The organism is Xanthomonas sp. NCPPB 3218, from assembly GCF_056725185.1.
In genome coordinates this window covers 227305-457990 of the sequence record NZ_CM161516.1, presented here as the reverse complement: position 1 = coordinate 457990, position 230686 = coordinate 227305, and the positions used below count along the sequence as shown (strand labels likewise).

The following is a 230686-nucleotide window of genomic DNA, read 5'->3' as shown; positions in this document are numbered from 1 at the left end:
TTAGGCCCCTTATGGCTAATTTGAACATTCCAGAAATTCCATATGAGTCAGGCGTTGTCCGCTTCCGATATTCGCGCTATCTGTCAGCGGATGGCTCTCGGTGGGTTCGACATGGCTTGTTCTGTGCCTACCATGAGGATGGCTCGCTCGCTTCTGAGGGAATCTACGAACAGGGACAGGAGCATGGCTTTTGGCGGGACTATCATCCCAACGGCCAACTTGCCGCCGACGGGCAGTACACACATGGCACCGAGACTGGCATTTGGCGCTACTGGTCAGAGGCCGGCGTTCCGGAGCTGTTGGACGGGGCCTAACAATTCATTCAAGCCGACGCCGCTTCGCGGTGCGGCTTAACTCAGGTGTTAGGCCGCATGAAAGCTAGCCGCATACTGTTTTTCCTAGTTTTGACGCTGCTCACCGAGCCTGCCATCGCGCATCAGGACCGCATACTTAGCCTTGAGCCCGACGGGTCGATCCCCGAGATTCCCGCATCGTTCGGCAAGGCATTTCTGGTTGTTGAGGGCTTAGGCACGAAGGCGCCTGTCGTTAAGCTTAAAATTGGCGCTCGTAGCACCGCTCTACCACTTTGCATGACGCGACTCATTAAAACGCGCCAGAGGTCAAGTATAAGACTGAGCGGATCCTGGTATCACGATGAGAGAATTGTACCTTTCTACATCAATGTTGAGTTTCCTGACCCTGGTCAAGAACAAGAAAAATATCCAAGATCAGGCCAGACGTTCTTGTTCAACCTGCGCACCCCTAGTCTTATAGACTCCAGCTCTCCTGAAGGCTGCAGAACAGTGTCCTCTGCGCTGCGGCCCAACAATTCATTCAAGCCGAACCTGCTTCGCGGGTCGGCTTAATTCAGGCGTTAGGCAGTGGTGGAGCAAATGCGTTGGTGGTTGCTGCTTCGGTGAGTTCGCAGGCGTGCATGCGGTTGGCTCCGGACAGCAGTCATCAGCATTGCTGGTTGCGGTAAGTTCGGTGCTTCGCCCTCGTACGTCACTTCCGCGCTGCGCTCGTTGCATTTGTCTTCGGGAGCAGCCCGCACCGGGGCGTCGCTGGGCAAGCTCCATCCCGCAAGCTGTGGCACACTCGGTCAAGGCGGCAGTGCTGGGGAGCAGGGTTGCACCATCCAACCTTCGCGACCACTCACTGCCTAACAACTCATTCAAGCCGAAGTTGCTTCGCAACTCGGCTTAATTCAAGCGTTAGCTGTACGAGGGAGATCAATGCAACTCGAAGAAGAGCTCGCAGCCTTCTACCGCAAGCATGGCTTCGGCGAAGACTCGGGCAAGCGTTCATTAACTGTGCCGGTCTACACTGGTTGCATGCTGGTCCCTTTGCCAAACGTTGAAACGCGGCATAAGTACCTGAAGTTCCACGACCTCCACCATTTAGTCGGGAGATACGGCGTTGGCCGTGTCGGCGAAGGGGAAGTTAGCGCCTGGGAGCTGGGCACTGGCTCCTTGCTGGCCTCCCCGACGCTCGCATTCATGAACCTCATCGCCCTATCTACGGGGCTCGTTCTAGAACCCAGGCGCATGTGGCGTGCTTTTGCTCGGGGCATGCGCAGCAGGAATCTTTACGCCGCTTCCGTGCGAGCGCGCGTGCAGAGCGGCGAATGGGAGAACGTCCGCGCGCTCCGCGGCTACCTGCTCGAAGTTCGCCTGCCGTCACGCGTCGTCTCAACGCTGCGAGCAGCCGAGTTCGGTCTGTATGCTTTTTTTAGCCATGGCAATCCACGCGCTCATAGCCGTGCCGGCCTTAGTTGCGCGCACGGTCACGGACATTGGGCTTGGTCTTAGCTTGTTCGAGATCGTGCGCCCAAAAAAGCGAGTGGATCTGGTCTACCGGCGCACAGCTAACAATTCGTCCAAGCCGACGCCGCTTCGCGGCGCGGCTTAACTCAGGTGTTAGGCAGCTATGAAAAATTCCGTCTCGCGCTTTCAAGGCAAATCGTTTGGTTGGGGGTTCATCCTTTTCATCGGTTTGTTTTCGGCGTCCGCTTTCTGGGGCGAGTCGGTGGGCCTTAGTAAATTGGCTGCCGCCGTCCTGTTCGGTGTGAGCGGTTTTATTCCATTCCTCATTCAGGCCTTTACTGGTTGCGCGCTTGATGGCGCGTGGGTAGCCAGATTCAGCCGCAGAGAGCATCCAACCAAGTATTGGCTGTTGCTTGCTCTTTCTGCAGCTATTGGCATCGGCTTCTCATATGACGCGTACAGCACGTACATGGAGGCTGCACATGTCGCGGCCTAACAATTCATTCAAGCCGAACCCGCATCGGGGCAGCGCTTGGGCGCTTTTTCCGCTACGCTAGCACCCAACCGCCGCCCCGCTACGGGTCGGCTTAATTCAGGTGTCAGGGCGCTCTAGTAGGTTCGATGCAGCCGAAGCCAACTGAAAACGAGCCCGGCATCGCACTAGGAGTGTCGCTTATCGCCATTCTGGGCGCCCTCCTTGTCAGCACTTTGCTCACCGGATTCAAGCCAGGCCCAGTGCGCACGGGCCCTAGCACCGTGCTATTGGGACTCTACCTGATGGCGTGGGGCACCATGTTTCTCGCCAGTTACTTCTACAGCCACAAGACATTCTTCTTACGCGCACTTATCTGGGTCTGCGAACATTGGTCCAGCCCGAAAGGGCGTGTCATGGCTTTTTGCTATGCGGCACTAGCGCTGGGGCTCGGCGGCGCGGCCACATTGTCGGGTCTCGGGCTCATCAATGTCGCGCCCTAACAATTCGTCCAAGCCGGCGCCGCTTCGCGGCGCGACTTAACTCAGCTGTTAGGCCGTGGTGGAGCAAATGCGTTGATGGTTGCCGCTTCGGTGAGTTAGCAGGCATGCATGCGGCTGGCTCCGGAAAGCAGTCATCACCGTTGCGGGGGGCTGGGCAAGTTCGGTGCTTCGCCCTCACCCGTTATTACTGCGCTGCGCTCATTGCATTTGGTTTCGGTGGTATCCCGCGCCGCTGCATCACTGGGGCACGCTCCATCCCTCAAGCTGTGGCACACTCTGCCCAGGCGGCAGTGCTGGGGAGCATGGTTGCACCATCCAACCTTCGCGGCCACTTACTGCCTAACAACTCATTCAAGCCAAATTTGCTTCGCAACTCGGCTTAATTCAAGCGTTAGGCTCCATGTCAAGCGATCACGCGATTCAAATCAAAGCCCCTGGGCCGCGGCCGGCGTACTACCGGGTCGCTGAGCATCTTTGGGGCGCTGGCTGTAACATCGATTCGGACGGCGACTCCCGTACCCCAGAAGACCACGAGCTATCGGTTTCACTTCGTGGTGCGCCTGGGCAGCAACTGGACATTAACCCTGTCTCTACGGAGCCATTGGTTCTGGTGGTTCGCTCCCCTCAAGCAAGTCTTTGTAGCAAAGCAGTAAAGTTCATAGTTTCTTTCTCAGGCGGCACAGTTGAGTCGATAGTGCCTAAAAATTCATTCAAGCCGAAGCCGCTTCGCGGCCCTTAACTCATTCGTTAGGCCTCTGATGAAACTTCTCGTACTACTTCCTTTGCTCTTGCCACTCACCGCATCCGCGCATGATATGGCGCCCTTGGATAATCCAGAGCTTGCTACGATCTTTGGCCTTCTCCAAGAGCTAGCAACAACACCATCAACTTCAGACCAACCGTACATCGTTCGCATCTATGCGGCACCCACTGGCGTCTATGAGTGTGGCGGCACGGTTGCCTCGTGTCCTGACGTAAGGCTGTTCTTCACAGTCTCGTACGGGGATATTGGGGAGACCCCTGCTCTCTATCAGCTTCCTGCGCGAAAGGGCTGGAGGTTCAAGGGTTGGTCCGAGCCATCTGCTGCGGGAGGCATGCAGATGGCCAGCTTCACGGTGCAGACTATGCTGCCCGATTCAAATATTGATCTTGAGGCCAGTAAAGCTTGGCGACCTCAGGAGTATCGTGTCCTTGCCAGTCCAGAGTCGGCGTCATATGCCTCGCACTAGGCCTAGCAATTCATTTAAGCAGAACTCGCTTCGCGAGTCGGCTTAATTCAGGCGACAGGCACTGTATGAAAGCTCGATGGCTATTTGTTGCATGGGGAATTTTCGCAGCTCTGGCTCTTTTGCTGCGTTTTGGTGTGGTCGGTCCACGAGAGTGGCTGACCACGCTCTATAGCGTGGGTAGTCTTGCACTTGCCGGCGGGGCTGGCACCCTCCTCAACATCCGCTTTCGTCGAGATCTTCTGGCAGTTGATCGAGCCACCTGGGAACACCTCACGCAATTTCGTGATCTTGGTCCTGGCTACCACAACAATTTTCGTGAGCTAGGCTGGATCGCACGACCGTCGTCTACTATCCCGCCCCACCTCAAACCGCTGTGGCTCCGGGCACGTAAGCTCGTCTGGCTACCAGTTGTTTGGTTCTTAACCACACCGGCAATCTGCATTCTTGTAGGCGTCGGCGGTACCTAGCAATTCATTTAAGCCGAACCCGCTTCGCGGGTCGGCTCAACCAGTTGTTAGGCAGCAAAGCAGACATGATCGCAACTCTATTCATCGCACTTCTCCCTGCTAGCTCGTCGACTGTGCCTGCCACTGAGCAACCCGTGCTTCAATGCAACATTGGACCGGCCCTGAAGCAGTTCGGAGACAATGAGTGGCTGATATATGGCTGCGCTGACGGGCATTCCGTAGTGGTCGCTGCCCGCGCGCCTAATCCCGCTGCTCCGTTCGTCTTTATCCTCACGCCGGACGGTAACGGTGGCATTGAGTTGCTCGGCGAAGGTACTGGGACCGAGTCCGCCACCAAACCCGCGTATGACAGGCTCAGCAAGATGTCCAGCTCGGACCTGGCCGCGCTTTTTCATGAGGCTAGTCGTGCCAATGGGCGGTAAGCTGACGCCTAGCAATTCATTCAAGCCGAATCCGCTTCGCGAATCGGCTTGATTCTGGCGTTGGAACTCAGGAGGAGAGTGCTGTGAACTGGAAGCGCGTCGTCGGCTGGTCTGCTCTACTCATGATCTTGACCAGTGGTGTCGGTGTTCTTAGCGGAGTCTGGGTGGCTCACTCGCAGATCGAACCGGCGACGATTGACCAACTAGTAGAGAGAGCCCGCCTTTTCAGGCGTGTTGCAACTGGGCTTATTGCAGTCGTCTGCTATTGGCGCCTTGCCACTGGTGCCCCGACTCGTAGGGCCTGGCAGGTAGTTGCTGCATTCTTGCTAGTACAGCTGACGGACATGGCTCTGTCTTTGGCACTGGGTGCGCATGTCGGTGAGTTACTCGAGCCGTGGGGTATCTTGCGTTCTATGTTGTACGCACTAGCAGGCTACGTTCTAGCAACGCTGAGCCACAGCAACTCACCCAAGCCGAAACCGCTACGTGAGTCGGCTTAACTCAGGCGTTAGACCTAGCTGGAGATTTTATGGTATTCAAATGCTTGCTCATCGCTATGGCTGTCTTGTGCGCCTTTCTCGGATACCGCGTTCTTCGCCTGGAGTCTGAGGTGCATCAGCTACAACGCAATGCTGCCATCGCCATTCTCTCTGCAGAGATCGCGAACAAGAAGATCGGCGCCTTTGCACCATATTTTCGACAGGACAAAGAGGCATTTGCCAACGCGTGGATAGACGACTCAAACATGCCCGGCGCCGTGTTCCCGGAGGATGTGTTGGTGCCCCTCAAGAATGAACTCGCTCGCAAGCGATCGGACCCGTCATCCCAGAAGCTCAAAGCTGACACCTTCCGATAAGATAGGGCTAACAATTCACCTGAGCCGAAGCCGCTTCGCGGCTCGGCTTCACTCAGGCGTTAGCCGCATGAAAAAGATGCCAGTACTGTTGATTTCCTGCCTCTTGGCTGGAGGTTGCGACCATCTATCAGACACTGTGACGAGCAACTACCCCACCCTGGCCGATGCAAGATCCGATCAACTGTTCGGTCGCGGTTGGCTTCCCGACATACTTCCGCCCAGTACAACTGACATCCGCACATCCAACGACTTGGACAGCAATACATCTGTCGGTGAGTTCAGCTTCAAGAGCGGAGAAAGCTTCGCTTTCTACTCAAATCTTCAGCCCGGACTTCCCACATCATCGAGAATCGGCAGCTGGTCGGAAATCGTAGGAGACTACGCCGATACCGGACACACTCAATGGCAGTATCGAGACTCCGATACCACGTGGGCGTTCTTCTGCGAGCAGCAGGCAAACAAGTGTATGTATTACGCATGGCGCCGGTAGCTGCTAGCAATTGAGAATAAGGGGTCAGGCTTATTTTCCAGATGCCTCATCGGTATGGGCAACGGCTTCGTTGGACGCTGATCGGCTCCCTGCTTGTCGAGGCAGTTGACATCCCAACAAACCCGCAGCAATCTCTACCACAAGGAGCGTAGAAACTCCTCACAGAGCGGTACCCACCTCCGTCAAACCGGTGGGTTTTTTGTGCCTGCAGCATCTTGCGGGTGCAACCGACGCGATGCCTGCGTCGGGAGGGCGGCTAATACAACACCCTTTGGGGAAATACGCCCGCCGGCTCTGTGCGGTTTCTAACCTCCCGACATCCCGTCGCCACCCGGCGGCGGGGCCTGTTCGTCAAGGAGGGCTTTGCCATGCGTCGACCCACGTCCAGTCCCAAGCCAGCGCGCAAGCGCGCCACGGTGCCGCCGCCCACCGAGATCGGCTGGCACTCGCTCGACCCAACGATCACGCCGCGGCGCTACCTCGAGCGCACCCCCATCCCCGAGCCCCGCCCCGATCCCAACAAGCCGCGCCGCCAAGGCCACCCGCGCGCGCCGCAGCACTGCACTGTCGGCTACGGCTACTACCCCGACAGCCACCAACGCATCCCCACGCTACGCCTACGCGGCCGCTGGCTGGAACAACTCGGCTTCACTATCGGCAGCAAACTCAACATACGCATGCGCAATGGCGAGCTGGTCGTCAGCGTGGCACCCAAGAACTAAGCAGATGCGTCGCACAGCATGCAGACCAACGCCCGCATCAAGCGCAACGCGTTTAGCATCACACCTTGCGCGCTCACTGCTTCTCGCGCAGGAGGACAAAGGTGGAGCACCAAGCCGTCGTCCTGTATCTCACGTTGGATCAACTTGACTATGGCATAGCACATGGTCATGGGCAGCCGCGCCGGCATGACGAGCGTTTGTTGCAAAGGCTTGCAGCGATTGACGGCAATGGACGACTCGGCGAGGATCGTTTTTACGCCACACGGGCAACCCCGGTAATAGTCAGGCGGCTTGGAGGTTTGGATGAAGTTGATGCTTCTATTGGGTGTGGTACTTGCGCTTGGCAATATCGTCGCATCGGTTGCCGTGCTTCGCGTTTCGGTGCTGTCGCCATCACAACGCGCGTTGCAAGTTGCCCTCATCTGGCTTATTCCAGTCATTGGCGCGGTGGTTTGTGCGGCATTTGCTTCTTCTCAGTCAGCTGGCTCCACGTCGTCCGGTACAAGTGACCCGTTCTATCTGTCATCCGATGGTGGCGCATCGGGTGGTCAGGACATTGGTTTTTCCAGTTGCGATGCGGGGGACTCTGGCTGTGCCGGGAGCAGTGACTAGTGGCGACGCTTGGCAAGTCGTTCAAGCCGGATCCAGCTCGCGGTTCTGTTTAATCCAGTTGCTGGACCGCTAAGGATATTTCGAGAGAGACAGATGATTCTTTGGGGATGGGGCGAGCGTGTGCTGACCTTCGACCTGGCAGAGCATGAGCACTGCCAGAGGTGCGAGCAAGAGCAAGTCTTTACACTGCGTCTCAAGTACACGTACGGACACTTCTACCATCTTTTCGGATGGGTTATCTCCAAGCAGTACCAGCTCATTTGCCCCGTTTGCTCCCACGGCTGGATAGTTAACGCTTCGGCGGCGGAAGCGCAGATTGGGTGCAACCCAGTGCCGTTCCATCAGAGATCAGGATGGATTGTCATGCTCTTCCTTGCAGCAATCATTGGATTTGCCGCCGTGACGTATCAGCATGTGGCCTGACAATTCATTCGAGCCGAAGCCGCTTCGCCGGTCGACTCAACCTAGGTATTAGCCCCTATGAGAAAGATCGTTGCAGCTGTTGCTTTTCTCCTCTTCGCATCAGGCGTAGCCTGCTCGGCATCCACTCCGACGGTTGACGTCTCTGGCCTGTCCGAGGCTTCCATGAACTTCGATCAAGACGGAGTTGGGCCATTCCTGCATGAGTTGTCTAGCTCCCTCAGTACCAACCTCGACCCCGACGCACTCACAAATGCAATCGATGTGTTGCCGGTTGAGACAAGCGGAAACTGGGAGTTCTCGGTCAACTTGAATGGCAAGCACGAGCGCTTGGTGATCGTTGCGTTCAAGGATGACGTGGATGCTCCTGACCTTGCGTTCTACACGTCACCCGAGCTAGCTGCCAAACTTCAGCGACACCTTGAGTCATTTGCCCAAGCTCAGGGGTGGTAGGGCCCAACACTTCATTCAAGCGTTAGGCCGCCCTGCCCATGCGCGCGCATCCGAAATCAACAAAGACGTCAGTTGGATATCGCGCGCTTCGGCTATTCGGTGCGCTACTCGTGTTCCTCATTGTGTCCGTGACGTTCACCTGGTGGCATCACACCAGGACGCTCTCGCCCTGCGCCACGTCCGCCTCCATCGCAAGAGACCCAGTCGCATGCCATGCTGGCTTTTGGCTATTCGGCATCTCTTGGGCCGGGCTTGCCACCTTTTTGTTTACGCTCTTTGGCGTCTGCTTGTTCCTTTCATGGGGATGGTCCCTGACTCGCCGCGAGCGGAGCTAAAGCCTTAAAATTTGTCCAATCGCCCAGCGATCCGATCTACTACTCAAGCACACCGCCAAGGAAAGCATGTTCTCCATCTTCAAAAAGAAAGCCGCTCCGTTATTGATCGTTCGCGCCGATGGGCGAGAGTTGTGCCGCGTTACCGAGAGCGATGTCCCGTGTGAGCTCAAGCCTTCCGCATGGTTGAAGGCCAATAGCGTCCTGGAGTTTGCCGACTCGGCGGGAGAGGTGCATCGGCATGAACTTGGTGCTGCGACGGGGTGGTTCCACTTTTCCGTTCGCGTGCATCCCAACCTCGGGTGCCAGGCAGACTGTGTCATTTCGCAGACCGAGCAGCTCGATCCAGATGCGTTTGCGAATGGCCAAGCATCCGGGATCAGGTTTCAGCCGTTCTTTCTGCCGGGCGCCAGCGTCAGAAGTGCCACACTTGCAGGCAAGGGGTTGTTTGCCAGGGGGCTGCACTTCAATGGAATCGTCACCAGTGGCAATGTGGTGCTTTCCTGTGAGTGCGACCACTGCAAGCGTTCGTTCCTGATCCGCTCCTATCACGCGGGTTTTAGCAACGCGGGATACTTCTACTCGGGGTCCGGCAAGTACACCATCACCGTCGATAGCCATCTGCCTGGCAGCCCTGCAGCGCTGTCCGAGCCGGATGCCGAAGCGCTTGCTGTGCTGGAAGACGCATTACCGTTGGCACCGGATGGGTCCCGCTACGCCTACCTCAATCCTTTTCGCTGCCCGCATTGTTCCGAGCCTTACATCGATTTTGAGGCGAATCCGGGGCTGAGGGCGAGCGAGTACTACGGGAATTACTTCGAGGGCTCAACGCTGCTGCGATACGCGCCGCCCGATGTTGAGCATTCTTCCTGATGACTCCATTGCTGCGTTGCCGCTGGTCTGTCCGAGCTCGCAAAGCAACGCTTTTATAACGAGTCCGAATGCGCTTGAGCAAGCGTGCATTGCCGTCTCATGTGCTGAAAATGAGCCTTGTTTGTTGGCGTGATGTCACGCTTCCGCTACGCAGCGCGGAGTTCCGGAGTTGCAACGCGAGCCCAAGACATTAGAATCGGTACGCGTGGTGCGCGTCAGTTCCCGCCTGCGCAATGTAATCGTCAGGTGGATCGCTTCAACTATCAACGAAGGAATGCTCATGTTGAAACCAGCAGATACCAAGCTCTATTCCAAATTGGTCGGCATCAGCATTGGCATCTTTGCAGCCGTGGGGGCTGCCCTCGGGGCAGCAATGGGCAACCTGCCGCAAGGCCTCGGCCTGGGGCTGTCGCTTGGCTCCGTGTTCGGCATTGCCTGGGCGCGTCGGCGTGGTGCCATCTGACGCCGGCATGAGGTGACACGCGCATGTCGCTCGGCCGACTGCGCTGTGCTGCCGCAGACGACGTTGATACCGCCTGGTAACCGGTGTGACATGCAGCCATGGCAGCGGATTCGCAGCTGTTTTGGTACCGCTCCTCAATGCCGGTCGGCAAGGCGCTGGCATGCGCTACCATGGGTCGATGAACGTTAAATCGTGTCTTGTAGTGTTCCTGCTCGGTGCCTGTGCATCGCTTTCGGCCCAAGGGGTTTCGCCCGCCACCACGCGTGAGGTCGATCAGCTTTTCAAGGTTCTTGCGCAATCCAACTGCGAATTTTCGCGCAATGGGTCGTGGTACGCTGCGCCCAAAGCCAGTGAACACTTGCAGCGCAAGTACGACTACTTGCAGAAGAAGGGGCTGGTGACGTCTACCGAATCCTTCATCGAGCTTGCTGCCACCAAGAGCAGCATGTCGGGCACGCCGTATCAGGTGCGTTGCGGCAACACTGCGCCGGTATCCAGCCAATCCTGGTTCACTGGCAAGCTGCGGGAGCTGCGCAAGTAATCGGCAGGCGTCGGAACCACAGCATCTGCCTTGCAGCGTTGCCTGAGGCGCTGGCAACTGCTGCTGGACGGCAGATACGCTGATGTAAATCAGGCAACGCGCAGCCTCTGCACTGCCTCAGCGCTGCCATTGTGCTCATCGGCCACAAACGCACTCACTGCATCTTCCAGCTGCGCGGCATGGTCGCCCATGGCGCGTGCGGCGGCGCTGGCGTCCTGCATGCGGGTGACGCCGTCGCGCATGTCGGCGTCTACGCCGGCGAGGGTGTGATGCACCTGCGCGATGCTGCCGGCTTCCTGTTGCGAGGCGACGGCGATCCTGCTGAGCGTGCTGCTGACCTGGCCGATGGTGGCGACGATGTGCTGCATGCCTTCGCCGGCGTGGCGCACCTGCTGCACCCCGGCCTGCATATGCGTGACCGATTCGCCGATCAGCGTCTTGATCTGGCTGGCGGCGGTGGACGAGCGCAATGCCAGCGCGCGCACCTCGCCAGCAACCACGGCGAAGCCGCGGCCTTCTTCGCCGGCGCGTTCGGCTTCGACGGCGGCATTCAGGGCCAGGATATTGGTCTGGAAGGCGATGCCGTCGATGACCGAGACGATGTCCTGGATGCGGCGCGAGGCCTGTTCCATCTGCTGCATGGTGCCCATCGCCTGGTGCATGGTGTCACCGCCGCTGCGTGCGGCCTCGGATGCGGCGGCGGTGAGCTTGTCGGCGTCGGCCGCCTGCGCGGTGTGCTCCTGCATGGTGCCGAGCACGGCCTGCATCTGGGTGGCGGTGCGGCCCAGGGTGGCCGACTGGCGCTGCACCTGCTGCTCCAAGGCATCGTTGCGGGTCAGGATGTGGCCAGCGGCGTGATTGATCGCGGTGCTGGAGCTGCGGATCTGCGTGATGATGCGCGCCAGCTCGTCGGCGGTGGCATTGGCATCGCGCTTCATCTGCTCGAACACGCCTTCGCAGTGGCGGTCGATGCGCTGGGTCAGATCGCCACGCGACATCGCCGCCAGCATGCGACGCATGTCCTGCAGGCTGTCGTCGGTGATGGCCAGGAACTGGTTGACGCCCTCGGCCAGTTGGCCGAGTGTGCCGCTCCTTGCATTCCCCTGCAGACGGGCACCGAGCTGGCCACGCGCAGCCTGGGCAATGACCGTGGCCAGTTGCTCTTCCAGCGCCAGGTCCTGGGTGCGGTCCTGCCATTCCACCACCACGCCCAGCGAGGCGCCGTCGTCATCGCGGACCGGGGTGATGTTTTCCTGCAGTTGCAACGCCGCCAGCGCGCGCGTTTTGCTGCTGCCTGCGTCATGCCCCAGCTGCACCGCATCGGCCAGTGCGGTGTGCAGCACATGCGCATCGACCTGCGTGCTCAGTTGCTGGAACGATTGATTGCGATAGATGGCAGCGCCCTGCCCGTCGACGATGGCCACCGCCATTGCCGATGCATCCAGCGCCAGGCGGATACGGCGATTTTCCAGCAGCAGCTGCTGCTGTTGGGCGATGCGCTCTTCCACCTGCACGCTCATGCGCACCAGCGCCTGCGCGAGCGAGCCGCTGCGGAAGGGCTGCTGCAGGATGGCCGGCGGCAAGGTGGCGCCGGTGGCCAGGGTGTCGGCCAGTTCGGCCAGCGCTTCGGCCTCGTGGTCGAGGGCATCGACCTGGCGGCGCAGCTGGATGGCCATCACGCAGACGAAGGCGGTTTCGACGATCACGTAGCCGGCATGCAGCACCACGATGCCGAAGCCGCTGCCGACGGTGAACGCCTGCACCGGCATGCCGCGCGATTGCAGCCAGTAGAACGCCAGGTGATGCACGGCGATGGCGCCTGCGGCGACCACCACCGGCAGCCAGTCGCGGTAGTACAGCAGCAGCGCCAGGATCACGAACACGCCAAAGTGCATTTCCACCAGGCCATGCGCCTGCTGGATGGTGGCCGCGACCAGGGCCATCAGCACCAGCGCGTTGGTGATGCGGGTCAGGCGTGTGCCGGGGTTGGCCTGCACTTGCCAGGCCATCAGCAACAGGCTAGGCAGCGTAACCGCCAGAAACGTGGTCCATTGGCCCTGGTACCAGGCCAGGCCCAGCGAGCCGACGCTCTGCAGCACGGCCAGCCACAGAAACAGCCGGTCGGCCTTGATCGCCAGGCGGGTGGCGTAGGTGGAGGTCGGCGGTGCCGATGCGGACAGTTCCATCATGACAGCGACTCCACGGCACAGGGACAAGGGGACACCAGCGCGGCACCCGGGGTGCGCGCCAGGACATCGGGTAACCAGCGCGACCAATCCGCCGCGCCGGCCGTGCCGCACACCGCGCCGCCGTCTGCGGGGCCGGCGTAGCGCGGTTGGCCGTCGGTGCCGAGCAACCACACGGCATAGCCGCTGCCACGCAGCGCGGGGGTGTCGAGCATGCGCACCTGGCCGCCACGCGCACGTACCGCGTTGCTGAGCACGGCCCAGGCGCGACCGGCGGCCGGGTCGGTGCAGGCGCAGGCACCGGCGACGCCGATCAGCATCGGCGCCTGCTGCGCGGCCGGCAGGCTGGCCTGGACCTGCGCCCACGCACTGGCGACGTCGTTGGCTTGCGCGTGGGGCGTGGTCCAGGCCACGGCGATCCAGCCGCACCACAGCGCGAGCAGGGCAGCGCCCAGGGTGCGTCGCGTTGAGGCGGACAGGGTGCCGAAGACGGGCATGGCGCAGCGGATTCGCGAGATAAGGTGAGCCCCTTATCGGGTGCCGGTGCAGACGCTTGAGCCGGCTTGCGATTGAAATTAGCGATGGCAGCGATAGCGTGCGTCAGGCCCGTTACGCCGCAAGGGTTTGCGGGCGACGCGTGGCGTGGTTGCGCTGGCAGACGTTTATCCGGCGCGGGAATTTGTGAGCACGCGTTCACAGATCGACGGCGGGCCCGCCGCGTGCGTGGCAGGCCGTGGTGGCTGTGATGTCGTCACTCTGGAGTCGGGTCCAGGTGCCAGGGCGTGCCCTCGACAGTAGCGATGCATGGCAGGCCCGCCACTGAGCCGTCCACGCTTCCGGGCCGAGCGCCGATGCCTCAACAAAGCACACCTGGCGGACGCGGAATCCATCCACCGCTGCGTTTGGTACGCGCGCCTAGGCGGTCAACCAACGCGCCGAGGCGCCCACCTGGCAGGTCAGCGCCGTCAGCTCGCTTGCCGATGCTGCAGGGCGACGCTTACGCCATCGCTTCGTCGGCATCCAGCGCAACCGCCGGCTGCTGGGCATGATCGAAGCGTTCGCGTGCAGAGCGGATGGCCGCATGGTTCTCGCCTGCCCAGTTGAGCAGCTGCGAGATCGGCCCGAGCAGCGCCACGCCGAGCTTGGACAAGGCATATTCCACGCTGGGCGGCTTGGTCGCGTAGACCTTGCGGGTGATCATGCCGTTGCGCTCGAGGTTGCGCAGGGTCTGGGTCAGCATGCGCTTGGAGATGTCCGGCACGGCGCGCTGGATGGCGCTGAAGCGGGAGGGGCCGGGGATCAGCGTCAGCAGGATCAGCATGGTCCATTTGTCGCCGATCTGGTCGAGCACGTCGCGCACCGGGCACTTGGTGGCGTCGAACGGCATACCTTGCAGGGACGGCGGCGGCGGAAACAGAGCAATCGCGTTCACTGGGATATCTCACGGTAACCAGGGGGTGGAAAACTGCCTCCTTGCGGAGGTTCGAACGGCCCTGACAATAGGTGCGCGGACCAAGAGTCTAGATAGTAGACCACACCTCTTATCAATACCTACTGGAGTTCACCATGGCACACACCTCCCCCCTGATCCTCGTCACCGGCGCCAGCGGGCAGCTGGGCGCATTGGTGGTCGACGCATTGCTGGCGCGTGTCCCGGCCGCTCGGATCGTAGCAACGGCCCGCGATACTGCGTCACTCGCACAGTTCGCAAAACGCGACATCACCGTGCGTCGCGCCGACTACGCGGACCCGCAGAGCCTGGATCAGGCCTTCGCAGGCGTGGGTCGGGTGCTGCTGGTGTCGTCCAATGCGGTGGGCGAACGCGTGCCGCAGCACCGCAACGTGATCGAGGCCGCCAAGCGTGCCGGCGTGGAGTTGCTGGCCTATACGAGCGTGCTGCATGCCGATACCAGCACGCTGGCGCTGGCACCCGAGCATGTGGCCACCGAGGCGCTGCTGCGCGAGAGCGGCGTGCCGCACGTGCTGCTGCGCAATGGCTGGTACACCGAGAACTACACCGGCTCGATCGCGGCCGAGGTGGCGCATGGCGCGGTGATCGGCAGCGCCGGCGAGGGCAGGATCAGTGCGGCCACGCGCGCCGACTATGCCGAGGCCGCCGCAGCGGTGCTGGCCGCCGACACGCCGCAGGCCGGCAAGGTCTACGAACTGGCCGGCGATACGGCCTTCACGATGGCCGAGTATGCCGCCGAGGTGGCGCAGCAGTCGGGCAAGCCGGTGGCCTATCACGACCTGCCCGAAGCCGACTACGCGGCGGCCTTGGTGCAGATCGGCCTGCCGGCTGCATTCGCACAGGTGTTGGCGCAGTGCTCGGCCTCCTCGCGCGGCGGCAGCCTGTTCGACGACAGCCACACGCTGAGCCAGCTGATCGGCCGCCCGACCACCCCGCTGCGCGATGCGGTGGCGGCGGCATTGCAGGCGACGCCGGGCGGCTGAGCCGAGCCCTGGCACGGTGTTGCGCGACACCGTGCAGCCGCACCGGCCTGGCGCTACGCCGCGCGGTGCGTGATCCGGCAAAGGCGAGCGATGACCCCGCCTTTGCCATGTTTCTGAGTCATCGTCCCTTGCCCACGCGTTGGCGATGACGACAGCACGCCATGGCCGTGCCAAGCACGCGCCTCGGCCTTTGCGTCGGCAGCTGCTCCTGGCGGCACCATCTGCCCATGGCACCGCAGGCCCGATGGCCGGCAGCAGCAACCAAAGCGTCACATCCGCGCCTGATGCCCGCGCCGCGCGCCGCTGGGCCGGCCTTCTGCACGTCGCACAACTGACACGCGCCAGACACGTAGCTGACACAGCGTTGCGCTGTGCGGGGCCGCCGATGTCACCAAACTGACATCAAATCTAAATATAACTGCACGCATTGCCGCACCGTCAGGACGACCGGGCGCCTGGTGGGCGTGCCGGCGCCGTGTTCGCCGCCCGCCGGGCAGCGCCGGCCTGACGCTGCCGCCGACCCGTTTCCCTTGCACGAGCCGGACCAATGAAAAAACGCAATCTCGCCACCGTCCTGTGCGCCCTCAGCGCGACCGCCAGCGGCAGCACGCTGGCCGCCGAGCTGGAGCTGTACGTCGACCGCAAGACCAAGCAGATCTTCGCCGAGCCGGCCCCGGGCCGCGACAAGCTGGGCAAGTTCGTGCAGGTGGACGAGAACGGCAAGCTGCCGGCGTCGGCGATGCCGGCCGCACCGGCACTGCCGCCCGCCCCTGCGGCGCCGGTGCCTGCCGACACCGCCATCGCCCAGGCCGCACCTGCACCCGTACCGGCTGCGGCACCGGCCAAGGCTGGCGAGGCCGGCAAGAAGTGGTACGACAAGCTGAGCCTGCGCGGCTACACGCAGATCCGCTACAACCAGGGCATCGGCGGCGACGCGCAGGATCTGCGCGCACCCGGCGACCGCTTTATCGGCAACGACCAGAGCCTTGGCATCCGGCGTGCGCGCCTGGTGCTGAGCGGCGATCTCAACGAGCACGTGTCGCTGTACTTCCAGCCGGACTTTGCGAGCACGCCGACCGGTTCGACCACCTCCAACTTCGCGCAGCTGCGCGATGCGTATGCCGACATCTACTTCGACAAGAAGCGCGAGTACCGCGTGCGCGTGGGCCAGTCGAAGATGCCGTACGGCTGGGAGAACCTGCAGTCCAGCCAGAACCGTCTCACCCTGGACCGTGCCGACGCGCTCAACTCCGGCCTGCGCGACGAACGCGATATCGGTGCGGTGTTCTACTACAGCCCCACCGTGGCCAAGGGCCGCTTCCAGGACCTGGTCAAGTCAGGCTTGAAGGGCTCGGGCGACTACGGCGTGATCGGTGCCGGCGTGTATAACGGCCAGGGCGCCAACCGCGCCGAGCGCAACGACAGCATGCATGCGGTGGTGCACGCCACCTACCCGTTCAAGTTCGCCAACGGCCAGTACCTGGAAGTGGGTGCCGATGCCTACAGCGGCCGCTTCGTGCCGACCGCGGCAGCAGTCAACATCGGTGGCCGCAGCTTCACCCCGGCCATCACCGACCCGAACGGCTACACCGACCAACGCGTGGCCGCGCACATCATCTACTACCCGCAGCCGTTCGGCCTGCAGGCCGAGTGGACAGTGGGCCGCGGCCCGGAGCTGGATGTCGCACAGCGGCGCATCCGCACCCGTTCGCTGAGCGGCGGTTACGTGCAGGCGATGTACAAGCACGATGGCAGCTACGGCACCTTGCTGCCTTACCTGAAGTGGCAGACCTACCGCGGCGGCTCCAAGTTCGACACCAATGCGCCGCGTATGCGCCTGGACGAAGTGGAAGCCGGCGTCGAGTGGCAGCCGATGGATGCGCTGGAACTGGTGTTCGCCTATTCGAAGATGAAGCGCACCGACGTCACCACCGCGCCGTATCCGGTGGTGGAAGGCGACTTGCTGCGGCTGCAGTTGCAGGTCAATTACTGAGCCCTGCACCGTGATGGAAGACCAACAAGCCCCCGCATGCGGGGGCTTGTTGGTGGTTGCGTCGCTAGCCGTGGTGGCCGCTAGCGTCAGCAGGATGACGCTAGCCGCGGCCCTGCTGCTTTGGCCGCCGATCAAACGCCAGCACCGGCACGCTAGCGGGCTGCCAGTTCTGCGCGAATGATGTCTGCGCCTGCGCTGAGGGCCTTGAGCTTGCCTCTTGCAACGTCCCGGGCCAGAGGCGCCATCCCGCAGTTGGTGGACGGGTAGAGCTTGTCGGCATCGACAAAGCGCAGCGCCTTGCGCAGCGTGTCGGCCACTTCTTCCGGCGTTTCGATCGCATTGCTCGCCACATCGATGGCCCCGACCATCACCTTCTTGCCGCGCACCAGTTCGATCAGGTCGATCGGCACGTGCGAGTTGTGGCACTCCAGCGAGATGATGTCGAGCGTGGATGTCTGCAGCTTGGGAAACGACTCTTCGTACTGACGCCACTCCGACCCCAGGGTCTGCTTCCAGTCGGTATTGGCCTTGATGCCGTAGCCGTAGCAGATGTGGACGGCGGTCTCGCACTTGAGCCCCTCGACCGCACGCTCGAGGGTGGCAACACCCCAGTCGTTGACCTCGTCGAAGAAGACATTGAAGGCCGGCTCGTCGAACTGGATGATGTCCACGCCGGCCGCTTCAAGCTCCCTGGCTTCCTGGTTGAGGATGACGGCAAATTCCCATGCCAGCTTTTCGCGGCTTTTGTAGTGCGCGTCGAAGAGGGTGTCGATCATCGTCATCGGGCCAGGCAGCGCCCATTTGATCGGCTGGCGGGTCTGCTGGCGCAGGAACCTGGCATCGTCCACGAACACCGGCCTGGGGCGGCTCACCGCGCCAACGACGGTGGGGACGCTGGCGTCGTAGCGATTGCGGATCCTGACGGTTTCGCGCTTTTCGAAATCGACGCCGCTGAGGTGTTCGATGAAGGTGGTGACGAAATGCTGGCGGGTCTGCTCGCCGTCGCTGACGATATCGATGCCGGCGTGCTGCTGTTCCTGCAGCGACAGGCGCAATGCATCCTGCTTGCCTTCGATCAGTTCCTCGTCCTGCAGCTTCCAGGGCGACCAGAGTTTCTCCGGCTGCGCGAGCCAGGACGGCTTGGGCAGGCTGCCGGCGGTGGAGGTAGGGAGCAGCTTTTTCATGATGAGTGGTGTCTTGCGTTCTTGTTGATCAGACAGCGTGGTGGGAAACCCACTGCGCGAGAATCTTGCCGTAGGGCCTGATGAAGTGCTCCTCGGTGAATTTGCCCTGCGTCACCGCGAGCTGGCTGCGCTCTTCCCGGTCGTAGACGATCTGGGTAGAGGAATAATCCTGGTGCTTCAGGCTCGGCTGGTAGATGGCCCCCGCCGCGGAATTGGCGTTGTAGATTTCCGGGCGGTAAATCTTCTGGAACGTCTCCATGGTGCTGATGGTGCCGATCAGCTCCAGGTTGGTGTAGTCGTTGAGCAGGTCGCCGAAGAAGTAAAAAGCCAGCGGGGCGACACTGTTGGGAGGCATGAAATAGCGCACCTGCAGGCCCATCTTCTCGAAGTAACGATCGGTCAGGGAAAATTCGTCCTGCCGGTACTCGATGCCGAGCACGGGGTGCCGGTTGCCGGTTCGGTGATAGACCCTGCTGCTGGAGACGCTGATGCAGATGACCGGCGGCTTGGCGAAACGCGCCGTATAGGCGTCCGAGTCCACGAAGTGCTTGAACAGCTTTCCGTGCAGGCTGCCGAAATCTTTCGGGATGCTGAAGCCGGACGCGTCCTGATTGTGCGCCGGCAGCAGCACGCTGAAATCGTAGTCGCGCACGTAGGAGGAAAAATTGTTCCCTGCAATGCCATCGATGCGCGCGCCGCTCGTCTTGTCGAGGATGCTGGGCTTCAATATCTCGATCAGCGGAAATGCATCGCCGCTGTCGTTCTCGCCGATGTTCATCTCGACAGAGATGATGTCCAGCTCCACCGCGTAGCGGTCGCGGGTGGGGTTATCCCAATGCGCCAGGTCATTGCAGCGGTTGTTGATCATCGCAAGCGTGTTGCGCAGGTTTTCCTGCCGACGCTGCCCCCTGGCCAGGTTGGCAAAGTTCGTCGTGTTGCGCGTGTTGGCCGCGGGACGGTAGTCCTCGTCAAACCGCTGACGTTTGATGCTGAAGGTGAATTCCTGAGTCATTGCAAGCTGACGCCTTGTTTCCGAAATTGATTACGAGCGCAGGTCTCGGCGCAGGGGTGGATCCCTGCTGGATGGATGCCGGGACTCTGGATCTGCGGACAGTCGCCAACCGATCCTGTAGCCGGCGCGCAGTGTTGACCCGCCGCGCAACCGTGGCCGGGTGGCCTCAGGCCGCGGCGACGTTTTCTGTGGCAATGGCACCTGCCTGCCGCGTCAATGCGATCAGCGGCAATGCCCGCTGCACCGCCAGCCTGGCCCGCTCGGCCAGTGCTTCGTTGTGCACGCGGTAGTCCAGGAAGTCGCGGTCGGTGGCGTAAACGCCCAGCGGCAAGGTGCGCGCCTGGAAGAAGCTGAAAAGTGGCCGCAACTGGTGGTCGATCACCAGCGCATGGCGCTCACTGCCGCCGGTTGCCGCCAACAGCACCGGGGTGTCGATCAAGGCATCCTGGTGGATGAAGTCGAAGAAGTGCTTGAACAGCCCGGTGAAGGAACCGCGATAGACCGGCGTGGTTACCACCACCACGTCCGCCTGCTCCACGGCCGCAAGTTCCTGCTCCACCGCTGCCGGCAGCTGCGAGCGCCAGACCGCGCCGGCGAACTGCGGCGCCAACGCCCCGAGTTCGACCAGATGTTGCTCGCACGGCACGGCAGCGGCGATCAGCGCCAGCAGGTGCTCGGCCAGGGCGACGGCCTTGGAGGGGCGCTGCAGCCCGCCGGAGACCGCGACGACGCGGAGGGGGGGTGGCACGTTGACAGTCATGCGGGTGAACCTGAAACGACGAACCCCGATGCTAGGGCTCGCGTTCAATGAAGTAAAATGGTGTTATTTCAACAATCCATGAATTCGGATCATCTGAATGCTTGAGCGCATCCATCTCACCATCGTCCAGCAGGTCGAGCAGCAAGGCTCGCTGACCGCCGCTGCCGGCATGCTGAACCTGACCCAGTCGGCGCTGAGCCATAGCATGAAGAAGCTGGAGCAACAGCTGGGCACCGACGTGTGGCTGCGCGAGGGACGCAACCTGCGCCTGACCCAGGCCGGCCAGTACCTGCTGGCGGTGGCGAACCGGGTGCTGCCGCAACTGGACCTGGCCGAGGAGCGCCTGGGCCAGTTCGCACAGGGCGAACGCGGCGCGCTGCGCATCGGCATGGAATGCCATCCCTGCTACCAGTGGCTGCTCAAGCTGGTGGCGCCCTATCTGGCCACCTGGCCGGACGTGGATGTGGACGTCAAGCAGAAGTTCCAGTTCGGCGGTATCGGCGCGCTGTTCGGCTACGAGATCGATCTGCTGGTCACGCCCGACCCGCTGTACAAGCCCGGGCTGCGGTTCGAGCCGGTGTTCGACTACGAGCAGGTGCTGGTCGTGGCCAAGGGCCATGCGCTGGCGTCGGCCGCCTACGTCAAGCCCCAGCAGCTCACACGCGAGGTGCTCATCAGCTATCCGGTGGACCTCGAGCGCCTGGACATCTACAGCCAGTTCCTGCTGCCGGCCGGTGTCACGCCCAGGCGCCACAAGGCCATCGAAACCACCGACATCATGATGCAGATGGTGGCCAGTGGCCGCGGCGTGGCCGCCATGCCACGCTGGCTGGTGGAGGAATACGCCGCCAGGATGGACGTGGTGCCGGTGCGGCTGGGTGCGCGCGGCATCGCCAAGCAGATCTTCCTGGGCGCACGCGAGGCCGATATCGCCGTCGACTACCTGCGCGCCTTCATCGAACTGGCCCGCCAGCCTGCCAATGGCACCGCCACGACATCCGGAGCCCACTGATGGATACCACCGCAACCCGCACACCACTCCCCCTGCCTGCCGGCCACGACAAGGTGTTGCTGCATTCCTGCTGCGCGCCATGCTCCGGCGAGGTGATGGAGGCCATGCTGGCGTCCGGCGTCGACTACACCATCTTCTTCTACAACCCCAACATTCATCCGCGCAAGGAATACGAGCTGCGCAAGGACGAGAACATCCGCTTTGCCGAGCAGTGCGGCGTGCCCTTCGTCGATGCCGACTACGATCGGGACAACTGGTTCGAGCGGGCCCGCGGGATGGAGAACGAACCCGAGCGCGGCGTGCGTTGCACCATGTGCTTCGACATGCGCTTTGAACGCACCGCGCTGTATGCGCACGAGCACGGCTTTCCGGTGATCACCAGCTCCCTGGGCATCTCGCGCTGGAAGAACATGCAGCAGATCAACGACTGCGGCGTGTGCGCTGCGGCCAGGTACCCCGGCTTGATGTACTGGGAATACAACTGGCGCAAGGGCGGCGGTTCGTCGCGCATGGTCGAGATCAGCAAGCGCGAGAACTTCTACCAGCAGGAATACTGCGGCTGCGTCTACTCGCTGCGCGACACCAACCGGCACCGCGTGGAAAGCGGGCGCAATCGCATTCAATTGGGCGTGAAATTCTACGGCGATGCGGAACAGGACGATTGAGTGCCGGGGGGGCCAGGACGCCGCCGGAATTTCAACGTTCTCCCTGGCCCCTGCCCGCTCGATCGGGGCTGACGCCGCGGCGCAGCCACTCACCACGACAGGACGGCAACACCCTTGATCGACCCGGACACGCCCAGCCTCGCCGGCACCATCACCGATGCCTATTCGCTGGAGGTCAGCGCAAAGCACATTGCCGGGCTGGCTGCAGCGGCGCCCCGGATCACGCGTGGCGCAACCATTGCAATCCCCTACCTGCCCAACCAGGACGACGACGCGCGGCTGGCCGCGGCACGGATGGTGCGCACACTCGGCTTTCAGCCGATGCCGCACCTGTCCGCGCGCCGTATCGCCTCGCGCGAGCAGCTGCACGCCTTCGTCAGCCGCGCCGTCGATGACGCCGGCGTCGAGCGCTGTTTGGTGATTGCGGGCGATCCGCCTGCTCCGCTCGGGCCGTTTCCGGACAGCTTGTCGCTGATCGATACCGGGGTCTTTGAGCGCAACGGCATCCGGACCATCGCCGTGGCGGGGCATCCGGAAGGGCATCCAAGCTTGCCTGCAGCCGATCGATGGGAGGTGCTGCAGCGCAAGTGTCGCAGCATCACCGAGCGCGGCATGGCGCCGCTGATCGTCACCCAGTTCGCGTTCGATGCCGACATCGTGCTGACGTGGTTGCAGGCGCTGCGCGCGCACGGCATTGCACATCCCGTACGTGTGGGCGTACCCGGTCCTGCCGGCGTGGCGGTGCTCGCACGCTATGCCGCCAGCTGCGGTGTCGGCGCATGCGCATCGATGCTGTCCAAATACGGCATCTCGCTCGGCAAGCTGTTGGGCACCGCAGGGCCGGATCGTTTTGTGGAACGGCTGGCCACTGGCCTGACTGATGCGCACGGCGAGGTCCGCATGCACTTCTACCCGTTTGGCGGCATCGCGCAGACTGTCGCGTGGGTGGAGCAGTATCGCTCCCTTACCGCACGCGGCCGGGCGGACTGAAACCCGCCAAATCCGGCGCCCGCGCAGCATCTGCAGACCTCTGACTTTCATCCGGCGATGCGTCGTGGACATCGACATGTCCACGACCCCCATCACAGTCTGTACTTTTTAGTTGTGGAGTTTTGTTTGCTGCGCGTGAGGTGTTGCAGCGCACAGCAGACCTGTCACAAGCGCGCGGTATAACCATCGGCGAATCGCGGCGAGGGGGCGCTGCATCCGATGCCGTTGCCATGCGCGGCGGCATCGCTTCTGCAACGTTCAAGGAGAGATGTCGCCATGCCGAAGCCGTCGCTGTTGTCCTTGCTGTGCACCCTGTCGCTGGTCTCCACGCCGCTTGCCGCGGCCGAGCTGCAACCCAAACAACTGGCTGGCCCACCGGAGGAGTTCGCGCAGATGCGCGCGCCCGATCCGGCCGAGTCGGCGATCCTGTCCAAGAGCGCCTTGCTGCCGGTGGAGTTGACGCCGGCCGGCAAGTCCGCACGCTGGCAAGGCACCTTGCCGGTGGAAAACGGTCATCTGCGTTTCATGGTGCTGGCCGGCGATCAGCCGTGGGAGGCGGCGGTGACTGCACCACGCGTTGCCGGCGCACGTGCCGCTGCTGTTGCACCGCAGCTGCAGGCACAACGCACACTGTTGGGCAGCGCCGAGAGCGGCACCAGCGGCATGCGTTACGCGGTGGAGTCCGCGCAGAACGGCAACTGGGCGCTGACGCTGCAATCGGCGGCGCCGGTGGCGCAACGCGGGTATGTGCTGATGGAAGGCGATGCGCGCACGCAGCTGGCCTCGTACCCGCGCCATCGTCGGCAGCAGGTCGGCCAGTCGCTGACGCTCAACGCCTTGCTCAGCGGCAACGATGCAGCCGGCGCGAGCTTGCTGGCCGCGCAGGCGGGGCAGATCGAGACAGCGAGCCTGCGTGTGATCGACCCGCAAGGCGGCATCCGCACGCTGCCGATGGCCGATGACGGGCAGCACGACGACGGTGCTGCCGGCGATGGCGTGTATGGCGGCACGTTCCAACCGACAGCCGAAGGCACCTGGATTGCACAGGTGATCGTGCGCGGTCGCGACCAGGCCGGGCAGCCGTTCGTGCGCACCAGCGAGCATGTGTTGCCGGTGCTGGATACCTCCCTGCGTCTGCTCGGCAACGCACTCAGCGCACGCGCTGCCGACGGCACCCGGCTCAGCATTGCCTTGCCGATTGCCGCGCGCGGCAAGGCACCATCGCATTACCGCGTGTTTGGCCAGGTTTGGGGCACCGATGCCAAGGGCAAGGACGTGCCGGTGGCGTGGATCGGCGGCATGCTGACGCCGCAGCAAGGCCAGCTGCCGTTGAGCCTGGACGAGCGCTGGGTCGCGCGTGCCGGTGCGCGTGCGCCGTTTACGCTGCGCGGGCTGCGCATCGAAGACCCGGACCATTACATCCCGCTGGTACAGGCCGACACGCTGCCCTTGCAGCTGCCCGCATTGCGCCGCGCCAGCATTGCGCGCTCTGCCGCTGCGATCGACGAAAGCATGCGCATGGGGCCACGTCCGACGACGCTGGCCCGTGCCACTGCGATGGCGCAACCGCAGGCCGCGGGGTCACAACTGGTGCTGGTGCATGGCTATTGCTCCAACGGCGTGTGGCCGCAGGCGCAGTTCACCAATGCGTCCTCGTTCCTTGATGCCAAACAGAACCGCAGCAACGACCAGTTCGCACAGCGGTTGGCGCAGTTCGCCAGTCAGTGGTCCTCGTTCGCGACGGTGGCGCACAGCCAGGGCGGCATGGCCGCGCTGCATCTGTATACCTACTACTGGAGCGGGCTGGATAACGCTACAGGTGGGCGGGTGATGCAGTCGGTCGGCACGCCGTACCAGGGCACCAATCTGTCAGGCATTCTGGCGGCGGTGGGCTCGTGGTTCGGCGTGGGTTGCGGCACCAATACCGACATGACCTACGACGGCGCCAAAGCCTGGCTGGCCGGTATTCCGGCCGATGCGCGTGCCAAGGTCAACTACTACACGACCTCGTTCGCCAAGACCAACTGGTACACCAACGACTACTGCAACGCGGCCTCGGACCTGGTACTGAACGACCCGGAAGATGGCACCGTGGAGCAGGTCAACGCGCAGCTGCCGGGCGGCGTCAATCGCGGCCACACCACCGGGCAATGCCACACCACCGGCATGCGCGACCCGGCGCAGTATCTGGATGCCAGCCGCAATGCAGTGATGAACGCCAACGCGGCGAAGTGATGCGGTTCTAGCAATGATTGAACGCTGTGGGTGCATCGGTTTCTAGAGCGGATGATCTGCGGCTTGGTTGCAAGGCCCTTGCCCGCCCACCCTCGCGGGACACGCCGCAAGTCCGTCCCTGTAGGCTCTTACGCGGCATCCATGCCGCGTAAGGTCCCGCGACGGTGAGCGGGCAAGGACCCGTCGAGATGGTCGGTGTGCGTGGTTGCGAGCGGAGCATGACGTGTGCTGGTCGGATCACCGTCGGTTAGATCACCCCCTCACCATTTTTTTTCCATCCCAACCCGAGCAGCAGGCGGGCTTTCAACACACAAGCCACAGACTGTTGATTTGCCACCGCAAGCCGAGCAACAAGCTCTTAAGAAAGCAGCCGACTAACTCTCTGGTGCGGTGTCCTTGCCGGTTGCGGGACCCTCGGCGGCATGGATGCCGCCGAGGAGCCTCCACGGATGGATTCACGGCGTGTCCCGCAAGCGGTGAGGGCATCGCACGCTCAACCCACCTAGCTTTTGACTCAAGGCTTGGAGCGCGCCTTGACGGAGCTAGGGTTCGAAGGCTTGGTTGCTTTATGCGTGGTGTCGCGATGCACTTGGACTATGTGGATAGATCAGGTGTAGAGCTGCTGATCTACGGGTTTGCTGCAGGGCCCTTGCCCGCCCACCATCGCAGGACACGCTGCAAGTACGTCCTTGTTAGCTCTTACGCGGCATCCATGCCGCGTAAGGTCCCGCGACGGTGGGCGGGCAAGGACCAGTCGAGATAGTCGGTGTGCAGGGTTTTAAACAAAGATACCGATCAACTCTCTGGTGCGGTGTCCTCGCCGATTGCGGGACCGTGTGGCGGCATGGATGCCGCCACCGAGCCCCCAGGGATGGGTTCACGGCGTATCCCGCAAGCGGTGAGGGCACCGCGCACTCGACCGACTCAGCTTTTGATTTCGGTACAGCGGTCGAAAGGTTTTACTAGCCACTCCAAGCCGCTTCGGAAGCCCACAGTTCTGCATCCGCGCCTGCAGGAATAAACATCGGCGCGGCCGGATCGGTGGCTGCGCGCCAGATGGCCTGCGCGACATCGATCGACTGCGTTTCGGGGCCGGCGGATGCGCTCATGCGCGCCATCGTCTGTTGCATAAACGTTCCATAGACCTCGTCATCAAGACCGCGAAGACCCGCGCGGGCATTGGCACGAAATTCCGTCTCCCCGCACGAGCCCGGCGAGACGATGCGCACGCGGATACCGAAGTCCTCCAGCTCGGCGGCCAGCGATTCGCTCAGCGCATTCACCGCGGCCTTGGCTGCGCGGTAGGCACCGATCAGTGGGAGGGGTTTGAGCGTTGCGCTCGACGACACGTTGACGATGACCCCGGCGTGGCGCGCACGCATCTGCGGCAAGACCGCCTGGGTTACCGCAAGCGTGCCGAAGGTATTGGTCTCGAACAGATCACGCACCGACTGCAGGCTTGCCAGTTCCAGCGGCGCGGGCGCACCGGAGCCTGCATTGTTGACGAGAACGTCGACCGTGCCGGCCGCAGCGATCGCGGCCTGGATGCTCGCGGCATCGGTGACATCGAGCTGCAACACCCTCATTCGTGGCGACGCAGGAAACAGGTCTTCGCGTGGAGTGCGCATGGTGGCGACCACATTCCAGTCGCGCTCTAGGAAGTAATTGGCGGTCGCCAAGCCAAAGCCGGATGAGCAACCAGTGATGAGTACGGTTTGCATGGAGCGCCCTCGGTGATGTTGTGAGGGATGTACGTTAGGCGTCGAACATCGTACTTGCGATATTCTAAAGTGCTTAATTCATTTGCGAGAGTCCAATGCTGCCCGACCCGCTTACCGAGGTTGTCCTGCTGCTCAGGCCGGCGGCACGGTTTTCCAAGCTTGTCGTGGGCGCCGGTGCGTGGTCGGCACACCGCTCCGATGCGCCAGGCCCGTTTTATTGCGCAGTGATCGAAGGGACGTGCCGGCTGACGCTCGAAGATGGCGAGGCGCGTGTTCTTGAAGCAGGCGACTTCGTGCTGGCACCGGCCATGCTGGCCGTCACGCTCTCCAGCCTGCAGGCGTCGACCGGGCAGGCCCACACGGTGCCGACCAACATGGGCGATGGCACTTTCCGTATCGGCGCGCAGGACGGCCCGGCGGATCTTCGCATCGTGATTGGGCATTGCAGCTTCGGCTCGCCCGATGCCGCGCTACTGGTGTCGCTGCTGCCCCGGCTGGTGCATGTGCGCAGCGAGCCGCGACTTACCACGCTGGTGACTCTGGTTGGCGAAGAGGCACGTGCAACCCGGCCCGCACGCGAGGTGGTGCTTGCGCGGCTGTTGGAGGTGCTGTTGATTGAAGCATTACGCTCGCTGACAGCGAGCGACACGACGCCAGGACTGGTGCGCGCGTTATCCGACGCGCGGCTGGCGGCGGCAATGCGTGCACTGCACGGTGCACCGGCGCATGCGTGGACGGTCGATGCATTGGCCAAGGAAGCGGCGCTGTCGAGATCATCGTTCTTTGCGCGCTTCAACCGGGCAATGGGCATGGCGCCGATGGAATATCTGCTGGCATGGCGCATGGCGCTGGCAAAGACGCTTCTGTCAGAACAAGGGCTTGGCGTAGCGCAAGCCGCGCAGCGTGTGGGGTATGGCTCGGCAAGCAGTTTCAGCGTTGCCTTCACCCGCCATACCGGCAGCCCACCATCGCAGTACGCGCGCGAGCGTGCTGCAGCGCCTGCAATGTCTGCAATGTCTGCAGACGCTTTGTAACGGCATCAGGTGTGTCAGACCCGAGCGCGCAGTGCCGCCTGCAGCTGCAGTGAGAAACAGCTGCAACTGCAGGCAAGTGCCCTCGCACTGGCGCATCGATGCATGACTACTGTTGCGCTACCGGTGGCGGTTGCGCATCGGCGCCGCCGCCGAGCACCTTGTACAAGGTCACCCGGTTGCTTGCTTCGGTCAGCCGCAGGCTGATCAAGGTCTGCTGTGCGCTGTAGAGCGAGCGCTGCGCGTCCAGCGCCACCAGATAACTGTCCACGCCATTGCGGTAGCGCGCATCCGACAGGGTGAAACCGCGTTGTGCCGCATCCACCAGGGCGCGCTGTGCGTCCATGCGTTCGTCCAGCTGGGTGCGCTCGGCCAGCGCGTCGGCCACTTCGCTGAAGGCGGTCTGGATCGCCAGCTCGTATTGGGCGATGGTGATGTCCTTCTGCAGCTTGGCCACATCCAGTTCGGCCTTCAGGGCGCCGGCGCGGAAGATCGGCAGGCTCACGCTGGGCGTGAACGACCAGGTGTGGTCGCCATCGAACAGGCTGGACAAGGCATCGCTGCCGCGCCCGACATTGCCGGTCAGCGAGATGGTGGGGAAGAACGCCGCACGCGCTGCGCCGATGTCGGCGTTGGCGGCCTTGAGCGTGTGCTCGGCCGACAATACGTCCGGGCGCTGCAACAGCACGCGCGATTCCAGCTGCGCCGGCAACGGTGCCAATGCCACGCCGCTCTCGATCGCATCGGCAGCCGGCAGCAACGCTGCCGGTACCGACGTGCCCACGACCAGGTTCAGCGCATTGCGCGACTGCGCCAGCTGGGTGGTGAAGCTGGCGACATCGGCGCGCGCGCTTTCCACGCTGGTCTGGATCTGCGCCAGATCCAGCCCGGAGACGATGCCGTTGTCGTGCTGCAATTCGGTCAGGCGCAGCGTCTTGCGCTGGCTCTCCAGGGTCTGCTGGGCAAGTGCCAGCCGCTGCTGATCGGCGGCCACGGTGAGCCAGTCGCTGGCCACTTCGGCCACCAGGCTCAGGCGGGTGCTGCGCTGGGTCTGCTCGCTGGCCAGATAGGTCTCCAGCGCTTCGTTCTTGAGGCTGCGGATGCGCCCGAACAGGTCCAGCTCCCAGCTGCTGATCCCCACCTGTCCGGTGGCGCTGCGGATGATCTGCGGCGCGCCGGTGAAACTGGTCGCGGCTGCGGCACGTTGCGCCGTGTGCGAGACGGTGGCGTCCACCGCCGGAAACAGGTCCGCACGCTGGATGCGGTACTGCGCACGCGCCTGCTCGATATTGAGCACGGCCACACGCAGATCGCGGTTGTTGTCCAGCGCCAGTGCGACCACCTGTTGCAGGCGCGCATCGACCAGCACCTGCCGCCAGTCCAGCCCAGCCGCAGCGGTAGTGCGGCCATCGGCACTGTCGCCATGGAGCGGGCTGCCGGTGTCGCCGACCACACCGGGCACCGGTGCATCCGGGCGCGCATATTGCGGCGCCATGCTGACGCAGCCGCTCAATGCGATGGCACAGGCCACCGCCAGGCTGAGGGATGTCGTGCGCATCATGGCGTTACCTCGGAGGTGGAAACGACGGGGGAGTGCGCGGCCGCCTTGCCGGGAAACAGGCTGCGCACCATCACGTAGAACAACGGTACGAAGAAGATGCCCAGCACGGTGGAGGCCAGCGTGCCGCCGAGCACGCCGGTGCCCAGCGAATGGCGTCCGCCGGAGCCGGCGCCGCTGCTGATCACCATCGGCAGCACGCCGAGCATGAAGGCCAGCGAGGTCATCAGGATCGGGCGCAGGCGCATGCGTGCGGCGTGCAGGGTGGCCTCGATCAAGGGCTGGCCTTTCTCTTCCAGCTCCTTGGCGAACTCCACGATCAGGATGCCGTTCTTGGCGGCCAGGCCCATCGTTGCCAGCAGGCCGACCTGGAAGTAGATGTCGTTGGACAGCCCGCGCATCCAGGTCGCCAGCAGCGCGCCGACGATGCCCACCGGCACCGCCAGCATCACCGAGATCGGGATCGACCAGCTCTCGTACAACGCGGCCAGGCACAGGAACACGAACACCAGCGATACCGCATACAACATCCAGGTCTGGGTGCCGGCCGCCTGCTCCTGATACGACATGCCCGACCAGGCGTAGCCCACGCCCTTGCCCATGCCGTCCACCTCGCCGGCGACCGCGGTCATCGCGTCGCCCGAGCTGATGCCGGATGCGGCGCTGCCGGTGATCTCCATGGATTCGCTGCCGTTGAGGCGGGTCAACACCTGCGGCGCATACGCCCAGGCGCTGCTGGCGAACGCGGAGAACGGCACCATGGCAGCGTCGCTGTTGCGCACGTACCAACGGTCGATATCGCCGGGCAGCATGCGCGCGGACACCTCGCCCTGCACGTACACGCGCTTGACCCGGTTGTTGTTGAGGAAGTCGTTGACGTAGCGCCCGCCCATCACCGTGGAGAGCGTGGTGTTGATGTCGGCTGCGGCCACGCCCAGCGCGCCGGCCTTGGCATCGTCGATCTGCACGCGGTAGGTCGGCGCATCGTCCAGGCCGTTGAAGCGCACCGCCGTCAGGTTCTGATTGCCGTTGGCCAGCTGCAGCAACTGCTTGCGTGCTTCCACCAGCGCCTCGTGGCCGTTGCCGGCGGCATCCTGCAGCTGCAGGGTGAAACCGGAACTGGTGCCCAGCCCGTTGATGGCCGGCGGCGTCAATGCAAACACCTGCGCGTCGGGCAGCGTCATCATCATCGCGCCGGTGATGCGCTGGGCCACCTCCTGCGCCGAGCCCTCGCGGTCGGCCCAGTCCTTGAGGCGGATAAAGCCCATGCCCGAGTTCTGGCTGCTGCCGGCCAGGCTGAAGCCGGAGATGGTCATGATGCCCTGCACTTCCGGCTGCTTGAGGATGAACGCGGTGGCCTGGTCGATCGACTGCTGGGTGCGTTGCTGGGTGGCACCGGCCGGCGCACTGAACATCACCATCAGCATGCCCTGGTCTTCCTCGGGCAGGAACGCGCTGGGCAACCGCCAGAACAGCAGACCAAGCACCACCAGCAACAGCGCGTAGACCAGCGAGCCGAGCTTGCGATGGCCGACCACGCGCTCCACGCCACGCCCATAGCGCTCGGTACCGCGATCGAAGCGGGTGTTGAACCAGGTGAAGAATGTGCCCAGCGCGCCCTTGCGCGAGACATGGCCGCCCTTGTCGATGGGCTTGAGCAAGGTGGCGCACAGCGCCGGACTCAGGGTCAGCGCGACCACCAGCGACAGGATCATCGCCGCGGCAATGGTCACCGAAAACTGCCGATAGATCTCGCCGGTGGCGCCGCCGAAGAAGGCCATCGGCAGAAACACCGCCGTGAGCACCAGCGCGATGCCGACCAGGGCGCCGGTGATCTGGCCCATCGAGGTGTGCGTGGCCTCGCGCGGCGACATGCCCTGCTCGGCCATCAGCCGCTCGACGTTTTCCACCACCACGATGGCATCGTCCACCAGCAGGCCGATCGCCAGCACCATCGCGAACATGGTCAGCGTGTTGATCGAAAAGCCCAGCAGCGACAACACCCCGAAGGTGCCCATCAGCACCACCGGCACCGCGATCACCGGCACCAGCGTGGCACGCCAGTTCTGCAGGAACAGGTACATCACCACGACCACCAGCACGATCGCTTCGATCAGGGTCTTGACCACTTCCTCGATGGAGATGCGCACGAACGGTGTGGTGTCGTAGGCGACCTCGTACTTCAGGCCGGCCGGAAAATACGGGTTGAGTGCATCCAGCTTGGCTTCCACCAGCTTGGCCGCGTCCAGCGCATTGGCACCGGTCGCCAGCTGCAGGCCCATGCCCGAGGCGGCCTTGCCGTTGAACTTGGAACTGGAGCCGTAGGATTCCGAGCCCAGCTCCACCCGCGCGACATCGCGCAGGTAGACCGTGGCGCCGCCGGCATCGGACTTGAGCACGATGTTCTCGAACTGCGCCGGTGTGCGCAGCTTGCTGCGCGAGGTCACCGTGGCATTCAACTGCTGGCCCTGCAGCGCCGGCAATGCACCCAGCGCGCCGGACGAGACATCGGCGTTCTGCGCGGCGATCGCGCTGCTGACATCCGAGGGCATCAATGCGTAGGTGTGCAGTTTCTCCGGATCCAGCCAGACGCGCATCGCGTACTCGGCACCGAACACGTTGACGCTGCCGATGCCGTTGAGGCGGCTGATCGGGTCCTGCAACGAGGACACCATGTAGTCGCCGATGTCGGTGCTGTCCATGCTGCCGTCTTCGGAAGTGAAGGCCAGCACCATGAACATGCTGCCGCTGGCCGACTTGGTCACGGTCACGCCGTTGGTCTTGACCTCGTCGGGCAGCAGCGCCTCGCCTTGCGACACCTTGTTCTGCACCTGCACCTGCGCGGTGTCCGGGTCGGTGCCGGACTCGAAGGTCAGCGTGAGTTGCGCGGTGCCCGCCGAGCTGCTGCTGGAGGACATGTAGAGCAGATTGTCCAGGCCTGTCATCTGCTGTTCGAGGATCTGGGTGACCGAGTTCTGCACGGTCTCTGCGGAGGCGCCGGTATAGGTCGCACTGACCGTGACCGAGGGCGGTGCGATGTCCGGGTATTGCTCCAGCGGCAACGAGAAGATCGAGATCGCGCCGGCCAGCGTGATGACGATGGCGATGACCCAGGCGAAGATGGGACGGTCGATGAAGAAACGAGCCATGGGAGTTCCTCAGTCGGCCTTGGGCGTGGCGCTGGCCGGCGCTGCAGGCGTCGGCGTGGCCGTACGCGCAGCAGCGGCGGGTGCGCTCGGTGCGCTCGGTGCGATTGCAGCGGCTGCACTCGGTGCTGCCGCTGGGGTAGCTGTGGTGGCGCTCACCTCGCGCGTTTTCACCGGCATGCCGACCTGGATCTTCTGCAGGCCCTGCACGATCACGCTCTCGCCTGCGGACAGGCCTTCGCTGACCACCCAGCGATCGCCCACCGCATCGCCGGTCTTGAGCACGCGCTGCGCCACCTTGCCGTCGGCGCCGACCACCATCGCCACCGCCTCGCCCTTGCTGTTGCGGGTGACGGCCTGTTGCGGCACCAGGATCGCCTGCTCGTTGACCGCCATCGACAGCACCGCCTTGACGTACATGCCGGGCAATAGCAGATGATCGGGGTTCGGAATCACCGCACGCAGCTTCACCGTGCCGGTGGTGGCATCCACCGCTGTGTCCACCACTTCCAGCGTGCCGGTGCGCGCGTAGGCAGTGCCGTCTTCCAGCAACAGCTTGACCTCGGCCTTGCCATCGACCGCCTTGAGCTGGCCGGCATCGAGCTTGCGCCGCAGCTGCAGCAGCTGCGCGCTGGACTGACTGACATCCACATAGATCGGATCGAGCTGGTTGATGGTGGTGAGCACATCGGTCTGGTCGGCGGTGACCAGCGCGCCCGGGGTGAAGCTCGAGGTGCCGATACGGCCGCTGATCGGCGCGGTGATGCGGGTGAAATCCAGATTGAGCTTTGCGGTCTGCAACGCCGCCCTGGCCGCGGTGACTGCGGCTTCGTTCTGACGCAAGGTGGCGGTGGCGTCGTCGCCGTCCTGCTGGCTGACCGCATCCAGCTTGACCAGCGTCTGATACCGCTGCGCCTTGGGCCTGGCCGACAGTACCGCCGCTTCGGCCTGTGCCAGTTCGCCTTGCGCGGACGCATACGCAGCCTGGAACGGCGCCGGCTCGATCTGGTACAGCACCTGCCCGGCCTGCACCTGCTCGCCTTCGGTGAACAGCCGCTTGCGCAGGATGCCGCCCACTTGCGGGCGCACCTGCGCGCTTTGATAGGCCACGGTGCGCCCGGGAAGCGTCTGGTCCAGCGCCAGGCGCTGCACGTCCACGCGTTGCACGCCCACTTCCACTTGCCGCTGCTGCGGCGCTTGCGCAGGCGAACACGCCGCCAGTGCGATGGTGATCATGGCGGCCAGCAGCCACTGACGCGGCACCACGGCAGAACGGGAGGAAGCAACGCAACGCATACGGCGCACTCGGGAGTGATCGGAGGATGCGCACGCTACGCTGCGAATATGGAGCAAATTTGAAGATTTGCATCGACAGACAGCAGGCGCTTGCTTTCGGGGTTTAATGAAGTCCCAATACGGTTGTGCACGACACGCGCTACACCGGCAGCGGCAGGCGCCGCTGCTGCAACATGGCGTGACTGCAGCAAGCACCCCGTGCCTGACCTCGTTCGCAACAAGGTTGTCCCAGCCTCGATGAAACTCGGAATCACCGCCAAACTCTTCCTCGCCATCCTCAGCGCCTGCATTGCAGTGCTGCTGATCAATGGCCTGGCCGGGCAGCTGTTGCTCAGGAAGCAGTTTCTCGACTATCTCAGCGAGCAGGGCATCGAGCGGATGCTGGAAGTGTTGCCGCGCGTGCAGGCCGACTACGCCAAGCACGGCGACTGGAACTTCATCCGCGACAATCCCGACGCCTGGTTCGTGCTGATGCGCCCGGAGCTGCCGCAGAACCTGCCGCCACGCGCGCCACCGATCTCCGATCAGACCGGCGCGGTGTTTCGTTTCGCGCTGCTGGATCGCGACTACCGGGTGATCATCGGCAACCCCGATGTCAGCCGCACCGACACGCTGCGCCCGGTGGTGGTGCACGGGCAGACGGTGGGCTGGATGGGCATGCTGCCCTTCGAGAAGGTGCTGACCGCCAACGACGCGCGCTTCTACCAGGCCCAGCAACGTCTGTGGTGGACCGTCGGCGCGGCGTCCATCGTGGTGGCCGCGCTGTTCGGCTGGCTGCTGTCGCGCACCTTGCTGCGCCGCGTGCGCAGCCTGACTGCGGCAACCCATCGCCTGGCGGCCGGCGACTACGGCACGCGACTGGAGGCGCGCATGCGCGATGAGCTCGACCAGCTCGCGCGCGACTTCAACCAGCTGGCGCAGGCACTGGACAACAACGAACGTGCGCGTCGCGATTTCATGGCCGATGTCTCGCACGAGTTGCGCACGCCGCTGGCGGTGCTGCGCGCCGAGCTGGAAGCGCTGCAGGACGGCATCCGGCCGATGACGCGCGAATCGCTGACCTCGTTGCACCAGGAGGTCGGCCAGCTCGGCAAGCTGATCGAGGATCTCTACGACCTGTCGCTCACCGATGTCGGCGCGCTGGCCTACCGGCGCGCGCCGATTGATCTGAGTGTGGTGCTGCAGTCCACGTTGGCCGGCATGCACACGCGCATTGCCGCAGCCGGGCTTACGCTGCAGGCCCACGGCATCACTGCGCCGTTGCATGTCGACGGCGACGAGCGTCGCCTGCAGCAGCTGCTGTCCAACCTGCTGGAAAACGCCTTGCGCTACACCGATGCCGGCGGCCAGTTGCGGGTGCAGTGTGCACGGCGCGCGCACCTGGTGGAGATCGTGATCGAAGACAGCGCGCCCGGCGTGCCGGCAGACAAGCTCGATCGCCTGTTCGAGCGCTTCTATCGCGTGGAAGGCTCGCGCAATCGCGCCAGCGGCGGCAGCGGGCTGGGCCTGGCGATCTGCCGCAATATCGTCGGCGCGCACGACGGCGAGATCCACGCCACCGCTTCGCCCCTGGGCGGCCTGCGCGTGACGCTGCGGCTGCCGGCCCTGGAGGCCTGATGGACGACACCACCACCACCGCAGCACCGCACGCACACGTGCTGATCGTCGAAGACGAACCGCGCCTGGCCGCGGTGCTGGGCGAGTATCTGCACGCGGCCGGCTATTCGCATCATTGGGTGGCCGATGGTGCGCAGGCGATTGCCGCGTTTCGCGCGCAGTCGCCGGATCTGGTCCTGCTGGACCTGATGCTGCCCAATCGCGATGGCATGGAGATCTGCCGCGAGCTGCGCAGCCTCGGCGCGGTGCCGGTGATCATGGTGACCGCGCGCGCAGAAGAGATCGACCGGCTGCTCGGGCTGGAGATCGGTGCCGACGACTACATCTGCAAGCCGTTCAGCCCGCGCGAGGTGATTGCACGGGTGCGTGCGGTGCTGCGCCGCCACCGGCACGATCCCAACGCGGTGCCCACGCATGGATTGCTGATCGATGAGGCCGCCTGCCGCGCCAGCGTGGCCGGGCGCGACCTGGACCTGACCCAGGTCGAGTTCCGCCTGCTGCGCACGCTGTGCGCAGCGCCGGGGCGTGTCTACTCGCGCGAACAGTTGATGGACCACGTGTATGTGGACCACCGCATCGTCACCGATCGCACTGTGGACAGTCACATCAAGAACCTGCGCCGCAAGCTGGCCGAGGTGGGCGGCGAAGAATGGGTGCGCTCGGTGTACGGCGTGGGCTACCGCTTCGAGTACCTAGCCACCGAAGCGTAATCAATACCCCCCTCGTAGGAGCGTGCCTGCGCGCGACGCACTCCCGACACCCCAGCAACCACAAGCGCGATCCCCAACACTCACACCTTCAACCAACGCGTCGACACCGCCACACCGACCATCAGCACCGCAACAGCGAGCAAGGCGCCGACCAGGCCGATGCCATGCGCGGCGAAACCGATCATGGCCGGCCCGGCCAGGATGCCGGCATAGCCGAGTGTGGTGACCGCAGTGATGGCGATGCTCTCCGGCATGCGCGTCTGGTTGCCGGCCAACGAGAACAGGGCCGGCACGATGTTGGCGCAGCCCAAGCCGACCAATACGTAACCGGCCAACGAGGCCTGCCATGGGCTCACCAGCGTAAGCACGCAGAAGCCCGCGCCGGCTAGCAGCGCGCCCACCACGATCGAGCGGATGCGCCCCAGGCGCTCCACCACCGCATCGCCCAGCAGGCGCGTCACCGTCATGGTCAATGCAAACACCACATAGCCCACGCCGGCGGTGCTCGGGGCGACCTGGTGCACATCGGCCAGGAACACCGAGCTCCAGTCCAGAATGGTGCCTTCGGCCAGGAACACCACGAACGCCAGGATGCCGATGAACAACACGATGCCCCTGGGCAGCGCCAGCAACGGCCCCTGTTGCGCCACACGCTCGGTCCGCCAGTGGCGCACCGACGCCACGGCGACAAGCAGCATGGCGATCACCCCGGCAACCGCCGCGCTCGGCGGGGAGAGCTGCGCCGACAGCAGCAAGGTCATCGCGCCGGCACCGACAAACCCGCCGATGCTGAAAAACGCATGGAATCCCGACATCATCGCGCGCCCGGCATCGCGCTCGACCACCACCGCCTGCATGTTCATCGCGCAATCCATCGCGCCCACGCCGGCGCCGAACACGAACAGCACCGCGCCCAGCAACCACGGATCGGCGACCACCGCCAGCAACGGCAGGCTGAGGCAGATCAGCGCCGACGTCACCGCCATGACCGCACGGAAACCGAAGCGTGCCGACACCGCGCCGGCCAGCGGCATCGCCAGGAACGAGCCTGCCCCCAGGCACAGCAGGATCAGGCCAAGCGCGCCATCGTCCACGCCGGTCCTGGCCTTGGCGAATGGCACCAGCACTGCCCAGACCGCGGCAGCAAAGCCGGGAATGAAGAACGCCGCGCGGGTGGCGTGCTGTTGCGCGCGAGCGCTGGAGCCGGGGATTAGCGACATGCAAAAAATTCCAGAAGGAAGCGGCAAGGAGAGTGCGACGGTGGCCCAGGCCGGCGCGCTCGCTGGCCGGAACTGGCCCGACCACGGCTCCCTTGCGCGTGCTGCTACCGTCCGTGGAGATATGCGACGCTGCTAGCGAAACACCACCGTGCGGTGGCCATTGAGCACGATGCGATGCTCGACATGGCGACGCACCGCACGCGCAAGCACCAGCGATTCGGTATCGCTGCCCAGCCGCACCAGGTCACGCGGCGTCATCGCGTGATCCACGCGCGCCACGTCCTGTTCGATGATCGGGCCTTCGTCCAGATCTTCGGTGACGTAATGCGCGGTGGCACCGATGATCTTGACGCCGCGTGCGTGCGCCTGATGATACGGCTGCGCGCCCTTGAAGCTGGGCAGGAAGCTGTGATGGATATTGATCGCCCGCCCTGCCCATGCGCGGCACAACGCGGGCGAAAGAATCTGCATGTAGCGCGCCAGCACCACCAGATCGATCTGCAGCGCCTCGACCAGCGCAAGCAGCTGCGCTTCCTGCGCGGCGCGCGTGTCGGCGCTCACCGGCAGATGGTGGAAGGCGATGCCATAGGAGGCGGCCAGCGGCGCGAAGTCGGCGTGGTTGGACACCACCGCCGCGATATCCACCGGCAATTGCCGGCTATGCATGCGGAACAGCAGATCGTTGAGGCAATGCCCCTGCTTGCTCACCAGCACCAGCAGCCGCGCGCGGCGGCGCGCATCGTGCAGCTGCCAGTCCATCTGGAATTCATCAGCCAGCTGCGCAAAGCGGCGTTCCAGCCCGGCAATGTCGGTGCCCGGCGGTTTGTCGAAGTGCACGCGCAGGAAGAAGCGGCCACTTTCGTCGTCGCCAAACTGCTGTGCGTCGAGGATGTTGCAGGCCAGATCAAACAGCAGCCCGGTCACGCGATAGACGATGCCGGTGCGGTCGGGGCAGGACAGGGTGAGGATGTAGTCGGAGCGCATCGGCGCAATGATAGCCAATGCGCCCGGCTGCGGGCGCAGTGCTTGCGCCCGTAACTTTCCGCTGCGACTCAGCGCGGCGGCAGGCGCAGCATCAGCCGCCGATTGATCTCGTCCAGTTGCGCCATCGATGCCTCCACCGAGGTCTCCATCGCTTCCTGGGTGGTGATGTGCGCACGCAGATGCGCCGGATCGGCGAGCTCGCCACGCACCAGAAACACGTTCTCGCCCACCTCGCCAACGTGCCGACTGAGCACCACGTGATCCACCTGGTCGAAGCCATGTTGCTTGGCCAGCGGCAGCAGGCGCGCGGCCATGCGGACACTGGCCTCGTCGGTGGGTTTGTTCAACTCGGCATCGAGCGCGGCCACCGCTTCGCGGATCTGCGCGAACAGAAAGTGGTCCGGATGCTCGGGATGGTCCGGGCCCACCGGGCCCTGGTCGACGACCGGTACGGCGGTCATCGTGTACCACCGGCGCAGATCAGTGCGCGCGGTGTGCGCTCGGTCGAACCGAGCGTGATATGCAGGTGTCGCATCGCATCCTCCCTGGAGCGGCGGCTGTCACGAGCCGGCATTTTAGAAGGTCTGCTGCATGTTGAGGTGAGCAAGACGCATCGCGCGTCACCTGCAAGGCCAGGCACGCTGCGCAGAACCCACGCGCGCGCCTGGGTTGCGATCAGGCCTGCCCGGCCCGCCGCGCCGATACTTCTGCCAGCACCGCCCAGTCGGCGTTGCCGTCGCCATGCGCGATGGCCTCGTCCAGGCCGGCGCGCAGCAACTCGCCCAGTGGCATCGGCACCTGCTTGTCGGCGCCGGCCTGGATCGCCAGATCCACATCCTTGCGGCCCAGGGTGGCGGTGAAGCCGGCGGGCAGGTACTCGCGCTGCATGATCAGGCGGCCGTAGCCCTGGTACGCGGGCGCGGCGAACAAGGTGCTGGTGAGCATGCCCAGGAACTGAGTGGCATCCACGCCGTGGCCGCGTGCCAGCGCGCTGGCTTCGGCCATGGCGCCGATCGCGCTGGCCAGGCAGAAGTTGGCTGCCAGCTTGACCGCATTGGCCTGCTCGGGGGTGCAGCCGATCTCCCAGGTGCGTTGACCGAGCACATCGAACATCGGCTGCACGCGCGCCAGCGCCGCCTCGTCGCCGGCGGCCAGAATGTTGAGCTTGCCGGCTTCGGCCACATCGACCCGGCCGAGCACCGGTGCGGCCACATAGGCCACGCCGCGTTCGGCATGCAGGGCGGTCAGCTCGTGCGCCAGTGCCACCGAGATGGTGGCCATGTTGACGTGCACGCTGCCGGCCGGCAGCGCGTCCAGCACGCCTTGCTCCAGCACGGTGGCACGCACCGCGTTGTCGTCGGCCAGCATCGAAAACAGCAGCGGGCCGTGCGCGGCGTCGCGCGGTGCATCCACCACCGTGGCACCGGCCTCGCGCAGCGACTGCGCGCGCTCCGGCGAGCGATTCCACACACGCAGTTCAAAACCGCCGCGCAGCAGGTTGTGCGCCATCGGCAGGCCCATCGTCCCCAAGCCCAGAAATCCTATCGGCATGCGTTGTCCTTGTTCGTTATGACGTCTATCGGATGGATCAGCTGGCGAACACGCCACGCGCATCGCGTGGCTCGCAGCGCAGGTATTGCGGCGAGGGCGTAACCGACGCGCCGAGTGCGGCCGCGGCATGCCACGGCCAGCGCGGGTCGTACAGGATGCCGCGCGCCAGCGCGATCGCATCGGCCTGGCCGTCCTGCAGGATCGCCTCGGCCTGCGCCGGCTCGGTGATCAGGCCCACGCCGATCACCGGCGTGCTGACCTGCGCCTTGATCTGCTGCGCAAACGGAATCTGATAGCCCGCCTGCACCGGAATCTGCTGGCGCGGATCCAGCCCGCCGCTGGAGACATGGATGTAGTGCGCACCGCGCGCATCCAGCGCCTTGGACAAGGCGATGCTCTGCTCGAGATCCCAACCGCCCTCCACCCAATCGGTGGCCGAGATGCGCACGCCGATGGCGAGCTTGTCCGACACCGCCGCGCGCACCGCGTCGAAGACGCGCAGCGTCAGCCGCATGCGGTTTTCCAGCGAGCCGCCATACGCATCGCTGCGCTGATTGCTCAGCGGCGACAGGAACTGATGCATCAGATAGCCATGCGCGGCATGCAGCTCGATCAGCGCCAGGCCCAGGCGTTCGGCGCGCCGTGCCGCATCGACAAAGGCCTGCACCACCGCATCGATGCCGGCCTGGTCCAGTGCCTGCGGCAACGGCTGACCGTCACGGAACGCCAGTGCCGATGCGGACACGGTCTGCCAGCCATGCGCGTGATCCGGCGCGATGGCCTCGCCGCCGTTCCACGGCAGATCGGTGGAGGCCTTGCGTCCGGCATGCGCCAGTTGGATGCCGATGGGCATCGGCGACCAACGCCGGACCGAGTCCAGCACCTCGCCCAGCGCCTGCTCGGTGGCATCGTCGTACAAGCCGAGGTCGGCGTAGGAGATGCGCCCCTGCGGCTGCACCGCGGCCGCTTCCAGGATCAGCAGGCCGGCACCGGATTGCGACAAGGTGCCCAGATGGATGCGGTGCCAGTCGCTGGCGCGGCCGTCCTGTGCGGAGTACTGGCACATCGGGGCGATGACGATCCGGTTGGCGAGCGCAAGCGGACCGAAGCGGATGGGGGAGAACAGCTGGCTCAAGGGGGCATCCACAGATGACACGGGGATGCCCATTGCACTGCGCCGCGCGCATGGGCACAACCGCTGCAATGGATCACTGCGTCATGCCGAACGCGCACTGGCATCGTTGACGCTGCGTGCACACAGCGGATCGAACGGCGCATGCAGGAACGCCAGCGCCTGCGCGCATGACTGTTCGACCTTCAGGCTGAGCAGCTCGTCCGCGCGGGTGCGCCCGAAGTTGAGCGCGGCGATCGGCAGGCCGGCCTTGGCCGCGGTCTGCACGAAACGAAAGCCCGAATACACCATCAGCGACGAGCCCACCACCAGCACCGCATCAGCCGCCTGCAGATGCGCAAATGCGCGCTCCACACGCTCGCGCGGCACGTTCTCGCCAAAGAACAACACATCCGGCTTCAGCACGCCGCCGCACACCGGGCACGGCGGCACTGCAAAACTGTCGAAGGCGACATCGTCCAGGTCCGCATCGCCATCGGGTGCCTGCGCCGCGTCCAGGTCGGCCCAGCCGGGGTTGGCGTGCTCGAGCAGCAGCTGGAATTCGGTACGGGGCATGCGCCGCTCGCAGCCCATGCAGCGCACCACATCGAGCCGGCCATGCAGATCGATCACCGCCTGACTGCCGGCGGCCTGATGCAGGCGGTCCACGTTTTGCGTCAGCAGCAGTTCCAGCTGGCCGCGCGCTTCCAGTGCGGCCAATGCGTGATGGGTGGCATTGGGTTGCGCCAGCCCGAAGCGCGGCCAGCCGACCAGGCTGCGCGCCCAATAGCGCTGCCGCGTGGACAGCTCGCCCATGAAGGCCTGGAACGTCACCGGTTGCGGACGCTTCCAGCCGCCTTGCAGATCGCGGTAATCGGGAATGCCCGAATCGGTACTGCAACCGGCGCCGGTGAGCACGAACAGGCGCCGATGGCGCTCGATGAAGTCCTGCAACACGTTGCTGTCCTGAACTGCTACCGCCGTCATCGCGCAACTCCGGTGGCCATGAGGTAACTGTGCAGCAACACCACCAGTTGCGCCTGCAGCGGCGCAATCCGCACCGCAGGCGCACCCTCCTCGAGCAGGCTCTTCACCGGCCCGGTGATGGCCGCCATGCCGATCTCGGCCACCGCCTCGCAATCGTCGAAGCGCACATCCGCGGCGGTGGCCAGCGCAGCGGCAAACGCCTGCTGCGAGCGCTTGCGCGCCTGCGACCCCAGCGCGGCGCCACCATGCAGTTCGGCAATGGCGTACAGCGCGCGCGAGACGTCCACATGCTGCAGCTTGGCCTGCACGAAGGCATGCACCAAGGCCTCGCACTGCTGCGCCAGCGTGCGTCCGTGCTGTTGCGCACAGGCCCGTTCCACCGCGTCGATCACCGCCTGCAGATGCCACTGCAGCAACGCGATCAACATCGCCTGCCGATTGGGGTAGTACTGGTACACGCTGCCGACCGACACGCCGGCACGCTCGGCCACCCGCGTGGTGGTGCAGCCCTGCAGTCCGTCGGCTACCAGCACCTGGATGCTGGCCTGGCGGATGACCTCCACGGTGGCGCGCGAGCGCGCTTGCTGCGGGGCCTTGCGCGGTGCTGGCAGGGGGAATGAGGTGCTCACGAAGGCGACTGTACACACGGATGGATGGCACATAGTCTGGGGGCCTTCTTGGTGATTCCAAGCAAGCGCCCCTCTCCCGCTCCGCACCCATGGCGCTGCGCGACGGCGCCGAGCGCCCGATTGCTTCACCCAGTCGCTGGCGAAGGCACTGCGTAACGCAGGCTTTGCGGTCAATGTGCCGATGCGTTCAATGCGATCAATCACGCTCGCGCCGCCAACGATCTCAACGATCACGCCGGTTCAGACAGCGTCGACAAGCGGCTGCCAGCGTGGCGCAGCTTGCGATGTCCGAGCTGGCACCGGCGCGATGACACCGAGAGCGGGACGACCACGACATGCCTTCGTGGGTGTCGGTATTAACCTGATGCACACCGAGCGACGCACAGCCGGCTACCTGCCGCGCACGGTTGAAATCGCTTGAAAAACACGTTCCACGTCACAGATCGGCACGCGAACCCGCCAGCTTAGCGTGATCGGGCGCACACGCAATGCTGCGGAAACATCGCGCCGCGACAGTGGGCAGCTCCCCCGCTGACCCCACTCCTGCCATGCCCTACACCCACATCCGGACGCGCTCCGGAGTGCGTCGTGCCGTGTCGCGTCGTCCGCTCGCCGTCCTGCTTGCACTGACCCTGGCCACCCCCGCGCTCGCGCAGGAAGCCGCACCCGCCACGCCTGCCACCCGCAAGGGCGAGGACGGCATCTTCTCGCTGGACCGGATGATCGTCACCGGCGCCGGCCAGGCCCAGAACCAGTTCGACGCCTCGTATGCGATCACTGCACTGACCGCCGAGCAGATCGACAAGCTGGCCCCGCTCAACCTGGCCAGCCTGATCGGCTCGATGCCCGGCATCTATGCCGAATCCACCGGCGGCGAAGTGCAGAACGTCTACCGCATCCGCGGCATTCCCGACGAAGGCTCGTTTGCCGTGATCCAGGAAGACGGCATCAGCCCCTACCCGGACAACAACGGCTACTTCTACAAGACCGAAGGCCTGGTGCGCCCGGACCTGATGGTCGAATCGGTGGAAACCGTACGCGGCGGGCCGTCGCCGATCTTCGCTTCCAATGCCGCGGCCATCGTCAATTTCGTCACCCGCCAGGGCGGCGACACCCCCGAAGGCGCAGTGCGCACCACCGTCGGCGACACCGGGCTGTATCGGCTCGATGGCTATTGGTCGGGCAAACTTGCCGACGGCTGGTACCTGGCTGCCGGCGGCTTCGTGCGGCGCAACGACGGCTACCGCGACGTGGGCTTTCCGGCCGACGAGGGTGGGCAGTTCCGCATGAACCTCACGCATACGCTGGAGCACGGCAAGCTGACCTTCACCGCCAAGCATCTGGACGACAAGAATGCGTTCTACATGCCGATCCCGCTGTACGACCCGCGCGACACCTCGCGTTCGCTGGACCCGTTGATCGACCGCTTTACCGGCACCTTGAGCAGCGCGCAGCTGAAACGCGCCAGCATCGTCTCCAGCGATGCCAACGGCGCGCCGCAGCGCGAGTTGCGCGACCTGTCCGATGGCCGCCACATGAAGTTCAACCATCTGGGCGCCAACCTGGACCTGGCCTTCGACAACGGCTGGAGCCTGTCCAACAAGGCCATCGTCAATCGCCTGGACATGACCTTCGACGCGCTGTATTCCAGCAATGCGCCGCAGGACGCCGCCGCGTATGCCAACAGCCGCCGCGCCGCCGCCAGCGCCGCGTTTCCCGGCCTGAGCTCGCTGGGCTACGTCTACACCGACGACGGTAGCCGCTTCGATCCGGCCAGCACCGACGGCCTGGTGATCCAGGGCCAGTACCGCGCCATGAACGTGCGCGCCGATTCGTTCGCCGACGACCTGCGCCTGCATCGCCGCTTCGACTGGGGCGGCGACAGCCACGACATCACGCTCGGCGTGTACGGCGCCTATTACGCGCGTTCCTACAATTCGCGTTACCAGAGCTATCTGTTGGAAATGCGGCAGAACCCGCGCACGATTGACCTGCTCGGCTACGACGCGGCCGGCAACGTGGTCGGTGGCGTGACCAAGGACGGCGTGGTGATCTACGGCGCCGACCGCACCCAGGGCAAGGCCTATACCAGCATGCTGGCGCCCTACATCGCCGACACCTGGCAGGTGACCGACAAGCTGCGCCTGGAAGCCGGCGTGCGTCACGAGCGCTACCGCTATCGCGCCTGGAGCATGCTGCGCAGCACCGGCAACCTGGGCATGGCCGACACCCTGGCCGACGATGCCGCGCGCCTGTTCACCGGGGCCCGCGCACACACCGCGCTGGACGTGGGCGTGACCAACTGGACCGCGGGCTTCAACTACGACATCACTCCCACCGTCGGCATCTACGGCCGCGCCTCGCGTGCGCACCGCGCGCCCAGCGAGGGCGCCAACGAAGGCAACGTCAACATCCCCACCGCCGACCAGTTCGAGCTCGGCACCAAGCTCAACTTCGACACGCTGGACGTGTTTGCCACCGCCTTCTACACCAAGTACGACCCGTACAACATCGGCACCAGCGCGGTGAATCCGCAGACCGGCGCGGCCGAATCCAAGGACTACCGCGGCAGCGTCACCAACCCCGGCATCGAACTGGCGGCGGTGTGGACGCCGGCGCAGTGGCTACGTCTTGATGCCAACCTGACCTACAACGACACCAAGGTATCCGACCTGACCGAAGTGGTGGCCAATGGCGCAGTGGCCGTGGTCGACGTGGACGGCAACATGCCCAACCGCCAGCCGAAGCTGTACGGCAATGCCGGCCCGACGCTGTTGTTCACCACCGGTGCGTTCGATTGGGAAACCTCGTTGCGCTACGCCTATGTGGGCAAGCGCTACGCCGACCTGGAAAACACCACCGAGCTGGCCGCCTACGACACCCTGGCGGCCAACATCCTGGTGCGCAACGGGCCGTGGGACGTGCAGCTGTCGGTGGACAACCTGACCAACACCTTTGCGCTGACCGAAGGCAACCCGCGCACCGACACCATCTCCGGCCAGGGCACGCGCGCGCCGATCTACGGCCGGCCGATCTACGAGCGCAACTCGCGGCTGGTGGTGACCTACCACTTCTGAGTGCGCCGGCGTCCGGGGTGTCGCAGCCTCGATGCCAGCGCTCCACTTCCCGATCCATCGCCTGCAGCGCCGCAGACGCGCTGCAGGCCACAAGGACTGCCATGACAGCTTCCCGTCTTGCCTGTGCGCTGCTGGTTGCAGCAGCGACGTGTTCCGGCGATGCCGCCGCCTGGGGCCACCGCGCGCATGCCGCCATCGACAGCGCCGCCGTGCAGGCGCTGCCCGACGACGGCCCGGTCTTTCTCAAACAGTACGCGCAGGTGATCGCCGACGGCGCCACGCTGCCGGACGGCTGGCGCAGCGAAAGCGAACCCTTCCTCAAGATCGAAGAAGACCCCAACCACGGCTGGTTCCGCGAGCAGTTCGCCTTCATGCAGCACCCGCCGCGCTCGCGCTACGCCTTCGTACTGGCGCTGTACGACGAACAACGGCGCATCGCCGGCAGCGACCCGCAACTGGCGCAGCGCATGAACGTGCGTTGGGCCGGCACCTTGCCGTACGCCGCCACCGAAGGCTACCAACGCATCGTGGCGACCATGCGGCAACTCCGCACGCTGCGCGCCAAGGGCCAGGACACCCGAGAGCTCGAACGCAACTGCGCGTTCTACGTCAGCTGGTTTGCGCACTACATCGGCGATGGCGCGCAGCCGCAGCACGACAGCATCCATCACGACGGCTGGCAGGGGCCGAACCCGCACGGCTACAGCACCGACCCGAAGGTGCACGGCAAGTTCGAGAGCGATTACGTGGAGAAGATTGCGCTGACCCCGCAGGACCTGCTGAGCCGCATGCCGGCCCTGGCGCACCAGGATGGCGATGTGTTCGAGCAGATCCTGGGCTTTCTCGACATCGGCACCGGCCGTGTCGAGCAGGTCTATCGCCTGGAAAAGGCCGGCGCCTTCGACGACGCATCCAGCAGCGACGGCCGCGCGATGGTCTATCGCACCGCCGGCGACGGCGCGGCGATGCTGCGCGACCTGCTGGTGCGCGCCTGGCGCGAAAGCGCGCAGCAGCCCGGTACCTCCACGCCACCCAGCATGGACCCACGCCATCCGCAGTACGACCCGGCAACCGGATCTGCACCTGCCAGCACCTCGCCCACGCTGTAACCGCCGATGGCGACAGGGGGGCCGCCATCGGTGTGCCGACCTGCGCGGCGGCAACGGGCGCTGCACGGGTCGGCAGTACAGCGCAGCGCACCATGCGGATCGCGCGTGCCGTCACGCCGCGTCAGTGGGCGTTGGCGGCCTGTTCGACAAAGCGCAGCAGATCCTGATTGAAGCGCGGGCTGTCTTCCAGAAACGGGGCATGCCCTGCGTTGGGATACAGCACCGTCTGCGCACGCGGCTGCAGCTGCCGTGCACGCGCCAGCGCCGGCCCGGTGGTCACCAGTGCATCGCGCGCGCCGTACATCAGCAACACCGGCAGCTGCGTGCGTTGCAGGCCGGCAACGTCGATCGACATGCCCTGCACGGCCCGTTGCATGTCCCACGAGGCCAGCGACGCGTTAGCCAGCAAGGTTTCAAACACTGGCGCCGGAGGCTGGGTGGCAAAGCACAGCCGCAGGAAGTCCTGCACCGCCTGCAGGTGCGTGCGCAGGTCGTCGGAGACCAGATCGCGATAGATCGCCGGATGCGCGCCCAACTGCTCTGCGCGCAGTTCGATCACGCCATCGACATACACCACGCCGCCAAGCCCTTCGTCGCCGTAACGAGTGAGGTAGTTGCTGATCACCGCACCGCCCAGCGACCAACCCACCAGCACCGCATCGCGCGCGTTTGCGGCCTTCACCACGGCGGCAAGGTCGTCGGCCCAGCGCATGCCGTCCCGATACGCGGACGCTGCCGCCGGCTTGCCGGACAGCCCATGCCCGCGCAGGTCGTAGGTGATCAAGCGATAGCCTTGCAGGCGCGGATCGGCCAGCTGCGCGTCCCAATCGATGCGGCTGCCGAGCAGGCCGTGCACGAACACGATTGCCCGGCCATCGGTGCCGCCATGCTCCTGCACGGCCAGGGCCACGCCGTCGGGCGCGCTGACGGTGTAGCTGCGCGACGCCGGGGGTGAGGTCGGCCCCGCCGCCGCCAAGGTTGAAGAGAACAGCAGCAGGCAAACCAGCAGGTAGCGCATCGGCAACATGCCGAAGACGGGGAGAAAGCGAACAGGCATCGGAGTGAGCTCCAGACAAGGTGAGCCACCATCCTCGAGCCTCACACCAATGTGAGGGTCAAGCATTGCGTGCAACGTATGCTGGGCGCATGGCCACATCGTCCGAACCATCCCTGAGCATTGGCGCGCTGGCGCTGCAGACCGGCGCCAGCGTGCGCTCGCTTCGCCACTACGACGCGCATGGGCTGCTGACCTCCTCGCGCAGCGCCAACGGCTACCGGGTGTTTCCTGCCGCCTGCGTTGCACAGGTGCGGCAGATCCAGCGGCTGATTGCCACCGGCTTCAGCCTGGACGACATCCTCGGCTTCCCCGATTGCATGCGTCTGGTGGAAGGCGCGCAGATGTGCCCGGAAACCGCGCAGGCGCATCGGGCACGCCTGCAGCTGATCGAGCGCCAGCTGGCCGACCTGGAGCGGCGCCGTGCGCGTTTGCTGGAAACCCTGGCACAGGGTGCGGCGGATGCCGCGGCCACGCTGCCGCCTGCAGCGCAGACCAGACGCAGCAAGCGGGCGCGCTAGAGCGGCTGACAGACACCGCGCAGTCGTGCAGCCAGTCGCGCTTGCACGCGGCGGTCGAACCGCGTCACTCGCCGCGTGCAGGGTGCGGCGCAAAGCGCCCGTACGGCCGTGTGTCATCGGCGCGCTGGCGCAGCACGTAGGCCGCGGCGAAGGCGAGCGCCAGCAAGGTCAGGCACATGCCGACCAGCGCGCCCCAGCCACCGTGTTGCCAGAACCAGCCGCCAAGCGCGCCGATCACGCTGGAGCCGGCGTAATACGCCAGCAGATACAGCGATGCGGCGTGACTGCGGTGCGCACCGCCGAGCCGGCTCACCCAGGCGCTGGCCGCCGAATGCGCGATGAAGAAGCCGATCGTCAGCAACACGATGCCGGCCACCACCAGCGCCAGCACATGCGCCAGGGTCAGCGCCACGCCGAGCACGCACAACACGATGCCGGTGGTGACCACCGGGCCGCGCCCGAAACGGTCCGACGCCGCACCGGCCACCGACGAACTGACGATGCCGAACACATAGGCGCTGAAGATCATGCCGATCTGGCTCTGGCTCAGGCCGAATTCCGGCCCGCCCAGCCGGAAGCCGGCGTAGTTGTAGAGGCAGACGAACACGCCCATCAACAGGAACGGCAGCGCGAACAGGAACGGCAGGTTGCGGTCGCGCAGATGCCCGGCCCAGGCGCGCAGATGGAAGCGCAGGTTGATGCCGTGCCGGCGCACGAAGTTGCGCGACGGCGGCAGCAACCAGAAGAACGCCAGCGCGCATAGCAGGTCGAACACGCTCAACACCGCCAGCGCGGTGCGCCAGTCGTAGTGATCGGTCAGCACGCTCATCACGATGCGCCCGCTCATGCCGCCGAAGGCATTGCCGGCCACATACAGACCGGTGGCCGCGCCCATCTTGTTGGCCGGCAGTTCCTCGCCCAGATACACCATCGCCACCGCCGGCACCCCGCCCAGCGCGATACCGGACAAGGTGCGCACCAGCACCAGCGCGCCCCAGTGCGGCAGGAAGGCGGCGACCAGGTTGAGCACCGCGGCCAGTGCGATCGATACGAACATCAACCCGCGCCGGCCCAGGTTCTCCGACACTGCGCCGGCACAGAAGATCGCCAGGGCCAGCGCGCCGGTGGCCAGCGACAACGGCAGCGAGGCGGTGGCCGCATCCACGCCGAAGGCGCGCGCAAACTCCGGCAGCACTGGCTGCACGCTGTACAGCAGCGAGAAGGTGGCAAAGCCGGCCAGGAACAGGGCCAGGCGGATGCGGCCGCTGGCCGGCGCATCGGCGGCGGCGGCGTTGTCGGCAGGGCCGGCGGTGGCGCCCGGCAGGCTGCCGGTGCGGCGATCAGGAGAGGACACAGGCGCAGCATCGAGACGTGGGACGGCGAGTATTCGCCTGCGCTGACCCCCTGTCCAATATATGATCCTGGCAGTTGCCATATGCAGAACAGATAGCATGGAACTTCGCCACCTGCGCTACTTCCTGGCTGTCGCCGAGGAGGGCAACTTCACCCGCGCCGCAGCGCGGGTCGGCATCGGCCAGCCGCCGTTGAGCCAGCAGATCCAGGCGCTGGAGCGCGATCTGGGCACGCTGCTGTTTCGGCGCACCCACAGCGGCGCCGAGCTGACCCCGGCCGGCGAGGCCTTCCTGGTCGAGGTGCGCCGCGTGCTCGCCGATGTGGAGCGCGCCGCCGAAACCGCACGGCGGGTGGCGCGCGGCGAATCCGGCCGGCTGCGGCTGGGCTTCACCGCCTCGGCCGCGTTCAACCCGGTGGTGCCGCACCTGATCCGCGACTTTCGCCGGCAATGGCCGCAGGTCGAGCTGTTGCTGGAGGAAACCAACACTGCCGGACTGCTGCTGGCCCTGGCCGATGGCCGCCTGGACGCGGCCTTCGTGCGCTACGGCCTGAGCACGCCGCCCGACCTGCAACTGCTGCGCTTTGCCGACGAACCGATGAAGATCGCCGTGCCCACCGCGCATCGCCTGGCCGCCCGCAACAGCGCGCCACTGGCGGCGCTGGCGGGCGAACCGTTCATCCTGTTCCCGCGCAGCTTCGGGTCCAGCCTGTACGACGAGATCCTCGCCGCCTGCCGGCAATCCGGCGTGACCCTGCGCATCACCCAGGAGGCGCCGCAGATGTCGTCCATCGTCAACCTGGTCGCCGCCGAACTGGGCGTGTCGGTGGTGCCGGCCTCCACTGCGCAGCTGCAGCTGCCCGGCGTGCGCTATCTGGATATCGAAGGCCAGATGCCGCTGGCCCGGCTGGCCCTGGCAGTCGCGCCGGGCGCCCTGGACACCGCGCCACTGGTCCAGCATCTGTGGGCGCTAGCGGAAGTGCTGTGAGCCAGGCTGATCTTGAGCCAACAGCACCACGGTTTTTGTAGGAGCGCACCCGTGCGCGATGTGGCTCTCCCGGTAATGCCCTCGCGCACAAGTGCGCTCCTACACCTGCCAACAGATGGCCAGATGCCACTGGCCAGGCTGGCCCTGGCAGTCGCGCCGGGCGCCCTGGACACCGCGCCGCTGGTCCGGCATCTGTGGGCGCTTGCGGAAGTGCTGTGAGCCAGGCTGATTTCGAGCCGACAGCACCACGGTTGTTGTAGGAGCGCACCCGTGCGCGATGTGGCTCTCCCGGTAACGCCCTCGCGCACAAGTGCGCTCCTACACCTGCCAACAGATGGCCAGATGCCGCTGGCCAGGCTGGCGCTGGCGGAAGTGCTGTGAGCCCGGCTGATCTCGAGCCGACAGCACCACGGTTTTTCGTAGGAGCGCACCCGTGCGCGACGTGGCTCTCCCGGTAACGCCCTCGCGCACAAGTGCGCTCCTACACCTGCCAACAGATGGCCAAACGCCGTTGGCCAGGCTGGCGCTGGCGGAAGTGCTGTGAGCCCGGCTGATCTCGAGCCGACAGCACCACGGTTGTTGTAGGAGCGCACTCTGCGCGATGTGGCTCTCCCGGTAACGCCCTCGCGCACAGGTGCGCTCCTACACCTGCCCAGGCGGAAAGATGTTGGATTGGGTTGCCTGCCACCAGCGGTGGCGCTGGTTCTCTTGAGCCGAGGTCTGATCCACACACCCTCAGCCGCACCCGAAGTCATTGATCCTGTGGAAGCACGCATGCCCGCGATACTGCTTGCGTGGCGACATCATCCCGGCCAGGGCCTTCGCTGCAGACAGCATGCACGTTGCCAGCGCGCGCACGTGCCCTGCCGAATCCGGATAACACCATCCAGGTACACCGCTTGACCTCAACCGCGATTGAGGTCGTTCAATGCCTGCACCTTCCATCACCTGCGCCCGCCATGCATCTTCGCCATCTGTTGCTGCCCTGCCTGGACCCCGACCTCAGCCTGCGCTTCTATCGCGAGGTACTGCAGCTGCCGCAGCACGGCAACAGCAGCCGCATCGGCTGGAGCAGCCTGGAATGCGTGCAGGCACAGCAGCCGGTGGGCAGCCTGCATCTGGCGTTCAACGTGGCGCCGTCGCGCTTCGACGCCGCTGCGCAGTGGATCGGCGAGCGCAGCAAGCTGCTTGCCGATCCACATGGCCGCCGGCAGTTTCAACTGGACGGCGTATGGCAGTCGCAATCGGTGTATTTCGCCGGCCCCGACGGCGCAGTACTCGAGTTGATCGCGCGTCGGGCGGTGCAGGACGTGGCCACCGGCGACGGTGCGTTCCACGGCGACGAGTTGCTGTGCGTGAGCGAGATCGGCTTACCCAGCAACGATGTCGCGGTGGTGACCAGCAGTGTCGCCCATCACTTCGGCGTGCGGCCGTTTGCGCCGGCGCTCGAAGGTTTTGCCGCGCTGGGCGACGATGATGGCCTGTTGATCGTGGTCGATCAGGCGCGGCGCTGGTTTCCGCAGCAGCGGCAGCTGCCGTGGGCCAGCGGCGTGCGGGTCAGCGTGGATGCACCGCAACCGGGGCTGCGCTTGCGCGATGCGCAGGGCTGGGAGTTGCTGGCGGCGTGATCGCCCACGCCGCGCAGGTCATGCCGCCGCTGCAGGCGCGGGCAGACGGAAGAACGCCCGCGCCGCCGCGGTGCTGTTGGCCGCGGTCAGCGCCACCTCCTCGCCACGATCGCGCGCGAGTTCGTCGACGATATGCGACAGGAACATCGGCTCGTTGCGGCGGTCCTTGGGCATCGGCTTGAGCGTGCGCGGCAGCAGGTACGGCGCGTCGGTTTCGATCATCAAGCGGTTGGCCGGGATGTTGCGCACCAGCTCGCGCAGATGCAGGCCGCGGCGCTCGTCGCACAGCCAGCCGGTGATGCCGATGTAGTAATCGCGGTCCAGGTAGTCGAACAGTTCTTCGCGGGTGCCGGTGAAGCAATGCACCACCGCCGGGCCGAGGCGGCCATCGAAGCTGCGCATGATCGACAGGAAATCGTCGTGCGCCTCGCGCTGATGCAGGAACAGCGGCTTGCCGTTGTCGGCAGCCAGTTGCAGCTGGCGCTCGAAGGCCTTGTGCTGGGCCGGACGCGGGGCGAAATCGCGGAAATAATCCAGCCCGCATTCGCCCACCGCCACCACCTGCGGGTGCGCCTGCAGCGTGCGCATTTCGGCCTCGCATTCGGCGGTGAACTCCACTGCGTGGTGCGGGTGCACGCCAGCAGTGGCGTAGAGGAATCCGGGATGCTGCTGGGCCAGCTGCAAAGCCAGCGGCGAATGCTCGCGACTGGCACCGGTGATCACCAATTGCGCAACGCCTGCCTCGCGTGCGCGTTGCAGCACGGCGTCGCGGTCGCGGTCGAAGGAGTCATGGGTGAGGTTGGCGCCAATATCGATCAACTGCATGCTGCGGTGTCGTGTGGGGAGAGCCGGGCAAGTGTAACGAGTGGGGGTTGTGTGCGCTTAGCGCTTCGCGTCCCTTCTTCCGCCGGGAGAAGCTGGCGCGCAGCGCCGGATGCGGGTGCGAGCGGAGCCTCGCATGACCAACCACCCAATGTGGCGTCGCCCGGTCCCCTCACCCCAACCCCTCTCCCGCAGGAGAGGGGCCTTGCTCCCTTCTTCCAGGAGAGAGAGGGGTTCAACCCACCACCGGCACCACCATCGCATCGATCTTCGCCGCCAGCGCCTGGATCGTCAGCAGCGCCGAGCGCGACAGCTGGCGCTGCGGGGCCACGCACAGCGCCAGCGTCATCGGCTTGGTCAGGTGGCGGCGGAACGGCACGAACGCCAGACGGCCGTCGGCCACATCCGGCGCGGCGTCCAGCCACGACATCAGGCCCACGCCGGCACCGGCGCGCACCAGCCCGCGCAGGGTGCGCACATCGTTGCAGTGGGTCAGCCGCTTCACGTCGATGTGCTGGCGTTGGTACAGCACCTTGGCATGCTCGCCGACGATCAGCGGGGCGGCCGGCAGCAGCAGGCGGTGTTCCAGCGTTTCGCTCAGCTGCAGCTCGGTGCGGGTGCTGAGCGGGTGGCCGACCGGCATCGCAATCCCCAACGGGATGTCGGCAAAGGCGCGCACCTCCAGGTCCACGCTGCTCACCGGGTCCAGCAGCAGGCCGATGTCCACATCGGCCGAGGTCACCATTTCCATCACCCGCTGGTTGCGCGCGGTGGACAGGTTGAAGGTGATGCCGGGGTACTCCTGCACCAGCGCCGCCACTGCCTCCGGCACCACGCCCTCGCTGAGCGCGTCGATCATGGCGATCTCCACATGCCCGCGGCGCAGCCCCTTGAGCTCGTCGAAGCGCTCCAGGGTGCGGGCGTAGGCCTTCTCCCAGCCGCGCACGTCCACCAGCAGCAGCTCGCCGGCGGCGGTCAGCCGCAGCCGGCCCGGCAGGCGCTCGAACAGCTGCGCACCCAGCTCTTCCTCGGCCTTGAGGATCTGCCGGTCGATCGCCGAGGCCGACACGTGCAGCACGTCGGAGGCCTTGCGGATGCTGCCGCAGCGGGCCACTTCGATGAAGTAACGGGTGAAGCGGGAAAAGGTCAGCATGCGGCGGGGCTCGGTTGGCGTTGCATTTTTTGCAATGGCTTGGCTGAAAATCGATGTTTGATAACACACCCCCGGCTTCCTAGAGTCAATCCGGCACCGCTCCCGCCCTACGCCAGAGACTGGACCCATGGATGTCGCCGTCCCCGCCCTGCCGCTGCACTGCACCTTCGAGGCCGCCGACTGGCAGCGCCTGGCCCAGCACTGGCACGCGGTGGCGCTGAGCAGCGAGGTCGGGCAGGCGCCGTTCAAGGCCACCCTGCTGGACGAGCCGCTGGTGCTGTACCGGCTGGGCGAGGAATTGGTGGCCGCGCGCGATGTCTGCCCGCACCGCGGCGTGCCGCTGAGCATGGGCACCGCCGATGGCGGCGGCGTGGTCTGCGCCTACCACGGGCTGCGCTTCGGTTCGGGCGGGCGCTGTAACCACATCCCCGCCAGCCCCAGCCAGAACATCCCGGCCAAGATGCGCCTGCACACCTACGCGGTGGCCGAGCGCTACGGGTTGATCTGGGTGTGCCTGGCCAAACCGGCTGGCGTCAGCGCGGCCGAGGTGCAGATTCCGCCGATGCCCGGCTGGGACGAGGACGGCTTCCAGCAGATCGTCTGCCCGGCCTTCGACATCGGCGGCAGTGCCGCGCGCCAGCTGGAGGGCTTCATCGACGTGGCGCATTTCGCCTTCGTGCACACCGCCACCTTTGCCCAGCCGGACAAGCGCGAGGTGCCGGCCTACACCACCACCGAGACGCCGACCGGCTTCAATGCCGACTACCTGAGCTCGGTGGCCAATTATTCGGTGGACATGCCGCTGCCGGACGTGGACCCGGATTTCCAGTGGCTGCGCCATTTCGAGGTGCATCTGCCGTTCACCGCCACCCTCACCATCCACTTCCCGGTGCCGGGCAAACGGCTGGTGATCATGAACGCGGCCAGTCCGGTGTCCAAGCACAAGACGCGCCTGCTGGTGCCGATCGCACGCAACTTCGACACCCATCTGCCGGTGGAGGACGTGCACGCCTTCAACCTGCGCGTGTTCGAGGAAGACCGCGCCATGGTCGAGGCACAGCGCCCGGAATACCTGCCGCTGGACCCGCTGCTGGAAGTGCATATCCCGGCCGACCGCAGTTCCATCGCCTATCGCCGTGGCCTGCGCAGCCAGGGCTATAGCGACTTCTTCCTGCGCTGACCGCCAAGGAGCACGCCATGCAGTTGCACGAGGTCCGCGTTGCCGAGGTCTTCGACCAGGGCCATCGCCAGCGCGCGATCCGGCTGGAGCCGGTCGGCGCGGAGTTGCCGGCCTTCGAGGCCGGCGCACATGTGGACCTGCATCTGCCCGACGGCATGATCCGCCAGTACTCGATCGCCAGCGCACCGCATGTGCGCGACCACTACCTGCTGTGCGTGAAGCTGGCCGACGCCTCGCGCGGCGGCTCGCGGCATCTGTGCGAGCAGCTGAGCACCGGCGACCGCCTGCGCATCTCCACACCACGCAACCTGTTTCCGCTGCATCCGGGCGAGCGCCACGTGCTGCTGGCCGCCGGCATCGGCATCACCCCGCTGCTGTCGATGGCCGAAGCGCTGGAAGCGCGTGGCGAACCCTTCGTGCTGCACTACTACGCGCGCCGGCACGCCGACGTGGCGTTCGGGCAGCGGCTGCAGCAGGGCTTCGCGCATGGCCAGGTACAGGTGCATCTGAGCGATGGCGGCGAAAGCCCGCGCGTGCATGTGCCCGAAGAATTGGGCCAGGCGCGTGCGCGCGACCAGTTGTACCTGTGCGGGCCGGCCGCCTTCATGGACCACTACACGCTGCTCGCCAGGGCGCACGGCTGGACGGCGGAGCAACTACACCGCGAACACTTCGCCGCCGCCGAGCCCGGCATCGCCCACGATGCCGACAGCGCCTTCGAAGTGGAGCTGGCCGCCAGCGGCCGCGTGGTGCAGGTGCCGGCCGGCTGCAGCATCGCCAGCGCCCTGCTGGACGCCGGCATCGAGGTGCCGCTGTCCTGCGAGCAGGGCATGTGCGGCGCCTGCCTGACCGGCGTCCTGGCGGGCACCCCCGATCACCGCGACAGTGTGCTCAGCGACAGCGAACACGCGCAGAACCGACAGATCACGTTGTGTTGTTCGCGTAGCCGCTCGCCGCGGCTGGTGCTGGATCTTTGAGGCGGCCTGTGTGTGGCAGATGCCTGTGCAGCGCTGCCGCGAGTGCGGCTATTCCCCCATGTCGATGGTCCTGCCAGTGCGATTGGTGAGCACTGCAGATGAGGATGCGTTGTGCCGCCGATCGTCATGACCTGCACGCCGCCGCAGTGCATCACCCGTACATCGCGTACCCGCTGTCGGAAACGGCCTGGTCGCTGCAGTGCGCTTGTCTGCGCTGCGCTGGTGTGCAGCGTCAGGCCCGGCATGCCGATGTGCAGGACGCTGCGGGAGATTCGCAAGCGACGAAGCAGCGCTTGTCGATCCGCAGGCATTGATGGTGGCGCGGTGCCTCATGTAGCACCAAGGAGCCTTGCAACCTCACCCAGGCGTCCGCCCACCAATACGAGCTTCAGCACCAGCAAAAAACCACTCCAGCGCTGGCCGTCCACCACGCATGCAGGGCATGCTTCGCATCTACCGGCGTGATTGCGCCATTGCCGTTCTTTCCGAGCTTTCCATCGCATGTCCATCGTTCATCGCAGTCTGATTGTGGCGCTATGCCTGTTGTTGCCCACCGCTGCACCGGCACGCAGCCAAGCCACCCCTGCACAGCAACGCGAGCAGCAGGTGGCGCAGCTGCTGCGCACCGCCGCCGATCAGCCTGCGCAGCTGCGTGCCTGGCTGCAGGCGATGCCCAAGGGCGGCGACCTGCATAACCATCTGTCCGGTTCGGTGTATGCCGAGGACTACCTGCAGTGGGCCAGCGAGGATGGCGCCTGCGTGCAGCTGGACGACCTGAGCCTGCGCGCGCCGCCGTGTGGCAACGGCCAGGAGCCGGCACGCGGCCTGGCAACGCGCAATGCCGCGCTGTATGGCCGGGTGGTGGATGCCTTGTCGATGCGCAAGTTCCTGCCCAGCCCGTCGCAACCCACCGGACACGGTCAGTTCTTCGGCACCTTCGGCAAGTTCGACGCGGTGGTGCGCGCGCGCGTTGCCGACACCGTGGCCGCGGTGCTGGAGCAGGCCGCACGCGACCGCGTGCCCTATGTGGAAATCATCGCCAATCCGCCGCAGATGGATCAGGCCGCAAAACAGATGCAGTCCTTGCCCTGGAAGGGCGACGACGACGCGGCCAACCTGCGCGCCTTGCAGGATGCCTTGCCGCCGCTGGTGCAGGCCGCACAACGCGCGCTTGCCGACACCGATGCCCAGGTGCGCCGCGTGCTGCACTGCGACCAGCCCGATGCACGTCCCGGCTGCCAGGTCACCTACCGCTACGTGCCTTACGTGCTGCGCGTGTTGCCGCAGCCGATGGTGTTCGGGCAGATGGCGCTGGCGCATGCGCTGATCGCCGCCGGCGGCAGCCGCGCGGTGGCGTTGAACATCGTCGCGCCCGAAGACAACCCGGTGGCGCTGGCCGATTACGCGCGGCACATGGCGATGTTCCGCTTCTTCGCCGCGCGCTATCCCGACGTGCCGCTGTCCCTGCATGCCGGCGAGCTGGCCCTGGGCCTAGTGCCGCCGGCGCAACTGCGCTCGCATATCCGCCAGGCGGTGGACGCCGGTGCGCGCCGCATCGGTCATGGCGTGGACCTGCCTTATGAAGACGACGCCGATGGCCTGCTGCAGCGCATGCGCCGCCAGCAGGTTGCGGTGGAGATCAACCTCACCAGCAACGATGTGATCCTCGGCGTCAAAGGCCCCGCACATCCGCTGGCGATGTATCTGCGCGCCGGCGTGCCGGTGGTGCTGTCCACCGACGATGCCGGCGTCTCCCGCGCGGACATGACCCACGAATATCAACGCGCGATGCAGGAACAGGGCATCGATTACCCCACCCTCAAACAGCTCGCCCGCAACGGCCTGACCTACAGCTTCCTGCCGGGCACCAGCCTGTGGGATGCCGACGGTAACGCTGCGCAGGCCTGCGCCACCGCGTTGCAGCGCGAAACCGATGATGCTGCCTGTCGCGCATTCCGCCAGGGCAGCGAGAAGGCACGGCTGCAATGGCAGCTGGAAACCGACTTGGCCCAGTACGAGCGCACGTTGTTGCAGGTAGGAGCGCGCCAGAGCGCGAATGGGCTTTACCGGTAACCCCCGTCGCGCGCAGGCACGCTCCTACCAACGCCCTTGATCCATCGCTGCTGCAATGCATTCAACCTTCCACGACAAAAACGCAATGACCGACCCGCACACCTCTTCATCCAGACGCCGCGTCATTCTCGAAGACGACATCGACGGCTTCACACCCGCGCAGCTGCTGCTGTTGCAGTCGCCCGAGGTCGAGGTGCTGGGCATCAGCGCGGTCAGCGGCAACATCTGGCGCGACGAAGTGCTGGCGCATAGCTGCCGCCTGCTGGAATTGGCCGGTCACCCCGACATCCCGGTGCTGCCCGGCCCGGTGCATCCGCTGCTCAACAGCGAACTGGCCACCGAGCGTTGGGAAGCGCTCTACGGCAAGCTGGTCTGGAAAGGTGCCTGGACCAGGCACTGGGTGGATGGCGACACCGTGCAAAGCGCGCCGCGTTATCACGCCCACGACGTGGTGCCCGACCTGCCGTTGGGCAATCCCAGCGTGGTGCGCGCGTCCGACGAGCCGGCCGCGTTGTTCATGCTGCGCATGGTGCGCCAGTATCCGGGCGAGGTGAGCATCATTGCCACCGGCCCGTTGACCAATCTGGCGCTTGCGCAGTCGCTGGATCCGGCCTTCGCCACGCTGGCGCGCGAGCTGGTCTACATGGGCGGCAGCCTCAACCCACGCCAGCAACGCAACAGCATCAGCGCGCAGCAGTTCGCACGCGAGTTCGTCAACTCGCCACGCCGCGAATTCAATATCCGCTGGGATCCGGAGGCGGCCAGCATCGTCATGCGCGCCCCCTGGCGCAGGATCACCATGGTGCCGGTGGATCCATCGACCGCGACCGAACTCACGCCCGACCTGCTGGCGCGCATGAGCGCGGCCGATACCAGCATCGGCCATGCCTTGCGCCGCCGCGAACCGGGTTTTCCGATGTGGGACGAACTGGCCACCGCGGTATGGCTGCGGCCCGAGCTGGCGACACGGACCGAGACGCTCTACGTCGATACCAACACCGCCTTCGATGCCGGCTACGGCGACATCCTGTCGTGGGCACCGGGGTACCAGCCGGGCCTGGGCGAGCAGGCGCAGACCGTGGTGCACGCGGTGGATATCGAAGCGTTCGAACAATTGCTGGTAGACCACCTCACCGCGCCGCAACCACCAGCAGTCGGCTCGCCGCTCCCCCCTCTCCCATCGGGAGAAGATGCTCGAGGCGCGGATGAGGCTGCGGCATCCCAATCCCGACTCCCAACGATCGAATCCCCGCTTTCAACCAGGTGACCCCATGCAACTCCCAGCGCAGTGGCAGGCCGGCATCGATCGCAATACCGAGGTCCTGCGTGGCCGCGCGCAGCTGCTCGCCAGCTTCAACGCGCCGCGCCCCGCCGCACCGGACACCACCACGCCGCGCGGGCTGATCGCCTCCATCGTCAGCACCACCCGCAGCCAGCCCACCTTGGCCGCACGCCTTGCCACGCAGACGCTCTCGCGCATCAACCAGGCCAACGACAGCCTGCGCGCGATCACCCGCCTGCTGCCCGCACGCGCCGCCGCCGATGCCGCGCGCGTGCAGGCCGCGCTGGCCGGCGGCAGCGACGGCGGTGCCTTGGCCGGCGTGCCGTTCGTGGTCAAGGATCTGTTCGACGTCGCCGGCCAGGTCACCACCGCTGGCGCGGTCATGCGCGCGCAGTGCGCGCCCGCCAGCCGCGATGCGGCCGTGGTGCAACGGCTGAGCGATGCCGGCGCGGTGCTGGTCGGCACCGCCAACATGGACGAATTCGCCTACGGCTTCGCCACCGTCAACGCGCACTACGGCACCACCGCCAACCCGCACGATCACCGCCATCTGGCCGGTGGCTCGTCGGGCGGCTCGGCCGCCGCGGTGGCCGCCGGGCTGGTGCCGTTCGCGCTGGGCTCGGACACCAACGGCTCCATCCGCGTCCCGGCCGCGCTATGCGGCGTGTATGGCCTGCGCCCCACGCACGGCGCGTTGCCGCTGGATGGCGTGTTCGGCTTCGTCGATGCGCTGGATGTGGTCGGCCCGTTTGCCAGCTCCATCGCCGACCTGCGCCGCGTCCATGAAGTCATGCTCGGTCGCCCATTGGCGTCGTGCAATGCCGGCAGCCTGCGCATCGCCCGGCTGGGCGGCTGGTTCCAGCGCAACCTGGATCCCGAGCTGGATGCCGGCCTCGGCACGTTGCTGACCGCCTGCAACAGCAACACCCTCATCGAATTACCCGAAGCAGAACGCGCCCGCGCCGCCGCCTTCGTGCTCACCGCTGCCGAGGGCAGCCACCGCCATCGCGCCGGCCTGAGCACGCAGGCCGAGCGGTTCGACCCGGCCACCCGCGACCGCCTGCTCGCCGGCCTGCAACTGCCCGCCAGCGCGGTGGCCGATGCGCACCGCTTCGCGCAATGGTTTGGCGCCGCCATGCAGCGCCTCTGGGACGAGGTGGATGTGTTGATCGCCCCGGCCACACCCTGCGTGGCGCCGCGCATCGACCAGGACACCATCCAGATCGACGGCCTGCCGGTGTCCGCACGCGCCAACCTGGGAATCTTCACCCAGCCGCTCGGCCTGGCCGCCTGCCCGGTGCTGGCCGCGCCGTTGCCGCGCCCCGGTCGCCTGCCGTTGGGCGTGCAGCTGATTGCCGCACCCGGCCGCGAAGACCGCCTGTTCGCGCTCGCCGCGCAACTCGAACGCGACGGCCTGCTCGCCTTCAGCCCACCGGCGGAGACACGCTGATGCTGCACACCTTGCGCGCACGCCGCGGCATGGTCGTGGCCCCGCACCATCTGGCCGCACAGGCCGGGCGCGATGTGCTGCGCGACGGCGGCAATGCCATCGAAGCGGCCGTCGCCACTGCCGCCTGCCTGGCCGTGGTCTACCCGCACATGACCGGTATCGGGGGCGACGGCTTCTGGCTGATCCACGATCCCGACGGCCGCGTGCACGCCATCGACGCCTGCGGCCGTGCCGCACAGGCTGCAACACTGGAGTTCTATCGCGGCCACAGCAGCATTCCGTGGCGCGGCCCGGGCGCGGCCAATACCGTCGCCGGCACCGTCTCAGGCTGGGCGCTTGCCCTGCAGCACGCAGGCGGCAGCCTGTCGCTGCAGCGCTTGTTGCAGGACGCCATCCACCACGTCAGCGCCGGCGTGCCGGTGACGTTGGGCGGCGCGCACATCGCCACCAGCAAGGGTGCCGAACTGCGCGTGCAACCCGGTGCCTACGCGGACATCTTCGAACCCCACGGCACGCCGCTGCACGAAGGCGCACTGCTGTATCAGGCGCAGCTCGCACACACCCTGCAACGGCTGGCCGACCAGGGCCTGGACAGTTTCTATCGCGGCGCACTGGCCGACGACATCGCCGCCGACCTGCAGGCGCTCGGCAGCCCGCTGCGCGCGCACGATCTTGCTAGCCACCACGCCGACGCCAGCGTACCGCTCTCGGTCGCCATCCACGGTGCACGCCTCTACAACCACGCACCGCCCACGCAAGGCCTGGCCTCGCTGCTGATCCTTGCCCTGTTCGATCGCCTGCAGGTCGCACAGCCCGACAGCTATGCGCACCTCCACGGCCTGATCGAAGCCAGCAAACAGGCCTTCCTGATCCGCGACGCACACCTCGGCGACCCCGACTGGATGACGCTGGACGCACAGGCGCTGCTCGATGACAGTGGCGCACTCGATGCGCTCGCTGCACGCATCGACATGCACAGCGCGCTGCCCTGGCCGCAGCCCTCGCAGGCCGGCGACACCGTCTGGTTCGGTGCCATCGACGCGCACGGCCGCGCGGTCAGTTGCATCCAGTCCACCTATTTCGAATTCGGCTCTGGCCTGGTGCTGCCGCGCACCGGCATCACCTGGCAAAACCGCGGCTGCAGTTTCCGCCTTGCCCCCGACGGCTGGAACGCACTCGCCCCGGGCCGCAAACCCTTCCACACCCTCAACCCGGCGCTGGCCACCTTCGACGACGGCCGCGTCATGGCCTACGGCACCATGGGTGGCGAAGGCCAGCCACAAACCCAGGCGGCGATCTTCTCCCGCTACGCGCGTTTCGGCGTGTCGCTGCAACAGGCCATCACCGCACCACGCTGGCTGTTGGGACGCACCTGGGGCGAAGAGAGCACGTCACTCAAGCTGGAAGACCGCTTCGATCCGCCACTGGTGCAGGCACTGCGCGATGCCGGGCATGCGGTGGACCTGTTGCCCGCCTACAGCTCGGTGATGGGACACGCAGGCGCGCTGGTGCGCGAGGCCGATGGCGTGATCAGCGGAGCAAGCGATCCGCGATCCGATGGTGCGGTGGCTGGGTGGTGATGGTTGGGGCGTGATGATGCTTGCTGCGCCTGCGTGGTGACGGGCAGACATCCCTGCCCGCCAATCAGGCGATCGGGTCAGAGCGTGCTTGCACGCCAGCACCGGCTAGCGCGCAGGACCGAGACTGCAGCCAGTTGCAGGCCGACAAGGTGAACATGTCATAGACTCTGGGCATGCTCTCCAAGGCGACGATGGCGGACTCAACCACGCCGTTCACCGGAAAGGACGTACCTGCTTTCTTGGGCATGCATGGCGATGGGTAAGCTACGTCGCCGTGCTTATTTCGACAGACGCATCAACCCTTCCACCAAGGAGAGCCATATGACAGAGCAAGAAGACAACCAACCCAGCCTGGAAGACGTCAAGCTGGCATTCGACGGCCAGAGCCTGGATTGGTATCTGCAGAAGCTGGTCGCAACCGTCAACAGCTCGAACGTGCAGTTCGGCATCACGCTGTTTGTCGAGGGCATCATCGTGTCCGGCCAGCTGGTCAGCGGCAAGCAGTACTTTGAGGCGTTTGCGCAGGAATTCTCTGCCGCCTATCCCGGCGATGCCGAGGAAAAAGAGGATATCCGTCGTGCGTTTGCCAGCCACGCCAGCATCTACGACACCGAGGAAGATGCGCAGCAAAGCAGCCGGCCGCCGCAGTTCATTCACCTGATCGACTCGCGTTGCTTCTCGCCCGGCGGCCAGCCCCTGCCCAGCAACCGTGGTGTGCTCTGGCGCGGCAAGGTCAATGCCGTGTCCGGCTTCACCCTGGGATCGCTGTCGGCCGATTGAGCCTGACAAGTTCCGCGTTGGTGTGAGGTGCTCGTCATCTCACATCGGACTGTTGGAGATAACGCCAGGAGTCCGCCACGACGGCACAACAGCCACACGCGCTTGCGCTTGCTGACAACGGTGCGCTCGCCAACGTCTTCCGTTGTCTCTCGCATCAGACCGGCGCTGCTCGATGGCAGCAGCACCGGCCATGCGGCAATACCTACGCAGACACCTTGGGTGTGCGCCGCGAGAGGGAGCCAAGCACTGCCTCTGGCGTCGTTGCGTGGCACGGGCCGACGTCCGCGCAATGCGCGCCGCATCGTGCGATCGCCATCCCTCACGGCTGTAAGCGATCGCCACGCCCTGCAACCAGTGACGAGGCCAGCAGCAACACGCTGGCACCGACAAAGGTGGCGCCGATCGACACATGATCCAGCAGCACGCCGCCTGCGGCCCCGCCCAGCATGATGGAGAGCTGGATTGCGGCAACCATCAGGCCGCCGCCGCTCTCCGGTGCGTCCTTGACGCAGCGGCTCAACCAGGTGGACCAGGCCACCGGCATCGCCGCGTTGAGCGTGCCCCAGGCAATCATCGCCACGGCCACGGCCCACAGCAGGTGACCGGCCAGCAGCATGCCGATGGTCGCCACACCCAGCGCGACCGGCAGCACGCTGAGCAGGGTGAACAAGCGCTTCGGCACCAACGCGGTGGCGGCATAGGTACCGACGAATCCGGCCAGGCCCAGGCCGAGCAGCAGCAACGACAGTTGCGACACATCGACCTGCGCAACGGTTTCCAGAAACGGGCGGAAGTAGGTGAATGCAGAAAACGCACCGGCAAACCCGAGCATCACCGCGAGCATGGCGCGCGCCACATAGCGACGCTTCAACAAGGTCACGATGCCGCTCAGCGAAGTTGTGCCCTGCGCAGGCATCGATGGCAGGCTGCGCCATTGCCAGGCGATGGTCAGCGCAACCAACGGCAACATGCCCCAGAACACCCCGCGCCAGCCGATGGTGGCGCCCAGATAGCTGCCCAATGGCGCGGCGAATGCAGCAGCGACTGCGTTACCGATAAACACGATGCCCAACGCCTTGGGCACCGCATGCTCGGGCATGATGCGCATCACCGTGGCGGTGGACAATGCCCAGAAGCCGCCGATGGTGATGCCGAGCAGCGCACGCGCCACCATCAACATGCCGAAGCTATGCGCATTGGCGATCAACAGCAGCGACAACAGCATCACCCCGGTCAGGGCAATCAGCACATGGCGCCGGTTGAAGCGCGACGACAGCGGTGCGATCAGCAGGCTGGCGACCACCGCGAACAGGCCGGAGATCGAGATCGCCTGGCCGGCCATGCCGGCACTGGCGTGCAGATCGGCGGCGATCGGCGTGAGCAGGCTGACCGGCATGAACTCGGAGGCGATCAGCAGCGCAACGCAGAGCGACATCGAGCCGACCGCGCTCCAGGTCTGGCGGGTTGCGGCGGGTGCGGCGCGCGAGGATGGATCGGTAGCGAGCGAACTGGCTTGCATGTGGGGCCTTTGTGCGAAGTGGAATGCGAGACGAACGCCACGCCGCAAGCGCGCTGACGCCGCGCTCGATCGCGAACCTGGTGTTCGGAGGGGATGCGCCACAGGCAGCGATGCACTGCATCGACCTGTCAGCGCAGCGACGCACGACGGGCGCAATGCAGCAACGGGCGTTGCGGCTCGGGCGTGTGCGTGTCTGGATGTGCTGCAGCTTACGCAGGCCGTGAACAGCGATAAAGATGGCGGATGCGCACGGGCTTATGAAGCCCGCTCATCAACCACTTGCCTGCGTCGAGCACCTCTGCCTGGCGCGGACCCTCAACCCTTGTAGCGCAGCGCATCCACGACGAGGTTGAAGGCGGACGAGGAATGGCGGCGGCTGGGATAGAACGCGTGCAAGCCCGGCCAGGCCGGCGACCAGTCCTTCATCACCCAGCGCAGCCGTCCGGCCTTGATATGCGGGCGCGCCAGATCCTCCTGCACGAACGCGATGCCGAAGCCGTCCACCGCCGCGTCCAGCGCTTCGTAGGTGCCGTTGAAGGTCAGCTGGCCATCCACGCGCACGATGACTTCGCGGCCGTCCTTTTCCAGCTCCCAGGCGTAGATGCCACCGGCGGTCTTCATGCGCAGGTTGATGCAGCTGTGCGCGGTGAGGTCCTGCGGCGTCTTGGGGATGGGCCGACGCGCGAAATAGGACGGCGCGGCGACGATGGCCATGCGCATGTCCGGTGCGATGCGCGCGGCGATCATGTCCTTTTCCACCTGGTCGCCCAGCCGCACACCCAGGTCGTAACGGTCGGCAACGATGTCGGTCAGGCCGTTGTCGACCACGATCTCGACCTTGATCTCCGGGTAGTCGCGCAGCAGCCTGGACAGCTTGGGCCACAGGATCGCGCGCGCGGCGTAGTCGGTGGCGGTGATGCGCACGGTGCCTGCGGGCGTGTCGCGCATTTCGCCGAGCGCAGACAGCGCCTCCTCGATTTCGGCAAAGCGCGGCGCCACCGTCTGGATCAGCCGCTCGCCGGCTTCGGTGGGCGCCACGCTGCGCGTGGTGCGGGTCAGCAGGCGCAGACCCAGCGTCGCTTCCAGCCCGCGGATGGTGTGACTCAGCGCCGACTGCGAAACGCCCAGCTTGGCGGCAGCGCGGGTAAAGCTGCCCTCGCGAACGATGGCGATCAGCGCCAGCAGGTCCTTGAAGTTGTCGCGCGCCATTGGTGAATCTCTTTCATGGAATCCACATGACTGTAGCAGCCGGTGAAAAAGGAATCCCAAAGCCCCGCTCTTGCGGGAGAGGGGTTGGGGTGAGGGTACGGCTGCTCAGCTATCTCGACGCTGCCGCACCCGCATCCGCCCTTCGGGCAGCTTCTCCCGGAGGGAGAAGGAACAACGCCGGCCACAAGCTGCCCGTCGCATTTTTTGCAACGCCCGACCCTAAAAAAACCGCTTTGGGGTGACGGGGCCGGTTCGTATAGTCGATTCGACGGCCGCCGCCGGCCGCGCAAGCACCTGATGCCATTGCTGCGAGGCGACCAACGTTGGCGATATCCGCCCCCTTTCCACACCGCCTGCGGAGGCTCCATGCATCAGTCCCTGTCGCATCGCGGTCCTGACAGCTGCGTTGAAACAACACCCCCGCACGGCCCCCAATGCTGAGCGCGCAACGCCGCTCACCCGTCCACAGCTCGGGCGCACGCGCGGTCGACCGCTGCGACGCCCTGGGTGTTACGCCCTACAGCGACACACCCGGCGGGCTGTTCCGCGCCTGGCTCAGCCCGGCGCATCGCGCCGCCGTCGCACAGGTGGGCGAATGGATGCGCCAGGCCGGCATGCAGGTGCGTCTGGACGCAGCGGCCAACCTGATCGGGCGTTACGAAGGCGCGCATGCCGACGCACCGGCGCTGCTGATCGGCAGCCATCTGGACAGCGTGCGCGATGCCGGGCGCTATGACGGCCCGCTCGGCATCCTGCTCGGCATCGAATGCGTCGCCGCGCTGCACGCCCAAGGGCGGCGCCTGCCGTTCGCGATCGAGGTGATCGCCTTCGGCGATGAGGAAGGGTCGCGCTTTCCTGCCTCGATGTTCTGCAGCCGCGCGGTTGCCGGCACGCTCGACCCCGCCACGCTGGCGGTCACCGACGCGGCCGGCACCGACGTGGCCAGCGCGCTGGCCGACTGGGATCTGGACATCGCGCACATACATCAAGCCGCACGCGCGCCCGGCAGCGTGCTTGCCTATCTGGAAACCCACATCGAACAAGGCCCGGTGCTGGAAGCCGAAGGCCTGCCGGTCGGCATCGTCACCGCGATCGCCGCGCAGCGGCGCTTTGCCCTGCGCTTCGACGGCCGCGCCGGCCACGCCGGCACCACCACCATGGCCTTGCGTCGCGATGCATTGAGCGCCGCTGCGGAGGCCCTGCTGGCGATCGAAGGGATTGCACGCGCCGGCAGCGACGACCTGGTCGCCACGGTCGGCAAGCTGCAGGTCGCACCCGGTGCCACCAACGTGGTGCCCGGCCGGGTGGACTGCACGCTGGACGTGCGTGCCGGCGACGATGCAACGCGCGATGCGGCAGTGCTGGAAATCGAACGCGCACTGGCCCGTATCAGCAAAACCCGCAACATCGCCATCGCCATCGACACGTTGCAGACGCTGGCCGCCAGCCCCTGCGCACCGGCACTGATGACCCGTCTGCAACACGCAGTCGCCGCACAAGGCGTCGCGCCGCGCCAGTTGGTGTCCGGCGCCGGCCACGATGCGATGGTGATGGCCGCGCTCTGCCCCACCGCGATGCTGTTCGTGCGCTGCGCCGGCGGCATCAGCCATCATCCGGACGAACACGTGGCCCCGGCCGATGCCGAGCTCGCACTGGCGGTCATGCGCCACTTCATCGAACACCTGGGAGATCCCCTTGTCACCTGATCTGCGTCACCTGCACACCTTCGGCGAGCTCGATCCCCCGCAACGGCTGTTGATGGGCCCGGGCCCGGTCAATGCGCATCCGCGCGTGCTGCGCGCGATGGCCGCCGATCTGCTCGGCCAGTTCGATCCGGAAATGACCACCTACATGAACGAGGTGATGGCGCTGTACCGGCCGCTGTTCGGCACCGAGAATCGCTGGACGTTTCTGGTCGACGGCACCGCACGCGCCGGCATCGAGGCGGCGCTGGTGTCGCTGGTCAGCCCGGGCGACCGCGTGCTGGTGATCAACTTCGGCCGCTTCGGCCTGCTGCTCACCGAGATTCTGGGCCGGCTCGGTGCCGACGTGCACACCGTGGATGCGCCCTGGGGCGAAGTGGTGCCGCTTGCTGCAATCGCCGAGGCGATCGAGCGCGTGGCACCCAAATTGGTCGCTACCGTGCACGGCGACACCTCCACCACCATGGCCCAGCCGCTGGATGGCCTCGGCGCGCTGTGCCGCGCGGCCGGCGCGCTGAGTTACGTCGATGCCACTGCCACCATCGGCGGCATGCCCATCGCCGGCGATCGCTGGGACGTGGACGTAGTCACCGGCGGCCTGCAGAAATGCCTGGGTGGGCCGTCCGGCTCGGCGCCGATCACCGTCTCCGACGCGGCGGCCGAGGCGATCTTCGCGCGTCGCCATGTCGAGCGCGGCATCGTGCGCGAGGACATCGTCAACGGCAGCGGGCCGCGCATCGCCTCGAATTATTTCGATCTGGCGATGATCATGGATTACTGGTCGGACAAGCGCCTCAATCACCACACCGAAGCCACCACCATGTTGTACGGCGCGCGCGAATGCGCACGCGTGGCGCTGCAGGAAGGCCTTGACGCCCGCTTCGCCCGCCACGCCGCCGCCGGGCGTGCGGTGAGTGCCGGCATCCGCGCGCTGGGCCTGGAGGTGTTCGGCGATGATGCGCATCGCATGACCAATGTCACCGGCGTGGTGATTCCGCACGGCATCGACAGCGATGCGGTGCGCCGGCGCATGCGCGAGGATTTCGAGATCGAGATCGGTACCGCGTTCGGGCCGTTGCAGGGCAGGATCTGGCGCATCGGCGCGATGGGCTACAACGCGATGAAACACAAGATGCTGATCACCCTGGCCGCGCTGGAAGCGGTGCTGCGCGCCGAAGGCTACGCCTGTACACCAGGGCTGGCGGTGGAAGCCGCACTGGCGGCCTGGCACGCGGAGCCGCAGGCATGAACACGGCGCGCGACCTAGTCGGCTATGGCGCCACCCCGCCTGCGGCGCAGTGGCCCGGTGGCGCGCGCATCGCAGTGCAGTTCGTCATCAATTACGAAGAGGGCGCGGAAAACTGCGTGCTCAACGGCGATGCCGGCTCGGAGGCCTTCCTGTCGGAGATGGTCGGCACGCAAGCGCAGCCCGGCGCGCGCGCCATGGCGATGGAAAGCCTGTACGAATACGGCAGCCGTGCCGGCTTCTGGCGGCTGCACCGGCTGTTCACTGCGCGCAATGTGCCGGTGACCGTGTTCGGCGTGGCGCAGGCATTGGCCTGCAATCCCGAAGCGGTCGCCGCGATGCAGGCCGCCGACTGGGAGATCGCCAGCCACGGCCTGCGCTGGATCGATTACCAGCATGTGGATGAAGCCACCGAGCGTGCGCATATCGCCGAAGCCATCGCCGTGCACACCCGCGCCACCGGCAGCCGCCCGCTCGGCTGGTACCAGGGCCGCACCAGCCCCAACACTGCGCGGCTGGTCGCCGAGGAAGGCGGCTTTGTCTACGATGCCGACAGCTACGCCGACGATGTGCCGTACTACGACCACCGGCACGGCGGTGCGCAGTTGATCGTGCCGTACACGCTGGACGCCAACGACATGAAATTCGTCGCCTACAACGGCTTTGCCGATGGCGAGCCGTTCTTCCGCTATCTGCGCGATGGCTTCGAGCAACTGCGCAGCGAAGGCGGGCGCATGCTGTCGGTCGGCCTGCATGGGCGCATCGTCGGCAAGCCGGCGCGCGCGGCGGCCCTGGCACGTTTCGTCGATCACGTGCTGGCCAGCGGCGATGCCTGGATTGCGCGCCGCATCGATATTGCGCGGCATTGGCTGCAGGTCCATCCGGCATGAGCATCGACACCGCCGACATCGACCTGCCCGAGGTGATCGCGCAAGTGACCGCCGCCTTCCATGCCTACGAACAGGCCCTAATGGACGACGACATCGCCGCAATGGATGCGCTGTTCCACCCCGCACCCAGCACGGTGCGCTACGGCGTGGGCGAGGTGCTGTACGGCATCGAGGCGATCCGCGCCTTTCGCATCGGCCGCGGCGGCTCGCCACAGCGCCAGCTCGCACATGTGGAAGTGCATGGCTTCGGCCACGACTTCGCCACCACGCATGCAGAATTCATCCGCGACGGCAGCAGCGCGCGCGGCCGCCAGAGCCAGAGCTGGGTGCGCTTTGCCGACGGCTGGAAAGTGGTCGCCGCGCATGTCTCGCTGCAGGGGACGCATGCATGAGCGTGATCGACGACAGCGTGCTGGACGATGCCGCCTTCGTGGCGCGCTACCGCGAGCTGTTCGAGCATTCGCCGTGGGTAGTCGAACGCGCTGCGCGGCGGCGCCCGTTCGCCGATGTGTACCGCGGGCTGATGCAGGTGGTGTTCGACGCGTCGCAGGAAGACCAGGTTGCGTTGATCCGTGCGCATCCGGAGCTGGCGGGCAAGGCGGCGATCGACCGCACGCTCACCGCCGCGTCGGCCGCCGAGCAGGCCTCGGCCGGATTGGACCGGCTCAGCGAAGCCGAATTCAAGCGCTTCCACGCGCTCAATCAGGCCTATCGCCATCGCTTCGGATTTCCGTTCGTGATCTGCGTGCGGCTGCACGACAAGGCCGGCATCCTGGCTGCGCTGGAACGCCGGCTGGATGCCTCGCGCAGCGAAGAACTGTCCACCGCCCTCGCCGAGATCGGCAAGATCGTGCAACTGCGCCTGGAGGCACTGCCATGAGCCTGGCCCAACTCGAACGCGAGCTCCACCACGACCTGCAACGCCTGGCCCACGGCGGCGATGCCTGGACGCAGCCGCGCGTGCATCCGGCAGGGCATGTGTATGACGTGGTCATCGTCGGCGCCGGCCAGAGCGGCCTGGGCGCGGCGTTCGCACTGCAACGCGAGCGCGTGCACAACCTGCTGGTCATCGATGAGAACCCGGCCGGGCAGGAAGGCCCGTGGGTGACCTACGCGCGCATGCAGACCTTGCGCACACCCAAGCAGATCACCTCGATCGACCTGGGCGTGCCATCGCTGACCTTTCGCGCCTGGTGGGAGGCGCAACACGGCGGCGCCGGCTGGGACGCGCTGGACAAGATCCCGCGCGGCAGCTGGATGGACTACCTGCGCTGGTACCGCGCGGTGCTGCGTTTGCCGGTGCGCAATGCCACGCGGCTGGCGCGGGTGGAACCGGACGTGGCGCCGGGCATCCATCGCCTGCATCTGGCGATGGGCGCGCCGCTGCTGACGCGCAAGCTGATCCTGGCCACCGGCATCCAGGGCGGCGGCCAGTGGATGGTGCCGGACTGGATCAGCGGCGCCCTGCCCGCACAGCGCTATGCGCATACCTCCGGCCAGATCGACTTCGCCGCGCTGGCCGGCAAGCGCGTGGGCATCCTGGGCGGTGGCGCCTCCGCGTTCGACAATGCCTGTTTCGCGCTGGATCAAGGCGTCGCCAGTGCCGAGGTGTTCGTGCGCCGCAGCGCATTGCCGCGCATCAATCCATTCCGCCACATGGAACAGGCCGGCATCATCCCGCGCTTTCTGACGCTGCCGGATGCGGACAAGTACCGGATGATGGCCAGCTTCTTCGCACACAACCAGCCGCCGACCAACGACACCTTCCAGCGTGCCTGCGCGCATGCTGGCTTCGCGCTGCACCTGGGCGCGCCATGGCTGGAGGTGGCCGAGCGCGATGGCGAGGTGGTGGTGCGCACGCCACAGGGCGAGCACCGCTTCGATTTTCTGGCCGTTGCCACCGGCCTGGTCACCGACCCGCAACTACGCCCGGAACTGGCCGCGCTGTCCGGGCGCATCGCCTGCTGGGGCGACCGCTACCAGCCGCCGCCGGGCCAGGCCAATCCGGTGCTGGATGCGCATCCCTACCTGGGGCCGGGCTTCGAACTGCTGCCGCGCACGCCCGACGATGCCGCGCTGCTGCACGGCTTGTTCGCCTTCAACTATTCGGCGCTGATCAACCACGGCCCGTCGGCGGCGGCGCTGTCCGGGCTCAAGGTCGCGCTGCCGCGGCTGGCCCGCGCGGTGGCCGACCAGCTGTTCCTGGACGACCGCCAGGCCATCGTCGACAGCTATCTGGCTTACGACCAGCCCGAGTTCGTCGGCCAATGGCCGCAACCGACCCAGGCGGTGGCATGAGCACGCTCTCCACCCACGTGCTGGATACGGCCACGGGCCGCCCCGCCGCCGGCATCGCCTTGCGCCTGTTCGCCGGCGCCACGCTGCACTTCGACGGGGTCACCAACCAGGACGGGCGCTGCCCCGAACTGGCTGCACTCACGCTGCAACCCGGCCGCTACCGGCTGGAATTCGAGGTGGCCGGCTACTGGCGGGCGGCCGGAACCGCACTGCCCGACCCGCCCTTCCTGGAACAGGTGCCGATCGCGTTCGGCATTGCCGACGACGGCCATTACCACGTGCCGCTGCTGCTCTCGCCGTACGGGTATTCCACCTATCGCGGCAGCTGAGCGGCCGCCGGTTCGGCAACGGATCGGCGGGGCACACGCCGCGTTCCGCATCGGCCCCGTAGAATGGCGCCTTTCCGGCGACAGGCCGGGGCCCCGGAATTGTCATGATCCACAACGATGTACTGCGCAGCATCCGCTACATGCTCGACCTCAGCGACGACAAGGTGGTGGAGATCACCCACCTGGCCGACCCGGAGTTCGCGCTCGACAAGCCGCAGGTACAGGCCTGGCTGAAGAAGGAAGACGAGCCTGGTTTCGAGCCCTGCACCGACGCAATGCTGGCACGCTTCCTCGACGGCCTGGTGCTGCGTTTTCGCGGCCGTGACGAGAGCCAGCCGGTGCGCCCGCTGGAAACCCGCGTCGGCAACAACCTGGTGCTGAAGAAACTGCGCGTGGCCTTCGAGCTGAAAGACGTGGACATGCACGCCATCTTCGCCAGCGCCGGCTTCCCGCTGTCCAAGCCGGAACTGTCCGCGCTGTTCCGCCAGCCCGGCCACAAGAATTTTCGCCCCTGCGGCGACCAGTTGCTGCGCGCCTTCCTCAAGGGCCTGACCGCGCGGATGCGCGAAGCGGGTTGATGCCCGTGTGCTGAGGTGGGCCTGGCTTGGTCGTCCGACGACGCTGCGACTTGAATCCGCAGGTTTTTAGCGCAGTTTTCGTGTGTCTCGAAGTGACTGGATGGTGTCGGTGGATCGATCGTGGAGCGGTCGATCTGCGGCTTGGTTGCAGGGCCCTTGCCCGCCCACCCTCGCAGGACACGCCGCAAGTACGTCCATGTAGGCTCTTACGCGGCATCCATGCCGCGTAAGGTCCCGCGACGGTGAGCGGACAAGGACCAAGCGAGATGGTCGGTGTGCTTGGTGCAAGCAATGCACGATGTGCGTTGTTCGGATTGTGGGAGTCCAGTTAGCCCCTCAATCGACGCCGAGCAACAGGCAAGCCATGAACAAGGCGATCTCGAACTCCGAAGCAAACACAGGTTTTGACCCCGCCACCGACCAACGCTCTGGTGCGGTGTCCCCGCCGCTTGCGGGACCCTTGGCGGCATGGAGGCCGCCCAGGAGCCTCCACGGACGGATGCACGGCGTGTCCCGCAAGCGGCGAGGGCACCGCGCCCTCGACTCATCGATCCTTTGATTCAAACACCTGATCGCGCCTGGGCCGCTACAACGCCTTACGCAATCAAGCCGCAGCCGCCAGGCTTGGCCGGCGTGCGTCCAGGCGGAACACCGATACCGCTTCGCTCAGTTCCACCGCCTGCTCTTCCATTGCACGTGCCGCCGCGGAGGCTTCTTCCACCAATGCGGCATTGCGCTGGGTGGTTTCGTCCATGTCGTTGACGGTGCGGGCGACCTGCTCGATGCCGGAGGATTGTTCGCGCGATGCGGCGGAAATCTCCGCAATCAGCGTGGTCACCTGCTGCACCGACTGCACGATCTGCTGCATCGTCTGCCCGGCCTGATCCACGCGCGCGCTGCCGCGCTCCACGCTGTCCACCGAGGCGTCGATCAGCTGCTTGACCTCCTTGGCCGCGCCGGCCGAACGCTGCGCCAGCGCACGCACTTCCGAGGCGACCACGGCAAAGCCGCGGCCCTGTTCACCGGCACGCGCCGCTTCCACTGCCGCGTTCAGCGCCAGGATGTTGGTCTGGAAGGCGATGCCGTCGATGACGCTGATGATCTCGGCGATCTTCTTGGACGACACCTCGATCTCGCCCATGGTGTCGACCACGCTGGCCACCATCTCGCCACCACGGCCGGCGATCTCCGCGGCCGCCTGCGCGCCGCGGCTGGCCTGCTGCGCGGTGTCGGCGTTCTGGCGCACGGTGGAGGTGAGTTCTTCCATCGAGGCGGCGGTTTCTTCCAGGTTAGCAGCCTGCTGTTCGGTGCGCTGGGCCAGGTCGTTGTTGCCGGCGGCAATCTCTGCCGAGGCGGTGCGAATGGTCTGCGCGGCCACGGTGATGTCGCCGACGATATCGGTCAGCCGCTGCACGGTGGCATTGGCATCGTCGCGCATGCGTGCGAACACGCCTTGCTGGTTGCCGTGCATGCGCGCGGTCAGGTCGCCATCGGCGATCGCCTTGAGCAGCTGCGACAATTCGGCCAGATTCTGGTCCACGTTCTGCATCAGGCCGTTGACGCCGCTGACCATGGCGCGGAATTCGAACTGGTAGGCCTCGGCATTGCCGCGCGTGGCGAAGTCGCCGGCCGCAGCCGCGTCGACCAGGCCACGAATTTCGCCATTGATCGCCGCCAGGTTGCGCTTGGTGGTGTCCATCGCCTCGGTGATCTGCGCTTTCTCGCCCGGCAGGCGCGGCATGTCCACCGACATGTCGCCGACCGCGTAATGCTGCATCACCTGCAGCATGTCGCCGATCAGACCGACCTGCGCGCCGATCAAGCCATTGGTGTCGTCGACCATGCGGCCGTACGCGCCCGGGAAGGCCTGCGCATCCATGCGGTAACTCATCTGCCCGGCTTCGTGGCGCTGCGCCATGTCGGCCTGCGCGGTGGAGACGTCGGTGAGCGTGTTGACCACCTGGCCCATGGCCTGGCCGAGCAAACCGATTTCATCGCGCGTGCTGACCGCCGCACGCGCCGACAGATCGCCGGCCGCCACCTGGCGTGCCGCACGCGCGACGTTTTCGATCGGGCGCACGATCGAGCGACGGATCCACCAGCCCAGCACTGCCACCAGGCACAGCGCCGCGGCGATCGTGGCCACCGCCGACAGCACCAGCTTGTGCTGCGCCGATTGCGAACTGGCCAGCACCGCCGCATCGGCCAGGGTCTTGCTGCGCTTCACCAGTTCTTCGAGGGTGTGGCTGGGCGCGCGGTCCTGGCCCTTGACCAGCTGGTCGCCCACCTGGGTGTCGTAGCCGGCCTCGGCAAACTTGCCCAGCGCCGCTTCGTAATTGCGCTGCAGACCCAGATGCGCCTTGGCAAAGTCCTGCGCCAGCGTGCGCGCCTGCGGGTCCTGGGTTGCCTTGGCCAGCGCCTCGGTGCTGGCCTGCACCTTCCTGCCCTGCTCGCGGAAGGCGCTCAGGTGCTTGTCCAGCAGCGCCGGATCGCGCCCGCGGATCAGCACGTTCTTCCATTCCTGCACCTGCAGGCGGAAATCGCGGGTGATCTCTTCGCTGCTGGAGGCCTGCGCCACCTCCGGCGGCACCTTGCCCGACAGACTCAGCCACGCCGTGCCCAGACCGCCCAGGGCACACAGCAGGATGACCGACAGACCCAGCGCGAGCGCGCCGAGCAGCTTGCTTTGCAGGCTGACGAATTTCGGGGTGGCAGCAGACATGGGGCGTCCAAATCGGGGAGTACAGCGGTTATCGACAGGCACGCTGCCGGCCTGAAGCAGCGCCGGCGCCAAAGTCAGCCTTGAATGCCCGAAAGGTAATAGCACTTCCGGATTCCCCGACAGGCTTCACCCGACGGCCCGACCATCGCGCCATCTGTGACGTGCCCGTATCCTTCCCGCGCATGACCGAGCCTGCCTTTCCGATCTCCCCCCTGCTGCCGCAGCTGTGCGACAGCCTGGCCGCCCATCCGCGGCTGGTGCTGGAAGCCCCGCCCGGCGCCGGCAAGACCACCCAGGTACCGCTGGCCTTGCTGGACGCACCCTGGCTGGCCGGCCGCAAGATCGTGATGCTGGAACCGCGGCGCGTGGCCGCCCGCAGCGCCGCCGTGTTCATGGCGCGCCAGTTGGGCGAGCCGGTCGGCGAGACGGTGGGCTACCGCATCCGCTTCGAGAACAAGACCTCTGCGCGTACCCGCATCGAGGTCGTCACCGAGGGCATCCTGACCCGGCTGATCCAGGACGACCCGATGCTGGAGCACATCGGCGCGTTGCTGTTCGACGAATTCCACGAGCGCCATCTGGCCGGCGACCTTGGCCTGGCGCTGGCGCTGGACGTGCAGGCGCAGGTACGCGAGGACCTGCGCATCGTGGCGATGTCGGCCACGCTGGATGGCGAGCGCCTGGCCGGCTTTCTCGATGCGCCGCGCCTGAGCAGCGCGGGGCGCAGTTTCCCGGTGGAGATCGCGCACTTTCCCGCGCGCCGCGACGAAGCGCTGGAACCGCAGACCCGGCGCGCGGTGGAACACGCCTTGTCCACCCACCCGGGCGATGTATTGGTGTTCCTGCCCGGCCAGCGCGAGATCGCACGCGTGCACAGCGCGCTGCAGGACGTGCTGGATCCGGCGGTGCAGGTGCTGCCGCTGCACGGCGAGCTGGCGGTCGAGGCGCAAAGCCAGGTGCTGCAACCCGACCCGTCCGGCCGCCGCCGCGTGGTGCTGGCGACCAACGTGGCCGAGTCCTCGGTCACCCTGCCCGGCGTGCGCGTGGTCATCGACAGCGGGCTGGCGCGCGAGCCGCATTACGATCCCAACAGCGGCTTCTCGCGCCTGGACATCACCACCATTGCGCAGGCTTCGGCCGACCAGCGCGCCGGCCGTGCCGGGCGTGTGGCCAGCGGCTGGGCGTACCGGTTGTGGCCGCAATCGCAGCGGCTGGAACCGCAGCGGCGCGCGGAGATCACCCAGGTGGAGCTGGCCGGCCTGGCACTGGAACTGGCCGCCTGGGGCAGCGCTGCGCTGCGCTTCGTCGATGCCCCGCCGGCCGGTGCGCTGGCCGCCGCGCACGAATTGCTGCAGCGGCTGGGCGCGCTCACCGGCAGCGGCGGCATCACCGCACTGGGCCGGCGCATGCTCGCGCTGGGCACCCATCCGCGCCTGGCCGCGATGCTGGCGCAGGCTGGCGACGCGACACGCGTGGCGCTGGCCTGCGACCTGGCCGCCTTGCTGGAAGCGCGCGACCCGCTGCGTCAGGGCGGCGATGGACTGGCTGCGCGCTGGCGCGCACTGGCCGCATTCCGTCAAGGCCGCAGCGCGCACGATGCCAACCGCGGCGGCCTGGCCGCGATCGACAGCGCCGCCAAACAATGGCGACGGCGGCTGCGCTGCGACAGCGCTCCGCCCGCCAGCGTGGAGGCGCACGCGCTCGGCGACCTGCTCTCGCACGCCTTCCCCGACCGCATTGCCACACGCCATCCCAACGACCCGTTGCGCTACCTGCTGGCCAACGGCCGCAGCGCGCGCCTGTTCGACCACAGCGACCTGCGCGGCGAACCCTGGCTGGTTGCCAGCGAGTTGCGTTACGAAGCCAAGGACGCGCTGCTGTTACGTGCCGCGCCGGTGGACGAAGGCTATCTGCGCCGCAGCGTGCCCGAGCGCTTCGTGCAGCAGGATCTGGTGCAGTGGGACGCGGACAAGCGCGCCCTGGTCGCGCGTCGGCAATCCAGCTTCGACCGCATCGTGCTCGACAGCCGCCCGGCCGGCCGCGTCGATCCGGCGCAGGCCGCAGGCGCGCTGACCGAGGCGGTGCGGCAGCTCGGCCTGGATGCCTTGCCGTGGACCGACGGCCTTCGCCAATGGCGGGCCCGCCTGCAGTCGTTGCGTGCCTGGATGCCCGAGCTTGCACTGCCCGACCTGTCCGACGCCGCGTTGCTGGAGACACTGGACACTTGGCTGCGCCCGGCCTTCGCCGGCAAGACCCGCCTGGATGCGCTGGACGAGGCCAACCTGGGCGAAGCGCTCAAGGCCGCCCTGCCGTGGGACCGCCGCCAGCTGATCGACCGCCATGCGCCCACCCGCATCAGCGTGCCCTCGGGCATGGAGCGGCAGATCGTTTACGCCCTCGACCACGCCGAGCAACCGTTGCCGCCCGTGCTGGCGGTCAAGCTGCAGGAACTGTTCGGCCTGGCCGAAACCCCGCGCATCGCCGACGGCCGCATCCCGCTGACCCTGCATCTGCTCTCGCCCGGCGGACGCCCGTTGCAGGTCACGCAGGATTTGAAGAGCTTCTGGGTCACGACCTATCCGGATGTCAGAAAGGAGATGAAGGGACGGTATCCCAGACATCCGTGGCCGGAAGATCCATGGACCGCGACTGCAACCCATCGGGCAAAACCGCGCGGCACCTGATGTAAGCCCCTCTCCCCTCGGGAGAGGGGTTAGGGTGCGGGTACGGTGCGAAGCCCTCGTGTAATTACAATTGCACGAGGGTTCGCCCGTCCACTCATCCACCCTTCGGGCACCTTACTTCCGGCGGGAGAAGCGACGTCAGCGTCGACACCGGCCAGGTCAGGCTTCTGCCGCATCCACGTAGATACCGGATCCAGGTAAACGCCGATCACAGCATCGCCCCGCATCATTACTTAACCGCCACCCAAACAAGCCCTGCCACCGCTAACACCGTCTATACGCAACAGCCCACACACTGCGGCCCACGTACTCAGAAAGGAAACGCCTCCAATGAGCAAGCTGACTGTGATCACCGAACGCGCCCTGGAGCGTGCCCTGGAACTGGCTGGCAATGCGGGCGACCATCTGCGTCACGCCGCCTCCAACGCTGGCGATCAGGCCCGTCATGCAGGCAGCAGCCTGCGTCATTTCGGTCCAGGCGCCAGCGAATGGCTGAAGACCGGTGCTGCCCTGGGTGCCGTGCGCACCGGCGGCAAGGTCGTCAGCAAAGTGGTCAAGCGCAACCCGGCCGTCACTGTGGCTGCTGCCGTCGCCGGCCTGGGCCTGATCGGTTATGCCGTGTATCGCAAGCGCCAGCGTGACCAGCACGTGCTTGGTGGCAACGTCCACCGTCTGGACCGCGAACACGCCAGCAACGCCAGCGCACGTCGCGCCGCTTACCAGCGTCGCGGTGCAGTGACCCCGAGCGACGGCATCGAGTAAGCCATCGTTCCAGGCACACAAACATGACGCCACGGCCCTGCGCCGTGGCGTTTTTGTTTGTGGACCACGATCGATGCCACCGTTAAATCGTCAAGCCATCGACACCCACTCGCGTGGTCGAAGAATGCGGCACTACATGTGCAGGTCCGCGGCGATTAACGATCGCGTGTGATCGCGTTGCTTGCCCATAGCCGCGCGCTTGTCATTACCGCGCTTGGCCTGACCCGCGCCGTATTGCCGCATTGCAGGGTGGATTGGCTACGCAGCCACGCAACCGCTGCATCTGTGCTCGCGTTACCAATCCTGCTGCTCATGCCGCATGAGCGGTTCTGTAAGCAGCGCCGTCCAAGATGCATCGAGCTCAGCGCCGCGTGCGGTGCAGCGACCGCTGTACCGGATGCATCAGGCTCCGCGTCGCGTCCTACTTGGGCGCGCGCCATGCGTGTGTTCGATGCGCCACTGGCCCGGCGCGAGCGCATCCAGGGTCCAGTCGCCGATCGCCACGCGGATCAGACGCAAGGTCGGAAGGCCCACCGAGGCGGTCATGCGCCGCACCTGCCGATTACGGCCTTCGGTGATCTGCAGCTCCAGCCAGGCATCGGGCACGGTCTTGCGCACGCGCACCGGCGGATCGCGCGGCCACAGCTGCGGTGCCGGATCGAGCCTGCGCACTTCGGCCGGGCGGGTCGGGCCGTCGTTGAGCAGCACGCCATCGCGCAAGGCCTGCAGTTGCGCAGGCTCCGGGTCGCCTTCCACCTGCACCCAGTAAGTCTTGGGTTGCTTGTGGCGCGGGTCGGTCAAGCGATGCGCCAGTGCACCATCGTCGGTCAGCAGCAACAGGCCTTCGCTGTCGTGATCCAGGCGACCGGCCGCATAGACGTCGGCCGGCAGGCCGAATTCGGCCAGCGTGCGTTTGGGCGGCTGCGAGCGGTCGCTGAATTGCGACAGCACGCCATAGGGTTTGTTCAACAACACCAACATGCCAATCCTGTTGCGCAAGGTCGTTGCCGGCCACGCGCGTGGCGCGTGAGTCGTGCACCGGGTTGAAGAGGTCGCGCTACCAGCGGCAAGCGGTGCGCTGCTGCCCGCAACCGCGTTGCACGCTGACGCAGCCGGCATCGCTACGCGGGGCGGTTGTGCATCAGTGGCCTGCCGCATGCAAACCAGCGCAGCGTTGGTCCAACTGGCCGTCGTTGCGCTGCCCGCGCCGTCCTTACGGTCGTGCAGCCAATTGCACAGTCATCGCATGCCGCGCGTCAGGCCAGCATCGATGCACCGTAGCGGGCAGCGCCCAAGACCAGCATGCCGACGCGCAATGCGTCGGCATGCTGGCCGCGTCTCACTGCTTGACGAACTTCAAGGTCATGCGGTCGCTCTCACCGATCGCCTTGTACTTGGCGTCGTCGGCCTTGTCGTGGTTGTTGCTCGGCGGCAGGGTCCACACGCCACCGGCATAGTCCTTGGTGTCTCGCGGATTGGCGTTGACCTCGCTCTTGCCGGCGAGCTTGAATCCGGCTGCCTCGGCCATCGCGATCAACTGCGCCTGGCCGACATAGCCGCTCTTGTCGTCGGCCGGCACGTCGGCCTTGGCACGGTGCTCGACCACGCCGAGCACGCCGCCGGGCTTGAGCACCTTGTAGAAGCCGGCAAACATCGCCTCGGCATTGCCGGCCATGCGCCAGTTATGCACGTTGCGGAAGGTCAGCACCAGATCGGCCGAGTTGTCCACGCCGAACGACGGCGTCTTGGGCACATAGGAAACGAACGACGGTTTGCCGTACACCTCCGGCTTGGCGGCAAACTTCTTCTCCAGCTCGTCGCGCCCACGTTGTGCCGAATCGCGGCCGCGCCCCTCCGGCACCGCCGCCGGGTCGACCACCGCAGCAACATACTTGCCCTTGTCGCGCAGGTACGGCGCCAGGATTTCCGAATACCAGCCGCCGCCCGGCGTGATTTCAATGACGGTCTGGGTCGGCTTGATGCCGAAGAACGCCAGCGTCTGGCCGGGATGACGATAGACGTCGCGCTGCACGTAGACGCGATCGCGCCAGTTGCCGTCGATGGCTTTTTGCAGCGCCGCATCGGGCGCCGGCAAGCTGGCGCTATCGGCCGGTTTGATTGCCATTGCCAGTGGCGCGCTCATCGCCACTGCCATCCCCACCACACATGCACACACCAGCTTGTTGCGGATCATCGCAGCGCCCTTTGCGGGAAAAAGTAGCGCGAGCCTAGCATGCGGCCCGAAGCCTGCCATGTGCACGGATCCGTACGCCGCATGACGCGCCGCACCAGGCGCGGCGGACGACATGTTCAGACGACGTGAGTCGATGAGGGCGATCTGCGGAACGCTGAATCCACGCAGGTGTCACACGCAACATCGGCACGCATGACTATCCTGTCGGCAGTTCGAATCAGGAGCAACCGTGATGACCCACTCCCGCGCGCTAGGCCGCTCCGGCCTGCAGGTTCAACCGATCGTGTTCGGTGGCAATGTGTTTGGTTGGAGCGCCGACGAGGCGACCTCGTTCGCGTTGCTCGATGCCTTCGTCGATGCCGGCTTCAACCTGATCGACACCGCCGATGCGTACTCCGGCTGGGTGCCGGGCAATCGCGGTGGCGAGTCGGAAACCATCATCGGGCGCTGGCTCGCACGCAGCGGCAAGCGCGACAAGGTGCTGATCGCCACCAAGGTGGCCAAATGGAGCGAGCATCCGGGCCTGTCGCCGGAGAACATCGCCGCCGCGGTGGAAGATTCGCTCACCCGCCTGCAGACCGATGTGATCGATCTGTACCAGGCGCACGAGGACGACGAATCGATTCCGCTGGAAGCCACGCTGGCCGCGTTCGGCCGCTTGATCGAACAGGGCAAGGTGCGCGCGATCGGCGCGTCCAACTACAGCGCTGCACGCCTGCGCGATGCCCTGGATATCTCCGAGCAGTACAAGTTGCCGCGTTACGAAAGCCTGCAACCGGAATACAACCTCTACGACCGCGCCGGCTATGAAGCCGAGCTGGAGCCGCTGGTGCGCGAACGCGAGCTCGGCGTGATCAGCTACTACTCGCTGGCCAGCGGTTTTCTGACCGGCAAGTACCGCAGCGCCGACGATGCCGGCAAGAGCAGCGCGCGCGGTGCCTCGGTGGTCAAGCAATACGTCAATCCGCGCGGCCTGCGCATTCTGCAGGCGCTGGACGATCTGGCGGCCACCCACCGCGCCACGCCGGCACAGATCGCACTGGCCTGGTTGATCGCACGCCCCGGCCTGACCGCACCGATCGTCAGCGCCACCAGCGTGACCCAGTTGCACGATGTGCTGGCCGCCGCGCAGCTGTCGTTGAGCGCCGATCAGATTGCACAGCTCGATGCCGCCAGCGCCCCCGAGCCGGCCGACGCAGCCTGACGCATCGGCTTGCATCACGCACGCAGTCGACCACGCGCGTCTTTCCGCGCGCATCCGCCATCGCGGCTGCGCTCCCCGGTCGCGCACGCGCGGCCCTTTCCGCAAGGAATCCCCCATGACATCGATCACCAATCGCCGCATCGTGCTGGCCTCACGCCCACACGGCGAACCGAGCGCCGACAATTTCCGCATTGAAGACGTCGCCTTGCCGCCCACCGGGCACGACCAGATTCTGGTGCGCAACAGCTTCCTGTCGCTGGACCCGTACATGCGCGGACGCATGGACGAAGGCCCGTCCTACGCCGCACCGGTGGAGATCGACGCGGTGATGGAAGGCGGCACCGTCGGCGAGGTGCTCGAGTCGCACCATGCCGGCTATCAGCCAGGCGACCTGCTGGTACTGCCCGGCGGTTGGCAGAGCCATAGCCTGCTCACGCCCACCGCGCCGTTGCGCAAGCTGCCCAAGGACGATGCCCTGCCGCTCAGCACCGCGCTCGGCGTGTACGGCATGCCCGGCTTCACCGCCTACGCCGGCCTGCACGAAATCGGCAAGCCGCAGGCCGGCGAAACCCTGGTGGTGGCAGCAGCCAGCGGGCCGGTCGGCGCCACCGTGGCCCAGCTGGCGCGTCTGCAGGGATTGCGCGTGGTGGCCATTGCCGGTGGCGAGGAAAAGGTGCGGTATCTGCGCGAGGTGCTGCGCGTGGATGTGGCGCTGGACCATCGCGCCGACGACTTTGCCGAGCAGCTGCGCGCGGCCACTCCGGACGGGATCGACATCTATTTCGAGAACGTCGGCGGCAAGGTCTTCGACGCGGTATTGCCGCAATTGAACGACTTCGCACGTATCCCGGTGTGCGGCGTGATCGCCACCTACAACAGCCGCGGCCAGGCCTTGCCGGGGCCGGATCGCCTACCGGAGTTCATGGGCCAGGTACTGCGCAAGCGGCTGACCGTGCGCGGCTTCATCCAGCACGATTTCATCCGCCTGATGCCGGCCTTCCTGCGCGAGATGGGCCAGTGGCTGCGCGACGGCCAGATCCAGTACCGCGAACACGTCCTGCACGGGCTGGACAGCGCCCCGCAGGGCCTGATCAGCCTGCTGCGCGGCGAGAACTTCGGCAAGGCCGTCGTCGCACTGGACTAATGGCTCACAGCGCCCCACGACATCAGCTTTTGCGATTCCCCCATTCCCCCATTCCCGATTACCCAAGGAACACAATGACAGTCCCCGCATTCGGCCTCGGCACCTTTCGCCTCAAGGACCAGGTCGTCATCGACTCGGTGCGCAATGCACTGGAGTTGGGCTACCGCGCCGTCGATACCGCGCAGATCTATGACAACGAAGAACAGGTCGGCCAGGCCATTGCCGCATCCGGCCTGCCGCGCGATCAGCTGTATCTGACCACCAAGATCTGGGTCGACAAGTTCGACCGCAGCGCCTTGCTGCCCAGTCTGCAGGAAAGCCTGCGCAAACTGGGCACCGACTACGTCGACCTGACCCTGATCCACTGGCCTTCGCCCAAGGATCAGGTGCCGATGCGCGACTACCTGGAAGCCTTGAACGAGGCCAGGCAGCAGGGCCTGACCCGCGCGATCGGCGTCTCCAACTTCACCATCGCGCTGATCAAGCAGGCCATCGAGATCCTGGGCGCCGAGGCCATCGCCACCAATCAGATCGAAGTGCATCCGTACCTGCAGAACCGCAGCCTGATCGCGTTCCTGCGCGAGCAAGGCATCCATGTCACCTCGTACATGACGCTGGCGGTGGGCGAGGTGCTGAAGGACCCGGTGATCCAGGCGATCGCCGCACGCCATGACGCCACCCCGGCGCAGGTCACCCTGGCCTGGGCACTGCAGCAGGGGTATTCGGTGATTCCGTCTTCGACCAAGCGCGACAATCTGGAGAGCAATCTCAAGGCGCAGACGCTGCGGCTGAGCGAGCAGGACATGGCCGAGATTGCCGCACTGGACCGCGGGCAGCGGCTGGCCAACCCGAAGGCCATCGCTCCCGACTGGGATTGAGGTCCCGGCTGCCGCAGGTCGGCACTGTCCGGCCCGTGGCATCGCCACCGCGACGGCCGCTCGTCGTCGCGTGCTGGTTGCACGCGGCAGGCGCTGCTACGGTGCCGGGCACAGGGGGTAGTCTCGGCAACGGAGTCCTACCCATGCACAGCGCATCCGTCTTGACCCGCCGCAGCGTCGATCTCGACACCGAGATCGCCTACTGGCGCGGTGTCCACGCCGAAGGCCATCTCGGGGGCTACGCCTTCGCCGATTATGCCCGGCTACTCACGCTCGGCTACGACATCTATCTGGCCTATCCGCGCGCGACCGAGGCGCAGCTGTATCGCGTGCTGCAGGACGGCTATTACCACTATCAACCGCTGCTGTCGGTGCCCTGGGACCAGGCGCGCTGGATCGTGCGGCATGCCTGGCGGCATCTGGAAGAGGCCGCCGTCCGGCATTGAAGCAGGCGTTCTGAGAAGCAAGCCTTCTGACAAGAAGCCAGCGCTCGGACGATCACACAGCCCATGCGGCCGCGCGGCGCTGTCAGCTCACTGTCACAGTGCCATCGCCTGGCGGTCGATGCGGTGTTTGTCGGCCAGTGCCTGCATGCCCTGCAGGGTGGCGGCGATCAGGCTGGCATAGCGCAGCCGCCACAACGTGGCGCGGTCGTTGTCGTCGTGCGTATTGCCCAGGCCATCGAGCACCTGCGGCAGACGGCGGTCGGCCAGCGCGGAGGCGGCCAGATAGGGCTTCTCGGGTGCGATCACATCCACCGGCGCGCGCCAGTCGTTGGCAACCTGCTGGGAAATACCCGCCAGGTGCGAGAGCTGGTGCATGCCGATCAGCGTCTCGTGCAGCATCTCGCGGCACGCCCACTGCCACAGCGCCACCTTCTCCGATGGGTCCTTGGCAATCTCGGTGAGTGCCAGATCAACCTTTTCGATGCGTGAGTCGAGCATTGCTGAGCTCCGATGCTGCTGTGCAACATAATTCACACCATACACCGTGAGAATCAAGTGAGCCAAACGTTTGCAGGATGTCGGCGCAACGATGCTCGACCCGGTTCACGCTTTACGTGGCGAGGCCCAGACGCCGCTACGGCGCCCCGACGTCCTGCCACAGGTCGATGTCACGCTGGGGCGTGGCCGCCGGGAACAGGCGCTGGCCGACGACTGCCGCGCGGTGAGGGTGGCGGTGCAGCGCAAGCGGACTTGCGCGCCTTGCGGCGGCCCAACGATTCGCTTCGGCCGGATGGCTACCGTGACGGGGGTACGACACCGTGCATGCAGGAATGCACGCATTACGTATCAGCCGAAGGCATGCTGATGCTTGCTCCCCAAATATCGCTGGTTCAGAGCACCTCATCGCACACTGGTTGATGCCACCCCACGGCGATCGCAAGGCGGCAGGCCTGGCTGGGTCGGCTCGGTCGTCGTCGTATCAGGCGAGCAGCCATTGCCGCAGTGCATCCGACACCGCCTGCGGCTGTTCCAGCGGCGACAGATGGCCACACGCAGGCACTTGCACCAGACGCGCGTGCACTGCGAGTGCGGCCATTTCCTCGTGCAATGCGGGCGGGGTGATCGCATCGTCCTGGCCGCACAGCACCAGCAGCGGGCCGGCATAGGCGCGCAGCAGCGCGCGGCCGTCTTCCCGCTCCAGCCGGTTCTGCCGCAGAAACACCTCCACGCCCAGCCGCTGGGTCATGCCACGCACCCGCTCCAGCAAGGCCTCGTCCTGCCAGCGCGAGGGATGCACGTAGTGCCGCAGCAGCCGTTCGCCGAATCCGTGGAAAGCACTGGCGCCACGCACACTCGCTTCCTGCGCGCGCCGTTGCGCCGCACGCTCGGGCGAATCGGCACGTGCAGAGGTATCCAGCAAGGCCAGCCGCTCCACACGCTCCGGCGCGATACGCAGGATTTCCTGCGCGACATAGCCACCCAAGGAAAACCCTGCCAGTGCAAACCGCGGAGGCATCTGCGCCAGCAGCTGTGTTGCCAGCGCGCGCATGCTCTCGCCCTGGGTGATGTCGCCGACCACGCAGTCGGCGAGCTCGGCCAGGGCCACGCGCTGCGCCTGCCACAACTGCGCATCGTTGAGCAGACCGGGGAGCAGCAACAAAGTGGGACGCGTTGCGCTCATGCGCAGCAAAGTCCGATCGGGGTCGCAGAAGCAGACACTGTCATCGCAACAGTGTGCCGCGCGGTGACGCCCATCGCCAGCGCGTGCATGCGCACCCGGGCGCGGGTGCATCGCCTCGTTGGCGTGTCTTGCGTCCATGCCAGGTCGCGCTGGCACAGCGACGCCGGCTGCCTGTGTTCTTCAGGGCAGCGCTGCTGCTGCAACAAAAACGGCCCGACGCAGGCGCCGGGCCGTTTTTGACTCCACCACGTGTTACGCGTGGTGATGGCGTGGATCAGGCCAGAGTCAGGGTGACGTCGATGTTGCCGCGGGTCGCGTTGGAGTACGGGCAGACCTGGTGGGCCTTGTCGACCAGCGCCTGCAGTTCGGCCTGGTCCATGCCCGGCACTGCGATGCGCAGCTCCACGGCAATGCCGAAGCCGCCCGGAATCTGGCCGATGCCGACGCTGCTGTCGATGCTCACTTCGCCCGGCAGCTTGAGCTTGTCCTGCGCCGCGACAGCCTTCATCGCGCCGATGAAGCAGGCGGCGTAGCCGGCAGCGAACAGCTGCTCCGGGTTGGTACCGTCGCCGCCGGCGCCGCCCAGCTCGCGCGGGGTGGACAGCTTGGCGTCCAGCGCCTTGTCGGAAGACACGGCGCGGCCTTCGCGGCCGCCGGTGGCGGTGGCGTGGGCGGTGTAGAGGACTTTTTCAGGTGAGGCCATGGTGGTTCTCCAGAATGAGCGCTGTCAGCGCGTGATGTAGCTGAGTAGTTGACGATTAAATCGTGTACGACATGTTGCAAAAACGTGCGGACCTTGCGGGGCCGGCTTACCCGGTGCCGAGGTTTGAGCGCAGCGTTTCCAGTTGCTGCTTGAGTTGACGCAATTCGTCCAACGAACACGCTGAGGCGCACAACACCTGCTCCGGCACCGCCCCGGCCTTGGCGCGCAGTGCGCGGCCGGTATCGGTCAGCGCAATGATCACCTGGCGCTCGTCGCTAGCAGCACGCGTGCGGGTGACCAGTCCAGCAGCCTGCAGCCGCTTGAGCAGCGGGGTCAGCGTGGCCGAGTCCAGGTACAGGCGCTCGCCGATCTCCGACACGCTGCGGCCGTCGGTTTCCCACAGCACCAGCAGCACCAGATATTGCGGATAGGTCAGGTCCAGGGTCTTCAGCAGCCCGCGGTAGAGCTTGTGCATCGCCAGGTTGGCCGAATACAGCGCAAAGCACAGCTGGTTGTCGAGCTGCAGCAGCGCGTTGGTCCGGGCGTCAGTGGCTGTGGCGGTGTCCATGGCTGCAATTTACATAGCGCGCTATTTAATTGCAAGCGATTTTTTGATCCATTGTGTAACCAGGCACCGCCGCCGAACTGGCCCAGGCCGCCGTCCTGATCGGTCACAAGATCTTGTGCAGTCCGGGGCCGGGCCGCGTCTGCATGTCTAGGCCCGATGTGCGGTGGCCAGATACTCGGCACTCTGCATCTCGATCAGGCGCGAGGCGGTGCGCTCGAAGGCGCCGGCCAGGCGCTGGCCGCTGTACAACGCGGGCGGGGCGTCCTGCGCGGTGCAGACCAGGTTGACGTGGCGGTCGTACAGCTCGTCGATCAGATTGACGAAGCGACGCGCGGCGTCCTCGTTCATGCGATCGAAGTGCGGGATGCCGCCCAGCAACACGGTGGTGAATTCGCGCGCGATCTCGATGTAATCGCCCGGGCCACGCGGGCCTTCGCACAGCGCGGCGAAATCGAACCAGGCGATGCTCTTGCCGCGCGCACGCACGGCAATCTTGCGCGCCTCGATTTCGATGTTGCCGCTGCGCGGCTCGGAGTTTCCGCTCAGCTCGCCCCAGCGCTGCGTCAGCCATGTGTCGGCCTGCGCATCCAGGGGCGCGCGATACACCGGTGAGCGCGTCAGCGCGCGCATGCGGTAATCCTCGGTGCCTTCTGCATAGAGTTCCACGCAGAACTTCTGCAGCAGGCCGATCGCCGGCATGAAGCTATCGCGCTGCAGGCCGTTGGCGTAGAGGTTTTCAGGTGCGGTGTTGGAGGTGGTCACCAGGGTCACGCCTTCGGCGAACAGGCGTTCCAGCAGGCGCGCCAGCAACATCGCATCGCCGATGTCGGTGACGAAGAATTCGTCCAGCACCAGCACGCGCAAATTCTCGCGCCACTGCTGTGCGATCTTGGCCAGCGGATCGCTTTGCCCGGCGTGCTCGCGCAGTTGCTCGTGCACCCCGCGCATGAAGCGATGGAAGTGCGTGCGGTACTTCTGCTTGATCGGCAACCCGTCGTAGAACAGGTCGACCAGGAAGGTCTTGCCGCGCCCCACCCCGCCCCAGAAATACAGGCCGCGCACCGGCTCGGGCTTTTTCCAGAACGCCGACAGCCGATCCAGCCAGCCGTCCTGCGCGCTGTCCACCAATGCCTCGTGGATACGGTCCAGCTCGGCCAGGGCCGCCTGCTGCGCGGGGTCGGCGCGCCAGTCGCCGCGTTGTACGCCGGCGGCGTAGCGCTGCGACGGGGTCATCTCAATCATCGTGTTCTCCGCGGGCCGGCTGCTGCCTTGCCCGCTCAACGGCGCATCGCCGGGCGATACGCATGGGCCCTGCCGCGGTCAGACGGCGGCCGGCAACCAGCGCCGGACACCATGCTGGATCGCACCGCGCAGATCGATCAACTTGCGGTGGAAGAAGTGGCTGGTGTCGGGCATGCGTACCAGTTCGGGCTGCTGCTCCAGGGTCTCCAGCCAGTCATACACCGCCTGCGGGTCGACGATTTCGTCGGCATCGCCCTGCACCACCAGCCACTGCGCCGGCGGCTGCATGTCGCTGAAATCCCAGCGCCCGGCCGGCGGCGCGATCGAGATCAGCACCTGCGGTTCAAGCGAGCCGGCGGCGCGCAGCGATACATACGCCCCGAAGCTGAAACCGGCCAGCCACAGCGTGTCGCCCGGGCGCTGGCTGCGCACCCATGCGGCGACCGCACGCAGGTCGTCCTGCTCGCCATCGCCATGATCAAACGCACCGGCCGAGTTGCCGACACTGCGGAAATTGAAGCGCACCACGGTGATCCCCAACTCGCGCAGCGCGCGCGCAGCCATGGTGACGACCTTGTTGTGCATGCTGCCGCCCTCGGTGGAGAGCGGGTGGCAGACGATGGCGGTGACCGGTTGCACGGCAACGTCCGGCTCGGGCAGATCGACCGCGACATCGAGCGGGCCGACCGGCCCATCCAACGTCAGCGCAGCCGATTCGGTGGGGAATAAGGGATTGGACATACCGTCATAATAGCCGCCCCGCCGGCCGCGTTCATCGCCCTGCCTGCACACTTCGTTGCGTTGCCCATGCATTTTCTGCTGTTTGCCGTCGTTTGCAGTGTCCTGGTGTCGGTGCTTCTCAAGCTGCTGCCGCGCTATCGCCTGGATGCTGCGCAGGCGATCACCTGGAACTACGCCACCGCTGCGCTGCTGGCGTGGCTGACCCTGCATCCGTCACTGGACACGCTGCGCGCGCCGACCACGCCCTGGCTGGCACTGTTTGCATTGGCGGTGGCGCTGCCCTCGATCTTCATGCTGCTGGCACGCGCGGTCGCCACCGCCGGCATCGTCCGTACCGACATTGCCCAACGCCTGTCGCTTCTGCTCTCGCTGGCGGCGGCGTTCACGCTCTTCGGTGAACCGGTCAATGCCTGGAAGCTGGCGGGACTGGGCCTGGGTCTGCTGGCCATCGTCTGCATCCTGCAACGGCCACGGCAGGGCGCCGATGCGGATTCGGCCCCGGCCCCGACCTCGATCGGATGGCCGTGGCTGGCAGGCGTGTGGATGGGCTTTGCCCTGATCGATCTGTTGCTCAAGCGCATCGCACAGGCCGGTACGCCTTCATTGACGTCATTGACGCTGTGCTTTGCGCTGGCAGGTGTGCTGATGCTTGGCCTGCAAGTCGTTCGCCGGGGCGGTGTCGCGCGCCTGAGCTTTCGCAACCTGCTCGCCGGCGTGCTCCTGGGCGCGCTCAATTTCGGCAACATCCTGTGCTACGTGCGCGCCCATCAGCTGCTGCCACACAGCCCGGCCACCGTCTTCGCCAGCATGAACCTGGGGGTGGTCATCCTGGGAGCGCTCGTCGGCAAGCTGGGGTTCGGCGAACGCATCGGCCGACGCGGCTGGGTGGGGCTGTTGCTGGCGGCGCCGGCAATCGCAGCGATCGCCTGGGGCATGCGGCTGGGCTGATGGCGGCATTCGGCCGGCGCGACGCCGGTTCGCCACTCGCCTCGAAGGGGCAGCGCTGGAGATCATGCGTGCAGTGACCCAAGGGGGACTGTGATGCGCATGGGTCAGTTGTTTGGCAGCCGTCATCGCGTCGCGGTGTGCTCACTTCGGCGCCTAGATCCGTCGCCGCCCTCCTCACGTCGCCGGCCTGGACGACGGCTCTCGTTGCCAGTCTGCCGAAAAAGCAAGAGCACATCGCAAGGCAAGCGACAACGGCTACCGCGGAAGATCCGGACAGCGCCGTTGCCTGTGTGCGCTGTCCGGCGGCCGCGGGTGAGGCATGCGATACACCGCCACGTGGCGGCACGTCCGCACGCCGCACTGCAGATGCAAGCCTGCGGCAGATTGCATCCGGAACCAGGCGCGAACGGATGTCGACAGCGCGATCCAGGCCGCCATCAGCGCTGCCAGTGCGGAAACGGATCGTCCAGCAGTTGCCATTGCGCCGGGCCCTGGCGTAGCTCGTGATCGCTGAGCAGGCAGGCATCCAGCGCAGCGCGCGTGCGCGGCGCATCCAGGTCCACGCCGATCACCGCCAGCTCCTGGCGACGGTCGCCCCACAGTGGGTGCCACAGCCGCTGCATCGCGGCGTACTCGCTGGCATCGCCAACCTCGTGCAGTTGCGGCAGCGGCGCGGTCCAGCATTGCGTCTGCTGACGCTGCCAGCCGATATCGGTATACGGCAGCGGCGTGATGCTGGTCTGCAACGGCTCGCCGATGGCGTGCGCATCCACGCGATGGCGTGCGGCAAACCAGAAGCCTGCTGCATTGGTCTGGGTCGCGCCACCCACGCTGGACAATTCGCCAACCCAATCCATGCGGCTGGCCAGCCAGAAAAATCCCTTGCTGCGAATCACCTGCGGCAGCCCGCCTTGCACCATGCGCGCAAAACGCTGCGGGTGAAACGGCCGGCGGGCGCGATAGACGAAACTGCTGATGCCGTATTCCTCGGTCTCCGGCGTGTGCTGGCCGCGCAGTTCCTGCATCCAGCCCGGCGCCAGCTGCGCACGGGTGAAATCGAAGCGGCCGGTGTCGAGCACCTGGCGCAGCGGCACCTCGCCATGTGCCGCGTCCACGATCGCCGCCTCGCGATTGAGCGCACGCAACACCGCGCGCAGGCGTTGCAGCTGCTGTGCATCGATCTGATCGCACTTGCTGATCACCAACACGTCGGCAAATTCCACCTGTTCGCCCAGCAACTGCACCAGCCCGCGGCTATCGTCCGGGCCGGCTTGCTGGCCGAGTTCGGCCAGCGTGGCGGCCGAGCCGAAGTCCTGCAGGAAGCGGCTGCCGTCCACCACCGTCACCATGGTGTCGAGCCGGGCGATGTCGGCCAGGCTGAAGCCCTCGGCATCGCGCACCGCGAAGGTGGCCGCCACCGGCATCGGCTCGGCGATGCCGGTCGATTCGATCAACAGATAGTCGTAGCGCTTCTGTTCGGCCAGCTTGCGTACCTCCTGCAGCAGATCGTCGCGCAACGTGCAGCAGATGCAGCCGTTGCTGAATTCCACCAATGTCTCTTCGGTGCGTCGCAAGGCCGCGCCGCCCTCGCGCAGCAGCTGCGCGTCGATGTTGACCTCGCTCATGTCGTTGACGATCACCGCCACGCGCAGGCCGTCGCGGTTATGCAGGATGCGGTTGAGCAGGGTGGTCTTGCCGGCGCCGAGAAAGCCGGACAACACGGTGACGGGCAGGCGTGAATCGCGCTTGGGGGACAGGGACATCCTGAGGGCCTGGCTGGAATGGAAGTGTTACTATATAACACTAGCTCGACAGGACACCCCCGATGCGCGTTACCGCTTCCGTACTGGACAACTCGGCCATCGCCTTATCCAGCCTGTGCCTGCTGCACTGCCTGGCGCTGCCATTGCTGGCCGCTGCACTGCCGCTGCTGAGTGCCTGGAGCCGGGCCGAATGGGTGCATGTGGTGTTCGCCACGGCCGCCGTGCCGCTGAGCGGCTACGCGCTGTGGAGCAGCCATCGCCGGCATGCGCTGCCCGCGCCGGTGTGGGCGCTGGCGGTCTTCGGCCTGGCCGGCCTGGTGCTGGGCGCCAGCGGGCTTGCCGGCGGCAGTTGGGAAACCCCGATCACGGTGATCGGCAGCCTGCTGCTGGCCAGCACGCACCTGCTCAACCTGCGGCTACGCCGCCGCGCCGGGACACGCGCCAGCTAGCGCGCTATAGCGAAAAACCCAGCAGCACCGGGTCGTGGTCGGAACTGCGCCACGGGCCGGGCAGGTTGCGCTTGGCATAGCCGGCATCGTCCATGACATCGGCGTTGATATGCCATTCCACCGCGCCGCGCAGTTGCTTGGCCATCGCCGGGCTGAGCAGGGCGTGGTCCAGCCGACCGCTCATGCCATCGTAGACGTAGCTGTAGGGCTGCTTCACGCCGGCCACCGCAAAGGCGTCCTGCCAGCCGCTGGCGCGCAGGCTGCGCATCGGCGTTTCCATCGCGTAGGCGTTGAAATCGCCCAGCAATACGGCCAGCTTGGTCTGCGCGCCGGTGGGGTCGGTCTGCAGCCACTGGTGCAGGCGCTTGGCCGATTCGGTGCGGGTGGCGTTCCAGCAGGCCTGGCCGTCGCGCTGGTCGGCATCGGCGCCGCTGGCGCTGCCGCAGCCCTTGGACTTGAAGTGATTGGCGACCACCACGAAGGTTGCCCCGCGGGTGCTGCGAAACGCCTGCGCCAGCGGCACACGGCTGTGGCTGTCGAACGGCCCGCCGGTCAACGTGGCCGGCTTGCCAACTAGCGTGACCTGCGAACTGCGGTACACGATGCCGACCCGGATCGCGTCATCGCCCGGGCCGCTGCCGGTGTCGACGAACTGCCAGTCCTTGTCCTTGTCGGCCGCGTTGAGCGCGGCGACCAGTTGCGCCACCGCCGCATCGGCGTCATTGCCATCGTTTTCCAGCTCCATCAACGCAGCCACATCGGCGTGCAACGGCACGATGGTGGACACCAGCTTGGTCAGCTGCGCCTGGAACTGCTCGTGCGTGCGCGCACCGCGCTTGGTCGGAAAGCCGCCGCCGCGGCCATTGCCGTTGAAGAAGTTCTCCAGATTGAACGAGGCGATACGCAGGTCACCGCCAACCTGCGGCGCCACCGCGGTCGGCATGGCCGGCAGCGTCAACGGACTCAGCACCTGGATGCGGTAGTTGCCGTCGTAGCGCTGGTCGACGATGCCGTCGACCGACTTGAGCAGGCTGCCACTGCGCAGCACCGGATCGGCCGGCAGATAGGCCACCGTCTTGGGGCTGCGGCCGTTGCGCGCGTCGTCCAGCAACACCTGGCGACGGGCGTTGTCGGCCTGCACCTGTGCGAAGGCCGGGGTGCCGGCGGCGGCCACTTCGCTGGGCTGCCACAAGCGCCCGCCGAACGCGGCGACCAGCTCGCCATAGGTGTCCAGACGATCGCTGCCGTTGAGCGTCAGCGCAGCGATGCGCACGTGCTCGCCTTCCAGCGCTTCCCAGTTGGCCGGCGGCCCGCTGAGCATGCGCACCGGCACCGGCTGGCCGCTGGCCAGTCGCTCGATACTGCTGGCATCCACCGTGGTCAGGCTCGCCTCGCCGCCTGCCGACACCTCGCGCACGGTGCCGACGATGCGCACGCGGTCGCCCACCGCCACCTCGGCATTGCCGGCACCGGTGACGAACAGACCGTGCGAGCGCCGCGGCTCGAAGCCGGGCTGCTGCACGAACAGCCCGGCCAGACCGGCACGCGTATCGGCGGTGACAATGCCCTCCACATCGACCACACGGCCGTCGTAGGGGCTACGGGTGTCTTCGCCTTGCACGTCGGCGATCGACAGACGTTGCGGCGCGCCCTCGGCGGCACTGCCCAGCAGTGGCGCCAACAGACCGATCACACCGAGCACAACCAGCGAGCAACGCGACATCGACACACTCCAGAAAGACGTAGACCACATGCAAGCGCCGCCCCGAAGGCGGCGCGTGAGAACCGCGACAGGCTAGCAAAACGTTGCGAGTAGCGACCAGCTGCTGCGTGGGTAGCGTGGCCGATCTACAGATGCCGGTAACTGCAGGCATTCCCCGAAGCACTTGCGCCGGCCCGGGCGTCCAAGGCTGACGTCATCGTGCTAGCACGTCGTGCAGCGAGTGCAAACGCTGCGCAATGGGTGCTGGCCTACAAAAGCTAAAGCGTGCTCCAGCGCGTGCAAGCCTGGCGATTGACCGGTCGACGCACCCGCGCACAGCGCGCGCTGCCACCTGGCCGCACACCGACCGCTCGTGTCAGCCGCCTACTGCGCTGCAGGCGCTTACTTCAGATTGCTCAGCATCCAGTCGACCGTGGCCCGCACCTGTTCTTCGGTCAACGCCGGGTTGCCGCCCTTGGGCGGCATGATGCCGCCATCCGGGCCGGTGTAGCCCTCGATCGCGTGCTTGTACAAGGTGTCCTTGCCCTGGGCGATGCGCGCGTCCCAATGCGCGTGGTCCAGCGTCGGCGCCTTGCCCACGCCGGTGGTGTGGCAGGCGGTGCACAGATTGTCGAAGATGGTCTTGCCGTCGGTGCTGCCGCCGTAGGCGGACTGCGAGGCGGCCTTGGCGAGCGCTGCCGCCTGGGCTGCGGCCTGTGCGGACGCGCCGGTGGTGCCGGCATAGACCGCGCCGGCCGGGGCGATGCGTTGCTGCACGCGCTTGGCCGCGGTGGGCGAGACTTCGTCGGGAATGGCGCGTTGCAAATAGGCTGCCAGGGCAATCAGGCCCAGGGTGATCACCACCAGTAGTCCGATCACCATCGAGAATTTCTTCAGGAACTCGAGGTCGTAATTCCGCACGCGCTCACCCCTGGCTGTTGGTCGAAGACCTCTGCTAGCGCCGGAGTATAGAGCACAGTTCGCGCCCGTCTGGCCAGTGTGCATGACCGTGATTGCAGCGGTGTGCGCTGCGCCCTGACGCGCTATGGGTCTTGCAGGCACGCCGGTCCGCGCAGGCCGATGAATTGCCGCAATGCCGCATGAGACGTTGGTCGCGCTTGAGGGAATTGCGTATCATTCCCATCAATCCACGGTGATGCGGTCCTCGCCTCGCCCGGTCCCGCTGACGAGGAGTCGCCGCGATGAAGTCCTTCCTGCTGTCCTGCCTGGCCTTGGCCAGCATCAGTCTGTCTGCCCAGGCCCACGAGATCTGGATCGAGCGCGACGGCAGCGGTCCGGTGCGCATCTACTTCGGCGAGCCGGCGCAGGAGGCCCTGGATCACGGCGAAGACGAGATCAAGCGTGTGGTCAAGCCGACCGTGTTCGGCAGCGCCGGCAAGGCTGGCGCCCTGCAGCGCGGCAGCGAATTCCTCACCGCGCCGTTGTCCGGCACCGGCGATGCCTGGCTGAGCGATGACAGTGTGTTCGAGCCGTGGAAGGGCGAGGCCGGCGGCTTCGAGACCGTGAGCTACTACGCACGCGCCGGGCGCGCCACGCCCTCGGCCAAGCTCGATTTCGAACTGGTGCCCACCGCCGCCAACAGCAACACGCTGACCGTGCTCTATCGCAACAAGCCGCTGCCCAAGGTCGAGGTGACGGTGATCGACCCGCAGAAGTGGCAGAAGACGCTGACCTCCGACGCCAAGGGCCAGGTGACCCTGCCCAAGCTGCGCGCTGGCCGGCACATCCTGGTCGCCACCAACAAGGAGCCGGTGAAGCGTGAGATCGCCGGCAAGCAGGTGTCGATGATCCATCACATCAGCACGTTGACCTTCCTGGCCGAGTAAGTCGGCCACACGCCTGGCTGATCCGATGTCCACCGCACCGTCCCTGCCGCTTCCCTGGTTCAGGCGTCCCTGGCTGGGCGTGCTTGGGCGCACGCTGGCGGCGATGTTTGGCGGCTATGCACTCGCCAGCGCCACCAATCTGCTGCTGGCGCTGGTCCTGCCGATGCCACGCAGCGAGGCGGTGTTGACCAGCATGCTGGTCGGCATCGTGGTGTGCGCCTGCGCGCCGCTATGGGCCTTCGCCACCGCCAGCGTGTGGCGCGCCTGGGCCGGCCTCGCGGTGCCGGCGGCGCTGATGTTCGCACTGGCCGCATGGCTGCAACGGGGCGTGGCATGAAGCAGGGATTCCGCCAGTCGATGGCGTGGCTGCACACCTGGACCGGTCTGCTGGTCGGCTGGGTGCTGCTGTTGATCTTCATGGGCGGCACGGCGAGTTATTACCGCGACGAAATCAGCCGCTGGATGCGCCCGGAATTGCCCACCACCACGGTGAGCAACGCAACCGCGCTGCGCAGTGCCGAGCAGTATCTGCAGACGCATGCAGCCGATGCGCAGAGCTGGAACATCACCTTGCCGGACACGCGCAATCCGGTAGTCAGCATGTACTGGCAAAACCCTGCGCCAGCCGATGGCAAACCGGCCAGCCGCCGGCAGATGTACGGCACCGCCATCATCGACCCGGCCACCGGCAGGGAAATCGCCGCACGCGACACCCTGGGCGGCGAATTCTTCTACCGGCTGCATTTCGATCTGCATTATCTGCCGGTGATGTGGTCGCGCTATATCGTCGGTTTCTGCGCGATGTTCATGCTGGTGGCGATCATCAGCGGCGTGATCACGCACAAGAAGATCTTCAAGGATTTCTTCACCTTTCGCCCGGGCAAGGGCCTGCGCTCGTGGCTGGATTTCCACAATGTCAGCGCGGTGACCGCGTTGCCGTACCACGCGATGATCACCTACACCGGCATCGTGACCTTGATGTTCATGTACCTGCCGTGGGGCATCAAGGCGCAGTACCCCGACAACGAAATGCGTTTCTACGAAGAGTCCGCCAACCGGGTCGCCGATACGCGAAGCGCCTCCGGCACGCCGGCGCGCATGCTGCCGCTGGAACAATTCGTGGCGCGTGCGCGCAGCGACTGGCGCGGCGGTGAGGTGGGCAACGTGGCGGTCTCGCTTCCCAACGACGCGCATGCGGCGGTCGGCGTCACTCAGCGCGCTGGCAATCTCTCCACCGATGCGCCGTCCATCCTGTTCGATGCAATCAATGGACAGCGCCTGCAGCGCAGCGGGCCGCCGGGCGGTGCCAGCCAGACACGTGGGGTGATGGTGGGCCTGCATATCGCCCACTTCGCAGGGCCGTGGATGCGCGCGCTGTTCTTCGGCTCCGGCTTGCTCGGTTGCCTGATGGTGGCCAGCGGCGTGGTGATGTGGGCAGTGAAGGAACGCCCCAAACACCTGAAGGCTGGGCGCATCGGCTTCGGGCTGCGGTTGGTGGATGCGCTCAATATCGGCACGGTCGCCGGCCTGCCGATCGCCTTTGCCAGTTTCTTCTGGGCCAACCGCTTGTTGCCGGTGGGCCTGGAGGGGCGCGCGGCGATGGAGGCCAATCTGTTCTTCGTCGCATGGGCCACCGCATTGCTGGCCGCGTTCGTGTGGCCACGGCGCGCGATGTGGAGCTGGCAGCTGTATCTGGGTGCGGCCTTGTTCGCGTTGGTGCCGGTGGTCAATGCGATCACCACCGATGTGCATCTGGGCGTGACGTTGCCGGCCGGACAATGGACGCTGGCCGGGGTCGATCTGGTCTGCCTGTTCCTTGGCGTATCCCTTGGGATCGCGGGATGGCGCCTGCAACACTGGAAGGCGCCGCAACCGGCATCGGCACGACGTGCGCGCGCCACTGCAACCGCGCCTGCGCAAGGCGGCGTGCCGATGCAGGAGAGCGCATGAGCGTGTGGCTGTTGCTGGCGCTGAATTTTTCCGGATTCGCCGCGCTGTGCCTGGCGATGGACAAGCATCAGCAGGAAGTGCGTGGCCGTACGCTGGGCGCCGCACGTTCGCGGCAACTGCGCGTGCTGGGTTGGCTGCTGTTGCTGCTCACCTTCGGCCTGGCGGTACACGCGCAAGGCTGGGGCATCGGCCCGGTGTTGTGGCTGGGCACATTGACCGGCGCTGCCGCGCTGCTGTCGCTGTGGCTGCTGCCGTATCGGCGTGGATTGATTCTGCCCATGGCCGTGGCCGCGCCGGTGCTGGCGGGTGCGCTGCAGCTGTTGCTGGGTTGAAGGACCTCGCTACGCCTCGATCGGCGGATCGCCCCAGCTACGCCCGTCGCGCGGCAGGCGGCCATCGTCGAGCACGCGCAACACGTCTTTGGGCTGCAGCATGTCCAGAAACAGCACCACGTTGATGCCCTCCGGCAACGCCATGCTGGGAAAGATCACGCCAGGGATCTCCGCCTCGCGCAGCATGTCGCCGAGCACCCAGCTCACCGGTTCGATCTTGTTGACCAGGGCCTTGCGCCAGTCCTCGGTCCAATCGGCCCAGAGCGGATCCCAGCTTGCATCGAGCAGGCGTAGATCGGCCAACGCCGGCAGCTCGGCGGCGTAACTGACCAGGGTCAATGGCGGTAGGAACAGCGCGGCCTGCGCGTATTCGGCAGCAGCGGTTTCCAGCTGCAGCGACAGATACAGCGCCGGCTGCCCGAAACGATTGAAGCGCCCGCCCGAGCGTGCCGCACCGGCGCCGCTCAGCGGTTCGGCGGCCCAGCGTGGGGTGAAGGCGCGATACAGCGTGCAGTGCGCCGGGGCGCTCAGCTTCAACCGGCGGCCCCCGAGGCGACGGTGCGCAGATAGGTCAACGCATCGTCGGTACGGCCCTGTTTGACCACTTCCAGCAAGGTGGCGAATTCGAACGCGGGGATGGGAGTGTTCTTGAGATGGAACACCACCTGGCGTTCGTCCGGCTGGAGCTGCGTCATCGCCACCAGCAGGCGTGACAGGTTGCGTAGCAGGTCCTGCACGCGCGGGCTTTCCGGATGCACGCGCAGGCTGTTGCGATGCACACCGGCCAGCTCGGCCAGCTCCTGCTGCGACAGATCCAGCAGGCCGGCCATGGCCAAGGGCGACAGGATGGTGCGATCCGGTACGCGCAGGCGTTCGGTCAGGGCCAGGGGATTGAGAACGGCGACCATCGCACGACTCCAGCAGGACGAGTGCACAGTATATGCACAGTCAGAAGCGTTCATACAGCCCAGTTAGAGGCTCAGTCAGTGCACTGTCAGCCGGCCGGATGGGACGCGCCGACCGCGCGCAGGCAGAACCCGCAGATCGCCTCGACCAGTTGCTCGCCCTGCTGCGGGTCGCCGCGACTGGGGGCGATCGGTCCCACCAGCGCCTCGGTGAAGGCGCCGACGATGCAGGCCGCCGCTGCGTCCAGCGATTGCGGCGGGAACTCGCCAGCCGCCACGCCTTCGGCAAGCAACTGACGGAACACTTCGCCGAACAGGCGTCGGCCACGGATGCGCTCGGCATCCACCTCGCTTTCCACCGGCTCGGCGATGAAGGCGTACGCCAACGCCGGGCCGGCCAGCGCGCGCCGCACAAAAGTGGCGATCGCATTGCGCAGGCGCTCGGCAGCGCTGGCCTGGGTGGTGGTGATGGCGCGCAGGATGGTCATCTCGCGCTGCACCGCCGCATTGAGAACTTCCACGAAAAGCTCGGCCTTGGAAGGGAAGTGCCGGTAAATCTGCCCGGTGGACACGCCAGCGGCAGCGGCGACGGCGGTCACCGGCGCATTGCGGTAGCCGCCTTCGGCGATCAGGGCGCGGGCCGCGTGCAGGATGCGTTCGCGATTGCCGGCCAGGCGTTCTTCCATCAGGGCGGAGCGTCGATAAGCCATGGTGTGATTCTGGGTTCAATAGTTGAATTTTAGTTCACTTTTTCATTGGGGACCGCTAGGCTGCGCACAAACGCCGTGCGGCCTGCCCGCTCCCACCCGGCACATCCCGATCCCTGCGGAGTCGCTCCATGCACGTGCCGTCCCTGAATTTTGCGCTTGGCGAAGACATCGATCTGCTGCGCGAAAGCGTGGCGGCCTTCGCCAGCCACCATATTGCCCCGCTCGCCGCCGCGGCCGACCAGGACAATGTCTTCCCTGCCCAGCTGTGGCGCCTGTTCGGCGAGCAGGGCCTGCTCGGGCTGACCGTGGAAGAAGAGTACGGCGGCAGCGGCATGGGCTACCTGGCGCATGTGGTGGCGATGGAAGAGATCTCGCGGGCCGGCGGGGCCATCGGCCTGTCGTACGGCGCGCATTCCAACCTGTGCCTCAACCAGCTGCGCAAGAACGCCACGCCGGAACAGAAGCAGCGTTACCTGCCCAGGCTGTGCACCGGCGAGCATGTCGGCGCGCTGGCGATGAGCGAGGCCGGCTCCGGCTCGGATGTGGTGTCGATGAAGCTGCGCGCCGATGCGCGCGGCGACCGCTATGTGCTCAACGGCAGCAAGATGTGGATCACCAACGGCCCGGACGCCGATGTGCTGGTGGTGTACGCCAAGACCGACCCGGATGCCGGCGCACGCGGCATCACCGCCTTCATCGTCGAAAAGGGCATGCCGGGATTCTCCACCGCGCAGAAGCTCGACAAGCTGGGCATGCGCGGCTCCAACACCTGCGAGCTGGTGTTCACCGATTGCGAAGTGCCGGCCGAGAACGTGCTGGGCACGCTCAACGGCGGCGTGCGCGTGCTGATGTCCGGGCTGGATTTCGAACGTGTGGTGCTGGCCGGTGGCCCGTTGGGCTTGATGGCCGCGGCGATGGACGTGGTGCTGCCGTACGTGCACGAGCGCAAGCAGTTCGGCGCGCCGATCGGCACCTTCCAGTTGATGCAGGCCAAGCTGGCCGACATGTACGTCGGGCTCAACGCCTGCCGCGCGTACGTCTATGCGGTGGCGCGCGCCTGCGATGCCGGGCTGACCACGCGCCAGGATGCGGCCGGCGCGATTCTCTACGCAGCCGAAAAAGCCACCTGGCTCACCGGCCAGGCGATCCAGGTGCTGGGCGGCAACGGCTACATCAACGACTACCCCACCGGGCGCCTGTGGCGCGATGCCAAGCTGTACGAAATCGGCGCGGGCACCTCGGAGATCCGACGCATGTTGATCGGCCGCGAGCTGTTCGAACGCACCGCCTGACGGAGCCACCATGAGCGTGATCACCAGCCAGCTGCAGGTCAGCGGCGAGAGCTTCCAACAAAACGCTGCTGCGATGCGCACCGTGGTGGAGGATCTGCGCCGCACGCTGGCGCAGACCGCGCTGGGCGGCAGTGAGGCTGCGCGTGCCAAGCACAGTGCACGTGGCAAGTTGCTGGTACGCGAGCGCATCGATGCCTTACTGGATCCGGGCAGCGCCTTGCTGGAGATCGCGCCGTTGGCCGCGCACGGCATGTACGACGATCAGGTGCCGTGCGCCGGTGTGGTGGCCGGCATCGGGCGCGTGTCCGGGGTGGAGTGCGTGATCGTGGCCAACGATGCCACCGTCAAGGGCGGCACCTATTACCCGATGACGGTGAAGAAGCATCTGCGCGCGCAGGAAATCGCGCAGCAGAACCGCTTGCCGTGCATCTACCTGGTCGATTCCGGCGGCGCGTTCCTACCGCTGCAGGATGAAGTGTTTCCCGACCGCGATCACTTCGGGCGCATCTTCTACAACCAGGCCAACCTGTCGGCCAACGGCATCCCGCAGATCGCCTGCGTGATGGGCTCGTGCACCGCCGGCGGCGCCTACGTGCCGGCGATGAGCGATGAAACGGTGATCGTGCGCGAGCAGGGCACGATCTTTCTCGGCGGTCCACCCCTGGTCAAGGCGGCCACCGGCGAAGAAGTCAGTGCCGAAGAACTCGGCGGTGCCGATGTGCACACGCGCATCTCCGGCGTGGCCGACCACTTTGCCGACAACGACCTGCAGGCCCTGGCGCGCGTGCGCGCCATCATCGCGCAGCTGAACTGGCGCAAGCCGGCTGCATCGTTGGCACTGCAGGCACCGCTGCCGCCGCGCTACATCGCCGACGAACTGTATGGCGTGATTCCTGCCGACACGCGCAAGCCCTTCGATGTGCGCGAGGTGATCGCCCGCATCGTCGACGACTCGCAGCTGGACGAATTCAAGCCGCGCTACGGCAGCACTTTGGTCACCGGCTTCGCGCATCTGCATGGCTATCCGGTGGGCATCATCGCCAACAACGGCATCCTGTTCTCCGAGTCAGCGCTCAAGGGCGCCCACTTCATCGAGCTGTGCACGCAACGCGGCATTCCGCTGGTGTTCCTGCAGAACATCACCGGCTTCATGGTCGGGCGCAAATACGAACATGGCGGCATCGCCAAGGACGGGGCCAAGCTGGTGATGGCGGTGGCCTGCGCCAAGGTGCCCAAGTTCACCGTGGTGATCGGCGGCTCATTCGGTGCCGGCAATTACGGCATGTGCGGTCGCGCCTACTCGCCGAACTTCCTGTGGATGTGGCCGAATGCGCGCATTGGCGTCATGGGCGGCGAGCAGGCCGCCAGCGTCTTGGCCACGGTGCGCCGCGACGGGATCGAAGCCAAGGGTGGCGCCTGGTCGGGCGAAGAGGAAGCTGCATTCAAGGCGCCGATCCGTGCGCAGTTCGAGCAGCAGGGGCATCCGTATTACGCAAGCGCACGCCTGTGGGACGACGGCATCATCGACCCGGCCGATACCCGTCGCGTGCTGGGGCTGGGACTGTCGGCCGCATTGAATGCACCGATCGAGACGACACGCTTTGGCGTGTTCCGGATGTGAGGTGATGATGTCCGTCTGCAGGTGCTGCTCTTGGCTGTCTTGCGGTGTACACACACCTGCACGCAAGGCGTTGCGTGTCGCCTGGAGCATTGCATGAGTGCGCACGCGTTGCCTGCGTCGAGCAGCGCATCGCGCGGGGGCGCAGCGGCGTCAGCTGTCATCGCACGGCGTGTGGCGCAATCCATGCAACCGTCTTTTCATCGCAGCGCCCGCCAGCATGGCGGCGTGCAGAGAACTTCGTCATGACCCAGCGCGAACTCACCACCGCAGCAAGACCGCCCTATTTCGACAAGATCCTGATCGCCAATCGCGGCGAGATCGCGTGCCGGGTCATCGCCACCTGCCGCAAGCTCGGTATCGCGACCGTGGCGGTGTATTCGGATGCCGACCGCGACGCGCGGCATGTACGACTGGCCGATGAGGCGATCCATCTCGGCGCCGCACCGGCGCAGCAGAGTTATCTGCGTGGCGATGCGATCCTGGAGGCGGCACGCGCAAGCGGCGCGCAGGCGATCCATCCGGGCTATGGCTTCCTGTCGGAAAACGCGGCGTTTGCCGATGCCTGTGCGCAGGCTGGCATCGTGTTCATCGGCCCACCGGCGGCAGCCATCCGCGCGATGGGCGACAAGAGTGCGGCCAAGGCGCTGATGCAACGCGCCGGCGTGCCGCTGACGCCGGGCTACCATGGCGACGAACAGGCGCCGGCCTTCCTGCGCGCGCAGGCCGATGCGATCGGCTATCCGGTGCTGATCAAGGCCAGCGCAGGCGGTGGCGGCAAGGGCATGCGCCGGGTGGATACCAGCGCGGCCTTCGAAGAGGCCTTGGCCAGCTGCCAGCGCGAGGCGCAATCGGCTTTCGGCAATGCGCAGGTGCTGGTAGAAAAATACGTCGAGCGGCCGCGCCATATCGAGATCCAGGTGTTTGGTGATACCCGGGGCGAGGTGGTCTATCTGTTCGAACGCGATTGTTCGGTGCAGCGCCGGCATCAGAAAGTGCTGGAAGAAGCGCCTGCTCCCGGCATGAGCGAACAACGCCGCGCCGCCATGGGCAAGGCAGCCGTGGATGCCGCGCGCGCCGTGGGTTATGTCGGTGCCGGCACGGTGGAGTTCATCGCCGGCCCGGATGGCGATTTCTATTTCATGGAAATGAACACCCGGCTGCAGGTCGAGCACCCGGTGACCGAGTTGATCACCGGCACCGACCTGGTCGAGTGGCAATTGCATGTCGCCGCGGGCGAGCCGTTGCCGCTGCGTCAGCAGGACCTGCGCATCCATGGCCACGCGCTGGAAGCGCGCCTGTATGCCGAAGATGCCGACCGCGGCTTTCTGCCGTCGACCGGCACGCTGCGGCAGCTGCAGTTTCCCGCAGCCGGCGCGCATGTACGCATCGATGCCGGGGTGGAGCAGGGCGACAGCATCAGCCCCTACTACGACCCGATGATCGCCAAGCTGATCGTATGGGATGTGGATCGCCCTGCCGCCCTGGCACGCATGCGCGAGGCGCTGGCGCAATTCCATGCGGTGGGCGTGACCACCAACAGCGCGTTCCTTGCGCGCCTGATCGGCACGGCGTCGTTTGCGTCTGCCGATCTGGATACCGCGCTGATCGAACGCGAGCAGGCCGTGTTGTTTCCCCAGGCGGTCAGTCCGGCCAATGCCTGGTGGTGCCTGGCAGCGGCGTTGATTGCCGACGCGTTGCCGAAGGCCGCCGCCGATCCGGCCGACCCGTTTTCGCCATGGCAACACACCGATGGCTGGCGCATCGGTGCGCATGCCGCGCACGCCATGACGCTGGAGGCCGCAGGCGAGCGCCGCCAGTTCGGCGTGCGCCCGCTTGGCGATGGCTGGCAGGTCACGACTGCAGGCGATACCTACACGCTGCGCTACCACCTGCAGGGCGATGCACTGCGCGTGGAAATGGATGGCCGACAATGGCGCATGCAGGTCCTGCGCGACGGTGACACCCTGACATTGCGCGATGCCACGCAGCGGGCGAGCTTCCGCCACCATGACACGCTGGCCGAAGCCGATCAGCCCGCGCACGACACCGGTGGCCTGACCGCACCGATGCCGGGCCGCATCGTGTCGCTGGTCGCCCCGGTGGGGCAGTCGGTCACCCGCGGGCAGGCCCTGGTGGTGCTGGAAGCGATGAAGATGGAGCACACCTTGCACGCGCCCGGCGACGGCACGGTGGCGGCGTACCTGGTGGCCGAGGGCGAGCTGGTCGCCGAGGGTGTCGCGTTGGTGGAATTTGTGTCCGCGTCTGCGTAGCGGCGCCTGGTGGCGTGACCAACGGCACGTCCGCAGGGGCCGGCCCTCGCCCTAGCGTGGGGGAAAGCGGCCGGAGTGGCCGCGCCCCAGACCGGAGACGTCCATGCAACGCCTGCTTCTTGTTTCCAGCATGCTGCTCGCGCTGACCGCCTGCAGCGACAACGCCGCGCCCACCACCGACAAGGCTGCCACGCCAGCCACGGCCGCTGCGCAAGCCCCCGCAGCCCCCCCCGAACTGATCACCCGCGATGCGCTGTTCGGCAACCCGGAACGGGCGAACGTGAGTATCAGCCCGGATGGCAAGTACCTCAGCTGGGTCGCGCCGCTGGAGGGCGTGCTCAATGTCTGGGTCGCCCCGGTGGATGCACCGGATCAGGCGCGCGCGATCACCAAGGACACCGCACGCGGCATCCGCACTTATTTCTGGACCTATCAACCCAACACGCTGCTGTACCTGCGCGACAACGGCGGCGACGAAGACTTCCATCTGTTCTCGGTGAATCTGAGCGATGGCAGCAGCAAGGACCTCACCCCGTTCAAGAAGACCAACGCCGAGGTGTATCGCGTCAGCGCGCAGCACCCCGAGTCGATCATGGTCGGCATGAACGACCGCGATCCCAAATGGCATGACCTGTATCGGGTGGACCTGGCCTCGGGCAAGCGCAGCCTGGTGCAGCAGAACACCGACAGCCTGGATTCCTATCTGCTCGACGGCAACTACCAGCTGCGCTACGCCACGCGCGCCACCGACGATGCCGGCAGAGAGCTGCTGGTACCGGATGGCAAGCGCTGGAAGAGCGTGGACCACATCCCGTTCGAGGACGTCAGCAACACCTCGCCCGACGGACTGACCGACGACGGCAAGACGCTGTACATGCACGATTCGCGCAATCGCGACACCGCGGCACTGTATGCCATCGACACCGCCAGCAATGCGCGCACGCTGCTGTTCGAAAACCCGCGCACCGATGTCGGCGCCACCTTGAACGACCCCAGGACCGGCGTGGTGCAGGCCGTGTCCACCGACTATCTGCGCGAGGAATGGAAGGCGCTGGACACCGGCATTGCCGCCGACCTGCAAAAGCTCAAGTCGCTCGGCAGCGGCGATGCCAGCGTTGCCGCACGCACGCTCGACGATCGCATCTGGATCGTGGGGTATTCGGCGGCAGAGACACCGCTGAGCTACTACCGCTACGACCGTGCAGATGGCGGCAAGCTGACCAAACTGTTCTCCGCCCGCCCCGCGCTCGACGGCAAACCGCTGGTCCCGATGTGGCCGCAGGAACTGACCGCGCGCGACGGCCTCAAGCTGGTCAGCTATCTCACCCTGCCCTCTGAGGCTGACGCCAATCACGATGGCAAGGCCGACAAGCCGGTGCCGCTGGTGCTGTTCGTGCATGGTGGCCCGTGGGCGCGCGACAGCTACGGCTACGGGCCGTATGAGCAGTGGCTGGCCAATCGCGGCTATGCGGTGCTGGCGGTGAACTTCCGTGGCTCCACCGGCTTCGGCAAGGCCTTCACCAATGCCGGCAACGGCGAGTGGGCCGGCAAGATGCACGACGACCTGCTCGACGCCGTGCAGTGGGCGGTCAAGCAAGGCGTGACCAGGCCCGAGGACGTGGCGATCATGGGCGGCAGCTACGGCGGCTACGCCACGCTGGTCGGGCTGACCTTCACCCCGGACGCGTTCAAGTGCGGCGTGGACATCGTCGGTCCGGCCAACCTCAATACCTTGCTCGGCACCGTGCCGCCGTACTGGGCCAGCTTCTACAAGCAGCTGACCAAACGCATGGGCGACCCGGCCACCGAGGCCGGCAAGCAGTGGCTGACCGAGCGCTCCCCGCTCAGCCATGTCGACAAGATCAGCAAGCCGCTGCTGATCGGCCAGGGTGCCAACGACCCGCGCGTCAAGCAGGCCGAGAGCGACCAGATCGTCAACGCGATGAAGGCCAAGAACATTCCGGTCACCTACGTGCTGTTCCCCGACGAAGGCCACGGCTTCCGCCGCCCGGAAAACAGCAAGGCCTTCAACGCGGTGACCGAAGGGTTCCTGGGCCAGTGCCTGGGCGGCCGCGTGCAACCGATCGGCGACGACCTGACCGGCTCCAGCATCACCGTGCCGGAAGGCGCCGATAAGGTGAACGGTCTGAGCGATGCATTGAAGACGCATACGCAGGCGATTCGGCGGTAACGCCATTGCGAAGTGCTTGCTTTGGATCGACGTCAGCGCTCGCCTGCAACGACGAGCGCTGACGGTTGTAGCGAGGTTCTCCAACTAGCCGGCATGCCTGACTTCCCTCGCCAAGCGGTCCAGATCGAAAGATGTGTGATGGTCTCTCGCTAATGGGGTCCGATGTCCTTGGCCGCCTCTGGATCACGACCAGCCGGCCACACTGCCCCGCCGGGATCCAGCTCGGTATTGTTCATTTCCTCGCCACGCCAACCGAATCCGCAGATGGCCAGTGGGCCGTCCTGCAGGCCGTCCAGGCCAAGCGCCTGTTCAATGTCCACCTCGTTGATCGCCGAGGTGACAAACGCTCCCAGCCCCAGGTCGGTTGCGCTCAGATAAAGCGTCTGCGCGATATGGCCGACATCCAGAATCATCGCGCGGTAGGCCTTGGCGTGGTTTCGATACTTCCAGAAGCTGCGTAAAAACCGCGGTACCAGGATCACCAGCACCGGCGCATCGGCAAACCAGTGCTGCCCGGACACGGCGCGACGCGCGAAGTCCACCAGCGGTTGCGGCGGCGACTGCAATGGCTGCAAAGCATGATCGATAGGGCGATAGTGATAGAGACCGCTCGTCATTCCCTCGACACGCTGGACCAGCAAGTAGGTTTCGGTGGGATGGAGACTACCCCCCGACGGTACCGGCTTCTTCAAGAATGCGGTGTCGTGCCCCACTTCGATGCGCGCGCTTGCCATGACGCTGCGCTCAAGCATCTGGCCGAGCAAGATGGATGACAGTGGACGCTGCGTATCGAAATTGCGACAGGTGACGCGACGCGACAGTAGCTCATCGAATGTGCCCGGGGTTGACCGCGGCAAGGCAATGCGCGCTTCGACGCCACCCTCGCCTCGGTCTACGATTTCTGCCGGGGGGGCGCCCAGTCGGCCGACCATGCCTTCTGCAGTTGTCAGGCCATGCGCTTCCATGGTGGCCACGCTGTCTTCGCCACTCCAGCGCGCGGATCGATGCCACAACGCAGCCAATGGCCACCAGCGCTGCTGCTGCACGCACTCGTCGTTGCGGCGGTGCTGAACATGTTGTGGTTGATCGCTGATCACAAGACCTTGCTCGATCAAACGCTCCGCCCAGATTGGCAACGGATGCACCTGATCGATGGACTGCCAGCGCGAGGAACTCAACTCGCCCAGCCATTCGCGCTCTTCCTCTGAAACCTCCACCTCCGCATCAAGATGAGGCGCGAGCGCCAGCCATCGTGTGCGGCGACGCAGGCCATCGCCCCCGGCGAGCAATCGTGCAAGATCAAACACCGAATCGTCGCGCAGTTCAAAAAACAACGTGGTACAGCGACGAATTTGCATAGGAACATCTCAAGGATGCATGAGCACGGTCGATATTGTGTCAGGTCCCACGTCATACGACAGCACACTCCCTCACTCTCCAGGTAAGCCACACCATGACCGACGCAGCCAATGACACTCATCTTCCGTTTGATGCATCCACAGCCGACAAGCTGCTGGAGCTACTGGCAACCGACGACGACTTCCGCGACTGTTTTCAATGCAATCCGGCGCAGGCGCTTGCCCAGATCGGTGCACCTGGCGTGAGTGCGGACAACGCCGTCCCCGGCGTAGGAGAGGCTTATTACTGCATGAACACCAATCAGCTCGCATCCAAGCAGGACATTGCAGCGGCTCGCGCCGAGCTGCAGAGCTACCTGATCGAAAAGGCCAATCACACCGTGATCTTCGCCTTCGAATCGGACAGCATGCGTTCGACCCTGTTACGCAAGTAAGCAGGCAGACTCGGTAAAGGCCAGGCGCGCGCAAATGCCTGGGCCTGTTCGCGCGCCTCCTGGCTACGGCCGAGTGCGTGCAGCGATTCGGCCATCCAGAGCTGGGCCAGACGCGCATCGGCAACATTGAGCGGCTGCAGCGTTTGCGACGCATTTGCTTCGATGTAAGCACGCCCGCGATGGAGAAGCAGCCAACGTGCCTGTTGCAACGCTTCAGCGTGCCGACCGCTGTCGTGCAACAGCGTGTACAGCGTCACGCGTGTCTGGAAAAGATCATCGTCATTGACCGGCAGGCGCGCGATGGCTGCTGCACGGTCGCCCGACAGTGCCAGCTGTTGGGCTTCGACAATGGCGCGCAGGTCGGCAAGCACCGGTGTTTCATGCACAAGCGCCGGCTTGATCGCTGCAAGTGCGCGGGCGGTGAGGCTGTCATCGCCGCTCCGCTGCGCCTGGCTTGCGAGGATCAGCACCATCGCGGCATTGTCCTGCAGGTTTACCGTTGCCGATCCATCGTCAATGACAGCAGACACCAGCCAATCGAACGTCGGCTTGAGCGCTGCCGCCGTCGCCAGGGATGGATCGGCCAACGCATCGCTCGTCACCGCAATGACCGAGAACTGGCGATGGTTGAAATCGTCGCCTTGCTTGCTGCGCGCCAGACCTTGTGCGATCGCTGCGCGCGCAGCGGTCCAGTCGGCCTGATCGATTGCGATGCTGGTGCGATCGATCAATGGCACCACATCGTCGTTGGCGTAGCCTTTCTCGACGATCCTGTCGAGCGTTTGCTTCGCTTCGACATGGCGGTTCAACACCGCCAGCGCGTTCGCCTGGCGCCGAAGCGGGCCGGCACGATCGGCATCACCAGGAATGGAAAAACGCTGCAGCGCCGCTTCGGCCTTTCCCTGTGCCAGCAGAATGCGTCCAACCCGATCAGTCGCGATCGCGCGCAGCGGATCCTGCGGAACATCGGCCGCCTGCGCGTATGGCAACGCGTCGGCAAAACGATTGGCAACGAACAGGTGCCACGATGCGTTCGCGGTGCCGGCAAAATTGTCCGGGTAGAGCGAGGCCAGCGTTCTCCATAGCGTCAATGCCTTGTCGGGTGCTAGCAACTCGGCTGCCCATGCATCCATGTACAACTGGTCACGCTCAGGCAAACGCTGACGGAAACGAATTGCCTTCTCCAGGTACGGAAGCGCCCCACGGCGATCGGAGACCGCCACCTTGATGCGTGCCGCCCCCAGATACGCGAGCGCAAATTCCGGATCGATGGCCACCGCGCGCTCGAACAGTTCCAACCCTTCTTTCCATTGGCCTTTCGCCGTCGCGTCGACCCCCAGGGCATAAGCCCGCAGCGCATCCAGGCTTGACGTGGTCACGGCGGGTAACGGCACGGAATTCTTGTCGATCGAGGCCACCACCTCACCCAGGCCCTGCCTGAGCTTGCGGGTCACCTGATCCACCGAGGACAGTGCCGATGGCAAGCCATCGCCTTGCACAAACTCCGAGTAGACCGTGGTCTGGGTCCGCGGATCCACCAACTCAACGCTGAAACGAAGCTTGCCGCCAATCTCCGCGACAGTCGGCAGCAGCACAGCGCTTGCACCATCGCGCAGCGCCACTTCCGAGGCGATGGCGCGATCGACGATCACGCGATCCGGATCGCGCTTCATCCGCGCCATGGTGTCGCGCACTTTCATCTCACTCAGGACATTGACGTAGCGCGACTGCTCCAGGCTGATGCGCAGCGCCTGGTCGAGCGAACTGTCGAGCAACGTATTGCCGGTGAGATTACGTAGATCTCCGACCACCACCCACCCACGTTCGGAGAACGCAATGGCTGGCTCGGAACGGGTGAAAAACCACGCCGACACGCACACGGCGACGACCAAGGCAGTTTCCGCCAACAGTGCCGCCGGCCGTCGCCACAGCGGAACATCGCGCCAGGCCTTTGCCGAATTCTTCGGCGTGCGCAGCGGCGTCAGGCCGACTTCGCCGACCTCATAGATCTCCATCGGCGTGGGCACGCCCTTGAAGCGCCAGCGGCCGTGGGATTTCCACAGGATGCGTTCGCCGCGGTCGCCCAGTTCGCGTGCGGCGCGGTGGGTCAACGACTCGGCCACTGCCGACAACAGGATCTGCCCGGGCCGCGCCATCGACATCAGGCGCGCGGCGGTGGGCTTGGCCAGGCCTTCGACTTCCAGCGGTTTGGCACCGATGCTGACCGCTTCGTCGCTATTGCGCCAGGTCAGCACTTCGCCGACGTGCAGGCCCTGCCGCGCGCATAGCGTCAGCGCGCGCGCATCGCCCATCGCCTTGAGGCCACGGGCGTAATCCAGCGCAAAGCCCAGGCCGTCGATGGGGCGATCGAACAACAGCAGCAATCCGTCCGAGCGGTCGATCAGCCGGCCACGCCATTGCTGCTGCAGTTTGACCACCAGCCGGTCGTGCTCGCGAAACAGCGCGGCGGCGGCGTTGTCACCGATACGCTCGACCAGCGCGGTCGAGTCGCACAGGTCGGTCAGCAGCAAGGTGCGCAAGCGCGGCGCCTGGATCGCTTCCGACGACGCATCCTTGCGTGCGTGGGTGCGGGCGCTCATTGCTCAGCGATTGTCCGATGTGGCTGCGTTGCCGGGTGGCTGCGTGCTGCCCGACCCCAGCGCTTCATGCATGCACAACACATTGCCGCCTTGCCGCTTTGCTTCGTACAGCGCGCTGTCGGCCAGCGTGTACCAATCGTTCCATGCCGCGTCGGCATCGATCATGCACAGGCCCAGGCTCACCGAGCAGCCCTGTTCGCTCTGGCCGTTCCACAGCCGCGCTTCCACTGCGCGCACGATGCATTCGCCGATGTGGTGCAGCAGCTCCCGGGTGCCCTGCGCGACCAGCACGCAGAATTCGTCGCCGCCGAGCCGGCAGGCCAGGTCACCGTCGGCGATCACCGAACGCAGCGCGTGGGCGACGTTCTGCAGCACGCGGTCGCCAGCGAGATGGCCGAATTCGTCGTTGATGCGCTTGAAGCGGTCGCAATCGATCAGGATCAGGCCCACCCCGGGCACGCGACCGGCGCGCCGGCATTCCTGCAGATGCAGGGCGAGCCCGCGGCGGTTGTGCAGGCCGGTGAGTTCGTCGGTGCGGCTGAGTTCCTCGGTGTGGTTGAGCTGGTGCGAGGTGACGTAGAGGTTGTCCAGCGCCGCTTCCAGATCGTGGTTGCGCCGGCGCAGCTGGCGGATCAGCAGCTGCTCGTTGTTGACCACCCGCACGATGGAGCGGCGCAGGAAATGCGCCACCATCGACGGGTCGTGATCGACCAGGCGCTGGAAGTCCTCGTGCGCCAGTTCGATCAAACGGGTGTCGGTGGATGCGCTGGCGCCGGCACTGCGCGCATGGTCGCCGATCAACAGGCCAAGTTCGCCGAAGAATTCGCCCGGACCCAGGTGCTTGAGCATCAGGTCTTCGCCGAAATCCAGATCGATCTGGCCACTGACCACAATGAACATCTGCGTGCCCACTGCACCGCGCTCGAACAGCGCCTGGCCGGCGGCCAATTCGCGGGCGCGGCCAAAGCGGGCGAAAAACCCCAGCTCTTCGGCAGTCATGAGCGCATGCAGCCCGTCCGACAGCGTCTTTGCAACGCTCCCCGTCGGCTCCACTGCGCCGGCAGTGTTATGGCACGTCATCCCAAAATCCCTTAGACCGACCTGCAGCGCCGGCCTGCCTCAGCATCGTACAGGAGCGTTTTGTTCAGCACCAGGTCACACTCCCTCTCATTGAGCTTGAGACGAAATGACGGGTATTGGCAAAAAAAATCGGGCTCGGTTTCCCGAGCCCCTCTCCCCTGCTCCCGGCAGAGCCCGCCATCCTCTCCGACAGGCCACCACCACCCCCAGCGGTGCTAGCGCGGGCTTGGCGGTGGGCGAAGCCCGCTGCTCCGTTTCACCCGTCGGCCGGCCGGCACGCGGTCGCGGCGCCTGCGCGCTGGGTTATGCGGCCTTTTCGCCGTGAAACTGCTCTTCCTCGGTCGAGCCACGCAGCGCGGTGGTGGACGACTGGCCCTGCTGGATCGCCTGCGTCACCGCGTCGAAATAGCCGGTGCCCACCTCGCGCTGATGCTTGACTGCGGTAAAGCCCATCTCGGCCGCCGCGAACTCGGCCTGCTGCAACTCGACGAAGGCGCTCATCTGGCGGCGTGCGTAGCCGTGCGCCAGGTTGAACATGCCGTAGTTCAGGGCATGGAAGCCGGCCAGGGTGATGAACTGGAATTTATAGCCGTAGCTCGCCAACTCGGTCTGGAATTTGGCGATGGTGGCGTCATCCAGGTTCTTCTTCCAGTTGAAGCTCGGCGAGCAGTTGTAGGCCAGCAATTTGCCGGGGAATCTGGCATGGATGGCTTGCGCAAAGGCGCGCGCAAATTCCAGATCCGGCTTGCCGGTCTCGCACCAGATCAGATCGGCGTACGGCGCGTAGGCCAGCCCGCGGCTGATCGCCTGATCCAGCCCGTTGCGGGTCTTGAAGAAGCCTTCGACGGTGCGCTGCCCGGTGGTGAACGGCTGGTCGTTTGCATCCACGTCGCTGGTGATCAGATCGGCCGCCTCGGCATCGGTGCGCGCGATCAGCAGCGTGGGCACGCCCAGCACATCGGCCGCCAGACGCGCGGCATTCAACTTTTCGATTGCCTCGCGCGTGGGTACCAACACCTTGCCGCCCATGTGGCCGCACTTCTTCACCGACGCCAGCTGATCCTCGAAGTGCACCCCGGCCGCGCCGGCTTCGATCATCGCCTTCATCAACTCGAAGGCGTTGAGCACGCCGCCAAAGCCGGCTTCGGCATCGGCCACGATCGGCTGCAGGAAGTCGATCTCGTCATTGCCTTCGGCGTGATGCAGTTGATCGGCGCGCAACAAGGTGTTGTTGATGCGCTTGACCACCGCCGGCACCGAGTCGGCCGGATACAGCGACTGGTCCGGATACATCTGCCCGGCCAGGTTCGCATCGGCGGCGACCTGCCAGCCGGACAGGTAGATCGCCTTCAAGCCGGCCTTGACCTGCTGCATCGCCTGGTTGCCGGTCAACGCGCCCAGCGCATTGACGAACGGCGTGGCGTGCAACGCATTCCACAACTTGTCCGCGCCCAGCCGCGCCAGCGAATGCTCGACATGCACGGTGCCGCGCAAGCGCACCACGTCGGCGGCGGTGTAGTTGCGGGTGATGCCGGCCCAGCGCGGGTTGCTGGCCCAGTCTTGCTGGATCTGTTCGGCGGTCTGCAGTGTGCTGCTCATGGTGCGTTCTCCTGGCAGGGATACGACGGATGCAACGAGGAAGGAAGGGGCGCATTGATACGCCCCGGGCATGGCAAGGCCGTCGTTGCGCGCGTGGGCGCAACCGGCGGTGTGGTGCATGACGTGGATGGATTGCAGCGGCAGCGCGCGTGCGCCGGCGTGTCGCTGCAGCGTTGGCTCAATCGATCAGGCGATACGCCGGCACGGTGAGGAAGTCGGCCAGCGCATCGGCACGGCTGAGTGTGTCCAGCAGTGCAATGGCGTCGTCGATGCGTGCGGCGCCGGGCAGTGCATCGGTCGCGCCCAGGCGTGCCGGCAACGCACGCAACGTGGCCTGCAACAGGGGCTGATCGATCGCAGTGCCGTCGTCCAGGTGCTGGCCGTGATGCAACCACTGCCACAGCTGCGCGCGGCTGATTTCGGCAGTGGCGGCGTCTTCCATCAGGTTGTGGATGGGCACGCATCCGTTGCCGTCCAGCCAGGCCGCCAGATAACGCACGCAGACTTCGACATTGCCTTCGAACCCGGCGCGGGTGACGGTGCCTGGCGAAGGCGCGATCAGCATGTCGCGCGTCACCTGCACGTCGTTGCGCAAGACATGCTGCTGATGCGCGGTGGGCATGTGCTCGTCGAAGATCTTCATCGCTACCGGAATCAACGCCGGATGCGCCACCCAGGTGCCATCGTGGCCGGCGCTGACTTCGCGCAGCTTGTCGGCACGCACGCGCGCCATCGCCTGCTCGTTGGCGGCCTCGTCGTGATTGATCGGAATCTGCGCCGCCATGCCGCCCATCGCATGGGCGCCGCGGCGATGGCAGGTCTTGATCAACAGTTCCGAATACGCCTTGAGGAAGGGCTGGGTCATGGTGACCTGGCCACGTTCGGGCAACACGCGGTCGCGATGCGCGCGGAAGGTTTTCAGATACGAAAAGATGTAATCCCAACGGCCGCAATTGAGCCCGACGATGCGCTCGCGCAGCGCGTGCAGGATCTCGTCCATCTCGAATACCGCCGGCAGCGTTTCGATCAGCACGGTCACCTTGATCTGCCCGTGCGGCAGGCCAAGCATCGCTTCGATATGCGCCAGCGCGGTCTCCCACAGCGCGGCTTCTTCCATGCTCTGCAACTTGGGCAGGTACAGATACGGGCCACGGTCCTTGGCCAGTAGCGCGCGACCGTTATGGAAGGCGAACACCGCCGCATCGAACAGGCCGCCAGCCAGCGGCTGCCCATCGATGAGCACGTGCTTCTCATCCAGATGCCAGCCGCGCGGGCGCACGATCAACACGGCGCGCTCGGCTTCCGGGCGCAACGCGTAATGCTTGCCGTTGGGCGCATCGAAGCTGAGATCGCCGCGCACCGCAGCGGCCAGCGTGCGCTGGCCGGCCAGCAGGTTGCGCCAGGTCGGCGCGGTGGAATCCTCGAAGTCGGCCATGAACACCTTGGCGCCGGAGTTCAGCGCGTTGATGACCATCTTCGGATCGGTGGGGCCGGTGATCTCCACCCGGCGGTCCTGCAGCGCCGACGGCAGTGCGGCGACGCGCCAGTCGCCATCGCGGATGGCGCGGGTATCGGGGCGGAAATCCGGCAGCTGGCCGGCATCGAACTCGGCCTGGCGGGCGCGCCGGCGGGCCAGGCGCTGCTGGCGGCCGGGTTCGATCGCGCGGTGCAACGACACCAGCAAGGCCAGCGCGGCGGCCGGCAGCAGTTCTGCCTGGCCTGCGATCTGCGTGGTCAGCGACAGCCCGGGCGTTGCGCGTTCGGTGGGACGTGGGGCAAAAGCGGTGGCAGACATGTTGGGGAGTCCTTGTGCATCCGGACCTGTACCGTGCGCCGACGGAAAATATTTGACAAAGCAGTTTTATCAATGCTGTAAATAAGCCTGACTTATATTGGGTTTCAGAACACACCCAGATGTCGCCAACCCCGCGATTTTCCTACAAATCCGACCGGCTCAAGCCCCTGCGTGCGTTCTGCCAGACGGTGCGTCTGGGGTCTGTCTCACGGGCGGCTGAGGCGCTGTACGTGAGCCAGCCGGCGGTGACGCTACAACTGCAGGCGCTGGAACGCGACCTGGGCGTAGCCCTGTTCGAGCGCTCGGGGCGCCGCATGGCACCCAGCCGCGAGGGCCAGCTGCTCTACGACATGGCGCTGCCGCTGGTGGAGAGCCTGGATGGGCTGGAGGCGAGCTTTCGCGAGAAGGTGCGCGGGCTGGATGCGGGCGAGCTCAATATCGCCGCCAACAGCTCCACCATCCTGTACCTGCTGCCGCGCATCGTGGCGAACTTCCGCGCGCGCCACCCGGACGTGCGGCTGACCCTGCACAACGCCATCAGCGCCGACGGCACCGACCTGCTGCGCGAGGACGCGGTGGACCTGGCGATCGGCTCGATGCTGGACGTGCCGGCCGACCTCAACTACGCGCCGGTGTATCGCTTCGAACAGCTGCTGATCACACCGCCCGACCACCCCTTGGCCAGCAAGTCCACGGTCACGCTGCAGGATCTGTCGCCGTATCCGCTGATCCTGCCACCGCGCCGGCAGGTGACCTATCGGTTGGTCGATCTGATCTTCCAGCAGGCACGCGTGCCCTACACCGTGGCGTTGGAGGTGGGCGGCTGGGAAGTGATCAAGCAATACGTGGCGATGGACATGGGCATCTCCATCGTCACCGCGATCTGCGTCACCGATGCAGACCGCGACAAACTCGCCACCCGCTCGCTGAAGGACTACTTCCCCACCCGCAGTTACGGCGTGGTGGTGCGCAAGGGCAAGTATCTGTCGCCGCAGGCGCGCGCCTTTATCGAGCTGATCCAGCCGGACCTGTTTACCCCGCGCGGGTATGACGAGAGTGGCGATTCGGAGCGGTGAGTCTGCTGCCGGCTGTGCGCGCGTGAGTTCGCATCGCGCCTGAGCTTGCTCGCCAGGCACCGCGCATGAGGCCGCCACGCGCTCTCCATCTGCGATCCCGTGCGCGACATGCGGGTTGCCGTTGACGGCGTCGTTCGATCAAGCCGTGCAAGCGCACACAAGCAGCACCGACGACGGTTCCCGCCTGCAGCGCGAACCACGCCGCATTGCCGCAGCATGTCGGCTCGATGCAACCGCACGGCGGTTGTCGTCATAGACTAGGCCGATGCTGTGGGGACAGCATGTCACCGCTGATCAGTCCGGGGAAACAACTGACCAGATGCGCAGCCGTCCCGCACTGCAGGGGCGAGCCGACTCAACCAGCCAAGGCTGACGCAATGAATCCGACCATGCTGTTGCTGGTGCAGTTGGCGCTGATCCTGGGCGCGGCGCGTGCATGCGGTGCGCTGCTGCAACGCTTCGGGCAGCCGCCGGTGATCGGCGAAATGGCCGCCGGCCTGCTGCTGGGGCCGATCGCATTCGGCGCGTGGCTGCCGGAGTTGCATGGCGTGTTGTTCGCCTCCAGCAGCTTGCCGCCACTGTCGGGCTTGGCCAACATTGGCGTGGTGCTTTTCATGTTCATCGTCGGCGTGGAGTTGCGTGCGCCGGAAGGCACCACTGCGCAGGTGCGCGCGTCAGTACTGGTGGGGCTGTCCGGTATCGTACTGCCGTTGCTGCTGGGGCTGGCTGCCGCACCATGGTTATTTGCGCGCTTTGCTCCGCAGGGCATCGGCTTCTGGCCCTTCGCCTTGTTCATTGCCGCAGCGATGTCGGTGACTGCGTTTCCGGTGCTGGCGCGCATCCTCAAGGACCGCAACATGACCCGCACCCCGGCCGGCCGCCTGGCCCTGGGCGCGGCGGTGATCGACGATGCCACGGTGTGGATGTTCCTGGCGATCGTGCTCACCCTGACCGGCGGCAACAGCCATGGCGGCATTGCGTTCACTGCGGCCGGTGCGGTGGTGCTGATTGCGGTGGTGTTCGGCGTGTTGAAGCCGATGTATGCGCGAGTGCTAAAGCCGCGCGCAAGCGATGGAGGCTATGCGCCGACGGCGCTGGTGTGGGTGCTGATCGGTATGCTGGCCTGCGCCGCAGCGGCCGAATGGATCGGCCTGCATGCGATCTTCGGCGCATTCCTGTTCGGCATCTGCGTACCGCGCGATGACCGCCTGCTGGAACACCTGGCCGGGCGCATCGAACCCCTGGCGATCACCCTGCTGATGCCGGTGCTGTTTGCGGTCGCCGGCCAGGCCACCAGCCCCGGCGTGTTCGTCGGCGCAGGTGTGGCCGGCTTTGCGCTGGTGGTCGGCGTGGCGGTCACCGGCAAGCTGCTCGGTTGCACCCTGGGCGCGCGCCTGAGCGGCCACGATTGGCGCGATAGCCTGAGCGTGGGTTCGCTGATGAACGCACGCGGCCTGATGGAACTGGTGGTGATCAAGATCGGCCTGGACAGCGGGGTGATCGGGCCGGACCTGTTCACCCTGCTGTTTGGCATGACCTTGGTGACCACGGTGATGGCCTCGCCGACGGTGGCCTGGTTGCAACGCGGCCGGCACACCGTCACCGCCAACGGGCTGGGCGCGGGCAACCGGCCGCATTGACGAGGCAGCGCCAGGCTGCCGGATGCGGCCAAGATGGTTGCGTCGGCTCGGGCCTGCGATGTCGACCGAATGCGGTCGACGCCATGCACTCTCATCGCCGCGGCCACCGAGCCGCACGGCATCCACCTCTTCGCACAACACACTGATGTCCGAACTCTCCGAGTCCTGTTATGCCGAAAGCCCGGCACCGCCGGCGTTACACACGCAGCTGCAGTGCAGTTGGCGGTTTCGCCAGGGCACGGCCGCAACGGACCCCGTGCTGGTCTTGCCCGATGGCAGCGTCGATCTGATCTGGGATGGCACGCTGCTGTTGGTTGCCGGGCCCGATCGCACCGCCGCCATGGCAGCGTTGGCACCGGGCAGTGCGCTGAGCGGGGTGCGCCTGGCAGCGGGTGCGGCAGCCGGCCTGTTGAAGCTCCCGCTGCATGCCATTGCCGACCAACGCGTTGCACTGGAATCGCTGTGGGGCGTGCAAGGGCGCACCTGGCAACACCGCCTGGAAGACGGCGCCGACCCGCTACACACCTTGCAGGCGCTGTGCCGACAGCACGGCACATCGCAAGACCGCCAGATGGCGTGGCTGTTCGATCGATTGCGTGCCGGCACCCCCGCCCGGCTGAGCGAATTGACCCAGGCGCTTGGCCTCAGCGAGCGCTCGTTGCGCCGCCGCTGCCAGGATGCGTTCGGCTATGGCAGCAAGACGCTGGAGCGGGTGCTGCGTCTGCAGCGCTTTTTGCGTATCGCCGGCCAGCACCGCAGTCTTACCGACGCCGCGCTGGATGCCGGTTACGGCGATGCGCCGCACCTGGTGCGCGATGCGCGCCAGCTCACCGGCCTGAGCCCGCGCGTGTTGGTACGGCGCCACGCACGCTGAGTTGGCCGTTTTCGCCAAGCCAGTCATACGCGCCGACTGCATGCTGTACCTCCACTCGCGGAGGACACCACGCCATGATCGACAACACGCCGCAGCACCGCATCGACTACCTCGAGTTCGCCGTCGACTCGATCGCCGTCGCCAAGGCTTTTTACGGGCAGGCCTTCGACTGGACGTTTCAGGATTACGGCCCGGATTACTGCGAATTCCGCGACGGCCGGCTGAGCGGTGGCTTCTTCCACGGCCTCGCCCAGCCCGGTGGTGCGCTGGTGGTCCTGGCCTCCGACGACCTCGCCTACAGCCAGGCCCGTATCGAAGCGGCGGGCGGGCACATCACCAGGCCGGTCTTTGCGTTTCCCGGCGGGCGACGTTTTCATTTCACCGATCCGCATGGCTATGCGCTGGCGGTGTGGTCGAAGGACTGAGCGCGCAACATGCGCAGGCTGTAGCGGCATGGGTTGCATAGACAACGCGGCGCAAGACGCAGTCCTTGCCCTGCAGCGCTGCGGTCGACCTGCAATGCGAGGAAGATCCGGCCTGCGATGCGGGGCGGCGCTGCGCTGGCACGCGCATCGCAGACGATCACTCGCGCCCGTACAAACCCAGGAACATCGCCACCGTCGATTCGGCCACCTGGGCGCGTTGCTGCGGCGACAGCGGCGGCTGGCCCATGGCGATCTGCGGCCAGAACGCAAAGCCCTTGATCAACGCCTGCAGTTGCTGCGCGCCGACCTCCGGCTCCACGCCCGCCAGCCGGCCGTCGGCCAGTGCGGCGCGCACCCAGGTGGTGGTGCCTTCTTCCTTGCTGCCCAATTGCGCGATCAGCGCACGCGCGCGCTCGGGCGAATGGATGCCTTCGGCAATGGCGACACGCGACAGGTCGATAAACGCCGGGTCGTCGAGCAGGTGCAGTTTCTGCTGCAGCAGCTGGATCAGCTGCGCGCGCAGCGGCTGGTCGGACCGGTAGACAAGATTCACCGCATCGGCGCTGCGTTGCCACAGCCCGCGCAGGATCTCGCCGAACAGCGCGTCCTTGCTGGGGAAATGGTTGTAGACGGTGCGCTTGGACACGCCCGCGGTGGCCGCCACACGGTCCATGCTGGTGGCCTCGAAGCCATGCTGACGGAACTCGACAATGGCCGCCTCGACGATGGCGTGGCGCTTGCGGTCGGTCAGCCGCTGCGGCGCGGGCCGGGGGGAAGATGCGCTCGACATCGGATCATTTTACACCCGGCAGTTTACTTTCAGCGGAATGAAACTACACTGCTCGGTGTAATTTCCTCCTGCTGTCGTTCCTTGCTCCTGATCGGACTCCCCATGGCTTCCTCTCGCCCCTCCCCGTATGCCGATTCGCCGCAGTTTCGCGGCGGCCGGTTCCGCAATGCGTTGCCGCTGCCGACCACCGCGCTCAGCCTGCGCAAGCAGATCGGCCTGATCTGGACCGTCCTCTTCGACAAACCCAGCACCACGGTGCCGTCCGCGCCACTGCCGGTACAGCCGCTGACACGCGCGCAACTGCTTGCCGCGCCCGATCGCAGCCTGTATCGCTTGGGCCATTCCACCGTGCTGATGAAGCTGGGCGGTGGCCTGTGGCTGACCGACCCGGTGTTCTCCAGGCGCGCCTCGCCGGTGCCGTTCGCCGGGCCCAAGCGCTTCCATGCGCCCCCGATCGCGCTGGACGAGCTGCCGCCGCTGGCCGGGGTGATCCTGTCGCACAACCATTACGACCACCTCGACCGCGCCAGCATCCGTGCCCTGGCCGACCGCGTCGGCGTGTTCGTCGCGCCCCTGGGCGTGGGCGATCTGCTGGTGCGCTGGGGCGTGGACCCGGCCAAGGTGCGCCAGCTGGACTGGTGGGACACGATCAACATCGATGGCCTGCAACTCACCGCCACCCCGTCGCAGCATTTTTCCGGGCGCGGCCTGTTCGACAGTGGGCGTTCGCTGTGGTGCTCCTGGGCGATCCAGGAGCGCGAGCTGCGCGTGTTCTTCAGCGGCGACGGCGGCTATGGCCCGCACTTCAAGACCATCGGCCAACAGCTCGGTCCGTTCGACATGGCGCTGATCGAAAACGGCGCCTACGACCAGCAGTGGCCGCATGTGCACATGCAGCCGGAGCAGAGCCTGCAGGCCTACCTGGACGTCGGCGGGCAGACCCTGCTGCCGATCCACAACGGCACCTTCGACCTGGCCATGCACGCGTGGCAGGAACCGCTGGACCGGATCGTGGCCTTGGCCGACAGCGCCGGCGTTGCACTGGCGACGCCGCGCATGGGCGAGCGAGTGGATCTGAATGCGCCCGGCAATCGCCTGCGTTGGTGGCGACAGGATGCTGCGACTCAGGCATCGGATGGCCTGGTGGCGCCGCGCTAGCCAGTGCGGTGCACCATCCACAAACAAAAACGGGATGGCGCGTGGCCATCCCGTTTCGATTGCTGTTGCAGCTACTGCACACGCATGCGCCAGCGACGCAGGCGCATCACCCAGTCGCTCACTCCGTCAGACCGCGATTTTCCAGCAGCGCGTTGACGCTGGGATCCTTGCCGCGGAAATCGCGATACAACGTGGCCAGGTCGACGGTATTGCCGCGCGAAAGGATCTTGGCGCGGAAGATGTCGCCGTTCTTGCGGGTCAGGCCGCCGTTTTCCTTGAACCATTCGAACGCGTCGTCGTCGAGCACTTCCGACCAGAAATACGCGTAGTACCCGGCCGAATAACCGCCGCCCCAGATGTGGTCGAAATAGCTGCTGCGATAACGCGGCGGCACTTCGGCCAGGTCCACCTTGAAGCGCTTCAGGGCGTCGGCTTCGAACTTGCTCACGTCCTGCAGCGGCGCATCGGCCGGCTGGGTGTGCCAAGCCAGATCGAGCAACGCGGCCGATAGGTACTCGGTGGTGGCGTAGCCGCTGTTGAAGGTCTTGGCCTTCTTGATCTTCTCCACCAGCTCGGCCGGCATCGCCGCGCCAGTCTGGTAGTGCTTGGCGTAATTGGCGAAGACCTTGGGATCGGACGCCCAGTGCTCGTTGAACTGCGAGGGGAACTCGACGAAGTCGCGCGAGGTGCTGGTGCCGGCGATCGAGGGGTACTTCACCTTGGAGAACATGCCGTGCAGCGCGTGGCCGAACTCATGGAACAGCGTGGTGACGTCGTCGAAGCTCAGCAGCGCCGGCTGGCCGGCGGCCGGCTTGGTGAAGTTGCAGACGTTGTAGACCACCGGCTTGGCACCGGTGAGACCGTCCTGCTCGACGAACACGTCCATCCAGGCGCCGCCGGACTTGCTGTCGCGCTTGAAGTAGTCGGTGTAGAACAGCGCCATCGAGGTGCCGTCCGCGTCGAACACTTCATACACCTTCATATCCGCGTGATAGGTCGGGATGTCGGTGCGCTGCTTGAAGGTGATGCCGTACAACTGCGTGGCCGCGTAGAAGACGCCGTTCTGCAGCACGTTGTCCAGCTCGAAATACGGCTTGATCTGCGCCTCGTCCAGGTCGTACTTGGCCTTGCGCACCTGCTCGGCGTAGAAGTCCCAATCGGAGGCGGCGAGTTTGAAGTCTCCCTTCTGCGCGTCGATCACCTTCTGCATCTCGGCCACTTCGCGGCGCGCCTTGGCGGTGGCGGCCGGCACGGTGTCGGTCAGCAGCTTGAGTGCGGCGTCCGGGCTCTTGGCCATCTGGTCGCCCAGGCTGTAGGCGGCGTAATTGTCGAAGCCGAGCAGCTTGGCCTTCTGTGCGCGCAGCTGTGCCAGGCGCTGGATGGTCTGGCGGGTATCGTTGGCATCGCCCTTTTCCGCGCGCGTTTCCGAGGCCTTGAGCACGTCGGCGCGCAGCTGGCGGTCCTTCAGCGAGGCCAGCACCGGCTGCTGGGTGGTGTTCTGCAGGGTCAGCAGATACTTGCCGTCGAGCTTGCGCGCCTTGGCCGCATCGGCGGCAGCGGCAATGTCGCCCTCGCTCAGGCCGTCGAGCCTGGCCTTGTCGTCCACCACCACCGCACCGGCGGCCGAGGCGGCCACCAGACGGGTATGGAACTGGGTGGAGAGCGTGGTTTCTTCGATATTGAGCTTGCGCAGGCTGGCCTTGTCGGCCTCCGACAGCTGCGCACCGGCACGCACCAGCTCTTCGTAGTCGCGCTCGACCAGACGCTTCTGCTCCGGCTCCAGGTTCAGCGTGTCGCGCTGGTCGTAGATCGTCTTGACGCGTGCGAACAGCTTCGGGTCGAGATTGATCTCGTCCTGATGCGCAGCCAGCTTGGGCGCGATCTCTTCCTGGATCTTCTGGCGTGCATCGCTGGTATCGGCCTGCACCAGCCCGAAGAAGATGCGCGACACGCGCGTGAGCGTTTCGCCGCTGCGCTCCATCGCCTCGATGGTGTTGTCGAAGCTGGGCGGCTCGGGGTTATCGGCGATCTTGCGGATGTCGGCCAGGTGCAGGCGCATGCCTTCTTCGAAGGCCGGCAGGTAATCGGCGTCCTTGATCTTGTCGAACGGCGGCGCCTGGAACGGCAGCGTGCTGGCGGTCAGCAGCGGGTTCGGCGCAGCATCCGCGGCCGGGGTGGTGGCGGTCTTTTCGGGCACGGTGGTGGACTCCTTACCGGACGAATCTTTTCCAGAACAAGCAGCCAGTGCCAGGGTGATGGCAGCGGCCAGAACGACGGTACGCGACATGGCGTGTGATTCCTGAGTGGGTAGCGCAGCCGGTCACGCTAGCGGGTTTGCGCAGCGTCGGCATGTGCCGTTGGATTGGGAAGATGGGTGCGGTTGGGGATGCGCGCGCTACAGCGTCTCGTCCTTGAAGATCGCCACGTGCGGGCTGCCGTCGGCGCCGATCCAGCCGCGGTACATGCCTTCGGTATTGAACGGGAATGCGGCGTTGCCCTGCGCATCCAGCGCGATGGCACCGCCGTCGCCGCCGGCCTTGGGAATCTCCTGGTCGATTACCGTGTCGGCGGCCTGTTGCAACGACTGCCCGGCGTATTTCATGCGTGCGCAGATGTCGTAGGCGGCCACCGCACGGATGTAGAACTCGCCCCAGCCGGTACCGGACACCGCGCACTGGCTGTTGGCGTAGGTGCCGGCGCCGATGATCGGCGCATCGCCGACGCGGCCATAGCGCTTGTTGGTCATGCCACCGGTGGAGGTGCCGGCGGCCAGGTGTCCCGCGCGATCCAGCGCCAGCGCGCCCACCGTGCCGAAATGCTTGGCGGTTTCCAGATCCAGTTCGGCCTGCGCCTGACGGTCGCCGGCTTCGGCCTTGCGCGCTTTCTGCAGTTGCTGCCAGCGCTTGTCGGTGCGGAAATAGCTGGGGTCGACCAACGTGACGCCCTGCTCGCGCGCGAATTGTTCGGCGCCGTCACCGACCAGCATCACGTGCTTGGAATGGTCCATGACGCTGCGCGCCAGCTGGATCGGGTTCCTGACCGTGTGCACGCCGGCAATCGCGCCGGCCTTGCCGGTGGCGCCGTCCATGATTGCGGCATCCAGTTCGTTCTTGCCGTCATGGGTAAACACCGCGCCGCGCCCGGCGTTGAACTGCGGCGCATCCTCCAGCACGGTGATGGTGGCCGCCACCGCATCCACCGCACTGCCGCCACCTTGCAGCACCGCGTGCCCGGCACGCAGCGCGCGTTGCATCGCCTCGCGCGCCTGCGCCTGTTCCTCGCTGGAAAGGCTGGATTTCTCCACCCCGGCGCCGCCGTGGATCACCAGCATCGGCGTGGCCGCCAGCACCGGGCCGGCAGCAAGCAGGAGGAAGAGCGACAAACACAGTGCGCGTGCGGACAAGCCCATCATGGTGTTTCCTCGTTGGAGGCAGCGAGGTGCCCGGCGGCGCCGGTCATGAATGCAGGCGACCGGCAGCGACAAAAACCTTTCAAGCGCGCGGCCGCATTCTCACAGCGTATCGCGATGCTTGCCGCGCCACGGCCGGTACCAGGTGCGGATTGCAGCGATATCGGCGGCCATGTCGGTGCCGGTCCAGAACGGCTCGCCGATGCCCACGGTCTTGCTGGGGTAGTCGAAATACACCGGCAGGATCGGCACCTTGGAATCGGAGGCAATCTTCCAGAAGCCGGCCTTCCAGTGCTCCACCCGCTTGCGGGTGCCCTCGGGGGTGATCACGTACCACATCTGTTCGGAATTGCGGATCAGCCGCACCGCCTGGCCGATGGTGCCCTGCGGCGAGCTGCGGTCCAGCGGGATGGCGCCGAGCTTGCGCAGCAGCGGACCCAGCGGCCACCAGAACAGCTGCGCCTTGCCCAGCACGCGCACGTCGAAGCCCAGCGCGAACTTGGCCGCAAAGCCCAGGAAGCCGTCCCAGTTGGACGAATGTGGGGCGACGATCATCACCAGCTTGGGTTCGTCGGGCAGCCGCCCGAGCAGGCGCCAGCCGGTCAGACGCAGTGCGGTGCGCCCCAGCCAGCGGCCGAAGCGGCCGTGCGCACGTGGCATTCTGGGTGGAGAGGGCTGCAGCAGGATGTTGGCCTGTGTTACCGGTGGCAACGACGGGTCGGTGTGACTCACGCTTACTCCCAGTGGGACGCAGAGCGTCCACGCTTGATATGGCTGCGCTCACGCTTGGCATCCAGCCGCCGCAGCTTGGCACCATGACTCGGTTTGGTGGCGACCCGGCGCTTGGGCACCGACAGGCAGGCACTGATGATCTCGACCAGCCGCTCGCGCGCATCCTCGCGGTTGCGGTCCTGGGTACGGAAGCGCTGCGCGTCGATCACCAGCACCCCATCGGCGGTCATGCGCCGGTCGCGCCGCGACAGCAGCCGCGCGCGCAGGGGTTCGGGCAGCGACGGCGACCCGGCCACGTCGAAACGCAGTTCCACCGCGGTGGAGACCTTGTTGACGTTCTGCCCGCCCGCGCCGCTGGCGCGCACGAAGCGCTCGACGATCTCGCTGGGCGGGATCGTCAGGCTGGGGGTGATCTGGATCGGGTCGCTGGCCATTCAACCCGATTGTATCGGCACCGGCATGGACGCGCGCGCGAACGCCGGCTTCCCGTATGCTGCGGCCGGTTCCCCCGACTGTGCAGGATGCTCCGATGACACCGCCCCGTTCCGTTGCCGCCGCCCGCGCCTTGGCGCGCCGCCTGATCGTGCTGGCCGCGCTGGCGCTGGCCACGCCCGCCGCGTTTGCGCAGGCGCCCAGCGATGCCGACATCAACCGCCTGCTGGCCGCCTCGCGCGCGCAGACCATGCTGGACACGATGCTGCCGCAGATCGAAGCGATGCAGCAGCAGCAATTCGCCCAGCTCACCGCCCAGCGCCAGCTCGACGCCGACCAGCAGGCCCAGCTGCAGCGCATCCAGGAGCGCACCCGCCAGACCGTGCGCAAGGCGCTGTCGTGGTCGGAGCTGCGGCCAATGTATGTGGACATCTACAAGCGCTCGTTCTCGCGCGAGGACGTGCTGGCCATGGCCGAGTTCTACGAGAGCTCGGCCGGCCAGAGCCTGCTGGACAAGACCCCGGCACTGACCCAGAACCTGATGGGCGCGATCCAGCAGAAGATGCTGCCGCTGTTTGCCGACCTGCAGAAGGATCTGGAAAAGATCGTCAATACGCCGGCGGCGGCACCGCAGAAGCCCTGAAGGGCGGGGATGGGGGAATCGGGATTGGGGAATCGGAACAGCGTGCCTGCTGTGGCGGTTGCTGCTTGCGACGGTGGCGGTGGTGGCGCTGACGACGATTGCGCCAACCCGCTTCTCCCACTCGGTTGGGAGGCGCTTGGCCCCTCTCCTGCGGGAGAGGGGTTGAGGTGAGGTACGGTTGCGCAGATTTCCAGCAGATCGAGTGGGCTTGTTGACCGTTAGCCGCGCGCACCGCATCAAGCCGTCTGCACCGCTCCCAGCGCGGGCATCTCCCACCCGAGCAACGCGCAGGCCTTGGAAAATTCCACATCCAGCGGCGCGGTGACGCTGATGCGCCGCCCGTCGGCCGGATGCGGAAACCCCAGCCGCTCGGCGTGCAGCAGCATGCGGTGGATGCCGAGCATGCGGAAGCTGCGGTTGTGCCGGCCATCGCCGTGGCTGGTGTCGCCGATCATGTGGTGCGACAGGTGTTTCATGTGCCGGCGGATCTGCCGGAACCGCCCGGTCTGCGGCTGGCAGCGCAGCAGCGCATAGCGCGAGGTGGCAAAACCGGTGGACGGGATCTCCAGCTCGCCGGTCGCCAGGCGCTGGAAGTGCGTCACCGCCGGCTTCTTGACCGGCTTGCCGGGGCCGCCGTCCAGATCGTGGTCGACGATGAAGCGCTCCTCGGCCGGCCAGCCGCGACAGACGGTCAGATAGTCCTTCTCCAACTCGCCGGCCATCAAGGCCTTGCCCAGCGCGCTGGCGGCCTCGCGGTCGAACGCCAGCAGCAGGCAGCCGCTGGTCGCGCGGTCGAGCCGGTGCACCAGAAAGATCGGCCGGCCCAGCTGTTCGCGCAGGCGGTCGGCCAGAAAGTCGTCCTCCCCGCGCGCCAGCTTGCTGTCGTGGACCATCAGCCCGGCGGGTTTGTCGACGACGGCCAGGAGCTCGTCCTGGAAGAGAATCTGCAAGTGCTTGGGGGATGTGCTCACCGGCGGATTATCCGCATCGTCGACACCGCATGCCACTGCGCCGCCGCGCCGTATGGCGCCTGCCGACCACGCGCCTTGAGGCCTGAGGGCGTGGCAGCTCGGCCGCGCACGCTCAGGCCGCGCCGCACACCGCCAGCAATTCGCCCTTGCCCACCGGCACCACGCTGCAGGTGACTGCCGGATCGTCAGCCAGCAGCGCGGTAAACGGCGCCAGTTCGTCGGCATGCGACAGCGCATTGTCGACCACCAGCAGGCCGCCGCCGCGCAGCACGCGGCGCAGTGCCGGCCACCAGCGCACGTACTCGCCGCGCGCCGAATCCAGGAAGACCAGATCGATACTGGCGCTGGCCGCCTGGGTCAGCCACGTGCCGCCGTCGCCGTGCACCACATCCACCGACGCGGCCAGGCCGCTGCGTGCAAGCGTGGCCTGCGCCAGGGCCACCTTGTCGGCCGCAAGCTCCACCGTGGTGACGTGCCCACCGATTGCGACGGCCGCTTCGGCCAGCCACAGCGTCGAATAACCGTTGGAGGTGCCGATTTCCAGCACGCGCCGCGCAGTGGTGGCGCGTACCAGCACGGCCAGCAATTGCCCGGTGTCGGGCGTGATATTGAGCATGCGCCGGCCACGCTCCGGCTGGTGCGCATCGTTGTCGCTACCGAACCGTGCCAGTTCGTCCTTCAAGGCCTGCAGATCGATCATCACTACCTCGCCGGGACGGCTTCGTCATCGTGCCGCTGCAGGCGCTGCCGCTACCCAGCCGGATGCGGCAGGCCGCCTGTCGCAGTGTCTTAGTGCTTCAGCGCCGCAGCCAGGCGACCAGCAGGGCCACCGAGCCGGCGCCGCCGCTGACCCAGCTCCACACCGGCACCGTGCCCAGGTACCAGCCATTCGGGTGCAGGCCATACAGCACGGCAGCCACCACCAGCAGGCCGCTGCCGGTGATGGCAGTGACCACGCGCGTCTGCAGCTTGCGCAGGCTCAGGTCCAGCGCGCGCAGCTCGGCCGAGCGGATGTCGAGCTGGTGGCGGCCTTCCACCTGCTGCTTCAACCAGCTGTGCACCAGGCGCGGCATGTCCGGCGCATGGGTCATGATTTCCGGCAGGCGCTTGCGCAACTCGCCGAGCACGCGGCGCGGGCTGTAACGCTCGCGCAGGATGCGTTCCAGCACCGGCCGCGCCACTGCCCAGATATCCAGCCTGGGGTCGAGCTGGCGGCCGACGCCTTCGATGTTGAGCAAGGTCTTCTGCAACAGGATCAGCTGCGGCTGCAGCGTCAGTTCGTAGCGCTGCGCGACGCGGAACAGCTTGATCAGCACTTCGGCCAGCGAAATCTCCGACAACGGCCGGGTGAAGTACGGCTCGCACACCGAGCGCGCGGCCGCTTCCAGTTCGTCGATGCGCACGTTGTCGGGCATCCAGCCCGCCTCTACGTGCAGCTCGGCCATGCGACGGTAATCCTTGTGGAAGATCGCCATGAAGTTCTCGGCCAGGTAGTACTGATCTTCCTGCGAGAGCTGGCCCATGATGCCGAAATCCAGCGCAATGAAACGCGGATTGAGCCGGCGCTCCGGGTCGCTGTCGACCCAGATGTTGCCGGCGTGCGCATCGGCGTGGAAGAAGTTGTCGCGGAACACCTGCGTGTAGAACACCCGCACGCCCTTGGCCGCCAGCGCCTTGCGGTCGATACCGGCCGCATCGAGCTTGGCGATGTCGTCGGACGGAATGCCGTACACGCGCTCCAGCGTGAGCGCACGCTCGGCGGTGTGCGACCAGATCACCTCGGGCACGTACAGATCGTCCGAGCCTTCCCAGAACCGGCGCAGCACGCTGGCGTTGGCGCCTTCGCGCTGCAGGTCGAGTTCGGCCGACAGGGTGCCTTCGATCTCGGCCACCACTTCGCGCGGCCGGATCTTGTCAGCGCGCGGGTGGGTGCGTTCGACCAGCGTGGCCAGCGACTGCAGCAACGCGATATCGGCATCGATCTGGCGCTCGATGTCCGGGCGCAGCACCTTGACCACCACCTCGCGGCGCACGCCGTTGGCATCCGGCGGCAAGGTGGCCGCGTGCACCTGTGCGATCGAAGCCGAGGCCAGCGGCACGGTGTCGAACGCGGCAAACGCCACGCTCACCGGCAGGCCCAGCGCGCGCTCGACGATGAGCCGCGCCGCTTCGCCGTCGAAGGGCTTGACGCGGTCCTGCAGCAGGGTCAGTTCATCGGCCACGTCGGCCGGAATCAGGTCGCGCCGGGTCGACAGGATCTGCCCGAACTTGACGAAGATCGGCCCCAGTTCCTGCAACGCCAGCCGCAGCCGCGCACCGCGCGATTGCGCGGCGATTTCGGCACTGGCGCGCGGCACGAACGGCTTGGCCAGGCGCAGCCAGCGCTCGGCCGGCGTGTCCTGCAGCAGGTCGTCCAGGCGATAGCGCAGGATCACCCGGCCGATGCGGCTGGCCCGCAGCAGCGCCTTCATGCCGCACCTCCGGCCGCGCGCAGGCGCGCCACGCGTGCGGCCAGCCGTTCGACGTCGTCGCGCAGTTCGTCGACATCGTCGTGAAAGGCGTCCAGTTCGGCACGCGGCACCACGTCGCGCGATTCCTCGGTCACGAATTCTGCCGCGCTATGCGCCAGATCCACCGCGCTGCGGCGTGCCTGCTGCAGCGCTGCACGCACCGCATTGGCGATCTGCACGCCGAGGATCTCGCCGAACACCGCCACGAACGGCAGTTGCCAATCCGGATCGAAGCGGCCGGCCAGTTGCTGCAGCTGGCGCGCCAGCTCGGCATCGCCGGAGACCTTGAGCCGCCCGGCCGGTGCGCCGCTGCGGCGCGCGTTGGCCAGGAACGGCAGCTGGCCGAGCAAGCCGGCCAGGCTGCTGCGCACGGCCAGGTCCGGCTCCTGCGCCTGGTCCACCGGGCCGACCAGCAAGCGGCGCTCGTGCACGCGGATCTGCAGGGCCAGCGCAGGCGCCTCCAGGGTCAGTGCGATGCGTTGGCCTTCCAGTGGCAGCAGCGCATCACGGGTATCGGGGTCCAGTGCCAGCGCGCGGTTGAGCGCGGCTTGCAGGGCCTGGCCGGCGAGCGGCTTGAGTGAGTTGAACAGGGATCCGGGCATGGGCGCATTCTACCGTCCCCGCATGTCGCCACTGCTTGACGGTGGTGTGGCAAGTGCAAGCCGGAGGCCGGGGTGGCGATCATGGCAGGGCGCCTTGTGGCCAGGCCGCGTGCGTCGATCATGCAGGACTTCCTTCGGCACGCCTGCCGCGGGCATGCTGGCGACCTCATCACGCAGGTGGCAGGAGCAGGCAATGCGCAAGATCCGGGTCGGTCTCATCTTCGGCGGCAAATCGGCCGAGCACGAGGTCTCGCTGCAATCGGCGCGCAACATTCTCGATGCGCTGGATCCGCAGCGCTTCGAGCCGGTGCTGATCGGCATCGACAAGCAGGGCCAGTGGCACGTCAACGACCCCGACAGCTTCCTGCTCAATGCCGACGACCCGGCCCGCATCGCCCTGCATCGCAGCGGTCGCGGCGTGGCCCTGCTACCGGGCGCGCAGCAACAACAGCTGCGCCCGACCCAGCCGGAGCAGGCGCTGGCGCAGATCGATGTGGTGTTTCCAATCGTGCATGGCACGCTCGGCGAAGACGGCTCGCTGCAAGGGCTGCTGCGCATGGCCAATCTGCCCTTCGTCGGCTCCGGCGTGCTCGGCTCGGCGCTGGCGATGGACAAGGACCTGGCCAAGCGCGTGCTGCGCGATGCCGGGCTCGAGGTGGCGCCGTTCGCCTGCTTCAACCGCCACACCGCCGCACATGCCGACGTGGATGCGTTGATCGCGCAGTTGGGTTTGCCGTTGTTCGTCAAACCAGCCAACCAGGGTTCGTCGGTCGGTGTCAGTCAGGTGCGCAGTGCCGATGCATTTGCCGACGCGCTCGCATTGGCGCTGGCATACGACCACAAGGTACTGGTGGAAGCGGCGATCGCTGGGCGCGAGATCGAATGCGCCGTGCTGGGCAATGCCACCCCGCAGGCCAGCGTGTGCGGCGAAGTGGTGGTGCACGACGCGTTTTACTCCTACCAGACCAAGTACATCAGCGAACACGGCGCCGACATCGTGATCCCGGCCGACATCGATGCGCAGACGCAGCAGCGCATCCAGCAGATTGCGGTGCAGGCCTACCAGGCGCTGGACTGCGCCGGCATGGCGCGTGTGGACGTGTTCCTGTGCGCCGATAGTCGCATCGTGATCAATGAGGTCAACACATTGCCGGGCTTCACCCGGATCAGCATGTATCCCAAGCTCTGGCAGGCAAGCGGGCTGGACTACTGCAGTTTGATCACGCAGCTGATCGAGCTGGCACTGCAACGGCATGCTGACGATCAGCTGCTGCGCAGCGCGGTCGAGCCAGGCGCATGAGCCAGGCCCGTGTGCGCGCCGTGCAACCGCACGACCACCGCGCACTGCTTGCGCTCAACAATGCGCATGCCACCGAGCTGTCGTTGCTGGATGCCGACGGGCTGGCTGCATTGCTGCAACTGGCGTGGCACGCACGCCTCGTCGCGCCGGCGGATGGCCTGCTGATCGCGCTGGATCAAGGCGCGGCTTACGCCAATCCGAACTTTGCATGGATGGCGCAACGCTTCGCGCGCTTTGTCTACATCGACCGTATCGTGATCGCCGCGCATGCGCAGCGGCGCGGGCTTGCCAGGCAGCTGTATGACGAGCTCATCCACGCCGCGCGTGCAGCGGGGCAACCGCGGCTGGTCTGCGAGGTCAACCTGCTCCCACCCAATCCGGCATCGCTGGCGCTGCATTTGCAGCTGGGTTTCCAGCCGGTCGGTGACGCGCTGCTGGGCAACGGCAAGCATGTGCAATATCTCGAAAAACTGCTTTGAAACAGAAGCGATTCAACGATGGAGCGTCCACAACGCACATGGCCCGCCTCCTTGCGGAAGCGGGCCATGCGAGCGTCGACCGGCAGCGCCGCTGCCGTGACGTGTCGCAGCTAGGCGTTATACCTTGCCGCGACGGAACATCGAGATCACAGCCAAGATCAGGAACACCACGAACAGGATCCAGGCGATGTTGGTCGCCGCACCGGCGATACCGCTGAAGCCCAGCACGGCGGCAATGATGGCGATGACGAAGAAGATGATGGCGTAATGCAGCATGGCAAGGATTCCAGAAGTTGTCGTGCCGAATCGGCGCAGACGTATCCTGAAGATGTGGCGGTCTTTATCGAGTGATGGCGATGTCGTTGGAAGATGAGGATCGCAGCCGTTGCAGCCCCTCTTCGATGCTGACCTGCGGGACATAGCCGAAGTCGCGACGTGCCGGCTCCATGCTGTACCAGTGCGGCGTGCACAGCTGTTCCACCAGAAAACGCGTCAACGGCACTTCGCCAGGCAGACGCAACAGTGGCCACATGGTCTCGCAGATTGCACCGATTCTGTACGCAGTCTTGAACGACAACGAACGCGTCACCGCCGGTGCATCCACGGCAGCCAGCAGGCGATTGAGCAACTCGCGCATCGGCAAGGGCTCGCCGTTGGAGATGAAGTACGCCTTGCCCGCACACGCAGCACCTGCAACCAGATGTGCGAACGCATCGAAATGCGCCTGCGCGGCGTTGTCGATGTAGGTGCTGTCCACCAGGTTGCTGCCGTCGCCGACCATGCGCAGCCGGCCGGCGCGCGCACGCGCGGCCAGGCGCGGCAACAGATGATTGTCGCCCGGGCCCCAGATCAGGCGCGGACGCAAGGCCACCGTCGCCAGTTGCGCATCGTTGGCCGCCAGCACCGCGCGCTCGGCGATCGCCTTGGTTGCCGCGTACGCCGCGCGCAGGTCCTCGCCATACGGCACTTCGTCGGCGCCCAGGCCTTCCACCGGATTGGTGGCGCGATGGGTCACGCTGGGCGTGGAGGTATAGATCAGGCGCGACACACCATTGGCCCGACATGCGTCGAGCACGTTCTGCGTGCCCATCACATTGGCCTGGTGATAGCTGTCGTAGCTGCCCCACGCACCGGCCTTGGCGGCATTGTGGAAGACCGCATCGATGCCGGCGAAGGCATGCCGCACCGCCTGCGGATCGGCCAGGTCGCCACGGATCTGGCCCACGCCCAAACTCTGCAGCACCGGATAATCGCCGCGCTGGAAACTCACCACCTCATGCCCACGCGCGATCAAGCCGCGGCACAACGCCTGGCCAAGAAAGCCACCACCACCGGTTACCAGGATGCGCACGCATCACCTCCATCGCAAGGACGCACACGATAACGGGCGCGGCCGGAATTGGCGATGCGGCCAGCTGCGTGCGCGATACGCATCCACAGGTCAACCACGCTGCTGCGCCGCCCAGATCGCCAGCGTTTCGCGGCCGATCTTGGCGTTGTGGCGAATGTCCACCGGAAATCCGGAATGGCGCAGGAAACGCGTGACTCCAGCCGTGTGCGGGTGCGCAGCGCCCAGCGCGCGCAATGCGGTTTCCACTTGTGCAAATGCCGATGCCGGCACGCCAGGCTGCAATTCCACGCACAGCACCGGCTGTTGCTGTCCGGGTGCGCCGACACCGACCAAGGCGGTGCGCCGCACCTGCGGATGCACGTTGAAGACCGGCTCCACCTGCTCGGTGTAGAGCGGGCCGGTGGCGGTTTCCACGCGGTGGGTCTTGCGCCCGCAGAACCACAAGCGCCCTTCGGCATCGAAGTAGCCCACATCGCCCATGCGATGCACGATGCGTTCGCTGCCATCCGCGTTGCGCTCGCGGATCTTGGCAATCCGCGTGGCCGCGTCGCGGTTGAAGTAGGTGTCGGTGGTGGTGGGGCCAGCGACGGTGATCTCGCCCACCTCGCCCGCCGCCAGCACGCGCGCGCCGCTCCACTCGGGAATGGCCGCATCGTCGATGGCGATGATGCGCACCTCGTTCGGCGCGACGACCTGACCGACGCAGGTGCCGGCACCGGCCTCGGTGGCCGCGCGGGTGGCGTCCAGCGTACGCCCTTCAATCGCTGCCACCGGCAGGCATTCGGTGGCGCCATACGGCGTCCAGAATTGTGCATCTTCCGGCAACAGCGCGCGGATCTTGGCCACCACGTCCGGCGGCACCGGCGCACCGGCCGAGGTGGCCAGGCGCACGCTTGGCAAGGGCTGGCCGTAGTCGGCCAATACGCGCATCAATGCCGGCGAGCCGAACAACTGCGTGACTCCGAAGCGTTCGATCGCATCGTGCAGCTTGCGCGGATCGGCAGTGGCCGGGCGGGTCGGATCCATGTCCGGTATCACCGAGGTCAGCCCCAGTGCCGGATCGAACAGGGCAAACGGCGGAAACGTCGGCAGATCCACGCCACCGGGCTGCATGCCGAAGGCATTGCGCAGCAATTCGATCTGGCCGACGAAATGCCGGTGGCGGTACACCACGCCCTTGGGCACGCCGGTCGAGCCGCTGGTGAACAGGATGGCGGCCACATCGTCCGGCCCGGTGTTGGCCAGCTGACTGCCGGCGCCGGCGCCATCGCGCTCCACGCGCGCCAGTGTCACCCCGCCCCAGCCGTAACGGCCACCGACGCTGACGATCTGCTTTGCAGAGCGCGCCCACCGCAGCAGACGACGCGCCAGCTGCGCAAGCGGAATACCGATGAACGCCTGCGGCTGCGCTTCGTCCAGGCATTGCTTGAGCGCACGCTTGTCGATGCCCGGATCCACCAGCACCGGCACCGCACCGGCCTTGAACAAGGCAAACATCAGCAGGAAGAATTCCGGCGAAGGACGCACCATCACCACCGCGCGCGCACCGCGTCCGATGCCGTGCAGGGCCAGACCGGCAGCGATCGCATCGCTGCGCGCGTCCAGCTCGGCATAGCTCAAGGTCACATCGTAGGCGGCATACCCGTTGGCGGCGCGGCGGCCCGGGCAACGGATGGCGATCTGCGCGGGGCGCTCGCGCGCGAGTTCCGGCAGGGTGGCGGCGATATTGCAGAGAGTTGTCGTAGTCATTGCCGCATTATCACCCATGCGCCGACGGTGCCGGCCGCTTGACCGCGCTCAGGTCAGCTGCGCTGGTGCGTGCTCCCAACGCAGCGATGGCTGACGCGGCGATTGCGCGTCGTCGGGCCATAACAACACCGCGCGCGCGCGAGGTGCCTGCCCGCGCAAGGCGCAGCGCCTTGCACACACGCGCTGCGTCGAGCGATGCAGATGAACCGCTAACCGGCGCACGGCCGCGCCACTTGTATCGCAGCGTGGTTCGGTCAGAATGCCGCGCTCACCACGTTGTTTCGCCGCGCAAGGCCCGGCATTCCATGGCACATCCCTGCCTTACCTGCGGCGCTTGCTGCGCCTATTTCCGCGTCAGTTTCCACTGGAGCGAAGCCGATCCCGCATTGGGCGGCAGGGTGCCGATCGAGCTGACCGATGCGCTGCGCACCCACGAACGCGTCATGCGCGGCACCTCGCAATCGCAGCCGCGCTGCATCGCACTGGACGCGGACATCGGCCGCTACAGCCGTTGCAGCATCCATGATCGTCGGCCCTCCTCCTGTGCTGCCGTGCCGGCCTCGCTGGAATTCGGCCAGCGCAGCGCGCAGTGCGACAAATCCCGGCTGGCGCACGGCCTGCACGCACTGACCGAGGCCGACTGGCTGGGCGTGGACGAGGCGCAACGCAATCCGCTGCCACCGTTGTAACGGCCATCGCTGCGAGTGAGCGCGGCATCCACACGCAACGACCAACAGACCGACGGCATGGCCGGCCCCATCGTTCGTGCATCCGCGCTCTGCATGCAGCAGGCACTCATCGAGCGAGCGCCTGCGTGGCCATGCCAGCAGCGCTTACAGCGGGTGGCGCTCCAGAAATGTACGGATCGCCGGCACCAGCACTTCATGCTTGTCTTCCAGCACGTAGTGATTGGCATCGTCGAACGCGGTGACCTCGGCATTCGGTAGTGCCTTGCGGAAGCCGGCCAGGAAATGCTTGTCGAAGCAGATATCGCGCAGGCCCCAGGCGATGAACGCCGGGCGATCGGCGAACGACGGCAATGCCTGCGCCGAGCGCTCCAGCAGCGACCAGGCCTGGTCGGCGGGCGACAGCGGAATATCCTGCATGAAACGAATGGTGGAGATGCGATTGCGCCAATTGTTGTAGGGCGCCACATAGGCGCGACGCACCTCCGCCGGCATCCGCCGCGACACCCCGAACCAGGACGCGCCGGAGGAAAACGCATTGAACGTGCGAATGAACCACTCGCCCGGTCCCCAATGCCGCCCCATTGCGATCTGCCACGGCATCGGTTTTTCCGGCGGCAACGGGAACGCAGCGGTGTTGGTGATCACCAGCCGCTTGACCTGCGCATGGTGCGACAACGCCCAGCCGAACCCGATCATGCCGCCCCAGTCGTGCACCGCCAGCGTGACCGGACCGGTGATGCCCAGATGCCGCAACAACGTGTCCAGATCATCCACGCGCGACTGCAGCGTGTAGTCGTAACGCGGCTGCGCGTCGGGCGCATCGTCCGGCTTGTCGGACAGCCCCATACCGATGTGGTCCGGCACGATGCAGCGGTAACGATCCGACAGGCCACTGACCAAGTGCCGCCACAGATAACTCCACGACGGATTGCCGTGCAGCATCACGACCACCTCGCCATCGCGCGGACCTTCGTCCAGATACGACATCGCAATGCCGGGACGCACCTCAAGGCGCTGGGGAGTGAAGGGATAGCCGGGGTAGTTCATGACAAACGCATCCGATTCGATTCGAGAGAGCGCACATGGCGCAAGCGTTGGCCTGCCGTGCGTAGAGATTGGACATCATAGTGGTCGCCACGCTGCGACATGCTCAACCCACTGCGCGCAAGACGGCTACCTGGATCAATTACAGGCTTCATCGCGCTTCCGTCGAAGGCATTGGATAAGGCGGTAGTTGATGACCATCGCCGGACAGAAGTTTCAGGAATGCAGGGTGCAGGAACAGTTTTTCCTTGCCCAGCCGCTGCTCTTGCAGCACACCGATGGTCACCAGTTCCTTTAGATGGCGTGCAGCGGTCTGCCGAGTCACGCCCATCACGTCCACGACATTCTGGATGCGGCAATAGGGCTGATTGAAGACCACTTCGACAAGTTCGCGGCTATAGGCCTTGGGGGCGTGTTCGCGCACATGATCACGCGCCCGCGTCTCCAATCCTCGGATCGCCTGGATCTTCGCCGTCGTCCACGCAGCTGTCTCTGCAACGGCGGCAAGCATGTACTGAATCCACTCGGCCCAGCGACCGTACCGGGTGACATCCAGCAGCAGTCGATAGTAGTCGCTGCGATGGCGAATGATGTAGCGCGACAAGTACAGGACGGGGACATCGAGCAGGCCTTGCTCGATCAGCATCAGCAGATTCAATACACGTCCGGTACGCCCGTTGCCATCGGTGAACGGGTGGATCGCTTCGAATTGATAGTGCGCGACCGCCATCCGGATCAATGGATCGATATCGGTGCATTCATGAATAAAACGCTCCCAATTGGCCAGCTTGTCGCGCAGCAGTGTCTCGCCGACGGGCGGGGTATAGATGATCTGCTGGATCTGATCGTTGGCCAGCGCAGTCCCGGGCACGCGACGGATCTGCATTTGCACAGCTTTAATGCGGCTGCACACCACCACGGCGGTTTCTGTACATAGCGGTCGCTGCTGCAGCGACTGGAACCCTTCGTAGAGCGCGCTACGGTAACGCAGGGCTTCCTTGGTCGCCGGATTCTGGGCGCGCTCCTGATCGTCTGCATAACGGAACAAGTCATCCGTGGTGGTGACGATGTTTTCGATCTCCGAACTCGCCTGTGCTTCCAGGATCGGGATCGTATTGATCAGCACTGCCGGATTTGGCAGCAATGCGGTGGCCTGCTTCAGCTCGGCCAACGCAGTGCGCGCCACGATGCAGGCCTTGAGCAAGGCGCGCGTTTCGATATCTCCCGCCGGAGGAAGCGGCGGGAGCGCGTTGTAGGGCTGCTCGGGATTGAACACCAGCGCGTCGTCCATGCCTACACCGGTCATGTTGCAAGAGCGAACATGATGCAATGACGTGTACTAAAAATCCATTTTTCTTAACACGTCACATGTTGCAACTTACCAGACCACTTCCGCCATCGAGCAGTTCAGGCCAGAACCAATTCCCATCAACGCGATGCGGTCGCCCTTCTTCAAGCGGCCGAGCTCCTTGAGCTTGCTGAGCACGATCGGGACCGAAGCCGGGCCGATGTTGCCGTGTTCGCCGAAAATGGTCATGACCTTGGCCGGGTCGATGCCGAACGACTTCACGAATGAAGCGGTATGCGGGCGGCTGACCTGGTGGATGACGAACTGGTCCAGCTCGTCCACTGCCCAGCCCATCGCCTGCTTGGCGGCCAGGAAGGTCTTCTGTGCCAGCTTGATGCCTTCGATCAGCAGCAGGCGGGTGTCGGTGACCATGCGGTCCAGGTTGCCGCGGCACAGCTTGTTCCATTCGGTGGCCGAGCGGGTCACGCCACCCTTGTAGCGCGGGGCATCGGGCACCAGCTCGGTGCGCGCCATCACCATCGCTGCGGCACCGCAGCCCAAGGTCAGCGCAGCGAGTTCATTGCGGAACTCTTCTTCGGTGACGTCGGGCGAGGTCATGCGCTCGAGGGTCTTTTCGTACACCAGGTTGGCGGTTTCGCCATCGACGACCAGCGCATAGTCGATCTCGCCGCGCTCAAGCATGCGGGCGGCGATGTCCATGCCGTTGATGAAGGCAAGACAGGCGTTGGCGACGTCAAAGGTGACGCAGTGGTCGCCGACCCCGAGGTTGCCGGACACGATGGAGGCGGTGGACGGCTCCAGGTAGTCGCGGCTCACCGAGGTGTTGACCAGCAGGCCGATCTTCTCGATGCCGATGCCGGCGTCGAGCAGCGCCTTGCGCGCAGCCTGGGTGGCAGCGTCCGAGGCCTGGACATCCTGGTCCCACAAGCGCCGTGCATGGATACCGGCAACGTCGCCCAACACGTCGGTTCTGATCCCGAGGCGGTCGTAGGTCGGTTGCAGGCGCTCGTTGATTTCCTTGGAAGTCAGCGTGTGCGGCGCATCAATATGCGCCAGTCCCGCGATGGAGACATTCTGGAAGAGCATCGAAGTAGCGCCATGGCGTCAGGCGAGGGGGCGCTAGTCTAGCCGCTGGCTGGTTTTACCGCATCTTTACAATTGCAGCGGCCGCGCCCCAGCCCAACGGTTCAGCGCGGCGGGCAGCGGAAGGCGTTGAAGCGCTGGCTGCCATCGGCCGGCTGGCCCTGCGCCTGGACCGTATTGGCATTGGCGCCCGGCGCCTCGTTGCGTGCCAGCGTTTCCAGTTCTTCCTGCACCCGCAATGGGTTGCGGTTGTAGAAGCCGACCTTGCTCTTGACCGATACCACCACCTCGCCCTGCTGCTGACAGCCAGCTGGCACAGGGCCTGCGGGCAGCACCTGCACGCCTTTGCCGCTTTGCTCGATCGGCACCCAGGTACAGGCCGTGGCAGTGGTGGCAACCAGAACAGACAGCATCAGCACGCGCATAAGTCTTAGACACCTGAGGACGAAGCCGGATTGTGCCGCAGTTGCCGGGCGGCGATCGGCGTGCGCTGCGTGGCCGCATGCCACGCATTCAGCGCGCTGAACACCAAGCAGATCGTCGTGTCCTCTCGCTTCGGCCGGTGTCCGGCGCCCGCAACCGCGTCCGGGTGTCCGGACGCGGACACCGCTACGGCGCACAAATCCCTTTAAAAACAATCCACTGCAACTGGCACGCGGTTTGCTGCATGGCATGGGCAAGCAGCGGGCAGCGACCTCGATCAATGAAAATGACTGCCAGCTGAATAAATAAAACTGCGCCGCGAAAGTTATTGCACTTACCGAAACGGTGTACTACCTTACTACCACACCACTGATCACCCACACCAAGAGACCTCGCCATGAAGACTCAGACCCTGCGCATCGCCCTCTCCGCCGCCCTGTTTGCCGGTACCGCCCTGGCCGGTTTCGCCCAGGCCGCCAGCCTGACCACGCTGGACACCGTGCAGGTCCGCCCGTCGGCCGACCAGATCGCCCAGCAGGCGCTGGAGCGCAGCAGCGACATCCCTACCCTGGCCGCCGTGCAGGTGCGTCCATCGGCCGAGCAGCTGGCCGCCCTCGCCGCCGAGCAGGCCGGCCCGCGCATCCCCACCCTCGCTGCGGTGCAGGTGCGTCCGTCCGCCGACCAGCGCGCCGACCTGGTGACCCGCAACGCCGCTGCCAGCGCGCAGAGCACCTCCGGCCAGGCTGCTGCCGCCATCGGCGCGCTGATGGGCCAGGTCATCGTCAACCTGCCGGTGCCGCAGCTGCAGCCGTCGCCGGTCGAACTGGAAGCGCTGGTCAACGCCGCCATCAGCCTTTGAGCACGCGCGCAGCTACACTGCGCGCATGTCAGCCCCCGTCCTCGATGTCATCCTGTTTCAGCCGGAAATTCCGCCCAATACGGGCAATGTGATTCGCCTGTGCGCCAACACCGGCGCGCGCCTGCACCTGATCGAGCCGCTCGGCTTCGACCTCAGCGACAAGCAGCTCAAACGCGCCGGCCTGGACTATCACGAATACGCAAGCCTGCAGGTGCATGCCGACCTGCCCACCGCCCTGGCCGCGATCGCGCCCAAGCGCGTGTTTGCACTGAGTACGCGCAGCACCGTGCGTTACGACACACCGCAATTTGCCGATGGCGATGCCTTCCTGTTTGGTCCGGAAACACGCGGCTTGCCCGCCGACGTGCTGGAGTCGATCCCGCCACAGCACCGGCTGCGCCTGCCGATGCGCCCGGACAACCGCAGCCTCAATCTGTCCAACACTGTTGCGGTGATGGTGTTCGAAGCCTGGCGTCAGTGGGACTTCAGCGGCGGCCGATAACCGTGGCGATGCAGACGGCTGGCTGACTGCGGCACCGTCCGCCCCGATCCCGGCGCGCAGCATGGTTCCCGTACCGGTCTGTCACTCAACGCGTGCTCCGCGCGTACGTCAGTCGCGGGCGTTGCCGTTTGCGTGCTGCTCCGCGCCGCTGCCATGACCTCATTGCATCACCTGGGCATCGGTCGCTGCCTGCAGCATGCCGCGGCAGCCTGCCCAGAGCGCCACCGCCAGCAAGGCGATGGCGCCCAGCGCCAGAAACGCGATGCGATAGCCGAAGGCGTGCGCCAGCCAGCCGCCCAAGGCCGGGCTCAGCGCCGCGCCCACACCTTGCACCGTCATCACCGCGCCCTGGCCGACATTGACGCGCCCGGTGCCCTGCAGCAATCGCGCCACCAGTGCCGGCACCACCACGGCCTGCAGGCCGGCGCCGAGTCCGTCGAGGATCTGCACCGGAAACACGCCCCAGCCATGGATTAGCGACGCTGCTACCAATGCACGCAGCGGCAAGGCCATGAAGGCCACCAGCAGCACCCACCAATGCCCGTGCACGCGGATCCAGCGCATCGCCAGCAATGCCACCACCACCATCGTGGCCTGCGCGACCACGATGGTGGTCGCCGTCAGCGCACTCGCATCGCCCGCATGCGCGGCCACGATGGCCATGCCGTAGAGCGGCAGCATCGCCGCATTGCCCAGGTGGAACAGCCCCAGGGTGATGGCCAGCAAGGCCAGTGGCCGGCAGGTCAACAACACCCGCCAGCCGCTGAGGGTGTCCGCGCCGTCGGCGTGGCCCAGGCCGCGCGCTGCGCGATGGTCGATGGCCGCAGACGGAATCAGCAGCACCGCCGCGATCGCCAGCACACCGAACGCGGCGGTGAGCACGAACACCGCCGCAAACCCGTAGCGCCAGCCCAGCCAGCCGGCCAGCACCGCGGCCAGCATGTTGCCGGCGTGGTTGGCGACCTGATTGCGCGCCAGTTGATGATCGAAGCCGCGCGCGTGCACCAGCCCCAAGGTGATGCCGGTGAGTGCCGGGCCGATGCCGGCTGCCGCCAACGCCGAGACGATCTGCGCGGTGACCACACCGGAGGAAGTCGGATGCAGCCAGATCAGCGCCGTGGCCAACAGGATCGCCAGGCAGCCCACCACCACCACGGCGCGCTTGCGCCGGGTGCTATCGACCAGTGCACCGGCCGGGGTGGTGGCGAGCATGCCGGCGATGCCGCCGACGCTCATCACCGTGCCGATCGCCGCCACCGACCAGCCCCTGGATTGCAGGAACACGCTGAGAAATGGCCCCAGCCCGTCCTGCACATCGGCCACGCTGAAATGCAGCGCCTCCAGTGCGCGGCTGCCACGGGGACGCGGTGTGCTCATGCGCATCGGCGCTCTCCACGAAACGATGAAAGGCGACTGCGCATGCTGGGCGGCATGTGCGACCCAATTGCGGTCGCACGGCGCCAGCACGGCAGTCGCATTGCAGGCTGCTAGTGCTTCGGCTTCGGCTTATGCGCACCCGGACCATGCGGATGCTCGATCTGCTTCAGCGACGCGGCCTTGGCGCCCAAGGCATGCGCGTGGACCAGCACCCCGTGCGGGGTCGTCCTGGTATCGCCTTCGGCCACCAGCGTCTTGCCGACCACCAACTGCTTGGCGAAGTCCTCTCCGGCATGCGGTGGGAACCGCACCGTGACCTCGTCGTCCAGCAACACGCCATGCACCTGCCCGTGCGGGCCGTGCAGCAGGCGCGCGATGGTGCCGCTGTGCTGGGTGAGCTGCGGCTTGGGCGGCTTGCCGGCAGGCGGTTTGGGCTTGGGCTTGGCATGCGGCCCGTGCGGGCCCTCATCGACGATGCGCTTGCCGCCTTCCGGATCGATCGCCAGGGCCACCAGCATGTCCACATCGCGCGGCTTGAGGCCGCGCACGCTCAAGGTGCTGCCGGGCTTGAGTGCCTTGAGCAAGGCGACGGACAGGTGCGGCGGCGTGTGCACCTCGGTGCCGTCGGTCAGCAGCAGGCCGTCGATATCGGCCTTGGGGTTGAGCAGAAAGCGCGCCAGCGTGCCGCGGGTTTCGGGAAGGAAATCAGGGTCGACCCAATGCATGAAAAACTCCAGAGAAGTGAGAACCGGCCGATGCCGGCAAGCCGCGCCCGTCGCCACGCATGCGGCGTGGTGAACAGGCGCGTAGAGGGGAACGCGACGGGTAAGCGCCGCAACGTGGGCGGCGGCGCCCTGGATCAACGCGGCGCCGGAGCCGGCGCTGGCGGTGCGGCCGGCGGGACAGGCGGGGCCGGTGGTGCGGGCGGCACCGGGCCGTCGGGTCGCGGCGGGCTGAACAACGCACGCTGCGAGGCGCGATCACGGCCCAGTTGGGTGGCTTCGATGGCGCGGCCGTTGGCGGTGGCAACCCCGAAGCCGCTCACGCTCAATGGCGCGCCGGCCCGCAGCAGATCACCGAACTGCAGCGCCAGATGCGGCGGCATCCGCACCAGCGTGCCATCGCTCAGTAACGCGCCATTGGTCTCGCCACCCGGGCCGTAGACCAAGCGCTCGATGCGTCCTTCCGCCTGCAACGGCGTCAACGCAGCAGGCGCTGGCGGCGCCGGCGGCATGGCGCCCGCCGGCGGCTGGTCGACCACTTCGCGCCCACCACGATTGGAGCGGATGCTGCTGGCGCGCAGCACCGGCAGGCTGCCCAGGCGATAGCCCTGCACGCTCACCGTATCGCCCCGGCGCACCGCAGCCTGCAACTGTGCGGACAGATGCGGTGCAAATGCCACCTGGGTGCCATCGCGCAACCACAGGCCGTCGACCTCGCCATTGGGATTGAGCATGAAGCGCTCGACCGTGCCGGTGATGCGCACCGGGGTGGCGGCCAACGGCGCAGGCGGTGCGGGCGGCACCGGCGGAGCCGGCGGTGGCGTGCCGACCGGCGCGCGCGGCGCCATCGGTGCTGCCGGCGGTGTGGGAGCCTGCGCGGCAGCGGTCGCCACGCTGCAGGCCAGTGCGAAAGCAAGTGCGGTCTGACGAATCATGCGATGTCTCCAACGCGGCAGGAGCGCCGCTCGCCCTGGAGATAAAGCAGCAATCGTGCCAACGGCGAGTCCGTTGTTTTATAAGGGTTTTGTGTCTGCACGCGCGCGGACAATCGTCTGCGTTTCATCCACCACTGTCCGCTTTGCAGACACTTTGCAGCTCGGGTTGCGTGTCACCCCTGCAAGGCAAGAACGTGCCTGGCACCCTCGACGGTAGCGTGCGCGTGCCGATGTCCGGGCTGGATTTCGAACGCGTGGTGCTGCGCTTTCCGGCTGCGCCGTTTGCTGGTGCAAGGCCGTAGCCAATGCTGCGAGTGGCAGCGGCGACATGTAACCAACAGGTGCGCATGACAACAGGTACACGTGCTGCTGTGCGCGTATTGCGTCGTGACCGAGGCGGCAGCCTGCAACCATCGCGTCCGGTGATCGCTGCGCCTACTGTAGGCCGTACTCATCGAGCTTGCGGTACAGCAGCTGGCGATGAATGCCGAGCCGGCGCGCGGCTTCGGCGCGGTTGCCGCCACTGTGCGCCAAGGCGTCCTGGATCATCTGCCTTTCCAGCCGCGCCACCGCCTCGGGCAAGCTGCCTTCCGGTGGCGCTGTCGTCGTGGGCTGCTCGGCATCGTGCTCGAGCGCGTCGTCCAGATCCGCGGCAACGATGCTGTGGCCGCGCACCAACAGCTGGCTGCGCTGCATGACGTTACGCAGCTCGCGCACGTTACCGGGCCACGGGTAGGCCAGCAGCCGCGCTTGCGCGTCCGCCGACAGCGCGCGCGCCGCGCCTTCGCCGCTGCGCAGAAAATACTGCGCAAGCAGCACGATGTCCTGCCCGCGTTCGCGCAGCGGCGGCAGTTCGATCGGCACCACATTGAGGCGATAGCGCAGATCGCTGCGGAACTGTCCTGCCGCCACCCACGCCGCCAGATCGCGATGCGTGGCCGCCAGCACGCGCACATCCACCTTCTGCGCGCCGCGCCCGCCCAGCGGCGTCACTTCGCCTTCCTGCAGGAAGCGCAACAACTTGGCCTGCATCGGCAGCGGCATGTCGCCGATCTCGTCCAGGAACAACGTGCCGCCATCGGCTTCGCGAATCAGGCCGATGCGGTCGCTGGTCGCCCCGGAAAAGGCGCCCTTGCGATGGCCGAACAATTCGCTTTCCATCAACTCCAACGGGATCGCCGCACAATTGACTGCCACGAACGCCGCATTTGCGCGTGCGCTGGCGCGATGCAGGGCGCGCGCGACCAGCTCCTTGCCGGTACCGGTTTCGCCGGTGATCAACACCGGCAGATCGGAAGCTGCCGCCAGCCCGATGCGTTTATGCACGGTACGCATCGCCGGACTGTGGCCGACCAGGCCGTCGTCGTCGTCGTCGGGTGGTTCGCTCGCTGCGGCATCGGCGTCGGCATCGGCGCGACTTGCCAATGCACGCTCCACCACCTCGACGATATCCGCACGCCCCACCGGCTTGACCAGGTGATCGAACGCACCCAGCGTCATCGCCTCGATGGTGTTGCCGCTGGAGGCGTACGCGGTGAGCATCACCAGCGGCACCTGGCGCGCGCGGGGATCGTCCGCACGCGCACGCAGCACCTGGATTCCGTCCATGCCGGGCATGCGGAAGTCCACGAACGCCAGCTCGATGCCGCCCTCGTTCAGGCGCAGCAAACCATCGGCGCCGTTGTCGACCGCGATCACCGTATGGCCGAGCGAGCGCAGCGTTGCCTGCAAGGTGGCCAGAAACGCCGCATCGTCGTCGATGATCAGGATGCGCGCCATGGCAGCTCCAGAATGAAATGGGTCATACCGTCGGCGTGTGCATAACGCACCTGCCCGCCATGTGCACGGGCGATCTCGCGCACCAGCGCAAGCCCCAGGCCATTGCCGTCGGCGCGACCGCTGACGAACGGCTCGAACAATTGCGAAGCGATGGCATCGGCGATGGCCGCGCCACGATTGCTCACCCGTAGCTGCAGCAACCCATCGCTGGCGCTGGCCTCCAGTGTCACCGCGCTGCCTGCATCGGCGTGCTGGAGCGCGTTGCGCAGCAGATTGTGCACGGCACGGCCGAGCTGCTGCGGATCGAGCATCCACTGCAGCGGCGCGTCCGGGACGCGCAGCTGTGGCGCCGGCGCGCCCGGCGGCAGCACGGCAGGATCGAGCAAGCTCGCCAGCCAGTCCTGCACCACCACCGTCTCCAGCTGCAGCCGGATCGGCTGCACCATGCCGAGCAGACTTTCGACCACCCCATCCAGGCGACGGATCTGCCCCAGCATCAGCTCAGCGTGCGCGGCATCGTCCGGCGTGCCCTGGCGCGTGGCGATTTCGTTCTCCACGGCCAGGCGCATCGTGGCGATGGGGTTGCGAATCTCATGCGCCACCGTGGCGGTCAGGCGCCCGAGTGCGGCCAGCCGCTCGTGCCGTGCCAGCTCGTCGGCCAGCCGCCGCGTCTGCGCCAAGGCCTGCGCATTGCGCTGTGCGTAATCGCTGACTGCAGCGCCCAGCCGGTCCAGCTCGGGTGCGCCGGTGACCGGAATCTGCGGAAGTTCGGTATCGGCGGCCAGCGCCTGCTGGATGCGCTGCAGGCGCTGACTCCAGCGCCGCACCACCACGCCCAGGGCAATCGCCGACATTGCCACCATGGCGAAGATCAGCAGCATGCCGATCGCCAGTGGCCGCCAGGCATCGGAGGTGCTGGCCGGCACCCGCGACATGGTCCAAGCGGCGGTTCCCGCGGCCAATGGGCAGGCGCTGATCAGCACCACTTCGCGGCTGCCGTCGCGACGAAAATCCACGGCCTTGTTGCCCACCGCACTCTGCCGCGCGGTACTGACGATCGTGGTCCACTCGGCGGCCGGGATATCGGTCTTGTGATCGCTGCCGTCGTAGGTGGGATAGGCGTAGGCAACGAATCCCTTGTCGAGGTTCCACACCCCGCCCTCCACACCGGGCGCATCGGCCAGCACCAGTTGCACCACCACCGCGGCCAACCCGGCGCCGTTGTCGCCGCTGCGCGCCGCCTCGCTCGCGCCGGCGTAGCGCTGCACGATGCGTGCGCATTGCGCGGTCAATTGCTGGCGCGCATCGTCCAGTCGCACGCCTTCGGTCTGTCGGTACAGGCCATACAACATCGTGGCCACGCCCACGCAGGCAGCCAGGATCACCACCCAGATCAGCAGCAACTGGCGCAACAACGAACGAGGCATGCGAGGGTCCGGTAAAGACGTGCGGTTTCAGAACGCGGTAACTGTGTCAGCGCATGTTGGTCTTGACCAGATCGATCACCTCGTCGCCGCGCCCGCTCATCACTGCCTTGAGCAGATACAGGCCCATGCCCTTGGCCTGTTCCAGCTTGATTGCCGGCGGCACCGCCAGTTCCTGCGTGGCGATGCGCACATCCACCAGCGCCGGACCAGAGTGCGCGAAGGCCTGCCGCAACGCCCGCTCCAGTTGCGCGGACTCATCGACCCGGATGCCCAGGATGCCCATCGCATTGCTCATCGCTGCGAAGTCCGGATTGCGCAACTCGGTGCCGGTATCCAGATAGCCGGCGGCCTTCATTTCCATCGCCACGAATCCCAGCGAGGCATTGTTGAACACCACGATCTTCACCGGCAGGCGCAGCTGCGCCAGCGAGATGAAATCGCCCATCAGCATCGCAAAACCGCCATCACCTGACAGCGCAACTACCTGACGGCCCGGATACGCCGACTGCGCACCCAGCGCCTGCGGCATTGCATTGGCCATCGAACCGTGGTTGAACGAACCGAGCAAGCGGCGTTGTCCGTTCATGCGCAGGTAGCGCGCGGCCCACACCGTTGGCGTGCCGACATCGCAGGTGAATACCGCATCCTGGTCGGCGATCTGGCTGATCATGCGCGCCACGAATTGCGGATGCAGCGGCTCGCCTGGATCGGCCGGCACCGCCAGATCGTCCAGTCCCTCGCGCGCCTTGCGATAGTGCGCCAGCGCCTTGTCCAGGAAGTCGCGTTTCTCGCGTCGCTGCAGCTGCGGCAGCAAGGCGGCGATGGTTTCGCCCACATCCGCTGCGATGCCCAGCTGCAACGGCGTACGCCGCCCCAGCGCGCTCGGGTCGCGGTCCACCTGCACGATGGTCGCGTCCTTCGGGTAGAACTGCCGATACGGGAAATCCGTGCCCAGCATGATCAAGGTGTCGCAGTTGAGCATCGCGTGATAGCCGGAGCTGAAACCGATCAGGCCGGTCATGCCGACATCGAACGGGTTCTCCCACTCCACGTGTTCCTTGCCCCGCAAGGCATGCACGATCGGCGCGCCCAGGGTGTCGGCCAATGCCACCACCGCATCGTGTGCGCCCGCGCAACCGCTGCCGCACAACAGCGTGATCGCTTCGCTCTGCTGCAGCAGCGCGGCCAGTTGCTGCACATCTTCGGGAGCCGGCAGCACGCGCGGTTGGCGCAGTTGCGGCCACGCCGTGGGGATGTGCTTGTCCACTTCCAGCAGTGCGATATCGCCGGGGATCACCACCACCGCCACGCCTTGCTGCAGGATGGCCGCACGCATCGCGCGGTGCAGCACTTCCGGCAGCTGCGCCGGATTGGTCACCAATTCCACAAAGTGACTGCACTCGCGGAACAGTTCCTGCGGATGCGTCTCCTGAAAATAGTTCAGCCCGATCTCGGACGAGGGAATATGCGCGGCGATCGCCAGCACCGGCTGGCGGCTGCGATGACAATCGAACAGCCCGTTGATCAAGTGCAGGTTGCCCGGCCCGCAGCTACCCGCACACACCGCCAGCTTGCCGGTCACCGCCGCCTCGGCGCCGGCAGCGAACGCAGCCACCTCTTCGTGGCGCACGTGCATCCATTCGATCGTCTGCATCTCGCGCAAGGCATCGGTCAGGCCGTTGAGGCTGTCGCCGGTCAACCCCCAGATCCGCTCCACCCCCGCGCTCTGCAGCGTCTCGGCCAGAAACCGCGCCAACGTCTTTTTCTTCGCCACGATGCAGCTCCACGCTATCTTTGAGTGGGTAGCTTGGCAGCGGGAATGTATGCCTGGCGTCTAGTTGCGGCCCGCGCTACGTCTTTCACGCGCACCTAGCAGATGAATGGCCTGGCTGGAGAGTGACCAAGCTGTCACTCTTCACCCGCCAGCATCGATGTCCTCTCCTGATACCTCACAGGCTTACACAAAAACCGGGGGGCTACAGAAAGTCACCTTTCTGAAAGCTTCCCCGGCCCAGGTGTGTGCGTAGGATCTCGAGACCCTGCGAGTGCAACTGGGAGATCCTACCCTTGGTCACACCCAGCTCACCTGCGATCTGGACGAAAGGCTTGTGCAGGTAGTAGTAAGACATGAAGATTTCCCGCGTACGCGGAGCCAGCTGCAGCATTGCCTGCCCCAGAATATGCCGTGACTGCTCTTCCACGAGACCATGTCCCGGCCACGCATCGGTTGCGTGCTCGACCAGATGCTGGGTGGCGATCTGCAGAATCGTGCCGATGAAGTCATCGAGCCTGCCGATATCATCGGCGACGATATCAATCCGATCCTCCAACCGAATGGAACGCCTGTGCTGGCGCACACCATTGAATACCGCGCCACGCACGCGGCGTTTAGCGTAGAGCGTGAAAGGAATCATGCGTGCCGGGTCATAGCGGGCCATCGCTTCCAGCATGCCGACATGCGCATTTTGCAGGTGATCCAGCCAATCGAGGTCACGACGACCGATGCGTCGATAGACGTCGGCCGCCACCATTCTTGCCCACGGCGAATACTCCGTTACCAGAAAGTCTCTGGCCTGCAGGTCATGGTCGGCCTTGAATCGCCTCCAAAGCTCGGCAACAAGTGCCTCCCTGTCCATCGCAGGTCAGGACCAGATGCTGCCCAGCAGCGTCCTGGAGACGAGCACCCACCCATCGATCAAGATAAACAACAACAACTTGAGCGGAAGACTAACGGTTGCCGGCGGCAGCATGATGATGCCCAGGGCCATCAACACCGCCGAGACCACAAGGTCGATCATCAGAAACGGAAGGAAAATGACAAATCCCATCTGAAAGGCGGTCTTGAGCTCGCTCAGAATGAAGGCGGCAGCAAGATGGGTGAAGCGGATTTCTTCGACCGTCCTCGGCGGTGCAACGCGCGCCATTTCACTGACTGCCAGCAAATCGGATTCACGCGTCTGGCGCACCATGAAGTCCCGTAATGCGGGCGTTGCACGCGACACTGCCTCCGTCGCAGTGATCTGATCTGCGAGATAAGGTGAGAGCGCATCGCGCTGGACTTTGTCCAGCACCGGCCCCATCGAAAACAGCGTCAACAGCATCGCCAACGTAATCAATACGCTGTTGGGTGGCGTCTGCGGGATGCCCAGCGCGTGCCGGAGCAAGGCCAGTACAACGATGATGCGGGTAAAGCATGTCATTCCGATCAGGATCACAGGGATGAACGAGAGCATCGTCATCAGCACGAAAACGCGTAGCGTCGACGAAAACTCCTGTTTGCCCGCAGCGTTCAATGCTTCGCTCAACGGATCTGCACAGGCAGTGAAGGTCGCAAAGACCAGGCCCACTCCGACCAATCCAGCCAGGAGGCTGGGACCAGCGTGCTTGCGCGTCACGTCGAGGCTCCTGTTTCCGAACCCAGGCGTTGAATGCTGACCTGCCCTTTGGATTCGGCGACCACGACCTTCTCGCCGTCGATCTCCAGCAGGTGCACGACCGTGGAGCGACTTAGCCGGTATTCAGCGCGTTTTACGATGGCACCAGCGGCAACAGACAGCTGTGTTGCGCCCAGCCACCGTGCGATCAGGCCCTTTTTCTTAAGCCATAGCAGGACAGCGACGAACACCGCCAACAGCACGGCGGTCCAAATGAGCGTGGCGCTGAGCGTCGCTGCGCTCAACACCGTATCGCTACGGTAGGGGATGGCGGACGGCATGTCTGTGCTCAAAGCAGTTCTTGAATCCGCACACCCAATTTGTCGCCGACTGCCATCAATTCTCCTGTGGCGACCGCCTTGCCGTTGAGCATGAGAGTAACCAACGCTTCGCATGACTCTTCCAGCGAGACAACATCGCTTCTCTTGAGTGCCATGATCTCGTCAACGCTCATTTCTACCTGTCCGACATGCGCCACCAGCTTCGCTTTGACGTGACCGAAGACCGAAAGATCGCGCGTCACGGTGGTTGTTTCCATTTTCATCGGTCGTTTCCTTGATTTGATATGTCGTTCAGTGCAGTTCCAGCGCACGCTGCCCGCCCGCAAGGACCAAGCGCGCAGCAGCCAGGACGTGCGTCCCACTCATGAGCTGAAGCGGGGCATAGGCATCACTTTCGACGACCAGCACCTCTCCCACGCGCAACGAGGAAACCTCGCCAAGCTCCATCTCGCCCATGAACAGCTCGGCATGCAATGCAACTGGTTGATCGCGCAATGCCGCGCTGCGAGTGGTCAACACAGGCAGCTCCGCTACATCGGCGCCATTGCTTTCCGCAGCGCACCACACCGCATCCGCGATCAAGGCGATCTCGAATTCGCCCCATCGTGCAGTGGCATGCAATGCGCCATGCCGTAGCAGGAACCGGAGCGGATCGACGGGGTGGGCGGGTGTGGAACGTTCGAGGGCAGGCCTGCCAACCAGGGTAGCCACAAGAGCTTGCAGCGCCTGCTCACCGACCCTTCCACATAGCTGCTCGTCGGCAGCGCCTGAAAGTTCCATCAACCGTGCGCCAAGTGCTGAGGGCGTCCCATTGCACAGGCGCATGCCGAACAGGCCGCCAGCGCTGGTCGATACGATCTGCATCTGCGGGACGTCCGCAACGTCTTCGGCGGATGCGGTGATCGCTACCCTGACCCCTTCATCGCTCTGTCCATGAGCAACCGACCAGTCCGTGAGCCATACACCGAAACGCACCTGCAACAGCTCATAAAGCGCCTGTGCGCTGGAAGGGAGTATCCATCCGAGACGTTTCATCTATCATCCGCCCCGTGTGCTGTTGTAGAGCTGCTCGATCATCTCGTTACTTACCGTCATCACACGCGAGCTCGCTTGGTAGCCGCGCTGAATGATCAACATGTCGGCAAACTCTTGGGTAAGATCAATGTTTGACATCTCCAGGCTGCCGCCCTGGATATTTCCAAACACGCTGGAGCCAGCACGCCCCAGTTCACTGCGCTGGCCGTCTACGCCCGACAGCATGCGTCCGCCGGATAGCTCCAGGTTGCTCTCACTCTGGAACGCCGCCAACGCGAGTTGCGCGCCCTGGCGTTTTTCCGTCGAGCTGTAAGTGACCTGCAAGACGCCCTTGCTGTCGAACGCCAGCGCATTGATACCGAGCACGGGGCTACCGTCTTCCACCGTGGCGGTCAGACTATCGGTTAGCCCGGACAGGCTTGTCGTCCCCGTAAAGGTACCTGGTGTACCGAAGCCAAGTGCAACCTTTTGGCTGCTGGAGCCCGCCGAAAGAGTGACCTCGATATTGCCCGAGCCTGTTTCCAGCATGCCGCTGGTGCTGAAGCGCAGATCGCCGCTGCCAACCTGCGCGCCCGATTCGTCGGTCACGGTGACACGGTAGGTGCGGCCCGATCCAACCGATGCCACCGGCGCACTGGTGGTGACCTTGAGGGTGTGGACTGTGCCTGTCGCGTCATAGACCTTGATGTCGCTGACGGAACTGCCAGTGGATGTAGGCGACAGGTTGCCGCTCAATCGCACACTTGTCGTAGGCTTGGCATCCAGGGTCCGCAAGCCGTCCAGGTTCAACTGCGACAGTTGACCGGTGCTGCTGATCGACATCACGTCATAGCGGCTGACGCTATCCACCAAAACACCGCGATCATCGATAATGAATTGGCCGGCGCGGGTGTAATGCAACCCTCCGCTGGAGTCGCGCAGGACGAAATAGCCGGAACCATCAACTGCAACGTCTGTCGCATTGCCGGTCTGGCGCAGATCGCCTGCCGTAGTGCGTAAGCCGGCACCGACGATCCGCGTGCCATGTTCTCCAGCCAGATTCTCAAAGAACGAGTCGCTGCCGCGGAAGCCAGGAGTGTTCATGTTGGCAACGTTGTTACTCACCGTATCCAGGCTCTTTGAAAAGCTGAAAAGGCCGGAAAGCGAGTTGTAGAGCGCTTGAAACATGAGTAATTCCTTATTGCTGGACCAGCGTGATCTGCGGAAGCCGGATGCCTGTCAAGACACCGGCACTGGTCTCGACCGTCAACAGAGGACCGGAGGCGCTGAACTCGATTGCCTTGACCACCCCGGTGGCAGTGTTGCCGCTTGCCTGGGTGACCTCGATGCGGCGACTCAAAAGGCTCAAGCTCTGGCTGGTGGCATTCATGCTCAACATCCCTTCGGAGTTGAGACTAAGCTGACGCGACTGCTCCAGATTGCTGAATTGCGCAAGCTGCGCCAGGAACTCGCGGTTATCCACCGGCTCCAGTGGATCCTGAAACTGCAACTGCGACAGAAACAGCTTAATGAAGCCATCCTGGTCGATGGTGTTGTTCGACTGTGCACTTGCACTGCCGTTATTCACGATCGAGCCGATTGAATCAATCGCCATTGTTGACCCCTTGAGCATTGGAAGAGCGCTGCCAAACGAGCGCGCCATTGAGCATGATCCGGTCAGGTCGACTTTGTCCGGAATGCAACAACGCATCCAGCAGGGCCGGTATCTGTGCGGCGGAAAGTTGGTAGTCGCGCACCCACCAGGTGGTGCGACCTTCTGCGTCTGAAATTTGTTTCATTGCGCGTGTCATCCACTCGGCCAACGCACCGGAGCTTGTCGTTGAGGACACGTAGGACGAGTGCGTAGCATCGGTTTCTGGGCGCTCTGTCAACGCGGCCGGCAAGCCTGCACCGGCCACGTGTAATCCCGAAGCAAAACACGGGCGATACGCCACATCCTGCAGGCTCATTGCACTGAGGCCAGGTCCAGCACTTGCTGACATCATGACATTGCCATTGAGCGCATCGCCATTCGGCGCCCCCGCTTCATGACCACGACCACGATGATCCACATACGACATCAGATACGTTGCCGTTGCCATCCATTCGAACACGATCGAGTCGACTACCAGCGCCTGGTCGGCAACTTGTGCCACCTGCGTGGCCGACATAATCCCGGCCTGCATCGTCTGCCCGGGAGTCGTGGCAGATGCATCGCCTGGTAAGTAATCGGATGTCAGCCAGCGTTCGAATCCCGCCGCGTCTTTCGACGGACGTTCTTCGTGCGGCTCGCTCTGAGGCTTTGGCGGAACCGTAGCAGGTGAAGGTAGTGCCGATTCAATTGCCACCGGATGCTCTCCTTGCGAGCCAGAGTTCTGCACAGGTGTCCGATTCGGCGCGTTCCTGCAACCGCAGCGTCTGTTCGGCAAAGCGTCGATGGCGTTCGTCGACAGAGCGCTCCTCTGCCAGGGCGGCACAATGCACGGTACGCGCTGTGCCCACACGGGTATCGCAAGCGTCCGCATCGAGTAACGCCTGCGACTGCTCTGCATGTACGACGGCTTCGACGTCCAGTGCTGCTTGATAGGTTTGTAGCTGTAGCAGGCCGTTTTCTGCCCGTTGTTTCCAGCAGGCGAGCGCATGAACACGATGCTGACATTCCTCCAGATGGGTTTGTGCCTTCCGGCTTTCAAGCAACGTGCTTTGCAAAACCAGCGACGCCTTGCGTGTTTGCAGGTCGCGCACGCGTACCAGCACCGTCAGCCGTTGCAATTGTCGACGCGCGTGGTCGTCAGACATGGGCATTTTCCGTCGGCAGTGCATGCAGCAATGCGTTCAAGGCTTCAAGCCGCGTCATCGGAACGAGCTGTGCCTGCTTGATGACCGCTTCCAGCTGCGGCCAGGCGTCCAGGGCCTGATCCAACACGGGGTTGGCACCGGGCTGATATGCACCAAGTTCCACTAGGTCACGCGAATCTTCCAGGATGGCGAGCACACGACGCACACGCATCGCGAGCTCTACGTCCTCACGCGTGGCGAGCTGGGTGAGCAAACGACTTACACTGGCCAATACATTGATTGCCGGATAGTGGCCTTTAGAGGCCAGCGTGCGATCCAACACGATGTGCCCGTCCAGAATGGCGCGCATATGATCGGTAATGGGCTCGTTGAAGTCGTCGCCCTCCACCAGCACGCTGTAGATTGCGGTAATCGCACCGTGCTCGAAGTTTCCGCAGCGTTCGGCAATCCGCGGCAGCCACGAGAAGACCGACGGCGTATAACCGCGAAAGGTCGGCGGCTCGCCGCTGGCCAGGCCGATCTCGCGATGCGCCATGGCAAACCGGGTCATCGAGTCCACCACCAACAAGACAGACTTGCCCTGGTCCCTGAAAAACTCCGCAACGGCGTGCGCGGCGTGGACGGCATGGGTGCGCACCAGTGCCGGCTGATCGGCAGTGGCAGCCATGACCACGCAGCGCTTCATCACTTCCGGACCGAGTGTATGACGCACGAAATCGCCGACTTCGCGACCACGCTCACCGATCAGTGCTAACACGATCACGTCGGCCTTGACATGGCGGACAAACATACCCAGCAAGGTGCTCTTGCCCACACCGCTGCCCGCGAAGATACCGATGCGCTGCCCTTTTCCCAGCGTCAACAAGCTATCCACTACGTGGATGCCTGTCTCGAAAACCTGGGTGATATCACGCCGTTCCAGTGGATTGGGTGGCACTGCATGCAATGGGTAGTGTTGCTCAGTTGCGCACGGCCCCAGCGTATCCAGAGGACGACTGAAGGCATCAATCACGCGCCCAAGCAAGGCATTGCCAACCGGGACATTCAATGACCTTGTCGTGGTTTCCACTCTTGCACCGGGCGAGAGACCGGCAATATCTCCATATGGCATAAGCAGCAGCTTGCCGTCCCGAAGTCCCACCACCTGCGCGTCCACACGACGTCCCTCTGCGGACACCATCACTTCACAGAGATCTCCGACGCGTGCGTCGGGCCCATCGGCCTCGATCACCAGGCCATTGAATGCACAAACACGGCCATACCGACGCACGTAGCATGCCGATTGGATGGCTGTCGTCAGATGCTGGGCAAGGCTCATGAGCGCGTCACGGACGAGTAAGTGGACAGGCCGTGCAACAACGCGGCTTGTAACGCCGAAAGCCGGACGTCGAGCCCAAACTCGGTTCTGCCTGCGCGTGTTTCCAGCGTGCACTGGCCTGGCCGTAGTGCAAGATCACAGTGAATCGGCAAGGTCAGGACATTGGAGCAAAGCGACAAGTCATGTTCTGATACGTGTATTGCTACCGCCTGATGACCCGCGTCCCGCAGTGCACGCTGGCACAGCTCCGTCAGTAGCGGACCATCTGCATAAGCGGCGCCGATGACCTGGGTTACCGCGAGGAAGGCCACTTCCACGGCTACTTCATGACTTCGTCGCGCCTGTTCGTCGATGGCTTGCTCCAGGCCGGCGATCAGATTCTGCAGCTGCACACGCACCCGCTCGGTCGCCTCATGCGCGGCGTTAGCCTGGGCCTGCAGGGAGGCCGTCACTTTTTCCAACTCACGCTGTGCCAGCGAAGCGGCTTCCTCATGAGCGCGTGCAAGGCCGTCCTGATATCCCTTCGCACGCGCATCTTCCATCACGGATTGCTCTTGCGAAGCGGAAGGCGTCGCGTCGTCAGCGCCACGTGTTATAGGCGCATACCAGGGACGGCAGTCGGATGACACGGCTAGACGCTTCATGGCACTACCCGCCTTGCCGGGTGCGCAACTGCTGCCTGGGCGTGCGCAGCATTACGCACAGCAGCGGCCAGCGCTGGTGGAAGTGGCCGGGACACTGCGAGTTCTGCGCGAACCGTCTTGGCCAGCGCAGGCTCGAGCGCTGCAAGGATAAACGACGCGTCCGCCGAGGCCGTCGCCATGACCACGCGGCTCAGAGTCGCTGCACCAAGCGTATGCGACAGTTGCACGATATCTTCCAGACCCGGTCCGCCGTCAGCATCTCCGATGGTCTGACCCGGTCCGCGCAGTGCCGGCTCGACCAGGGTTGGCTCGTCCCATCCGTGACGACAGACCAATGCAATCTGCGCACGCAGTTCCGTGGCCATGGCAGCCGGCAAGGACGCCAGCAACCGCCGACGTTCGCCAGACCGCATGACGCTGGCCAGCAACGCAGACTTGCGCATGACTTCAGACGCGCTCATGCGCAGGCCCCATCAGCCACGCCCGAATTTGTTGCGCTGCCTGTTCGCTCTGCTCTCGGCTCAAGCGCTTGCTGCGTGATCGCGTGACCGTTTTTCCTATCAGCACCCCGACAAACAGGCTAAGCACAACGGCGACCACGAGCCAGATCATCGGGGCTGCCTGCCAAGCCGAGGTAACGCCACGAGCACCAAAAGCCGGGCGATCGGTATTGCGTGCTGCCAATGCCGGCTGACCTGGAGGTTGGCTGGGTGTCGCGGTGGATCCAACGCCAATTTCAACAACATCGCCACGCGCCGCATCTCCACCGATTGCTGCCATCACCAAACGTTGCAGGTGCTGTTGTTCGATATCGCTCAACGGTTGGCGCAAGGCAATCGCAACGCTGACACGCTCTACCCGTCCGGTGGCCCTGGTGATTTCCTGCTTCTCGGTGCCGTGTGCGTACTCGACCTGCTCGTTCAAGACCGCACCACTACCTCCCTCGGGTACACGATCGGAACTGGAGCTACGCCGCACCACCGTCCCATGGTCCTGGCCAGGCGCCACCAGGGTGCGTTCACTGACGGTGCGCACTTTGTCGAAGTTCAGTGCGACATTGACCGAGATCGATGCCCCTGCCGTGGACGGTTGCGCCTCCAGAATCTTGCGGATATCACGCTCGTAATCGGCTCCCAGTTGCCGTGCCAGGTCGCCCTGTGCACCGCCGGCGGCATCGTTGACGCCTCCTGCCAGCTGCAAGCCGGTCGGCCCGACCACCACCACCGCGTCCGGCATCAGCCCATCCACGGCCGAGGCAACAAGATCGCGAATTCCGCTGACCTGTTTGGCAGTCAGCGTCGCACCGGGCACCAGCGAGACTGCCACCGATGCCTTGGACTGACTGTCTTCGGCAAGGAATACACCTGGGCGGCGAATCGACAAGTGCACGCGCACAGCCTCAACACCAGGAATCGTGGCGATGGTGCGCTCGATTTCACCCTGCAGCGCACGCTGATAATTGATGCGCTGAGCAAACTCGGTAACACCGAACTCATTAGTATCGAACAACTCGAATCCAACATGCCCCCCTTTCGGAACGCCGGCAGACACCAGACGCATCCGCAAGGGATGCACCTGACCCTGTTCCACCAGGATGCCGCTCCCGTCCGCGGTATAGCTGTGTGGAATCTTCCATTCGTCAAGGGCAGCCGAGACCTCGGCGGCGTCGGCTTGTTTCAGCTCACCGAAGAGCAGTGCCTGTCGCGGCGCCAAGGCCCACCAGATCGCGGCAGCCGTCAGCAGCAGCAAGACGCCCATGGCGAGGAATAGGCCAAGCTTGCGCTTCGGTGCCAATGTCGAATAAGTCGTTTTGAAAGAGGAAAGCACGTCAGTGTCCTTACAGTTGCATCCGCGAGAGTTCCTGATACCCCTCGACCAGCTTGTTACGCACCTCGGACAACAACGTGAGGTGCATACGTGCCTCCTCCAGTGAGATCATCAGATCGTGCGGCGCGACTTCCTGACCTGCGGCCATCGCACGCAGTTGCTGGTCCGCAGTCTGGATGGCGCTATCCGCACCGGAGATGCCACGTGCGACCACATCCCCAAAATTCACGCCGTCGGTTGCGACCACCGGCGCACCGAGTGCCTCCATCTGCGCGGGTCCAATCGCTCCAATCGCTGCGATCGTCATCACTTGGCTCCAATCTCGAAAGCGCGCAATACCATGCTGCGCAGCACGTTGAACGAGCGCACATTTGCCTCGTAACCCCGGCTGGCCGTCATCAGACTGGTCATTTCGCTCACCATGTCCACCGCCGGGTAGTGCACCTGCCCTTGCGCATCGGCCATCGGATTCTTCGGATCCAGAACCGTGCGCGTTCCAAGACTGCGCGCCGCATCCATGCCGTCACCCAGGCCCACTGTCTCGGCGAACGAAGCGGAGGCCGATGCAGTCAGCTGGCGGGGATCGATCGGCTGATTGGCGACCGCGATATGCCGCCCAGCCAGGTCCATACGTAGCCGCTCGTTCTGCATGCCCGCACGGCTTGCATCTAGGATTGCGTCGATACTCATGCGCCGCTCCGCCCAGTCACCGCCAGACGCATCAAACCGAAATGCCGGCTCAGCGATTCGGTCAGTGCCTGATAGTTGAGCCCCGCTGATACCGACTCGGCGACCAGGTCGTCCAGACTGGCGCGTTCACGGTCATAGCGCTGGTCCACGATCGCCAGCGTGGGTGAATCCGGATTGCGCAGCAGTGCTGCAACATCGTCAGGGCTTGCGCCAGCCGCCGCATTCAAGACGCGATCGGTGCGACTCTGATCAATGACAAACACCGGCGCGTCGGGGCTCGAGGCGTTGGCGATATTCCAGCTGGTGACTTCGGCCTTGAGCTTATTGAGGCTCAAGGCCATGCGCACAGCGTTGACGGTGAGATCTTGTGACATGGGTAACCTACTGGATGATCAGGTCGCCATCCAAGGCGCCTGCGGATTTGACGGACTGCAAGACCGCAATGACGTCGCGCGTGGTCAGTTTGGCGGTACGTAACGCGGAAATCAGATCGGCCACTGTGGCGCCTTCTGCGACCGACACCAGCGGAGCGATTGGCTCTTCGGTGGTGATGGTGCTCTCCGGTACCAATACGCTACGCACCCCTGCGCCTGGACGCACCAGCAGCCCATCCGGCTGTGACACGCTGTAACGCGTGGAAATCTCCACACGCAAGTCACCGTGAGAAATGCTCACCTGACCCAAACGGATATTGCTGCCGGCCACCACAGTGCCGGTCCGCTCATTGATGATCACGCGTGCTGGCCGCTCGCGCATCACCCGTACATTCTCGATCTGCGAGATGCGAGCCACACGACTGGGGTTGTCCCGGTAGCGCACGACGACCTTGCCGGCGTGCTCGGCTTCTGCGGTGATGCCAGGCAAACTGGCGCTCACCGCCTGCGCGATGCGGTTGGCAGTGGTGAAGTCGGCTTCGTCCAGCAGGATGCTCAAGGTTCCCGGCTCACCGGCAACGTCCAGTGCGGCTGCCCGCTCGACGGTGGCGCCGGAAGGAATCCAACCCACAGTCGGGTGGTTCTTCTGTACCGATGCGGTGATGGCCTCGAACTGATAGCCCCCCACCGAAATCGCCCCTTGTGCGATCGCGTAGACCTTGCCATCGGGCCCGCTCAGCGGCGCCAGCATCAAGGTACCCCCGGTGAGGCTGCGCGCATCGCCTGCCGAGGCGACTTGCACATCGAGTGGCTGACCAGGTTCGGCGAATGCCGGAAGTTTAGCCGTCACCAATACTGCCGCGACATTACGGCTGGACAGATCACCCAGTTCGACGCTGACACCGAAATTGCGCAGCGTATTGCCGACCGATTGCACGGTCGCGCGGTTGCGCGCCGAATCACCGGTACCGGAAAGACCGAACACCAATCCGTAACCGGTCAGTGGATTTTCACGCACACCCGCGATGCGCGCGATGTCCTTGATCCTGACATCGGAGACCGGGGCGGCATGCGCAGATGCAGCCGACAGCGCTAGCAAGAGCACCAGCAAACGCAGGTTCATAGCACCCTCAGCCACTTGAGCAGCCGGTAGGCCACACTCTGACGTTGCGACTCGGCAACGACGCCCTTGCCATTGAACTCCACACGCGCATTGGCGAGCCGATGCGACCAGACGGTGTTATCGGCGAGGATGTCATCCGGTCGCACTATGCCGCTCAGCGTGATGCGCTGATCTTCCTTGTTGATCAACAGCGACTGCTCGCCTTCGACCACCAGCGATCCATCGCTCAGCACATCCTTGACCTGTACGGACAATTGCGTGCGCAACTCACCCACTCGTGAAGTTTCCGCGCTGCCCTTGGCGGCACCTGACAAACCGGCGTCGAAGCTACCGCGGTAGGCATTATTGCCTGCGGTGCCACTCAGGCGAACATCCGAACCAGCGTCAGTGGCTGCGCCGGAGCGTGCCCTGGCAGCTTCGAGCACATTCACCGTCAACACGTCGCCCACGCGGTAAGCGCGTCGGTCGGCAGCGATGCCGCGATACGTATTCGAATTGATGAGGCTTTCCTGCGCGAAGGCACATTGGCTCGCCGTCACCGACAGCAGCGCAGCGACCATGAGCGTGTCTCTAATGTTCAATGGATACCTCACCACTGGCAACCACACGTGCCTGCACCGGCGTGCGCGCGCCCTGTGGCAAAACGGCAATTGCCTCGCCTGGTTGCCCGTCGGCCACCGCAGTTGCCGGCAAGCGCAGTTCGACCGCACCATGGCGAATGCGCAAGGTCACCGGATCACGTCGCGCGATCGCAGGCGCGGCGGCAAAGTCGTGCGCCTGCACCAGATCGCCTGCGCGCACTGCGTGCTTCAAGCGTGCCGCCGCTGGTGCCTCGCCTGACGCTGCCACTTCGTCGGCGGCAAGCACGCCGGCCACGTCCATGCGTTTAGCTACTACAACAACCTGCTCACCCGGCGTGCCACTGGCAAATGCACGTGCATAGGTCGGCCGCTCCAGCCACCACTGCACGGTGAACCACACCATCCTGGTCTGTGTCGGCACACCGTCGACCAGCACTTGGACCGGCACGCCCACACGCTTGCGCGGCCAGGCTCCGCCGATCCGTCCGGCTTGCAGCGTCATCTGCGTGGTTGCGGCCATCTCCGTCTCCAATTGCGAGTCCGGCAGCGCGGAGGCGGTCAGGATCAACTCACCGGGAAGCGTGCCGGACACTGCCTCCAGTGACGCACGCGCCGTCGCGATCAGTCGATCGGACGAGATGTTGCTGGCCTGCGCACTCGCGCAAGACATCAACCACAGCAGTGCAAGCATCCTGGTCATCAGCGGCGCAGGTTGTTGATGGTTTCGAGGATCTGATCCGATGCCTGCAGCACGCGCGCATTGAGCTGATACGCTCGTTGCGCCAGCACCAATCCGGTCATCTCATCGATCATGTCGACGTTGGCTGCTTCCAGATAACCCTGCTGCAGTTTTCCAGCGCCGTTGCTGCCCGCAGCCAACGGAATCGCTTCGCCGGAGTGGTCCCCAGCCTGGAACACGTTTTCCCCGCGTGACTCCAACCCCTCGGTCGACACGAAGCTGACCAGGTCGATGCTACCGAGTACCGCTCGCTCCTCGCTGCCATCGAGCCTGGCGCTCACCTCGCCTGCCGAAGAGATCAGTACATCCGCAGCACCTTGCGGCATCTGAATTCCCGCCGACAGGCGCATGCCATTGGAAATGGCCAGATAGCCTTCGGTATCGACGTGGAAGCGACCCGAGCGCGTGTAGAACCGCTCGCCGTTGGCATTCTCGATTTCGAAGAAACCATCCCCGTCGATGGCAAGATCCAGGGGATTACGCGTGGGCTGCAGCGCACCGGCACCGAATTCCACCGAGGTGGAACTCACGCGAATGCCGCCGCCATGCACGTTGCTTGCCTGGCCGACTCCCTGGCCGGGCAGCGGCGTATTGGCGATCTCGGCAAAGTTGACGCGTCCGCGCTTGAAGCCGGGCGTCTGCATGTTGGCGACGTTGTTGGAGATCACGTCGATCTGCTGCTGCTGACCGCGCAGGCCGGTAGATGAGATGTAGAGAGCGTCGATCATGAGGGCAGTCCTGTCAGTTGTCGCCAATACGGTTGATGCCCGTATCCATCGCTCGGTCATAGAGGGAAATCACGCGCTGTACCGACTCGGCATGGCGCGAGAGTTCGATGAGCTGCAGCGTTTCGGCAGCCGCATCGACGTTGGATTGTTCGACGCTGCCTTGCTGCACGGTTCCTTTCCATGGCGCAGTTACGCCGTCATAGCGATAGCCGCCATCGCTGGGAATCAGGCGCGCCGGTTCGGCCACGTCAACGATGCGTAGATGCGCCAACAGCGCATCTCCGTCCCAGATGCCGCCCTGATCGTCGACACGGATATCGGACTGCGGCAGGGTCAAGGCCCCTGCGTCGGTCAGCACCGCAGCCCCCTCACGGGTTTGCAAGCTGCCGTCGGCGCCACGCACGAAACTACCCAGGCGCAGCAACCGCTGCTGTCCGTCCTGCTGTGTCACAAAGAAGCCATTTCCGCGCAGCGCAAGGTCCAGCCCACGCCCCGTTTCCCGCAGGGCGCCATCGCCACGCTGCACCGTCATTGCTGCAGCGCCAGTGGCCGCAGCGAAGTCTCCACGTGCGCGTATGCCCTGGTAACCGGGCGTGTTCAGGTTCGCCACGTTCTGGCTGACCGCAGTCAACGCTTCGATATCCGCATTCAAACTACGACTGATCGCCTGGATGGTGTCGTTCACGCTGCAACCTGCAAGGGTGTGCCCACTGCCGCAAACGAGCGGACCAGGGCGGTGGAAGGGACTTCATTGAGTGCCAGCACGGCGACGTGCGGCAGCGAGCGTTGAATCAACGCACGTAGCGGCCTGCGCAACGGCGAGGGACACAACAGCACCGGCAGGCGGTTCTGTCCCATCATCGCCTCGGCATGTTTGGCGAGCTGCCGAATGAAGCCGTCAAGCTGCGCCATGTCGGTGAACAATGCGCTGCGGCCTTCGCCGCTGCGCTGTTGGCCCATCAAGGTCCGTTCGATTCCCGGCTCCAGCGTCAACACATGCAGCTCGCCGCGTGCGTCCTGAAAGCGCTGGCAAATGGTCGCGCCCAGGCGCTCACGCACCCTCTCGACCAATTCGTCAGGCTGCTTCTGATTGCGCCCGGCATCCAGGAGCACTTCGACGATGGCCTCCAGATTACGGATACTTACCTGCTCTCGAAGCAACAGTTGCAGCGTCTTCTGTACATCGGAATACGTCAGTACGTTGGGAACCAACTCGGCGACCAGTGGCGCGCGGTGCTCGTCCAGGCGCGACAGCAGGCGTTCGGTCTCGCTGCGGCTCAGTAGGTCCGGCCCATGTCGCTTGACCAGCTCATTGAGATGCGTCACCAGCACCGTGTCGGGTTCGACCAGCGTGTAGCCGCCGGCACGAGCCGCCTGACGGGTCTCAGGTGTGATCCATTGCGCGGGCAGACCATATGCGGGATCGCGCGTTTCCAGTCCTTCCAACTTGACGCGCGTACCGCCTGGATTGATCGCAAGCAAGCGATCCGGATGAATCTCACCCTGGCCGACACGGTTGCCTTCGACCAGCAGTTCATACTGGTTGCGCTCCAGTTCTGGACGCAGGCTGCTTTGCACTTTCGGGATGACAAATCCCAGCTCGCCGGCAACCTGCTTGCGCAAGTTAACGATGCGCAGCGCAAAATCCCCGGCAGGTCCCAACAACAGCTCGTGTAATGCGGCGCCCATGCGGATTTCGATCGGCTCCACCCGCATGGCTTGCTGCAATTCTTCCTGTGCGGACGGGCCTTGCGATGCATCCTCGACAACCACGTCCGCGTTGGGATCGCGTTTGATCAGGCTGTATCGGATCAGCACCGCGACGCCGATCAGCGCCGCGACCACCGGCAACTTGGGAAAGCCAGGCAATGTCAGCATCAACAGCAACGCCGCGGCAACCACCGCCAGCGCACGCGGATTGGAGAGAATCTGGCGCGGAATCTCAGCACCAAGGCGCGCGTCGGCCGCAGCACGGGTAATGATGATGCCGGTCGCCACCGCGATCACCAGCGACGGAATCTGGGTCACGATGCCATCGCCGACGGTCAGCAACGTAAAACGCTGCACCGCTTCGGTCCAAGGCATCCCCATCTGCGCGATACCGATCGCCAGACCACCGATGATGTTGATCAATACGATGACGATGCCGGCGATCGCATCGCCCTTGACGAACTTGGTGGCACCGTCCATCGCGCCGTAGAAGTTGGCTTCCTTCTCGATTTGCTTACGCCGCCGGCGAGCCTCGTGCTCGTCGATCAACCCCATGTTCATGTCGGCGTCGATGCTCATCTGCTTGCCAGGCATGCTGTCCAGCGTGAAACGCGCGGCCACTTCGGCCACACGTTGCGCACCGGTGGTGACGACTACGTACTGCACCACCACCAGAATCAGGAAGACCACAATACCGACCACGTAATTGCCGCGGATTACGAACGTACCGATCGCGCCGATGACGCGTCCTGCATCGGCGCCATCCAGGATCAGGCGTGTTGCCGACACGTTCAGTGCCAGCCGGAACATCGTCGCGATCAGCAGCAGGGTCGGAAAGGTCGAAAAATTCAGTGGCGATTCGGTAAAGAACGTCACCAGCAATATCAACAATGCCAGGCTGATATTGATGATCAGCAGCAGGTCCAGCAGCGCCGAAGGCACCGGTACGAACAGCACCATCAAGATGCCGACCACCAGCCCTACCAAGGCCAGGTCTCGCTTGTCCTGCAGGAAGGCGGCCAGGATGCCCTTCATGCGGCAGCACTGCTGCGGCGATTGGCATATAGGGTGCGGTAGACCGGCGCCAAGGCATCGAACAAGTCTTCGGGAACCGGTGCATCGATCGCACAGTCGCGATACAGCGCACGCGCCAATGCTGGCATGCGGACTACCGGCACGCCGGCGCGCTGTGCAGCACGACGTACGCGGGCGGCCAGCAAACCACGTCCCTTGCTCAGCACGATCGGCGCACGCATGCTGCGCGGTCGGTATTGCACGGCCACGGCGTAATGGGTGGGGTTGGTCAGAATGACATCGGCATCGGCCACACGCGGCAGCGAGCGCACCGTCTTGAGCAACTCACCGATCTGACGGCGCTGCTTGGATTTCACTTCCGGGTCGCCATCGCGCCGCTTGGCATCGTCACGGACTTCGCGCCGGCTCATGCGCATCTTCTTGCCGTGGTCCTTGCGCATGAATGCAAGGTCCGCCACCGCGACGATCAGCAGCACCAGCAGGACATAGGCCGATGTAGTCCAGAAACCTGAGCGCAGTTGCTCGACCAGCAGCGCCGGTGACGACAACGCAATTTTCCCGACAAAGGACGCCGCATGGCCAACCGCAATATAGGCAAGCAGTCCTAGCAAGGAGAGCTTGAGGACCAACTTCCCGAGCTCCCATAGGCCGCGCATCGAGAACAGCCGCTTGATCGCGTTCATGGGATGCATGCGTTGCAGGCTTGGTGCGAGCGCATGGGTGCTGAAGATCGGGCCGGTCTGGCCGAGATTGGCCACTACAGCGATCACCAGCAGCGCAAGGATCAGCGGCGTCATCGCCTGCAGCAAGCCACTGTAGGTATCGACCAACCAGGCAACCAGGTCTGCGCCGATACGTGGTTGCACACCTGCCAACTGCATGGTGTTGCGCGTGGCGCTGGCGAGTGCCATGGCGATGTCCCGCCCGGTCAATATCGTGACCACCACAAAGATCCCCAGCATCAGCACGGCGGTCAGATCCGGACTCTTGGCGACTTCACCCTTGCGGCGCGCTTCTTCCAGCCGGGACTGGGTCGGCTGCTCAGTCTTGTCCTGGTCGGCGTCTGCCATCAGGGCGCTCCCAGCATCTGCGGTGCCTGGTCCAGCGCACTGCCGAACAGCCGGCCAATGAGTCCTGGCGCATAGGCCAACGTCAATGCCAGCAAGCCCAGCGCAACGGCGACCTTGAGCGGCAGCGCCAGAAAATACACATTGGCTTGCGGCATCGAACGCGACGCATAGCCCACCGCGACATCGACAAAGAACAAGCCAAGCACAACCGGCATCACCACCATCAACGCACCCGCAAAGCTGCTTCCAAGCAATGCGAAGAACGCTTCTGCGCTGATGGGATGGCTCATGCGACCAAGCGGCAGCACCGTGGTGCTTGCAACCAAGCCCTTGAACAGCAGAACGTGCAAGTCGAGCGAGAAGAACAACACAGTGGCCGCCAGCATCAACGCATGGCCAAGCAGCGATTCCTGCGTATCGGCGCTTGCCGGGTTCAGCAGGGCGCCGGCGCCCAGTCCTGCCTGCATGTCCAACAGCCAGCCACTGGTGTGCAACGCGGCATTGGGAATCATGAAGGCCAGACCGAAGATCCCGCCGATCATCAGCTCGCCAATCGCTGCCAGCAGCAGCGCCATCGGTTGGCCGATGGCCGGCGGAGAGGCATAGCCGTCGGGCAGGGCCAACAGCGTCAACCATGCGAAAGCCAGCATCGTGGTGATGCGCACCAGCATCGGTGCCCATGCCAGCGGCGATAGCCCGGGCAACACCATCACCGGCAAGTAGCGCAGCGATGCGTAGCCGAACAACAGAGCCAAGCCGCTCAGCGCTTCCATCGTCAGAGCCCGGCCGCAAAATCGAACATGCGCTTGGCCAGCTCTACTGCAGTCAGCAGCATCCAGCTTCCCAGCACCATGGTCACCGCACCCACCGCGATCAACTTGGGGATGAAGGTCAGCGTCATTTCCTGGATCTGGGTGACGACCTGCAGCACCGAAATCACCAGACCCACCACCAACGTGATCAGCAAAATCGGCGCGGAGATCTTGGCCGAGGCGAGCAAGGTCTCTGCCAGCAGATGCATGGCGGTATCGGCGTCCACAAGCGGGCCTTCAATGCGCTGCTGCAGCGTTGGACGACAACCGGGCACGCAGGCGTCGCGCCATCTCTGGCGGCGTTTGCGCGCCAAGCGCGTGAGCACCTGCCAGTGCACCCTCGCGCATCAAGGCCGCAAATACAGCCTCCGATTGCGCCTGCTCGCCATTGTCTGCAAGCAACAAAGACTGCGCGTAGCGACCGCTGATGCTGCCGGGATCGAGCTTTAGCGCGCGCCGCAGATGCGCTTCGCCTTCTTCGCGCTGCCCATCCAGCAATGCCACCACTGCCAGGCCACCGTGCGATTCGGCAAAGTTGCGATCCAACGCGTATGCACGCCGGTAGCAAGCATCGGCTGCCAATCGCTCACCATCCAGCAGATGCAGCCAACCCAATGCATGCCAGGTACCGATGTGGTCCGGCATGGCCTGCGTTGCCTGCGTCAGCAATACCTTGGCTGGCGCCAAGGCGCCCTGCAACATCTGCGCCTGGCCCAAGCCAGACAGTGCCCGGCCCGACATGGGAAAGCGCTCCAGCGCACGCTCGAAATGTATCCCTGCCGCGGCGCCGTCCTGCACGTACAGCGCTAGCGCACCGGCGGTCAGTAGCGCTTCGTGCTGATCCGGAAAGAGCGCAAGACAACGATGTGCCTGTTCTACGGCACGCGTTGTGTCGCCTGAATCCAGTGCGCACAACGCACTCAAACCCAATGCGGTTGGATGCTGTGGAGTGAACGCCAATGCGGCGGCAAGCGCCTTGTCGGCGGCTGCGTAATCGGAGCGCATCAACGCGATACGAGCGGAAAGCACAGCGAACTCCGCGTTATCGCCGTGACGTGCGCGCGCCTTTTGCAGCGTGGCAGCGGAGCCGTCCAGATTCTGTTGGCACAGCTGCGCAAAAGCGATGTCATGGTCCAGGGCAGGCGCAGCATGGCGTTCAGCCAGTGGCTGCAAGCGCGCTTCGGCTTCCACATAGCGGCCAGCCAACAGGTCCAGTCGCGCTGCGCGGAATTGCACGCCTGCGAGCGATGCTGTATCGGCCGGCAATGCGGCAATCACATCTTCTGCGCGTGCAGATTGACCCGTTTCGATCAATGCATCGCACAGCTGACAGGCAAGTTCCGGATTGGCCGGGTCTTTTGCCCAGTAGGCTGAGAGTTTATCGACAGACGGCATCGCCACATCCATGAGACGCAGACCACCACGCCAGGCCAGACGACCTAGAGAACGATGGGTAAAACCTTGGTTCGTTTTGGACCCGCCGTTGCAGCGCTCGTGCGTGGCTATCGATCCTGATAGTCACTCTCCCCCGAAGCGAGCCCGTCGCATCCCCCTGTGATGACGGTGTGAACTTTACGTCCTCCCCCGGGAGGTGTGTCAAGCGCTGGCACAGATTGCAATGAAAGATTTTTACGAGGCAAGGGTCACATTTTCAAAGACAGAGCCTATTGATCAGTTCGCTTCCGCCCGGGCCAAACGCCGCTGCCAGCCCCTCAAACCCCTGCTTCCCCGGCATCAAACGCATTGGACGTATCGACATGGTCGGTAGCTGCCTTGGCGTCCAGCACCTCCAGCCCCCGCATAGACCGCCGGTCTTCGACCTTGTCACCCGGCGTGTTCTCGCGCACCGACAGCAGCTTGCCCCAGGCATCGTAGGTGCTGGTGCTGTTGCTGGTTTTGAAGTCCTTATGCGTGCTGGTGCCGATGACCTGCTGGGTGAGGTAGGTCTCCGCACCCTGGTAGGTGTAGCGGTAGGTGTGGGTGTAGCCCTCCGGCGTGGTCATGCCGCTGCCTTGCTCGTTGCGCACCAGCAAGTAGCGGTAGCCGCGCAGGGGGCCAGCGGCGTCGTAACCGATGGCCTCGGCACCGTCCTGGTACTCCACCGTGCTCAGCTGCGACAGCCCCTCGAATCGGCATCCGGAGTAACCCAGTTGCCGTGCTCGTCCACGCTGTCGCCCGTCCCTTGCGCGATGCCGTAGACCTCTGCTCGATCAACCGGCCATCAGCATCTTAGACGCTCGGGTCGATGTGCTTGAAGCATTACACGCTATCGCCACACGTTACGACAAGGACTCGCAATTTACTGGGGACCATCCATCTGACTGCATCCATGGTATGGCTGGCGTGAGCGGCAGCAAACACGCCAGACTCTTGGAATTGCTTGATGACATATCCTAGCCAGAGACACCAGAGACAAACATCCTCACAAGTTCACGATCTGAGTCAGTCTTAGCTGCCCTCTCTAGCGCCGGTCTCAGGTGATAAAGCAGTAGACTCATATCCGAATCATCGCTTGGCAAGAACTCTTTAATGACCTTCAAAAACAGATCAATTGCCATGAATGATAGGAAAGCCTCGTAAGCTCTCGCACTAGCAAATGGCAGTTTGCTCAGATAGTGCCTAGCCAAACGAACTTGGTCCGGACGTTTCCACGATTTGTGCGTTATCAACGCAATGGCACTCCCATAGTCTGCACTACCTGCGGGGTACGTCTGCATCAACCAATCTGCGGCGTCTTGGGAGGACATCCCCCCAAGCGCAGCACTCATTTCATTCAACTTTTGGTTATTCATATTGACTCATCTAGTGAATGCGAAACAAGTGTTCCGGCAAGCCAGCATTATTGCGAAGATAAGCAGGCGGCTGGTAATGACCAGAATTGTTGGTCCATTGAGTGATAATTCCACGATTTGGCCCCATGTTGTTTCCGAATCGTATGGAGCCCGCATAACTCACCTCGCCGCCGCTACTCAGCCCCAGGTGTGTGGAGAAATCGGGATTGATGTTGGGACGTGCAACTCGAATTCTGCCGTCTGGAAAAGTAACAAAATCATACGAGCCAGATGGAGTGATCCTGTTGCCACCAGCACTTTCCAACCAGTACCGACCAGAACTATCCTGAACCAGTGCTCTCACAGGTCGCTGAGACACCGCCAAGTCCTGTGGCCGTAGGTTCGCCAGCGTCCCTCTCTCCGTCAAGTTAGGCGGCCTAATATTGTTTGGAACACTTTCGCTTAAAGTGCCAAACGGCTTTACCTGAGAAACATCACCGACTGCTCCAATCTGCGAGCGCAGCGAACCCGCGCCCATCATACTGTCTCCCACATCGCTTAGCAGGCGCCCCGCTATCCGACCTGCAACAGGCGCCGACGCACGTGCCAAGCCGTAACCGTCCACGGCGGCGGTGCCAATATTGAACACCATGCTGGAGCGCTCTGCCGATGCGCCAATCAGATCGCCGCTGGCCTCAAGTCGATCTGCCGCAGCGAGGCTGTTATTGACGTAGTTGACTGTGGTGTCGATTGGATTGCGCGCAAAGTCGACTATCGCCGCAACGGTTCTGCCGACAACCTCACCGTCGGCGGCATGTGCGTCTACCAAACCCAACTGCGCTGACAAGCCCGTTTGGTACATGCCGGCACCGGCAAACGATTTCGCCAGCACGCCCATGCCAACGACACCCTCAACCACACTGCGTAGCACGCCATATGACCCACCAGCTACTCGGTAGGCGAGATCGTCATCCCAGCTCATCGCCTCCACTGCGATAGCAGTTGGACGAGCGACTTCCGCAGGCAGCTGTTCCACCGAGACGGGCGGGTTGTCACGCACCCAGAACGACTGCGTCACATCCGTACGCTCTGTCGCGCCACCGTTTTTCCCGATCAGGTATGGGTCGACATACTCGTTGTGATAGGTGGTCGTCGTTGCAAGGCGGGACCGCTCATCTGTGCTCAGTCCACCTCCCAACATCACGTCTGGCAATACACGCCCATTGGTTGGGAAAGGCAGCGTGCCGCCTTGATCGCCAACCCATCCATCCTGCCGCATCATCCCCGCTTCTTCTTGGGCAATCATCTGCTGGCGAGATGCAGCGTCTTCCGCATCCCATTGCGTAAAGCTAGCTTGCCGCTGATCTGCTTGCGCCAGCGATGCCAACCCTCTGCGATTGAGACTGCTGCTCAGCGTATTTCCAAACGCGTCCACGAACACGTCTTGGTAATTCACCGCACCGCCCACGATGCCTTGACGCACATGCGCACTCACTACACCGCCGGTGATGCCGGAAACAATATCTCGGGCGTAACTAGTGGAATTAATGCCTAGCGTGTTGGAGATCGTCGGTGCCAGCTGCTGCGTAATACCAGCAGTCACTGCACTAGCCGCAACGCTGCGCCAACTGAAGCTGGCTTCGTTACCGACCAATCGATTCGCAAGGTAGTTACTGACATTGCCGACTGCTGCCGTGCTCATCGCACCGACGACGGGGCCCACACTCGCGGACACGGCGGTGCTGAAGCCGGCAGTTGCCGCGCTCGCGATGGAACTTGCCGCCACATTGCGCCAACTGAAACTCGTTTGGCCCATCGCGCTACCAACGCCCTGGCTGGCGATTGATCCTGCTGCACCCGCAACAGCGTAGGTAGCAGCTGAGGCAGCAACTGCACCTGCAGTACTGGATGCCGCGCTGAACGCCGCAGCGAAGTAGCCGTTCGTCGCACCTGCAGTGAAGTACGTCACCACCACGGCCACGACCACCATGATGATCATCCCCAACGTGCCGCAGCCACTTTCCGGCGGCTTGGGGATGTACGGCAGCGATGGCGTCGTCGAGCCGATCGCCTCGCTGGCGTTGAACGGCTTGAACGTCGTGGCGTCGTTGGTGTTGGCCTTGACGTCCGGCACGTTCAACGTCGCACCGGCCACCAGGCCGCTGTCGTCGTCGATGGCGTTGGCTTCGGCCAGCACGTACCACAGGTTGCTGTTGCCGTAGAGGCGTTGCGCCAGCCCGCGCAGCGTGTCGCCTGCCTGCACCGTCACCCTGTAGGTGCCCACGTCGGTGCTGGCGTAGGCGTTCATCTGCCCCAGCACGTCGGTCTTGCCATCGAAGCGGCCGGCCGCGACGTACTGGCCGTTGGCGAACGCGTACTGCTCGGTGCGCAGGCGCTCGGCATCATCCTGCTCGAACACACCGTTCTTGAACGTGCCCTCGGTGCGGCGCAGGATGTTGCCCTCCGCATCCATCGTGAAATACCGCAGCCGGTCATCGACCTTACCACCCGGCGTGTTCTCGCGCACCGACAGCAGCTTGTCCCACGCATCGTAGGTGCTGGTGCTGTTGCTGGTTTTGAAGTCCTTTGTGCGTGCTGGTGCCGATGACCTGCTGGGTGAGGTAGGTCTCCGCACCCTGGTAGGTGTAGCGGTAGGTGTGGGTGTAGCCCTAAAGAATCGAGCTATTTCTCACTGCAGCGACCAACATTTCAAACGCCCCTCTGCTTCTATTCTTGAAATCAAAGAATCCGAAATGTCAGTTTTCGCACCATCGCCTTGCGGAATTGAAGGTTCGACGATCAATTCAAAGTCATTTGTTTTTTCCTCCCTGAGATCATTCTCTGGAGCGGGAACTCCAAGCAATGCATAGCGGAGACCATCACGCTCAACCACATATGCAGGAAATTCACAATACCGTCCCATGGTGTCTTCGACAAAAATTAAACCACCAAGGACACTACCTAATATTTCCGCTGTCGCGGGCAAATCACCTACCGGCTCTATGCCAACATGTGCAAACTTTTTCATAGAAAAACTCATCATGGCTGGGGCTTAAGAAAGAAAATTTGCGCATCAGGTTTGGCCTGAAGACGCATAATCTCTTGCTGAGTGTATATGCGGAACGTAAACGGTTCTTCGCGAAGGCCTCTAAATGCGGGATTCTGGCGAAGGGAATTATCAATCGAACTCTGAACGCCTGCAACCCCATCAATCTCGGCCCCACTGCGAAAACGCACTCTACTCCCGAATTGGGAAGCCAGCTTGTCGCTCACAATAAAAGCATCAACGTCAAAGTCGCCAGGATTGAATGGCTTTCCGCCCTTGTGCTCACCTTTGAATCCGCGAGCCAAGCTTCCACGGAAGCCAACCAAAGCGTCCGCGTCCAACTTCGAAATAGTCTGGAGATGAGAATCGACTATCTCACCCAGACTACCGACGATACCTTCTCGTGTGACTGCACTTTCCACAACCCTACCAAACCTAACCCCAACACTGCCAGCCTGCGATCGCCCAAGCCCGCTGGCACCAATGTCATCAATCATCACGCCATAGTTGCCATAGCGGTTCATGGCCTTGCCGACCAGCAAGCCGCCGGCAAACTCTCCACCCAAATTCGCGAGAGGACGGTAATCGTTGTCCACAATCGCTGCACCGGCCCCGTTGCCAATCGCGGTGCCCAGACCCACGGTTGCGGCGTACAGCGGATTGTGATCCAGCGCGAACTGGTCCCACGTCTGGCCTGAGCGTTCGTAGTCACGCGACATGCCGCTGTTCATCTCAGGCAGCCAATAGTCACCCTCTTCTCTAAAGAGGTTTGTGGTCACTGCTGCTGCAGCCAGCACCATGTCGCCCACCCGCAGCGGCGTATCGGCAACTTCGCGCCCAACCCCTACAAATGCATTGCCGACGCCCTCAACGAAGGAACCTGCAACTTCCCACCCGCTGATGCTGTTGGGCTCGACCGGAATGGCCTCCCGATTGACCGGCATCGGCGCCACCGGCTGTGCAGTCGCAGGCGCCATGCGTGCGGCGTTGATCGCACCGATATCCAGCGCGTTGCTGCGTTGGAATGCTCCTACGTCAATGGCATTGCTACGGCGACGGTCGGCACGGATGTTCTCCACCGTCTGTGCACCGACCGCACGCAGCAACGCTTGGTCATGCAGTTCTTGATCGCTTGCGCGGATCTGGATGCTAGATATGTTGCTGCGCGTGGCTCTGACCTCGACAGTGTCCAGCGTCAGGTCACCATTACGGTCTCTGACATATCTGCCAGGTGCTCCACCTCCATCTGCGGACGCAATTGCAGTGTCAGGATCAAACAAACTTGTGCTGGAGCTCTGTGTCAACGAGTTGACCAGTACATTGCTGAAAGCATCGACTGCCAGATCGGTGTAATCGATAGACCCTCTGCGCAAGGAAGCACTGACCACGCCCCCGGTGATACCGGCCACGGTTGCTTGTCCATACTTCATCGTGTCCACACCAATGGACCGCGCAATCGTCGGCGCCAGTTGCTGCGTGATACCCGCAGTCACCGCGCTAGCTGCCACGCTGCGCCAACTGAAGCTCGCCTCGTTACCGACCAATCGATTGGCAAGGTAGTTACTGACATTGCCGACTGCTGCTGTGCTCATCGCACCGACGACGGGCCCCACACTTGCGGAAACGGCGGTGCTGAATCCAGCTGTTGCTCCGCTGGCGATTGCACTGGCCGCCACATTGCGCCAGCTGAAGCTGGTCTGGCCCATCGCACTGCCAACGCCTTGGCTGACGGCTGAGCCTGCTGCACCAGCAACTGCCCATGTTGCCGCTGATGCAGCCGCCGCACCTGCCGTAGTGGCAGTGGCATTCAATGCCGCAGTAAAGTAGGCGCCGGTCGCGCCGGCAGTGAAGTACGTCACCACGATCGCGACGACCACCATGATGATCATCCCCAACGTGCCGCAGCCACTTTCCGGCGGCTTGGGGATGTACGGCAGCGATGGCGTCGTCGAGCCGATCGCCTCGCTGGCATTGAACGGCTTGAACGTATTGGCGTCGTTGGTATTGGCCTTGACATCGGGCACATTCAACGTCGCACCGGCCACCAGGCCGCTGTCGTCGTCGATGGCGTTGGCTTCGGCCAGCACGTACCACAGGTTGCTGTTGCCGTAGAGGCGTTGCGCCAGGCCGCGCAGCGTGTCGCCGGCCTGCACGGTCACCTTGTAGGTGCCCACATCGGTGCTGGCGTAGGCGTTCATCTGCCCCAGCACGTCGGTCTTGCCGTCGAAGCGGCCGGCCGCGACGTACTGGCCGTTGGCGAACGCGTACTGCTCGGTGCGCAGGCGCTCGGCATCGTCCTGCTCGAACACACCGTTCTTGAACGTGCCCTCGGTGCGGCGCAGGATGTTGCCCTCCGCATCCATCGTGAAATACCGCAGCCGGTCATCGACCTTGCCACCCGGCGTGTTCTCGCGCACCGACAGCAGCTTGCCCCAGGCATCGTAGGTGCTGGTGCTGTTGCTGGTTTTGAAGTCCTTGTGCGTGCTGGTGCCTATGACTTGCTGGGTGAGGTAAGTTTCCGCACCCTGGTAGGTGTAGCGGTAGGTGTGGGTATAACCTTCTGGCGTGGTCATGCCGCTGCCTTGCTCGTTGCGCACCAGCGAGTAGCGGTAGCCGCGCAGGCGGCCGGCGGCGTCGTAGCCGGTGGCGGCGGTGCCGTCCTGGTAGTTGACCACGCTGAGCAGCTGCAGCCCTTCCAGCCCGTCGTCGGGCATCGGCAGCGGGTTGCCTTCCTCGTCTACCGGCTGATACACCCCGCCCATCGGGATGCCGTAGGCGGTCTGGCTGATCAGCCGGCCATCGGCATCGTAGCTACTGACATCGATGCGCTTGGCCGAGCCGTCATCGGCGTACTGGCGACGCTCCAGCAAACGCCCGGAGACGTCGTAGCGGCTGGTCTCCAGCAAACGGGTGACGTTGTCGGGCAGGGTCTGCACGATGCGCACCACCCGGCCCTGGTCGTCATAGAACAACTGCTGGCGCTTGAGCACCCCGTTGTCGTAGGACTGGCGCAAGGTGACCTTGCCATCCTTGTCGTAGCTCTGCAGCGAGCTGGTGTCGTCGTTGGCGATGACGATCTTGCCGGCCTGCAGCACGCCGTTGCTGACCGTGACGCGGTTTTCCTTGTCATAGTCGAACCAGTACGCCTTGTCGACCGGCAGCTCCTTGATGCCGGGTTCGACCGGGGTATAGGTCCACTGGAAGTCGTCCACCCACAACGGGTTGCCGCCGGCGCCCTTGAGCGCGCTGGCACCGATGGTCATGAACGCCGCACCCGGCGGGACCGTGGCGGTGACCGAGGACTTGTGCCAGGCACCGCCGGAGCCGCTGTCCACCACGTTGCCCGAGGACCACGACGAGCCCAGGCCACCGGGCAGCATGTTGCCGTCGGCGTCGTACCACACGATCAGCACCTGCGCCGAAGCATCGCCGGCGCTGGAGGCGCCCTGCTGCACCATCACGCTGGCAGTGACGCTCTTGCCCGGCACAACGGGCACGCGCTCCTGGTTGGTGATGCTCTTGGGGCCGCTGTTGGAACCATTGAACTGCGCGCTGAAGGTGCCGGTATACGCATCGCCGTTAGGGCCTTCCTGGCCAATCGTCCAGCCTTCGCCCAGGTCCCAGTTGGTGCTGCCCTGCTCCATGCCGGCATTGATCGGGGCCGGGTTGGGAATGGGGCCGATGGTCCATTGGAAATCGTCCATCCACAACGAGCTGGTATTGACGCGCTTGTTGGCACTGCCGCCAATAGACATGGAGACTGCCCCCGGGGGCACGGTCGTGGTCAGCTCGGACTTGCCCCAGTTGCCATCACTCCCGCTGGTAACTAGGTTGCCGCCACTCCACGACTTACCCTCACCGCCTGGCAGCATATTGCCGGCAGCGTCGTACCAGATCACCAGCACGCGCGCCGACGCAGCACCCGCAGCGGAGGCGCCTTGCTGGACCATAGCGCTGGCGGTAATGGTCTGACCCGGAGTGACGGAAACCCGCTTGTTGTTGGTGATGCTCTGCGGCCCCTTGTTGGAGCCCTTGAACTCGGCACCCCAGGTTCCTGTCGTCGCAGCACCGCCAGCGCCGCGCTGACTAATGACCCAGCCTTCGCCTGACGTCCAGCCGCGATTGCCATCCTCGAAGCTCGCATTGGATGGCTGCTCGCCCGCTGGATTGAACGCGCTGCCCATTTCGACCAGGCGGCGATTGCCCACCGCATCGTAGGAATAGCGCACGTCCAGCAGACGGCGTTGCGCCACCAGGTCGTCCTGGATCACACGATCGATGCGGTTGTGCGCGTCGTAGCTGGTGCGTGTGGAGACGTGCAACAACTGGTTATTGGCGTCGTAGCTGGTGGTTTCTTCCAGCGTGCGGTTGCCGTTGGCGTCGTATTCGTAACGCGTTGTATTTGTCCGGCGCTTACCGGTGGCTGGATCGTACGATGTGCTTGGTTCTTCGACGCGTGCAACAAGACCGTCTGCGTTGTAGAAATAATTGCGCTGATTTTCCACGTTGTTGGGCGCCGATGGTTCCGGCTCACCCGGATCGCCAGGGAACTCGGGTTCCTGTTCCATGTGCGCAGAGCTACTTGCTGCCTTAAAGAACTCTCTTGGCCTATCGCTGATCGACACCGACAGTAGCTGACCGGATTCCCGATCGTAGGTGTAATCGTAGTCCAGCCCACTCAGGTCGTTATGGTCGATGACACGATTGAATGCATCGTATTCCCAGGTCTTCTCATCGAAGTAGACCTGCTGGCCATCACGATCGGTCTTCCAGTCCCAACCCTCCTGGCCGGTCTCACGATTAGCGCGTGCCAGCGCATTGCGCTCCAGAATTTTGTTGCCGCGCAGATCGTAGGCGTATTCCATCACCACGCCGGTAGCGCTCTCCGAGCGGATCATCCGGCCCTGGCTGTCGTAGGACGCCTTGGTTACCTTGCCGTTGCCGTCGATGCTGACCAGGCGATTGCCGTCCTGGTCCAGCACATAGCGCTCCATCTCCTGCCAACTGCGTTGCCCATCGGTCTTGTTGCCGTTATCGGCCCACACCGAGACTACCCGACCTGCAGCATCCACCTGCTTGAGGGTCAGAGTGCCGTCCGCATCGGACGACAGGGTCTGGCGGCCCAGCGCGTCGTAGCGATAACGCGTAATGCCGCCCGTGGCATCTTCTTCGCTCGTCATCCGGCCACGGATGTCGTACGTATAACGACGGCCATTGCCGTTGGCGTCGCGTGTACCGACCAGCTGGCCCACTGCGTCGTAGAACCAGCGCATCACCGGACGCTCGTAAGTCGTCACGCCGGCAGCCGACACCACCTTGACCTCCGGCGCCGTCTGCGAGATCAGCTGGTTGGCATCGTTGTAGGCAAACAAGGTTTCATTGCCCTTGGCATCGATTACCCACGTCTGGTTGCCCCAGCGGTCATAGGCATGCTGCGTGACTACATTTGGAGATATCTCTCCGTTGCCCTCACCTAGCCGCGTGCGCGTGCGGACACGGCCAAGGCGGTCCAGCTCGAGCGAGGTTTCTACATAGCGGCCGCCCGGAGACTGCCAGCTGGAATCGCCAACATAATGCGACTCGGAGATCTGACGATTGCCGGCATCGTAGCTAAAGCGTCGTTGCACACCATCGGCGTTCGAGTACGTAATATTGCCCCGATCGTCGTAGCTGTATTCGATCGTGTAATCGAGCTCGGATGCAGCGAGGAAATCCTTGACCACAATTTCGCCGAACGCGTTGTAGGCCACCCGTTCGCTGGCCTCCACCACCGCGCCCATGCTTTCGCCACCAGCGAAGCTCTCGCGGAAAGACTGCTTGCTTAACTGGTGCCCGGTGTTGTCGTAGCTATAGCGCGTGCTGAGCCAGGCCCAATCGCCAAGCTCGGCCGCCGCCTGCCAGGTGTAGTTGAACTTTCCGGTCTGGGACTGCGAGAAAGCCGCATAGCTGATCTTGCGCCGCTCTTCCAATACACGATCCGCGGCATCGAAGGTGCGGCTCAGCTCGTTGCCCAGTACATCGCGCTGCCAGACATTGCGCCCCTGCCAGTCATAGCGGAACGTCTGGGTGACCCAGCCCGCACCGTCGGCACCGCTGGACTGTTCGACCAGATTGCCGAATGCGTCGTAGCGCATATTCGTCGTGGGAGTGACGGTTTGGTAAAGCTTGGCGTCGTCTATCCCGGAAAAGTCACCGCTCTCCAGCAAGCCCGTCGCGGCCGCGCTTACCACGGTACGGTCGCCTTCACGCGTGGCCACCATGCGACCGAGCGCATCGTAAGCCATGTTGACGGTCTGGCTGTTGATGCGCGACTGGGTCAGCCGACCCTCCGCATCGTAACTGTAGTTATTGCTAAGCTGGCTTACACTTGCGGTGCCGAGTCTGTCTTGCGCACGACGGGTCACCGTCTCAGAGGTTTTGCGTCCCAAGGCATCGTATACATACGTGGTGCTGCGATCGCGTTCGGACGGATCAACGCCAGGCAAATCTTCAGGGTCGCCCTCGACGATCGGGTTGGCATATTCGATCTGCTTGGCAAGTTGACCAGTCGCCGTGTACTCGTAGGTCGTGACATAGCCCTCCGGATCCGTCCGCCTCACTTCACGGCCATTTTCGTCGTAGACGTGGTACGTCAGCGCATACGTGCCGTATCCGAGGTCGCTGTAGTTGCCCCAGGTATTACGTTCGAGCAGAACGGCTTCTTTTCTTAGATTTCCAAAAGCATCGTAATAAAATGTTGTGCGTGAAGTCGCGTTCCAGTTCAGATCTTCCTCAACTGGCTCCTGGGCCCAAGACGTGGCCTGCATCTCATCGGACGCTCTTGCCAGTGCTGGGGGACTCAGAGGCGGCATCGTGCCGACACTCGATTTACGGCCCCCACGATCGTAGAACGTATATACGGTCCGATCTTCGCTGGAATCCACCCACTGCAAATACCTGCTGATGGTTTCCGGATTTTCGATAGGAAGATCGGTCGATATGCCCGCAGCGTAGGCATGACGCGTCAGACGCGACTGCTCACCAAAAGCGTTGTAGGCGTAGCTGGTGACGTAACCTTCCGAATCCACTTCGTAGGCCAGCTTCCCCTGGATGTCGTACGCCTTGTAGCTGTACCTGCCACGCACGTCCTTCTGCATGACCGCATTGCCGAACGCGTCGTATGTGACCTCGACGGTAGCGTTTTCCCCGGATGCCACCAACTGACCAGCTGCATCCAGGCGGCCGGCGTCGGGGAAAATGGTACGAATTTGGTGACCCCGGTTGTCGTACTCGTAGCGCGTGACGCGCGGACGGCCGCCATCGGCATCCTCGATCATCGAAGTGACATTGCCCTGCCCGTCGTAGGTATAACGGGTGACGAGGCTGCGCTGCACGCTGGTCACGGTTCCGGAGGTGTCAGCGGTTGCGACCGCGACGGATGGGCTGAACTGTGCGGTCTTGTTGCCGGCAGCGTCGTAGGTGTAGTTCCAGACCGCGCCATTGCGATCCTGGTGACGAACCACGCGCCCTGCGCCGTCGTAACCAAAGAACTCGACCTTGCCCAAGCGATCTGCCTGAGAGATCACACGGCCAGCAGCATCGTAACGGAACGTTCCGCCTTGATAATTGGTGGCATCGGCGACACTTGCCTCAACCTCGGCCAATGTTGCGGGGGCGGTAGCCAGCAACGTTGCGTAGCTGCGCTTGTCGATCACGCGCCCCATCGCATCGTATTTTTGCTCGGTGACCGCGCCACCGGCATCGATCGTAAAACGCTGCCTGCCTGCAGCGTCGTAGTAATAGTCTCGACGGCGGATCAGGTTCTCCCTGGTTTCAGACGGACCAAGCTCTGCCAGCTCTCTTTCCAATCGCTGCCCGACATCGATCCAGGAGTTTCCCAAGATCGGCTTACCGCCGTCGCCCGGAGCCTGGATGCCCAGACCATAAACAATTTCAGACGACAGCTCACCTGTCGCGGTATACGCATACGACTTTACCGAAAGCTTTCCATTGTCTCGATAACCAAAGCGATACTCGCTGATTGTCTGAAGCTCGTAAATGACCCGGCCAGCTCCGTCGCGGATGTAGCCCACCTCGCGATAGCCATAATCTTGGTTGTTCGCTAGGTCGAGCTTCGACTCCGTGTAGTCTCCGCTTGTATCATCCGCCTCATATTCACCGAGATCGAGCCGCTCGCGCACGCTTTTACTGGTGCCTTGGCTCGTGTATTGATCAAGGTCTATTCTCTGGGAATAGTCTCTACGTCCGGAGAGCAGCCCGGATTGATTATAGAAAAATTCCGTAACCGCGCCAGAACCGTCCACGGTCGCCGCGATGGCTCCGCTGGCGTAGTATGCTTTCCACTCGACGGCATCGCGCCCGTCCAGCTCCACCTCAAGGCTGTCTATGTTCGATTCACCGCTTTCGAGCGCCAGTCTCTTGGTGCTATCGATTGCGATTGGCCAAATATGCCGAGTCGTTTTGACCTGGCGCCCCTTGGCATCGTAGGTGTACGAAGTGGTCGCACCTGCGCCATCGACATTGAACGCAACTTGGCCGTCTGCGTTAAACACCATGTATTGCTGCTGGTCCAGCGCATCGTTACGTACAACCAGCGCCTGTATCTGTGCGCTTGTCGCCTGCAGTGTCGTGCTGCTCAACGCGATCGGCGCAACATACGTCCGGGTTGCCACGATGCGGCCCGCCACATCGTAGCGGCTCTCGGTGACAGCGCCGACACCATCGATCTGGAATCGCAACCGATTCGCTTCGTCGTAGGTGTAGCGCGTCAGGCTGCCGCTGGCGTCCTGACGTGCGACAAGATTGCTGTTGGCATCGTAGGTATAGGTCGTTGTCAACGCGAGCTTGGTCGGGTCGACAACCTCTCTGACGCGCCTGCCGGCGGCGTCGTAGGTATACAGGGTGGTCCGTGCCGCGGTCGTGCCTGCGGCCTCGACGATGGAGATCTGCCGTCCGAGTTCGTCCCATGCGTAGGTGGTCTTGATCGCAAGCCCGCCCGGATCGACTATCGACTCTAGCAATTGACCTGAGAGGTCGTAGCGGAAATCGGTGGCCGTTCCCCTGGCATCCACCACGCGCAGCTGGCGCCCGAGCGCATCGTATGTGTAACGGGTGGAAGGACTGCTTGCCAACACCTCGAAAGAGCCGGTTTCCGGATTGAAACCCCAATTCGGCCGGATGCTTGCGATCTGCCTGCCGGCATCGTCGTAGACGTAATTGAAAACTTGCCCGGTTTCATCGCTGGAGATGAGTCGCCCGGCATCGTCATACTGGCGGTTCCTGCTGACTACGCCATCTCTCCACGACACCAGCCTGCCGTTTGCGTCGTATCCGTAACTCGCCGGCTTGGCTCCTTCCACTTGCAGCAGCTCACCGAACTTGGTGTAACGCGATCGAGTCACCACACCCAATGCAGAGGTGGTCTGCACTTCCAGCTCCGTATCGTCGTAGCTGAAGCGTGCGGTGTTTCCGGTTGCGTCGGTGATTTCCAGCGCGCGCGCGAATGCGTCGTAACGGGTGGTCGTGGTCTCGTCGCGCCCTTCCACACGGCGAGAAGTTTGAATGAGCCGTCCATTGTTGTCGTAGGCAAACGTGCTGACGCCCCCGCGCGCATCGGTCTGGCTGACCGCGCGCCCGAAAGCATCGTAGCGAACGCTTTGCGTCAGATTGAGCCGTCGCGTCCCTGCGTCCTGCACGGTCTGCAACTGCAGGCCACGGCGATCGTAGCTGTAGGTCGTGACCATGCCACGCGGCGTGCCGGCGGCACGCTCCACCCGTTCGAGCTGGCCAAATATGTTGTAGGCCTGCAGCGTACGAACGCCGAGCGTGTCGGTCGCCGTGATGACCTGCCCGCTTGCGTTATAGGTGAATTGCTGGCGTGCGTCGTTTGCGGCCGTGAAAGCAAGTGTGCCAATTGCGTCCTGCAGGCTCTGACGGCTGTTGGGTACCGCAAGCTGCAGACGACCCACATACCGGATCTGCTCGGTCTGGTCGCCAAAGGCGTTGTAACGCCACTCGGTAACTTCGGCTAGCGCATTCTTGACCCCTTCTGCGCTGGACATGCCCTGCGCGCTGTAGCGCAAGCGCCCTTCGGCATCATGGATGAACCAGGTCGCCACCCCATTGGGGTTGGTGCTGCGAATCATGCGCCCCAACGCGTCGTACTCGTAATGCGTTGCGTAACGGGCAATCAATTCCTGGCGTTCCTGATCGGACTGCGCCTGGAATAACTTTTCCGAGCCGACACCATCGAGCTCGGCGATCAGCTCTCCGAATGCGTTGTAGAAACGGTTGTTTTCCCGCGTATTGACTGTTTCCCAGCCCCATTCGTCTGTACGCCGGTCTTCACTGACAGTGTGTGCCAGACGACCCGCCGCGTCGTACGTGTAACGCGTCACCAGGCCACTCGTGGAAATCTCTGTTTGTAGCTGACCCAGTCCATTGAACTGTCGGCGCTGCTGCCGGTAGGCGGATTCGTCGGCCACCGCAGCAACCTGCTGGCGAATGCTCGCCCAGTCGCCTTCGCGCGCCGATGCAGCAACTCGCTTGTAGTACGACAAGGTGGCACGGCTGTTGCCATCTTCGTCGAACACGTATTCGGTGACGTAGCCTTCCGGATCGAGCTGGCCGACCAGATTGCCGCGCCGGTCGTAAAACAGCCGCGTGGTCTGGTCGGCGCCTGCAACAGCTGGACGCAGCTGCTGCAGCGTACCGGCTGCCCGCAGGGTGGACGTGGTTGCGGTGGCGTAGGCCGTGGTACGGATCAGCCGCCCGGCCTTGTCGTAACCGCGTTCGACCAGAAAGCCTTCTGCATCTAACGTCGCCGTCAGCAGGCCCGAAGCATCGTAGAAGTTGCGCGTGACCCGCGCGGTGGCCCCCGTCCCGATACTGGCGGTAACCAGGCGTCCCGCGCCATCGTAGGTGTAGCGGGTGACCAAACCCACTGCACTGGTTTCGGTGAGCACGCGGCCAGCGTCGTCGTAGCTGCGACGGGTCACCCGATCGTTGGCGCTGTCGAGCTGCAGCCCGATCTGCGACACCAGGGTCGGAACCACGGCGCTGTCGACCAGCCAGCTGGAAGTCGTGACGCGATTGGCGTACGTCGTGGTGGCGATTACTCGGTCTGCGCCGTCGTAGCTGTAGCCGATGACGGTACCGGTGGCGTCGACCTGCGCCGCCAGCCGGCCCTTTTCGTCGTAGAACTGATAGACACGCCCACCCAGCGCATCTTCGGATGCGCGCAACAAGCCGGCGGCGTCATAGATGTAGCGTTGCGTCCGCGCGGCGCCGATGGCAGACGGATCTTCCAACGCTGTCGTCGTCGTGCGCCCTGCGCTGTCGCGCACCTGGATCTGCGTCGCCCCGGCCGTCTGTGCGATTGCGATGCGTCCCGCGCTGTCAAGGTACTGATACGTAGTCGTGCGCGTTGGCGGCGGAATGACCGGGTCGACTGGCGGATCGACCGGATCTGTCGGATCTGTCGGATCTGTCGGATCTGCTGGATCCGTTGGATCAACAGGCACTACCGGGGCAGTAGATCCAATGCCAGTCCCGGGACTCTGCACAGTCCCCAGCAGGCGACCCATGCCATCGTAGGAGTAATCCACAATCTCGCTCAGCACCGGCGCTTCGACGGTGCCGCGAACGGTGGCCTTGCGCAACAGCAATCCCTGGCCGTCGTAGGTCGACAATGTCGTGAGCGTGGCTTGATCGCGTACACCCGCACCGTTGGCGTCCACTTGCGCAAAGGCAACCGTCAGCGCCAGACGCCCATTCGGGTCGTAGCTGTATTCGACCAGCGAGGTGTCTGCCAGCAACGGCGCAGCCCAGGCCTGCAAGGCTGCTTCGGTGTAGGTCGTGCCGGCGTAGCTTGCATTGGCAAAACTGCGCGTACTTGCCAGCTGGCCAATCCCTGTGCCGCTGCTTGCATACGCCAGTGCGCTCACACGGCCTTCGGCATCGACGACATAGCGCAGTCGATCCTGGCTGTCGTAGACGTAACGCGTGCGTAGCGCCCCTGCGACCGGGGGCTCTGCGGTGCTGAAATTGGTGGTCCCGGCAAGATAGCGGGTTTCGGAAAGCAGCTGGTTCTGCGCCGAATAGGCGCGAATGGTGACCTCGCCGGCCTTGTTGGTCTCGCGCAGCAGGTTGCCGCTGGCGTCGTAGATGTAAGTGACTTGGGTGAGCACGGCACTGCCGCGTGCCTGCCCGGTCGAGAGCAGGTTGCCTGCCGCGTCATAGGTGTAGCTGGTGACGTCGCGCTGGCCGCTCACAGGCGGGGCGAGGACCTCCAGCAGTTGGCCGGAAGCGTCGAAGCGATAGCTCCAGGTACGCCCCGCAGCATCGGTGATATCGGTCTGACGCTGATCGCTGGCATACGCCAGGGTGTAGGCCTGCGCTTGCGCGCCTTCGCCATACGCGACGCTGGCCAGACGTCCATCGCTTTGATAGCTGTAACGGGTGACCACGCCGTCGCTCTGGCGCACCGAGGCGATCCTGAGGCTGGTCGCATCGACATAGCTGTACTCGGTACGGAACAGGTGACCATCGTTGGCGGCACGGTCCGCCGCGTTCCAGACGTTGTCGCTGTCGTCCTGCGGCGTCAGATCCGTTACCACGGCAGTCAGCCGCCCCTGGGAGTCGTACTCGTACGCGATCTGGTGCTGGATCACGCCGGTCTGGCGCGTGCCCACCGATGCAAGCCGGCCTTGCGCATCGTAAGAGAAGACGAGCGCATCGCTGCCGCTGGTGCCGTCGGCCTGCACGACCGCGCCGATGCGGCCATCCACGTCGTACACCACATCGAAGGCTGCGGAGGCGCCTCCATCGGTGGTTCCGGCGATGATGCGCAGCAGCCGCCCCTGCGCGAGCGCATCGGCATGATCGGCGAAGATTTCCTGACGGCGTGTACTGCCTTCGGTCAGGGTCCAGGTCTTGGACTCGGCATCCCAGGAGAGCGTGTCGTGCGCACCGGCGCCTGCGGTGGACACGTACTTGCGTGTGGTCGTGTCGTATTGGAACTCGGTGGTGCTGCCGTCGCCTTGTTGCAGGCGTGCGCGCGAACCGGAGGTGTTGAGCGTGCCGACCAGGCCGACCTTGCGCTCGAATCCGGTCAGCCAGCCATCGGCACCGACGTCGGAGAGCTGCCCCAGGCTGTTGTAGGTGCGGTTCAACCCGACCGACAGACCACGGAAGTTCAAGTGCTCGTCGGCGGCCTGCAACACCAGATTGCCTTGGGCCACGTTGACGTATTGCCGGTCGCGTCCTTGACCCAGCGAGGCGGTACCACCGGTCGTCGCCCCGAGGGCAGCCAGGGAGCTATCGAACAGTCCCAGTCCATTGCCCGTAAACACTGCCACCATGCCCCTGCTCCTCTGGATTGTCGTGGTCGGCGTTTTGCCGCCGTTACCTCCCTACAATCCCGGGTCGCAGAAATTAGTTTAGGCCTGGTGTTACGCGCTCCGGCCGCGGTGTGAGGCCGTGCCCAGACGCGCCGCCCAGCGTTCGAAGGACGCCACCACCGCATCGAACGAAACCGCTGCCATCCCCTCGGCTTCCACGCACAAGCTGTTGTCCCAATAGGGGCCGGCCTCGCTGAGCCGGGTGCGTCCATGCAGCCCGATGACAGGGATGTTCATTGCATCGCAGAAGTACAGCGGGCCGCTGTCCACCGTCACCAACAGACTGGCGCGTCGCAATAATGCCGGCCAATTGTCCGGCGTATCCATGCCGACCAGATTGACGTGCGCATCGCCGGCGACGTACTCGGCCAGCGCCTGCGACTGTGGCGGGCCGAATACCGCAACCGGAAATCCTCTATCCGCCGCATGCTGTGCAAATGCACGCCAACGATCAGGCTCCCACCGCTTCGGAGCGAAGTCGGCCCAGGGACTCAATACGACCCATGGCCCTCCCGGCAACAGGTGCGATACCCATGGTCCATCGTCGGTCGGGATGCCCATTCTGACCGCCCGTGCATCCTGCGACAGGCTTTGCAGCCAGACATCGGTGGGATGCATGTTCGGGCGCCAGTGCGGCCTGAGCACGCGCCCACCATCGATGTGGAAGCGGAAATGGATTGGTAGTCGTCGGAGCGGGCGGTAATAGTTCGGCCGCAGACCTACCACCGCCACCGGGCCGTGCTGGAGCGCGGCGCCAATTGCCGGAAGCGCCATCACGAGATCGCCGGTATGCGCGCCCTCCATCGGGAACACGATGCCATCACGCGACCATGCGCCAGGAGTCGAGCTCGAAGCTGGGTTATTGCTCACGTTCCGCTACGCCTTGCGTTGCAGTGAGCGCACCAAACCGGCGAAGGCGTGCCCCTCAGGATCGTTCGCATCGAGTTGCGCTTCGATCCGCCGCATGATCGACGTCCACTCGGAGTGCTCCCGGAATGTCTGGCCGAACTCCCAAAGCAGCACTTGTCGAATCAATAACGGTCGTGCGCGACGTACCGCCGGCAGATCATCACTGGACACATTGCGAACGATCTCCACCAACTGACGCTCCAGCTGTGCAGTCGACTTTGCCTGTTTAGCCGCAGACGCGGCTTCGGCGCGACGTGTGGTTGATGCCGCGTGAGCGATGCCGCCACGCCCCCGCACCGTCTCGCCACGGATCGCTGCGATCAAGACAGCAGTCGGAGAAAGCCGGCCCAGTTCCATCGGTCAGTTATAGCGGCTGTAGTTCGACAGCAGCATCGACGCGCCGGGTAACGTTTCGGCGGTGTCGGCCTGCATCGTTCCTGCTGTCTGTTGAACTTCCGACAGCATGCGCGCGAGTCGCTGCATATCTACCCGCAGCGCTGCGAGAGGCTGCGGCTGAGCCAATCCCATCTGCAGCTGCGAAATGGCAAGTTCGATGTGATCGTTCGCGATGGAGATCAGGGCACTGGCGTAAGTGCCGATTGCGCCATCGACTGATTCGGACAGCGGCATCAACATCTGGACCGCTTCACTGTTGCGTGCGGTAACCAGTAAAAGTTGGCCCATCTGGAAACGCGCCATCACCAGCCCCGGCGCCAACTGCAATGCCCTGGTGAATTCCTGCTCGGCCACACCCAACTCTCCAAGCTGCGCTTGCTGCGCGCCGAGCAAGTAGTGAGCCTGTGCACACGCCGGGTCTTGCTCGAGGAGCGCGCCAAGTAGCGCAAGCGACTCTGCATCCTGCCCATCCAGCATGGCTTGCGTTGCCCGTGCAAGAAGTTGATCTGTGCTCTGTGTCATATGTTCTTGGACTCGCAATAAGGGCATTTCGTTTGTCTATCCCTTTCCAACGCAGATAGTTTAGGCGCCAGACGTACGCTTGCGATGGATAACAACGATCACACTTGCGGTTTGACCAACGCCCATTCGAGTCTGCATGCGAAAAGCGCAGCTGAACGGGGCGCGATGATTCATGGACCAGTCAGTCCAAAATTCATGTCGCGTTCCATCGAATAACGGAGAATTTACATCTCGGCAGCGAACGGCATCCGCCTCAGCGCCGGCCCAAACCATAAGTACAGGTATCGATCATGAAGAATTCCCTGCTGGCCCTCGGCCTTCTCGCAGCCCTGCCGTTTGCGGCCTCCGCTGCTGAAAACCTCTCCTACAACTTCGTCGAAGGTGACTACGTGCGCACCCCGACCGAAGGCCGCGACGCTGATGGTTGGGGCGTGAAGGCGTCCTACGCCGTCGCTCCGAACTTCCACGTGTTCGGCGATTACAGCAAGCAGAACGCTGACGACAACGACAACGTGTTCGAAAGCTCCAACTCCGACTTCCAGCAGTGGGGCGTCGGCGTGGGTTACAACCAGGAAATCGCCACCAGCACCGACTTCGTTGCTCGCGTTGCCTATCGCAAGCTGGACCTAGACACCCCGAACATCAGCTTCGACGGTTACAGCGTTGAAGCCGGCCTGCGTAACGCCTTCGGCGAGCACTTCGAAGTCTACGCCCTGGCTGGCTACGAAGACTTCTCCAAGAAGCGCGGCATCGACATCGGCGACAACTTCTACGGCCGCCTCGGCGCCCAGGTCAAGTTGAACCAGAACTGGGGCATCAACGGCGACATCCGTATGGATGGCGACGGCAACAAGGAATGGTCGGTCGGCCCGCGCTTCAGCTGGTAAGCCGCACGTTTGACTGCAACGCGACTCTCTCTCCCGCGTTGCATTGGAAGCCCGGTCCCCCGACCGGGCTTCTTTCTTTTGGGCGATCGGCTGGCGCTGCGCACATCGCGCTATAGCGCGATGTGCGCAAGGCGGCTGCTGTAGAAGCACGATCCCGCGCGCTCGAGCGGCTACAGCTTGCCGCCAGCCTTTGCGATCGACACCAACAAAAAGCCCGGCAATGCCGGGCTTTTTGTTGTTTCTGCGCAGCGCGTCAACGCGCGATGCCACGATCAGGTGAACAAGGTCTGCGGGTACTCGGGCTTGCGCTCGCGTGCCAGCAACTCCTTCAGGCCTGCTTCCGGGGTGATCTCGCCATGCAGTACCGCACGCACGGCGTTGGAGATCGGCAGCTCGATGCCGTGATGCTCGGCCTGACGCATGACTTCATCGGCGGTCTGCACCGATTCAACCACCTGGCCGATCTCGCGGATCGCATCGTTCAGGCTCTGTCCGCGTCCCAGGGCCAGCCCCAGCCGTCGGTTGCGCGACAGATCGCCGGTGCAGGTGAGCACCAGATCGCCCAGACCCGCCAGGCCCATCAACGTCTCCGGCCGCGCACCGATCGCCGCCGCCAGACGCAGCATCTCGTTCAAGCCGCGCGTGATCAGGCCGGCACGGGCGTTGAGACCCAGCTGCATGCCATCGGCCACGCCGGTGGCCACCGCCAGCACGTTCTTCATCGCACCACCGAGCTCGGCGCCCACCATGTCATCGCCCGTATAGGCGCGGAAGGTGGGGCCATGCATGGCATCGGCCACGACCTGCGCAAACGCCGCATCGTCGCCGTGCACGGTGATGGCGGTCGGCAGGCCGAGCGTGACTTCCTTGGCGAAGGACGGCCCGGTCACCACGGCCAGCGGAACGCCGGGACCGAGGATGTCGCGCGCCACTTCATGCAGGAACCGCCCGGAACCGGGCTCGAAGCCCTTGGTCGCCCACGCAACGCCGGCACCGGCCGGACGCAACGGGGCGATCAACCGGATCGTCTCGGTGAATGCGTGCGAGGGCACCACGACCAGGATCCAGCCGGCATCGGCAATGGCCAGTTGCAGGTCGGTGGTCGCGCGCAGGCTCTCGGGCAGTGCAATCCCCGGCAGATAACGTGCGTTTTCGTGGGTGCGGTCGATGGTATCCACCATCGCCGCATTGCGTCCCCAGAGCACGGTCGGGTGACCGTGCCTGGCGAGCAGCGCGGCCAGGGCCGTGCCCCAGGAGCCGGCGCCGAGAACGGCGATCTTCTGCGTCGAATCGCTCATCGGCGCACGCAAGGCTTAGGCGTTGCCAGCCGGCTCGGAATCGGCCAGCGAGGTACCTTCGCCCTGCGAACGCTGGCGCAGGGTCTCTGCATACAGCGCTTCGAAGTTGATCGGCTGCAGGTAGAACGGCGGGAAGCCGCCGGCCTGGATCAGGTCGCTGACCAGGGTGCGCACGTACGGGAACAGGATGTTCGGGCACTGGGTGCCGAGCAGCACGTCGATCGCCTGCGGCTCCAGGCCGACCAAGCCGAACACGCCGGCCTGCTGCACTTCGGCCACGTAGGCGGTCTTGCCACCGGCGGTGCAGGTCAGGGTCACGGCCAGCACCACTTCGAAGGCGTTGTCGTTGAGGCGCTGCACCTTCTGGTTGAGGTTCAGCTGCAGCTCGGGCTGGTTGGCGTCATTGAAGACGGACGGCGCGTTCGGCGATTCGAAGGAAACGTCCTTGACGTAAATCTTCTCGATGGTGAAAGCGGGGCCAGCAGCGGCGTCGGCCGGCGCAACCGCGCCGTTGATGATTTCGTCGGACATTCCTAACTCCAGAAACGGTTCGGTGGATGCAGCGTTGAATGATGCAGACGTGAAAGTGCGAGTCTCTCACGCCAGCAATGGGGACTTGCCCGGCGCCTCACAAGGTGCGGTCAGGCGCGGCCCTTGACCAGCGGCAGCTCGGCCATCTGCCAGGCGGCCACGCCGCCATCGAGCCAGTAGACCTGCTCGAAACCGGCTTTCTTCAGCATCTTGGCCGCGCCTGCGGAGGCATTGCCGTTGCGGCACACCACCACCACGGGCGAGGACTTGGCGTTGGCGAGCAGCTTGCCGGCCGGGTCGAACTTGGCCAGCGCCACGTTGCGGCTGCCGGCGATGTGGCCTTTTTCGAAATCGGCGGTCGGCGACAGGTCGATCACCAACGCGTTCTCGCTGTTGATCAAACGGGTCAGCTCGGCCGGCTTGAGTGCGCGATACCCACGGAACAGGCGCGCGACCTCGGTGACGATCAGGGCGATGGTCAGGCCCACCAGGGCCAGTGACAACATGGGGTTGCGGCCGACAAAGGCCTGCAGCTCTTCGAAATTCACGGGGTCAGGGTCAGTCAAGCGGGCGGGAATTGTCGCACAGCTGGCGCGTGCGACGGCCAGGCACCGGCGGCACGGGCTACTGGCCCTGCCACAGATCGGGCAGGCCGCTGGCCAGCCACCAGCGTTTGCGCTCGGCGTCCCAGCGCCACAGCTCGATGCTGCGCACCAGCCGCTCGGCCTGGGTATTGCGGTTGATCACCCGCAACTCGACCTCTCGGCGCAAGTCGCCGTTGCCATCCTCGCCCACCCGCAGCTCGCGGTAGCCGGAGATCTGCACCTGTTCGTAGCGCGAGCGTTCCAGATCGCTGAGCGGATGCGCCTGGGCGTAGCTCGGCTCGACAAAGCCCTGCGCGGCATCGAAATCGCTCCAGCGCACCGCGGCGGTGTAGGCGGCCTGGGTGGTTTCCAGCGCGCGTGCCTGGGCACGGCTGCCGGCAGACGCCCCCCCGCTGACCATCGCCAGCCCGAGCAACAGCATTGCCCCGATCACTGCACGCATGCGCATTCCCCCAAGTCCAGCGCGCATCCTACCGTTTTGGAAACGCCACGAAGCGCCCGCTCAGGGTGGCCGCCGCCGCACCGGACCCCAGCGCGATCTGCGCACGCATGCCGATGCGCGCCTTGCCGCGCTGCCGGAAGGTCGCCAGGAACGCCTCCCAGCTGCCGAGTTCGGACGGCTCGGCATTGGCCACCAGGTCTTCATAGACCGGGGCGACGTAGCGCAGCTGGCTGTCGGCCACGTAGACATCGGCGCTGTGCCCGGCCAGTTGCAGTTGCAGCGTCAGCCAGCCCCAGCTGGCCAGCGTCATCAACGAGGCCAGGCTGCCGCCGAACGCGTTGGCCTTGTCGTTGACGTTGGCCTGCAGCGGCGCACGCAAGCGCAAGGCGCCGTCATGCAAGCCGTCGACGGCAATGCCCATCGACAGGACCGGCGGCATGGCGACGAACTGTTGCTGCAGCGACTGCAGGGCGGATGCGAGCGTGCACGAAGGAGTCATCGGCGAAGGCTGGAAGACGGCGAAGGGCGGCATCATGCCGCAATGTTCCGCGAGCGTCTTGTGCACTGGGATGACATGCGGTACCGCATGGTGAACGCGTACGGCATCGCGTCGTCGCACGCCTGGGTCTCGCCCGGCTCAGGGCGCGAACACGACCTTGCGATAACCCTGCGCCACCCGCAGCAACGCGGTGGCCTTGGCCTTCCAATGCGCGCTGCGCTGCCTCTGCACGTGCGTCAACGGCGCATCGATGGTGCTGGTGAACACGATCTGCTCCGGAGCGGCGTGGAAGAACTTGTCCTGGATGCAGGCCGCCGGCGCCAGCTGATAGGTGGACAGTTGCTGTGCGACCGGCGATTCGTTCCAGCCGAACAGGAAAATGTCAGCCATGGTGTGCCAGCGCGCGTCGGCTGCGAGCAGCAGGCGCGCCGCATCGCGGCTGAGGATCAGCGCACCGGCGCAGACCGGCCAGCAGTGTTGGTGGGTCGAGGGATGCACCAGGCGCAGCTGCCGGCCCCCGACCTCGGCGACCTTGGCATCGAGTTTGATGCGGTTGTAGGACGGCTCCAGCCGCACGATGCTGTTGCCGCCCGGCAGCCACTCGCTGCTGCGCAGCAGCGCCGGCAGCGCGTCGGACAGATGCATGTCGTCTTCGAAGATGGCGGTGTAGGCGTCGTCGGAGTCGGCTGCGACGCGCCACGCGGCCTGATGGCTCAGGAAGCACCCGATGTTGGAGGCGGTCCACTTGCGCGGGCCGGTGCTGAAGGCATCCCCGGAGCCTTCCAGCGGCCGCTCGCGTGCGAAGTCGGCAATCTGCGCAGGCGTCAGGGTGGCGCCATCGACCGCGGGAATCCGCTCGAACGGCAGGCCCAGTGCCTGGAACCGCGTCGACATCGCCTGCAGGCGCTCGCCGCTGCGCTGCATGTTGATGAGGTAGGACTTGATCACGGCGCCACTCCAGCTCGATCGTCGTGGCGGATCGTGGGCGGTAGCGGTCATCGGCACAGACCCGGAGACGAGGTTCTGGCCGCAGAAACGCAGGCATCGCGTCGAGCAGGCACGCAAAGGCCAGACAGCGCGCGAGGATCGAATCGCCGCCAGCGCTATCGCAGCGCGCGACACCCGCCCCCGATAACGCACGGCTCTCGCATAATCACTGGATGACACCTCCCGCCCCAGCTGCCAACGCCTGGACCCTGATTTCGCTGCGGCCCAGCGGTGAACACGCGCCGCTGCGGCGGGCCGCCGCGCGGCACGGCGGACGGCTGCTGGCGCTGTCGCCATGGCGGCTGCAGACCAACGACACCCCGCAGGCACGGGCTGCATTGCGGCAGGCCTTGCACGCGCCGATCGCGGTGTTCACCAGCCCGGCCGCAGTGCACGCGGCACATCGCCTGGCGCCGCTGCAGCGGCCGGCGCAGGCGCAGTGGGTGAGCGTGGGAGACGGCACCGCGCGTGCGCTGCAGTCCTGCGGCATCGACACGGTGATACGCCCGGCGCGCATGGACAGCGAGGGCCTGCTCGCATTGCCGCTGTTCCGGCAATCGCTGCAGGCCGTTGGGCTGATCACCGCCCCGGGCGGGCGCGGCATGCTGGCGCCGTCGCTGGAGCAGCGGGGCGCCCGCATCCTGCGCGCCGATGTCTATCAGCGCGTGCCGTTGCGCCTGCGCGCATCGGCAGTGCGTGCCCTGGCGGACGCGCTGCCCGCTAGCGTGCTGGCGCTGAGCAGCGCCGAAGCGCTGACGCTGGTGCTGCAGCAACTGCCTGGACCGCTGATCGACGCCTTACGGCAACGCCCGCTGGTGGCCTCCAGCGAGCGCATGCTGCAAGCCGCACACGCCGCCGGCTTCCAGCAGGTGCTGCGCGCCGCAGGTCCCTTGCCCGAGCAATTGGCCGCTGCCGCCGCCGCGATCGTGACACCATCGCGACCTTGCTGAACTTCGAACTCAAGCACGGCTTGCGGCTGTCTGCCGCTGCACGCCATGCTGTGGCAGATGACTGCGGCACCTGCACCCGTCGTGACCGCGCGAGGATGGACGAATGACCGAAATGCCCGCTTCCACGCGACGCTTTCCCTTGGCATGGCTGCTGCTCGTCGTCGCGCTGGCCGCCGTGGGCGTGGCGCTGTTCTTCGGTTGGCGCGCATGGCAGGGCTATCAAAGTGCGCAACTGCAGGCCGCCGAAGCGCAGCAGCAGCGCTGGGATGGCACGCAGCAGATGCTGGAGACCTTGCGCCGCGACCAACGCTTGGCCAACGAACGCCTGGCGGATGCGGCAGCCACCAACCGCGTGCTGCGCGACGAGATGCTCGGCCTGAGCCAACGCAGCGCCTTGCTCGAAGAAACCGTGCAAAAGCTTGCCGATCCCAACCGCCACGGTGCACAGGCGCTGCGGCTGGATGAAGTGGAACTGCTGCTGCGGCTGGGCCAGCAGCGGCTGAGCATCGCCGGCGACGCCGACGGTGCGCGCCGCGCCTACGCACTGGCCAATGCCGCGCTCAATGGCATAGACGATCCCGGCTATCTCAACCTGCGCCAAGCGCTGGTACAGGAACGCGACGCACTGGATCGCCTGGGCGCCGGTCCGCAGGCGCAGGCCGGCCACACCCTGGATCAGTTGGCCGGCGATCTGCTGCGCCTGCCCGAACAGACCGCTCAAGAAAGCGAAGCAGCGCAGCCGTGGTGGCAGAAAGCACTCACACCGCTGGTGGACATCCGTCCCAGCCGTGGCGATGCGCTACTGACCGGCGGCAACCGCCACGCCGCGCGTGACGCCTTGCAGATCGAGGTCAGCCTGGCCCGCGCTGCGGCCGAGCGCGGCGATGCCGCCGGCTTTGCGCAATCGCTGCGCCGGGTGGACACCTGGACCACCCGGCTATGGCCGGATTCGCCACAACGTCGCCAGGCACGTACCCGCCTGCGCACGCTGCAACAAGCGCCACTGCGTCCGCGCCTGCCGGAACTGGGCACCACCCTGCTGCAACTGCAGGCCATGCGTGAAGGGAGATCCACCCAATGAAAGTGTTGCGTACCGTCTTGATCCTGTTGGTTGCCGTGGCGCTGGGCGTGCTCGGTGCGCAATGGCTGTCGCATCAGACCAGTTACGACCTGGGCAATGTGGTGGTCAGCGTCGGCGGCAACGACTACCGCGCCGCCATGCCGCAGGCGCTGCTGATCCTGGTCATCGCGCTGCTGGTGCTGTGGCTGGTGTGGACGCTGGTCAGCCTGCCGTTCCGGGTCTGGGGCAAGTACCGTCGCAGGAAGGGCCGCGCCCGCCTGATCGAAGGCCTGCGCGCAGCCGATCACGGCCAGTGGCAGCGTGCCGAGCGCCTGTTGGTCAACGCCAGCGAGGATGCGGAGGTCAGCGGCATCGCCCTGGCCAGCGCAGTGCGGGTCGCCGATGCACGCGGCGACGAAGTGGCGGCGAACGCGCTGGCCCAGCAATTGGCAGAGCGCGACCCCACCGCGCATGCGTTGCTGCAGGGCGAGCGGCATCTGGCGCGGCAACGCCCGGTCGAGGCCATCAATGCGCTCGATCATGCCAACGCCCAGCCGCTGCCGGCGCGCGGCCTGCTGCTGCGCACGCACGCCCTGGCGCAGATCGGCCGCGCCGACGAGGCTTACGGCCAGCTGGGCGCATTGCGTCAGCAGGCGGTACTGGCACCGGAGGCCTACAGCGCCCTGGAAGCGACGCTGGCCGAGCAGACGCTGTTGCAGGCCGGCGATGCCAATGCCCTGGCCGAACGCTGGGAAGCGCTGCCCAAGCCGCTGCGCACCTATCCTGCGGTGGTAGGCGCCTATGCACAGCGCGCCGCGGCGCTGCATTGGGACGACGCGGCAGTGCACAGCCTGGAGCAGGCGCTGGACACGCAGTGGGACGAATCGCTGGTGCGCCTGTACGGCGTGCTGCCGTTGGAAAAATACGATTCGCGCCGCGCCAGTGCGCAGCGTTGGCTGGCCCAGTACCCGGACAGCCCGGGCCTGTTGCTGACCCTGGCGCGCCTGGCCCGTCACCAGCAGCAGTGGTCGCAGGCCGAAGAGTTCCTGCATCGCGCGGTGGCCAATGGCGCGGGCAGCGAGGCCTGGGAAGAACTCGGCCACGGCTTTGCCGCCGCGGGGGATCTGCTGTCTGCACAGCATTGCTACGCCAACGCCCTGCGCGCCGCACGCGGCGAGCCGGTGCACGAGGGCTTGCCGCAGCAGTCGCTGCACGGGCCGATCATCTCGGCGTATGCCACGCCGCCGGCCGATCCGCTCGCACCGGACGATCGCGTGCTTTGACCTGAGGTCTGATCGCCGTTGCGGCGATGCGTGGACTCACCATCAGCCCCGGCATGTCCGGGGCTTTTGGTTTTCTAGATCAGGGCAGAAGCGCCGCCGGCAACGTTTGCCGGCCCGTCCTCACGTCCGCGGGGATGGCAACGCATTGACGTTACAAAGCTATCTGCAAACATAGCGGCGCAGATCACCCATCGCGCGATTCCCGGGGCGGCGCTGGCAATGCGCGCAAAAACGCGTCACAGGCACCGAAATAACGTGCCTGCTCGTGATCGACCGATTGCGCCGACAACACGCGCGAACCGCGTCTGCCGATCAACAGCATCGCCGCCATCACACCGGCACCGGTCAGCCAGCCGGTTGCGCCACCGATCCACAGCACGCCGACCAGCAGCGGCACGATCGACGCCATCGCGATGGCGACACACCGCACGCGGCGGCGCTCATGTCACGCGCACAGGCTCAGCACGTGCGCACTGCGCTTGCGCAGCACGATGGCCAGGATCAGATACGGCAGCACCCCCATCAATAGGGTCAGATAGATCGCCGGGTGATGCCAATGGAAGATGTAGCGGCGCGGCGAGATGTCCGCCGGCGCATTGCACTTGACGCAACGCGGCGGCAGATCGGCGCCCGGCGTGCACACCAGTACATCGCCCTCGCGCCACACGGCGCCGTGCGTCGGGGGCAGATAAAGCGTAGGGGGCTGGTGTGAATCAACGTTCGACATCCATGCGTCCTTGCAGGTTGGGGATTCGGGATTGGGAATTGGGGATTCGTAAAAATCAGGTGTCCGCCTCTGCTTTTGCGAATCCCCAATCCCGAATGCCCAATCCCACGCTGCGCAGCAGCGTCAGCGCTCGACGATGGCCACCACGCCCATGCCGCCGGCGGTGCAGATCGAAATCAACGCACGGCCGCCGCCGCGTTCTTCCAGTTGCTTGGCGGCCGTGGCCACCACGCGCGCGCCGGTGGCGGCGAAGGGGTGGCCGGTGGCCAGCGACGAACCCAGCGGGTTGATCTTGTCCGGGTCGATACGGCCGAGCGGCGCTTCCAGCCCCAGGCGATTGCGGCAGTAATCCTCGCTTTCCCAGGCGCGCAGCGTGCACAGCACCTGCGCGGCAAAGGCCTCGTGGATTTCGTAGATGTCGAAGTCCTGCAGGGTCAGTCCCTGACGCGCCAGCATCTGCGGCACCGCAATGGTCGGCGCCATCAACAGGCCTTCGCCATGCACGAAATCCACCGCCGCCACCTGCGCATCGCGCAGATAGGCCATCGGGGTGTGGCCATGCGCCAGCGCCCAGGCTTCGCTGGACAGCAGCACCGCGGCCGCACCATCGGTGAGCGGGGTGGAATTGGCCGCGGTCAACGTGCCGCGGCCGGAGGTCTTGTCGAAGGCCGGACGCAGCGTGGCCAGCTTTTCCAGCGAAGTGTCGGCGCGCAGGATGTTGTCGCGCGAGACGCCGCGGAACGGCGCGATCAGGCTGTCGAAGAAGCCGCGCTCATAGGCGGCAGCCAGCTTGTGGTGCGAGGACACCGCCCATTCGTCCTGCGAGTCGCGCGAGATGTTCCATTCCTTGGCCATGTCCTCGCAGTGGTCGCCCATGCTCTTGCCGGTGCGCGGCTCGGCCACGCCGGGGAATTCGGGCTTGAGCTCGCTCAGCTTGAAGCCGCGCAGCAGCGCCTTGAGCTTGTCGCCGGTGGCCTTGGCGCGGTTGGCGGCCATCAGCCGCGCGCGCAGCTTCTTGCCGTAGACGATCGGCACTTCGGAGGTGGTGTCCGAGCCGCCGCCGATGCCTGAATCGATCTGGCCCAGCGCGATCTTGTTGGCGATGGTGATCACCGAATCCAGGCTGGTGCCGCAGGCGCGTTGCAGGGTGATGCCCGGCGTCAGCGGCGACAACCCGGACGACAGCGCCGCCTCGCGGGCCAGGTTCCAGTCCGAGGAATGCTTGATCACCGCCCCCATCGCCACTTCGCCCAGTTGCTGCCCGTGCAGCCCGAAGCGCTCGACCAGCGCGCCCAGCGTGCGCACCGACATGCCCAGGTTGCCCACGTCCGCGTAAGCGGTGTTCTGACGACAGAACGGGATACGAACGCCGCCCAGAATGGCGACGGGACGGGCTGCGGGCATCGGTTGACCTGGCATGGAGGACTCGGGGACATGGCCTGCACAGGGCCGGCAGGCATAATGGCCGCAGTGTAGCTTCGACCCCGTGATGGGCCAACCGCGAATCATGAGCAAGACCGAACACGGCGTGACCGCCATGGGTGTGATGGCGCTGGAATTGACGGGCGGCACCGCCCCCGAGCGCGGCGCCCTGGCGCCCGAGCAGGCTGGCATGCTGGCCGAACGCATCGGCCGCGACCTGGCGCAGTGGATCCCCGAAGTCCGCGAGCTCGAGCTCAGCGTGGCAATGGCGCACTTCGACCCGGCCGAAGTGCTGCGGCCGGGCTGGCCGTTGCATCGCCGGCTGGACGAGCTGCATGCGCGCGCGCCCGGGCGCGATCAGGGCCCGCGCGTGCTGGCGTTCGGCGCCGATGCGCAGGGCGAGATCCCCCTGCCCTTCCAGGCCGACGCACAGCTGACCGGCGGCGGCCTGCGCGTGCTGCCGTTCCTGCTGTCCGGCGATCCGCAGATTGTGGCGACGGTGGCCGATGCGATGGAAGAAGTGCTGCTGGCCCAGGGCATGGCGCAGGCCGATACCGCGCTGCTGGCGCAGGAAAGCTTCGGCGCACGCATCGAACACGCGCGGTATCTCACCGCGAACGATCTGGCGGCGATGATTTCGATGCAGTACGACAACCAGGGCCTGGCCCCGTTGTGGCCGCTGATCGAAGCCGCCCTGCTGGCGCCGCATACCGAAGAGTGGCTGGAACAGCCGCCCGAGCCGGTGCTGCGCTATGTCGAGGGCGAAGTGCGCATTGCGCTGTTCGACCCGGCCGGCTGGTGCGATTACTACGCGCACGACCGCGAGAATTGCGAACGCCTGCGCGGCGTCTACGAACAATTCCTCTCGCGTCAGCGACAGATGGCCGCAGTGCTGGAAGCGCATGGCCTGCCGGTACTGTATGTGCATGTGGAACCGGGCCAGGATCCGCGCCAGGCATTGGCCGCGTGAGCCAGACGCCGGCTTCCACAGCGCCGGCGTTGCAGGGCGTACTGGAAACCGGCGTGTATGTGGCCGACCTGGAGCGCGCATGCGCGTTCTATGCCCGCGTACTGGGACTGGCAGCTATGTATCGCGACACGCGCATGGCCGCGTACGCAATCGCACCCGGGCAGGTGTTGCTGCTGTTCCTGCAGGGCAGCACCGCCGCCACGGTCACGCTGCCGGGCGGCACGATTCCGCCGCACGATGGCAGCGGGCGCGCGCATTTCGCATTCGCCATCGCCACCGATGCGCTGGCTGGATGGGAGGCACATCTGCAGGCCTGCGACGTGCCCATCGAGGGCCGCACGCAGTGGCCGGGCGGTGGGCACAGCCTCTACTTCCGCGATCCGGATGCGCATCTGCTGGAGCTGGCGACGCCGGGGCTGTGGCCGAATTATTGAGTCGTTGATGACGCGGGGCTTGCGCAAGCGAACGACGTGGTCGCCTGTGCGGTGCGCCCGGTGTGAGGTGTATCGACATCAATGCGTACCGACAGGAAACATGCAGCGTGCGACATGCGGCGTACCAGATGCGCTGCGCGCCCGCGCCATGCATGACCGTATCGCTCTCCCACCGCAGTCCAAAAACCACAACGCCGCGGTAATCGATCACCGCAGCGTTTTGCCTGACTGCTGGCTTGTCTTGCTTACTTGGCTGCAGCTGGGGCGTTGTCGGTGGTGATCACACCGCAGGCCAGACGGCCGCCGGCGTTGCCGGTGGGCTGGGTTTTGTAGTCGTCCGCATCGGCATGCACGATCACCGCGTGGCCGGCGATATCGAACTGGTCGGCCTTGCCCAGATTGACGTTGCTCGACACCGGGCCATCGATGCTGGCATTGCCCTGCGCATCGGCCTTGATGTTGGGCATGTCGCCGCCGTGGTGCGGATCGGCACTGACGGCGCCGTGATCGGACTGGGCCGGGTTGAAGTGGCCGCCGGCGCTGCTGCCGTCCGGTGCGCTGCAATCGCCCTTTTCGTGGATATGGAAGCCGTGTTCGCTGTCGGGCTTGAGGCCACTGAGCTGGCCGGTGACGCGCAGCGCGCCGTCGACGATCTTGAAGCTCACCGTGCCTTTGACGTCACTACCCTTGGTCGGCTTGAGTTCGGCGGTGGCGGTGGTGGTGGCCGCCGCTTCGGTGACCATGGACGCGGCGTGCTCACCGCCATGCGCCGCTTCGGCCGCTGCGCCGGCCTGCGGTGCGGGTGCAGGATCGGCCGGAGCGGGTTCGTCGCGCTTGCACGCGGTCAGCACCAGCGCGGTGGCCAGGAACAACGTCGTTGGAAGAATGCGCATGAGAAAACTCCTGTAGAAAGGCCGCAGCTGCAGCCAGGGGTGCCCCGACTCAGGGCTGCGAAGGGGGTGTGCGCCACTGGGTGACGCGGATGACGCCGCAGGCCAGACGTGCGCCGGCATTGCCGCTGGGTTGGCTGCGATAGTCGTCGGCATCGGCATGCACCACCAGCGACTTGCCGACCACGTCGGTGGGCGCGGCATCGCCCAGGGTGATGCCGGCAACGATCATGTCCAGATGCGCGACACCTTCGGCATCGGCACGCAGATTGTCCATGTCGCCGGCGTGGTGGGGAGTGTTGCCGGCACGTCCGTGCGCCGCACCGGTCGGATTGAAATGCGCACCGGCACTGCTGGCGTCGGCGGCGCTGCAATCGCCGCGTTCGTGCACATGGAAACCGGCCACGCCGCCCGGGCGCAGACCACCGACCGTGCCGGTGATACGGATGGCTTGCAGCGCAGGGACCAGCACCACCCGACCGCTGACCAGGCTGCCCGATGCCGATGCCAGCGCCGCTTCGGCCTGCTGGACCGGACGCACGGGCACCACACGCGCCGCCGGGGGCGGTGGTGGCGGAGGCGGTGGCGTGCTGCTGCAGGCGGCAAGCGCCAGCGCGGTGAGGGCAACGATCGTGGACGACCGGTAACGCATCGAGCTGTTCTCCTGATCAGGCTGAAAACCTATGCGGGCGCATGTTCACATGTCATGAAATGCGTCGCTGGCAGCACAGGAGTTTACGGGGTTGGTGTGGATGGTCGGGCTGTTGGAGGTGCGGGTCGATGGGATGCGGGTTGTTGGGATGGTGTGCGGGGCGCCGAGTACACGTGTCTTGAGCTGCTTGGACGATGGCGTCGGAAGATGAAAGGCCGCAGTGACGTATCGATGGCACAGGGACGCGGCGGCGCGTCACTGATCAACGCTTGCCGCGGGTAGTGTCGGCAGCCTCAGCTCGATCGAGGCATCGTTGGGATAGATGCGCGTGCAGTAGCGCTTCCATCGGCACAGCGACCCTCACCCCACCCCCTCTCCCATGGGAGAGGGGCTTTAGCGCCAGATCAGCGACGTTTGCGGCCCGGGCCGAGTTTGCGGGTGACGGTGTTGCGGCCCAGACCCAATCGGGCGGCGGCTTCGGCACGGCGGCCCTGGGTGAGTTGCAGGGCGGCTTCGAGCAGGGTCTTGTCCAGGCGTTCGCGGGCTTCGGCATGCAGGCCCTGGGCGCCTTCGCTCAGGCGTTGCGCAGCCCAGCTGGAGAGCATCTCGTCCCATTGCCCGTCGCCGCGGCCGGCACGCTGGCGGCGGCCGCCGCGCGCCAGTGCCGATTCCACGTCCACCACGTCGATGATGTCGGCAGTGGCCAGGGCGGCCAGACGCCAGCAGACGTTTTCCAGCTCGCGCACGTTGCCGGGCCAATCGTATTGGCGGAGTTGTTCCAGCGCGGCCGAGGACAGCCGCTTGGGCAGCATGTCGAGCTTGCGCCCGGCCATGGCCAGGAAATTCTCGGCCAGCTGCGCGATATCGCCGCGGCGCTCGCGCAGCGGCGGCAATTGCAGGCGTACCACGTCCAGGCGATGCAACAGGTCGGCACGGAAGCGGCCTTGTTCGACCAGCGCCTCCAGGTCCTGGTGGGTGGCGGCGATCACGCGCACATCGACGCGGATCAACTCGCGCCCGCCGACGCGGAAGAATTCGTTCTCGGCCAGCACGCGCAGCAAACGGGTCTGCAGCGGCAGCGGCATGTCGCCGATTTCGTCCAGGAACAGCGTACCGCCGTCGGCCTGTTCGAAGCGGCCGATGTGGCGTTTGGTGGCGCCGGTGAAGGCGCCGGTTTCGTGGCCGAACAATTCGCTTTCCAGCAGTTCCGCGGGAATGGCGGCGGTGTTGAGTGCGACGAAGGGCTTGCGCGCGCGCGGCGATTCGTTATGCAGCGCGCGCGCCACCAGTTCCTTGCCGGTACCGGTCTCGCCGTTGATCAGCACCGACAGCGGTGCCTGCGCCAGCCGGCCGATCGCGCGGAACAGCGCCTGCATCGCCGGGGTGTCGCCGATCAGCGAGGCCGAGCCTTCTGCCAACGGTGTCCCGATGATCTCCTCGACACCGGCATCGGCATCCGGCAGCGCGCGTGCGGCCAAGGCCACCGCATCGTCCAGATCGAAGGGCTTGGACAGGAACTCGTGCGCGCCGCCGCGGAAGGCGCCGGCGGTACTGGCCACATCGGTGTAGGCCGACATCACGATCACCGGCAGTTGCGGGTGCCTGGACTTGAGCTTGTCGAGCAGGCTCAGGCCGTCTTCGCCGGGCATGCGCACGTCGGTGAACAGCAGATCCGGGGTGGGCCGCATGGCCAGCGCCTGCAGTGCGGCGGCGGCGCTCTCGAAGCCATCCACGGCGTAGCCGGCATCGCGCAAGGCGGTGGACAGCACGAAGCGGACCGAACGGTCGTCGTCGACCACCCAGATGTGGTGGGATGCGGCGGCGGCCTCAGCCATGCAGATGCTCCTTGTCGTGATCGCCGGCCAGCTCGGGCAACAGCAGGGTGAAAACGGTATGTCCCGGCCGCGAGCGGTAGGTCAGCGTGCCGTGGTGTTCGCGCGAGACCTGCTGGGCCAGCGCCAGGCCCAGGCCGCTGCCCTCGGCGCGGCCGCTGACCAGCGGCAGGAACAGGTGCTCGGCCAGTTCCTCCGGCACGCCGCCGCCGTCGTCGATGATCTCCAGCCGCAGCGACATCGCATGCACGCGGTCGCGGATGCGCTGGCCGTGCTCGACGCGGGTGCGCAGGGTCACCCGCGTGGCGCCGGCCTGGAACGCATTGCGCACCAGATTCCACACCGCCTGGGTCAGGCGGTCGCCGTCGCCGAGGATGTCGGGAATGCTGGGGTCGTAATCGCGCTGCACCTGCACCGACCAGCCGCCCTCGGCCTCGGCCAGGCGCAGCACACGCTCGAGCACGACGTGGATGTTGAGGCGGTCGTGCGGGCGCGCCGGCGTGGGCGAGAGCAGGCGTTCGAGCAGGGTATTGAGGCGTTCGATCTCGGTGCCGATCAACTCGATCAGCTCGCGCTCGTCCTCGTCGCGCCCGGCCGAGCGCCGCGCCAGCAACTGCGCCGCGCCCTTGAGCCCGGCCAGCGGATTGCGCAGTTCGTGCGCCAGGCCCTTGAGCGCGGCGCTCAAGGCATTGGGCAGCGCGTGGGTGGGATCCAGCGCGGGGAATTCGTCGACCGGATGGGTTTCCAGCAGCCAGCCGCCGTCGTCCAGCCGCGACAGCCAGCCTTCGGCAAAGCGCGGCGCGTCATTGGGCAGGCCCAATGCCAGCCGATGCAGGCGCAGCACGTCGCGCTCGTCGTTGAGCAGGAAACGGGCCAGCGCATCGCCCTGCACTTCCAGCGCGGCCAGCGGTTGATCGACCAGGCGCCGCGCACTGACCCCGAGCCAGCGCGCGAAGGCCGGATTGACGCCCAGCACGCGGCCCTCGCGGTCGGCCCAGGCCACCGGCGTGCCCAGGCTGTCCAGCGACGGGAGGATGGACGACATCAGCATTGCACCAATTTAGTGCAAGCACGATCGGCCTGCGCATATGGCGCGCAAAACGAAGCATGCAGGCAAGGCATCGGGGCCGGACGGCAGCAGGTCGCACCGATCCAGCGGACATCCGCGCCGACAGTCACAGGCGTGGGGCTGGTCATGCAAGCACCTCGGCAGTTGGTCCGCGCCCAGTGGGGCAACGGGGAAAACGGACCCGGCACGGCTGTCCCGGCCGGGTCGTTGCGCCACCCGCGGCAGCGTGGCCGCGGGTGTGCATGCTCAGGACTCGTATGCCGCTTCGCCGTGCGAGGTGATATCCAGGCCCTCGCGTTCGGCTTCTTCGGTGACGCGCAGGCCGAACACCAGCTTGGCGACCAGGAAGCCCACCACCGACACCACGCCGATCCACACCAGGGTGATGCCCACGCCCAGCGCCTGGATGCCGACCTGATGCACGATGTCGTAATCGCCGCCCTTCTGGCCGCCCAGCGAGGCCGCCGAGAACACGCCGGTCAGGATGGCGCCGATGATGCCGCCCAGGCCATGCACGCCGAACACGTCCAGGCTGTCGTCGGCGCCCAGCAGGCGCTTCAGGCCGGTGACGCCCCACACACACAGCACGCCGGCCGCCAGGCCGATGACGATCGCACCGAACGGACCCACCGTGCCGCAGGCCGGGGTGATGCCGACCAGGCCGGCGACCATACCCGAAGCCACACCCAGCGCCGACGACTTGCCCTTGATGATCTTCTCGGTCAGCGACCAGCCCAGGATGGCGGCCGCGGTGGCCAGCAAGGTGTTGAGGAAGGCCAGGGCCGCACCGGCATTGGCTTCCAGGTTGGAGCCGGCATTGAAGCCGAACCAGCCCACCCACAGCAGCGAGGCACCGACGAAGGTCAGGGTCACGTTGTGCGGCTTGATCGCCTCACGACCCAGGCCGGCGCGCTTGCCGACGAAGTAGGCGCCGACCAGGCCGGCGATACCGGCGTTGATGTGCACCACGGTGCCGCCGGCAAAATCCAGTGCGCCCAGGCCGAACAGGTATCCGCCGGTGGCCCAGACCATGTGCGCCAGCGGCAGGTAGCCGAAGGTGAACCAGATCACCGAGAACAGCAGCACCGCGGCGAACTTGGCGCGTTCGGCAAAGGCGCCGACGATCAGCGCACCGGTGATGCCGGCAAAGGTCGCCTGGAACGCCACGAACACGTATTCCGGCAGGCTCACGCCCTTGGTGAAGGTGGCTGCCAGCGTCTCGATGGTCACGCCCTTGAGCAGCGCCTTGTCCAGATTGCCGATCCACGGGCCTTCGCCGGAGAACGCCAGGCTGTAGCCGTACACCACCCACAGGATGGTCAGCAGCGAGAATACCACCGCGACCTGGATCAGCACCGACAGCACGTTCTTGGCGCGCACCATGCCGCCGTAGAACAACGCCAGGCCCGGCACCACCATCAGCAGCACCAGCAGCGTGGAGGTCAGCATCCAGGCGACATCGCCCTTCTCCACCACCGGCGCGGCTTCGGCGGCGGCCACCGGTGCGGCGGCCGGCTGCGCCGACGGCAGCGGTTCGGTGGTGACCGGTTCGGTCGGCAGCGGGGTGACCTGCGGGGTGGACTGCGCGTGCGCGCTGCCCATGCCGCCCACCACCAGCGCGCTGAACAGCATCAGCATGCAGACACTGTAGAACCGGGCTTTCCACCCGGCAAAAAGGGCTGTCTTCATAAGAACTCCGGGGGTGGGGGACTCAGAGCGCATCGGCGCCGATCTCGCCGGTGCGGATGCGCACGACTTGCTCGATCGCGGTCACGAAGATCTTGCCGTCGCCGATCTTGCCGGTGCCGGCGGCGTTCTGGATCGCCTCGACCACTGCGTCCAGCCGGTCGTCGGTCACCACCGTCTCGATCTTGATCTTGGGCAGGAAATCGACGACGTACTCGGCGCCGCGGTACAGCTCGGTGTGGCCTTTTTGGCGTCCGAAACCCTTGACCTCGGTCACGGTGATGCCCGACACGCCTGCTGCGGACAGGGCCTCGCGGACCTCGTCGAGCTTGAACGGCCGGATGATGGCGGTGATCAATTTCATGCGCATACCCCGAATGGTGGAAAAGACCGGCCGGCATTGCGCCGCCCGGCGGTGTCATTCACCTGGATGCCAACCCCGGCATCCGCGCGTTCGCGATTACGCAGACCTCGGCCGATGCAGATGCATCCGCCCCGTGGGAGAGGTCAGGCCCGCGCGTCGCGAACTGTGTGCTCTCTCAATGCCCCTTCACTCCCCGGCCGATGCCGTGGAGCGATCAAACATGTGCGGCGATGGCGGAGGTGGGAGGGGGGGCCTCCGCCATCACCGCGGTGGAACTCAGTTGCCGTAGTACAGCTGGTACTCCAATGGGTGGGTCGCAGCACGGAACTTGGTGACTTCCTGCATCTTCAGCGCGATGTAACCGTCGATGAAGTCGTCGCTCATTACGCCGCCGGCCTTGAGGAACTCGCGGTCCTTGTCCAGCGCTTCCAGCGCCTGATCCAGGCTGGAGCAGACCTGCGGGATCAGCTTCTCTTCTTCCGGCGGCAGGTCGTACAGGTCCTTGTCGCTCGGCGCGCCCGGGTCGATCTGGTTCTTGATGCCGTCCAGGCCGGCCATCATCAGCGCGGTGAAGGTCAGGTAGCCGGACTGCAACGGATCGGGGAAGCGCATCTCGATGCGGCGCGCCTTCGGGTTGGTGACCCACGGAATGCGGCACGAGGCCGAGCGGTTGCGGGCCGAATAGGCCAGCATCACCGGCGCCTCGAAGCCCGGGACCAGACGCTTGTAGCTGTTGGTGCCGGAGTTGGAGAAGGCGTTGATCGCACGTGCGTGCTTGAAGATGCCGCCGATGTACCACAGCGCCATCTGCGACAGGCCGCCGTAGCCGTCACCGGAGAACAGGTTGACGCCGCCCTTGGTCAGCGACTGGTGCACGTGCATGCCCGAGCCGTTGTCGCCCACGATGGGCTTGGGCATGAAGGTCGCGGTCTTGCCGTTGCGGTAGGCGACGTTCTTGATGATGTACTTCATCGTCAGCAGTTCGTCGGCCTTCTGCACCAGCGAGCTGAACTTGGTGCCGATCTCGCACTGGCCGGCGGTGGCCACTTCGTGGTGGTGCACCTCGGTCTCGATGCCGACCTGTTCCAGCGTCTTGATCATTTCCGCGCGCAGGTCGTGCAGCGTGTCGGTCGGCGGGACCGGGAAGTAGCCGCCCTTCACGCCCGGACGGTAGCCGCTGTTGCCGCCGTCGTACTTGGCGCCGGTGTTCCAGGCAGCCTCTTCCGAGCCGACCTGGAAGAAGGTGTGGCCCATGTCGTTGGCAAAGCGCACCGAATCGAAGATGAAGAATTCCGGCTCCGGGCCGAAGAACGCCTGGTCGGCGGTGCCGGAGGACTTCAAGTAGGCCTCGGCACGCTTGGCGATGCCGCGCGGGTCGCGCTCATAGCTCTGCATGGTGGCCGGATCGAGGATGTCGCAGGTCAGCACGATGGTCGGATCGGCGAAGAACGGATCCAGATACGCAGTGCCGGCGTCCGGGAGCAGGACCATGTCCGACTCGTTGATGCCCTTCCAACCCGCGATCGAGCTGCCGTCGAACATCTTGCCTTCTTCGAACAGCGCCGGCTCGATGATGTTGGCCGGGAAGGTGATGTGCTGCTGTACACCACGCATATCGACGAAGCGCAGGTCGACAAACTCGACCTTGTTGTCCTTGATCAGCTTTTCAACATTTTCCACGGACATCGGAAGAAACCTCTGCAGGAGTTAAGTGGCTCGTGAGCGGAACTACAGCAGGGACCATGCCAAGCGCCGGATCTTCACAAGTCCTTGATTTTGCTTGCATCGCTTGAGGCCGCTCACGTCTAACTAGCACCTTTCAGGTGCTAAGCAATCGCATGGTGCACCGATATGGTGCATGCCGCAATGCACTATCCTGACGCCTCCCCCATCCCCTCTCCAGTCCGATGTCCGATCTGATTTCCGCCCTGCTGTTGGGCATTCTCGAAGGCCTCACCGAATTCCTGCCGATCTCCAGCACCGGCCACCTGCTGATCGCCGAACAATGGCTCGGACGCCGTTCTGACTTCTTCAACATCGTCATCCAGGCTGGCGCGATCCTGGCGATCTGCCTGGCGCTGCGGCAGAAGCTGTGGACCCTGGCCACCGGCCTGGGCCAGCGCGACAACCGCGACTACGTGCTCAAGATCGGCGTGGCCTTCCTGGTTACCGCAGTGGTCGGGCTGATCGTGCGCAAGGCCGGCTGGCAGCTGCCGGAAACCGTGCAGCCGGTGGCCTGGGCGTTGCTGATCGGCGGGCTGTGGATGCTGGTGGCCGAGCACTTTGCCGGCAAATTGCCCGAGCGCGATGTGGTGACCTGGAAAGTGGCCATCGCGGTCGGTCTGGCGCAGGTGGTGGCCGGTGTGTTCCCCGGCACCTCGCGCTCGGCCTCGGCGATCTTCCTGGCCATGCTGCTGGGCCTGAGCAAGCGCTCGGCGGCGGCGGATTTCGTGTTCATGGTGGGCATCCCGACCATGTTCGCGGCCAGCGGGTATGCCCTGCTGGAGATGTACAAGGAAGGCGGCTTCGGCAGCGAGAACTGGGCCGATGTGGCGGTGGCCTTCGTGGCGGCGACCATCACCGGCTTTGTGGTGGTGAAGTGGCTGCTGGGCTACATCAAGAAGCACCGCTTCACGGTGTTTGCGGTCTACCGCATCGTGCTGGGCGCGGCCCTGCTGCTGTGGCTGCCGGCGCTGGCCTGAGACGGCCACGCGGTCGCGTGTCGTGCCAGCTGAGCCGGCGCGGCATGCGAGGCACATGGCCGGGCAGTGACTTGCGTCATTGCCCCGGCCGCGCGGTGGCGGTATCACTGACATATCGATCACCGGGAGCCGCCGCATGCGTGCCGTGTTGTTTGCCCCTGCACTGCTGGCAGCGGGCGTGACGGCCTGCGGGTCGAGCGCGCCGCCGCAGGCGCCCGGATCCAGCGCCGACGCTGCCGCCGCCGAGCCGGCCGCGACCAGCTCGATTGCCGCCGACAACGCGCCACTGCAGGCCGCTTTGCGGGCGCAACACTGGCAGCTGCAGCAGGCCAGCGATGCGCACGGCACCGCCTTGGGTAGCCTGTTCGTCGCCGGCACACCGCCCTTGCAGCTGGATTTCAGCGATCACCGCATCCAGGTCAGCCAGACCTGCAACGCATTGGGCGCCGATTACAGCGTGGCGCAGGCGCATTTGCAGGTCGGCCGGGTGGTGTCGAGCAAACGCCTGTGTGCGCAACCGCGGCGGATGGCCCAGGAGCGCGCTGCCAGCGAGTTGCTGTCCGGCCGCTTCGCGGTGGCGCTGAACACCGCGCAGACCTCGCCACAGCTGACCCTGACCCGCAGCGACGGCACCCGGCTGGTGTTCGGCGGTGTCGCCACGGCCGACACCCGCTACGGTGGACCCGGCCAGACGCTGCTGATCGAAGTGGCGGCCGACACCGTGGCATGCGGGTCCGACCCGGCGCGCCAATGCCTGCAACTGCGCGAGCAGGATGCGGCAGGGCAGCCGGTCACCCAGACCTGGCAAGTCTTCGAGGGCAAGATCGAAGGCTTCGAGCACGAGGCCGGCATCCGCACCCTGCTGCGGGTCACCCGCTACCCGGCCGCCGCAGGCACGGACGGCGCGCCGGTGTACGTGCTCGAGCAGATGATCGAAGCCAACGGTTGACCCGGTGTGGCGGCGATCGGCGATTGACGCAGCACGCACCAAGGTCGCCGTTGGCCACAACCGGCCCCGCGCCGACCTGACCGGTGGCGCAGGACCGTTCGTTGCCGTCAGCGCAGCGCCGGATTCAGCGTGTAGGTGCCATGCAACGCCGCCTCGGCCAGCACGTGGCCCTGGATCGCCGCCAGCACATCGGCTGCGGTGAAGGTCTCGGGCAGGCTGAGCTGCGCCACGTCCAGCGCAAACACGCGGAAGAAATAGCGGTGCACACGCAGGTCGTTGAACGGCGGGTACGGGCCGTCGTAGCCCAGATAATTGCCGGCCATGTCGGCATTGCCGGCAAACCATTCGGTATACGAATTCAGGCCCTGGCGCGCACCGGCGGGGCCGGCCGGCTGCTGCTTGCCCTTGGGCACGAAACCGTCGCTGCAGCTGCCTGCGGCGATCTCATGCACGTCGGCGGGGATGTCGGCCATCGCCCAATGCACAAAATCGGTGCGTGGCTGATCGACCGGAATCTGCACATCGTCGCGGCCCACGGTTTCCGGCACGGTCGGCACATCCGGGTCCAGGCACAGCAGCGCGAACGAGCGCGTGCCGGGCGGCACCTCGCTCCAGGCCAGATGCGGGTTGCGGTTGGGCGCAAAGCCCTCGGGCGTTCCGGCGGCAAATTCCACCGCGATGGGCTTGCCGTTTTCGATGCTGTTGCTGGTCAGGCGCATGCAGGGGTCTCCGAGGCAATGAGGCCGACCAGGGTGCCTGGGTCCGCGCCGCAGAGGAAGTCACCGCCATGGAACCCTCTGGTGCGCCCGGCCGGGTTTATCGCGGCCGGTTCACCACGCCAGCGAACGCGGTGGCCGCGTGACCGTGCGTCTGCAGCGTGGACGCTGCGATGTGCGCGTGCCACGTCCCGCGCCGTCCGCGTGCGCTTGGTAGGGAGCGCCATATTCAGTCAGTGCTTGGCGCTGGCCAATCTGCATTGATCCGTAGGAGCGGACCTGGCCGCGACGGGGCGGTATCGGTAGCGACGCATCGTCGGTAACGCCTCATCGCGGCCGGGTCCGCTCCTACCGGGCAGTACAAGCTGCGCCGCCGGTGGCTGCCGCGCCGGCCGGGCTACCAGGCAATGAGCGCCACATTCGGTTGCTGACCAATCTGCATCGACCCGTAGGAGCGGCCCTGGCCACGACGGTGCCGACCGGTGACGCTGCATCGTCGGTGGCCGCGTTCATCGGTAACGCCTCTTCGCGGCCGGGGCCGCTCCTACCGGGCAGCCGCCGAAGGCATGCCGCGCCGGGCACAGGCCGCGCCTGCCGGGCAGTGAGCGCCACATTCGGTTGCTGACCAATCTGCACCCACCGTAGGAGCGGACCTGGCCGCGACGGGACATACCGGTAACGCTGCATCGTCGGTAGCCGTTCATCGGTAACGCCTCTTCGCGGCCGGGGCCGCTCCTACGGGGTGGCGCGGGCTGCGCCGCCGAAGGCCGCCCTGGGCGCCGGCCGCGCTCACCTGGCAGTGAGCGCGGCCGTGCTGAGCGGTGCTCAGTCCTGCGGGTAACCGAAGCGCACCGCGATCAGCGTGAGCAGATCGAATTGCGCGCCCAACACAGTGCGGTAGTTGCGCCAGCGACCCGCGGCCAGGCGGGCCGGGCCGCGCGGTTCGACCAGCGGAAAGCGCAGGCCGAACGCCTGTTCCAGCGCGGTGGAAATGCCTTGCGGGTCGCTCTCGATGCCGTCCAGGCGGATGATCCGGTGCGGATACAGATCGCGCTCGTGCAGCACGGCGAGCTGTTCCAGCGCCGTCAACAGCCAGTCGGCGGCCTGCTGTGGCGATTGCACGGCCAGCGGTGCCGGCGCGCCGGCCGACAGCCAATCCAGCAGCATGTCGCGCGGGTCGCGCAGCGCGATCGCCAGCCGGCCTTCGGGCAGGTGCGGGCGCAGCGCGGTCAGCAAGGTGTTGTCCCACCACAGCAGCCAGTCGATGACGTTGCCGTCGTCGATACCGCGCCGCGGCAGCTGCGCCTTCCAGCCCTCCACCAGCGCCATCGGCGCCAGCTCGCCGGACGCCAGCTGCTCGACAGTGCGGTAGCTCTGCAGCGCATCGGACGGCGGCGTGCTGCCATAACGGTCGTCGCGCACCAGCGGGGTGGCCGCCCCCATCACCGCGACCAGGCGTTCGACATGCGAGCCGGGCGTGCCCCAGACGAACAGCGGCCGTGCCGTCACGCTCTCGGGAATGGTCCCCAGCTCCGGCCATTGCATCGGCTGCTTGGCGGCCAGCGGCGGCAACGGCAGGCGGTGCTGGGCCTGTTCGCGCTGGAACTGCATCCAGGTCGCCACGGCCGCCTCGGGCTGGCCGGCGCGGTCCTGCACATTGCCCAGCCACGGCCGCAGCACGGTCTGCTGTGGCTCGGGCAGCGAGTCGATCAGCGATTGCACGCAGGCGATCGCCGCCGGCGGGTCGCGCTCCAGCAGCGCCTCGACGATGCGCTGCTCGCCGCTGAGGCGGCCCGGCTCCACCGCCACGATCTGGCGCGCCACCATTTCCGCCTGTTCGGCATGGCCCTGCATGTCGTGCACGCGCATCAGCGCTTCCAGTGCCGGCAGATGCTCGGGCATGGCCAGCAGCCAGCGCTCGATCACCGCCTGCGCCTGCGGCCCGCCGACCGGCTCCACCGCCAGCCGCGCCAGCCACAGGTCGTGCGCATTGGCCGAGGTGGCCAGCGCCGCGTCCAGGGTGTCGCGCGCATCGTCCACCGCGCCCAGCCGCTCCCAGGCGGTCAGCAAGGCATGCAAGGTGCGGCGGTCGGCCGGCCAGTGCGCCAGCGCCAGGCGCAGGTGCGCGGCGGCCTGGTCGGGGCGGCCGGCCTGCAATTCCATCTCGCCGGCGAGCCGGCGCATGGACGGGAGATCGCCGCCGGGCTGGGCGAACACGCCCTGCATCGCGGCCAGCGCATCGTCCAGGCGGCCCTGGCGCTGGGCCAGCTGGGCGATGAAGGCACGCAGCGCGGTGCCGGGCGGATTGAGCTCGACCACGCGCTCGAAGGCGCGCTCGGCAAACGCGAAATGCTCCTTCTGCAGATACGCAAAGCCCAGCGCGAACATCACCCGCGGGTCGTCGGGCAGTTGCTCGGCGGCGCGGGTCAGCAGCGACAGCGCGCGCTCGCCCTGGCCGCGGCGCAGTTCCACCACGCCATCGACGGCCAGCAACTGCGGGTGCTCGGGCGCCAGACGCGCGGCGGTGCGGCTCAGCCGCTGCGCCTCGTCCAGATCGCCGCGCGCCACCGCCAGATGCGCCTGCATCACGTAGGCGTTGAACTGGTTTGGGTCGAGCGCGGTGGTGCGCGACAACGCGTCGTCCGCCGCCGACAGCTCGCGCATCGCCAACAGCAGGCCGGCGCGCAGCAGATGCAGATCGGCATCTTCCGGCGTCAGCGTCAGCGCGGTTTCGATGCTGGCCAGCGCCAGCGCCGGTTGACCCTGCTGCTGCAGGGCCAGGCCCAGCCAGCGATGCGTTGCGGCGTTTTCGGGCGCGCTGAGGACCCACTCGCGGGCCAGCGCCACCGCATCGTCGGCCGCGTTGCGGCGCAGGGCTTGAAGAATGGCGTCTTGCATGGCGGAGGGCGTGTCCAGGACAAACGCCTATTGTAACGATGCGCGGGGTGGCGCCGACCTACACCTGCGCCGCCAGCCGCTCGGCCACCCAGCGTTCGGCGAAACCATCGCCGCGGGCATTTTCCAGAAAGCCGCAGTGGCCGCCCCAGCGCGCGATTTCCAGCTGCGCATGCACCGGCAGCTGCCAGGCGGCGAAATCCTCGAACGGAATGACCGGGTCGTCCTCGGCCATCAGGATGTCCACCGGCACCTGCAGGCCGGCCAGGCGCTCGCCGGCGATCGAATAACTGTCGAAATACGCTTCCAGCGAGCCATGCCCGGTGTGCTGCTCGGCCAGCCAGGCCATCAACCCGCGCATGTCCAGCGCCAGCGTGGCGTCGTCGTAGCCGTGCTGATCGGGGAACAGCTTGCGCTTGCGCAGCAGCGACTCGCGCCATTTGCGGCGGAAATACCAATCGTAGAACTGCGGGCCCTTCTCCAGCTGCAGCATCGTCGCCGCCGGATCCAGCAACGGGCACACCGCCGCCACGCGCGCCAGCGGCAGCCCGGCCGCCGGTGCCCGCAGCGCCAGCCGCAACGCGAAATTGCCGCCCAGCGAATAGCCCGCCGCCAGCAACTGCGGCGCGGGAAACCGCCGCCACAGATCGCCCGCCGCATTGACCACTTCCTCGATGCGATCGGAGTGGAACAGGTCCACGTTGAGGTGGTGCGTGCCGCCGTGGTCACGGAAATTCAGCCGGAACACCTGATAGCCCAGGCCGAGCAGGCGCGCGGCGGTCAGCCGCATGTAATTGGACTCGGCACTGCCCTCCCAGCCGTGCAGCAGCAGCACCGTGCCGCGCACCGGGGCATCGCCGGGCGGGATGCTCATCCAGCCCTGCAGGCGCACGCCGTCGCCGCCGTCGAGAATGTGTTCGCTGGTGACCGCGCCGCTGGCGGCCAGCAACTGGCGGCTACGGAGCCGGCGCAAGGCGCTGCTGCCCAGCACCGATTGCACATGCGGATTGCGCAGCCAGCGCGGCGGCAGATAGTCGGAGGCGTTCATGCGCTCATCGGGCCAGACAAGGGGGTGCAGGCCGCAGGGGTGATGAGCGCTTGCATCGTCGGCTCAGGACTCCATTGCCGCAATGATGCGTTGCCGCGAGGTATCGGCCAGGCGGCGGCGTCCTTCGATATCCAGCGCGCGGATCGGCTCGAGAAAATGCACCTCGGCCAGCCGCGACGGCTCACCGAGCAGACGCACGATATTGGCGAAGAAACTCTCGCGCTCGCCGAACGCCACCACTGCCTGCGCATTGCCGCGCTCGCCGTAGCGCAGTGCCACCGGCTGCACCGGCACGCCGGCCTCGACCGCGGCCTGGAAGATGCGTGCGTGGAACGGGCCGACTTCGGTACCGCCACGGGTGCGGCCTTCGGGGAACACGCCCACCGGCTTGCCGCTGCGCAGGCGCAGCAGCATTTCCTGCAGCACCCCGCCCAGCGATTCGGTATTGCCGCGCTGATGGAAGATGGTCTGGCCCTTGGTCGCCAGCCAGCCGACCAGTGGCCAGCCGGCGATCTCGCGCTTGGCCACAAAGCCCATCACGCGCTGGCTGTGCAGCATCGAGATGTCGACCCAGCTGACGTGGTTGGCCACGAACAGGGTCGCGCCCGGCAGCGGGGTGCCGAAGCGCCGCAGGCGGAAGCCGAAGATGCGCATCAGGTTGCCCTGCCACCAACGGATCATCAGCTCGTCCAGGGTGTCGTCGCGCCCGGTGCGGATGCGCGCCAGCGGCGGCGCCACCACGCACAGCATGGTGATCGGCAGGCAGATGCTCAGATGCATCAGCAACAACGGCACCCGATACAGGTACCGGAACCAACGCAGCACGCTGCCAGCGTCGCGCGTGGCGTCCAGGGATGACTCGCTCATTGACGGAACCGGACCGGTACCAGGGGAAGGAAGCGCAACTATTGTGACAGCAGCGTGGCCTGCGCGCAGTGCCCGCCGCGGGTGGCGCTGTTCCACCCATGCACTTGCACGGCGTACTCAGCCATTGCTGCGCGGGACCACGGCCAGGGTCAGCCGCGAGACGCAGACGCGCTTGCCGGCCGGATTTTCGATGGTGATGTCCCAGACCTGGGTGCTGCGCCCCACATGCACCGCACGCGCGGTGCCGGTGACCAAGCCATCGGTGGCGGCGCGCAGGTGATTGGCATTGATCTCCAGCCCGACGCAGATCTGGGTGGTCATGTCCACGCACAGGTTGCCGGCGCTGCTGCCCAGGGTTTCGGCCAGCACCACCGACGCACCGCCGTGCAGCAGGCCGTATGGCTGCTTGGTGCGCGCATCCACCGGCATGGTGGCGCTCAGCCAGTCGTCGCCGGCGGCGGTGAACACGATGCCCAGATGTTCGATCAAGGTGTCACGGCTGGAGGCGTTGAGGGCGGCCAGGTCGACGGGTTCGCGGAAGGTCATAGGCTGGGGATTGGGGATTGGGGGGAATCGGGAATCGGGAATCGGGAATCGGGAATCGGGAATCGGGACAGCATCTGCGGCGCTGGGATCTGATGCAACTGCCTTTGGCTGGCGCTACGAGCCGGGCCGCGATGGTGACTTCGGCGGATGGCGGTGTGTGGCGCGCCGCCCATTTCCCTACCGCAGCGCACCGCGCCATTGCAGCGGTGCGTCACTCCACGATGCACCGGTTGCCACGCGCCGTCTCGATGCCGGCCACGGGCCAGCACCGCTGCGATCAGAGGATCGGCACCAATCCCGCACCGAAGGCGGTCAGCATCCGCACCAGCAGCCACTTCGGGCCGACGTTGACCTCGGGGAAATCGCCTACCGCCACATAGCACTGCCGGAACTGGGGGTCCTGGCGCTTGAGCGGGAACGGGCAACCCGGCCCCGGCTGGAACTCGTAATTGGTGGCATAGCGCCAGGGCCAGAAATCCAGCACCGGCAAGGCTTCGGACACCTTGCCCACGCTGTAGTTCAATCCGCTCAGCACCGGCGGCTTTTCGCGCGGGGCCACTGTCCAGGCGTTTTCCGGCGCCATGTCGCGCTCGATGCTGGCCGCCAGCGCCTGCGCAAAGCGCGCATCGTCGATCACCACCGCCGCTTCGGTGTTGTAGTTCTCGCTGCGCGGATCGAAGTTGTGCGTGCCGATCACGCCGATGCGGCGGTCCACCACCAACGACTTGGCATGCAGGCCCATGCGCGCACCGGCACGGGTCACCGGCAGCGGCTTGTTGACCGCGCGCGTGCCCAGGAACGAGGGCCGTGTCTCGGTGCGCAGCACGCGCCGATCGACCTCGCTGCCGCCGGGCGCACGGCCTGCGCCACCCCCGCTGCCGCGGATCGCAGTGCCGGCCGTGCCACCGCCACCGCCACCACTGCCACGCATGGCGTTGCCGGCCGCACTGCCGCCGATCACCCGGTTGACCCGACCATCGTCTTCGGCCGGCTCGGCCGCCGCAGGGTTGAGCGGATCGGGCACCAGGTTGGCGTACTCCACCGGCGCGTTCAGCGGGAACGGCTTGAACTCGTAGACGTTGAAGCCCAGCTCGCGCATGTTGCGGCGTTTGAACTTGTACGACAGCGCATACACGATCGGGTTGTCGGTGGCGGCCAGGCTATTGGTCGACACCACGATCCGCGGCGGCTGTGGGCGCTGGCGCAATGCGCGGAAGATCGCCTGCGCCTCGTCGGACAGCACCAGATACGGCGTCTGCAGCAGCACTTCCTGCTGCGCGCCGGCAATCAGGCCGTCCAGCTCGGGCGCGGTGGACACCGCCTTGGCGGCGTGCTCCTTGCGATGCTTCTGCGGCAGATCGGCCACGTACAGCACGCGCTGCACCGGCATGGCCGGGGTCACGAACGCATCGCGCACGAACTGCGGATCGCGCGCCTCCTGATCGACCCGCTCCACCCGATCGGGGCGGCGGAACGTGGCCGGCGGCATCTTGGGCGCGCCCTGCTCCAGCAGCAGGCGCCCGACATCGTTCAGACGCTCGGCCGGCACGCTGCGGCGCGCGCGCCAGAACGCATCGAAATTGGCGGCCATCGCGCGTACTTCTGGTCCGGCCAGGATCACGTCGCGGTCGCGGAAGTTGTACTCGCTGTCCCAGTCGTAATAGTCGTCCTGGTAATTGCGGCCGCCGACCACGCCGAGCACGTCGTCCACCACCAGCAGCTTGTTGTGCATGCGCTGGTTGAAGCGACGGAAACAGCACACCACGCTGCCGGCATAGTCGAAGTAATTGAGTTTGACCTTGCCGAAGGTCGGGTTGTAGATGCGCAGCTGCAGGTTTTCGTGGGTGCTGGCCAGCGCACCGAGAATCTGCAGATCGGCGATCGCCGAAAGCTGATCGATCAGGATGCGCACCTTGACCCCGCGCTGCGCCGCATCGGTCAGCGCATCCAGCACCATCCGCGCGCTGTCGTCCTTGTCGAAGATGTAGGTCTGCAGGTCGATGCTGCGGGTGGCGCTGCGGATCAGGTTGAGCCGCGCCACCAGCGATTCTTCACCGTGATCGACGATGGTGGCGTAATGCCGCGGCGCGGCCGGCGTGGAGGCGGTGATCGCCTCGCCACCCAGCGCGCGTAGCGGCGAGAGCTGGGCACAACGATTGGCCTGCGTGCAGCTGACCACGGTGCTGCGGGCAGCGGCCGCCACCCCGGCGGCACGGTTGCGTTCGATTTGCGACAGGCCGGCGCATCCGGTGCCGAGCAACAGCGTTGCCAGCACAAGCACCCTCAACAGGAACCTCACGGGCGCCGCGCCTCCTGCAACCGCCCACGCAGAATGAACGTCACCCTGTCGCCCAGGGCCATCTGCCACGCATTCATTCCGTAACGTCCACGCAGGACCGTACCTCGACTGATTACATCGCAATCATAGCCCGGCCGCGCGCATTCAGCCGGCACCACGTGCAGGGTCTCGATGTGGGTGATTCCGCGAATGGTCAGGTTGCCGGTGATGTCGCCGCCCTTCTTCACCACCTCCGCGGTATAGGGAAACGACTCGAATTCCACCACCGGATACTGCGCGACGTCGAAAAAATCCTCGCCGCGCATCCACGCCGTGTAGCGGTCCTTGCCGGGAATTTCCACCTGCGTGGCGTCCAGACGGAAGCGCACCTGCTGGCGCCCGTCAGGCAATTCCGCCAATTCACCCCGAAAGCGCGGGAAGAACCCCTCGATCTTCATGCCGAAGCGCGTCCTGATCTCGAACCCGAAGCGCGATTGCACTGGATCGATGGAATGCAGCTTCTGCTGCGCCATGCAGGGAAGAGCGACCCAGAGCGCGAGCCAGGCAAACCAGCGCAGCGACGATGACACGGATCAAGGCCACCAGAAGGCGGTCAGGCGGGCGATGCCCGGTTCGATGGCCGCATCCAGCGGCAGTGCCAGCAGGGCGATCGCGGCGGTCGGCATGCCGCGGTAGTCGCCGGTCTGGCCGCTGTGCATCAAGGCGGCCAGCCGTTCCAGGCCCGGGTTGTGGCCGACCAGCAGCAGGCGCTCGGCATCGCGGTGTTCGTCCACCAGGCTGGCCAGGGTGCCCGGCGTGGCGTCGTAGATCCGCTCGTCCAGGCGTTGTTCGATGTAGCCGGTGAGTTCCAGCACCGCTTCCAGCGTCTCGCGCGCACGTCGCGCCGGCGAGCACAGCACGCGGTCGGGCACCAAGCGCTGCTCGCGCAGCCAGCGGCCGGCAGATTCGGCCTCGGCGATGCCGTGCGGGGACAGCGGGCGATCCAGATCGGCCTGGCCGGTATCGGCCGGCTCGGCGTGGGCGTGTCGAAGCAGTATCAGTTCGCGCATGAAAACACTCCGGTCTAGGACTTCTTGAGCCACTTGAACAGCGGCTCCCAGTCCTGTTGATGGTCGCGCACCTGCGCCGAGCGGTAATCGAACAGGCTGCGCCCCAACCCGGCCATCACCACATAGGCCTGGGTGTCGCGCAGCTGGGTTACCAGGGGATAGGGCCAGGCGCCGATCATCTCGGCAGCTTGCTGCGAGGTCTGGGTCCAGGGACGGGCGCGGTTGAGCACCAGGCCCACCGGCAATTTTCGCTGATGCACGCGCGGCACCTTGGCCAGCGTGTTGAGGAAGCCGACCACCGCTTCGATATCCAGCGCCGAGGACAATACCGGCACCACGATGGCATCGACGTGGTCGAGGAAGCCGCTCAGGTCGTCGGCCATCGCACCGGCCGGAGCATCGATGACCAGCTGGTCGGTGCCGTCGGGCACCGCGGCCTGCCAGTTGCGCCGGCGGGTGGCGTCGATCGGCAATACCGCACTTTCCAGGCTGGCGCGACGCTGCGCCCAGCGCGTGGACGAGCCTTGCGGATCGGCGTCCGCCAGCACGGTGCGCTGGCCCTGCAAGGCCGCATGGGCGGCCAGATTGGTGGCGATCGTGGTCTTGCCGACGCCGCCTTTGGAGCCGGCCACCAGGACTGTCTTCATGCACGCCTCGCTTCCGGGAGCAAGCCGGCAGCGTACACCGCGACGAAGTGAGGAAGTAGTCGAAAGGCGTTAAACGTGAACCGGCGATCGCTCTCGCACTGCAGCATCGTCCGCTGGCGAATGGCCGAGGCGACATGCGCCGGCCAAGCGGATCAGCGGGTCTGGTGGCCCGGTGCGCCCGGCTGCCAACCCGCTGGCGGCTGCACTGCAAGGCCTTGACGCTGTAACCGCGCACGCAACGCCGGCACTTCGCCCTGCGTCAGGACGGCCTCCAGCTTGTCGGACATGCCATCGACGCCGGACGCGCGGAGCTGCTCCTGCTGCTGTAGCCACTGCAGTTCCCGCACCCGCGCCTGCCAGCGCGTGGCATCGGCGCCGCTGCTCAGTGCCGCCATGCCTCTGCTGCCGATCAGGGCGGTGGCCAAGGTGGACTCGTCATTGGCCACGTTGTTCAGCACGGACATGCACTCGTCGCGTAACGCGGCCGTGACACCGGTGGGGCTGCAGCGCCGCATCAGATCGCCCAGCGCGGGAAGTGCATGTGCAGACCAGGCACCCATCACGAACATCGCCGCCATGTCTGCGCCCGTGGAAGGCATGCCTTGCGCGTCGAGTTGCGCGCGCAGGCTGACCGAGGCCAGCGATGGCCATTGCACGCTGTCGTAGCTGGCATGCAGGGCCTTGCCGAATGCCAGCGCACCGCTGTCGAAATGATCGGACTGCACGGCCGCCTGCCAGGCGCGCTCGGCAGCCGCCTGGTCGCCGCGGCGCTGCGCAGCCGTATAGGCACGCAGATGCACACTGGCGTTGCCGGCATCGGTCTGCTCCAGGAACGCCAGCGCAGCGCCTGGGTCACAGCGCAACGCAGGTGCGCAACCGGCGGATTCCATGCGCGCTACCAACGGGTCGCGCGGCCGCGCGTCCAGGGCACGCTGCAGCCAGACGCGCTGGATGGGGGCATAGCCTCCGTCTGCGGCCGACGCCGCGTCGTCCTCGGCATCGACCCACAACAGACCGGCCAGATACAGCTGCCTGGGCTCGCCGCTGGCCGCCATGCTGCGCAGGCGTGCCTGCATGGTCTGGCCGACCTGACGCGCCCATTGATCCACCAGCGGATCGTTGGCCGCAGCCGCTGTGCTCGCAGGCGCTGCCGCCATTGCCGAATGTGCCGCGCAGACGCTGCCAAGCCATAGCAACGCCGTGGTGATCAAGCGATATCCCTGCATGTGTTGCTCCTATCCGTATGGGCGCGCAGTGTTGCGGGCCAGCATTTCATACGGACCAGGCCCTATCAAGCCACCAGGCGCGCCAACAACCAGGCCCATGCAGGCAGGGTCAGCAGCGACAGCAGGATGCTGTAGCCGACCATCGCTGCGGCCAGGCGCGGCGCCAGCCGATGCGAGATGGCCAGCGCGGCGGCGGTGATCATGGTGGGCATGGCCGATTCGAGCACGTTGGTCTGCAGCATCGCGCCATGCAGGCCGAGCGCCAACGACAACGGCAACGCCAGGATCGGCATCACTGCCAACTTGAAGGCCAGGCCCACGGCCAAGGGTTTGAGTTCGTCCGCAGGCAGGCGCAACTGCAGCGAAAAGCCCACCGCCAGCATCACCAGCGGCAGCATCGCGTCGGCCAGGCTCTTCAAGCCCGCGCCAATCCAGGTCGGCGGCTGTTCCGGCATCATCGTCAATGCAAACAGCAATGCCCATAGCGGCGGGAAGCGCAGCACGCGTAACAGGATCAGCTTTGCGGTCGGCGGAGTGTCGCCGCTGTAGCGGGCCAGCACATACAGCCCGAACGTCGATAACAGCACAAATGTGCCGAACTGGTCGTAGACCACCGCATACGGCAGGGCGTGATCGCCGATCAACGCGCGCACCATCGGAAAGCCGATGAAGCTGGAGTTGGTGAACACCACGCACATCAGCAACGCGGCGTATTCCTCGCGCTTGAACCGGAACAGGCGGCTGCAGCCCCACAGCAGCGGCACGATGATTGCGGTCAGCAGCCACGGCGTGGCGATCACTCCACCCAGCGAGGCATCCAGGTGCAACCGCGGCACATAGGTGAGCACCGAGGCTGGCAGGCAGATGTACAGCACGATGCGATTGAGTACATCGGCGCTGTTGTCCGGCAGCACCCGCAAGCGCGCGAACAGCAGGCCGAGCCCCAACATCGCCAGAATCAACGCAAATGCATCCACTGCCATGGCGTGGTCAGGTCCGTGGGAAAGCAGCAATCAGCATCGCATAGTGAGCGTCGTGCCTGGATCGGCGTCCGTCTGGATCGGCGAGCGTGCCCACGTGTGGCCGCAGATCGTTCGCTCAACGCCTGGCGACAGGCATGTCGAGGCTTGCCGCTTCTAGGATCCGGCCCATCACTATCGAACAACGCGAATCCGCACTGCACTTGAGCATGCGCACCGACCACCTCGACGGGTCATTGCCCGCCCACCGTCGCGGGACCTTACGCGGCATGGATGCCGCGTAAGAGCCTACACGGACGTACTTGCGGCGTGTCCTGCGATGGTGGGCGGGCAAGGGCCCTGCAACCCAGCCGCAGATCAACCGCTCTACGATTGAGCTATCGCACGGGCGACTGCTTCAAAAGACCGACCATCTCCACAGGTCCTTGCCCGCTCACCGTCGCGGGACCTTACGCGGCATGGATGCCGCGTAAGAGCCTACAAGGACGTACTTGCGGCGTGTCCCGCGATGGTGGGCGGGCAAGGGCCCTGCAGCCAAACCGCAGATCAACCGCTCTACGATTGAGCTATCGCACGGACGACTGCCTCAAAAGACCGACCATCTCGACCAGTCCTTGCCCGCCCACCGTCGCGGGACCTTACGCGGCATGGATGCCGCGTAAGAGCCTACACGGACGTACTTGCGGCGTGTCCCGCGATGGTGGGCGGGCAAGGGCCCTGCAACAAAGCCGCAGATCATCCGCTCTACAACTGATCCATCAGCGCTGACCAATCCTTCCAAGCACGACACCCAAAGCAATGACTTGGAGCGTGGCCGCATTGCCCGCTGGCGCCGGCCGCAAAACGCCGTGCGACGTGATGTACAGCAGCGCGCTACGGGGCTTTCTGCAGCGCGCCCGCCGCCGAGTTACGGAAACGCCGGCGGGTTCGCCTGCCATGCCGCAAAGACCTCGGCCAGGCTGGCGCGTTCGGCCTCGCGCCAATCCGGCAGCAAGGTGGCGTAGCTGGCGGTGCTGCTCCAGCGATCCGGCCAGGTGCGCACTGCGGCGGCATACCACTCGACCGCTTCCTGCTTACGCCCGCTGCGCCATAGCGCCAGCGCCGCAGTCGTCGGCAACCAGGCCGGCGCGGCCGGGCGGCCGTTGGCCAGGCTGGCCCACTGCTGCAAGGCCTTGTCGGGCTGGTCGGCGCGCAACAGATCCCAGCCGTAGTTCCAGGTGATGGCACGGTATTGCTGGCTGCCGTTGGAGACCAGCCCCAGGGCACCCTGGTAGAGCTCGTCGCCCAACTGCGTGCGTCCCCCGGCATAGGCCAGCGAGGCCAGTTGCGCGCGCGGCTCGGCCGCGCGGGCGTCACGCTGCACCATCGCCGCCAGGCGGTCGACCACCGCATCGCCCTGCCCCTGTACCGCGACCACGGCCTTGGTGGTGCCGCGATCTTCGTCGAAATAGAACTCCTTGGGCTTGGGCAGGTTCTGCGCCTGCGCCATCGACCACACGCCCCCGAGCAAGGCCAACATCGTGGCCCATGCGTATTTCCTTTTCACTGGCTTTATCCCCTGACAGCAAACGACCCTTCCCGTCCCCATCGTAACCGCAGCGCGACGGCTGTGCATCCGCATGCAACGGGCGCGTGAAGGGCGACTGTTACACTTTGCACCGCCGTTTTGGAATCCGTCGGGCGGGTCATTGGTTTCAGATGACACGCATCGGGTCCCAGCCACCCTTTCCGGGCACGCCATGACCAGTACTGCTGCACTCTCTTCTCCCGACTCTGCCAACACGCCGGAGCTCGGCCAGGTGGATGCGGATTACACGCTGGAGCACAAGTACACGCGTGCCGACGGGCGCATCTACCTGTCCGGCGTGCAGGCGCTGGTGCGGCTGCCGTTGATGCAACGCCTGCGCGATGACGCCGCCGGCCTTGCGACTGCCGGCTTCATCAGCGGCTATCGCGGCAGCCCGCTGGGCGGTTTCGACCTGGAGCTGTGGCGTGCGCGCAAGCATCTGGACGCGGCCAGGGTGACCTTCACCCCCGGCCTCAACGAAGACCTGGCCGCCACCATGGTCTGGGGCACCCAACAGACCAACCTGTTCCCCGGTGCCAAGGTGCAGGGCGTCTACGGCATGTGGTACGGCAAGGGCCCGGGCGTGGACCGCAGCGGCGATGTGTTCAAGCACGGCAACGCCGCCGGCACCTCGCCGTATGGCGGCGTGCTGGCACTGGCCGCCGACGACCATGCCTGCCGCAGCTCCACCCTGCCGCACGGCTCGGAAGAGGAATTCGTCAGCGCGATGATGCCGATCCTCAACCCGGCCGGGGTGCAGGACATCCTGGACATGGGCCTGCTCGGCTGGGCGATGAGCCGCTATACCGGGCGCTGGGTCGGCTTCAAGACCATTGCCGAGACGGTGGAGTCGTCTGCCTCGGTGGATGTGGATCCGTTCGCCCGCAGCATCGTGTTGCCGGAGGACTTTGCGCTACCGGCGGGCGGCCTGAGCATCCGCTGGCCGGACCCGCCGGTGGACCAGGAAATGCGCCTGCACCGCTATGCGATCGCTGCCGCACAGGCCTTTGCACGCGCCAACCAGATCGACAAGCTGGTGCTGGATTCGCCGCATGCGCGGCTGGGCATCGTCACCACCGGCAAGAGCTATCTGGACGTGCTGCAGGCGCTGGAATACCTGGGCCTGGATGCGCAGGCCTGCGCGCAGATCGGCATCCGCGTGTACAAGGTCGGCATGACCTGGCCACTGGAGCCGGTGGGCATCAGCGCGTTCGCGCGCGGGCTCGACGACATCGTGGTGGTGGAAGAGAAAAAGGCCTTCATCGAGCGCCAGATGAAGGAGCTGTTCTACAACTGGCCGGCCAGCGCCGGTGCGCGGCCGAGCATCGTCGGCAAGTACGACGAGCAGGGCGAATGGATCCTGCCGTCCACCGGCGAGTTGACCCCCGCCACGATCGCCGCAGTGATCGGCAAGCGCATCCAGCGCTTTGCACTGCCGTCCAGCGCGATGACCGAGTCGATCGAACAGCGGCTGCGCTGGATGGACAGCAAGGAGGCCGAAATGGCCTTGCCGCGCGCGCTGTTCCCGCGCGTGCCGCATTACTGCTCCGGCTGCCCGCACAACACCTCCACCGCGGTGCCGGAAGGCTCGCGTGCGCTGGGCGGCATCGGTTGCCATTACATGGTGACCTGGATGAACCGCTCCACCGACACCTTCACCCATATGGGCGGCGAAGGCGTGACCTGGTCGGGGCAGGCGCCGTTCACCGAAACGCCGCACGTGTTCCAGAACCTGGGCGACGGCACCTATTTCCACAGCGGCTCGCTGGCGATCCGGCAGTCGGTCGCCAGCGGCGTCAACATCACCTACAAGATCCTCTACAACGATGCGGTGGCGATGACAGGCGGCCAGCCGGTGGACGGCACGCTCACCGTGCCGGACATCGCGCAGCAGCTGCGCGCCGAAGGCATCCACACCATCGCGGTGGTCAGCGACGACATCGGCAAATGGACGCGCCGGCGCGATCGCTTCCCCAGCGAGGTGGCGTTCCACGATCGCAGCGAACTGGATGCGGTGCAGCAGCAGTTGCGCACGGTCAAGGGCGTGTCGATCCTGATCTACGACCAGACCTGCGCCACCGAAAAGCGCCGCCGCCGCAAGCGCGGCAAGTTGGTCGACCCGCCCAAGCGCGTCATGATCAATTCGCTGGTGTGCGAAGGCTGCGGCGATTGCGGCGAAAAGAGTTTCTGCGTGTCGGTACTGCCCAAGGAGACCGAGTTCGGCCGCAAGCGGCAGATCGACCAATCCAATTGCAACAAGGATTATTCCTGCGTGTCGGGCTTTTGCCCGAGCTTTGTCACCGTGCATGGCGGTGCGCCGCGCAAGGGCAAACAGCGCGATGCCAGCGCCTTGCTGGGCAACCTGCCCGCGCCGCCGCAACGCACCACGCTGCAACAGCCCTGGAACATCCTCATCACCGGCGTCGGCGGTACCGGCGTGGTGACCATCGGCGCATTGCTCGGCATGGCCGGGCACCTGGAAGGCAAGGGCGCCACGGTGCTGGACCAGACCGGCCTGGCGCAGAAGGGTGGCGCGGTGACCACGCATATCCGCATCGCACGCCGGCCGGCCGATATCCACGCAGTGCGCATCGCGGCCGGCGAAGCGGATCTGGTGCTGGGCTGCGACATGGTGGTGGTCAACGATTACTGGGCCTTGTCCAAGGTGCGCGACGGCCGCACCCAGGTGGTGCTCAACACCTACGAAGCGATGCCGGGCAACTTCACCACCCAGCCGGATCTGCAGTTCCCCGCCGCCGAGATCATTGCCGGCGTGCGCACCGCATTGGGCGGCCAGGAGCCGCTGTTGCTGGATGCCACGCAACTGGCCACCGCGCTGCTGGGCGATGCGATCGCCAGCAACCTGTTCGTGCTCGGCTATGCCTGGCAACACGGGCTGGTGCCGTTGTCGCACGCCGCGCTGATGCGCGCCATCGAGCTCAATGGCGCGGCGGTGGCGATGAACCAGCAGGCGTTTGCGTGGGGGCGCCTGGCCGCGATCGACCTGCCGGCGGTACAGCAGGCTGCCGGGTTGGGCAAGGGTGGCGAGCGTGCGCATGCACAGGGCGATACGCCGCCAGCGCGCGCACCGGGCAGCTGGGAAGAACACGATCTTGGCGGGCAGACCGCACCGCATGCGCTGGCGCAGAGCGACGGCAACACGCTGCATGGCGATGTCGATGCGCCCACGCATCCGCTCGACGACGAGCAGCTGGCGCAGTCGCTGGACGAAGCCATCGCGCGGCGCGTGGCGTTTCTGACCGACTACCAGGATGCAGCCTACGCACAGCGCTATCGCAGCCTGGTCGAGCGCGTGCGCACGCACGAGGCGCAACAGGCGCCCGGCAGCAGCGCGTTGAGCGAGGCAGTGGCGCGTTACTTCTTCAAGCTGATGGCCTACAAGGACGAATACGAAGTGGCGCGGCTGTATACGCGTGGCGACTTCCAGCGCCGGCTGCAGCAGCAGTTCGAAGGCGACTACACGCTGCGCTTCCACCTGGCACCACCGCTGCTGGCAAGGAAGGATGCGCAAGGCCACGCGATCAAGCGCGAATACGGGCCGTGGATGTTCACTGCCTTCAAGCTGCTGGCGCGGCTGAAGTTCCTGCGCGGCGGCAAGCTGGATGTGTTCGGCTACAGCGCCGAACGGCGTGGCGAGCGTCAGCTGATTGCCGATTACGTGGCAACAGTGGACACGCTGCTGCAACGGCTGGATGCCGACAACGTCGGCCTGGCCGCGCAGATCGCCAGCATTCCCGAACATATCCGCGGCTACGGGCATATCAAGCACGCGCATCTGGAAGAAGCCA

Annotated in this window: 204 protein-coding genes and 2 pseudogenes (2 of these 206 running past the window's edge); 81 read left to right on the top strand and 125 right to left on the bottom strand. The window is 65.4% G+C overall.

The features are described 5' to 3' along the window. From AC1PLS_RS01995 to AC1PLS_RS01935, 13 genes are all read left to right on the top strand, one after another. On the top strand, positions 1–314 hold the 3' portion of the coding sequence (locus tag AC1PLS_RS01995; protein WP_481104157.1) for a toxin-antitoxin system YwqK family antitoxin. The gene continues 103 nt to the left of window position 1, outside the view; the window shows 314 of its 417 coding nt (coding positions 104–417); the start codon falls outside the window, past its left edge; the stop codon is at positions 312–314. Positions 315–371: 57 nt separating this feature from the next. Further along, positions 372–866, top strand: a complete 495-nt coding sequence (locus AC1PLS_RS01990; RefSeq protein WP_184614670.1) for a hypothetical protein — start codon at positions 372–374, stop codon at positions 864–866. A 369-nt stretch (positions 867–1235) separates the two neighbouring features. After that, positions 1236–1811 carry a hypothetical protein gene (locus tag AC1PLS_RS01985; RefSeq protein ID WP_481104156.1) on the top strand — a complete coding sequence of 192 codons (576 nt, stop codon included), beginning with the start codon at positions 1236–1238 and terminating at the stop codon, positions 1809–1811. Between the two features lie 118 nt (positions 1812–1929). Continuing rightward, the gene (locus AC1PLS_RS01980) at positions 1930–2262 is read left to right on the top strand and encodes a hypothetical protein (RefSeq protein ID WP_024938819.1); all 333 of its coding nucleotides are present in this window, start codon (positions 1930–1932) and stop codon (positions 2260–2262) included. A 125-nt stretch (positions 2263–2387) separates the two neighbouring features. Next, positions 2388–2741 carry a hypothetical protein gene (locus AC1PLS_RS01975; RefSeq protein WP_104553180.1) on the top strand — a complete coding sequence of 118 codons (354 nt, stop codon included), beginning with the start codon at positions 2388–2390 and terminating at the stop codon, positions 2739–2741. Positions 2742–5388: 2647 nt separating this feature from the next. Beyond that, positions 5389–5715, top strand: coding sequence for a hypothetical protein (locus tag AC1PLS_RS01970; protein ID WP_146095868.1), 327 nt, complete (start codon positions 5389–5391; stop codon positions 5713–5715). Between the two features lie 67 nt (positions 5716–5782). Next, positions 5783–6205: a YbbD-related protein gene (locus AC1PLS_RS01965; RefSeq protein ID WP_102255464.1), complete on the top strand. Its 423-nt coding sequence runs from the start codon at positions 5783–5785 to the stop codon at positions 6203–6205. A 368-nt stretch (positions 6206–6573) separates the two neighbouring features. Beyond that, the gene (locus AC1PLS_RS01960) at positions 6574–6927 is read left to right on the top strand and encodes a SymE family type I addiction module toxin (RefSeq protein WP_435003589.1); all 354 of its coding nucleotides are present in this window, start codon (positions 6574–6576) and stop codon (positions 6925–6927) included. Between the two features lie 303 nt (positions 6928–7230). Continuing rightward, positions 7231–7539 carry a hypothetical protein gene (locus tag AC1PLS_RS01955; protein ID WP_184515578.1) on the top strand — a complete coding sequence of 103 codons (309 nt, stop codon included), beginning with the start codon at positions 7231–7233 and terminating at the stop codon, positions 7537–7539. Positions 7540–8019: 480 nt separating this feature from the next. After that, the gene (locus tag AC1PLS_RS01950) at positions 8020–8412 is read left to right on the top strand and encodes a hypothetical protein (RefSeq protein WP_349781050.1); all 393 of its coding nucleotides are present in this window, start codon (positions 8020–8022) and stop codon (positions 8410–8412) included. A 401-nt stretch (positions 8413–8813) separates the two neighbouring features. Next, positions 8814–9617: a hypothetical protein gene (locus AC1PLS_RS01945; protein WP_184515569.1), complete on the top strand. Its 804-nt coding sequence runs from the start codon at positions 8814–8816 to the stop codon at positions 9615–9617. Positions 9618–9786: 169 nt separating this feature from the next. Continuing rightward, a complete protein-coding gene (locus tag AC1PLS_RS01940; RefSeq protein ID WP_245229724.1) occupies positions 9787–10080 on the top strand; it encodes a glycine zipper domain-containing protein in 294 nt (97 codons plus the stop codon). 178 nt (positions 10081–10258) lie between these two features. Beyond that, a complete protein-coding gene (locus AC1PLS_RS01935) occupies positions 10259–10621 on the top strand; it encodes a YfeK family protein (RefSeq protein ID WP_024938827.1) in 363 nt (120 codons plus the stop codon). Positions 10622–10710: 89 nt separating this feature from the next. Here the strand turns inward: AC1PLS_RS01935 and AC1PLS_RS01930 are convergent, their stop codons facing one another. The 3 genes from AC1PLS_RS01930 to AC1PLS_RS01920 form a co-directional block, all read right to left on the bottom strand. Beyond that, entirely contained in the window at positions 10711–12810 is a 2100-nt protein-coding gene (locus AC1PLS_RS01930) for a methyl-accepting chemotaxis protein (protein ID WP_481104155.1), read from the bottom strand. Beyond that, positions 12807–13304, bottom strand: a complete 498-nt coding sequence (locus tag AC1PLS_RS01925) for a hypothetical protein (RefSeq protein ID WP_481104154.1) — start codon at positions 13302–13304, stop codon at positions 12807–12809. Before AC1PLS_RS01925 ends, AC1PLS_RS01930 begins: the two co-directional genes overlap by 4 nt. 500 nt (positions 13305–13804) lie before the next feature. Further along, on the bottom strand, positions 13805–14239 hold the full coding sequence (locus AC1PLS_RS01920; protein ID WP_039513244.1) for a winged helix-turn-helix transcriptional regulator: 435 nt from the start codon (positions 14237–14239) through the stop codon (positions 13805–13807). A 134-nt stretch (positions 14240–14373) separates the two neighbouring features. Between AC1PLS_RS01920 and AC1PLS_RS01915 the strand changes: the two genes are divergently transcribed. Further along, the gene (locus AC1PLS_RS01915) at positions 14374–15261 is read left to right on the top strand and encodes an SDR family oxidoreductase (RefSeq protein ID WP_024938830.1); all 888 of its coding nucleotides are present in this window, start codon (positions 14374–14376) and stop codon (positions 15259–15261) included. Between the two features lie 547 nt (positions 15262–15808). Next, the gene (locus tag AC1PLS_RS01910; RefSeq protein ID WP_047127880.1) at positions 15809–17254 is read left to right on the top strand and encodes an OprO/OprP family phosphate-selective porin; all 1446 of its coding nucleotides are present in this window, start codon (positions 15809–15811) and stop codon (positions 17252–17254) included. A 152-nt stretch (positions 17255–17406) separates the two neighbouring features. Here the strand turns inward: AC1PLS_RS01910 and AC1PLS_RS01905 are convergent, their stop codons facing one another. From AC1PLS_RS01905 to msuE, 3 genes are all read right to left on the bottom strand, one after another. After that, on the bottom strand, positions 17407–18438 hold the full coding sequence (locus AC1PLS_RS01905) for a methionine synthase (protein ID WP_481104153.1): 1032 nt from the start codon (positions 18436–18438) through the stop codon (positions 17407–17409). Positions 18439–18466: 28 nt separating this feature from the next. Next, positions 18467–19450 carry a DUF1852 domain-containing protein gene (locus AC1PLS_RS01900; protein ID WP_481104152.1) on the bottom strand — a complete coding sequence of 328 codons (984 nt, stop codon included), beginning with the start codon at positions 19448–19450 and terminating at the stop codon, positions 18467–18469. A 166-nt stretch (positions 19451–19616) separates the two neighbouring features. Continuing rightward, complete coding sequence (gene msuE, locus AC1PLS_RS01895) at positions 19617–20210, bottom strand: FMN reductase (RefSeq protein ID WP_481104151.1); 594 nt, start codon at positions 20208–20210, stop codon at positions 19617–19619. Positions 20211–20307: 97 nt separating this feature from the next. Between msuE and AC1PLS_RS01890 the strand changes: the two genes are divergently transcribed. The 4 genes from AC1PLS_RS01890 to AC1PLS_RS01875 all read left to right on the top strand — a co-directional run bounded on the left by AC1PLS_RS01890 (position 20308) and on the right by AC1PLS_RS01875 (position 25112). Then, positions 20308–21222: a LysR family transcriptional regulator gene (locus tag AC1PLS_RS01890; RefSeq protein WP_481104150.1), complete on the top strand. Its 915-nt coding sequence runs from the start codon at positions 20308–20310 to the stop codon at positions 21220–21222. Next, complete coding sequence (locus AC1PLS_RS01885) at positions 21222–21887, top strand: epoxyqueuosine reductase QueH (protein WP_481104149.1); 666 nt, start codon at positions 21222–21224, stop codon at positions 21885–21887. The genes AC1PLS_RS01890 and AC1PLS_RS01885 overlap by 1 nt, the downstream gene beginning before the upstream one ends. 114 nt (positions 21888–22001) lie before the next feature. Next, positions 22002–22877, top strand: a complete 876-nt coding sequence (locus AC1PLS_RS01880) for a methylenetetrahydrofolate reductase (protein ID WP_481104148.1) — start codon at positions 22002–22004, stop codon at positions 22875–22877. A 276-nt stretch (positions 22878–23153) separates the two neighbouring features. Then, on the top strand, positions 23154–25112 hold the full coding sequence (locus AC1PLS_RS01875) for a choice-of-anchor X domain-containing protein (RefSeq protein WP_024938838.1): 1959 nt from the start codon (positions 23154–23156) through the stop codon (positions 25110–25112). Positions 25113–26074: 962 nt separating this feature from the next. On the opposite strand, the gene AC1PLS_RS01870 is transcribed toward AC1PLS_RS01875, so the two are convergent. After that, positions 26075–26833, bottom strand: a complete 759-nt coding sequence (locus AC1PLS_RS01870; protein WP_046344942.1) for an SDR family oxidoreductase — start codon at positions 26831–26833, stop codon at positions 26075–26077. A 98-nt stretch (positions 26834–26931) separates the two neighbouring features. Between AC1PLS_RS01870 and AC1PLS_RS01865 the strand changes: the two genes are divergently transcribed. Then, positions 26932–27867: an AraC family transcriptional regulator gene (locus AC1PLS_RS01865; RefSeq protein ID WP_104593749.1), complete on the top strand. Its 936-nt coding sequence runs from the start codon at positions 26932–26934 to the stop codon at positions 27865–27867. 106 nt (positions 27868–27973) lie between these two features. Here AC1PLS_RS01865 and AC1PLS_RS01860 read toward each other — a convergent pair whose 3' ends face one another. From AC1PLS_RS01860 to AC1PLS_RS01850, 3 genes are read right to left on the bottom strand one after another with little or no spacing between them, the layout of a single operon-like run. Further along, positions 27974–29422: an efflux transporter outer membrane subunit gene (locus AC1PLS_RS01860; protein WP_481104147.1), complete on the bottom strand. Its 1449-nt coding sequence runs from the start codon at positions 29420–29422 to the stop codon at positions 27974–27976. Then, positions 29422–32571 (bottom strand): efflux RND transporter permease subunit, encoded by a 3150-nt coding sequence (locus AC1PLS_RS01855; protein WP_481104146.1) that lies wholly within the window; start codon positions 32569–32571, stop codon positions 29422–29424. The genes AC1PLS_RS01860 and AC1PLS_RS01855 overlap by 1 nt, the downstream gene beginning before the upstream one ends. Positions 32572–32580: 9 nt before the next feature. Next, entirely contained in the window at positions 32581–33864 is a 1284-nt protein-coding gene (locus tag AC1PLS_RS01850) for an efflux RND transporter periplasmic adaptor subunit (RefSeq protein ID WP_481104470.1), read from the bottom strand. A 237-nt stretch (positions 33865–34101) separates the two neighbouring features. Between AC1PLS_RS01850 and baeS the strand changes: the two genes are divergently transcribed. Both baeS and AC1PLS_RS01840 read left to right on the top strand, forming a co-directional pair. After that, positions 34102–35481, top strand: coding sequence for a sensor histidine kinase efflux regulator BaeS (gene baeS, locus AC1PLS_RS01845; protein WP_039528883.1), 1380 nt, complete (start codon positions 34102–34104; stop codon positions 35479–35481). After that, a complete protein-coding gene (locus tag AC1PLS_RS01840; protein ID WP_481104145.1) occupies positions 35481–36191 on the top strand; it encodes a response regulator in 711 nt (236 codons plus the stop codon). The genes baeS and AC1PLS_RS01840 overlap by 1 nt, the downstream gene beginning before the upstream one ends. Before the next feature lie 80 nt (positions 36192–36271). Here AC1PLS_RS01840 and AC1PLS_RS01835 read toward each other — a convergent pair whose 3' ends face one another. From AC1PLS_RS01835 to AC1PLS_RS01805, 7 genes are all read right to left on the bottom strand, one after another. Continuing rightward, a complete protein-coding gene (locus AC1PLS_RS01835) occupies positions 36272–37411 on the bottom strand; it encodes an MFS transporter (protein WP_481104144.1) in 1140 nt (379 codons plus the stop codon). Between the two features lie 132 nt (positions 37412–37543). Then, positions 37544–38395 (bottom strand): formyltetrahydrofolate deformylase, encoded by an 852-nt coding sequence (gene purU, locus AC1PLS_RS01830; RefSeq protein WP_481104143.1) that lies wholly within the window; start codon positions 38393–38395, stop codon positions 37544–37546. A gap of 68 nt (positions 38396–38463) precedes the next feature. Continuing rightward, positions 38464–38856, bottom strand: a complete 393-nt coding sequence (locus AC1PLS_RS01825) for an XVIPCD domain-containing protein (RefSeq protein ID WP_481104142.1) — start codon at positions 38854–38856, stop codon at positions 38464–38466. Positions 38857–39070: 214 nt separating this feature from the next. Then, positions 39071–39946 (bottom strand): NAD(P)-dependent oxidoreductase, encoded by an 876-nt coding sequence (locus tag AC1PLS_RS01820; RefSeq protein ID WP_184457854.1) that lies wholly within the window; start codon positions 39944–39946, stop codon positions 39071–39073. 37 nt (positions 39947–39983) lie between these two features. Then, positions 39984–41102, bottom strand: a complete 1119-nt coding sequence (locus AC1PLS_RS01815) for an NADH:flavin oxidoreductase/NADH oxidase (RefSeq protein WP_481104141.1) — start codon at positions 41100–41102, stop codon at positions 39984–39986. 60 nt (positions 41103–41162) lie between these two features. Beyond that, positions 41163–42044 carry an NAD-dependent protein deacetylase gene (locus tag AC1PLS_RS01810; RefSeq protein ID WP_481104140.1) on the bottom strand — a complete coding sequence of 294 codons (882 nt, stop codon included), beginning with the start codon at positions 42042–42044 and terminating at the stop codon, positions 41163–41165. Further along, a complete protein-coding gene (locus AC1PLS_RS01805; protein ID WP_046344955.1) occupies positions 42041–42706 on the bottom strand; it encodes a TetR/AcrR family transcriptional regulator in 666 nt (221 codons plus the stop codon). The genes AC1PLS_RS01810 and AC1PLS_RS01805 overlap by 4 nt, the downstream gene beginning before the upstream one ends. A 560-nt stretch (positions 42707–43266) precedes the next feature. Between AC1PLS_RS01805 and AC1PLS_RS01800 the strand changes: the two genes are divergently transcribed. Both AC1PLS_RS01800 and AC1PLS_RS01795 read left to right on the top strand, forming a co-directional pair. Then, positions 43267–45750 carry a TonB-dependent receptor gene (locus AC1PLS_RS01800; RefSeq protein WP_326520419.1) on the top strand — a complete coding sequence of 828 codons (2484 nt, stop codon included), beginning with the start codon at positions 43267–43269 and terminating at the stop codon, positions 45748–45750. A gap of 101 nt (positions 45751–45851) precedes the next feature. After that, a complete protein-coding gene (locus AC1PLS_RS01795) occupies positions 45852–46859 on the top strand; it encodes a phospholipase C/P1 nuclease family protein (RefSeq protein ID WP_054592098.1) in 1008 nt (335 codons plus the stop codon). 121 nt (positions 46860–46980) lie between these two features. Here AC1PLS_RS01795 and AC1PLS_RS01790 read toward each other — a convergent pair whose 3' ends face one another. Further along, positions 46981–47916 (bottom strand): alpha/beta fold hydrolase, encoded by a 936-nt coding sequence (locus AC1PLS_RS01790; RefSeq protein ID WP_481104139.1) that lies wholly within the window; start codon positions 47914–47916, stop codon positions 46981–46983. Between the two features lie 89 nt (positions 47917–48005). Between AC1PLS_RS01790 and AC1PLS_RS01785 the strand changes: the two genes are divergently transcribed. Further along, positions 48006–48434 (top strand): MerR family transcriptional regulator, encoded by a 429-nt coding sequence (locus AC1PLS_RS01785; protein ID WP_039528903.1) that lies wholly within the window; start codon positions 48006–48008, stop codon positions 48432–48434. A 64-nt stretch (positions 48435–48498) separates the two neighbouring features. Here AC1PLS_RS01785 and AC1PLS_RS01780 read toward each other — a convergent pair whose 3' ends face one another. Next, on the bottom strand, positions 48499–49788 hold the full coding sequence (locus AC1PLS_RS01780) for an MFS transporter (protein ID WP_039528906.1): 1290 nt from the start codon (positions 49786–49788) through the stop codon (positions 48499–48501). A 97-nt stretch (positions 49789–49885) separates the two neighbouring features. Between AC1PLS_RS01780 and AC1PLS_RS01775 the strand changes: the two genes are divergently transcribed. The 3 genes and pseudogenes from AC1PLS_RS01775 (at position 49886) to AC1PLS_RS01765 (ending at position 52401) form a co-directional block, all read left to right on the top strand. Further along, complete coding sequence (locus AC1PLS_RS01775; RefSeq protein WP_104569252.1) at positions 49886–50773, top strand: LysR family transcriptional regulator; 888 nt, start codon at positions 49886–49888, stop codon at positions 50771–50773. Positions 50774–50887: 114 nt separating this feature from the next. Next, positions 50888–50992, top strand: a pseudogene (locus AC1PLS_RS01770) (LysR family transcriptional regulator); the annotation flags it as partial. Positions 50993–51732: 740 nt separating this feature from the next. Beyond that, positions 51733–52401 (top strand): VOC family protein, encoded by a 669-nt coding sequence (locus AC1PLS_RS01765; RefSeq protein WP_481104138.1) that lies wholly within the window; start codon positions 51733–51735, stop codon positions 52399–52401. 18 nt (positions 52402–52419) lie between these two features. Here AC1PLS_RS01765 and AC1PLS_RS01760 read toward each other — a convergent pair whose 3' ends face one another. Together AC1PLS_RS01760 and AC1PLS_RS01755 are read right to left on the bottom strand one after the other, a co-directional pair. Then, positions 52420–53226, bottom strand: a complete 807-nt coding sequence (locus AC1PLS_RS01760; protein WP_104569254.1) for a TatD family hydrolase — start codon at positions 53224–53226, stop codon at positions 52420–52422. 232 nt (positions 53227–53458) lie between these two features. Further along, complete coding sequence (locus tag AC1PLS_RS01755; RefSeq protein ID WP_016901444.1) at positions 53459–54376, bottom strand: LysR family transcriptional regulator; 918 nt, start codon at positions 54374–54376, stop codon at positions 53459–53461. A 127-nt stretch (positions 54377–54503) separates the two neighbouring features. On the opposite strand from AC1PLS_RS01755, the gene AC1PLS_RS01750 reads away from it, so the two are divergent. From AC1PLS_RS01750 to gvpU, 7 genes are all read left to right on the top strand, one after another. Then, a complete protein-coding gene (locus AC1PLS_RS01750) occupies positions 54504–55556 on the top strand; it encodes an aromatic ring-hydroxylating oxygenase subunit alpha (protein WP_039511158.1) in 1053 nt (350 codons plus the stop codon). Between the two features lie 17 nt (positions 55557–55573). Further along, positions 55574–56533: a PDR/VanB family oxidoreductase gene (locus AC1PLS_RS01745; RefSeq protein ID WP_481104137.1), complete on the top strand. Its 960-nt coding sequence runs from the start codon at positions 55574–55576 to the stop codon at positions 56531–56533. Between the two features lie 501 nt (positions 56534–57034). Further along, positions 57035–58606, top strand: coding sequence for an adenosine deaminase family protein (locus AC1PLS_RS01740; RefSeq protein ID WP_481104136.1), 1572 nt, complete (start codon positions 57035–57037; stop codon positions 58604–58606). An 85-nt stretch (positions 58607–58691) separates the two neighbouring features. After that, positions 58692–59873 (top strand): nucleoside hydrolase, encoded by a 1182-nt coding sequence (locus AC1PLS_RS01735; RefSeq protein ID WP_481104135.1) that lies wholly within the window; start codon positions 58692–58694, stop codon positions 59871–59873. 4 nt (positions 59874–59877) lie between these two features. Next, positions 59878–61338 (top strand): AtzE family amidohydrolase, encoded by a 1461-nt coding sequence (locus tag AC1PLS_RS01730; RefSeq protein ID WP_481104134.1) that lies wholly within the window; start codon positions 59878–59880, stop codon positions 61336–61338. Then, positions 61338–62918: a gamma-glutamyltransferase family protein gene (locus AC1PLS_RS01725; protein WP_481104133.1), complete on the top strand. Its 1581-nt coding sequence runs from the start codon at positions 61338–61340 to the stop codon at positions 62916–62918. Before AC1PLS_RS01730 ends, AC1PLS_RS01725 begins: the two co-directional genes overlap by 1 nt. Positions 62919–63239: 321 nt before the next feature. Continuing rightward, positions 63240–63698, top strand: coding sequence for a gas vesicle accessory protein GvpU (gene gvpU / locus AC1PLS_RS01720; protein WP_024939820.1), 459 nt, complete (start codon positions 63240–63242; stop codon positions 63696–63698). A 319-nt stretch (positions 63699–64017) separates the two neighbouring features. Here gvpU and AC1PLS_RS01715 read toward each other — a convergent pair whose 3' ends face one another. Together AC1PLS_RS01715 and AC1PLS_RS01710 are read right to left on the bottom strand one after the other, a co-directional pair. Then, a complete protein-coding gene (locus tag AC1PLS_RS01715) occupies positions 64018–65217 on the bottom strand; it encodes an MFS transporter (RefSeq protein WP_481104132.1) in 1200 nt (399 codons plus the stop codon). A gap of 315 nt (positions 65218–65532) precedes the next feature. Further along, positions 65533–66426 (bottom strand): LysR family transcriptional regulator, encoded by an 894-nt coding sequence (locus AC1PLS_RS01710; RefSeq protein ID WP_481104131.1) that lies wholly within the window; start codon positions 66424–66426, stop codon positions 65533–65535. Positions 66427–66860: 434 nt separating this feature from the next. Here AC1PLS_RS01710 and AC1PLS_RS01705 point away from each other — a divergent pair, with 434 nt between their 5' ends. From AC1PLS_RS01705 to AC1PLS_RS01670, 8 genes are all read left to right on the top strand, one after another. After that, positions 66861–68132 carry an allantoate amidohydrolase gene (locus AC1PLS_RS01705; RefSeq protein WP_481104130.1) on the top strand — a complete coding sequence of 424 codons (1272 nt, stop codon included), beginning with the start codon at positions 66861–66863 and terminating at the stop codon, positions 68130–68132. After that, positions 68122–69378, top strand: coding sequence for a pyridoxal-phosphate-dependent aminotransferase family protein (locus tag AC1PLS_RS01700; RefSeq protein WP_481104129.1), 1257 nt, complete (start codon positions 68122–68124; stop codon positions 69376–69378). The genes AC1PLS_RS01705 and AC1PLS_RS01700 overlap by 11 nt, the downstream gene beginning before the upstream one ends. Beyond that, a complete protein-coding gene (gene puuE, locus AC1PLS_RS01695; protein ID WP_481104128.1) occupies positions 69375–70265 on the top strand; it encodes an allantoinase PuuE in 891 nt (296 codons plus the stop codon). Before AC1PLS_RS01700 ends, puuE begins: the two co-directional genes overlap by 4 nt. Then, complete coding sequence (gene hpxZ / locus AC1PLS_RS01690) at positions 70262–70657, top strand: oxalurate catabolism protein HpxZ (protein ID WP_102250850.1); 396 nt, start codon at positions 70262–70264, stop codon at positions 70655–70657. The genes puuE and hpxZ overlap by 4 nt, the downstream gene beginning before the upstream one ends. After that, positions 70654–71145, top strand: coding sequence for a 2-oxo-4-hydroxy-4-carboxy-5-ureidoimidazoline decarboxylase (gene uraD, locus AC1PLS_RS01685; RefSeq protein WP_016901424.1), 492 nt, complete (start codon positions 70654–70656; stop codon positions 71143–71145). The genes hpxZ and uraD overlap by 4 nt, the downstream gene beginning before the upstream one ends. Next, positions 71142–72563, top strand: a complete 1422-nt coding sequence (gene hpyO, locus AC1PLS_RS01680) for an FAD-dependent urate hydroxylase HpyO (protein WP_481104127.1) — start codon at positions 71142–71144, stop codon at positions 72561–72563. Before uraD ends, hpyO begins: the two co-directional genes overlap by 4 nt. Further along, positions 72533–72892 carry a hydroxyisourate hydrolase gene (gene uraH / locus AC1PLS_RS01675; RefSeq protein WP_016901422.1) on the top strand — a complete coding sequence of 120 codons (360 nt, stop codon included), beginning with the start codon at positions 72533–72535 and terminating at the stop codon, positions 72890–72892. Before hpyO ends, uraH begins: the two co-directional genes overlap by 31 nt. A gap of 104 nt (positions 72893–72996) precedes the next feature. Next, positions 72997–73470: a YehS family protein gene (locus tag AC1PLS_RS01670; protein ID WP_016901421.1), complete on the top strand. Its 474-nt coding sequence runs from the start codon at positions 72997–72999 to the stop codon at positions 73468–73470. A gap of 604 nt (positions 73471–74074) precedes the next feature. Here the strand turns inward: AC1PLS_RS01670 and AC1PLS_RS01665 are convergent. After that, complete coding sequence (locus AC1PLS_RS01665) at positions 74075–76192, bottom strand: methyl-accepting chemotaxis protein (RefSeq protein ID WP_211921712.1); 2118 nt, start codon at positions 76190–76192, stop codon at positions 74075–74077. Between the two features lie 182 nt (positions 76193–76374). Here AC1PLS_RS01665 and hrpB point away from each other — a divergent pair, with 182 nt between their 5' ends. Continuing rightward, complete coding sequence (gene hrpB, locus AC1PLS_RS01660) at positions 76375–78876, top strand: ATP-dependent helicase HrpB (RefSeq protein ID WP_102250854.1); 2502 nt, start codon at positions 76375–76377, stop codon at positions 78874–78876. A 330-nt stretch (positions 78877–79206) separates the two neighbouring features. Continuing rightward, the gene (locus tag AC1PLS_RS01655; RefSeq protein WP_481104126.1) at positions 79207–79638 is read left to right on the top strand and encodes a hypothetical protein; all 432 of its coding nucleotides are present in this window, start codon (positions 79207–79209) and stop codon (positions 79636–79638) included. A 402-nt stretch (positions 79639–80040) separates the two neighbouring features. On the opposite strand, the gene AC1PLS_RS01650 is transcribed toward AC1PLS_RS01655, so the two are convergent. Then, a complete protein-coding gene (locus AC1PLS_RS01650) occupies positions 80041–80619 on the bottom strand; it encodes a pseudouridine synthase (protein ID WP_024938992.1) in 579 nt (192 codons plus the stop codon). Positions 80620–80977: 358 nt separating this feature from the next. Then, the gene (locus tag AC1PLS_RS01645) at positions 80978–81832 is read right to left on the bottom strand and encodes a class I SAM-dependent methyltransferase (RefSeq protein ID WP_024938993.1); all 855 of its coding nucleotides are present in this window, start codon (positions 81830–81832) and stop codon (positions 80978–80980) included. A gap of 232 nt (positions 81833–82064) precedes the next feature. Between AC1PLS_RS01645 and AC1PLS_RS01640 the strand changes: the two genes are divergently transcribed. From AC1PLS_RS01640 to AC1PLS_RS01625, 4 genes are all read left to right on the top strand, one after another. Further along, on the top strand, positions 82065–83036 hold the full coding sequence (locus AC1PLS_RS01640; protein ID WP_024938994.1) for an aldo/keto reductase: 972 nt from the start codon (positions 82065–82067) through the stop codon (positions 83034–83036). Positions 83037–83151: 115 nt separating this feature from the next. Beyond that, positions 83152–84180: an NADP-dependent oxidoreductase gene (locus AC1PLS_RS01635; protein ID WP_154831241.1), complete on the top strand. Its 1029-nt coding sequence runs from the start codon at positions 83152–83154 to the stop codon at positions 84178–84180. Positions 84181–84254: 74 nt separating this feature from the next. Continuing rightward, on the top strand, positions 84255–85058 hold the full coding sequence (gene dkgB / locus AC1PLS_RS01630; RefSeq protein ID WP_228912469.1) for a 2,5-didehydrogluconate reductase DkgB: 804 nt from the start codon (positions 84255–84257) through the stop codon (positions 85056–85058). Between the two features lie 143 nt (positions 85059–85201). Then, positions 85202–85504: a hypothetical protein gene (locus AC1PLS_RS01625; RefSeq protein ID WP_024938997.1), complete on the top strand. Its 303-nt coding sequence runs from the start codon at positions 85202–85204 to the stop codon at positions 85502–85504. A 93-nt stretch (positions 85505–85597) separates the two neighbouring features. Here AC1PLS_RS01625 and AC1PLS_RS01620 read toward each other — a convergent pair whose 3' ends face one another. The 6 genes from AC1PLS_RS01620 to AC1PLS_RS01595 form a co-directional block, all read right to left on the bottom strand. Continuing rightward, positions 85598–86002, bottom strand: a complete 405-nt coding sequence (locus AC1PLS_RS01620; protein ID WP_039517583.1) for a hypothetical protein — start codon at positions 86000–86002, stop codon at positions 85598–85600. Between the two features lie 481 nt (positions 86003–86483). Beyond that, a complete protein-coding gene (locus AC1PLS_RS01615) occupies positions 86484–87185 on the bottom strand; it encodes an alpha/beta fold hydrolase (RefSeq protein ID WP_184432496.1) in 702 nt (233 codons plus the stop codon). A 274-nt stretch (positions 87186–87459) separates the two neighbouring features. Next, the gene (locus AC1PLS_RS01610) at positions 87460–87888 is read right to left on the bottom strand and encodes an organic hydroperoxide resistance protein (protein WP_039515670.1); all 429 of its coding nucleotides are present in this window, start codon (positions 87886–87888) and stop codon (positions 87460–87462) included. Between the two features lie 106 nt (positions 87889–87994). Continuing rightward, positions 87995–88456 (bottom strand): MarR family winged helix-turn-helix transcriptional regulator, encoded by a 462-nt coding sequence (locus AC1PLS_RS01605; RefSeq protein ID WP_047127839.1) that lies wholly within the window; start codon positions 88454–88456, stop codon positions 87995–87997. Between the two features lie 147 nt (positions 88457–88603). After that, positions 88604–89698: a cell division protein ZapE gene (gene zapE, locus AC1PLS_RS01600; RefSeq protein ID WP_481104125.1), complete on the bottom strand. Its 1095-nt coding sequence runs from the start codon at positions 89696–89698 to the stop codon at positions 88604–88606. Positions 89699–89776: 78 nt separating this feature from the next. Continuing rightward, complete coding sequence (locus AC1PLS_RS01595; RefSeq protein WP_046346164.1) at positions 89777–90439, bottom strand: alpha/beta hydrolase; 663 nt, start codon at positions 90437–90439, stop codon at positions 89777–89779. A gap of 66 nt (positions 90440–90505) precedes the next feature. Here AC1PLS_RS01595 and AC1PLS_RS01590 point away from each other — a divergent pair, with 66 nt between their 5' ends. After that, complete coding sequence (locus tag AC1PLS_RS01590) at positions 90506–91387, top strand: EamA family transporter (protein ID WP_481104124.1); 882 nt, start codon at positions 90506–90508, stop codon at positions 91385–91387. A gap of 437 nt (positions 91388–91824) precedes the next feature. Here AC1PLS_RS01590 and AC1PLS_RS01585 read toward each other — a convergent pair whose 3' ends face one another. Continuing rightward, positions 91825–93150 carry a GTP-binding protein gene (locus AC1PLS_RS01585; protein ID WP_481104123.1) on the bottom strand — a complete coding sequence of 442 codons (1326 nt, stop codon included), beginning with the start codon at positions 93148–93150 and terminating at the stop codon, positions 91825–91827. 62 nt (positions 93151–93212) lie between these two features. Between AC1PLS_RS01585 and AC1PLS_RS01580 the strand changes: the two genes are divergently transcribed. Further along, positions 93213–93599 (top strand): MerC domain-containing protein, encoded by a 387-nt coding sequence (locus AC1PLS_RS01580; RefSeq protein ID WP_481104122.1) that lies wholly within the window; start codon positions 93213–93215, stop codon positions 93597–93599. A gap of 4 nt (positions 93600–93603) precedes the next feature. Here the strand turns inward: AC1PLS_RS01580 and AC1PLS_RS01575 are convergent, their stop codons facing one another. Continuing rightward, the gene (locus AC1PLS_RS01575; RefSeq protein ID WP_481104121.1) at positions 93604–95322 is read right to left on the bottom strand and encodes an ExeM/NucH family extracellular endonuclease; all 1719 of its coding nucleotides are present in this window, start codon (positions 95320–95322) and stop codon (positions 93604–93606) included. Between the two features lie 381 nt (positions 95323–95703). Next, entirely contained in the window at positions 95704–96222 is a 519-nt protein-coding gene (locus AC1PLS_RS01570) for a c-type cytochrome (RefSeq protein ID WP_016902056.1), read from the bottom strand. Positions 96223–96503: 281 nt separating this feature from the next. Here AC1PLS_RS01570 and AC1PLS_RS01565 point away from each other — a divergent pair, with 281 nt between their 5' ends. The 4 genes from AC1PLS_RS01565 to AC1PLS_RS01550 are packed head-to-tail and all read left to right on the top strand — an operon-like array spanning position 96504 to position 99430. Beyond that, positions 96504–97148 (top strand): DUF4198 domain-containing protein, encoded by a 645-nt coding sequence (locus AC1PLS_RS01565; RefSeq protein ID WP_039528992.1) that lies wholly within the window; start codon positions 96504–96506, stop codon positions 97146–97148. Positions 97149–97173: 25 nt separating this feature from the next. Then, the gene (locus tag AC1PLS_RS01560; protein ID WP_481104120.1) at positions 97174–97485 is read left to right on the top strand and encodes a DUF3649 domain-containing protein; all 312 of its coding nucleotides are present in this window, start codon (positions 97174–97176) and stop codon (positions 97483–97485) included. Further along, entirely contained in the window at positions 97482–99098 is a 1617-nt protein-coding gene (locus AC1PLS_RS01555) for a PepSY-associated TM helix domain-containing protein (protein ID WP_481104119.1), read from the top strand. The genes AC1PLS_RS01560 and AC1PLS_RS01555 overlap by 4 nt, the downstream gene beginning before the upstream one ends. Then, entirely contained in the window at positions 99095–99430 is a 336-nt protein-coding gene (locus tag AC1PLS_RS01550) for a DUF3325 domain-containing protein (RefSeq protein ID WP_481104118.1), read from the top strand. The genes AC1PLS_RS01555 and AC1PLS_RS01550 overlap by 4 nt, the downstream gene beginning before the upstream one ends. A gap of 9 nt (positions 99431–99439) precedes the next feature. On the opposite strand, the gene AC1PLS_RS01545 is transcribed toward AC1PLS_RS01550, so the two are convergent. From AC1PLS_RS01545 to AC1PLS_RS01535, 3 genes are all read right to left on the bottom strand, one after another. Beyond that, complete coding sequence (locus tag AC1PLS_RS01545; protein ID WP_054592069.1) at positions 99440–99967, bottom strand: RES family NAD+ phosphorylase; 528 nt, start codon at positions 99965–99967, stop codon at positions 99440–99442. After that, complete coding sequence (locus tag AC1PLS_RS01540; RefSeq protein WP_481104117.1) at positions 99964–100338, bottom strand: DNA-binding protein; 375 nt, start codon at positions 100336–100338, stop codon at positions 99964–99966. Before AC1PLS_RS01540 ends, AC1PLS_RS01545 begins: the two co-directional genes overlap by 4 nt. 86 nt (positions 100339–100424) lie before the next feature. Beyond that, positions 100425–101045 (bottom strand): TetR/AcrR family transcriptional regulator, encoded by a 621-nt coding sequence (locus tag AC1PLS_RS01535; RefSeq protein ID WP_104553341.1) that lies wholly within the window; start codon positions 101043–101045, stop codon positions 100425–100427. Between the two features lie 128 nt (positions 101046–101173). Here AC1PLS_RS01535 and AC1PLS_RS01530 point away from each other — a divergent pair, with 128 nt between their 5' ends. The 4 genes from AC1PLS_RS01530 (at position 101174) to AC1PLS_RS01515 (ending at position 108419) form a co-directional block, all read left to right on the top strand. Further along, positions 101174–102337, top strand: a complete 1164-nt coding sequence (locus tag AC1PLS_RS01530; protein WP_054592067.1) for an isovaleryl-CoA dehydrogenase — start codon at positions 101174–101176, stop codon at positions 102335–102337. 10 nt (positions 102338–102347) lie between these two features. Beyond that, positions 102348–103958: a carboxyl transferase domain-containing protein gene (locus AC1PLS_RS01525; protein WP_184626727.1), complete on the top strand. Its 1611-nt coding sequence runs from the start codon at positions 102348–102350 to the stop codon at positions 103956–103958. A gap of 242 nt (positions 103959–104200) precedes the next feature. Continuing rightward, positions 104201–106228: an acetyl/propionyl/methylcrotonyl-CoA carboxylase subunit alpha gene (locus AC1PLS_RS01520; protein ID WP_481104116.1), complete on the top strand. Its 2028-nt coding sequence runs from the start codon at positions 104201–104203 to the stop codon at positions 106226–106228. A 103-nt stretch (positions 106229–106331) separates the two neighbouring features. Further along, a complete protein-coding gene (locus AC1PLS_RS01515) occupies positions 106332–108419 on the top strand; it encodes a S9 family peptidase (protein ID WP_481104115.1) in 2088 nt (695 codons plus the stop codon). A gap of 149 nt (positions 108420–108568) precedes the next feature. Here AC1PLS_RS01515 and AC1PLS_RS01510 read toward each other — a convergent pair whose 3' ends face one another. Continuing rightward, entirely contained in the window at positions 108569–109777 is a 1209-nt protein-coding gene (locus AC1PLS_RS01510) for a putative peptide maturation dehydrogenase (protein ID WP_184432517.1), read from the bottom strand. Positions 109778–109872: 95 nt separating this feature from the next. On the opposite strand from AC1PLS_RS01510, the gene AC1PLS_RS01505 reads away from it, so the two are divergent. Continuing rightward, entirely contained in the window at positions 109873–110211 is a 339-nt protein-coding gene (locus tag AC1PLS_RS01505; RefSeq protein WP_481104114.1) for an NHLP-related RiPP peptide, read from the top strand. Here AC1PLS_RS01505 and AC1PLS_RS01500 read toward each other — a convergent pair. From AC1PLS_RS01500 to aceB, 4 genes are all read right to left on the bottom strand, one after another. Further along, the gene (locus AC1PLS_RS01500; RefSeq protein ID WP_481104113.1) at positions 110151–112811 is read right to left on the bottom strand and encodes a putative peptide modification system cyclase; all 2661 of its coding nucleotides are present in this window, start codon (positions 112809–112811) and stop codon (positions 110151–110153) included. The two genes, AC1PLS_RS01505 and AC1PLS_RS01500, sit on opposite strands and share 61 nt — an antisense overlap. A 3-nt stretch (positions 112812–112814) precedes the next feature. Next, positions 112815–113891 (bottom strand): GGDEF domain-containing protein, encoded by a 1077-nt coding sequence (locus AC1PLS_RS01495; RefSeq protein WP_065033135.1) that lies wholly within the window; start codon positions 113889–113891, stop codon positions 112815–112817. A gap of 303 nt (positions 113892–114194) precedes the next feature. Continuing rightward, the gene (gene aceA / locus AC1PLS_RS01490) at positions 114195–115490 is read right to left on the bottom strand and encodes an isocitrate lyase (RefSeq protein WP_046345346.1); all 1296 of its coding nucleotides are present in this window, start codon (positions 115488–115490) and stop codon (positions 114195–114197) included. A 178-nt stretch (positions 115491–115668) separates the two neighbouring features. After that, positions 115669–117285, bottom strand: a complete 1617-nt coding sequence (gene aceB / locus AC1PLS_RS01485) for a malate synthase A (protein ID WP_228912479.1) — start codon at positions 117283–117285, stop codon at positions 115669–115671. Between the two features lie 119 nt (positions 117286–117404). Here aceB and AC1PLS_RS01480 point away from each other — a divergent pair, with 119 nt between their 5' ends. The 4 genes from AC1PLS_RS01480 (at position 117405) to AC1PLS_RS01465 (ending at position 121300) form a co-directional block, all read left to right on the top strand. Further along, on the top strand, positions 117405–118361 hold the full coding sequence (locus tag AC1PLS_RS01480) for a LysR family transcriptional regulator (RefSeq protein WP_228959805.1): 957 nt from the start codon (positions 117405–117407) through the stop codon (positions 118359–118361). Between the two features lie 377 nt (positions 118362–118738). Then, positions 118739–120001, top strand: a complete 1263-nt coding sequence (locus AC1PLS_RS01475) for a cation:proton antiporter (RefSeq protein WP_481104112.1) — start codon at positions 118739–118741, stop codon at positions 119999–120001. A 145-nt stretch (positions 120002–120146) separates the two neighbouring features. Next, complete coding sequence (locus AC1PLS_RS01470; protein ID WP_104569279.1) at positions 120147–120875, top strand: helix-turn-helix domain-containing protein; 729 nt, start codon at positions 120147–120149, stop codon at positions 120873–120875. A 77-nt stretch (positions 120876–120952) separates the two neighbouring features. Further along, positions 120953–121300, top strand: a complete 348-nt coding sequence (locus AC1PLS_RS01465; RefSeq protein ID WP_186811005.1) for a VOC family protein — start codon at positions 120953–120955, stop codon at positions 121298–121300. Between the two features lie 157 nt (positions 121301–121457). Here the strand turns inward: AC1PLS_RS01465 and AC1PLS_RS01460 are convergent, their stop codons facing one another. Further along, the gene (locus tag AC1PLS_RS01460) at positions 121458–122090 is read right to left on the bottom strand and encodes a TetR/AcrR family transcriptional regulator (RefSeq protein ID WP_481104111.1); all 633 of its coding nucleotides are present in this window, start codon (positions 122088–122090) and stop codon (positions 121458–121460) included. A 102-nt stretch (positions 122091–122192) separates the two neighbouring features. On the opposite strand from AC1PLS_RS01460, the gene AC1PLS_RS01455 reads away from it, so the two are divergent. Continuing rightward, positions 122193–123248, top strand: a complete 1056-nt coding sequence (locus tag AC1PLS_RS01455; RefSeq protein WP_481104110.1) for an MBL fold metallo-hydrolase — start codon at positions 122193–122195, stop codon at positions 123246–123248. Between the two features lie 118 nt (positions 123249–123366). On the opposite strand, the gene dcp is transcribed toward AC1PLS_RS01455, so the two are convergent. The 4 genes from dcp to arfB form a co-directional block, all read right to left on the bottom strand. Beyond that, positions 123367–125535: a peptidyl-dipeptidase Dcp gene (dcp, locus tag AC1PLS_RS01450; protein ID WP_481104109.1), complete on the bottom strand. Its 2169-nt coding sequence runs from the start codon at positions 125533–125535 to the stop codon at positions 123367–123369. Positions 125536–125643: 108 nt separating this feature from the next. After that, positions 125644–126660 (bottom strand): isoaspartyl peptidase/L-asparaginase family protein, encoded by a 1017-nt coding sequence (locus AC1PLS_RS01445; protein WP_024939027.1) that lies wholly within the window; start codon positions 126658–126660, stop codon positions 125644–125646. Positions 126661–126759: 99 nt separating this feature from the next. Beyond that, positions 126760–127389: a lysophosphatidylcholine acyltransferase gene (locus tag AC1PLS_RS01440; RefSeq protein WP_024939028.1), complete on the bottom strand. Its 630-nt coding sequence runs from the start codon at positions 127387–127389 to the stop codon at positions 126760–126762. 2 nt (positions 127390–127391) lie between these two features. Beyond that, a complete protein-coding gene (arfB, locus tag AC1PLS_RS01435) occupies positions 127392–127823 on the bottom strand; it encodes an alternative ribosome rescue aminoacyl-tRNA hydrolase ArfB (RefSeq protein WP_006449817.1) in 432 nt (143 codons plus the stop codon). A 56-nt stretch (positions 127824–127879) separates the two neighbouring features. Between arfB and AC1PLS_RS01430 the strand changes: the two genes are divergently transcribed. Further along, entirely contained in the window at positions 127880–128464 is a 585-nt protein-coding gene (locus AC1PLS_RS01430) for a DUF2059 domain-containing protein (protein WP_039529037.1), read from the top strand. A gap of 236 nt (positions 128465–128700) precedes the next feature. Here AC1PLS_RS01430 and AC1PLS_RS01425 read toward each other — a convergent pair whose 3' ends face one another. The 4 genes from AC1PLS_RS01425 to AC1PLS_RS01410 form a co-directional block, all read right to left on the bottom strand. Then, a complete protein-coding gene (locus tag AC1PLS_RS01425) occupies positions 128701–129471 on the bottom strand; it encodes a pseudouridine synthase (protein ID WP_024939030.1) in 771 nt (256 codons plus the stop codon). 76 nt (positions 129472–129547) lie between these two features. Continuing rightward, entirely contained in the window at positions 129548–130135 is a 588-nt protein-coding gene (locus AC1PLS_RS01420) for an O-methyltransferase (protein WP_104590707.1), read from the bottom strand. A 97-nt stretch (positions 130136–130232) separates the two neighbouring features. Next, entirely contained in the window at positions 130233–131906 is a 1674-nt protein-coding gene (ubiB, locus tag AC1PLS_RS01415; RefSeq protein ID WP_039814160.1) for a ubiquinone biosynthesis regulatory protein kinase UbiB, read from the bottom strand. Next, a complete protein-coding gene (locus AC1PLS_RS01410) occupies positions 131903–132547 on the bottom strand; it encodes a ubiquinone biosynthesis accessory factor UbiJ (protein ID WP_046345336.1) in 645 nt (214 codons plus the stop codon). Before AC1PLS_RS01410 ends, ubiB begins: the two co-directional genes overlap by 4 nt. A gap of 193 nt (positions 132548–132740) precedes the next feature. On the opposite strand from AC1PLS_RS01410, the gene ddlA reads away from it, so the two are divergent. Both ddlA and AC1PLS_RS01400 read left to right on the top strand, forming a co-directional pair. Continuing rightward, positions 132741–133847 (top strand): D-alanine--D-alanine ligase, encoded by a 1107-nt coding sequence (gene ddlA / locus AC1PLS_RS01405; RefSeq protein ID WP_481104108.1) that lies wholly within the window; start codon positions 132741–132743, stop codon positions 133845–133847. Continuing rightward, the gene (locus AC1PLS_RS01400) at positions 133844–134326 is read left to right on the top strand and encodes a GNAT family N-acetyltransferase (protein ID WP_126965464.1); all 483 of its coding nucleotides are present in this window, start codon (positions 133844–133846) and stop codon (positions 134324–134326) included. The genes ddlA and AC1PLS_RS01400 overlap by 4 nt, the downstream gene beginning before the upstream one ends. A 117-nt stretch (positions 134327–134443) precedes the next feature. Here the strand turns inward: AC1PLS_RS01400 and AC1PLS_RS01395 are convergent, their stop codons facing one another. From AC1PLS_RS01395 to oleC, 3 genes are all read right to left on the bottom strand, one after another. Then, entirely contained in the window at positions 134444–134602 is a 159-nt protein-coding gene (locus AC1PLS_RS01395; RefSeq protein WP_003468167.1) for a DUF1328 domain-containing protein, read from the bottom strand. A gap of 64 nt (positions 134603–134666) precedes the next feature. Further along, entirely contained in the window at positions 134667–135677 is a 1011-nt protein-coding gene (oleD, locus tag AC1PLS_RS01390) for a 2-alkyl-3-oxoalkanoate reductase (RefSeq protein WP_481104107.1), read from the bottom strand. A 90-nt stretch (positions 135678–135767) separates the two neighbouring features. Continuing rightward, the gene (gene oleC / locus AC1PLS_RS01385) at positions 135768–137426 is read right to left on the bottom strand and encodes an olefin beta-lactone synthetase (protein ID WP_184432537.1); all 1659 of its coding nucleotides are present in this window, start codon (positions 137424–137426) and stop codon (positions 135768–135770) included. A gap of 305 nt (positions 137427–137731) precedes the next feature. Between oleC and AC1PLS_RS01380 the strand changes: the two genes are divergently transcribed. Further along, a complete protein-coding gene (locus AC1PLS_RS01380; RefSeq protein ID WP_024939040.1) occupies positions 137732–138115 on the top strand; it encodes a YkgJ family cysteine cluster protein in 384 nt (127 codons plus the stop codon). Positions 138116–138259: 144 nt separating this feature from the next. On the opposite strand, the gene AC1PLS_RS01375 is transcribed toward AC1PLS_RS01380, so the two are convergent. The 4 genes from AC1PLS_RS01375 to AC1PLS_RS01360 form a co-directional block, all read right to left on the bottom strand. Further along, positions 138260–139162: an alpha/beta fold hydrolase gene (locus AC1PLS_RS01375; RefSeq protein WP_024939041.1), complete on the bottom strand. Its 903-nt coding sequence runs from the start codon at positions 139160–139162 to the stop codon at positions 138260–138262. A 148-nt stretch (positions 139163–139310) separates the two neighbouring features. Continuing rightward, positions 139311–140450, bottom strand: coding sequence for a protein adenylyltransferase Fic (fic, locus tag AC1PLS_RS01370; protein ID WP_166762692.1), 1140 nt, complete (start codon positions 140448–140450; stop codon positions 139311–139313). Positions 140451–140537: 87 nt separating this feature from the next. Beyond that, positions 140538–141554, bottom strand: a complete 1017-nt coding sequence (locus AC1PLS_RS01365; RefSeq protein ID WP_016903994.1) for a 3-oxoacyl-ACP synthase III — start codon at positions 141552–141554, stop codon at positions 140538–140540. A gap of 101 nt (positions 141555–141655) precedes the next feature. Further along, positions 141656–141976 carry a DUF4156 domain-containing protein gene (locus AC1PLS_RS01360; RefSeq protein ID WP_016903993.1) on the bottom strand — a complete coding sequence of 107 codons (321 nt, stop codon included), beginning with the start codon at positions 141974–141976 and terminating at the stop codon, positions 141656–141658. Positions 141977–142371: 395 nt separating this feature from the next. Between AC1PLS_RS01360 and AC1PLS_RS01355 the strand changes: the two genes are divergently transcribed. Both AC1PLS_RS01355 and AC1PLS_RS01350 read left to right on the top strand, forming a co-directional pair. Beyond that, complete coding sequence (locus AC1PLS_RS01355) at positions 142372–142833, top strand: XAC0231 family protein (protein WP_024939044.1); 462 nt, start codon at positions 142372–142374, stop codon at positions 142831–142833. A gap of 25 nt (positions 142834–142858) precedes the next feature. Further along, positions 142859–143335, top strand: a complete 477-nt coding sequence (locus AC1PLS_RS01350; RefSeq protein ID WP_039517704.1) for a tRNA (cytidine(34)-2'-O)-methyltransferase — start codon at positions 142859–142861, stop codon at positions 143333–143335. Between the two features lie 159 nt (positions 143336–143494). On the opposite strand, the gene AC1PLS_RS01345 is transcribed toward AC1PLS_RS01350, so the two are convergent. The 3 genes from AC1PLS_RS01345 to AC1PLS_RS01335 form a co-directional block, all read right to left on the bottom strand. Further along, positions 143495–144718, bottom strand: a complete 1224-nt coding sequence (locus AC1PLS_RS01345) for an MFS transporter (RefSeq protein ID WP_046345326.1) — start codon at positions 144716–144718, stop codon at positions 143495–143497. A gap of 104 nt (positions 144719–144822) precedes the next feature. After that, positions 144823–145437, bottom strand: coding sequence for a hypothetical protein (locus AC1PLS_RS01340; protein WP_184432539.1), 615 nt, complete (start codon positions 145435–145437; stop codon positions 144823–144825). A 134-nt stretch (positions 145438–145571) separates the two neighbouring features. After that, complete coding sequence (locus tag AC1PLS_RS01335; RefSeq protein WP_102255380.1) at positions 145572–146369, bottom strand: hypothetical protein; 798 nt, start codon at positions 146367–146369, stop codon at positions 145572–145574. A 170-nt stretch (positions 146370–146539) separates the two neighbouring features. Between AC1PLS_RS01335 and AC1PLS_RS01330 the strand changes: the two genes are divergently transcribed. Next, complete coding sequence (locus AC1PLS_RS01330; protein WP_260214094.1) at positions 146540–146671, top strand: hypothetical protein; 132 nt, start codon at positions 146540–146542, stop codon at positions 146669–146671. Positions 146672–146804: 133 nt separating this feature from the next. Here the strand turns inward: AC1PLS_RS01330 and AC1PLS_RS01325 are convergent, their stop codons facing one another. The 36 genes from AC1PLS_RS01325 to AC1PLS_RS01150 all read right to left on the bottom strand — a co-directional run bounded on the left by AC1PLS_RS01325 (position 146805) and on the right by AC1PLS_RS01150 (position 190798). Beyond that, a complete protein-coding gene (locus AC1PLS_RS01325; protein WP_184432541.1) occupies positions 146805–148148 on the bottom strand; it encodes a sigma-54-dependent transcriptional regulator in 1344 nt (447 codons plus the stop codon). After that, positions 148133–149575: a sensor histidine kinase gene (locus AC1PLS_RS01320; protein ID WP_065033157.1), complete on the bottom strand. Its 1443-nt coding sequence runs from the start codon at positions 149573–149575 to the stop codon at positions 148133–148135. Before AC1PLS_RS01320 ends, AC1PLS_RS01325 begins: the two co-directional genes overlap by 16 nt. Positions 149576–149621: 46 nt before the next feature. After that, positions 149622–151331 (bottom strand): ubiquinone-dependent pyruvate dehydrogenase, encoded by a 1710-nt coding sequence (gene poxB, locus AC1PLS_RS01315; RefSeq protein WP_180970360.1) that lies wholly within the window; start codon positions 151329–151331, stop codon positions 149622–149624. 220 nt (positions 151332–151551) lie between these two features. After that, positions 151552–152211: a sigma-70 family RNA polymerase sigma factor gene (locus AC1PLS_RS01310; RefSeq protein WP_184432543.1), complete on the bottom strand. Its 660-nt coding sequence runs from the start codon at positions 152209–152211 to the stop codon at positions 151552–151554. A 6-nt stretch (positions 152212–152217) separates the two neighbouring features. Continuing rightward, positions 152218–152970, bottom strand: coding sequence for a flagellar type III secretion system pore protein FliP (gene fliP / locus AC1PLS_RS01305; RefSeq protein ID WP_016903031.1), 753 nt, complete (start codon positions 152968–152970; stop codon positions 152218–152220). Continuing rightward, complete coding sequence (locus AC1PLS_RS01300; RefSeq protein WP_016903032.1) at positions 152967–153290, bottom strand: hypothetical protein; 324 nt, start codon at positions 153288–153290, stop codon at positions 152967–152969. Before AC1PLS_RS01300 ends, fliP begins: the two co-directional genes overlap by 4 nt. A gap of 8 nt (positions 153291–153298) precedes the next feature. Next, positions 153299–153553, bottom strand: a complete 255-nt coding sequence (locus AC1PLS_RS01295) for a FliM/FliN family flagellar motor switch protein (protein WP_016903033.1) — start codon at positions 153551–153553, stop codon at positions 153299–153301. Between the two features lie 28 nt (positions 153554–153581). Next, a complete protein-coding gene (locus AC1PLS_RS01290; RefSeq protein WP_184432544.1) occupies positions 153582–154325 on the bottom strand; it encodes a FliM/FliN family flagellar motor C-terminal domain-containing protein in 744 nt (247 codons plus the stop codon). 3 nt (positions 154326–154328) lie between these two features. Beyond that, entirely contained in the window at positions 154329–155492 is a 1164-nt protein-coding gene (locus tag AC1PLS_RS01285) for a flagellar hook-basal body complex protein (protein WP_016903035.1), read from the bottom strand. 10 nt (positions 155493–155502) lie between these two features. Further along, the gene (locus AC1PLS_RS01280) at positions 155503–155919 is read right to left on the bottom strand and encodes a flagellar hook assembly protein FlgD (RefSeq protein ID WP_016903036.1); all 417 of its coding nucleotides are present in this window, start codon (positions 155917–155919) and stop codon (positions 155503–155505) included. Beyond that, positions 155909–156652 carry a hypothetical protein gene (locus AC1PLS_RS01275; protein WP_311736841.1) on the bottom strand — a complete coding sequence of 248 codons (744 nt, stop codon included), beginning with the start codon at positions 156650–156652 and terminating at the stop codon, positions 155909–155911. Before AC1PLS_RS01275 ends, AC1PLS_RS01280 begins: the two co-directional genes overlap by 11 nt. Next, positions 156642–157103 (bottom strand): hypothetical protein, encoded by a 462-nt coding sequence (locus AC1PLS_RS01270; protein ID WP_260300066.1) that lies wholly within the window; start codon positions 157101–157103, stop codon positions 156642–156644. Before AC1PLS_RS01270 ends, AC1PLS_RS01275 begins: the two co-directional genes overlap by 11 nt. Further along, positions 157096–158421, bottom strand: coding sequence for a FliI/YscN family ATPase (locus AC1PLS_RS01265; RefSeq protein ID WP_184432548.1), 1326 nt, complete (start codon positions 158419–158421; stop codon positions 157096–157098). Before AC1PLS_RS01265 ends, AC1PLS_RS01270 begins: the two co-directional genes overlap by 8 nt. After that, entirely contained in the window at positions 158418–158963 is a 546-nt protein-coding gene (locus AC1PLS_RS01260; RefSeq protein ID WP_260300067.1) for a FliH/SctL family protein, read from the bottom strand. The genes AC1PLS_RS01265 and AC1PLS_RS01260 overlap by 4 nt, the downstream gene beginning before the upstream one ends. A 98-nt stretch (positions 158964–159061) precedes the next feature. After that, on the bottom strand, positions 159062–159526 hold the full coding sequence (locus AC1PLS_RS01255; protein WP_184380830.1) for a hypothetical protein: 465 nt from the start codon (positions 159524–159526) through the stop codon (positions 159062–159064). Further along, complete coding sequence (gene fliF, locus AC1PLS_RS01250) at positions 159513–160892, bottom strand: flagellar basal-body MS-ring/collar protein FliF (RefSeq protein WP_311736842.1); 1380 nt, start codon at positions 160890–160892, stop codon at positions 159513–159515. The genes AC1PLS_RS01255 and fliF overlap by 14 nt, the downstream gene beginning before the upstream one ends. 10 nt (positions 160893–160902) lie before the next feature. Next, entirely contained in the window at positions 160903–161199 is a 297-nt protein-coding gene (fliE, locus tag AC1PLS_RS01245; protein WP_184380828.1) for a flagellar hook-basal body complex protein FliE, read from the bottom strand. Continuing rightward, positions 161199–161543: a flagellar basal body rod protein FlgC gene (locus tag AC1PLS_RS01240; protein ID WP_228912496.1), complete on the bottom strand. Its 345-nt coding sequence runs from the start codon at positions 161541–161543 to the stop codon at positions 161199–161201. The genes fliE and AC1PLS_RS01240 overlap by 1 nt, the downstream gene beginning before the upstream one ends. A gap of 35 nt (positions 161544–161578) precedes the next feature. Further along, entirely contained in the window at positions 161579–161923 is a 345-nt protein-coding gene (locus AC1PLS_RS01235) for a hypothetical protein (protein WP_230673761.1), read from the bottom strand. A gap of 40 nt (positions 161924–161963) precedes the next feature. After that, positions 161964–163079 (bottom strand): flagellar basal body P-ring protein FlgI, encoded by a 1116-nt coding sequence (locus AC1PLS_RS01230; protein WP_184432555.1) that lies wholly within the window; start codon positions 163077–163079, stop codon positions 161964–161966. Further along, the gene (locus tag AC1PLS_RS01225) at positions 163076–163639 is read right to left on the bottom strand and encodes a flagellar basal body L-ring protein FlgH (RefSeq protein ID WP_184380826.1); all 564 of its coding nucleotides are present in this window, start codon (positions 163637–163639) and stop codon (positions 163076–163078) included. Before AC1PLS_RS01225 ends, AC1PLS_RS01230 begins: the two co-directional genes overlap by 4 nt. Positions 163640–163649: 10 nt before the next feature. Next, positions 163650–164360, bottom strand: coding sequence for a flagella basal body P-ring formation protein FlgA (locus tag AC1PLS_RS01220; protein ID WP_053054111.1), 711 nt, complete (start codon positions 164358–164360; stop codon positions 163650–163652). After that, positions 164360–165187, bottom strand: a complete 828-nt coding sequence (locus AC1PLS_RS01215; protein ID WP_228890784.1) for a flagellar hook-basal body protein — start codon at positions 165185–165187, stop codon at positions 164360–164362. The genes AC1PLS_RS01220 and AC1PLS_RS01215 overlap by 1 nt, the downstream gene beginning before the upstream one ends. After that, a complete protein-coding gene (locus tag AC1PLS_RS01210; RefSeq protein WP_481104106.1) occupies positions 165141–165659 on the bottom strand; it encodes a flagellar basal body rod C-terminal domain-containing protein in 519 nt (172 codons plus the stop codon). Before AC1PLS_RS01210 ends, AC1PLS_RS01215 begins: the two co-directional genes overlap by 47 nt. A 149-nt stretch (positions 165660–165808) precedes the next feature. After that, entirely contained in the window at positions 165809–167872 is a 2064-nt protein-coding gene (locus AC1PLS_RS01205; protein WP_184432557.1) for a flagellar biosynthesis protein FlhA, read from the bottom strand. Continuing rightward, the gene (locus AC1PLS_RS01200; protein ID WP_481104105.1) at positions 167869–168942 is read right to left on the bottom strand and encodes an EscU/YscU/HrcU family type III secretion system export apparatus switch protein; all 1074 of its coding nucleotides are present in this window, start codon (positions 168940–168942) and stop codon (positions 167869–167871) included. Before AC1PLS_RS01200 ends, AC1PLS_RS01205 begins: the two co-directional genes overlap by 4 nt. Beyond that, entirely contained in the window at positions 168942–169715 is a 774-nt protein-coding gene (locus AC1PLS_RS01195; RefSeq protein WP_184432561.1) for a flagellar biosynthetic protein FliR, read from the bottom strand. The genes AC1PLS_RS01200 and AC1PLS_RS01195 overlap by 1 nt, the downstream gene beginning before the upstream one ends. Positions 169716–169717: 2 nt before the next feature. Beyond that, a complete protein-coding gene (locus AC1PLS_RS01190) occupies positions 169718–169963 on the bottom strand; it encodes a flagellar biosynthetic protein FliQ (protein WP_039530202.1) in 246 nt (81 codons plus the stop codon). Between the two features lie 28 nt (positions 169964–169991). Next, the gene (locus tag AC1PLS_RS01185) at positions 169992–171149 is read right to left on the bottom strand and encodes a tetratricopeptide repeat protein (RefSeq protein ID WP_260300070.1); all 1158 of its coding nucleotides are present in this window, start codon (positions 171147–171149) and stop codon (positions 169992–169994) included. 317 nt (positions 171150–171466) lie between these two features. After that, entirely contained in the window at positions 171467–171856 is a 390-nt protein-coding gene (locus AC1PLS_RS01180) for a hypothetical protein (RefSeq protein ID WP_184432565.1), read from the bottom strand. A gap of 700 nt (positions 171857–172556) precedes the next feature. After that, entirely contained in the window at positions 172557–175052 is a 2496-nt protein-coding gene (locus AC1PLS_RS01175) for a LysM peptidoglycan-binding domain-containing protein (protein ID WP_481104104.1), read from the bottom strand. Between the two features lie 162 nt (positions 175053–175214). After that, complete coding sequence (locus tag AC1PLS_RS01170) at positions 175215–175553, bottom strand: hypothetical protein (RefSeq protein ID WP_184432569.1); 339 nt, start codon at positions 175551–175553, stop codon at positions 175215–175217. An 11-nt stretch (positions 175554–175564) separates the two neighbouring features. Further along, complete coding sequence (locus tag AC1PLS_RS01165) at positions 175565–188932, bottom strand: LysM peptidoglycan-binding domain-containing protein (protein ID WP_481104103.1); 13368 nt, start codon at positions 188930–188932, stop codon at positions 175565–175567. A 90-nt stretch (positions 188933–189022) separates the two neighbouring features. Beyond that, a complete protein-coding gene (locus AC1PLS_RS01160) occupies positions 189023–189841 on the bottom strand; it encodes a glycosyltransferase family 9 protein (protein ID WP_184432573.1) in 819 nt (272 codons plus the stop codon). Between the two features lie 6 nt (positions 189842–189847). Further along, entirely contained in the window at positions 189848–190237 is a 390-nt protein-coding gene (locus AC1PLS_RS01155) for a hypothetical protein (RefSeq protein WP_184432575.1), read from the bottom strand. 3 nt (positions 190238–190240) lie between these two features. Beyond that, the gene (locus AC1PLS_RS01150; RefSeq protein ID WP_260300071.1) at positions 190241–190798 is read right to left on the bottom strand and encodes a hypothetical protein; all 558 of its coding nucleotides are present in this window, start codon (positions 190796–190798) and stop codon (positions 190241–190243) included. A 290-nt stretch (positions 190799–191088) separates the two neighbouring features. On the opposite strand from AC1PLS_RS01150, the gene AC1PLS_RS01145 reads away from it, so the two are divergent. After that, entirely contained in the window at positions 191089–191685 is a 597-nt protein-coding gene (locus AC1PLS_RS01145; RefSeq protein ID WP_016904049.1) for an OmpO family porin, read from the top strand. Positions 191686–191957: 272 nt separating this feature from the next. Here AC1PLS_RS01145 and AC1PLS_RS01140 read toward each other — a convergent pair whose 3' ends face one another. The 6 genes from AC1PLS_RS01140 to AC1PLS_RS01115 all read right to left on the bottom strand — a co-directional run bounded on the left by AC1PLS_RS01140 (position 191958) and on the right by AC1PLS_RS01115 (position 196008). Next, entirely contained in the window at positions 191958–192983 is a 1026-nt protein-coding gene (locus AC1PLS_RS01140) for an NAD(P)H-dependent glycerol-3-phosphate dehydrogenase (protein WP_184432577.1), read from the bottom strand. Between the two features lie 15 nt (positions 192984–192998). After that, complete coding sequence (gene secB, locus AC1PLS_RS01135; RefSeq protein ID WP_016903394.1) at positions 192999–193514, bottom strand: protein-export chaperone SecB; 516 nt, start codon at positions 193512–193514, stop codon at positions 192999–193001. 110 nt (positions 193515–193624) lie between these two features. After that, on the bottom strand, positions 193625–194062 hold the full coding sequence (locus tag AC1PLS_RS01130) for a rhodanese-like domain-containing protein (RefSeq protein ID WP_481104469.1): 438 nt from the start codon (positions 194060–194062) through the stop codon (positions 193625–193627). 76 nt (positions 194063–194138) lie between these two features. Continuing rightward, entirely contained in the window at positions 194139–194561 is a 423-nt protein-coding gene (locus tag AC1PLS_RS01125; protein WP_102255450.1) for a hypothetical protein, read from the bottom strand. Positions 194562–194589: 28 nt separating this feature from the next. Further along, positions 194590–195060, bottom strand: coding sequence for a YiiD C-terminal domain-containing protein (locus tag AC1PLS_RS01120; RefSeq protein ID WP_024940488.1), 471 nt, complete (start codon positions 195058–195060; stop codon positions 194590–194592). Positions 195061–195198: 138 nt separating this feature from the next. Further along, positions 195199–196008, bottom strand: a complete 810-nt coding sequence (locus AC1PLS_RS01115; protein ID WP_481104102.1) for a glycosyltransferase family 25 protein — start codon at positions 196006–196008, stop codon at positions 195199–195201. 212 nt (positions 196009–196220) lie between these two features. Between AC1PLS_RS01115 and AC1PLS_RS01110 the strand changes: the two genes are divergently transcribed. The 3 genes from AC1PLS_RS01110 (at position 196221) to AC1PLS_RS01100 (ending at position 199340) form a co-directional block, all read left to right on the top strand. Beyond that, entirely contained in the window at positions 196221–196997 is a 777-nt protein-coding gene (locus AC1PLS_RS01110) for a uroporphyrinogen-III synthase (RefSeq protein WP_481104101.1), read from the top strand. 103 nt (positions 196998–197100) lie between these two features. Next, positions 197101–198078, top strand: coding sequence for a uroporphyrinogen-III C-methyltransferase (locus AC1PLS_RS01105; RefSeq protein ID WP_039517726.1), 978 nt, complete (start codon positions 197101–197103; stop codon positions 198076–198078). Beyond that, positions 198075–199340: a heme biosynthesis protein HemY gene (locus AC1PLS_RS01100; RefSeq protein ID WP_104646664.1), complete on the top strand. Its 1266-nt coding sequence runs from the start codon at positions 198075–198077 to the stop codon at positions 199338–199340. Before AC1PLS_RS01105 ends, AC1PLS_RS01100 begins: the two co-directional genes overlap by 4 nt. Before the next feature lie 184 nt (positions 199341–199524). Here the strand turns inward: AC1PLS_RS01100 and AC1PLS_RS01095 are convergent. Next, positions 199525–200067, bottom strand: a pseudogene (locus AC1PLS_RS01095) (hypothetical protein). 123 nt (positions 200068–200190) lie between these two features. Then, entirely contained in the window at positions 200191–201486 is a 1296-nt protein-coding gene (locus AC1PLS_RS01090; protein WP_104554644.1) for an acetyl-CoA C-acetyltransferase, read from the bottom strand. A gap of 88 nt (positions 201487–201574) precedes the next feature. Between AC1PLS_RS01090 and AC1PLS_RS01085 the strand changes: the two genes are divergently transcribed. Continuing rightward, complete coding sequence (locus tag AC1PLS_RS01085; protein ID WP_054592039.1) at positions 201575–202459, top strand: hypothetical protein; 885 nt, start codon at positions 201575–201577, stop codon at positions 202457–202459. Next, a complete protein-coding gene (locus AC1PLS_RS01080; protein WP_102250754.1) occupies positions 202456–202893 on the top strand; it encodes a VOC family protein in 438 nt (145 codons plus the stop codon). Before AC1PLS_RS01085 ends, AC1PLS_RS01080 begins: the two co-directional genes overlap by 4 nt. A 245-nt stretch (positions 202894–203138) precedes the next feature. On the opposite strand, the gene AC1PLS_RS01075 is transcribed toward AC1PLS_RS01080, so the two are convergent. From AC1PLS_RS01075 to glnA, 7 genes are all read right to left on the bottom strand, one after another. Further along, a complete protein-coding gene (locus AC1PLS_RS01075; RefSeq protein ID WP_024940497.1) occupies positions 203139–203786 on the bottom strand; it encodes a superoxide dismutase family protein in 648 nt (215 codons plus the stop codon). A gap of 49 nt (positions 203787–203835) precedes the next feature. Further along, positions 203836–204435, bottom strand: a complete 600-nt coding sequence (locus tag AC1PLS_RS01070; protein WP_481104100.1) for a superoxide dismutase family protein — start codon at positions 204433–204435, stop codon at positions 203836–203838. A 404-nt stretch (positions 204436–204839) separates the two neighbouring features. After that, positions 204840–206270 carry a nitrogen regulation protein NR(I) gene (gene ntrC, locus AC1PLS_RS01065; RefSeq protein WP_016903408.1) on the bottom strand — a complete coding sequence of 477 codons (1431 nt, stop codon included), beginning with the start codon at positions 206268–206270 and terminating at the stop codon, positions 204840–204842. After that, positions 206263–207318, bottom strand: a complete 1056-nt coding sequence (locus AC1PLS_RS01060) for a two-component system sensor histidine kinase NtrB (RefSeq protein ID WP_016903409.1) — start codon at positions 207316–207318, stop codon at positions 206263–206265. Before AC1PLS_RS01060 ends, ntrC begins: the two co-directional genes overlap by 8 nt. 264 nt (positions 207319–207582) lie before the next feature. Beyond that, positions 207583–209025 (bottom strand): ammonium transporter, encoded by a 1443-nt coding sequence (locus tag AC1PLS_RS01055; protein ID WP_161961129.1) that lies wholly within the window; start codon positions 209023–209025, stop codon positions 207583–207585. Between the two features lie 22 nt (positions 209026–209047). Continuing rightward, positions 209048–209386 (bottom strand): P-II family nitrogen regulator, encoded by a 339-nt coding sequence (locus AC1PLS_RS01050; RefSeq protein WP_002808480.1) that lies wholly within the window; start codon positions 209384–209386, stop codon positions 209048–209050. A 276-nt stretch (positions 209387–209662) separates the two neighbouring features. After that, positions 209663–211072, bottom strand: coding sequence for a type I glutamate--ammonia ligase (gene glnA, locus AC1PLS_RS01045; protein WP_016903411.1), 1410 nt, complete (start codon positions 211070–211072; stop codon positions 209663–209665). Between the two features lie 221 nt (positions 211073–211293). Between glnA and AC1PLS_RS01040 the strand changes: the two genes are divergently transcribed. Further along, the gene (locus tag AC1PLS_RS01040; protein WP_016903412.1) at positions 211294–212088 is read left to right on the top strand and encodes an undecaprenyl-diphosphate phosphatase; all 795 of its coding nucleotides are present in this window, start codon (positions 211294–211296) and stop codon (positions 212086–212088) included. Between the two features lie 136 nt (positions 212089–212224). Further along, positions 212225–213037, top strand: a complete 813-nt coding sequence (locus AC1PLS_RS01035) for an META domain-containing protein (protein ID WP_104574463.1) — start codon at positions 212225–212227, stop codon at positions 213035–213037. Between the two features lie 107 nt (positions 213038–213144). Here the strand turns inward: AC1PLS_RS01035 and AC1PLS_RS01030 are convergent, their stop codons facing one another. The 12 genes from AC1PLS_RS01030 to AC1PLS_RS00975 all read right to left on the bottom strand — a co-directional run bounded on the left by AC1PLS_RS01030 (position 213145) and on the right by AC1PLS_RS00975 (position 226856). Further along, complete coding sequence (locus AC1PLS_RS01030) at positions 213145–213756, bottom strand: YbhB/YbcL family Raf kinase inhibitor-like protein (protein ID WP_005912167.1); 612 nt, start codon at positions 213754–213756, stop codon at positions 213145–213147. A gap of 822 nt (positions 213757–214578) precedes the next feature. Further along, positions 214579–216651, bottom strand: a complete 2073-nt coding sequence (locus tag AC1PLS_RS01025) for a tetratricopeptide repeat protein (protein ID WP_481104099.1) — start codon at positions 216649–216651, stop codon at positions 214579–214581. A gap of 58 nt (positions 216652–216709) precedes the next feature. Further along, complete coding sequence (locus AC1PLS_RS01020; protein ID WP_481104098.1) at positions 216710–217696, bottom strand: YheT family hydrolase; 987 nt, start codon at positions 217694–217696, stop codon at positions 216710–216712. A gap of 63 nt (positions 217697–217759) precedes the next feature. Continuing rightward, positions 217760–218659, bottom strand: a complete 900-nt coding sequence (locus AC1PLS_RS01015; protein ID WP_181126434.1) for a lysophospholipid acyltransferase family protein — start codon at positions 218657–218659, stop codon at positions 217760–217762. Positions 218660–218680: 21 nt separating this feature from the next. Then, entirely contained in the window at positions 218681–219109 is a 429-nt protein-coding gene (locus tag AC1PLS_RS01010) for a hotdog fold thioesterase (RefSeq protein ID WP_024939490.1), read from the bottom strand. A gap of 277 nt (positions 219110–219386) precedes the next feature. Continuing rightward, complete coding sequence (locus AC1PLS_RS01005; RefSeq protein ID WP_026064751.1) at positions 219387–221408, bottom strand: phospholipase D family protein; 2022 nt, start codon at positions 221406–221408, stop codon at positions 219387–219389. Continuing rightward, positions 221405–221977: a YceI family protein gene (locus tag AC1PLS_RS01000; RefSeq protein ID WP_024939492.1), complete on the bottom strand. Its 573-nt coding sequence runs from the start codon at positions 221975–221977 to the stop codon at positions 221405–221407. The genes AC1PLS_RS01005 and AC1PLS_RS01000 overlap by 4 nt, the downstream gene beginning before the upstream one ends. Positions 221978–221980: 3 nt before the next feature. Next, positions 221981–222457, bottom strand: coding sequence for a SixA phosphatase family protein (locus tag AC1PLS_RS00995; RefSeq protein WP_016904234.1), 477 nt, complete (start codon positions 222455–222457; stop codon positions 221981–221983). A gap of 14 nt (positions 222458–222471) precedes the next feature. After that, positions 222472–223104 carry a ParA family protein gene (locus AC1PLS_RS00990; RefSeq protein ID WP_016904235.1) on the bottom strand — a complete coding sequence of 211 codons (633 nt, stop codon included), beginning with the start codon at positions 223102–223104 and terminating at the stop codon, positions 222472–222474. Positions 223105–223256: 152 nt separating this feature from the next. Beyond that, entirely contained in the window at positions 223257–224330 is a 1074-nt protein-coding gene (locus AC1PLS_RS00985) for a hypothetical protein (RefSeq protein ID WP_481104097.1), read from the bottom strand. A gap of 65 nt (positions 224331–224395) precedes the next feature. Next, complete coding sequence (locus AC1PLS_RS00980; RefSeq protein ID WP_104563830.1) at positions 224396–225313, bottom strand: AEC family transporter; 918 nt, start codon at positions 225311–225313, stop codon at positions 224396–224398. Between the two features lie 904 nt (positions 225314–226217). After that, the gene (locus tag AC1PLS_RS00975; protein WP_481104096.1) at positions 226218–226856 is read right to left on the bottom strand and encodes a tetratricopeptide repeat protein; all 639 of its coding nucleotides are present in this window, start codon (positions 226854–226856) and stop codon (positions 226218–226220) included. Between the two features lie 193 nt (positions 226857–227049). Here AC1PLS_RS00975 and AC1PLS_RS00970 point away from each other — a divergent pair, with 193 nt between their 5' ends. Next, a protein-coding gene (locus AC1PLS_RS00970; RefSeq protein ID WP_481104095.1) for an indolepyruvate ferredoxin oxidoreductase family protein crosses the window boundary here: on the top strand, positions 227050–230686 show its 5' portion. The gene runs 71 nt beyond the window's last position; the window shows 3637 of its 3708 coding nt (coding positions 1–3637); the start codon lies at positions 227050–227052; its stop codon lies off the right edge, out of view.

Excerpts from the sequence above, each read along its gene's own strand:
- AC1PLS_RS01990 (WP_184614670.1), top strand. The coding sequence starts at position 372 with ATGAAAGCTAGCCGCATACTGTTTTTCCTAGTTTTGACGCTGCTCACC.
- AC1PLS_RS01985 (WP_481104156.1), top strand. The coding sequence starts at position 1,236 with ATGCAACTCGAAGAAGAGCTCGCAGCCTTCTACCGCAAGCATGGCTTC.
- AC1PLS_RS01980 (WP_024938819.1), top strand. The coding sequence starts at position 1,930 with ATGAAAAATTCCGTCTCGCGCTTTCAAGGCAAATCGTTTGGTTGGGGG.
- AC1PLS_RS01975 (WP_104553180.1), top strand. The coding sequence starts at position 2,388 with ATGCAGCCGAAGCCAACTGAAAACGAGCCCGGCATCGCACTAGGAGTG.
- AC1PLS_RS01970 (WP_146095868.1), top strand. The coding sequence starts at position 5,389 with ATGGTATTCAAATGCTTGCTCATCGCTATGGCTGTCTTGTGCGCCTTT.
- AC1PLS_RS01965 (WP_102255464.1), top strand. The coding sequence starts at position 5,783 with ATGAAAAAGATGCCAGTACTGTTGATTTCCTGCCTCTTGGCTGGAGGT.
- AC1PLS_RS01960 (WP_435003589.1), top strand. The coding sequence starts at position 6,574 with ATGCGTCGACCCACGTCCAGTCCCAAGCCAGCGCGCAAGCGCGCCACG.
- AC1PLS_RS01955 (WP_184515578.1), top strand. The coding sequence starts at position 7,231 with ATGAAGTTGATGCTTCTATTGGGTGTGGTACTTGCGCTTGGCAATATC.
- AC1PLS_RS01950 (WP_349781050.1), top strand. The coding sequence starts at position 8,020 with ATGAGAAAGATCGTTGCAGCTGTTGCTTTTCTCCTCTTCGCATCAGGC.
- AC1PLS_RS01945 (WP_184515569.1), top strand. The coding sequence starts at position 8,814 with ATGTTCTCCATCTTCAAAAAGAAAGCCGCTCCGTTATTGATCGTTCGC.
- AC1PLS_RS01935 (WP_024938827.1), top strand. The coding sequence starts at position 10,259 with ATGAACGTTAAATCGTGTCTTGTAGTGTTCCTGCTCGGTGCCTGTGCA.
- AC1PLS_RS01930 (WP_481104155.1), bottom strand. The coding sequence starts at position 12,810 with ATGATGGAACTGTCCGCATCGGCACCGCCGACCTCCACCTACGCCACC.
- AC1PLS_RS01925 (WP_481104154.1), bottom strand. The coding sequence starts at position 13,304 with ATGCCCGTCTTCGGCACCCTGTCCGCCTCAACGCGACGCACCCTGGGC.
- AC1PLS_RS01915 (WP_024938830.1), top strand. The coding sequence starts at position 14,374 with ATGGCACACACCTCCCCCCTGATCCTCGTCACCGGCGCCAGCGGGCAG.
- AC1PLS_RS01910 (WP_047127880.1), top strand. The coding sequence starts at position 15,809 with ATGAAAAAACGCAATCTCGCCACCGTCCTGTGCGCCCTCAGCGCGACC.
- AC1PLS_RS01905 (WP_481104153.1), bottom strand. The coding sequence starts at position 18,438 with ATGAAAAAGCTGCTCCCTACCTCCACCGCCGGCAGCCTGCCCAAGCCG.
- AC1PLS_RS01900 (WP_481104152.1), bottom strand. The coding sequence starts at position 19,450 with ATGACTCAGGAATTCACCTTCAGCATCAAACGTCAGCGGTTTGACGAG.
- msuE (WP_481104151.1), bottom strand. The coding sequence starts at position 20,210 with ATGACTGTCAACGTGCCACCCCCCCTCCGCGTCGTCGCGGTCTCCGGC.
- AC1PLS_RS01890 (WP_481104150.1), top strand. The coding sequence starts at position 20,308 with ATGCTTGAGCGCATCCATCTCACCATCGTCCAGCAGGTCGAGCAGCAA.
- AC1PLS_RS01885 (WP_481104149.1), top strand. The coding sequence starts at position 21,222 with ATGGATACCACCGCAACCCGCACACCACTCCCCCTGCCTGCCGGCCAC.
- AC1PLS_RS01875 (WP_024938838.1), top strand. The coding sequence starts at position 23,154 with ATGCCGAAGCCGTCGCTGTTGTCCTTGCTGTGCACCCTGTCGCTGGTC.
- AC1PLS_RS01870 (WP_046344942.1), bottom strand. The coding sequence starts at position 26,833 with ATGCAAACCGTACTCATCACTGGTTGCTCATCCGGCTTTGGCTTGGCG.
- AC1PLS_RS01860 (WP_481104147.1), bottom strand. The coding sequence starts at position 29,422 with ATGCGCACGACATCCCTCAGCCTGGCGGTGGCCTGTGCCATCGCATTG.
- AC1PLS_RS01855 (WP_481104146.1), bottom strand. The coding sequence starts at position 32,571 with ATGGCTCGTTTCTTCATCGACCGTCCCATCTTCGCCTGGGTCATCGCC.
- AC1PLS_RS01850 (WP_481104470.1), bottom strand. The coding sequence starts at position 33,864 with ATGCGTTGCGTTGCTTCCTCCCGTTCTGCCGTGGTGCCGCGTCAGTGG.
- baeS (WP_039528883.1), top strand. The coding sequence starts at position 34,102 with ATGAAACTCGGAATCACCGCCAAACTCTTCCTCGCCATCCTCAGCGCC.
- AC1PLS_RS01840 (WP_481104145.1), top strand. The coding sequence starts at position 35,481 with ATGGACGACACCACCACCACCGCAGCACCGCACGCACACGTGCTGATC.
- AC1PLS_RS01835 (WP_481104144.1), bottom strand. The coding sequence starts at position 37,411 with ATGTCGCTAATCCCCGGCTCCAGCGCTCGCGCGCAACAGCACGCCACC.
- purU (WP_481104143.1), bottom strand. The coding sequence starts at position 38,395 with ATGCGCTCCGACTACATCCTCACCCTGTCCTGCCCCGACCGCACCGGC.
- AC1PLS_RS01825 (WP_481104142.1), bottom strand. The coding sequence starts at position 38,856 with ATGACCGCCGTACCGGTCGTCGACCAGGGCCCGGTGGGCCCGGACCAT.
- AC1PLS_RS01820 (WP_184457854.1), bottom strand. The coding sequence starts at position 39,946 with ATGCCGATAGGATTTCTGGGCTTGGGGACGATGGGCCTGCCGATGGCG.
- AC1PLS_RS01810 (WP_481104140.1), bottom strand. The coding sequence starts at position 42,044 with ATGACGGCGGTAGCAGTTCAGGACAGCAACGTGTTGCAGGACTTCATC.
- AC1PLS_RS01805 (WP_046344955.1), bottom strand. The coding sequence starts at position 42,706 with ATGTGCCATCCATCCGTGTGTACAGTCGCCTTCGTGAGCACCTCATTC.
- AC1PLS_RS01795 (WP_054592098.1), top strand. The coding sequence starts at position 45,852 with ATGACAGCTTCCCGTCTTGCCTGTGCGCTGCTGGTTGCAGCAGCGACG.
- AC1PLS_RS01790 (WP_481104139.1), bottom strand. The coding sequence starts at position 47,916 with ATGCCTGTTCGCTTTCTCCCCGTCTTCGGCATGTTGCCGATGCGCTAC.
- AC1PLS_RS01785 (WP_039528903.1), top strand. The coding sequence starts at position 48,006 with ATGGCCACATCGTCCGAACCATCCCTGAGCATTGGCGCGCTGGCGCTG.
- AC1PLS_RS01775 (WP_104569252.1), top strand. The coding sequence starts at position 49,886 with ATGGAACTTCGCCACCTGCGCTACTTCCTGGCTGTCGCCGAGGAGGGC.
- AC1PLS_RS01765 (WP_481104138.1), top strand. The coding sequence starts at position 51,733 with ATGCATCTTCGCCATCTGTTGCTGCCCTGCCTGGACCCCGACCTCAGC.
- AC1PLS_RS01760 (WP_104569254.1), bottom strand. The coding sequence starts at position 53,226 with ATGCAGTTGATCGATATTGGCGCCAACCTCACCCATGACTCCTTCGAC.
- AC1PLS_RS01755 (WP_016901444.1), bottom strand. The coding sequence starts at position 54,376 with ATGCTGACCTTTTCCCGCTTCACCCGTTACTTCATCGAAGTGGCCCGC.
- AC1PLS_RS01750 (WP_039511158.1), top strand. The coding sequence starts at position 54,504 with ATGGATGTCGCCGTCCCCGCCCTGCCGCTGCACTGCACCTTCGAGGCC.
- AC1PLS_RS01745 (WP_481104137.1), top strand. The coding sequence starts at position 55,574 with ATGCAGTTGCACGAGGTCCGCGTTGCCGAGGTCTTCGACCAGGGCCAT.
- AC1PLS_RS01740 (WP_481104136.1), top strand. The coding sequence starts at position 57,035 with ATGTCCATCGTTCATCGCAGTCTGATTGTGGCGCTATGCCTGTTGTTG.
- AC1PLS_RS01735 (WP_481104135.1), top strand. The coding sequence starts at position 58,692 with ATGACCGACCCGCACACCTCTTCATCCAGACGCCGCGTCATTCTCGAA.
- AC1PLS_RS01730 (WP_481104134.1), top strand. The coding sequence starts at position 59,878 with ATGCAACTCCCAGCGCAGTGGCAGGCCGGCATCGATCGCAATACCGAG.
- AC1PLS_RS01725 (WP_481104133.1), top strand. The coding sequence starts at position 61,338 with ATGCTGCACACCTTGCGCGCACGCCGCGGCATGGTCGTGGCCCCGCAC.
- gvpU (WP_024939820.1), top strand. The coding sequence starts at position 63,240 with ATGACAGAGCAAGAAGACAACCAACCCAGCCTGGAAGACGTCAAGCTG.
- AC1PLS_RS01715 (WP_481104132.1), bottom strand. The coding sequence starts at position 65,217 with ATGCAAGCCAGTTCGCTCGCTACCGATCCATCCTCGCGCGCCGCACCC.
- AC1PLS_RS01710 (WP_481104131.1), bottom strand. The coding sequence starts at position 66,426 with ATGGCGCGCGACAACTTCAAGGACCTGCTGGCGCTGATCGCCATCGTT.
- AC1PLS_RS01705 (WP_481104130.1), top strand. The coding sequence starts at position 66,861 with ATGCTGAGCGCGCAACGCCGCTCACCCGTCCACAGCTCGGGCGCACGC.
- puuE (WP_481104128.1), top strand. The coding sequence starts at position 69,375 with ATGAACACGGCGCGCGACCTAGTCGGCTATGGCGCCACCCCGCCTGCG.
- hpxZ (WP_102250850.1), top strand. The coding sequence starts at position 70,262 with ATGAGCATCGACACCGCCGACATCGACCTGCCCGAGGTGATCGCGCAA.
- uraD (WP_016901424.1), top strand. The coding sequence starts at position 70,654 with ATGAGCGTGATCGACGACAGCGTGCTGGACGATGCCGCCTTCGTGGCG.
- hpyO (WP_481104127.1), top strand. The coding sequence starts at position 71,142 with ATGAGCCTGGCCCAACTCGAACGCGAGCTCCACCACGACCTGCAACGC.
- uraH (WP_016901422.1), top strand. The coding sequence starts at position 72,533 with ATGGCCGCAACCGACCCAGGCGGTGGCATGAGCACGCTCTCCACCCAC.
- AC1PLS_RS01670 (WP_016901421.1), top strand. The coding sequence starts at position 72,997 with ATGATCCACAACGATGTACTGCGCAGCATCCGCTACATGCTCGACCTC.
- AC1PLS_RS01665 (WP_211921712.1), bottom strand. The coding sequence starts at position 76,192 with ATGTCTGCTGCCACCCCGAAATTCGTCAGCCTGCAAAGCAAGCTGCTC.
- hrpB (WP_102250854.1), top strand. The coding sequence starts at position 76,375 with ATGACCGAGCCTGCCTTTCCGATCTCCCCCCTGCTGCCGCAGCTGTGC.
- AC1PLS_RS01655 (WP_481104126.1), top strand. The coding sequence starts at position 79,207 with ATGAGCAAGCTGACTGTGATCACCGAACGCGCCCTGGAGCGTGCCCTG.
- AC1PLS_RS01650 (WP_024938992.1), bottom strand. The coding sequence starts at position 80,619 with ATGTTGGTGTTGTTGAACAAACCCTATGGCGTGCTGTCGCAATTCAGC.
- AC1PLS_RS01645 (WP_024938993.1), bottom strand. The coding sequence starts at position 81,832 with ATGATCCGCAACAAGCTGGTGTGTGCATGTGTGGTGGGGATGGCAGTG.
- AC1PLS_RS01640 (WP_024938994.1), top strand. The coding sequence starts at position 82,065 with ATGACCCACTCCCGCGCGCTAGGCCGCTCCGGCCTGCAGGTTCAACCG.
- AC1PLS_RS01635 (WP_154831241.1), top strand. The coding sequence starts at position 83,152 with ATGACATCGATCACCAATCGCCGCATCGTGCTGGCCTCACGCCCACAC.
- dkgB (WP_228912469.1), top strand. The coding sequence starts at position 84,255 with ATGACAGTCCCCGCATTCGGCCTCGGCACCTTTCGCCTCAAGGACCAG.
- AC1PLS_RS01625 (WP_024938997.1), top strand. The coding sequence starts at position 85,202 with ATGCACAGCGCATCCGTCTTGACCCGCCGCAGCGTCGATCTCGACACC.
- AC1PLS_RS01620 (WP_039517583.1), bottom strand. The coding sequence starts at position 86,002 with ATGCTCGACTCACGCATCGAAAAGGTTGATCTGGCACTCACCGAGATT.
- AC1PLS_RS01615 (WP_184432496.1), bottom strand. The coding sequence starts at position 87,185 with ATGAGCGCAACGCGTCCCACTTTGTTGCTGCTCCCCGGTCTGCTCAAC.
- AC1PLS_RS01610 (WP_039515670.1), bottom strand. The coding sequence starts at position 87,888 with ATGGCCTCACCTGAAAAAGTCCTCTACACCGCCCACGCCACCGCCACC.
- AC1PLS_RS01605 (WP_047127839.1), bottom strand. The coding sequence starts at position 88,456 with ATGGACACCGCCACAGCCACTGACGCCCGGACCAACGCGCTGCTGCAG.
- zapE (WP_481104125.1), bottom strand. The coding sequence starts at position 89,698 with ATGATTGAGATGACCCCGTCGCAGCGCTACGCCGCCGGCGTACAACGC.
- AC1PLS_RS01595 (WP_046346164.1), bottom strand. The coding sequence starts at position 90,439 with ATGTCCAATCCCTTATTCCCCACCGAATCGGCTGCGCTGACGTTGGAT.
- AC1PLS_RS01590 (WP_481104124.1), top strand. The coding sequence starts at position 90,506 with ATGCATTTTCTGCTGTTTGCCGTCGTTTGCAGTGTCCTGGTGTCGGTG.
- AC1PLS_RS01585 (WP_481104123.1), bottom strand. The coding sequence starts at position 93,150 with ATGTCCCTGTCCCCCAAGCGCGATTCACGCCTGCCCGTCACCGTGTTG.
- AC1PLS_RS01580 (WP_481104122.1), top strand. The coding sequence starts at position 93,213 with ATGCGCGTTACCGCTTCCGTACTGGACAACTCGGCCATCGCCTTATCC.
- AC1PLS_RS01575 (WP_481104121.1), bottom strand. The coding sequence starts at position 95,322 with ATGTCGCGTTGCTCGCTGGTTGTGCTCGGTGTGATCGGTCTGTTGGCG.
- AC1PLS_RS01565 (WP_039528992.1), top strand. The coding sequence starts at position 96,504 with ATGAAGTCCTTCCTGCTGTCCTGCCTGGCCTTGGCCAGCATCAGTCTG.
- AC1PLS_RS01560 (WP_481104120.1), top strand. The coding sequence starts at position 97,174 with ATGTCCACCGCACCGTCCCTGCCGCTTCCCTGGTTCAGGCGTCCCTGG.
- AC1PLS_RS01555 (WP_481104119.1), top strand. The coding sequence starts at position 97,482 with ATGAAGCAGGGATTCCGCCAGTCGATGGCGTGGCTGCACACCTGGACC.
- AC1PLS_RS01550 (WP_481104118.1), top strand. The coding sequence starts at position 99,095 with ATGAGCGTGTGGCTGTTGCTGGCGCTGAATTTTTCCGGATTCGCCGCG.
- AC1PLS_RS01540 (WP_481104117.1), bottom strand. The coding sequence starts at position 100,338 with ATGGTCGCCGTTCTCAATCCCCTGGCCCTGACCGAACGCCTGCGCGTA.
- AC1PLS_RS01535 (WP_104553341.1), bottom strand. The coding sequence starts at position 101,045 with ATGGCTTATCGACGCTCCGCCCTGATGGAAGAACGCCTGGCCGGCAAT.
- AC1PLS_RS01530 (WP_054592067.1), top strand. The coding sequence starts at position 101,174 with ATGCACGTGCCGTCCCTGAATTTTGCGCTTGGCGAAGACATCGATCTG.
- AC1PLS_RS01525 (WP_184626727.1), top strand. The coding sequence starts at position 102,348 with ATGAGCGTGATCACCAGCCAGCTGCAGGTCAGCGGCGAGAGCTTCCAA.
- AC1PLS_RS01520 (WP_481104116.1), top strand. The coding sequence starts at position 104,201 with ATGACCCAGCGCGAACTCACCACCGCAGCAAGACCGCCCTATTTCGAC.
- AC1PLS_RS01515 (WP_481104115.1), top strand. The coding sequence starts at position 106,332 with ATGCAACGCCTGCTTCTTGTTTCCAGCATGCTGCTCGCGCTGACCGCC.
- AC1PLS_RS01510 (WP_184432517.1), bottom strand. The coding sequence starts at position 109,777 with ATGCAAATTCGTCGCTGTACCACGTTGTTTTTTGAACTGCGCGACGAT.
- AC1PLS_RS01505 (WP_481104114.1), top strand. The coding sequence starts at position 109,873 with ATGACCGACGCAGCCAATGACACTCATCTTCCGTTTGATGCATCCACA.
- AC1PLS_RS01500 (WP_481104113.1), bottom strand. The coding sequence starts at position 112,811 with ATGAGCGCCCGCACCCACGCACGCAAGGATGCGTCGTCGGAAGCGATC.
- AC1PLS_RS01495 (WP_065033135.1), bottom strand. The coding sequence starts at position 113,891 with ATGACGTGCCATAACACTGCCGGCGCAGTGGAGCCGACGGGGAGCGTT.
- aceA (WP_046345346.1), bottom strand. The coding sequence starts at position 115,490 with ATGAGCAGCACACTGCAGACCGCCGAACAGATCCAGCAAGACTGGGCC.
- aceB (WP_228912479.1), bottom strand. The coding sequence starts at position 117,285 with ATGTCTGCCACCGCTTTTGCCCCACGTCCCACCGAACGCGCAACGCCC.
- AC1PLS_RS01480 (WP_228959805.1), top strand. The coding sequence starts at position 117,405 with ATGTCGCCAACCCCGCGATTTTCCTACAAATCCGACCGGCTCAAGCCC.
- AC1PLS_RS01475 (WP_481104112.1), top strand. The coding sequence starts at position 118,739 with ATGAATCCGACCATGCTGTTGCTGGTGCAGTTGGCGCTGATCCTGGGC.
- AC1PLS_RS01470 (WP_104569279.1), top strand. The coding sequence starts at position 120,147 with ATGTCCGAACTCTCCGAGTCCTGTTATGCCGAAAGCCCGGCACCGCCG.
- AC1PLS_RS01460 (WP_481104111.1), bottom strand. The coding sequence starts at position 122,090 with ATGTCGAGCGCATCTTCCCCCCGGCCCGCGCCGCAGCGGCTGACCGAC.
- AC1PLS_RS01455 (WP_481104110.1), top strand. The coding sequence starts at position 122,193 with ATGGCTTCCTCTCGCCCCTCCCCGTATGCCGATTCGCCGCAGTTTCGC.
- dcp (WP_481104109.1), bottom strand. The coding sequence starts at position 125,535 with ATGTCGCGTACCGTCGTTCTGGCCGCTGCCATCACCCTGGCACTGGCT.
- AC1PLS_RS01445 (WP_024939027.1), bottom strand. The coding sequence starts at position 126,660 with ATGATGGGCTTGTCCGCACGCGCACTGTGTTTGTCGCTCTTCCTCCTG.
- arfB (WP_006449817.1), bottom strand. The coding sequence starts at position 127,823 with ATGGCCAGCGACCCGATCCAGATCACCCCCAGCCTGACGATCCCGCCC.
- AC1PLS_RS01430 (WP_039529037.1), top strand. The coding sequence starts at position 127,880 with ATGCTGCGGCCGGTTCCCCCGACTGTGCAGGATGCTCCGATGACACCG.
- AC1PLS_RS01420 (WP_104590707.1), bottom strand. The coding sequence starts at position 130,135 with ATGATCGATCTGCAGGCCTTGAAGGACGAACTGGCACGGTTCGGTAGC.
- ubiB (WP_039814160.1), bottom strand. The coding sequence starts at position 131,906 with ATGAAGGCGCTGCTGCGGGCCAGCCGCATCGGCCGGGTGATCCTGCGC.
- AC1PLS_RS01410 (WP_046345336.1), bottom strand. The coding sequence starts at position 132,547 with ATGCCCGGATCCCTGTTCAACTCACTCAAGCCGCTCGCCGGCCAGGCC.
- ddlA (WP_481104108.1), top strand. The coding sequence starts at position 132,741 with ATGCGCAAGATCCGGGTCGGTCTCATCTTCGGCGGCAAATCGGCCGAG.
- AC1PLS_RS01400 (WP_126965464.1), top strand. The coding sequence starts at position 133,844 with ATGAGCCAGGCCCGTGTGCGCGCCGTGCAACCGCACGACCACCGCGCA.
- AC1PLS_RS01395 (WP_003468167.1), bottom strand. The coding sequence starts at position 134,602 with ATGCTGCATTACGCCATCATCTTCTTCGTCATCGCCATCATTGCCGCC.
- oleC (WP_184432537.1), bottom strand. The coding sequence starts at position 137,426 with ATGACTACGACAACTCTCTGCAATATCGCCGCCACCCTGCCGGAACTC.
- AC1PLS_RS01380 (WP_024939040.1), top strand. The coding sequence starts at position 137,732 with ATGGCACATCCCTGCCTTACCTGCGGCGCTTGCTGCGCCTATTTCCGC.
- AC1PLS_RS01375 (WP_024939041.1), bottom strand. The coding sequence starts at position 139,162 with ATGAACTACCCCGGCTATCCCTTCACTCCCCAGCGCCTTGAGGTGCGT.
- fic (WP_166762692.1), bottom strand. The coding sequence starts at position 140,450 with ATGGACGACGCGCTGGTGTTCAATCCCGAGCAGCCCTACAACGCGCTC.
- AC1PLS_RS01365 (WP_016903994.1), bottom strand. The coding sequence starts at position 141,554 with ATGCTCTTCCAGAATGTCTCCATCGCGGGACTGGCGCATATTGATGCG.
- AC1PLS_RS01360 (WP_016903993.1), bottom strand. The coding sequence starts at position 141,976 with ATGCGCGTGCTGATGCTGTCTGTTCTGGTTGCCACCACTGCCACGGCC.
- AC1PLS_RS01355 (WP_024939044.1), top strand. The coding sequence starts at position 142,372 with ATGAAGACTCAGACCCTGCGCATCGCCCTCTCCGCCGCCCTGTTTGCC.
- AC1PLS_RS01350 (WP_039517704.1), top strand. The coding sequence starts at position 142,859 with ATGTCAGCCCCCGTCCTCGATGTCATCCTGTTTCAGCCGGAAATTCCG.
- AC1PLS_RS01345 (WP_046345326.1), bottom strand. The coding sequence starts at position 144,718 with ATGCGCATGAGCACACCGCGTCCCCGTGGCAGCCGCGCACTGGAGGCG.
- AC1PLS_RS01340 (WP_184432539.1), bottom strand. The coding sequence starts at position 145,437 with ATGCATTGGGTCGACCCTGATTTCCTTCCCGAAACCCGCGGCACGCTG.
- AC1PLS_RS01335 (WP_102255380.1), bottom strand. The coding sequence starts at position 146,369 with ATGATTCGTCAGACCGCACTTGCTTTCGCACTGGCCTGCAGCGTGGCG.
- AC1PLS_RS01325 (WP_184432541.1), bottom strand. The coding sequence starts at position 148,148 with ATGGCGCGCATCCTGATCATCGACGACGATGCGGCGTTTCTGGCCACC.
- AC1PLS_RS01320 (WP_065033157.1), bottom strand. The coding sequence starts at position 149,575 with ATGCCTCGTTCGTTGTTGCGCCAGTTGCTGCTGATCTGGGTGGTGATC.
- AC1PLS_RS01310 (WP_184432543.1), bottom strand. The coding sequence starts at position 152,211 with ATGGACAGGGAGGCACTTGTTGCCGAGCTTTGGAGGCGATTCAAGGCC.
- AC1PLS_RS01300 (WP_016903032.1), bottom strand. The coding sequence starts at position 153,290 with ATGCCGTCCGCCATCCCCTACCGTAGCGATACGGTGTTGAGCGCAGCG.
- AC1PLS_RS01295 (WP_016903033.1), bottom strand. The coding sequence starts at position 153,553 with ATGAAAATGGAAACAACCACCGTGACGCGCGATCTTTCGGTCTTCGGT.
- AC1PLS_RS01290 (WP_184432544.1), bottom strand. The coding sequence starts at position 154,325 with ATGAAACGTCTCGGATGGATACTCCCTTCCAGCGCACAGGCGCTTTAT.
- AC1PLS_RS01285 (WP_016903035.1), bottom strand. The coding sequence starts at position 155,492 with ATGTTTCAAGCGCTCTACAACTCGCTTTCCGGCCTTTTCAGCTTTTCA.
- AC1PLS_RS01280 (WP_016903036.1), bottom strand. The coding sequence starts at position 155,919 with ATGGCGATTGATTCAATCGGCTCGATCGTGAATAACGGCAGTGCAAGT.
- AC1PLS_RS01270 (WP_260300066.1), bottom strand. The coding sequence starts at position 157,103 with ATGTCTGACGACCACGCGCGTCGACAATTGCAACGGCTGACGGTGCTG.
- AC1PLS_RS01265 (WP_184432548.1), bottom strand. The coding sequence starts at position 158,421 with ATGAGCCTTGCCCAGCATCTGACGACAGCCATCCAATCGGCATGCTAC.
- AC1PLS_RS01260 (WP_260300067.1), bottom strand. The coding sequence starts at position 158,963 with ATGGAAGATGCGCGTGCGAAGGGATATCAGGACGGCCTTGCACGCGCT.
- AC1PLS_RS01255 (WP_184380830.1), bottom strand. The coding sequence starts at position 159,526 with ATGAGCGCGTCTGAAGTCATGCGCAAGTCTGCGTTGCTGGCCAGCGTC.
- fliE (WP_184380828.1), bottom strand. The coding sequence starts at position 161,199 with ATGACGATCGCAGCGATTGGAGCGATTGGACCCGCGCAGATGGAGGCA.
- AC1PLS_RS01240 (WP_228912496.1), bottom strand. The coding sequence starts at position 161,543 with ATGCAGAACGAGCGGCTACGTATGGACCTGGCTGGGCGGCATATCGCG.
- AC1PLS_RS01235 (WP_230673761.1), bottom strand. The coding sequence starts at position 161,923 with ATGGCCTTGAGCCTCAATAAGCTCAAGGCCGAAGTCACCAGCTGGAAT.
- AC1PLS_RS01230 (WP_184432555.1), bottom strand. The coding sequence starts at position 163,079 with ATGAACCTGCGTTTGCTGGTGCTCTTGCTAGCGCTGTCGGCTGCATCT.
- AC1PLS_RS01225 (WP_184380826.1), bottom strand. The coding sequence starts at position 163,639 with ATGGTCGCTGCGCTGCTGTCGGTGACGGCGAGCCAATGTGCCTTCGCG.
- AC1PLS_RS01220 (WP_053054111.1), bottom strand. The coding sequence starts at position 164,360 with ATGACCAGGATGCTTGCACTGCTGTGGTTGATGTCTTGCGCGAGTGCG.
- AC1PLS_RS01215 (WP_228890784.1), bottom strand. The coding sequence starts at position 165,187 with ATGACCGAGCGATGGATACGGGCATCAACCGTATTGGCGACAACTGAC.
- AC1PLS_RS01210 (WP_481104106.1), bottom strand. The coding sequence starts at position 165,659 with ATGACGGTGCAGCGTGGCGATGGCGCCCTGCGGGAAACGGGGCGTGGG.
- AC1PLS_RS01205 (WP_184432557.1), bottom strand. The coding sequence starts at position 167,872 with ATGAAGGGCATCCTGGCCGCCTTCCTGCAGGACAAGCGAGACCTGGCC.
- AC1PLS_RS01200 (WP_481104105.1), bottom strand. The coding sequence starts at position 168,942 with ATGGCAGACGCCGACCAGGACAAGACTGAGCAGCCGACCCAGTCCCGG.
- AC1PLS_RS01195 (WP_184432561.1), bottom strand. The coding sequence starts at position 169,715 with ATGGAAGCGCTGAGCGGCTTGGCTCTGTTGTTCGGCTACGCATCGCTG.
- AC1PLS_RS01190 (WP_039530202.1), bottom strand. The coding sequence starts at position 169,963 with ATGCATCTGCTGGCAGAGACCTTGCTCGCCTCGGCCAAGATCTCCGCG.
- AC1PLS_RS01185 (WP_260300070.1), bottom strand. The coding sequence starts at position 171,149 with ATGCCGTCTGTCGATAAACTCTCAGCCTACTGGGCAAAAGACCCGGCC.
- AC1PLS_RS01170 (WP_184432569.1), bottom strand. The coding sequence starts at position 175,553 with ATGAAAAAGTTTGCACATGTTGGCATAGAGCCGGTAGGTGATTTGCCC.
- AC1PLS_RS01165 (WP_481104103.1), bottom strand. The coding sequence starts at position 188,932 with ATGGTGGCAGTGTTTACGGGCAATGGACTGGGACTGTTCGATAGCTCC.
- AC1PLS_RS01155 (WP_184432575.1), bottom strand. The coding sequence starts at position 190,237 with ATGGAACTGGGCCGGCTTTCTCCGACTGCTGTCTTGATCGCAGCGATC.
- AC1PLS_RS01150 (WP_260300071.1), bottom strand. The coding sequence starts at position 190,798 with ATGACACAGAGCACAGATCAACTTCTTGCACGGGCAACGCAAGCCATG.
- AC1PLS_RS01145 (WP_016904049.1), top strand. The coding sequence starts at position 191,089 with ATGAAGAATTCCCTGCTGGCCCTCGGCCTTCTCGCAGCCCTGCCGTTT.
- AC1PLS_RS01140 (WP_184432577.1), bottom strand. The coding sequence starts at position 192,983 with ATGAGCGATTCGACGCAGAAGATCGCCGTTCTCGGCGCCGGCTCCTGG.
- secB (WP_016903394.1), bottom strand. The coding sequence starts at position 193,514 with ATGTCCGACGAAATCATCAACGGCGCGGTTGCGCCGGCCGACGCCGCT.
- AC1PLS_RS01125 (WP_102255450.1), bottom strand. The coding sequence starts at position 194,561 with ATGCGTGCAGTGATCGGGGCAATGCTGTTGCTCGGGCTGGCGATGGTC.
- AC1PLS_RS01120 (WP_024940488.1), bottom strand. The coding sequence starts at position 195,060 with ATGACTCCTTCGTGCACGCTCGCATCCGCCCTGCAGTCGCTGCAGCAA.
- AC1PLS_RS01110 (WP_481104101.1), top strand. The coding sequence starts at position 196,221 with ATGACACCTCCCGCCCCAGCTGCCAACGCCTGGACCCTGATTTCGCTG.
- AC1PLS_RS01105 (WP_039517726.1), top strand. The coding sequence starts at position 197,101 with ATGACCGAAATGCCCGCTTCCACGCGACGCTTTCCCTTGGCATGGCTG.
- AC1PLS_RS01100 (WP_104646664.1), top strand. The coding sequence starts at position 198,075 with ATGAAAGTGTTGCGTACCGTCTTGATCCTGTTGGTTGCCGTGGCGCTG.
- AC1PLS_RS01090 (WP_104554644.1), bottom strand. The coding sequence starts at position 201,486 with ATGCCAGGTCAACCGATGCCCGCAGCCCGTCCCGTCGCCATTCTGGGC.
- AC1PLS_RS01085 (WP_054592039.1), top strand. The coding sequence starts at position 201,575 with ATGAGCAAGACCGAACACGGCGTGACCGCCATGGGTGTGATGGCGCTG.
- AC1PLS_RS01075 (WP_024940497.1), bottom strand. The coding sequence starts at position 203,786 with ATGCGCATTCTTCCAACGACGTTGTTCCTGGCCACCGCGCTGGTGCTG.
- AC1PLS_RS01070 (WP_481104100.1), bottom strand. The coding sequence starts at position 204,435 with ATGCGTTACCGGTCGTCCACGATCGTTGCCCTCACCGCGCTGGCGCTT.
- ntrC (WP_016903408.1), bottom strand. The coding sequence starts at position 206,270 with ATGGCTGAGGCCGCCGCCGCATCCCACCACATCTGGGTGGTCGACGAC.
- AC1PLS_RS01060 (WP_016903409.1), bottom strand. The coding sequence starts at position 207,318 with ATGCTGATGTCGTCCATCCTCCCGTCGCTGGACAGCCTGGGCACGCCG.
- AC1PLS_RS01055 (WP_161961129.1), bottom strand. The coding sequence starts at position 209,025 with ATGAAGACAGCCCTTTTTGCCGGGTGGAAAGCCCGGTTCTACAGTGTC.
- AC1PLS_RS01050 (WP_002808480.1), bottom strand. The coding sequence starts at position 209,386 with ATGAAATTGATCACCGCCATCATCCGGCCGTTCAAGCTCGACGAGGTC.
- glnA (WP_016903411.1), bottom strand. The coding sequence starts at position 211,072 with ATGTCCGTGGAAAATGTTGAAAAGCTGATCAAGGACAACAAGGTCGAG.
- AC1PLS_RS01040 (WP_016903412.1), top strand. The coding sequence starts at position 211,294 with ATGTCCGATCTGATTTCCGCCCTGCTGTTGGGCATTCTCGAAGGCCTC.
- AC1PLS_RS01035 (WP_104574463.1), top strand. The coding sequence starts at position 212,225 with ATGCGTGCCGTGTTGTTTGCCCCTGCACTGCTGGCAGCGGGCGTGACG.
- AC1PLS_RS01030 (WP_005912167.1), bottom strand. The coding sequence starts at position 213,756 with ATGCGCCTGACCAGCAACAGCATCGAAAACGGCAAGCCCATCGCGGTG.
- AC1PLS_RS01025 (WP_481104099.1), bottom strand. The coding sequence starts at position 216,651 with ATGCAAGACGCCATTCTTCAAGCCCTGCGCCGCAACGCGGCCGACGAT.
- AC1PLS_RS01020 (WP_481104098.1), bottom strand. The coding sequence starts at position 217,696 with ATGAACGCCTCCGACTATCTGCCGCCGCGCTGGCTGCGCAATCCGCAT.
- AC1PLS_RS01010 (WP_024939490.1), bottom strand. The coding sequence starts at position 219,109 with ATGACCTTCCGCGAACCCGTCGACCTGGCCGCCCTCAACGCCTCCAGC.
- AC1PLS_RS00995 (WP_016904234.1), bottom strand. The coding sequence starts at position 222,457 with ATGCGCGAACTGATACTGCTTCGACACGCCCACGCCGAGCCGGCCGAT.
- AC1PLS_RS00990 (WP_016904235.1), bottom strand. The coding sequence starts at position 223,104 with ATGAAGACAGTCCTGGTGGCCGGCTCCAAAGGCGGCGTCGGCAAGACC.
- AC1PLS_RS00985 (WP_481104097.1), bottom strand. The coding sequence starts at position 224,330 with ATGCAGGGATATCGCTTGATCACCACGGCGTTGCTATGGCTTGGCAGC.
- AC1PLS_RS00980 (WP_104563830.1), bottom strand. The coding sequence starts at position 225,313 with ATGGCAGTGGATGCATTTGCGTTGATTCTGGCGATGTTGGGGCTCGGC.